Here is a 166,465-nt window from a genome sequence, read left to right on the forward strand (position 1 = left end):
GGCAGGCCCGGCGGCGTCTGGTGCGTGCGATCGCAAGGCGGAGGGTCGCCCCGATACTGGTTGTATCGGGGCGATCCCGACAACGCGGCGAGCGTACGTGCCAGGCGTCGCCGGGCAGACGGGACTTTCGAAACACGCCCTAGGCGGCCAGGGCCGCGCGGCCCGTGGCGAGGGTCTTCGCCGTCTCCGTGACCCGGCGGCCCAGGTGTTCCGCGGTGGCGACGTCCGCCTTGTGCACCGCGTCGGGGCCCTCGTCGACATTGGTCTGGGCGGCCGCGCCGAGGAAGACGCCGAGGCGGTTGAGGTCGTCCTCGGAGGCCGTGCTGCTGTTCCAGCCGGGGAGCAGGCCGAGGTTGACCCAGTGCATGCCGAGCTGTGCGGCCAGGATCTGGAAGAACTGCAGGGTGTGCAGTTTGTCTCCGCTCTTGGAACCGGAGTTGGTGAAGCCGGCGGCCAGCTTGTCCTTCCAGGCCTGGGTGGCCCAGCGGGCGGAGGTCGCCTCGGCGAAGGTGTGGAAGGCGGCGGACGCGGTGCCCATGTAGGTGGGCGAGCCGAACACGATCGCGTCCGAGCGGTCGAGCACCGCCCACTGCTCCTCGGTGATCGCGTCGACCTCGATCAGGTGCACCTCGGCGCCGGCCTGGACGGCACCGGAGCGGACGGCCTCCGCGATGACGGCGGTGTGGCCGTAGCCGGAGTGGTAGGCGATGGAGACAACAGGGGTGGTCACGTGCGTCCTCCTCAGGGCGGGTAAAGGGAGCCGGCGGAAGCGGGGGCAACAGCTCACCGCCGATGACGAAAGGAAAGCACTAACTTCCAGTTAGTGCAACCTGTCGGTTAGCGCTGCGTTCGAGTAGGCTTGGGTCATGACCGGCATTCAGGAGCGCACCCCGGAGCAGGACCTCCCGTACAACGTGTTCGCCAAGGCCTGCCCCTCGCGCGGCACGCTGGAGCATGTGACGGGCCGCTGGGGCGCTCTCACCCTGGGAGCCCTGCACGAGGGTTCGCTGCGCTTCAACGAACTGCGCCGACGCGTCGACGGCGTCAGCGAGAAGATGCTGTCCCAGACGCTGCACGCGCTGGAGCGCGACGGCCTGGTGCACCGCGAGGCGCAGCCGACCAACCCGCCCCGTGTGGACTACGAACTGACACCTCTGGGCCACGAGGTCGCGGAGCGACTGCTCGGCCTGATCCGCCTGGTGGAGGACCGGATGGACGAGGTCCTGGCGTCCCGCGGGCGCTACGACGAGACGCGCGGCGGCTTCTGACACCGCGGGCAGAAGTAGCTGGACCTGTTCATCCAGGGGCGCCGGCGCATCGGTGTGCCGCAGCGCCTGCACGGCAGTCCCTCGCGCCCGTAGGCGTCCAGCGACCGGTCGAAGTAACCCGACTCGCCGTTGACGTTGACGTACAGGCTGTCGAAGCTGGTGCCGCCGACGGTGAGGGCCGCCGTCATCACGTCCCGGACGTGACCGAGCAGTTCGAGGGTGCGGGGGCGGGTGAAGCCGGCCGTGGGGCGGTCGTAGTGCAGGCGGGAGCGCCACAGCGCCTCGTCGGCGTAGATGTTGCCGACACCGCTGATCAGTGACTGGTCGAGCAGGGCCCGCTTGATGGTGCTGCGCTTGCGCCGCAGAGCCTGGTGGAAGGCCTCGTCGTCGAACAGCGGGTCGAGGGGGTCGCGCGCGATGTGCGCGATGACGTCGGGCAGCCCGTCGGGGGTGGTGTCGTGCAGCGACAGACCGCCGAAGGTGCGCTGGTCGACGAAGCGCAGCTCGGTGCCCCCCGCGTCGGTGGCCGCTGATGTCAGCGTGTCGGCGAAGCGGACCCGGATGCGCAGGTGCTTCTCGTCGGGAGCCGTGTGGGGCTGGACCAGGAGCTGGCCGCTCATGCCGAGGTGGGCCAGGATCGCCTGCGACGTGTCCTCCAGCGGCAGCCACAGGTACTTGCCGCGACGGCTGGGGATGCCGATGCGATGGCCCTCGAGGCGGTGCGTGAAGTCGTCGGCGCCGGCCAGGTGACGGCGTACGGCACGCGGGTGCAGCACCTCGGCGTCGGCGACCGTGCGATGGGCGACCCACCGCTCCAGACCGCGCCGGACGACCTCGACCTCGGGCAACTCGGGCATGGGACTCCCCGTACGGAACGCCCGCCTCCGGGTGGGGGCGGGCGCTCGTCTCGTACTGCTGGTTGTGCTGTCGGCGGTGTTCGTCAGGCGGAGGCGGACTCGGGGTCCGGGCTGCTGCCGTCGACGGCCTCGACGGCCTGGGCCGTCTTCGCCGCCTCGGCACGCTCGTCCGCCGCGGCCCGGATGGACCGCCACGCGGACTCGGCGGCCTGCTGCTCCGCCTCCTTCTTGCTGCGGCCGGTGCCGGTGCCGTACGAGACGCCTCCGACGCGGGCGGCAGCAGTGAAGGTCTTCTCGTGATCGGGGCCGGTCTCCGTCACCAGGTACTCGGGCACACCGAGTCCTTCGGTCGCGGTGAGCTCCTGGAGACTGGTCTTCCAGTCCAGGCCGGCTCCGAGGTTCGAGGACTTCTCGATCAGCGGGTCGAACAGGCGGTGCACCAGTTCGGAGGCCGCGTCGAGGCCCTGATCGAGATAGACCGCGCCGATCACCGCTTCGAGGGTGTCGGCGAGGATGGACGCCTTGTCCCGGCCGCCCGTGCCCTCTTCACCCCGGCCGAGCCGGATGAAGGAGCCCAGGTCGAGGCCACGACCGACCTCCGCCAGCGCACGCGAGTTGACCACCGCGGCCCGCAACTTGGCCAGTTGGCCTTCGGGCAGGTCGGGGTGGGTGCGGTACAGCGTGTCCGTGACGACGAGGCCGAGCACGGAGTCCCCGAGGAACTCCAGCCGCTCGTTCGTCGGCAGGCCGCCGTTCTCGTACGCGTAGGAACGGTGGGTCAGCGCACGCACCAGAAGGGCGGACTCGAGCTGATAGCCGAGCCGCCCTTCCAGAAGCGTGTGGGACGAGGCCGTGTTGTCCGCCTTTTTCTTGGCGACGGAATCCGCCTTGGCGTCATCCGCCTGCTTGGGGCTAGACACGGTGCCTCTCACCAGCCGCTCAGACCTCGAGGACCTGGCGCTTGTTGTAGGTGCCGCAAGACGGGCACGCGATGTGCTGCAGCTTGGGCTCGTGGCAGCGCTCGCACGCAACCAGGGTGGGGACCGCAGCCTTCCACTGCGACCGGCGGTGGCGCGTGTTGCTGCGCGACATCTTCCGCTTCGGAACAGCCACGGCTACTTCTCCTGCTTCTCGTTGGCGGGCACCGATCGAGGCGCTTCGCCACTCATCTCGTCCTTCTCGCCGTCTTCGAGTGAACCGGCGAGTCCCTGCAGTGCCGCCCAACGGATGTCGACGGCGTCATGGTGGTGGTCCGGGTCGTCCGCAAGGCGTGCTCCGCACTGGGCGCACAGTCCTGGGCAGTCGTCCTGGCACACCGGCTGCATCGGCAGTGCGAGCACCACCGCATCACGCAGCACGGGCTCGAGGTCGAACAGGCCGTCCTCGAGAAAGAGCATGTCCTCGTCTTCCTCGGCGTCGTCGGCCGGTTCCGCCTTCACGCGGCCCCGGTCGTCGGCGTCAGGGTACGAGAACATCTCCTGGAAATCCGCTTCGAGCTCCAGCCCGACCGGCTCCAGACACCTTACGCACTCCCCCTCGGCCTGTGCACGGGCGGTGCCCGTGACGAGCACTCCGTCCATGACCGACTCGAGTCGGAGTTCCAGCTTCACCGGGGCGCCTTCCGGCACTCCGATGACCCCCTGGATCCCGAGGTCCCCGGGGGCTTCGATCTCACGGGACAGGCGCTGGAGCGCGCCAGGACGCCGCCCCAGCTCGTGTGTGTCGAACACGAGAGGGTTGCGGTGGTCGAGGCGGGCGTTCAGAGCCATTCCTGCTTTCGATCTTCGGTGCTGTGGGGGCCGCCGCCCTCAGGTGTTGCGGGCAGCAGCGATCGCGGACATACACGCGACCGAAGGGCCAGGATACTGGAGCATTCGCTCACAGCCCAATCCGGTGTCCGCGACCCCGCCCCGGACCTCGGCTCCTACAGGCCGCGGCCCTGTTCGTAGGCGCGCAGCTGCTCGGCGCTGATCATGCTGGTGTCGAACAGGCTGGCCTCGTCGAGGGCGTAACCCTGCTGCTCCTGCGGGGCCTGCTGCTGCGGTGCCTGCTGCTGCGGGGCGTACGGCGCCTGCCGGGGGTCGTAGCCCTGGGCGGGGGCCCCGCCCGCCTGCGCGTAGTCGAACGGGGCGGCGTAGGGGTCGGCCTGCTGGTAGCCGTAGGCGTCCTGCTGGCGGCCGTAGTCCTGTTGCTGGTAGCCGTACGGGTCCGGCTGCTGGTAGGCGTAGGCCTCCTGGGGCTGCTCGTACGGCCGCTGCGCGGGCTGCCCGGCCGCGGTGTCCTGCTCGGCGAGGGCGGCGAGGTCGGCGAGGTAGTCGGCGTCGGAGGAGTGCTGGAAGGTCGTGTCGTCGTCGGCGAGGGCGCCGAGGTCGTCGCTGGCGATCCGGCCGTGCAGCTTCTGCCGGCCGCGGCCGACGGCCTCCAGGGTCTTGGCGAGGACCGCCTCGAAGGCGCCCAGCTTGACGTCCACGTAGGCGTCGGCGTCGCGGCGCAGGGTCTCCGGGTCGTGGCTGCGCTCAGGGGCGTCCTCGTCCTCGTACCCCTGCTCGTCGACGCCGGGTCCGGTGCCCAGGAGCTTCTCGCGGCCGCGGCCGACGGAGCCGAGGGTCTTGGTGAGGACGACCTCGAAGTTGGCGAGCTTGGAGTCGACGTAGTCGTCGGCCTCCGCGCGGATGTCCTCGGCCTCCTTGCGGGCCTCGGCCAGGATGCGGTCGGCCTCGGCCTGCGAGCGGCGGGCGATCTCGGTGTCGGAGATCAGCGAGCCGCGCTCGGCGTGCGCGGTGGAGATGATCCGGTCCGCCTCCTGGCGGGCCTGCTCGACCATCTGCTCGCGACCGCCGATCAGCTCCCGGGCCTGGGCGAGGGAGTCGGGCAGGGCGGCGCGCACCTCTTCGAGGAGGGCGAGCAGTTCGGCGCGGTTGACCACGCACGAGGCCGACATCGGCATCGACCGGGCACTGGAGACCGCCGTGACGATCTCGTCGAGCTTCTTCTGCACGTCCACCGGTTGCTCGCCACTCTCTGCTGCTGTGTTGGAGACGGACGGAACGACTGTACGGCCACGAGGTGTCCGGCGGACACCGAGTGACGGGCCGTCAGGTCCTCAGTCCTTGCGGAGCCGTTCGGCGAGTGCCTCGAGGACGATCGGCGGGACCAGGTGGGAGACGTCGCCGCCCCAGGTCGCGACCTCCTTGACCAGGGAGGACGACAGGAAGCTGTAGGTGGGGTTGGTGGGGACGAACAGCGTCTCGACACCGGAGAGGCCGTTGTTCATCTGGGCCATCTGCAGCTCGTAGTCGAAGTCGCTGACGGCGCGCAGGCCCTTGACGATGGCCGGGATCTCGCGCTGCTTGCAGAAGTCGACGAGGAGACCGTGGAAGGCCTCGACGCGGACGTTTCCGTACTCGGCGGTTACCTGGCGGATCAGGTCGATCCGCTCGTCGATCTCGAACAGGCCCTTCTTGGACTTGTTGATCATCACCGCGACGTAGACCTCGTCGTACAGACGGGAGGCGCGGGAAATGATGTCGAGATGTCCGTTGGTGATCGGGTCGAACGACCCGGGACAGACGGCGCGGCGCACTTGAGATCCCTCGCTCTCCGGTCCGGTCATCGTGCGTCTTCGCACGTAGAGGCGGCGCGACCGTACCAAAACGTTCCCTCGCCGTAGCGACGGGACCGGATCGCTTCGAAGCCGTCCGGCCAGTCGAAGACGCCGCCTCTGGTGCTGCGCTCCACGGTGACGAGGGCTTCCGCCGCGAGCCACCCCTCCGAGCGGAGTGTGAGCAGAATCTCCCGAAGATCGTCATCCGTGACGGCGTACGGGGGGTCGAGGAAGACGAGGTCGTACGGCTCCGTCGGCGGCGTCTGGATGATCTGCCGGGCCTTGCCGGCCCGGACCTCGGCGCCCGGCAGGCCGAGGGTCCGCACGTTCTCCCGGATCGTGCGGGCCGCTCGCGCGTCGGCCTCGACGAGCAGGGTGTGGCCGGCCCCCCGGGAGAGGGCCTCCAGCCCCACGGCGCCGGAGCCGGCGTAGAGGTCCAGGACGCGTTCGCCGTCGAGGGGGGCGCCGCCGAGCAGGGACTGCCAGGTGGAGAAGAGAGCCTCGCGCGCGCGGTCGGAGGTGGGGCGGGTGCCGGTCCCTGACGGGACGGCCAGGCGACGTCCGCCGGCTTTTCCGGCGATCACGCGGGTCATCTCGGGGTCCTTGTTCGGGGGCGTCTTTACGTGGTCAGTCTGGCAGGCGGAGGTGCGGGGTGCTCGATCACGGTCGGCTACGCCCGGTGGGGCCCGGGGAACCCTCCGCCCCGCGTGCGGCGGGACGGGTGGTGCCCCGGGGGACCCGGCGGCCGCGCGCTCAGCCCTTCTCCAGGTACTGCTCCCTCTCCTCGTCCAAGAGGGCGTCCAGGGCGGTGCGCAGGCCGGGGTAGGCGGCCAGCTCCGGGTCGGACGCGACCACCTGTGCCGCCTCCTGCCTCGCCTCGGCGATGACTTCCTCGTCCTCGATGACGGCGAGGACGCGCAGGCTGGAGCGGGCGCCGGACTGGGCCTGGCCCAGGACGTCGCCCTCGCGGCGCTGTTCGAGGTCGATGCGGGACAGCTCGAAGCCGTCGAGGGTGGCGGCGACCGCGTCGAGGCGCTGGCGGGCGGGACTCGCCTCGGGCATCTCGGTGACGAGGAGGCAGAGTCCGGGGGCCGAGCCGCGGCCGACCCGGCCGCGCAGCTGGTGCAGCTGGGAGACGCCGAAGCGGTCGGCGTCCATGACCACCATCGCGGTGGCGTTCGGCACGTTGACCCCGACCTCGATGACGGTCGTGGCGACCAGGACGTCGGTGTCCCCGGCGGCGAACCGGCGCATGACGGCGTCCTTGTCGTCCGGGGGCATGCGGCCGTGCAGCACCTCGACCTCGAGCCCCTGGAGCGGGCCCCTGGCGAGCTGGTCGGCCACGTCCAGGACGGCGAGCGGCGGACGCTTCTCGGCCTCGTCCTCCGGAGACCTCTTCTTGGCCTTCCCGGGGCCGTCCTCCTCGTCGCCGATGCGCGGGCAGACCACGTACGCCTGGTGGCCGCCCTCGACCTCCTCGCGGACCCGCTGCCACGCGCGGGCGAGGAAGTGCGGCTTGTCCGCGGCGGGGACGACATGGCTGGCGATGGGCGACCGGCCGGCCGGGAGCTGGTCCAGGACGGAGGTCTCCAGGTCGCCGAAGACGGTCATGGCGACCGTGCGCGGGATGGGCGTGGCGGTCATGACGAGCAGGTGCGGAGGCTGCTTGCCCTTGCCGCGCAGGGCGTCCCGCTGCTCGACGCCGAACCGGTGCTGCTCGTCGACCACGACCAGCCCGAGATCGTGGAACTGCACCTTGTCCTCGATCAGCGCGTGCGTGCCGATGACGATGCCGGCCTCGCCGGTGACGAGATCGAGCAGCGCCTGCCGCCGCCCGGCGGCCCCCATCGATCCGGTGAGCAGCACGACCTTGGTGGCGTGCTCGACGCCGCCCAGCATCCCGCCCTCGGCCAGTTCCCCCATCATCTCCACGATGGAGCGGTGGTGCTGCTGGGCGAGGACCTCGGTGGGCGCGAGCATGGCGGCCTGCCCACCGGCGTCGACGACGGCGAGCATGGCGCGCAGGGCCACCATCGTCTTACCGGAACCGACCTCCCCCTGGAGCAGTCGGTGCATCGGGTGTTCGGTCGCCAGGTCGTCGAAGATCTCCTGCGAGACCTTCTGCTGGCCCTCGGTGAGGGTGAAGGGGAGGCGGTCGTCGAAGGCGGAGAGCAGGCCGTCCGGGGCGGGTCTGCGGGGGACGGCCGGGAGTTGGGCGTCGGCGTGGCGGCGGCGGGCGAGGGCGACCTGGAGGACGAAGGCCTCGTCCCACTTCAGGCGGGCGCGGGCGTCGTCGATGTCGGCCTTGGTGTGCGGACGGTGGATCTTGAGGAGGGCCTCGGGGAGGGAGAGCAGGCCGCGGCCCTCGCGCAGGGAGTCCGGGAGCGGGTCGACGGCCTCCTGGGCGCTGGGCAGGACCGTCTGGATCGCCTTGCCGATCTTCCAGGACTCGAGTTTGGCGGTGGCCGGGTAGATCGGGATGAGGGCGCCGGCCCAGGTCTCGACCGTTTCGTCGGTGTCGCCGCGCAGCAGTTCGTAGGCCGGATGGGCCAGCTGGAGGCGGCGGTTGAAGAGGGAGACCTTGCCGGAGAACATCGCGCGGGTGCCCGGCAGGAGGTCCTTGTGGGGCTTGTGCACGCCGTTGCCGAAGAAGACCAGCTGGAGGCGGCCGCTGCCGTCCGTGATGGTGACCTCCAGGCGCTGGCCCTTGCCGCGGGGGGCCCTGGCCGAGGCGAAGGTGTGCAGGCGGGCGTCGGCGACCTGGGCGACCACGGTGACGTGCTCGTCCATGGGGAGGTCGGCGAGGTGCGTGAGCTGACCGCGCTCCTCGTATCTGCGCGGGTAGTGGTGCAGGAGGTCGCCGACGGTGTGCAGGCCGAGGTGCTCGGCCATCACCTTCGCGGTCGGTGGGCCGAGCACCTTTTTGAGCGGTTCTTCGAGCGCGGGCACGAGATCCATTGCACACCACCCCACTGACATTGCCGTATACGTGTCCCGAAACCCCTGGTCAGGCGGCTCGTTCGGGCCCTAGGATGGCGCGCTCCGGCCATCCCCCGCGGTCACCGCCCCACCGGGACCGCCCGACCCCGCGCCGTCGACCCTCCCCAAGCCGCGGCGCAGCAGCGATGGACTCCCAGACCTCACCGTCATCCCAGGCATCACCGTCCCCTCATACCTTCCAGGTCGACCTGCGCGGCCTGGTGGACCTGCTGTCCCATCACCTCTACTCCAGTCCCCGGGTCTACCTGCGCGAGCTGCTCCAGAACGCCGTGGACGCCATCACCGCCCGGCGGGCGGAGGAGCCCGGCGCCCCGGCGCGGGTGCGGCTGTCCGCCGCGGGCGGGGAGCTGCGGGTGGAGGACTCCGGTGTCGGGCTCACCGAGTCCGACGTGCACAGCCTGCTGGCCACCATCGGACGCAGCTCCAAGCGCGCCGACGGCCTGCAGGAGGCCCGCTCCGACTTCCTCGGGCAGTTCGGGATCGGGCTGCTGGCCTGCTTCGTGGTCGCCGAGCGCATCCGGGTGGTCAGCCGCAGTTCCCGTACGCCCGGCGCGCCGCCGGTGGAGTGGACGGCCCGCGACGACGGTTCGTACACGGTGCGGACGCTGTCCGACGAGGAGCACCCCGAGCCGGGCACGACCGTGCATCTGGTGGCGCGGGCCGGTGCCGGTGAGTGGCTCACCGAGCAGCGGGTCCTCCAGCTGGCGCGCGACTTCGGCTCGCTGCTGCCGTACGACGTCCGGGTCGGCGAGGAGGCGGTCACCGATCTGCCGGCGCCCTGGGACCGGCCGTACGCCTCTCCCGCGAACCGGCGGGTGGCGCTGGCCCGGCACTGTCACGAGCTGTTCGGGTTCACGCCGTTGGACTCGATCGAGCTGAACGTGCCGCTGGCCGGGATCCGCGGGGTGGCGTACGTGCTGCCGGCCGCGGTCAGTCCGGCCCAGCGGGCGGGTCACCGTGTGCACCTCAAGGGCATGCTGTTGACCGACCGGGCCGAACAGCTCCTGCCGGACTGGGCGTTCTTCGTGCGCTGTGTCCTGGACACCGACAGCCTGCGGCCCACGGCCTCGCGCGAGGCGCTGTACGAGGACGAGACGCTGGCGGCCGTGCGGGAGGCGCTGGGCGAGCGGATCCGGGCGTGGCTGACGGGGCTGGCCGCCGGGGATCCGGAGCGGCTGGCGGCGTTCCTCGCCGTGCACCACCTGGGGGTGAAGTCCCTGGCGCGGCACGACGGGGAGATGCTGCGGACGATGCTGCCGTGGCTGCCGTTCGAGACGAGCGACGGCCGGCTGTCGCTGGAGGAGTTCGCGCAGCGGCATCCGGTGGTGCACTTCACGCGGACCGTGGAGGAGTACCGGCAGGTCGCGCCGATCGCGTCGGCGCAGGGCGTCGGGGTGGTCAACGGCGGTTACACGTACGACAGCGAACTGGTCGAGGCACTGCCGTCGGTGCGGCCGGGGACGGTGGTCGCCGAGCTGGACGCGGACACCGTGACCGCGCACCTGGACGCCGTGGACGCGGCGGAGGAGCTGGCGCTGTCGGGTTTCCTGGCGGCCGCGCGGGCGAAGCTCGACCCGCTGGGCTGTGACGTGGTCCTGCGCGCCTTCCACCCGCTGTCGGTGCCCGCGCTGCACCTGGACGACCGGGCGGCCCGGCACGAGCAGGCGCGGGCGGACGCCGAGTCGCGGGCGGACGACCTGTGGGCGGGCATCCTGGGCTCCCTGCGCGGCAGCGCCCCGCGCGCGCGTCTGGTGCTCAACCATCTCAACCCGCTGGTCCGGCGGATCAGTTCCCTGCGGGACGCCGAGCTGATCGGCACCGCCACGGAGTCGCTGTACGGGCAGGCGCTGCTGATGGCGCAGCGGCCCCTGCGGCCGGCGGACTCCGCCCTGTTGAACCGGGCGTTCATCGGCCTGCTGGAGTGGGCCACGCACGGGGAAGCCACATCTGAGGAGGACGGGCGGCGATGACCGCGATCACGGACTTCGACTCCCTGCGCCGGGCGATGGCGGAGAACGGCGAACAGCCGGAGGGCCCGGCCCGCAACGCGCGCGCGGAGCTGCTGCTCGTGGAGGCCGAGAGGCTGAACATCCCGCTCGCCGTGATCGAGGCGCTCGGACACCAGTTGAAGGTCTACAACTACAGCTCCGAGAAGGACAAGATGTTCGTCCCGTTCGCGCGCCTGCTGCGCATGTGGGACGAGCGGCCCGAGGACTTCGACGCGCACGAGACGCACTCGCTGCACTGGGTCTTCAAGTGGATGTCGGCCGGCATGCTCGACCAGCCGCACATTCCACTGGCGTCGGTGGAGAAGTGGCTCGGCGAGATGGAGCACCGCTACCGGCTCGCCGGGCACTCCGAGCGGGCCGTGCGCAGCGCCGAGTTCAGCGTGGCCGCGCATGTCGGGGACGTGGAGCGGGCCGAGCGGGCGTTCGCCGCCTGGCTGGCCGCGGATCGCGACGGCATGGCCGACTGCCACGCGTGCGAGCTGCGCGGTCAGGGCTGGTGGCGGGCGGAGCGGGGCCGGGACGCGGAGGCCCTGGAGCTGTGGGCGCCCGTCCTGGAGGGCGCGTACACGTGCGCGCACGAGCCGCACAACGTGCTCGCGTCGTCCCTGGTGCCGCTGTTGCGGCTGGGTCGGCCGGACGAGGCCCGGGCGAACCATCTGCGCGGCTTCCGGCTGGTGCGGGCGATGGAGAGCATGCGGGGTGCGTACGCCGACCATGTGGAGTTCTGCGCGCTGACCGGCAACGAGGCGCGGGGCCTGGAGCTGCTCGCGGAGCGCCCGGCGTACTTCACGGACGAGGGGCAGCCGCGCAGCAGGCTGGGCTTCCTGAGCGTGGTCGTGCTGCTCATGGAGCGGCTGTCCGCGCTGGGCCTGGGCGGGCAGCGGGTTCCCGGGCCGGCCGGGCGGGTGTGGACGGCGGCGGAACTCGCGCTCCACGCGCGCGAGGAGGCGCTCGCACTGGCCGCGCGGTTCGACGCGCGCAACGGCACGTCGCACGTCGGCGAGCGGGCACGCGCGCGGATGTCGCAGCAGCCGCTGGTGGAGCGGCTGCCGTTGGGGGTGCGCACGGTACGTCCGCCGGTTCCCGCGGCAGCTCCCCCGGCGGCCACGGCGGGGACCGGGGCGGGGGCCGGCGCGCCGGATCTGCCCGCGCTGCTCGCCGAGGCGCGGCGGCTGTCGGACACCTTGCGGCCGCACGCCGTGGAGGCGTGGGCGGCGGTGGCGGCGGCCGCCGAGGGGGCCGAGGGCGCCGGGCTGGACGCGCGCGACCGCGCCGAGATCGCCGACCACCGGGCGATGGGGCTGGGCGCGGAGGGTGCCGAGACGTTCGAGCTGGCGGCCGGGCTGTACGCGGAGGCGGGTGACCCCGGCGAGGCTCTGGCGGCACGCACGCGTGCGGCCTACGTCCGCGCGCTCACCGGGGAGATCGACGAGGCGCTCGCCGCGGTCGCCGAGCCGTACGACCGGGTCCTCGCGCTGTACGCCGAGGGCGGCACGGAGGTGCGGCAGGCGGCGGGGGTCCTCATGGGCCGGGCGCGGATCCTGATGCGGCGCGTGCACGAGGCCGACGGGCCGGTCGCCGAGCAGGTGCTGGCGGAGGCCGAGGGGGCCGTCCGGGAGGTGCTCGCGCTCGTGGAGGGGCGGGCCGGGGACGACGTGCGGCTCGTCGCGCGGGTCGCCGAGGGACACGCGATGCTCGCGGAGCTGACGGCGCGCTCGGGCGACGCCGAGGGGGGCGCCGAGCTGTTCGCCCGGGCCGCCGCGGAGTTCGTCGGGGCGGGACTGCCCTGGTTCGCCGTGGAGTACGAGGCCAGGCTGGCCGCTCTCGCGCACCACCTGGGCGACATGTCGGAGGCGGAACGGGCGCTGCGGGCCGCCCTGGAGCACGGCGGCGGCTTCCTGGAGCCGGTCGGCCGGGCGCAGCTGCACCTCCAGCTCGCCGAGGTCGTCGGGGGCCGGGGACAGGCGGCGGAGGCCGCCGAGCACGCCCTGGAGGCGGCGCACTGGGCCGACGAGGCGGGCGAGGGCCCGACGTTCGGCGCGTGGGCGCGGCACCAGCTGGGCGGGTTCCTGGTGCGGCAGGGCCGGTGGGCGGAGGCCGCGGAGGTGCTGGAGTCGGCGCTGGCGGACCTGACCGTCGAGACGCACGGCGACGGGGCGGTCGTGCAGACGCAGTGGTGGCTCGGCGACTGCCTGAGCGAGCTGGGCGAGCACCGGGCCGCCGCCGAGCGCCGCCTGCAGGCCGCCGAGACCGCCCGGCACTGGCCCGAGCAGCACGACCACGCGACGCTGGCGCACCTGGCCGCCGAGTCCCTCGGCCGGGCGGGGCTGCACGCGGACGCGGACCGGGCGTACGCGCGCGCGGGCGAGCTGTGGCGTTCCCTGGGCAATGTGCACGGGCTGGTGCGCTCCTTGCGCGCGCGTGCCTGGCTGGCGTTGCGGGCGGAGGACGGCACGGAGGCGGCGCGGGAGCTGATGTCGGACGCCGTCGGGGAGTGCGCCGACGCGCTGGAGGTCGCGGACGACGAGGAGACGCGTCTGCGGCTGGTCTTCGAACTCGGTCACACCCACCGCCAGTTCGGCGATCTCCTGGCCCGCTCGGCCGCCGAGGACGCCGACGACGACTCGATCCGTGCCGCCATGGACGAGGCGCTGTCCCAGATGTCGGAGGCGGTCGCGGTGTTCGTCTCCCTCGGGGCCGCCGCCCTGCCGCCGCGCACCGGCGCCGAGCTGGCCGCGGGCTGGCTGGAGACCGACCTGGGACGTCCCGCGGAGGCGGCCGCACGCGCGCGTGCGGTACTCGCGGCGTACGCGGACGCGGAGACGGACCCCGGCTTCGAGGGCGGGGACGAGGAGACCGTACGGGCGCGGCGGGCGGAGGCGGAGCAGCTGCTCCAGGCGGCGGCGGAAGCGGCGGAGCAGCAAGCGGCACCGGAGCGAGAGGCGCAGGAGTAAGGGCGCGGGAGTGACAGGAGCGAAAGGCGCAGGAGCAGGGCGGGCGGTGGAGCGGCGCTCACCGCCTCCCCGGCGGAGTCGACCGCTTGCCCGCGACCGTCATTCCACGCCGATCAGCAGCAGCGCGCCTTGCCGCCCCCCGCGGTACACCACCGTGTCGACGGCGAGGTACGCCACCCGCACCCGCGCCTCCAGCCGCTCGGCGACGCCTTCGGGAGCATCCTCGCCGAGGACGAGGGTGACGAGCTCCCCGCCCGCCGCCAGCATGCGGTCCAGGACCGTTTCGGCGACGGCGGTGACGTCGGCGCCGATGACGGCCACGTCGCCGTCGACGAGGCCGAGGACGTCGCCGGCCTGGCAGATGCCGGCCATGGTCCAGGACTGGCGTTCGGCGACGGCGACCTCGGCGTAGCGGGTGGCGCCTGCCGCCGAGGTCATCGCGACGACGTCCTCGTCGAAGCGGCGGTCGGGTTCGTGCACGGCGAGCGCGGCGATCCCCTGGACCGCGGAACGGGTCGGAATGAGGGCCACCCGGATACCCTCCGCGCGCGCCTGCTCGGCCGCCGCGGCCGCGGTGTGGCGCAGATCGGCGTCGTTGGGCAGCAGCACGACCTCGCGCGCGTGGGCCCGCCGTACGGCCTGGACCAGTTCACCGCTGGCGGGCGGCTCCCCGGGGCGCGCGAGGACGGTGGTCGCGCCGGCCTCGGTGTACAGACCGGCCAGGCCCTCGCCGGGCACGACGGCGACCACCGCCCGCTGGACGCGTTCGCGGGGCGGACTCCCGCCCCCGCGCGCGTGGACGTCGTCGGCGCCGAAGTGCGTGATGCGGATCCGATACGGCCGGCCGGCCTCGACGCCCGCCTCCACGGCCGCGCCGGCGTCGTCCACGTGCACGTGCACGTTCCACAGCCCGTCCCCGCCGACCACGACGAGCGAGTCCCCCAGCGCGTCGAGCCGCTCCCGCAGCCGGGCGACGGCGGCGTCCTCGGCCTCCAGCAGGTAGATCACCTCGAAGGCGGGCCCGCCGCTCCCGGCACCGTCGTCGGCGCAGGCCTCCACGCCCGTCGGGAGCCCGGGGGCCTGCGGGTCCGCCGGGCCTCCGGCGTGGTCACGCCCCTCGGCGGCCGCGGAGGGGACCGCCGTCGTCTCCCCCGTGAACGTCTCCACCAGCGCCGCGAGCACCGCCACCAGTCCCCGCCCGCCCGCGTCCACCACGCCGGCACGCTCCAGGACGGCCAGCTGGCCCGGCGTCGCGGCGAGCGCCGTGCACGCGCCCCGGTAGGCCGCCTTCGCGACCGCCCCGCAGTCGCCCTGGGCGTCCGCGGCCGCGTCGGCGGCGGCCGAGGCGACCGACAGGACCGTGCCCTCGACCGGGCGGCCCACGGCCTGGCGGGCGGAGTCGGCGGCGCGGCGCAGCGCCAGGCGCAGCCCCGCCGCGTCGGTGTGCGGGCTCTCCCCCTCGGCGGCGAGCACCTGGGCCATGCCGCGCAGCAGCTGCGCCAGGATGGTCCCGGAGTTCCCGCGCGCGCCTATGAGCGCTCCGTGCGCCATCGCGCGCGCGGTGTCGGCGAGGGAGGGGGTGCCGTGCGGGGCGGCGCCGGCCGCGTGACCGGTGAACACCGCCTCGACCGCGGTCGCGGCCGACTCCACGGTCAGGTACAGGTTGGTCCCGGTGTCCCCGTCGGCGACCGGGTACACGTTGATCGCGTCGATCTCCTCACGCGCGCGTCCCAGTGCCCGGAGCGCGAGACCACACCAGGTGCGCACCGCGAGAGCATCGAAGAATGTCTGCGGCACCTGCGGCACCTGGGCCTCCCTGAGCGGCTGGACTGGGACGCAGCGTAGACCGTGGGCGGGTGTGGGCCGGTAGCGGGCGAGGGCGGGGCCCCTGAGCAGCCATGGTAGTTTCGTTGTACTGGCGCAGCCGTTGTATGCTGCTCCGGTTGCCCGATCCCATCGGGCCATCCCCCTGGCACCGCCACTCAGATCTCTGATCCCACGATCTTGATCCCGGCATGCCGGGATCAACCGTAAGTGCATCTGAAGTCTTTGGAGTGACCCGTGGCTGCCAACTGCGACGTCTGCGGCAAGGGGCCGGGCTTCGGCAACAACATCTCGCACTCGCACCGCCGTACGCCCCGTCGCTGGAACCCGAACATCCAGCGCGTGCGTACCGTGGTCGGTGGGACGCCGAAGCGCGTGAACGCTTGCACCTCGTGCATCAAGGCCGGCAAGGTCTCGCGCTGACGCACATCCCCCACCTCTCGGCTCCGCCCGAGGCGGGGGGACCCCCGTCGCGCGCGGCCCTGCTGGTTGCTGAAAGAGCCGGTCCACCTCTGGTGGGCCGGCTCTTTGCCGTGCCCGGCGGCCCGTACGTCAGCGCCGGCGTCACCGCGCGGGACCGGCCCCCTCGTCGGCGGCGCGGACGCCGAGCCGCCAGCCGTGGTCCACGGGACCGATCCCGCCACCGAGGGGAAAGCCGGCGGTGATCGCCCCGGTGACGTACTCCTTGGCCGTCGCCACCGCCCGCGGCACGGTCTCCCCCTTGGCGAGTTGCGCCGCGATCGCCGAGGCGAGGGTGCAGCCCGTGCCGTGCGTGTGCCGGTTGTCGAGCCGGGGCGCGCGCAGCCAGTGCTCCTCGGAGCCGTCGGTGAGCAGGTCCACGGCGTCACCGGGCAGATGGCCGCCCTTGATCAGCACCCATCGCGGGCCGTACGCCAGGACGGCCGCCGCGGCCTGCCTGAGCCCGCGCTCCGACTCGACCCGTACGCCGGTCAGCCGGGCCGTCTCGTCGAGGTTGGGCGTGGCGACGGTGGCGACGGGAAGCAGCTTGGTGCGGACGGAGTCGAGGGCCGAGTCGGCCAGCAGCGGGTCGCCGTGCTTGGAGACGCCGACCGGGTCGACGACGACCGGGGCGTCGGTGCCGGCGATCAACTCGGCCACCGCTTCGACGAGTTCCGCGGAGGAGAGCATCCCGGTCTTCACGGCCTGGACGCCGATGTCGTCGACGACGCTGCGGTACTGGGCGCGCACCGCCGCGACGGGCAGGTCCCACGCGCCCTGGACGCCGAGGGAGTTCTGCGCCGTGACCGCGGTGATCACGCTCATGCCGTGCGTGCCGAGCGCGAGCATCGTCTTGAGGTCGGCCTGGATGCCCGCGCCGCCGCCGGAGTCGGAGCCGGCCACCGTCAGTACCCTCGGGGGGATCACGACTCCATGTCCCCGAAGTGGTCCCAGCCGCCCTTGCTGGTCCAGGGCGCCCCGTCGACCGTGACCTGCGGCAGGGCGGAGGGGTTGAGGACCTCGCCGATCACCTTCCAGCGGGCCGGGAGCTTCACGTCCGGCGGGAAGGTCGCCACGATGGCGTGGTCCTCTCCGCCGGTCAGCACCCACTGCATGGGGTCGACGCCGACGGCCTGCCCGATGTCGTTCATCTGGGTGGGCACGTCGATCGCGCCGGAGCGGATGTCGATGCGGACCTTGCTGGCCTCCGCGATGTGCCCCAGGTCGGCGATCAGCCCGTCGCTCACGTCGCACATCGCGGTCGCGCCGAGGGCGGCGGCCGCCGGACCGGCGTGGTACGGCGGCTCGGGGCGGCGGTGGGCCTCGACGAAGGCGCGGGGCGAGCGGAACCCGCGGGAGAGGACCGCGAATCCGGCGGCGGACCAACCCAGCCAGCCCGTCACCGCGACGAGGTCGCCGGGCTGGGCGCCGGAGCGGGTGATCGGCTCCTGGTTGCGCAGATCGCCGAGGGCGGTGATCGACACCATGATCGTGTCGCCGCGCACGACGTCGCCGCCGACCACGGAGGCGCCGGCGACCTGGCACTCGTCGCGCAGCCCGTCCATCAGCTCGGTGGGCCAGGTGACCGGCAGTTCGCCGGGTACGACGAGGCCGAGGAGCAGTGCGGTCGGCACGGCGCCCATCGCGGCGATGTCGGCGAGGTTCTGGGCGGCGGCCTTGCGGCCGACGTCGTAGGCGGTGGACCAGTCGCGGCGGAAGTGCCGGCCCTCCAGCAGGATGTCGGTGCTCGCCACGACCCGGCGGTCGGGCGCGGCCACCACCGCGGCGTCGTCACCGGGTCCGACCCGGACCGCCGGTGTGGTGGTGAGACGGGAGGTGAGCTCCCTGATGAGCCCGAACTCCCCGAGCTCACCAACAGTGCCCTTCATCGCCCCAGCTCCCCTTCTGTCCCAGTCCGTGCCCGCTCGCGCGTCACCGGTGTCCTCGATACGGTCGAGGGGACCGTCAACCTCTGTCGTGCCTGCACCCCGGCGCGCGAGCCGTGGTCCCCGCAGGTCTCCCCGCGGCGAGCGGCGACGCGATACCGTGGCGTTCCTTTTCCCCACATGATCCTCGTGGCCGCCCTGGAGGTTCCGTGGTACAGGCGTACATCCTGATCCAGACCGAGGTCGGCAAGGCCTCGACCGTCGCCGAGACGATCGGCAAGATCCCCGGCATCCTCCAGGCCGAGGACGTCACCGGTCCCTACGACGTGATCGTGCGGGCCCAGGCCGACACGGTCGACGACCTCGGCCGCATGGTGGTCGCCAAGGTGCAGCAGGTGGACGGGATCACCCGTACCCTGACCTGCCCGGTGGTGCATCTGTAGCCCCCGTCTACCCTTGGCCGGTGAACCTTTTCCGTCACCGGCTCAGTGGTGTGCCCGCCCTTGTTCTGCTCTGTGCCGCCGTGGGCTGCTCATCGGCAGACGACGGCGCGTCGGCCGCGGTTCCCAGTCCCACGACGAAGGTCGCGCGACTGTGCCGGAACCTGGACGAGGCACTGCCGTCGAAGGTGGACGGTATGGATCGCCGGGATCCCGAGCCCGCATCCGCGCTGACCGCGGGCTGGGGGAACCCGGCGATCATACTGCGCTGCGGTGTGGAGCGGCCGCCGAAGATGACGGATCCGAAGGTGGCCCAGGGCGCCGACCCGGACGCGGTCGCGGGCGGTGTGAACGGTGTCAGCTGGCTGATGGAGAAGCGGGACGGCGGGGGGCACCGGTTCACCACCGCCAGTCGCCTTGCCTATGTCGAGGTGACGGTGCCGGAGGGGACGGACAGTTCGTCGGCGCTGATCGACCTGGCGTCGGCCGTCAGGAAGGCGATCCCCGAGGGGATCGCCGACTGAGAACTACCGCAGTCCTGTGGACCTGCGGAGTGCTGCCTGGATCAGGCGGCCCACCAGTTCCTCGTAGGTGATCCCGCTCGCCTGCCACATCGCGGGGTACATCGAGATGGGCGTGAAGCCCGGCATCGTGTTGATCTCGTTGATGACGAACTCGCCGTCCTCGGTGAGGAAGAAGTCCGCCCGGACCAGCCCCTCGCAGGAGGCGGCCTCGAAGGCGTCCACCGCGAGCCGCTGCACCTCGGCGGTCTCCTGCGGTGTCAGTGGGGCCGGCACCAGCCCGGGGGTCGAGTCGATGTACTTGGCCTCGAAGTCGTAGTAGGCGTGCGCGTCCGGCGGCGGGATCTCGGCCGGTACGGAGGCACGCGGCCCGTCCTCGAACTCCAGGACGCCGCACTCGATCTCGCGGCCGCGCAGCGCCGCCTCGACGAGGATCTTCGGGTCGTGGCGCTGGGCCTCGGCGATCGCGTCGTCCAGTCCCGACAGGTCATCGACCTTGGTGATGCCGATCGACGAGCCCGCGCGCGCGGGCTTCACGAACAGCGGCCAGCCGTGCTCACCGGCGAAGTCGACGATCTTCTTCCGGGCGGCCGACTCGTCCCGCTCCCACTCGCGCGGCCGCACCACCACGTACGGGCCGACCTTGAGCCCGAAGGAGGTGAACACCCGCTTCATGTACTCCTTGTCCTGGCCGACGGCCGAGGCGAGCACGCCCGACCCCACGTACGGCACGCCGGACAGCTCCAGCAGTCCCTGCAGGGTGCCGTCCTCGCCGTAGGGGCCGTGCAGGACCGGGAAGACGACGTCGACGTCGCCGAGGGCCTTGGGCACCGATCCGGGCTCGCTGTAGACGACTTCGCGGTTCGCGGGGTCGACGGAGAGCACCACGGCGCCCTCCTGCGAGTCGGCCAGTTCCTCGACGCCGGGGGTACGGCGTTCGGTGATCGCCATCCGCTCCGGCTCGTCGGCGGTGAGCACCCAGCGGCCTTCCCGGGTGATGCCGATCGGCAGGACCTCGTACTTCGTCCGGTCGATGGCCTTGAGGACGGCGCCGGCGGTGACCGTGGAGATCCCGTGCTCGGAGCTGCGTCCGCCGAACACGACGGCCACACGCGGCTTACGAGACGGCTGCTCAGGGCTCTGGGGAAGGTTCTCGGTGCTCATATCGGCATGAGAGTACCCGGTGGTAGGGCGCGGATACAGCGTCGACTCAGGGGGGTCGCTCAGCGTCGTTCCGGCTTCGCGCTGCGCGACATCAGCTCCTTGAGGGCGACCACCGGCGGCTTGCCCTCGTGGACGATCCCGACGACGGTTTCCGTGATGGGCATGTCGACGCCGTGCCGGCGGGCCAGATCCAGCACGGACTCGCAGGACTTGACGCCCTCGGCGGTCTGCCTGGTGACCGCGATGGTCTCCTGGAGGGTCATGCCCCTGCCGAGGTTGGTGCCGAAGGTGTGGTTGCGGGAGAGCGGCGAGGAGCAGGTCGCCACCAGGTCGCCGAGGCCCGCGAGTCCGGAGAAGGTCAGCGGGTCGGCGCCCATCGCCAGGCCCAGCCTGGTGGTCTCGGCGAGTCCGCGGGTGATGAGCGAGCCCTTGGCGTTGTCGCCGAGCCCCATGCCGTCCGCGATGCCGACGGCCAGACCGATGACGTTCTTCACGGCGCCGCCGAGTTCACAGCCGACGACGTCGGTGTTGGTGTACGGGCGGAAGTACGGCGTGTGGCAGGCCGTCTGGAGTCGCCGGGCGACGCCCTCGTCGGTGCAGGCGACCACGGCGGCGGCCGGCCTGCGGGAGGCGATCTCCTTGGCGAGGTTGGGCCCGGTGACCACGGCGATCCGGTCCCGGCCCACCTCGGCGGCGTCCTCGATCACCTCGCTCATCCGCATGGTCGTACCGAGTTCGACGCCCTTCATCAGCGAGACGAGGACGGTGTCCGGGGCGAGCAGCGGGCGCCAGGCGGCGAGGTTGGCGCGCAGGGTCTGCGAGGGGATCGCGAGGACGGTGAAGTCGGCGTCGCGGGCGGCCTCGGCGGGGTCCGCGGTGGCGCGGAGGTTCGCCGGGAGCTCGATGCCGGGGAGGTAGTCCGGGTTGGTGCGCGTGGAGTTGACCGTGTCGGCGAGCGAGGCGCGGCGCGCCCACAGTGTCACCTCGCAGCCCGCGTCGGCGAGGACCGTACCGAAGGCCGTACCCCAGGAACCGGTGCCGAAGACGGCGGCCTTGACGGGCTTGCTCACGTGCTGCTCTCCCCCTTGTGGCCGGTCCGTGCCTGGGACCTGCCGTGACTGGTCTGGGCCTGGGTGCGGAGCCGCTGCTCGATCCGCTCCCGGCGCGGGTCGTAGGGCCGGTCGGGCGCCTTCTCGCCGCGGATCTCCTCCAGAAGGCGGGTGACGTCGGCCATGATGGCCTCCGTGGCCTCCTTCAGCAGCTCGGGAGTCATCTCCCGGTCGTAGAACCGGCCGAGGTCCACGGGCGGGCCCGCCAGGACGTGGTGGGTCTTGCGCGGCAGGAGGTCGGGCTTCCTGGCGTAGGGCGGCAGCAGTTCGTTGACGCCCCACTGCGCGACCGGGATCACCGGGCACCTGGTCTGCAGGGCGACGCGCGCGGCCCCGGTCTTGGCGGTCATCGGCCAGCCGTCGGGGTCGCGGGTGAGGGTGCCCTCCGGGTAGAAGGCGACGCACTCGCCGCGCTCCACGGCGTCGATCGCGGCCCGGAAGGCGCTGAGCGCGTCGGTGGACTCGCGGTAGACGGGGATCTGTCCGGTGCCGCGCATCGCGGCGCCGACGAACCCCTTGCCGAACAGCCCGCTCTTCGCCAGGAATCGCGGCACGCGGCCGGTGTTGTACTGGTAGTGCGCGTAGGCGAAGGGATCGACGTGCGAATTGTGGTTCACCGCGGTGATGAACCCGCCCTCGGCCGGCATGTGCTCCATTCCGCGCCAGTCCCGCTTGATCAGAATCACCAACGGCGGTTTGCAGAGCACCGCTGCGAAGCGGTACCAGAAGCCGATTCTGCGGCGGGGCACGCGGACACCTTCCTCTAGGACTTCCCTGACTTCCCTGACTTCTTCCGGGCCGGGGCCGGACAAGTGTCGCCCCGCGCCGCCGGTCTGTCGAGAACACCGTACGCCCCGATCGATGGGGCGCCGGAAGGACCGGGGGACAATGTCCGCGACGAGAGAGGGACGGTACGCCGGTGCAGTGGAGCTTGGTCATCCCCCTGAAGCCCTTGGCGCTGGCCAAGAGCAGGCTCGCGGACACCGCCGGCGACGCCCTGCGTCCGGGTCTGGCCCTGGCCTTCGCCGTGGACACCGTGGCGGCCGCGCTGGCCTGTGCCGCGGTGCGCGATGTGGCGGTGGTCACGGACGACGTGCTGGCCGGGCGCGAACTCGCGGCGCTCGGCGCGCGCATCGTCGCCGACGAACCCCGCGCGGGTCTGAACGCCGCGCTGGCGCATGCGGCGGCCGCCGTGCGCGCCGGGCGGCCCGACAGCGCGGTGGCCGCTCTCAACGCCGATCTTCCGGCGCTGCGTCCGGCGGAATTGACCCGCGTCCTGGACGCCGCCGCGGAATTCCCCCGCGCTTTTCTCCCGGATGCGGCAGCAATCGGTACGACTCTTCTCGCGGTGGCCGCCGGCCGTGAATTGCTTCCGGCTTTCGGTACCGATTCGCGCGCCCGTCACCGCGCGTCGGGCGCCGTGGAAATCCGGCCGACGGCGGTGGATTCCGTGCGCCAGGACGTGGACACCGGCGAGGATCTGCGGACGGCGCTGGCGCTGGGGGTGGGTCCCCGAACGGCCGCCGCGGTCGCGCGCCTGCTGATTCCGGGGCAGTAGGCTGCCGGTCATGCAGGCCACCGCATACACGTACGACCCCGGCACCCGCAGCGGCCAGGTGCTGTTGGACGACGGCACCCCGGTGCCCTTCGACGCGCCGGCGTTCGACGCGGGCGGGCTGAGGCTGCTGCGCCCCGGGCAGCGCGTGCGGATCGAGACCGAGGGCGACGGCGACTCCCGGCGCATCACCCTGGTCACCCTCCAGACCTTCTGACCTGGCAGGACTCCCGGAACCCGGCGGAAAACGCCGCGGGCCGGACTCCGGGGGGAGTCCGGCCCGGCGCGTGAGTGCCGTGAACGCTTGCGCCTCAGCGAGCGGTGGTCTTCTTGGCGGCGGTCTTGCGGGCGCTCGACTTCTTGGCGGGGGCCTTCTTGGCCGTCACCTTCTTCGCCGGGGCCTTCTTGGCGGCGGTCTTCTGGGCCGTGGCCGTCTTCGCCGTGGTCTTCTTCGCGGCCGCCGTCGCCGTCTTGGCGGTCGACTTCTTGGCGGTCGTCTTCTTCGCGGCGGCCGTCGTCTTCTTCGCCGGCGCGGCCTTCTTGGCGGCGGCCGTGGCCCTCTTCGCCGGGGCGGCCTTCTTCGCGGCGGCCTTCTTGACCGTGGCGGTGGCGCCGCCGGTCAGGCTGCCCTTGGGGGCCTTCTTGACGGCGACCTCGCCGCCGCGCGGGAGCTTCTTCGAACCGCTCACCAGGTCCTTGAAGCCCTGACCGGCGCGGAAGCGCGGCACGGACGTCTTCTTGACCCGAACCCGCTCGCCCGTCTGGGGGTTGCGGGCGTAGCGGGCCGGGCGGTCGACCTTCTCGAACGAGCCGAAGCCGGTGACCGAGACCCTGTCCCCCGCGACGGTCGCGCGGACGATGGCGTCCAGGACCGCGTCGACCGCGTCGGCGGCCTGCTGGCGACCGCCGAGCTTGTCGGCAATCGCTTCTACGAGCTGCGCCTTGTTCACGTCTTCCCCTTCGGAGACATTGCCAGAACGAAAGTGTTCAAGCGTTTTCGCACGTTAGGCAGATATATACCGCAAATCAAACACGAAACGGGCTAATCACCCTTGTGCCGCAACGAACTCGGCCGCTCCGGAGGCGATCAACGCTCCTCTTCCGGGACGCGTCCCGCGTCGAGGTCCGCCATGAACCGCTCCAGCCGCCTTGTCGCGTCGGCGAGATCGTGCTTGGCCGCGGCCGTAATGACCAGCAGCTTCCGGGTCAGCGCCATCCGTACGCCCTCCGGGACTTGCAGTGCGCGCACTCTTGCGTGCGCTTCCTTGAGCTGGTTCGCGACCGCCGTATAGAGCTCGAGTTGGCCGTCGTGTTCCATGCACAGATTGTGCCATCTGGGGCGAGTTGTCGCCCGCCCAGGGGGCAACTGGCGCCCGGCGCGGCGCGCCCGGCACCTCGGCAGATCACGTCCTCAGTGGCCGCCTACCCCGGCAACCACCGCCGTAACGTGGGAAGTTGCCGAAGGCGGCGCAGACCCGCGGGCCCGAACGGGCCCAGACACGGCCGTACCCCCGATCGGGCCGATCGGGGGTACGGAGGGGGTTCGCGGTGGCCGGAATTCGACCAGGGCCGGTCGTCCCGGCCGACGATCAGGCCTGGAGCGTCCTCGGCTTGTACGACGGCCGCTTGGCTTCGTAGGCGGCGATGTCGGACTCGTTCTGGAGCGTGATCGAGATGTCGTCCAGCCCGTTCAGCAGCCGCCAGCGGGCGTTCTCGTCGAGTTCGAAGGCGGCGGTGATGCCTTCGGCGCGCACCTCGCGCCGCTCGAGGTCGACCGTGATCTCGATCGTGGGGTCCTGCTCGGTGAGCTCCCACAGCGCGTCCACGATCTTCTGCTCCAGAAGGACCGTGAGCAGGCCGTTCTTCAGCGAGTTGCCGCGGAAGATGTCGGCGAAGCGGGAGGAGATCACGGTCTTGAAGCCGTAGTTCTGGAGCGCCCAGACGGCGTGCTCGCGGGAGGAGCCGGTGCCGAAGTCGGGGCCGGCGACCAGCACGGTCGCGCCCTGCCGCTCGGGGCGGTTGAGGACGAAGTCCCCGTCCTTGCGCCAGGCCTCGAACAGCCCGTCCTCGAAACCGTCCCGCGTGACCTTCTTGAGCCAGTGAGCAGGGATGATCTGGTCGGTGTCGACGTTGGAGCGGCGCAGCGGGACGGCCCGGCCGGTGTGCGTGGTGAATGCTTCCATGACTGATCAGACTCCAGCGGGCGTACGGGTCTCGGCGTCGGACAGGTCGGCCGGGGAGGCCAGGTGGCCCAGGACGGCCGTGGCGGCCGCGACCTGCGGCGACACCAGGTGCGTGCGTCCGCCCTTGCCCTGCCGGCCCTCGAAGTTGCGGTTGGAGGTGGACGCGGAGCGCTCACCCGGGGCCAGCTGGTCGGGGTTCATGCCCAGACACATCGAGCAGCCCGCGTGCCGCCATTCGGCGCCGGCCTCCTTGAAGACGACGTCCAGACCCTCGGAGACGGCCTGCAGACCGACCCTCGCGGAGCCGGGGACGACCAGCATCCGTACACCGTCGGCGACTTTGCGGCTCCGGACGATCTCGGCGGCGGCGCGCAGGTCCTCGATCCGCCCGTTGGTGCAGGATCCTACGAAGACGGTGTCCACCTTGATGGAGCGCAGCGGCTGCCCGGCCTCCAACCCCATGTACTCCAGCGCCTTTTCGGCGGCGAAGCGCTCCGAAGCGTCTTCGTACGAAGCCGGGTCGGGGACGGCGGCGGAAAGCGGCGCACCCTGGCCGGGGTTGGTGCCCCAGGTGACGAACGGCGACAGTTCGTCGGCCTTGATGACGACCTCGGCGTCGAACTCGGCGTCCTCGTCCGTCCTCAACGTCTTCCAGTACGCGACGGCGGCGTCCCAGTCCTCGCCCTCGGGAGCGTGCGGGCGGCCCTTGAGGTACGCGAAGGTGGTCTCGTCGGGGGCGATCATGCCCGCGCGGGCGCCGGCCTCGATCGACATGTTGCAGATGGTCATCCGGGCTTCCATCGAGAGCTTCTCGATGGCGGAGCCGCGGTACTCCAGGACGTAGCCCTGGCCGCCGCCGGTGCCGATCCTCGCGATGATCGCCAGGATCAGGTCCTTGGCGGTGACGCCGTCGGGCAGTTCGCCGTCGACGGTGATCGCCATGGTCTTCGGGCGGGCCATCGGCAGCGTCTGGGTGGCCAGCACGTGCTCGACCTGCGAGGTGCCGATGCCGAAGGCCAGGCCGCCGAAGGCGCCGTGGGTGGAGGTGTGCGAGTCGCCGCAGACGACGGTCATGCCGGGCTGGGTCAGTCCGAGCTGCGGGCCGACGACGTGCACGACGCCCTGCTCGACGTCGCCGAGCGGGTGCAGCCGGACGCCGAACTCGGCGCAGTTCTTGCGCAGCGTCTCCAGCTGGACGCGCGAGACCGGGTCCGCGATCGGCTTGTCGATGTCGAGGGTCGGGGTGTTGTGGTCCTCGGTGGCGATGGTGAGGTCGAGGCGGCGCACCTGCCGGCCGCTCTTGCGGAGGCCGTCGAAGGCCTGCGGGCTGGTCACCTCGTGCAGCAGGTGCAGATCGATGAAGAGGAGGTCGGGCTCGCCCTCGGCGCGCCGGACGACGTGGTCGTCCCAGACCTTCTCCGCGAGTGTCCTACCCATCGCTTTCCCTCCGACCGGCAGGCTGCGCCGGCCCAACTAGAGATCTTGTGGAGGCGACGACCCGTCCCTCCGGCTCACCGGCCGCCCCTGCTTCCCGGGCAGCCGCCGCCCGGCCCGTTGGTCCTCGGGCCGCTGTGTGTCCAAGGGTTGCGCGTCTCACGGAAAATTGAACTTGCGTTTCACAGAGTGAGACGGGAATATCGTTTCATGGACAACAGTAGCGGCGTCGGCGTTCTGGACAAGGCAGCCCTTGTCCTGAGCGCCCTGGAGTCCGGTCCGGCCACCCTCGCGGGCCTGGTCGCTGCCACCGGACTCGCACGACCCACGGCCCACCGTCTGGCCGTGGCTCTGGAACACCACCGTATGGTGGCGCGGGACATGCAGGGCCGTTTCATCCTCGGTCCGCGCCTGGCCGAACTGGCCGCGGCCGCGGGCGAGGACCGCCTCCTGGCGACCGCCGGCCCGGTGCTCACCCACCTCCGTGACATCACGGGCGAGAGCGCTCAGCTCTACCGCCGCCAGGGCGACATGCGCATCTGCGTCGCCGCGGCGGAGCGCCTGTCCGGCCTGCGGGACACGGTCCCGGTCGGCTCGACGCTCACGATGAAGGCCGGCTCCTCGGCACAGATCCTGATGGCCTGGGAGGAGCCCGAGCGCCTCCACCGCGGCCTCCAGGGCGCCCGTTTCACGGCGACGGCCCTGTCGGGCGTACGACGCCGGGGCTGGGCGCAGTCGATCGGCGAGCGGGAGCCGGGCGTCGCGTCCGTCTCGGCGCCGGTGCGCGGACCGTCCAACCGCGTGGTGGCCGCCGTCTCGGTGTCCGGCCCCATCGAACGCCTGACCCGCCACCCGGGCCGGATGCACGCCCAGGCGGTCATCGACGCGGCGGGCCGCCTGTCGGAGGCGCTGCGCCGCACCGGCTGACGCAGGAGACCGGAGCCCGGACACCGGAGAACGGACAAGCAGGGAACCGAGCGGGCCTCAACGCCGCGGCACGCCCGGTTCCCGGAACTCCTACGATGCCGGGGCGCGCCAGGCGAACCGGTCCTTCCCGGTCCGTCCCCGCTCCGCCAGCGGCACCTGACCGTGCGCCGCCGCGAGCCCGAACGGCGGCATGTCGCCGTAGACCGCCTCGTACCGCCCCTCCGGCACGACGTACGCCTCGTGCCAGATCCCCACGTGTCCCCGCACCTTCCCGCCCCGCTCCATGCGGTTGACCCGGGCCCACACCCGGTGGTGGAAGGCGTCGGGCGCGCTCGCGTAGGCGTACAGCTTCTCCGCAGACTCCCAGTACTGGACGACGTAGTACGTCCGCGGCGAGGCCGTCAGCAGCACACGGGAGAGCAGTCCGCGGCTCGGGTCCTTCTCCAGCTCGGCCAGCATGCGGAACATCGCCAGCACGACCGGGAGCCACTGGTGCACGGCCCGGAAGCGGTTGACGCGCATCCCGATGAGCAGGACGACGACGTCACCGCGGGCGTCGGCGGTGGTACGGCTGGCGGCGCGCTTCGCGGACATGTGCTCCCCCTTGTTGGCTAGCGGCGCTCTCCAAGAGTCCCTGATTGGATAGTGCCGCTAACCAAGGAGGGCCGCAAGGGATGCGACTGGCCGAGCTGAGCGAACGCAGCGGGGTGTCCACCGCGACGATCAAGTACTACCTGCGCGAGGGCCTCCTGCGGCCCGGCCGTCAGGTCAACGCGACGACCGCCGAGTACGACGAGGAGCACCTGCGCCGGCTGCGGCTGGTGCGGGCGATGATCCAGGTGGGCGGAGTGCCGGTGGCCACGGTCCGCGAGGTCCTCGGGCATGTCGACGACGACTCCCTGGGCCGCACGGTCCGCCTCGGCGCGGCCCTGTGGGCCCTCCCCCAGGTGCCCGAGCCGGACGCCGACGACGACTGCCTCCGGGCCGCCCACCGCGAGGCGGGCGAACTCCTGCGGACCCTGGGCTGGCGGAACGCCGAACTGCTCACCAGCATCTCGCCCGCCTACCGCTCACTGGTGGTGGCGGTGGCCGCGATGCGGCGGCTCGGCTACGACTGGGACGCCGAACTCCTGGTCCCCTACGCCCGGTTGATGCACCGCGCGGCCGTCCTCGACCTCGATTTCGTGGAGACCCGGGAATCGGAGGCGGAGCGGATCGAGGCGGCCGTACTGAGCGCGATCCTGGTCGAGCCGATGCTCCAGGCACTGCACCGGCTGGCCCAGGAGGAGGAGTCGGCCCGGCGGTACGGCTTCGAGTGAGCCCTGCCGAGCCGTGCCAGCGACAGCGACAGGAAACGGCGAAGGCCCTCCACCGAAGTGGAGGGCCTTCCCTGATGCGTACCCCCGACCGGATTCGAACCGGCGCTACCGCCTTGAGAGGGCGGCGTGCTAGGCCGCTACACAACGGGGGCGTGGACACTGCGTCTCCGCAGGTCCGAGCTGGTCTACCTGGACTCGAACCAAGACTAACTGAACCAGAATCAGTCGTGCTGCCAATTACACCATAGACCAAAGTGGTTTAGACCAGTCAGTACCCCCGACCGGATTCGAACCGGCGCTACCGCCTTGAGAGGGCGGCGTGCTAGGCCGCTACACAACGGGGGCCCTAGCGATCCTGCATCGACAACAACGGGTGCGACCCGGACTGCTACCGCGGGAAGGATCTGTACCCCCGACCGGATTCGAACCGGCGCTACTGCCTTGAGAGGGCAGCGTGCTAGGCCGCTACACAACGGGGGCTTTGCGGATGTGATCCGCGATGCAGATGCCGTGCTGGATTTCAAAGCATCTGCGAGCTGGCCTACCTGGACTCGAACCAAGACTAACTGAACCAGAATCAGTCGTGCTGCCAATTACACCATAGGCCACTGGAACTCAAGCCCCGGAGGGGATCTTGTTCTAGTTCGCTCCCCCGGGGCCCGGCCTTTCGGCCCGCTCCCCGGCGGCGCAGGAAGAACATTACCCGAAGGTGGACTGCGCTCCAAAACGGGTATCGGCGCCGAGGAGTGCGGGCAGTTCGGCGAGGGTGGCGATCCGGTGGTGCCCCGACGGGAGCTCGACGGTGGCCGTGCCGCCACTGCGGTCGATCCACACCGAGAGCAGGCCGGCGTCCGCCGCTCCCCGGCCGTCGATCTCCGGATGGTCGCCGACGTACGCCACCTCGTGCGGGGGCAGCGCCAGGGCCTCGCAGGCCGCGAGGAAGGCCGCGGCCTCGGGCTTGGAGACGCCCAGCTCGACCGCGCACAGGATGGACTCGAAGCGGTCGTGGACGCCGAGGGCCCGCAGCTTGCGGTCCTGGACGTGGATGGTGGAGTTGGAGAGCACCGCGTGCCGGTGACTGGCGGCGAGGGCGTCCAGGACGGGCAGGACGTCCGGGAAGAGGGCCCAGGCGGTCTCGTAGTGCACGAGGTAGCGCCGGAACCAGGCGTCGGCCTCGGCGTCGTCCATCTCCCGTTCCAGGAAGGCGCGGACCCGGTCGCGGCGCTGCTCCTCGAAGGTGAGACCGCCGGCGGAGAAGCGCGCCCACTGCTGGTGGGTGACCTCCCGCCAGCGCTTCAGGGCCCGCTCGGCGGTGCCGTACCGGTCGAGGAGGCCCTCCGCCGCGAGATGGCCGCGCATCCCCTCGCGGTCGGCGGTCGTGTAGTCGAAGAGAGTGTCGTCGACGTCCCAGACGACGGCTGTGATCGCCATGACACCGACGGTAACGCGCGGACGGGGTGCGCGTCCGGCGGAACGCGGAAGGTGCGGCACCCGGACGGGGTGCCGCACCTCACAGGGGCGGGGCGGTTCAGGCGGTGAGCCTGGCCAGCGCCGCGTCGATGCGGGCCAGCGCCTTCTCCTTGCCCAGGACCTCCAGGGACTCGAAGAGGGGCAGGCCGACCGTGCGGCCGGTGACGGCGACGCGGACCGGGGCCTGGGCCTTGCCGAGCTTGAGGCCGTGGGCCTCGCCGGCGGCCAGCACGGCCTCCTTGAGCGACTCCGGGCTGGTCCAGTCGGCCGCGTCCAGCTTCTCGCGGGCCGTGACGAGGAGGGCGTCCGAGCCCTCCTTCATCGCCTTCGTCCAGCTCGCCTCGTCGACGGCCGGCTCGGCGAGGAAGAGGAAGTCGACGTTGTCGGTGATCTCGGAGAGGACCTTGAGGCGGGTCTGGGCGTGCGGGGCGATCCGCTGCCACTTCGTCTCGTCGAAGTCCTCCGGCGCCCAGGGTGCGAACGGGGCCCGCAGCCACGGGCGGCAGCGCTCGGTGAAGTCCTTCGCCTCCAGCAGCCGGATGTGGTCGGCGTTGATCGCCTCGCACTTCTTCAGGTCGAAGCGCGCCGGGTTGGGGTTGACGTCCCCGATGTCGAAGGCCGCGACCATCTCGTCCATCGTGAAGATGTCCTGGTCGGCCGAGAGGGACCAGCCGAGCAGCGAGAGGTAGTTGAGCAGGCCCTCGGGGAGGAAGCCGCGCTCCCGGTAGAGGTTGAGCGACGACTCCGGGTCGCGCTTGGAGAGCTTCTTGTTGCCCTCGCCCATCACGTACGGCAGGTGGCCGAAGGCGGGGATCTCCCGGGCGATGCCCAGTTCGATCAGCGCCTTGTACAGGGCGATCTGGCGGGGGGTGGAGGAGAGCAGGTCCTCGCCGCGCAGGACGTGGGTGATCCCCATGAGGGCGTCGTCGACCGGGTTGACCAGCGTGTAGAGCGGGGCGCCGTTGGCGCGGACGATGCCGTAGTCCGGGACGTTCTCCGGGGTGAAGGTCAGCTCGCCGCGGACCAGGTCCGTGAAGGTGATCGTCTCGTCGGGCATCCGGAAGCGGACGATCGGGGTGCAGCCCTGGGCCCGGTACTCCTCGACCTGCGCGGCGGTCAGCTCGCGGCAGTGACCGTCGTAGCCGGAGGGCCTGCCGGCGGCGCGGGCGGCCTCGCGACGGGTGTCCAGCTCCTCCTGGGAGCAGTAGCAGCGGTAGGCGTGGCCGGCGGCGAGGAGCTTGTCGGCGACGTCCTTGTACAGGTCCATCCGCTGCGACTGGCGGTACGGCGCGTGCGGGCCGCCGATCTCAGGGCCCTCGTCCCAGTCGAAGCCCAGCCAGCGCAGCGAGTCCAGGAGCTGCTCGTAGGACTCCTCGGAGTCGCGGGCCGCGTCGGTGTCCTCGATGCGGAAGACCAGCGTGCCCTGGTGGTGCTTGGCGAACGCCCAGTTGAACAGGGCGGTGCGGACCAGGCCCACGTGGGGGTTGCCGGTGGGCGACGGACAGAAACGGACGCGTACGGGGGAGCCGGGTGCGCTAGCCACGCTTGACAACCTTGTTGGTGAGAGTGCCGATGCCTTCGATGCTGACGGAGACCTCGTCGCCGACAGCGAGCGGGCCGACCCCTGCCGGGGTGCCCGTGAGGATCACGTCGCCGGGGAGCAGCGTCATGGCCTCGGTGATGTTGACGATCAGATCCTCGATCGAGTGGATCATCTCGCTGGTGCGGCCGAGCTGCCGCTGCTGCCCGTTGACCGTCAGCTGGATGGTGAGGTCGCTCGGGTCCAGGTCGGTCTCCACCCAGGGGCCTAGCGGGCAGGCGGAGTCGAAGCCCTTGGCCCTGGCCCACTGCTTCTCGCGCTTCTGGACGTCGCGCGCCGTGATGTCGTTGGCGCAGGTGTAGCCGAAGATCACGTCCTTGACGCGCTCTCGCGGGACCTCGCGGCACATCCGGCCGATGACCACGGCCAGTTCGGCCTCGTGGTGGAGGTCCTCGGAGAAGGTCGGGTACTGGATGTCGTCCCCGGGTCCGACCACGGAGGTGGACGGCTTGAAGAAGGCGAACGGGGCGTCGGGGACCTCGTTGCCGAGTTCGCGTGCGTGCTCGGCGTAGTTGCGGCCGAAGGCCACGACCTTGCTGGGGAGCACGGGCGGCAGGAGCCGGACCTTGCTCAGCGGCACCTTCGTGCCGGAGAGCTCGTGCTCCGTGAACGGGATGCCCTTGATGATGTCGAGGACGAGCTCGTCCGGCTTGTCGCCCTCGACCGCGCCGAAGGCGACGTTCCCGTCGATGGAGAACCTGGCGATGCGCACGGGTTGGTTGGCCCCTTGATGAGCTGGCTGGAGTCTGACGCTCCAGGCTAACGCGGAAGGGCGCCCCCGGCCGGGGACGCCCTTGACATCCGGGGGCCGCCGCCTTGAGCATGCGGCGGCCGCTGCGCGTATCTACTCGGCGGAGGAGGTCACGGGGACCTCGACGAGGACGGTGCGCCTGGGGTTGGCGGTCTGGGCCGGAAGGTCGACGGAGTGCTCCTGCTGCTCCGGGAGCCGCAGGTCGTCGGCGTCCTTGAGGTGCGCCAGCGTCGTGCGCCGCGGGTTGGCGATCTTGTGGAACATCGTCGTCGTCTTCACTGTTGTGGTGAGCCCTGTCCTGTCGGGGCGCCGGGCGGCCGGGGGAGCCTCCGTGGGCGCGTCTTGTCGGATTTGCCATCTCTGTAAAGCGTCAGGCTAAACACGCGCTTCCCGGAGAAGGCGTGGAGGTCTCATGATCAGCGTGTGAGTTTGCTCACGAATCAGCGCTCAAACCGGTCAATCCAGGCCCTTGAGCGACTGCTACGAAGCGGACATTTTCCCCCTGAAGCTCTCATTCCGCTCCTGATCATGGCGACTGGGACACCCTCCCCGACCTGACCGTTCGCCCCTTTGCGCACGAATTGTCAAGGATCACTTTCTACGTCCGGTGATCCGTCACTCACCGGCTGTCACGGATGTCACAGCCCGGCCAACAAGCCTTGTTGGAGATCCTGCACTGTGCTGGAATTCCACGGACCGCCGCGGGAACGAGCCGGCGCGCAGGGCGCACAGCAGCGCCGAGCGGCGGCTGGAAGGGGGAGCCAGCGCCGGTACTCACGACCAATCGGGGGGCGTATTCAGGGCGCCCCTCAAGACGCCGACACCGTCCTTCCGTTCACGCGGAGGGGCGCCTGGTCCAGAGGTTGCGACGCTAGTGCAGGGACGTTTCAAGAGGGATGGCAGTGCTTCGGCCGAGCCGGAGCCGCACGGCGGGACTGGCCCGATGGCCGGCAGCTCCTCGCCCCAGCACGCCCAGAACCCGGGCCCGGCCCCGTCCGGTGACGGCGGTGAGCGTCCCGGGCGCCCCGGCGCGTCCGCGTCGCCGAGCACCCCGGCTCCCACGGTCAAGCCGCCGGCCGGCACCCCCGGCCCCGGACCGCGTGTGGCCCTGCGCAACTGGCGCATCTCCACGCGTCTGGTCGCGCTGCTGACGCTGCCCGTGGTCGCGGCCACCACGCTGGGCACGCTGCGCATCAACCAGTCCATGGACGACATCCAGCAGCTCGACAACATGAAGCTGCTGACGGACATGACCAAGCAGGCGACCGAGCTGGCCATCCGGCTCCAGGACGAGCGCGACAAGTCCGCCGGTCCGCTCGCCCACGGCAAGACCGCGGCCGACTTCACGGTCAAGGGCGCCCGCGAGAAGACCGACCAGTCGCTGGACGCCTTCAAGGACGCCTCCGAGGAGATCGACGCCTCCAGCACGGACGGCAACCTCCAGGGTGTCCGCGACAGCCTCGTGGGTCTCCTCAGCGACCTCGGCAACCTCGCGAAGGTCCGCAAGACGGCCTTCGCGGAGCAGAAGAACTCCACCCAGACGGTGGAGGCCTACCACCGCCTCATCACCCACCTGCTCGACCTCTCGCAGGACATGGCGCAGGCCACCAGCAACCCGGAGATGATCCAGCGCACCCGCGCGCTGTCCGCCTTCTCCGCCGCCAAGGAGTACGCCTCCGTCCAGCGCGCCGTCCTTGCGGCCGCGCTGCCGGTCAACGACGACGTCTACGGCGAGATATCGGAGAACGACCGGCAGTACGCCGAGGCCGCCCTGGAGAACCAGGACTCCGAACTCGCCAGCTTCCGCAGCATCTACGGCGACGAGGGCGCCGAGGAACTGCTCCAGCCCGTCGAGCAGGGCAGCCCGACCATCGAGGACGCCGACACGTACGCCACGCGTGCGCTCAGCTCCCCCACCGGTCTGCGGTCACTGGACAAGCGGTCGTACCAGGACTGGTTCGACGCCAGCACGACCAAGATCCGGCAGATGAACAACATCGAGACCACGCTGCTCGAGGACATGGAGCAGAAGGCCCGTGAACTGCGCGCCGAGTCCGAGCGCGAGGCGATCATCTCCGGTGCGCTGATCCTGCTGGTGCTCGGTGTGTCGCTGGTCGGCGCGTTCGTCGTCGCCCGGTCCATGATCCGCTCGCTGCGCCGGCTCCAGGAGACGGCCACCAAGGTCGCCCAGGACCGGCTGCCCGAGCTGGTCAAGCAGCTGTCCGAGTCCGACCCGCAGGACGTCGACACGTCCGTGGAGTCGGTCGGTGTGCACTCCCGGGACGAGATCGGCCAGGTGGCCGCGGCCTTCGACGACGTGCACCGCGAGGCCGTCCGCCTCGCCGCCGAGCAGGCCCTTCTGCGGGGCAACGTCAACGCGATGTTCACCAACCTCTCGCGCCGCTCCCAGGGCCTCATCCAGCGTCAGCTGTCGCTCATCTCCGAACTGGAGTCGCGCGAGGCCGACCCGGACCAGCTGTCCTCGCTCTTCAAGCTCGACCACCTCGCGACCCGTATGCGCCGTAACGGCGAGAACCTCCTCGTCCTCGCGGGTGAGGAGCCCGGCCGCCGCTGGACCCGCCCGGTCCCGCTGGTCGACGTGCTGCGTGCCGCCGCCTCCGAGGTGGAGCAGTACGAGCGCATCGAACTGTCCTCCGTGCCGACCACCGAAGTGGCCGGCCGGGTCGTCAACGACCTCGTGCACCTCCTCGCCGAGCTGCTCGAGAACGCGACGTCGTTCTCCTCCCCGCAGACCAAGGTCAAGGTCACCGGTCACGCGCTGCCCGACGGCCGCGTCCTGATCGAGATCCACGACACCGGCATCGGCCTCTCCCCCGAGGACCTCGCCGCGATCAACGAGCGGCTCGCGTCGCCGCCCACCGTGGACGTCTCCGTCTCCCGGCGCATGGGCCTCTTCGTGGTCGGCCGGCTGTCGCAGCGGCACGGCATCCGCATCCAGCTCCGTCCGTCCGACTCCGGTGGCACGACCGCGCTGGTCATGCTGCCCGTGGACGTCGCCCAGGGCGGCAAGAAGCCGCAGCCCAAGCCCGGTCAGGGCGGTGTGTCCGGCGGTCCCGCCGCCGCGCAGGCCGCCGCCGGTGCCGCCGCGGCCCGTCGTCAGAACGGCCAGGGCGGTGCCCTCGGCGCCGGCTCGGGCACGGGCGGCCGGCTCGCCGCCGGTCAGGGTCCCCGGGCCGCGCTGCCCGGCCGTGACGGCGGTGGCCGTCCCGGCGCGCCGCGCGGGCCGCAGGGTCCGGCCTCGCCCCCGCAGGGCCGCCCGGCTCCGGCCGGCGCCGGCTTCGGCGGCCAGGCCCCGGGTGCGCCGCAGGGTCTCCAGGCGGCCGGTGCCGGTACGCCGGGCCAGGGCCAGGACCTGTTCGGTGCCGGGCGTCCGTCCGCGCCGCGCCAGAACGACAACCGCGGTGAGCAGGGCGGTCGCGGCCGTGGCCGCCAGCCGCAGCTGCCGCCGCGCGGCGGTCCGCGCGCCGAGCTGCCGGGCGGCAACCAGCAGCCTCGCGGCACCAGCTGGGGCGACGAGAACGCCCAGCCGCCGGCCGCGCGCACTCCGCTGGACGCCCCGCGCGGCCACGACGAGCCCGACGTCGCGCAGACCTCGCGGATGCCGCGCATCGACGACCGCCAGGGTCCCGGCGCCACCGCCGAGATCCCGCGCATCGACGAGCACCAGGGTCCGGCCGGCCCCGCGGACTTCGCGCGCCCCGGCACGAGCGGCCCGCAGCACACCGGTCAGTACGAGGACATGGGCCAGTACACCGGCCTGAACGGCGCCCAGGACACGGGCCAGTTCCCGGTTCCGGGCGCGGACGGACGGCAGGACGGCTTCGTCCGCAACGACGTCTTCGGCACGCCCGGCGGACAGAACGCGCCGGCGGGTCCGGGCCGGTTCGCCGCTCCGCAGGCCTACGACAACGGCTCCACCGGTCAGTACCCGGCCCCGGGCCACGACGGTTCGGGCACCGGTCAGTTCCCGGTCCCCGGCCAGGACGGCTCCGGCACCGGTCAGCACGCGCTGCCCGGCCGCCAGGACCCCTCGTCCACGGGCCAGTTCGACCGCCCCCAGAACGCCGACGGCGGCAACGGCGGCGGCTACGGCTATCCGCAGCAGCAGCCCGTCGCACCGCGCCCCGCCGCCCGCCCCGAGCCGGAGGCTCTGCCGCCGGCCGGTCCGGGGGACGGGCGTACCCCGCTGTTCGACACACTGGAGACCAACTGGTTCCATGGACAGCAGGCAGGCGGAAACGGCAACGGCTCGGCCCCCACGCCGCAGCAACAGCAGCCGCAGGCTCCGGCTGCTCCCCAACGTCCCGCGGCGACCGGCGCCTCCTGGCGCACCTCGCCGAACGACGAACTCGTCCGTCAGGCCGAGCGCGTCCGGCAGCCCGCCGCGGGCGGCGTCACCACCTCCGGCCTGCCGCGCCGGGTGCCCAGGGCCAACCTCGTCCCGGGCACGGCTCAGCAGCAACAGCACCAAACCGGTCCGCAGGTCTCGCGTGCGCCTGACGACGTACGCGGACGGCTGACCAATCTCCGTCGGGGCATCGCACAGGGTCGGCAGGCCGGCAACGGCCAGCAGACCGGCAGTTTCCCCAGCCCCACTCACCAGCAGGAGCGTTAGTTGAGCCAGATGAGCCAGGCGGCACAGAATCTGAACTGGTTGATCACCAACTTCGTGGACAACACCCCCGGGGTGTCCCACACCGTTGTCGTGTCCGCCGACGGGCTCCTGCTCGCCATGTCCGAGGGCTTCCCGCGCGACCGTGCCGACCAGTTGGCGGCCGTCGCGTCGGGCCTCACCTCGCTGACGGCGGGCGCCTCCCGAATCTTCGAGGGCGGCAGCGTCGCGCAGACGGTCGTCGAGATGGAGCGGGGTTTCCTCTTCCTCATGTCCGTCTCGGACGGCTCGTCCCTCGCCGTGCTCGCGCACCCCGAGTGCGACATCGGCCTCGTCGGCTACGAGATGGCACTCCTGGTCGACCGCGCGGGCGCGGTACTGACGCCCGACCTGCGCGCCGAACTACAGGGCAGTCTGCTCCACTGACCCGCCCAGGTACCACCCGCCTCACGAAATCACCGTCCGGCCGACACAATCCCCCCCCACCGGCCTCGACGGACGGCACGACTGACCGAGACTTGCTGTCCCGCCCGGAGGATTCATGACCCCGCCCACCGCCTCTCATGATCCGTACGCGGAGCCGTACGGGGACGAGGGCGACCAGCCGCTGGTTCGTCCGTACGCGATGACCGGCGGCCGGACCCGGCCGCGCTACCAGCTCGCCATCGAGGCGCTGATCAGCACGACGGCCGACCCGGCAGCGCTCATGGGGCTGCTCCCCGAGCACCAGCGCATCTGCCACCTCTGCCGTGAGGTGAAGTCGGTCGCAGAGGTCTCGGCGCTCCTCGCCATGCCGCTGGGTGTGGCTCGGATCCTCGTGGCGGACCTCGCCGAAGCCGGACTGGTGGCCATCCACCAGCCGGGCGGCGACGAGAACAACGGTGGCGCACCTGACGTGACGCTGCTCGAAAGGGTGCTCAGTGGACTTCGCAAGCTCTGACGGAGGACGGGCCACCACCTCCGCGAAGATCGTGGTGGCGGGCGGCTTCGGCGTGGGCAAGACCACGTTCGTGGGCGCCGTCTCCGAGATCAACCCGCTGCGCACGGAGGCCGTGATGACGTCCGCGAGCGCGGGCATCGACGACCTCACCCACACCGGGGACAAGACCACCACCACGGTGGCCATGGACTTCGGACGTATCACGCTGGACCAGGACCTGATCCTGTACCTGTTCGGTACGCCGGGTCAGGACCGCTTCTGGTTCATGTGGGACGACCTGGTGCGCGGTGCCATCGGCGCGGTGGTGCTGGTGGACACCCGCCGACTGGCCGACTGCTTCCCTGCGGTCGACTACTTCGAGAACTCGGGTCTGCCGTTCGTCGTCGCCCTCAACGGCTTCGACGGTCAGCAGCCGTACCAGCCGGAGGAGGTCCGCGAGGCCCTGCAGATCGGGCCGGACACCCCGATCATCACGACCGACGCCCGGCATCGTTCGGACGCCAAGTCGGCGCTGATCACGCTGGTGGAGCACGCGCTCATGGCCCGCCTGCGGTAGGCAGGACCCCTGTATCCAGCGCCGTACGCCGGTTGTCGTAGGCGCTCCGGAGCCGGCTGTGGACTTGGACACGGCCGGCTCCGGTGTTCATAACGTTTCGGCAGAGGAATCGGGTGATGCCGCCACGCGTCGCGGTCGCCTGGTGCCACTGCGCACACGAAGGCCCCGCCATTTGGCGGGGCTCGCTCTTTTTGACCGTTTTATCTGGGGCTTACATCACTTCGAACCGACACTTCTCCATGTTTGGAACTGCACTGGTCGTCGTGCTGGAATGCCTGAACTGCCCAATAGTCAATGACGTACTCATGGTCGATGGCTGACCGGGCTCTGAGACACTGCGGCACGACGAAGGTGCCGACCGCCGAGAGGTTGTTGGTCGAGTGAGGCGAAGCAAGAAAAGTCCCGAGCCGGCGGCCCGGGGCAACTTCACCCCGCCGCCGCGCGGAGCGGCGCCCGCCCCTGTGCCCGGCTCGGAGCTGTCGGCCGCACCCGCCAAGAGCGGCGGCCGCCTCTCCCCGCGCAACTGGCGGGTGCCCACCAGGCTGAACGCGATCCTGCTCATACCCGTGCTGGTCGGCCTCGTCATGGGCGGCTTCCAGGTGAAGAGCTCGATCGACACCTGGCAGGAGGCGGAGGACGCGCAGAAGACCGCGCAGCTGGTGCGGGCCTCCCTGCTCTACGCCGACGCCCTCTACGACGAGCGCGACGTCAGCGCCGCGCCGCTGCTGCTGAACAAGGACAAGGACGTCGTCACCGACGCCCGCAAGAAGACGGACCAGGCCGCCGACGCCTTCGACCAGGCCGCGCAGAACATGCCGCAGAAGGCCGGTCTCCAGCGCCGTCTGCAGCTGTTCCGCGCCGAGGAGCCCGCGCTCCAGACGCTGCGGGCCGGCGCCTACGTCTCCCCCAAGCTCACCGGCGTCATGACCGAAGAGGGCTACACCACGATCGCGCACCCCTTGATGGAGTTCGCGAACGAGCTCGGTCTGGGCACCGGAAACATCACCAGCTACGGCCGTACGGTCTACGCGATCTCGCTCACCAAGGCGGCGCTGTCGCTGGAGCGCTCCATCGGCATGCACCTGCTGGTCAAGCCCGGTCCCAACAAGAGCAGTTTCGCCAGCCAGAAGGTCGCCCTCTCCTCGTACGCCTACCTCGAGCGCATCGCCCTCGAGGAGTACACCGGCGGTGGCACCGCGGCCGACGCGCAGAAGCTCGAAGAGGCGAAGGCGAAGATCAAGACGGACGGCGCGGCGATGGCCAAGGAGGCCGAGGCCGAGAACTCGGACTACGTGGCTCCGCCGTCCGACCCCACCGACATGATCTCGGCCGTCGCGACGCTGCCGTCCACGGACGCGAGCGACCGCCAGGCGCTCGCAGCGAACGGCGTCACCGCGGAGAACTGGTGGGCGGTCAACACCCTCAAGTACAACGCGTACCTGAAGATCGAGACGGACCTGACCGACAAGGCGGTGAGCGAGGCCGCCCAGATCGCCGACGACGCCAAGCAGTCGGCGATCATCACCGGCGCCGCCGTCGTGATCGCCCTGCTCGCCGCGTTCATCCTGGCCGGCATGGTGGCCCGCCAGATGAGCCGCTCCATGCGCCAGCTGCGCAACGCCGCCTTCGGCATCGCCGAGCAGCGGCTGCCGATGCTGGTCGACCAGCTCTCGCGGACCGACCCCGGCCGGGTCGACACCCGGGTCACGCCGATCCCGATCACCACCACGGACGAGATCGGCGAGGTCGCCCGCGCCTTCGACCAGGTCCACCGTGAGGCCGTCCGGCTCGCCGCCGAGCAGGCCCTGCTGCGGGGCAACATCAACGCGATCTTCACCAACCTGTCGCGCCGCAACCAGTCCCTGATCGAGGGCCAGCTCACCCTGATCACCGATCTGGAGAACAACGAGGCCGACCCGGACCAACTGGAGAACCTCTTCCGCCTGGACCACCTCGCGACACGCATGCGCCGCAACGGCGAGAACCTCCTGGTCCTCGCCGGCGAGGAGCCGGGCCGCCGCTGGGACCAGCCCGTCCCGCTGGTCGACGTGCTGCGCGCCGCCTCCTCCGAGGTGGAGCAGTACGAGCGCATCGAGCTGTCGGGCGTACCGGAGGCCGAGATCCACGGCCGTGCCGTGACCGACCTCGTGCACCTGCTGGCCGAGCTCCTCGAGAACGCCACCACGTTCTCCTCACCCCAGACCAAGGTCCGGGTCACCGCGACCCGTCTGCCCGACGGCCGGGTGATGATCGAGATCCACGACAAGGGCATCGGCCTCACCGCCGAGGACTTCGCGGACATCAACCACAAGCTGGCCAACCCGCCGACCGTGGACGCCGCGATCTCGCAGCGCATGGGCCTGTTCGTGGTCGGCCGGCTGTCCGACCGGCACGGCATCCGGGTCCAGCTGCGTCCCTCGGGCGAGCAGGCCGGCACCACCTCGCTGGTCATGCTGCCCGACGCGATCACCCACGGTGGCGGTGGCGAGCAGCCCGAGCGCACCGACTTCACCGTCTCGCAGATCATCCCGGAGCAGCGGTTCCAGGGTGAGGACTTCAACCACCAGCCGCTGCGCACGGCGGCCGAGCTGGGCTTCGACGACAGCCAGTACGCGGAGGTCCCCGACGACCCGCGCGACCTGGACCCGGTCGGCCGCTCCCTGATGCGCGAGGAGCGCCGGGCGGCCCTGGACTCCCCGGCGCCTGAAGGGCCCGACCAGCAGCGGTCCGCCGCGACGCCCGCGTACGGCGACGGTTTCGACCAGCCGCAGCAGCAGCCCGCGTTCGACGCCTCCCCCGACGGCTACGCCCCGGCGCAGAACGGCTACGACGACGGCACGACCGGCTATGCCGACCAGTCGCCGGCGTACGACCGGCAGACGGCGTACGAGGAGCGGCAGCAGACGGCGTACGAGGACCCGTACGGCACGTCCAACGGCGGTGTGCCGCAGGGCGAGGCCTTCCCTGCGGGCGGCACGGGGTCGCAGAACGGTGCCTTCGGGCAGCACGGCGGCTACCCCGACCCCGCGTATGCGGAGGCCGCCCAGGAGGAGCGGGCGCCGGAACGGCAGACCGCGCCGGAGGGCTTCCCGTCGTACGAGGAGCAGCCCTACCAGGACGACTGGCCGCAGCAGAACAGTTATCAGAACGGCTACCCGGACCAGTACGCTCCGCAAGCGGAATCCGCGCAGGCCGCTGACGCCGGTGAGCAGGACGGCGTAGGCTTCGACCGTCCGGGACCGGGTCCCGCCGCCCACGAGCTAACCGACGCCGGACTGCCCCGCCGCGGATCCCCCGCGGCGAGCGGTGCGAACGGTGCGCGGTCCGTGGCCCAGGAAGCGCCGGCCCCCGTCGCGGACGGCCCCGCCGACTGGCGTTCGGCGAACGACGAGCGCTGGCAGCAGGCCGCCCAGCTGAAGAAGCCGAAGGCGGGCGGAGTCACCTCCTCCGGTCTGCCGCGACGGGTGCCCAAGGCCAATCTGGTCGAGGGCACCGCCGAGAGCACCCCCCAGGGAGGCCCCCAGGTCTCCCGCGCCCCGGAGGACGTCCGAGGCAGGTTGAGCAACCTGCGTCGAGGCGTTCAGCGCGGACGCAACGCAGGAAGTGAACCGAACGGTCAGGCCAGAAACCAGCACAGTGGTCCTGACAGCACCTACAACCAGGAGCGTTAGTGTGAGCCCGATGAGCCAGGCGGCACAGAACCTGAACTGGTTGATCACCAACTTCGTGGACAACACCCCGGGGGTGTCCCACACGGTGGTGGTCTCCGCCGACGGACTCCTTCTGGCGATGTCCGAAGGCTTCCCCCGCGACCGTGCCGACCAGCTCGCGGCCGTCGCCTCCGGTCTGACGTCGCTGACGGCAGGCGCCTCCCGGATCTTCGAGGGAGGCAGCGTGAACCAGACGGTTGTGGAGATGGAGCGGGGATTCCTGTTCCTCATGTCCATCTCCGACGGTTCGTCGCTCGCGGTCCTCGCCCACCCCGAGGCGGACATCGGCCTCATCGGGTACGAGATGGCCCTCCTGGTGGACCGAGCCGGTACGGTCCTGACGCCCGACCTTCGTGCGGAGCTCCAAGGGAGCCTTCTCAACTAACAGACGGACGGTGCGTTTTGGCGTCCCGAGGCCGTAGGGTTTCGGGACGCGGCTTCCACGTGGTGGGTGCCAGGCACAGTCGGAGGAGGAGAGAAAGTGGCAACACCCCCAGACGGTTCCCATTCGGGTAACTGGTCGTACGGCCCTGTCCAGGGCCAGGGCGACGGTTCGCAGAACCCGAACCGTTACGCCTTCCCCTCCGCTCCGAACCAGCGTCAGCCGTACGCGCCCCAGGGTCCGCAGGGCCCCGGGCCGTCGCCGTACGACCAGCCGCACCAGCCGCACATCCAGCCCGTGCAGCCGCAGCGCCACGCCCCCGAACCGGCGCCGGCCGGGGGGGCGCACAACCCTTTGGTGCGTCCGTACGCCATGACCGGCGGCCGGACTCGCCCGCGGTACCAGCTCGCCATCGAGGCACTGGTGCACACCACCGCGGCTCCGCACCAGATGCAGGGGCAGCTGCCCGAGCATCAGCGGATCTGCAACCTCTGCCGGGAGATCAAGTCGGTGGCCGAGATCTCGGCCCTCCTGACGATCCCTCTCGGTGTGGCCAGGATCCTCGTCGCCGACTTGGCGGAGGCGGGACTGGTCGCCATCCATCAGCCCGGCGGCGACGAGAGCGCCGGCGGCCAGCCAGACGTGACACTGCTCGAAAGGGTGCTCAGTGGACTTCGCAAGCTCTAGCGGCGGTCCTTCCCGCTCCACCACCTCGGCGAAGATCGTGGTGGCGGGTGGCTTCGGCGTGGGCAAGACCACGTTCGTCGGGGCCGTCTCGGAGATCAACCCGCTGCGTACCGAGGCCGTCATGACGTCTGCTTCGGCAGGCATCGACGACCTCACCCACACCGGGGACAAGAAGACCACCACGGTCGCCATGGACTTCGGACGCATCACGCTGGACCAGGACCTGATCCTGTACCTGTTCGGTACGCCCGGCCAGGACCGCTTCTGGTTCATGTGGGACGACCTGGTGCGCGGCGCCATCGGCGCGATCGTCCTGGTGGACACCCGCCGTCTCGCCGACTGCTTCCCGGCGGTCGACTACTTCGAGAACTCGGGTCTCCCCTTCGTGATCGCCCTCAACGGCTTCGACGGCAACCAGCCGTACCAGCCGGACGAGGTGCGCGAGGCCCTCCAGATCGGCCCCGACACCCCGATCATCACGACCGACGCCCGCCACCGCGCGGACGCCAAGTCGGCGCTGATCACGCTGGTGGAGCACGCGCTCATGGCGCGCCTGCGGTAGGACTTCCGTGAAAAGGCCCCTGTGCCCCTCCTCGGGGAGGCACAGGGGCCTTTTCGCGTCACCGGTCACCCGTCGCCGGGGGCCGGCGGGAGTGGCCGGAAGCCCTCGGGGGTCCCGCCCGCCCCTGCGTCGTCGACGAGCCCCGGCCCCTCCCGCGACACGGGCGAAGGCCCCGGCCGCCCGTGGGGCGTCGGGGCCTTCGTCGTGCTTGCGGGCCGGTCAGCGCCAGCTGTGCGGGGCACGGAAGCCGCCCTCGCGCTCGAGGCGGCGCCAGCCGGCCTTGAGGCGGCCGTGGTTGGCCTGGGTGGGCTCGGAGGAACGGGAGGCGGCACGGGCCAGCAGGATCGCCGTGAGGGCGGCGACCTCCTCGGGCTCGGCGTGGCCCTTCTCGACGCGGATGTCAGGCATGGTCATGGATGTCAGTCTCCGTGAGAGAGGTTTCCGCAAGGGTGGCGCGGAAAGTCCGCTGGGTTACTGCGGGGGGTTGCCGTGCTTGCGCGAGGGCAGGTCGGCGTGCTTGGTGTGCAGCATCGCCAGGGACCTGACGAGGATCTCGCGGGTTTCGGCGGGGTCGATGACGTCGTCGACGAGGCCGCGCTCGGCGGCGTAGTACGGGTGCATCAGCTCGGACTTGTACTCCTTGACCATGCGGGCCCGCATGGCCTCGGAGTCCTCGGCCTCGGCGATCTGGCGGCGGAAGATGACGTTGGCGGCACCCTCGGCGCCCATGACGGCGATCTCGTTGGTCGGCCAGGCGAACGTGAGGTCGGCCCCGATGGACTGACTGTCCATGACGATGTAGGCACCTCCGTACGCCTTGCGCAGGATCAGGGAGATCCGGGGCACGGTCGCGTTGCAGTAGGCGTAGAGGAGCTTCGCGCCGTGGCGGATGATCCCACCGTGCTCCTGATCGACGCCGGGCAGGAAGCCGGGTACGTCCAGAAGAGTGATGATCGGGATGTTGAAGGCGTCGCACATCTGCACGAAGCGGGCGGCCTTCTCGCTGGCCTCGATGTCGAGGACGCCGGCGAGGCTCTGCGGCTGGTTGGCGACGATGCCGACGACCTGGCCGTCGAGCCGGGCCAGGGCGCAGATGATGTTGCGCGCCCAGCGCTCGTGGACCTCGAGGTACTCGCCGTCGTCGACGATCTCCTCGATGACCTTGGCCATGTCGTACGGCCGGTTGCCGTCCGCGGGGACCAGGTCGAGCAGGGCGTCGCTGCGGCGGTCGGCCGGGTCGGAGCACTCGACGCGCGGCGGGTTCTCGCGGTTGTTCTGCGGGAGGAGGGAGAGGAGGTAGCGCACCTCCGCGATGCAGGTCTCCTCGTCGTCGTAGGCGAAGTGGCAGACGCCGGAGGTCTCGGCGTGCACGTCGGCGCCGCCGAGGCCGTTCTGCGTGATCTCCTCGCCGGTCACGGCCTTGACCACGTCGGGACCGGTGATGAACATCTGCGAGGTCTCGCGGACCATGAAGACGAAGTCGGTGAGGGCGGGGCTGTAGGCCGCGCCGCCCGCGCACGGGCCGAGCATCACGCTGATCTGCGGGATGACGCCGGACGCCCGGGTGTTGCGCTGGAAGATGCCGCCGTAGCCGGCGAGCGCGGAGACGCCCTCCTGGATACGGGCGCCGGCGCCGTCGTTCAGCGACACCAGCGGGGCACCGGCCGCGATGGCCATGTCCATGATTTTGTGGATCTTGGTGGCGTGGGCCTCGCCCAGTGCGCCGCCGAAGATGCGGAAGTCGTGGGCGTAGACGAAGACCGTACGGCCCTCCACCGTGCCCCAGCCGGTGATGACACCGTCGGTGTACGGCTTCTTGGCCTCCAGGCCGAACCCGGTCGCCCGGTGCCGGCGCAGTTGTTCCACCTCCTGGAAGGACCCCGGGTCCAGCAGCAGCTCGATCCGCTCCCGGGCGGTCAGCTTGCCCTTGGCGTGCTGCGCCTGGGTCGCCTTCTCGCCCGGCCCGGCCAGCGCCTGCGCACGGATCTCGTGCAGCTCGGCGACACGCCCGCGCGCGTCCGTGGGCTCGGCGGTCGGCTCACCGGTCGTCTCTTCCAAAACGGTCATGTAGTGACCTTACGAAGACCTTCAAGGAAAGTGAGACGTCGACTCCGTACAGTCTCCGGCGCGTTTTCCTGGTACCCCTGAACAGAACCATGCCGACATGCAGGCGTTCCGACTGCTCAGGGCCCGTACCGCTTGTGGAGGTCGCACAAAGAGTGAAGGTGAGATCAACTTCACATCATCGCCCGACGGACGCCGCCCAGTGGAGTGACGGGGCGTGCGGGACCCCCGGGGAGGCGGTCCCGCGCGACGATGGAAGGGCGTCCGGCAAGCCATGCGCGAATGAAGTTGAAAGTTGAACGGAATGGGTCTACGGTCCGCCTTGTTGAAAGTCTCGTTGAACATTCAACATCATCGCCCGTTTCATCGATCCGTTGATCGATCCGTCCCCAAGGAGCACGACATGGGCATCTTCGGCCGCAAGAACACCGACGAGACCACCACGACGACGGCCGCCGCCGCCGTGAACCCGGACCTCGCCGCCCTGACCGGCGACTACACGATCGACCCGGCGCACTCGACCATCGGGTTCGTCGCCCGGCACGCGATGGTCACCAACGTCAAGGGCAAGTTCAACGAGTTCACCGGCTCGCTGCACCTCGACGGCGCCGCCCCGGCCAGGTCCACCGCCACCATCGACGTCGTGATGCAGAGCGTCGACACCGGGTCCGCCGACCGCGACAACCACCTCAGGACCGCGGACTTCTTCAAGACCGACGAGTTCCCGACGATGACCTTCCGCTCGACCGGCGCGGAGGCCCTGGGCGGCGACGACTACCGCGTCACCGGGGACCTGAGCATCCTCGGCATCACCAAGCCGCTCACCATCGACCTGGAGTTCAACGGCTCCGCCAAGGACCCGTTCGGCAACGAGCGCGTCGGCTTCGAGGGCAAGGCGGAGATCCTGCGCTCCGAGTGGGGTCTGACCTGGAACGCGGCGCTGGAGACCGGCGGCGTCCTGGTCTCCGACAAGATCAAGCTGAACTTCGACATCTCGGCCATCAAGAACGCGTGACGCGTCACCGACGCCACGCATCCCGAGCGCGCCCGTCCTCCACCCCCGTGGGAGGGCGGGCGCTCGGCATGTCCGGGCGGGGGTGCGGATGCGGGGCCAGGGGGCAGCGGGGTGCGGGTACGGGGACCGGGTGTGCGCGGGGCGCGGAGCGGGCCCGAACGCTCGGGGCGCGGGCACGGGGCGGGCACCGGCGCGCGAAGCGCGGGCGTGGGGCGGGTGGGCGCCGGCGCGGACGGGACGCGGGCACGGGCCGCGGCGCCGGAGCGGGCGGGGACCGGGACATGCCCGCAGGTCCGGACGCGGACGCGGGACCCGGCACGTGCCCGTGCTCGGCGTGGACGCGGGCGCGGACGCCGGTGCGGGGCGGGGTCCGGGCGCCCGGCGGGGCGGGGCGCGGGGGCAGGACGGACCCGGACACAGGTGCGGGGCCGCCGGGTGCGCGACGGTCGCGGGTGTCGGTCGTTCATCAGGGCGCCCCCGCCAACGCGGCCGGGGATCGTGACCGAGGAGGCGCCATGACCAGGACCGGACCGCAGCACTACCCCGGCGCACACCGTGACCACTGGTACCAGGACGACTTCGGCGGCGACCGGATGGAGGTCAACGTCGTCGTCCTGCACACCACCGAGGGCCGCTCGCTGCCCGGCTACCAGGGCGGGGCCTCCGCACCCAACCTCACGGCGGTGCCGGACCTCGCGGCGAAGAAGCTGACGTGGTACCAGCACTTCGACATCGACGTCTCCTCCCGCGCCCTGCGCAACAGGCCCGGCGGGGTGGAGACCAACACACTGAACGTCTGCCAGGTGGAGCTGGTCGGCACCTGCGACCCCGAGGTGCACACCAAGTGGCAGACGAGCGGGAAGGCCCACGTCTACTGGCCGAAGGCGCCGGAGTGGGCGCTCCGCGGACTCGCCCGCTTCCTGGCGTGGGCGCACGAGGAGCACGACGTACCGCTGCGTGGCCCGGCGCTGTGGCCGGCGTACCCGAAGTCCTACGGGAACGGGGCCGGGCAGCGGATGAGCGGGACGCGTTGGAACGCCTTCAAGGGCGTGTGCGGGCACATGCACGTGCCGGAGAACGACCACGGCGACCCGGGAGCCATCGACTTCGACGAGCTGATCCGGCTGGCGAAGGCGGCCGCGCAGGGCTGACCGCGCCCGCCGGGGGACCCGCGGCGCGTCACCCGCCGTCGGCCGCGGCCTCCAGCCGCGCGACGGCGGCCGCCGCCCGAGCGGTCCGCCCCTGCGGGGAGCGGGCGCGGAGCACGCCGAGCATGGCGAGGTACCGGTCGGTGCGGCCCAGCCGCTCGAAGACCGCGCGGGCCCGTGGGCTGCGTTCCAGGGCGGTCTCGAGTTCCGCGGGGACGGTGGCGTGCTGCTGGGAGGCGTACGCCGCCGCCCACCGTCCGTCGGCCCGTGCCGCCGCCACCTCGGCGAGCCCGGCCGGCCGCATCCGGCCGGCCGCGGTCAGCTCCCCGACCCGGCGCACGTCGACCGCCGACCAGAGGCTGCCCGGCCGGCACGGGGTGATCCGCTGGAGGAACCGCACCTCGTCGAGGCCCTTGCGCTGACCGGTGATCCAGCCGTGGCAGAGGGCCACGTCGTTGACCTCGGCGGCCGTGACGGAGTCCACCCCGGACCCCTTCCTGGCGACCTCGACCCGGAGTCCGGGGCAGGGCGCCGGGTGCGCGGTGAGCCAGGCGTCCAGGTCGGCGGCGGTGGGGAACGCGAGGGGCGTGAGGGGCCCGGTCATGGGCCCAGGCCAGGAGCCCCATAGGTCAATTGCTGCCCTCGCTCGGGCGATCGTCCTCCGCGGGTGGGTGGGCGGGCGGGTGCGGATCGCCCGTCGCTTGGACAGTCCTGACCGCCGTACCGCATGATCCATCCCATGATCCGAAACGCCACCGTGGACGACGTCGCCGAGATCCGGGCGATGATCCGTGAACTCGCCGCGTACGAACGGGCCGTCGAGCAGGCCCGGGCCACGGAGGAGCAGGTGCGGGAAGCGCTGTTCGGCGAGCATCCCGCGGCGCGGGTGCTGATCGCGCAGGACGACGGCAGCGGGGAGGTCGTCGGCTTCGCCCTGTGGTTCCCCCGGTTCTCGACCTGGACCGGGACGCGGGGCATGCACCTGGAGGATCTCTACGTCCGTCCGCACGCCCGTGGCGGCGGGTACGGCAAGGCGCTGCTGGCGGCCCTCGCCGCGATCTGCACGCGCAGCGGTTTCGAGCGGTTCGAGTGGTGGGTGCTGGCCTGGAACGAGCCGGCCATCGGCTTCTACAGGTCGCTCGGCGTGGAACTGCTGGAGGAGTGGAAGGTGTGCCGGCTCAGCGGCGGGCCGCTCACCGATCTCGCCGCCCTCGCGCCGGCCGTCGACGGCCGGACGCCCGCGTAGGCGAGGACCGGCCCGGCGGCGGACGCCCGCGTGGCCGAGGGGTCCGGCGGGGTGCTCGGGCGTGGCCGGATCGCACCCCTTGTGCGAAGGCTTGCGGCGTTCTCATAATCCAGCAACAGATTTGACCTGCCCATGCCAGCAAATGGGCGTCTCTTTGTTGCCGCTGTTGTCATGCGCGCGTCAATTCCGTGTTTCGGGCACCACCAGATCCCCCCGACTCCGGGTCACCCCCCACGGAAGGCATCACGTTGAAGAAACTCCTCACGGCGCTCAAGAGACTCGCGGCCGTCGGCGCCGCCGCCCTCGCGATCGCCAGCCTTCAGCCCGTCTCGTCCGCCCAGGCCGCGCCCTCGCCCGTCGTGGGCGGAACCCGCGCCGCACAGGGCGAGTTCCCGTTCATGGTCCGGCTCTCCATGGGGTGCGGCGGCGCGCTCTACACCCAGCAGATCGTGCTCACCGCCGCGCACTGCGTGGGCTCGACCGGCGCCAACACCAGCATCACCGCCACCGCCGGCGTCGTGGACCTCCAGTCCACCACCGGCCGGGTCCAGGTCCGCTCCACCTACGTCTACCGAGCTCCCGGCTACAACGGCAACGGCAAGGACTGGGCCCTCATCAAGCTGGCGCAGCCCATCAACCTGCCGACGCTGAAGATCGCGACCACCACGCAGTACAACACCGGCACCTTCACCGTCGCCGGCTGGGGCTCGGCCACCGAGGGCGGCGCCCAGCAGCGGTACCTGCTCAAGGCGACCGTGCCGTTCGTCAGCGATGCCACCTGTCGTTCCTACAGCGGTTACAGCGGCCTGATCGCGAGCGACGAGATCTGCGCCGGGTACGCGGCCGGCGGCGTCGACACCTGCCAGGGCGACTCCGGGGGCCCGATGTTCCGCCGCGACTCGGCCGACGCGTGGATCCAGGTCGGCATCGTCAGCTGGGGCATCGGCTGCGCCCGGCCCAACGCGCCCGGCGTCTACAGCGAGGTCTCCACGTTCGCCTCGGCCATCGCCTCGGCGGCGGCCTCGCTCTGACCCACCCGTACCCCACCGCGTCCGTACGACGTCCACGGGCCCGGCGCTTCCGGCGCCGGGCCCGTGCAGGACGGTGGGCGATCCGCGGCAGGCGGCCGACGGTGGACAGCCGGCCGGCCGGAAAGCGGCGGCGACGCCGGCGTCAGAAACCTCCGCCGAAGTCCCCGCCGCCCCCGAAGTCCCCTCCCCCGCCGCCGCCGCCGAAGTCACCGAAGCTGCCGGGGTCGAAGTCCGCTCCGGACACGTCGCCGCCCTCGTAGCCGCCGCCGAAGTCTCCGTAGCCGCTGCCGTAGTCGGAGGCGTAGGAGGGGGTGGCCATCAGGCCGCCGAGCATCGTGCCGACGAGCAGGCCGGGCAGCAGGCCGCCGCCGAAGTAACCGCCCGCCCAGGGGCCGTAGGCCGGTCCCGCCTCCCAGTAGGGGCGGCGGCCGTAGTCGGTGTCGACCTCGCGGACCACGGGGTCGCGGCCGTCCTCGAGGCGGGTGCGGTCCGCCGCGCAGACCGGGACCTGGCGGACGGCCCCGCCGGGCGGGGTCCAGGCGGCGTCGACGACGGAGGGGCCGTGGCGCGGGTCGAAGAAGCACGGCGGGCGGCGCTCGGGCAGCGGTTCGCCGGCCCGGCGGGCGGCGAGCCGGGCCAGGGCGAAGCGGCCGTCCTCCAGGACCTCGGTGACGGGGCGCACGTCCTCCGGTCTCGTCGCGTCCGCCATGAACGACTTGGCCTTCTCGTAGGCGTCGAGGGCGTGCTCGTAGTCGCCGCGCATCGCGTCGTCGGCGCCGGGCTCGGCCGGGTGGAAGTCGAGCCGGTCGAGTTCCTCGCCGAAGGCGGTGATGTCCTCGTCGACGACGACCCGGAGCCGTTCCAGGGCGACCCCCTGCTCCTGCGCGTGCCGCCGGCGGTTGCGCCGTACGAGGGTGTACGCGCCGGCGCCGCCGACCGCCACCAGCACGCCCGCGGTGACCAGGCCGGCCGTCGACACCCCGCCGCCGTCCGGGGAGTCCCAGCCCGTGGGGGCGGAGCCGCCGATGTTGGCGAGGGCCCGGTCGGTGAAGTCGTTCAGCTGGGCCGTGGCGTCGCTCTCGCCCTGGACACCGGTGACGAGGTTGCGCACGGCGGCCGCAGGCAGGACCGAGGAGTCGGCGCGGGCGTCGAAGCGGTCGCCGAGGCGGATCGCGTAGAGGCCGGTGACGCCGGTGGCGGTGCGCAGGTCGGTGAAGAGGTTCTCCGTGGGGTAGCCGGCGGGGAGGACGGCGACGAAGACGGGTTTGTCGGCGTCCTCGATCTTCTTCTGGAGGGCGTGGGCGTCCGCCTGGGAGAGCTGGGCGGACGCCGCCGGGTCGACGTAGACGGGGCTCTCGCGCAGGGCCGCGGCGATCGTCGACACACTGGTCTCGGCCGCGGCGCGCGGGGCGCCGGCCGACAGCAGGGTCAGGGCGGCGAGCGCCAGCGCGAGGAGCAGTCCGGCGAGACCTCGGGTCGAAAGTGCGACCTTCATACTTCGAAGTTACCTCCTACGACGACAAAGCAGGGCAACCGGAGCGGGAGCCGCCCCCTCCTCCCCCGCTGCCCGCATACCCGGGTGCCGCCGCTTTTGGCATGGACCTTTCACTGATGCTCTGGTTCACTCGGAACCCCCGCGGTTCGCTCACGCCTTAGATCACGGTGTGATTTAACCCGCGCCCGCACACCCGTCAGGACGTCCCGTCAGGGAAGGGCGAGGCATCATGAGGAGTTCCCCCCGCTGGGCCCGGCTGCTGCTGGCCGGGCTGCTCACCACGGTCGGCCTCGGCGCCGCCGTACCCCCCGCGCAGGCGGCCGGCGAACAGGTCACCGCCTGGCTGACCACCACCGACGACACCGGCGGTCGCCATGTCGTGCGCGGACTCCAGCAGCAGACCCCGTTCGCCTTCGCCTCCGGCACCGGTGGCGGGGGCGAGAACATCACCGTCGACGAGAACACCCGCTACCAGACCTTCACCGGCGGCGGCGCCTCCTTCACCGACACCGCGGCCTGGCTGATGAACGGCAGCGGGGCCCTCACCCAGGCCACGCGGGACGCGACCATGCGCAAGCTGTTCTCGCCGACCGAGGGCATCGGGCTGTCGTTCCTGCGCAACCCGATGGGCGGCTCGGACCTGGCCCGGTTCGGCTACACCTACGACGACCTGCCCGCCGGGCAGACCGACCCCGGGCTCACCCGGTTCTCGATCGCGCACGACCTGGCGGACGTGCTGCCGCTGACCAGGCAGGCGCGTCAGCTGAACCCGGACCTGACCGTGACGGCCTCGCCGTGGACCGCGCCCGCCTGGATGAAGGACAGCGGACGGCTCGACGGCGGCTGGCTGAAGGCGGAGCACTACGGGGCGTACGCGTCGTACTTCGTGAAGTACCTCCAGGCCTGGCGGGACCAGGGCGTGCCGGTCGCGTACGTCACCGCGCAGAACGAGCCGACGTGCTGCCCGGGTTATCCGTCGATGAGCTGGAACGCCTCCGGGCTCGCGTACTTCACCAGGAGCGAGCTGCTGCCGAAGCTCGCCGCGGCCGGCCTGCCGACGAAGGTGCTGGCGCACGACTGGAACTGGGACGCCTACGACGCCTACGCGGCACAGACGGTGGACGACGCGGCGGTGCGCTCGCACCCCAACTTCGGCGGGATCGCCTGGCACGGCTACGGCGGCGACGTCGCGCAGCAGACCGCCGTGCACGACCGGTACCCGCGGCTGGACGCCTTCGGCACCGAGCACTCGGGCGGCACCTGGATCGCCGACCAGCAGCGCGAGGACATGCTGAACATCGTCGACTACACCCGCAACTGGGCGAAGTCGGTGACGAAGTGGTCGCTGGCGGTGGACCAGAACCGGGGCCCGCACAACGGCGGCTGCGGCACCTGCGACGGCCTGATCACCGTGCACAACGGGGACTCCCGGCACGGACAGGTCGACTACACCGTCGAGTACTACACGATGGGCCACCTGACCAAGTTCGTCCGGCCGGGCGCGCAGCGGATCGCCTCGACGGCGTCGGCGGCCGTGCCGAACGTGGCCTGGCGCAACCCGGACGGCTCGAAGGCCCTGATCGCGTACAACGGCTCCGCCTCCGCCCGCACGATCACCGTCACCTGGGGCGCGCGGCACGCCACCTACTCGCTGCCGGGCCGGACGTCGGCGACGTTCACCTGGTCGGGCACCCAGTCGGGCGGTGGCGCCGCCACCGGCTCCCTCGTCGGCCTCGCGGGCAAGTGCCTCGACGTGGCCGGCGGTTCGACCGCCGACGGCACCGCGGTCCAGCTCTACGACTGCAACGGTACGGCGGCCCAGCGCTGGACGGTCCAGCCCGACGGCTCCGTCCAGGCCCTGGGCAAGTGCCTGGACGTGACCTCGGCGTCCACGGCCGACGGCGCCGAGGTGCAGCTCTACGGCTGCAACGGCTCGGGCGCGCAGCGGTGGTCGTACGACGCGTCGACCGGGGACGTGGTGAACACCGCCGCGGACAAGTGTCTCGACGTGAGCGACAACTCCTCCGCCAACGGCGCCCGGGCCCAGATATGGAGCTGCACGGGCGCCGCCAACCAGAAGTGGGCCCTGCGGTGATCCCGGTGGCCCCGCCCTACTCGGCCGGGGCCACCCCCGCCCGCAGCAGCCCGTAGGTGTAGGCGTCCTCCAGGGCCTGCCAGGACGCGGCGATCACGTTCTCCGCGACGCCCACCGTGGACCACTCGCCGCTGCCGTCGGTGGTGGAGATCAGGACGCGGGTCGTGGACTGGGTGCCGTGCACGCCCTCCAGGATGCGGACCTTGTAGTCCACCAGGTCCAGCTTGGCGAGCTGGGGGTAGATCTTCTCCAGGGCCACGCGCAGGGCACGGTCGAGGGCGTTCACCGGGCCGTTGCCCTCCGCGGTGGCGACGATGCGCTCGCCCTTGGCCCACAGCTTGACGGTGGCCTCGTTGGCGTGGGTGCCGTCGGGGCGGTCCTCGACGATGGCCCGCCAGGACTCGACGTCGAAGTACTTCAGCGGCCGGCCCTCGACCTCGGCGCGCAGCAGCAGCTCGAAGCTGGCGTCGGCCGCCTCGTACGTGTAGCCCTTCAGCTCGCGTTCCTTGACCCGGTCGACGACGCGGCCGACCAGCTCGCGGTCGCCGCCCAGATCGATCCCGAGCTCCTTGCCCTTCAGCTCGACCGAGGCGCGGCCGGCCATGTCGGAGACGAGCATCCGCATGGTGTTGCCGACCAGCTCGGGGTCGATGTGCTGGTACAGGTCCGGGTCGACCTTGATGGCGGAGGCGTGCAGGCCGGCCTTGTGGGCGAAGGCGGAGACCCCCACGTACGGCTGGTGGGTGGAGGGCGTGAGGTTGACGACCTCCGCGATGGCGTGCGAGATGCGGGTCATCTCGCGCAGCCGGCCCTCGGGGAGGACCTTCTTGCCGTACTTCAGCTCCAGTGCGGCGACGACCGGGAACAGGTTGGCGTTGCCGACGCGCTCGCCGTAGCCGTTGGCCGTGCACTGCACGTGGGTCGCGCCCGCGTCGACGGCGGCGAGGGTGTTGGCGACCGCGCAGCCGGTGTCGTCCTGGGCGTGGATGCCGAGGCGGGCGCCGGTGTCGGCGAGGACGGTGGAGACGACGGCCTGGATCTGGGCGGGGAGCATGCCGCCGTTGGTGTCGCAGAGGATGACGACGTCCGCGCCGGCCTCCGCCGCCGCCCGGACGACGGCCTTGGCGTACTCGGGGTTCGCGCGGTAGCCGTCGAAGAAGTGCTCGCAGTCGACGAAGACGCGGCGGCCCTGCTCCTTGAGGAAGGACACCGTGTCGCCGACCATCGCCAGATTCTCGTCGAGCGTGGTGCGCAGGGCCAGTTCCACGTGCCGGTCGTGCGACTTGGCCACCAGCGTGATCACGTCGGCGCCCGCGTCGAGGAGCGCCTTGACCTGGGGGTCCTCGGAGGCCTTGGCGCCGGCCCGGCGGGTGGCGCCGAAGGCGACGAGCTGGGCGTGCCGGAAGTCGATCTCCTGCCGCGCCCGGGCGAAGAACTCGGTGTCGCGCGGGTTGGCGCCGGGCCAGCCGCCCTCGATGAAGCCGACGCCGAACTCGTCCAGGTGCCGTGCGATCGCGAGCTTGTCGGCGACCGTGAGGTTGATGCCCTCGCGCTGGGCGCCGTCGCGCAGGGTGGTGTCGAAGACGTGGAACGAGTCGTCGAGCTCGCTGGTTTCCGTCATGGTCTCAAGGCTCCTGTTTTGGATCTCGGTCTACCGGAATGACCGGCTCCACCGTCCCCCCATGGTCCCGCGCGCCTGCCTCCCGGCTGAAGGTGGGCCAGGAAAACGAAAAACCCCTCGCGGGTGCGAGAGGTCTGCGCGCGGGTCGAGGACGACGATGGCCGCCCGTACCTGGTCGTACGTGGCGGTCACTGCGGACCGGCGCGCCTGCTGCCAATAATCGTGGCGAACGAGAGCACGAGGGGAGTCTGACACAGGGCAGCCCTCCGCTCACCGACCGTCTCAGGATGCGAGCAGAGTGTCCGTCACGAACTCCGTCACGTGCCCGATGACCTGCTCGCGGTCGGTGCCGCGCAGCCCGATCGCCACGTGGATGGAGAAGCCGTCGAGCAGCGCCCGCAGCCGGGCGGCGAACCGGTCGGGGTCGACGGGGCGGAACTCGCCGCGGGAGACGCCCTCCGCCAGCAGTGCCACCAGGTCGCGGTGCCAGGCGCCCTCGATGGCCGCCTGCCGGTCGCGGGCGTCCGCGTCGGCGGCGGCGTTCTGCGAGCGGTTCCAGACCTCCAGCCACAGCGTCCAGTGCGGGTCGCGGTGGCCGTCGGGGACGTACAGGTCGACGTAGGCGTCGAGCCGCTCGCGGGCCGTGGCCCGGCCGGTCAGCAGTCGGCCGCGCTCGGCGCCGAGGCGGCCCTCGCTCCACTCCAGGGCCTGCAGGAGCAGTTCGTCCTTGGAGCGGAAGTAGTAGAGGAGGTGCCCGCTGCTCATCCCCACCTCGCGTCCGAGCGCCGCCATGGTGAGCTTCTCCAGACCGCGCTCGGCGATCATCGCCATGGCGGCGGCGAGGACGTCCTCGCGGGGCGGGGCGTGCCTGCGCTCACGTGCCGCACCGGGCATCGGGACTCCTGTGGATCTTCGGCTGCTGTTGCGTGATGCAGTGGATGCCACCGCCACCGGAGAAGATCGTACGGGCGTCGACCAGCGTCACCGTCCGGTCCGGGAACAGCCGGCGGAAGACGCCGGCCGCGATCTCGTCGCGCGGGTCGTCGAAGCCGCACAGGACGACCCCGCCGTTGCAGAGGTAGTGGTTGATGTAGGAGTAGTCGGCCCAGTGGCCGTCGGCCTCCAGGACGGTGGGCGCCGGGACCTCGACGACCTCCAGCCGGCGCCCGCGGGCGTCGGTCTGCGCCCGCAGCAGCCCGACGACCTCCTTCGTCACCTCGTGGTCCGGGTGCGCGGGGTCCGGCTGGCTGTGGGCGACGACCACGCCGGGACGGGCGAACGCGGCGACGATGTCGACGTGGCCGAGGGTGCCGAAGCCGTGCGGGGGGTAGTCGCCGGTCAGGCCGCGCGGCAGCCAGATCGCCTTGCGGGTGCCGAGCTGGGCGTGGATCTCCGCCTCGACCTGTGCGCGGGTCCAGTGCGGGTTGCGCTCGGGGCCGAGCTGGACGGTCTCCGTCAGCAGCACCGTCCCCTCCCCGTCGACGTGGATCGCCCCGCCCTCGTTGACCAGGCTGGAGGCGTACGTCTTCGCCCCCGTGAGGTCCGAGACGTACGCGGCGATCTTCGCGTCGTGCTCCCAGCGGGCCCAGTCCTGGGCGCCCCACCCGTTGAACGTCCAGTCCACGGCCGCCAGTTCGCGCCCGTTCGTGAGGAACGTGGGGCCGATGTCGCGCATCCAGGCGTCGTCGAGTTCGCGCTCGACGGTGTCGATGCCCGGCCCGAGCACGGCTCGCGCGTGTGCCGACCGCCCCGGTCCGCACACCACCGTCACCGGTTCGAAGCGGCGGACCGCACGGGCGACCGACGCCCAGGCGGCACGGGAGGCGGCGAGGTCCTCGGGGTCGTCGAAGGTGGGGTTGGGGCCGGGCCAGGCCATCCAGGTGCGCTCGTGCGGGGCCCATTCGGCGGGCATCCGGAAGCCGTCGTCGGCGGCCTTGCTCATCGGGAGGTCCTCACAGGAAGTAGAGGCGGCTGAGGGAGACGGAGTCGGCCGGCTCGGAGCGGAGCGGTTCTCCGTCGAGGGTGACCAGGCCGGTGCGCTGGTCGACGTCCACCGCTCCGGTACGGGAGTTGAGCCGCAGGTCGGCGGGGCCGATGCCACGGGTGCCGCGGACGGCGACCCGGCGCCGGCGGGTCGGCATCCGGTCGTTGCCCCGGTCCAGCGCGGCCCGCGCGACGAAGGCCACCGAGAGGTCGGCGGGCGTGGCGCCGTACGCGCCGAACTGCGGTCCCAGGACGAGGGGTTCGCAGGTGTCGGTGGCCGCGCCCGGGTCGCCGACGACGCCGTACGCCGGGAAGCCGGCCTTGAGGACGAGCTGCGGTTTGGCCCCGAAGTACTCGGGGCGCCACAGCACGATGTCGGCGAGCTTGCCGGTCTCTAGGGAGCCGACCTCGTGCGACAGCCCGTGCGCGATGGCGGGGTTGATGGTCAGTTTGGCGATGTAGCGCAGGACGCGTTCGTTGTCGTGCTCGGCCGGGGCGCCGAACTCGGCCTTCATCTTCCCGGCCATCGCGAACGTACGGCGGACGGTCTCGCCCGCCCGGCCCATGCCCTGCGCGTCGGAGGAGGTGATGCCGATCGCCCCCAGGTCGTGCAGGACGTCCTCGGCGCCCATGGTTCCGGCGCGGATGCGGTCACGGGCCATGGCGGCGTCGCCGGGCAGGTCGGTCTTCAGGTCGTGGACCGAGACGATCATGCCGTAGTGCTCGGCGACCGCGTCCCGGCCGAACGGCAGGGTGGGGTTGGTGGAGGAGCCGATGACGTTCGGGACTCCCGCCATCTTCAGCACGTTCGGCACGTGTCCGCCGCCGCAGCCCTCGATGTGGAAGGCGTGGATCGTGCGGCCCTCCAGCACGCGCAGGGTGTCCTCGACGGACAGGCACTCGTTCAACCCGTCGCTGTGCAGGGCGACCTGTACGTCGTGCTCCTCGGCGACCCGCAACGCCGTGTCGAGCGCCCGGGTGTGGGCGCCCATGTCCTCGTGGACCTTGAAGCCGGACGCGCCGCCCTCGGCGAGCGCCTCGACGAGCGGGTCCGGTGAGGAGGAGGAACCCCGGCCCAGGAAGCCGATGTTGACCGGCCAGGCGTCGAAGGCGTTGAAGGCGTGCCGCAGCGCCCAGGGCGAGTTGACGCCGACGCCCCACACCGGCCCGAACTCCTGCCCGATGACCGTGGTCACGCCGGAGGCCAGCGAGGCCTCCATGATCCGCGGCGACAGCAGGTGGACGTGCGTGTCGACGGCACCGGCGGTGGCGATCAGCCCCTCGCCGGACACGATCGACGTGCCCGTGCCGACGACCACGTCGACCCCGTCGAGGGTGTCGGGGTTCCCGGCCCGCCCGATCGAGTGGATCCGGCCCTCCCGGATGCCGATGGACACCTTGCGGACGCCCTGCACGGCGTCGATCACGACGACGTTGCTGACGACGACGTCGCAGGTCTCGCGCACGGCGGCGGCCTTCAGGTGCAGTCCGTCGCGGGCGGTCTTGCCGAACCCGGCGAGGAACTCGTCGCCGGGGCGCTGGGAGTCGGACTCGACGCGGATCACCAGACCGGAGTCGCCGAGCCGGAGACGGTCGCCCGCACGCGGGCCGTGCGTGGCGGCGTACTCGTACGGGTTCACAGTCCGGCCCCCTCGGTCCCGGCGTCCGGGGTCACGGCGTCCGACGCCTCGGCACCCGGCGCCGTGGCGGGCGGCGTCCCGGCGCCCAGGTATCCGCAGGCGGCGGCCCTGCGCAGGGCTTCTTCCCGGGCCCCCGGCGCGTCCAGCGGCCCGTCGACCAGGCCGGCGAAGCCGATCGCGATCCGGTCGCCCCCGAGGGGGACCAGCCCGACCTCGTCGCGCTCGCCCGGTCCGAAGCGCACGGAGGAGCCGGCGGGAACGGCGAGCCGCATGCCGTAGGCGGCCGAGCGGTCGAAGCTCAGGCGCGGGTTGGCCTCGAAGAAGTGGAAGTGCGAGGTGACGGAGACGGGGACGCCCGCGGTGTTGGTGACCGTCAGCCGGACCGCCGCCTCGGGTTCGGCGTGCCCGGGCCCCGGCAGCAGCGCGCCGGGCGCCCCGGCTCCGAGACCGCCCCCGATCGGGTCGGAGACCACCGCGAGCCGGGAGCCGTCGTCGAAGACGGCCTCGACGTGCACCTCCGTGACGACGTCGGCGACGCCCGGCAGGACGTCGTCGGGGCCGAGGACCGCGCGGGCGCGCTCGATCGCCTCGGCGAGCCGGGCGCCGTCGCGGGCGGCCTCGCAGACGGCGTCCGCGATCAACGCGGTGGCCTCCGGCACGTTCAACCGCAGGCCGCGGGCGCGGCGGGCACGGGCCAGCTCGGCGGCGCCGAACAGCAGCAGCCGGTCCCGTTCCGTCGGGGTCAGCCTCACGCCGGGACACCTCCTCACATCCTCTGGTTTAGAGCGTCACTCTAACTTATGTGGCCACGCTTTACGGCTTTTCTTGACGTTGATGCGCACATCACATTGAGCAACACTCAAACAGGGTGCGAGGGCATACGAAAGAGCCGCCCCGGACTCGTGTCCGGGGCGGCCCTGGCGGGGACGGGGGCGGTCAGCCGATCGTGTGCATCCAGCCGTGCCGGTCCTCGGTCTTCCCGCGCTGGATGTCGAGAAGCGCCTCGCGCAGCTTCACGGTGACCGGGCCGGGCTCGCCGCCGGAGTGCTGCCACTCGGCGCCGGCGCGCTTGACGGTGCCCACGGGGGTGATGACCGCGGCCGTGCCGCAGGCGAAGACCTCCGTCAGGGTGCCGTTCACGGCGTCGCCCTGCCACTGCTCGAGGGAGACGCGGCGCTCCTCGGACTCGAACCCGAGGTCGCGGGCGACCTGGAGGAGGGAGTCGCGGGTGACGCCCTCCAGGATGGAGCCGGTGAGGGTCGGCGTGACGATCTTGTCGCCGTACACGAAGTACAGGTTCATGCCGCCGAGCTCCTCGACCCAGCGGTGCTCGACCGCGTCGAGGTAGCAGACCTGGTCGCAACCCTTGGCGGCGGCCTCGGCCTGGGCGAGCAGGGAGGCCGCGTAGTTGCCGCCGGTCTTGGCGTCGCCCATGCCGCCGGGGACGGCACGGACGCGGTCCTCGGAGACCCAGATGGAGACCGGCTTCACCCCGCCGGCGAAGTAGGCGCCGGCCGGCGAGGCGATGACGAGGAACAGGTACTCGTTCGCGGGCTTCACCCCCAGGCCGACCTCGGTCGCGATCATGAAGGGACGCAGGTAGAGGGACTCCTCGCCGCCGTGCGCGGGCACCCAGGCCTCGTCCTGGCCGATCAGCGCGTCACAGGCCTCGACGAACGTCTCGACCGGCAGCTCGGGCATGGCGAGACGGCGGGCGGAGCGCTGGAATCGCTTGGCGTTCTGGTCCGGGCGGAAGGTGGCCACGGAGCCGTCGGGGCGGCGGTAGGCCTTGAGGCCCTCGAAGATCTCCTGGGCGTAGTGCAGGACGTTCGTCGCCGGGTCGAGCGGGATCGGCGCGTACGGGACGAGCTGGCCGTCGTGCCAGCCGCGGCCCTCGGTCCACTTGATCGTCACCATGTGGTCGGTGAAGTGGCGGCCGAACCCGGGGTTCGCCAGGATCGCCGCGCGCTCGGCGTCGGAGAGCGGGCTGGCGGAGGGCTTGAGCTCGATCGTGGGCGTCGTCATGAGTGGTTGTCCTTCACCGGTGTTGTAGTGACGGGCCGCTTTCGTTCCTGTACGCCCAGTGCTGGGACGTCCGAGCATTCCCTCATTCCGCGGCTCCGCGTTCGATTATCGCGCGAGGTCGGCGAGGGAAGAAACGGGGTGAAACGCGGCCCGGGGTCGATGGTGGCACCCGGCGGGGGACATGCGAAAGCCGCCGGGTGCGGATGCGACCCGGCGGCTTCGAATGGTTTCGAGGTGGCGCGGGCGTCAGCCGGCTACTCGTACGGCGAGCGCGTCGCCGATCTCGGTGGTGCTGCGGGCCGGCCTGCCGGTGCGTTCCGCCAGGTCGGCGGAGACGGCGGCCTCGATGCGGGCGGCCTCGGACTCGTGGCCGAGGTGGCGCAGCAGGAGGGCGACGGACAGGACCGTGGCGGTGGGGTCGGCCTTGCCCTGACCCGCGATGTCCGGGGCCGAGCCGTGCACGGGCTCGAACATGGACGGGAAGTCGCCGGCGGGGTTGATGTTGCCGCTCGCGGCGACGCCGATGCCGCCGGAGACGGCCGCGGCGAGGTCGGTGATGATGTCGCCGAAGAGGTTGTCGGTGACGATCACGTCGAAGCGGGCGGGGTCCGTGACCAGGTAGATCGTCGCGGCGTCCACGTGGATGTAGTCCGTGGTGACCTCGGGGAACTCCGCGGCGACCTGGTGGAAGATGTTCGTCCACAGGTGGCCCGCGAAGGTCAGCACGTTGTTCTTGTGGACCAGCGTGAGCTTCTTGCGGGGGCGGGCCTGGGCGCGGGCGAAGGCGTCACGCACCACGCGCTCGACACCGAAGGCCGTGTTCACGGAGACCTCGGTGGCGACCTCGTGCTCGGTGCCCTTGCGGATGGTGCCGCCGTTGCCGGTGTAGGGGCCCTCGGTGCCTTCGCGGACGACCACGAAGTCGATCTCGGGCTCACCCTTGAGAGGGGTCTCCACACCGGGCAGCAGCTTGCTCGGCCGCAGGTTGACGTGGTGGTCGAAGGCGAAGCGGAGCTTGAGCAGGAAACCGCGCTCCAGGACGCCGGACGGCACCGACGGGTCGCCGATCGCGCCGAGCAGGATCGCGTCGTGCTTCTTCAGCGCGTCGAGGTCGGCGTCGGTGAGGGTCTCACCGGTGGCGTGGTAGCGCCGGGCGCCGAAGTCGAATTCCTTGGTCTCCAGCTTCACATCCTGCGGAAGGACGGCGGAGAGGACCTTGAGACCCTCGGCCACGACCTCCTGGCCGATGCCGTCACCGGGGATCACTGCGAGATTGATGCTGCGAGACATGTGAGCACCCTACTCGGCGTCCCATGGAATGACACGGAGCGTCCGCGATGCGGACAGGGACGGGTGACGGGTGCGGGCTGCGGCGCGGGGCCCGAAGTCCCGTTCGGGGTCCCGCGCCGCAGCCCGTGCGGGTGCGGCTCCCGGACTTCCGGGCGGCCCGACCTGCGGCCGGTCGACGACCGGCGCCTCGGCGGCCACCGGCGGGTGAGGGCCGGTCAGTGGCCGGTCTCGCCGCCGTTGTCACGGCGGTCGAGGGCGCGCTGGAGGGCCGCGGCGGCGTTCTTGCGGTCGGACTCGCTCGTGCGGGAGGTGTGGCGGACCCGGCGGCGGACGGTCGTCTCGGCCATGGGAAATCGACTCCTTCGAGAACCAGGGAGTGCGGAAAAGGGGTACGAGACGCCGGGTCGGGCGGGGAGCGGGGCCGCAGGGGTTGCCTGCGCGGGGCCCGGCCCTCGACCGCCATTCGCTTGATCGAGCGAGACGTTCGGCTCCTACAAAGCTAAGGGAGCTGCGCGCGACTGTCTCCACAATTACTCGGACTTCCTACTATCTGAGACGGCGCGGCGGGTCCCCCGGCGCTGAGCTGCGGTTCTCCGGGGGGTGTCGCCGGGGCGGCCCGGGGCGCGGCCCTGCGCACGGGGCCCGCGGACCGGTCGGCGGACGGGCCCGTTCACGGCGCGCCGAGCACTGCCTTGCGGAAGCCCTCCGCGTCCTCGGCCCACGGCGGGTGCCCGGCCGTCGGCAGCCGTCACCCGGCGCACCCTCGGCAGCGCCCGGTCCAAGGAGTCCACGGCCGAGCGCGGGCGGATGTCCCGCGCCCCGTCCACGATCAGCACGGGTACGCCGAGGGACTCGCAGGCGGTGTGCGGCGCGGGCGTGCCCCGGAGGCGCTTGCGCTCCTCGTCGAACATGTCCCACGGGCCGGGCCCGCCGTGGCGCAGGACCAGCGGCTCGCCCGCGCCCGCGCGGTGCGGTCCGGAGCCGTACCCCGTCGTCGGCGGTCACCCTCTCCTCGGTCCACGTCATACGGCCGGTCTGCCCGCCCGGACATGCCGACGGGCCAGGTCGGGGAAGACCTGGCCCGTGCGGGGTGCCGGGGGCGTCAGCCCATGTGCGGGTACGTGTAGTCGGTCGGCGGGACCAGCGTCTCCTTGATGGCGCGGGTCAGGGTCCAGCGCATCAGGTTCTGCGGAGCGCCGGCCTTGTCGTCGGTGCCGGAGGCGCGGCCGCCGCCGAAGGGCTGCTGGCCGACGACGGCGCCGGTCGACTTGTCGTTGATGTAGAAGTTGCCGGCCGCGTAGCGCAGCTTCTCCATCGTGTGGGCCGCCGCGGCACGGTCGTTCGCGATGACCGACCCGGTGAGGGCGTAGTCGGACACCGACTCCATCTGGGTGAGCATCTCGTCGTACCGGTCGTCCTCGTAGACGTGGACGGCGAGGAACGGGCCGAAGTACTCGGTCGTGAAGACCTCGTTCTCCGGGTCGGTGCACTCGACGACGGTCGGGCGCACGAAGTAGCCGACCGAGTCGTCGTAGCTGCCGCCCGCGACGATCGTGCAGGCCGGGTCGGCCTCGGCGCGGTCGATCGCGGCCTTGTTCTTGGCGAAGGCCCGCTCGTCGATGACCGCGCCCATGAAGTGCGACAGGTCGGTCACGTCACCCATGGTGAGGGAGTCGACCTCGGCGGCGAACTCCTCCTTGAAGCCCGAGTTCCACAGGGACGCCGGGATGTAGGCGCGCGAGGTCGCGGAGCACTTCTGGCCCTGGTACTCGAAGGCACCGCGGGTGAGGGCGGTCCTCAGCACGGCCGGGTCGGCGCTCGGGTGGGCGACGACGAAGTCCTTGCCGCCGGTCTCACCGACCAGGCGCGGGTAGGAGCGGTACTTCTCGATGTTGGCGCCGACCGTCTTCCACAGGTACTGGAAGGTCTTCGTCGAGCCGGTGAAGTGGATGCCGGCCAGGTCCCGGTGGTCCAGGGCGACCTCGGACACCGCGATGCCGTCGCCGGTGACGAGGTTGATGACGCCCTTGGGCAGCCCGGCCTCCTCCAGGAGCCGCATCAGCAGCACCGCGGCGTGGGTCTGCGTCGGGGACGGCTTCCAGATCACCACGTTGCCCATCAGCGCGGGCGCGGTGGGCAGGTTGCCCGCGATCGCCGTGAAGTTGAACGGCGTGATCGCGTAGACGAAGCCCTCGAGCGGACGGTGGTCCAGCCGGTTCCACACGCCCGGGGAGTTCGCCGGGGGCTGCTCGGCGAGGATCTGGCGGGCGTAGGCGACGTTGAAGCGCCAGAAGTCGACCAGTTCGCAGGGGGTGTCGATCTCGGCCTGCTGAGCGGTCTTCGACTGGCCGAGCATGGTGGAGGCCGCGAGGGTCTCGCGCCAGGGGCCGGCCAGCAGTTCGGCGGCGCGCAGGATGATCGCTGCGCGGTCGTCGAAGGACATCGCGCGCCAGGCGGGCGCGGCGGCGAGGGCCGCGTCGATGGCGTCCTGGGCGTCCTGCCGGGTGGCGTTGGCGTAGGTGCCCAGACGCGCCTTGTGGTTGTGCGGCTGCACGACGTCGAAGCGCTCGCCGCCGCCCATCCGCTTCTCGCCGCCGATGGTCATCGGCAGGTCGATCGGATTGTCGGCCAGCTCCTTGAGCCTGGCCTCGAGCCGGGCACGCTCGGGCGAGCCGGGGGCGTAGCCGTGCACCGGCTCGTTGACGGGGGTGGGGACCTGGGTCACAGCGTCCATGAGATCCGTAACTCCTTGTACGTGAGCGGGTGGTGCGGGGAGGCGGGCGGGAGGGGGCCGCCTCAGCCCTTGCTGACCATCGAGCGCAGGAAGAACCGCAGGTTCGCCGGCTTCTCCGCGAGACGACGCATGCCGTGTCTTCCCGGGGGACAACCCCCGGGCCCCCGGCCGAAGCCGCGGCACAGCCTCGTCGCGTCAGCCATGACTGATCATGCTCCGCAGGAAGAACCGCAGGTTCGCCGGCTTCTCCGCGAGACGACGCATGAAGTAGCCGTACCAGTCGGTGCCGTAGGCGGTGTAGACGCGCATGCGGTGGCCCTCCGCGGCCAGGCGCAGGTGCTCCTCGCCGCGGATGCCGTAGAGCATCTGGAACTCGTACTCGTCGAGCTTGCGCCCGGCCTTGCGCGCGAGTTCCTGGCCGATGGAGATCAGGCGGGGGTCGTGCGAGCCGATCATCGGGTAGCCCGCGCCGTCCATCAGGGTCTTCAGGATGCGGACGTACGCCTTGTCGATCTCGTGCTTGTTCTGGTACGCGACCTCGGCGGGCTCCTTGTAGGCGCCCTTCACGAGCCGGACGCGGCTGCCGCTCTCCGCGAGGCGGCGGGCGTCGGCCTCGGTGCGGAAGAGGTAGGCCTGGATGACGCAGCCGGTCTGCGGGAAGTCCTTCCGCAGCTCCTCGTGGATGGCGAACATCGAGTCGAGGGTGGTGTGGTCCTCGGCGTCCAGGGTGACGGTCGTGCCGATGGCGGCGGCGGCCTCGACGACCGGGCGGACGTTGGCGAGGGCCAGGTCGTGGCCGTCTTCCAGCGCCTGGCCGAACATGGACAGCTTGACGGACATCTCGACCTTCTCGCCGAGGCCGAGGTCCTTGAGGCGGTCCACCAGTTCCAGGTAGGCGTCGCGGGCGGCGGCGGCCTGTCCGGGGGTGGTGATGTCCTCGCCGACGACGTCCATCGTCAGTTCCAGGCCCTTGGCGGTCAGCTCCTCGACGATCGGGACGATGTCGTCCACCGTCTCACCGGGGATGAAGCGGTCCACGACCTGCTTCGTCACCGGGGCCGCCGAGATCAGGCGTCGCATCCGGTCGCTGCGCGACGCGGCGAGAATCACGGGACCCAGCACGGGGCACCTCCACATACCAACCCATACGAGGCCGCTTCCCGACGATTCGGGAACGGCACGGAGAACCACCGTGAAACCTAAGGATCCCTCCGATCGTCGGCCATCGACAGCTGTCACGCATCCGTGCCGCGGATCTCAGACAGATGTATGAAGCGATCGCGGGGATGCGGGAGAATGACCGGGTGACGGCGGATTTCAAGGGCGAGTACCAGGAGCTGGTCGACGAGATCTCGGAGCTGCTCGGCGCCCCGGCGACCCTGGAGAACCGCGACTTCGAACTGATCGCCTTCGGCGCCTACGACAGCGAGGACGAGCTGGACGCGGCCGCCCTGGACCCGGTGCGCACCCGTTCGATCCTCACCCGGCGGTCCACCCCGGCGGTCCGGTCCTGGTTCGAGGGTTTCGGCATCACCCGCGCCACGGCCCCGGTCCGCATCCCGCCGACCCCGGAGGCCGGCGTCCACCGGGGCCGCGTCTGCCTCCCGGTGCGCCACCGGGGGGTGGTCCTCGGCTACGTCTGGCTGCTGGACGGCGACCCGGGGCCCTCGGACGACCAGCTGGCGGGCGCGATGGAGGTGACGGGACGGATCGGCGCGCTGCTGGCCGACGAGGCCCAGCACGGCGCCGACCTCACCCGCGAGCTGCGGGCGGTCCTGGCCGCGGACCGGGGCTGGCAGCGGGACATGGCGGTGGCGGAGCTGCGCACCGCGCTCGGCGCCCGCGCGGACGGCCCGCACGCGGTGGTGTGCGTGGCGCCCTGGCCCTCGGCCGACCCCGACGACGCGCCGTCCCTGCGCACGCTGCCCGGCGCGGAGGCCCTGTGCACGGTGCCGTGGGGGGTGAGCGGCCAGTGCCTGGCGGTGCTGGTCCGGCTGCGCTCGGCGGAGGCCCCGGCCCCGGCGACCACGGTGGCGGGGCGGCTGCTGGAGCGGGCCGGCGGGGCGGCCGCCGCCGGGGTCGCGGCGGGGCGGGCGGGCCTCGCGGAGCTGGGGGCGGCCTGGCGGGAGGCGTCGGCGGCGGCCCGGGCGGCGCTGGCGGAGCCGCGTCTCGGGCCGACCGCCGCGTGGGCGTCGATCGGGCCCTACCGGCTGCTGACCTCGCTGCCGCCCGGCTCCGCCCACGACCCCGCCGTACGGGCCCTGTCGACCCCGGCCCATCGTGAACTGGCCCGCACCGCCGAGGTGTACCTGGACTGCGCGGGGCAGGCGGGGCGCACGGCGGCCGAGTTGGGGATCCACCGGCAGACGTTGTACTACCGGCTGTCGCGGGTGGAGCAGCTGACGGGACTGGACCTGGACGACGGCGAGGACCGGCTGCTGCTGCACATGGCCCTCAAGGCGCAGCGGCTCTGAGTCCACCGCCCGTCCGGGGTCGCGCGGCCACGCCGGGAGCATTATTGAAAACGATTGTCATCGTGCTACGGTCGGCGCACCCTTGAACATTTGACGACCTCTCCGGAGTGTTCCGTGCGCCTGCCCGCCCGCCGTCTGCTCCCCGTACCGGCCCTCGCGGTCGCCTCCACGCTGCTCGGCGGCTGTTTCGCCGGGGACGGGGCCACGACCGCGACCGGCGGTGCGGACGGCAGGCGGGTGCGGCTCGCGATGATGCAGCCGCCGCGCTCGGGCCTGTCCCCGCTGTCCGACGACGCGTTCAAGCTCTCGCGCTGGTCGACCGCCGAGACCCTGGTGAAGCTGGACTCGGCCGGTGACGCCCGCCCCGCGCTCGCCACCTCCTGGCGGCAGGACGGCCGGACCTGGAGCTTCGAGATACGCACCGGCGTCACCTTCCACGACGGCACGAAGCTGGACGCCGAGGCCGTCGTGCGCTCGCTCACCCGGGCCGCCGGCGCCTCCCCCAAGCCCCGCATCCTGGACGGCGTCGAACTGACCGCGCGGGCCGCCGACGCCGACACCGTCACCGTCACGACCGCCGCCGCCGACCCGCTGGTCCCGCAGCGGCTCAGCTCGCCGCAACTGGCGGTCCTCGCCGCGAAGGCGTACGCGGGCAGGACGGTGAACCCGGTCGGCGCCGGCACCGGCCCGTTCGAGCTGACCGCGGTGAACGGCACCTCGTCCGCCACCCTCGACCGCTACGACGCCTACTGGGGCGGCCGGGCCAAGGCGCCCGGCATCGACGTACGGTTCGTGCCCGACGGCACCGCACGCGCCGCCGCCCTGCGCAGCGGGGAGGCCGACATCGTCGAGGCGGTCCCCGTCTCCCAGGCCGCGCTGCTGGACGAGGACCTCGTCACCGAGGTGCCCATGCCGCGCACCAACACCCTGTACCTCAACACCCGCAAGGGCCCCTTCGCGGACTCCTCGCTGCGTGCCGCCGCCCGTGCGGCGATCGACGCCGAGTCGATCGTGAAGGGCGTCTACGAGGGCCGCGCCGACGTCGCCGAGGGGCTGCTCGGCCCGGCCCTGCCCTGGGCGGCAGAACTGCGCACGCCGGTCACCCGCGCGAAGCCCGGCGACCCGGCCGGCCGGACCGTCACCCTCGGCACCTTCACCGACCGCGCCGAACTCCCCGAGGTCGCCGCCGCCCTGCAACAGCAGCTCCAGAAGGCCGGGTTCACGGTGAGGCTGGACGTGCGCGAGTACGCCAACATCGAATCCGACGCGCTGGCGGGCGAGTTCGACGCCTTCGTCCTGTCTCGCGCGACCGTGCTGGACTCCGGCGATCCGGCCGCCTACCTCTACAGCGACTTCGCCTCCGACGGCTCCTTCAACATCGCCCAGCTCGACGACCCCTCGGTGGACGCCCGGTTGGGGAAGGCGGGCGAGACGCCCACCGGCGACGCCCGCCGCCGGGCCGTCGTCGCCGCCGAGGCCGCCGTCCTCGCGACCGACGCCGCCGTGCCGATGCTGCACGAGCGGGTGATCCAGGGCGACGCGGCCGACGTCGTCGGCGCCGCCCACGACCCGCGCGAGCGGGAGCTGGTCACGGCCGCCACCCACGTCAGGTGAAACCCCCCGCCGCCGGGCTGACCCGGTCCCTGTCCCTCCTCGCGGTCCTCGCCGCCGTCGGCCTGCTGCCCTGGCTCTCCGGCCGCGACCCCGCCCTGTCCGTGCTGCGGGCCCGCTCCGCCGAGCAGGAGCCCACCCGGGAGGCCCTGGACGCCGTACGCCGCGACCTCGGCCTGGACGGGGGGCCGCTGTCCCTGCTGGGCGGCTGGGCGGCCGGCCTGGTCCGCGGCGACCTCGGGACCTCCTGGGTGTCGGGCGCCGACGTGGGACCCTCCGTGCTGGCCGGGCTCCAGGTGTCGCTGGCCCTGATGGGCGCGGCGCTCGGGGTGGCCGTACTGCTCGGCGTCACGCTCGTCGCGCCGGTGCCGGTGCGCGGGCGGGCGTCGGCCGGCGCGGGCGCCGCCATGCTGGCCGCCGTCCCGGAGTTCCTGCTGGCCACGGTCGGGCTGCTGGTGTGCGGAGTGTGGCTGGGATGGCTGCCGACGTCCGGCTGGGAGGGTCCCTCGTCCATGGTGCTGCCCGCCGTCGCGCTCGGCGTCCCGGCGGGCGGCCTGCTGGGCCGCCTGGTCGCGGACGCGCTGCCGGCCGTCCTGGAGGAACGGTGGGTCGAGCTGTGGCGGGGCGCCGGAGTGAGCCGCGCGCGGATCTCGGCCGCCGCCGTGCGCCGGGTACTGCCGCCGCTCGTCCCGCAGTTCGGGATGGCCGCCGTCGGCCTGACCGGTGGCGCGGTGGCGGTGGAGACGGTGTTCGCGGTCCCCGGCATCGGCCGTACGGCGCTGGGGGCGGCCAAGTCGCAGGACCTGCCGCTGCTCCAGGGCACGGTCCTGGCCCTGCTGCTCCTCGGCCTGGTCGCCGGCGCGCTGTCGACGCTGGTACGGCGGCGGCTCCTCGGGCCCGCCCTGCGGGACGCCTCGCTGGCGCTGCCGCCGCCCCTGCCGGCCCGCGTCCGTCCGGCGGTCCCGCTGTCCCTGGCGGCGTTGCTCACCACGGTCGTCGGGTGGGGCCTGCTGCGCGACCCGTACGCGGTGGACACGGCGGTCCGGCTGGCCCCGCCGTCCTGGGCGCACCCGCTCGGCACCGACGGACTCGGCCGTGACGTCCTGGCCCGCCTCGGCCACGGCGCGGCGTCGACGGCCGGTACGGCGGTGGCGGTCTGCCTGCTCGGCCTGCTCCTCTCCCTCACGCTGGGCTTCCTGCCCGGCGTCGCGGCCGGGGCGGCGGACATCGCCAACGCGCTGCCCCCGGTGATCGTCGGCATCCTGGTCGCGGCCGTCTCGGGCCCCGGCGCCGGCGGGGCGGCCCTCGCGGTCGCCCTGATCTCCTGGCCGCCGCTGGCCGCACACGCGGCGGCACTGGTCCAGGAGGTTCGGGCGTCGGGGTTCCTCACCGCCCAGCGGGCCATCGGCGCGCCCCCGTCGTGGATCCTCACCCGGCACGTCCTGCCCGCCGTCGCCGCGCCCGTGGCCCGGCACGCCCTGCTCCGCCTGCCCGGGATCGCCCTGGCCCTGGCCTCCCTGGGCTTCCTCGGCCTCGGCGCCCAGCCCCCGGCCCCCGAGTGGGGCCTGCTCCTGGACGAGTCCCGCGCCTATGTGGAACGCGCTCCGTGGGCCGCCCTGTCCCCGGCGATCGCCCTGGCCCTGCTGGCGGGGCTGGCGGTCTCGGGGGCGGCGTACGCCCAGGGCGTCACCCGGACCACCGGAAGGAGAAGAGACCTTGAGGCCTGATCCGACGACCGGGCGGCCGGGGCCGCCCACCACCCTGCTCTCGGTCCGCGACCTGCGGATCTCCTTCGGCGGCACCGAGGCCGTGCGCGGGCTCTCCTTCGACGTCCGTCCCCGCGAGGTCCTGGCGCTGGTGGGCGAGTCGGGTGCGGGAAAGTCCCTCACCGCGCGGGCCCTGCTCGGGATGCTCCCGCGCGGCGCGGCGATGGCCGGTGAGATCCGGCTGGACGGTTCCACGGACCTCGCCGCCGCCCGGGGCCGCCGGATCGCGCTCGTGCCGCAGGACGCCCTGTCCGCGCTCTCCCCCGTGCACTCCGTGGGTGACCAACTCGCCTCCGCCATAAGGTCGTTGTACCGGGTCTCCCGCTCCGAGGCCCGTGCCCGCGCCGTCGCCGCGCTGGACCGGGTGGGCATCCCGGACGCCGTCCGCCGGGCACGGGCGTATCCGCACGAGTATTCGGGCGGGATGCGCCAGCGGGCGGTGATCGCGATGGCGACGGTGGGCGCACCCGATCTCCTGGTCGCCGACGAGCCGACCACCGCCCTGGACGCCGAGCGCCGCGCACAGGTGCTGCGGGTGCTCGCCGAACAGCGGGAGGCGGCCGGCGCCGCGCTGCTCCTGGTCACCCACGACCTGGACGTCGTGCGCGAGCACGCGGACCGGGTCCTGGTGATGTACGCGGGCCGGACGAGCGAACTCGGTCCGGCGAAGGCCGTGTGGGACCGCCCGCGCGCCCCCTACACCGCGGGACTCCTCGCCTCGCTCCCCCAGGACGGCCCCCGGCGCCGTCGGCTGCCCGCCCTCCCCGGCACGCCTCCGGCGCCGGGCGCCCTGCCGCCCGGCTGTGCGTTCGCACCGCGCTGCCCGCTGGTGGCGGACCGCTGCCGCACCGAGGAACCCGAGCCGCGCGACGTGGAGGGACGGCTCGTCGCCTGCCACCGGACGGACGAGGTCCCCGCCGACCCCGTCACGTTGTTCCAGGAGGGACGACCGGCATGACCCATATGCTCGACGTGCGCGGCCTCGTGGTCCGCTACGGCGCCGTCACGGCCGTGGACGGCGTCTCCTTCACCCTGGAGGCGGGCGAGACCCTCGCCCTCGACGGCCCGTCCGGCTGCGGCAAGTCGACCACGGCCCTCGCCGTCCTCCAGCTGCGCCGCCCGGACGAGGGCGAGGTGCGCTTCGAGGGAAAGGAGCTGACGGCGCTCACCGCACGCGAACTGCGTCCCCTGCGCCCCCGCATGCAGCCGGTCTTCCAGGACCCCTACGGCTCCCTCGATCCCCGCCACCGCATCCGCGACGCGGTGGCGGAACCCCTGAAGGTCCAGGGCCGCTGGACCGCCGACGACGGCCCCGCCCGCGTGGCCGCGCTCCTCGACCGCGTCGGCCTGGACCCGGCGTACGGCCGGCGCCGCCCCCACGAGCTCTCCGGCGGGCAGTGCCAACGCGCCGGCATCGCCCGCGCGCTGGCCTCCGAGCCCCGGCTGCTGGTCCTGGACGAGCCGGTGTCCGCCCTGGACCCGTCGGTCCGCGCCGGGGTCCTGAACCTCCTGGCCGACCTCCGGGACGACCTCGGCCTCGGCTACCTCTTCATCTGCCACGACCGGGCCGTGGTCCGGCACTTCGCGGACCGGGTGGTGCGGATGCGCGACGGCCGGGTCAGCCCTTCGCCGCCGTCATGATCCGGCGCAGCCCCTCGGCGAGCTGGTCCGCCTCGGGCGCGCTCTTCGGGTCGAAGGTCCACTGCGCGATGAGGCCGGTCATCAGGGTCACGTAGAACAGGCCGACGGTGTCCGCGGTCTCGTCGGACACGTCCTCCTCGCGGCCGCCCATGAGCAGCGGGACGAGGCCCCGTCCGGCCTCCCGCTGGGCCCGCGCCAGATGGTCGCGCACCTCGGGCAGCTGGTCACCCATGACGATGATCTCCACGCTGAGCCGCCACAGCGAACCGGGCTCGCGCATGGTGTCGATGATGTTCGCCCACACGGAGCGGAAGCGTTCCAGCGAGCCGGGCTCCCCGGCCGGTCCCGCCCCGTCGCCTCCCGCGAAGGCGTCGCCCATCCCCTCGACCAGCGCCACGTAGGCCTGCGCCAGGAGCGCGTCCTTCGAACCGTAGTGGTAGCCGATCGAGGCCAGGTTGGTCCCCGACTCCTTGACGATGTCCCGCGCGGTGGTGCGCGCGAACCCCTTCTCCAGCAGGCAGCGCTTGGCGCCCTCGAGCAGATCCTCACGGTGTCCCATGCGGGGCAGCCTACTCCGCCGTCCATACAAGCGTCCTAGACGATTGATTAATACAAGCGTTCTAGACACTTGTTTAATACGTCCGTACAGTCACCGGCATGACGAACTCGACGAGCACCTCCCCGGGCGTCCGCGCCGGGCGCCGCGAATGGACCGCCCTCGGTGTGCTGATGCTTCCGCTGCTCCTGGTCTCGATGGACGTCTCCGTCCTCTACTTCGCCGTCCCGGCGATCAGCGCCGAACTGGAGCCGACCGGCACCCAGCAGCTGTGGATCTTCGACATCTACGCGTTCGTCCTGGCGGGCCTGCTCATGACGATGGGCTCGCTCGGCGACCGCATCGGCCACCGTCGGCTGCTGCTGATCGGAGCCGCGGCCTTCGGGACCGCCTCACTGGTGGCGGCGTACGCGAACAGCGCCGGGACCCTGATCGCGGCCCGCGCGGTCCTCGGCCTCGGAGGCGCGACCCTGATGCCGTCGACGACGGCCATGCTCCGCACGATGTTCACCGACCCGGGCCAGCGCGCGAAGGCGATCGGTCTGTGGTCCGGCGTGATGACGGCCGGGATCGCGCTCGGTTCGGTGATGAGCGGGGTGCTCGTCGAGCACTTCTGGTGGGGCTCGGTCTTCCTGGTCAATCTGCCCGCCATGGCGCTGCTGCTGGTCCTCGGCCCGCTCCTGCTCCCCGAGTCCGGGAACCCCCGCTCCGGCCGCTTCGACCTGCCGAGCGTCCCGCTGTCCATGGCCGCCGTGCTGCCCGTGGTCTACGGCCTGAAGGAGATCCCCTCCGAGGGCTGGAACGTCCGCTACGTCGTCTCGATCACCGTCGGCCTGCTCTTCGCGGCCCTCTTCGTCCACCGCCAGCGCACCTGCGCGGCACCGATGATCTCCCCGGACCTGTTCCGCGGCCGGGGCTTCGCCCCCTCGGTCGCCCTGAACCTCGTCTCGGCGTTCGGCATCATGGGCTCGGCGTACTTCACCACGCAGTACCTGCAGTCCGTGCTCGACAAGAGCGCCCTGGAGGCGGCCCTGTGGGCACTGCTGCCCTCCCTGCCGATCGGCGCGGCGGCACCGGTCGCGACCCGACTGGTACACAGGGGCGTCGACCGCGCCCACGTCGTGACCGCGGGCTTCGTGATCGCCGCGGCCGGCTTCGGTCTGCTGGCCCTCGCCGGTACGGACGCGATGTGGCTGGTGCTGGCCTCCTGCGCGGTGCTCGCGGTCGGGAGCGTGGTGGTGATGTCCCAGATCATGGACCTCGCGATGGGCACCGCCCCGGTGGAACGGGCCGGCGCCGCGTCCTCCCTGATGGAGACCGGCTCGGAGTTCGGCGGCGCGCTCGGCATGGCGGTCCTCGGCTCCGTCGGTACCGCGATCTACCGCCACGAGATCCCGGCCGCGGCCCCCGGACCGGCGCGCGAGACCCTGGGCGGCGCGCTGGCGGTGGCCGACCGGATGCCGGGCCTCGCCACGGCCGCCCGGGAGGCGTTCACCAGCGGGATGCAGGGGGCGGCGGTCACGGGGGCCGTGCTGCTGGCGGGTGCCGCGGTGCTGGCGGCGGTCACGCTGCGACGGGCCGAGGTGCGCGGGCGGACATGCGAAACCCCGGACCGGTCGAGCGCGCTCGGCCGGTCCGGGGAAGCCTGAGGACGAGGGCCCGGTCCGGGGCCGGTGCAGGGGTCCGGGGGCAACCGCCCCGGACCCCTGCGCACACGTCAGACCAGATTCACCGCACGCGCGGACGTCGCGCCGATCTCCGCGGCGACCTCGCCCAGCACACCGGCGGGCACCGCGTCGTCCACGGTGAGAACGGCCAGCGCCTCGCCGCCGACGGCCGCGCGGGCGACCTGCATGCCGGCGATGTTGATGCCCGCCTCGCCGAGGATGCGCCCGACGGTGCCGACGACACCCGGACGGTCCTCGTAGCGCAGCACCGCCATGTGGTCGGCGAGCGCGAGGTCCACGTCGTACTCACCGACCGCGACGATCTTCTGCAGGTGCTTGGGGCCGGCCAGCGTGCCGGACACCGACACCTCCTCGCCGTTGCCGAGCGTGCCGCGCACGGTGACGACGTTGCGGTGGTCGGCCGACTCCGAGCTGGTCGTCAGCCGCACCTCGACGCCGCGCTCCTGGGCGAACAGCGGGGCGTTGACGTACGACACGGTCTCGTCGACGACGTCCTCGAAGACGCCCTTGAGGGCGGACAGCTCCAGCACCTTCACGTCGTGCTGGGTGATCTCGCCGTAGACCTCGACGTCCAGGCGGACGGCGACCTCACCGGCGAGGGCGGTGAAGATGCGGCCGAGGCGCTCGGCGAGGGGCAGGCCCGGCTTGACGTCCTCGGCGATGACGCCGCCCTGGACGTTCACCGCGTCCGGGACCAGCTCGCCGGCGAGGGCGAGACGCACCGAGCGGGCGACGGCGATGCCGGCCTTCTCCTGGGCCTCGTCGGTGGAGGCGCCGAGGTGCGGGGTGGCGACGACCTGGTCGAACTCGAACAGCGGGGAGTCCGTGCAGGGCTCCTTCGCGTACACGTCGAGGCCGGCGCCGGCGACCCGGCCCTCCTTCAGCGCCGAGTACAGCGCCTCCTCGTCGACGATGCCGCCACGGGCCGCGTTGACGATGCGCACGCTCGGCTTGACCTTGCGCAGCGCCTCGTCGCCGATCAGGCCGACCGTCTCGGGGGTCTTGGGCAGGTGGACGGTGATGAAGTCGGAGACCTCGAGCAGCTCGTCCAGCGACAGGACCTTGACGCCCATCTGCGCGGCGCGCGCGGGCTGCACGTAGGGGTCGTAGGCGACGACCTTCATGCCGAAGCCGGACATGCGCTGGGCGACGAGCGCGCCGATGCGGCCGAGGCCCACGACGCCGAGCGTCTTCTCGGCCAGCTCCACGCCGGTGTACTTGCTCCGCTTCCACTCGCCGTTCTTCAGCGCGGCGTTGGCCTGCGGAATGTGGCGGGCGGTGGCGAGCAGGAGGCCGCAGGCCAGCTCGGCGGCGGTCACGATGTTGGAGGTGGGGGCGTTGACGACCATCACGCCGGCCTTGGTGGCGGCGGAGACGTCCACGTTGTCCAGGCCGACGCCGGCTCGCGCGACGACCCTCAGCTTGCCGGCCGCGGCGATCGCCTCGGCGTCCACCTTGGTGGCGGAGCGGATCAGGATCGCGTCGACGTCGGCGATGGCCGGGAGCAGTTCGGCTCGGTCCGCTCCGTTGCAGTGCCGGATCTCGAAGTCCGGGCCGAGCGCGTCCACGGTCGCGGGCGACAGCTCTTCAGCGATGAGTACGACAGGTTTCGAGCTCACGTGAGTCCTCACAAGTCATGGAGGCACCTCCCATGCCCTCCAGGCTATGGGGGCGCGTGCGGACGGCCGTCCCGACGGCCGCAGGCGGAGGAGGGGCTAGCCGCGTGGAAGACGCACGACGCTGTGGGCCTGACGCGTATTAGTGCAGCAGTGTAGTGCCGCGACGAGGAGCGTCTTGCGCCTCTGCGGAAGGATCACCCGTCCGTGGCTGGACTGGTTGGACAACACCATGGCACACGGCATTACCCGGGGTCAGCCGAAGGGGCCGGAGCGGTCCGCTCCGGCCCCCGGCGTGAGGCTTACGCCTCCTCGTCGACCCAGCTCATCAGCTTGCGGAGCTGCTTGCCGGTGGTCTCCAGCAGGTGCTCGGAGTCGGCCGTCTTGTACTCGTCGTACTTCTTCAGACCGCCGTGGTACTCGTCCATCCACTGCTGGGCGAAGGTGCCGTCCTGGATCTCGGCGAGGACCTGCTTCATCTCGGCCTTGGTGGCGTCGGTGATGATGCGCGGACCGGTGACGTAGTCGCCCCACTCGGCGGTCTCGGAGACCGACCAGCGCATCTTCTCCAGGCCGCCCTCGTACATGAGGTCCACGATCAGCTTCAGCTCGTGCAGGCACTCGAAGTAGGCGATCTCCGGCTGGTAGCCCGCCTCGACCAGGGTCTCGAAGCCGGCCTTGACCAGCGCCGAGGTGCCGCCGCACAGCACGGCCTGCTCACCGAACAGGTCGGTCTCGGTCTCCTCGGTGAAGGTGGTCTTGATGACACCGGCGCGGGTGCCGCCGATCGCCTTGGCGTACGACAGGGCCAGCGCGAAGGCGCCGCCGGTCGCGTCCTGCTCGACGGCCGCGATCGCGGGGACGCCGCGGCCCTCCTCGTACTGGCGGCGCACCAGGTGACCCGGGCCCTTCGGCGCGACCAGGGCGACGTCCACGCCGGCCGGGGCCTTGATGAAGCCGAAGCGCACGTTGAAGCCGTGCGCGAAGAACAGCGCGTCGCCGTCCTTCAGGTTCGGGGCGATGGACTCCTCGTAGACCCGGGCCTGGATCGGGTCCGGGATCAGGATCATGATGAGGTCGGCCTCGGCGGCGGCCTCCGCCGGGCTCACCACCCGCAGGCCCTGCTCCTCGGCCTTGGCCTTGGACTTGGAGCCCTCGTGCAGACCGACCCGCACGTCCACACCGGAGTCGCGCAGCGACAGGGCGTGGGCGTGGCCCTGGCTGCCGTAACCGATGACCGCGACCTTGCGGCCCTGGATGATGGACAGGTCGGCGTCGGCGTCGTAGAACAGCTCGGCCACTTTGGGTTCTCTCCTTGGTGTGCGGGTGTTGCGTCCCACCGTATGACGGCGGGGGGAAGGGAAGTTTCGGGGTCTCGGTATACGGGCGGCCGGTGTCGGCCGCCCGTATACCGTCGTTACGCCGACCGGTCGAGTGCGCGCAGGGAGCGGTCGGTGATCGAACGGGAGCCGCGACCGATCGCGATCGTGCCGGACTGGACCAGCTCCTTGATGCCGTACGGTTCCAGCATCTTGAGCATGGCGGAGAGCTTGTCGCTGCCGCCGGTGGCCTCGATGGTCACGGCCTCCGGGGAGACGTCCACGGTCTTGGCGCGGAACAGCTGGACGATCTCGACGATCTGCGAGCGCGTCTCGTTGTCGGCGCGCACCTTCACCAGAACGAGTTCGCGCTGAACGGCGGATCCGGGTTCCAGCTCGACGATCTTCAGCACGTTGACGAGCTTGTTGAGCTGCTTGGTGACCTGTTCGAGCGGCAGTTCCTCGATCACGTTCACCACGATGGTGATGCGCGAGATCTCGGGGTGCTCGGTGACGCCGACCGCGAGCGAGTCGATGTTGAAGCCGCGGCGGGAGAACAGGGCGGCGATCCGGGCGAGGATGCCGGGCGTGTTCTCCACCAGGACGGAGAGCGTGTGCTTGGACATGTCTCTTGGGTCTTCCTCGCTCAGTCGTCTTCGTTGTCGCCGAAGTCGGGGCGGACGTCCCGTGCGGCCATGATCTCGTCGTTGGAGGTGCCGGCGGCGACCATCGGCCACACCATCGCGTCCTCGTGGACGATGAAGTCCACCACGACCGGGCGGTCGTTGACGGAGTTCGCCTCCTCGATGACCTTGTCCAGGTCGTCCAGGGACTCGCAGCGGATCGCGTAGCAGCCCATGGCCTCCGACAGCTTCACGAAGTCGGGGACGCGGGTGCCGGCGTTCGGCGCCGCGGCGCCGTCCGCGTCCGGGCCGCTGTGCAGCACGGTGTTGGAGTAGCGCTGGTTGTAGAAGAGGGTCTGCCACTGGCGGACCATCCCGAGGGCGCCGTTGTTGATGATGGCGACCTTGATCGGGATGTTGTTCAGGGCGCAGGTGGTCAGTTCCTGATTGGTCATCTGGAAGCAGCCGTCGCCGTCGATCGCCCAGACGGTCTTCGAGGGGACGCCCGCCTTGGCGCCCATCGCGGCCGGGACCGCGTAGCCCATCGTCCCGGCGCCGCCGGAGTTCAGCCAAGTGGCGGGCTTGTCGTACTTGATGAAGTGCGCGGCCCACATCTGGTGCTGGCCGACGCCCGCCGCGAACACCGTGCCCTCGGGCGCGAGCTGCCCGATGCGCTCGATGACCTGCTGGGGGGAGAGCGAGCCGTCCGCGGGCTGGTCGTAGCCCAGCGGGTAGGTCTCGCGCCAGCGGCTCAGGTCCTTCCACCAGGCGCTGTAGTCGCCCGGACCGGTCTCGGTGTGCTCCTTCTGCACGGCCTGGATCAGGTCGGCGAGGACCTCGCGGGCGTCGCCCACGATCGGCACGTCGGCGGCGCGGTTCTTGCCGATCTCGGCCGGGTCGATGTCCGCGTGCACGATCTTGGCGTACGGCGCGAAGCTGTCGAGCCTGCCGGTGACGCGGTCGTCGAAGCGGGCCCCGAGGGCGACGATCAGGTCGGCCTTCTGCAGTCCGGTGACGGCCGCCACCGAGCCGTGCATGCCGGGCATGCCCAGGTGCTGCGGGTGGGTGTCGGGGAACGCGCCCAGCGCCATCAGCGTGGTGGTGACGGGCGCGCCGGTCAGCTCGGCGAGGACCTTCAGCTCGGCGGTGGCGCCGGCCTTGAGGACACCGCCGCCGACGTAGAGGACCGGCCGCTTGGCGGCGGTGATCAGCTTGGCGGCCTCGCGGATCTGCTTGGCGTGCGGCTTGGTCACCGGGCGGTAGCCGGGCAGGTCCATGATGGGCGGCCAGGAGAAGGTGGTCTTCGCCTGGAGGGCGTCCTTGGCGATGTCGACCAGGACCGGGCCGGGGCGGCCGGTGGAGGCGATGTGGAAAGCCTGCGCGATGATCCGCGGGATGTCCTCGGCCTTGGTGACGAGGAAGTTGTGCTTGGTGATCGGCATGGTGATGCCGACGATGTCCGCCTCCTGGAAGGCGTCCGTGCCGATCGCCTTGGACGCGACCTGGCCGGTGATCGCGACCAGCGGCACCGAGTCCATGTGCGCGTCGGCGATCGGGGTGACCAGGTTGGTGGCGCCGGGGCCGGAGGTCGCCATGCAGACGCCGACCTTGCCGGTGGCCTGCGCGTAGCCGGTGGCGGCGTGGCCCGCGCCCTGCTCGTGACGGACCAGGACGTGACGGACCCTGGTCGAGTCCATCAACGGGTCGTAGGCGGGAAGGATCGCGCCGCCGGGAATGCCGAATACCGTGTCGGCGCCGACCTCCTCGAGAGAACGGATGAGGGACTGCGCACCCGTCACGTGCTCGACGGACGCGGAGTGCTGTCCTCCGGATCGGGGCCGCGGCTGCGGGTGATGGGCCCCGGTGGCCTGCTCGGTCATCGGCATTCTCTTCTCGATGCTGAGGGTTTTTGCGAGGTTCGTGCGGTGTCGGACTGCTGGACGGCAGGTGCTGGTGCAACAAAAAACCCCTCGTGCCGAAAGGCAAGCGAGGGGAGCGCGCCGGTGTGGTCGCTGGGGATTCCGGATCGTCCTCCGGTGGGTCCCAGCTCAGCCGACGCGCTGTCCAAGTACGAGAATTCGGGTGCGCATGGCATTGACCCTCCCCCCGGCACGCACCGACTGTCAAGTGGGTGGGACGGGGGTCTCATCATGTGAACGGAGGGCCGTGCCGCCACCGCGGCCTCCGCCTCCCAGGACCGCCGGCACGCCCCCGGTGTACACCCCCGCGCCGCCCCCGGCGAACGCGGGCTCGGCGGGTCCGTGCGGCAGCGGACAGCTGCCCCGGCCGAGCGCCCTGCGCAGCCGGTACTCGTCGAGCGGCCCGGCGAACGCCATGCCCTGCCCGTGCGTGCAGCCCATCGCGCGCAGGGCGACGACCTGCTCCGGCAGGTCCACACCCTCGGCCACGGACTGGAGCCCCAGGTCGCCGGCGATCCGCAGCAGCCCACTGGTGATCTTGTGCAGGCGCGCGGACTCCACGACCCCCTCGACCAGAGCGCGGTCGAGTTTCAGTACGTCCACGGGGAGCCGGCGCAGGGCCGTTATGGCCACGCCGCCGCCGAAGCCGTCCAGCGCGATCCGGACGCCGAGGCGCCTGAGCGCGGCGAGCCGGCGCTCCAGCTCCTCCAGCGCCACCCCGGCATCGATGTCGGACAGCTCTATCACCAGCGAGCCGGACGGCAGCCCGTGCCGGGTGAGCAGCGCCTCGACGGACCGCGGCGGCAGCGAGCGGTCCAGCAGGCGCCGGGCGCCCACCTGGACCACCACCGGTACGTTCAGCCCGCTCGCGGTGCGGTCGGCGGCCTGCTCGACGGCCTGCTCCAGCACCCAGCGGCCCAGCTCGGCGGTCCGGTCGCCCTCGTCCGCCACCCGGAGGAACTCGGCGGGGGTGAACAGCACGCCCTGGGAGGACCGCCATCGGGGCTGCGCCGCGACCGACGAGATCCGGCCGTCCTCCAGCCGCACCACGGGCTGGTGCAGCAGCGCGAACTCGCCGTCGTGCAACGCGGCCCGCAACCGCGTCGCCAGCGCCGCCTTCCGTACGACGTCCTGCTGCATCTGCGGCTTGTACAGCTCGACCCGGCCCTTGCCGGCCGCCTTGGCCCGGTACATCGCGAGGTCGGCGTTGCGCAGCAGTTCGCCGGCGCCGAACCCCGCCTCGGCGAAGGCCACCCCGATGGAGGCGGCGACCCGCACCTCGTTGCCGTCGATCAGATAGGGCTGGGAGAGCGTGATGCGCAGCCGGTCGGCGAGTTCCAGTATGTGGCCCTCGTGGGCGCCGCGGTCGCGGGTGCCGTCGCCGACGATCAGAGCGGCGAACTCGTCACCGCCGAGCCGGGAGGCGGTGTCCCCCTGCCGGACGGCGTCCTGGAGCCTGCGGGCGGCCTGGACGAGGAGTTCGTCACCGGCCTGGTGGCCGATGGTGTCGTTGACGGCCTTGAAGCCGTCGAGGTCGATGAAGAGGACCGCGGTGTTGCGCAGGGCGGTGCCCCGGTCGGAACTGCGGCGGCCGGAGAGCGCCTGCTGCACGCGCCGGGTGAACAGGGCGCGGTTGGGCAGGTCGGTGAGCGGATCGTGCTCGGCGTTGTGCTGGAGCTGGGCCTGGAGGCGCACCCGCTCGGTCACGTCCCGGCTGTTGAAGATCAGGCCGCCGTAATGCCGCTTGACGGTGGACTCGACGTTCAGCCAGCCTCCCCCGCTCCCGGCTGCGCTCGAGCGGGAGGTGCCCCCGTCGCCGGAGCGGAAGCGGCACTCGATGCGGGTGGTGGGTTCCTCCTGGGGGTCGGCGGCCAGGAAGCGGCGCACCTCGTGCACCACGCACCCCAGGTCCTCCGGGTGGATGAGGTCGGCCAGCTCGGTGCCCACCAGGTCCTCGGCGGGGCGTCCGTAGACGCCGGCGGCGGCCGGGGAGACGTAGCGCAGCACACCGCTGGGGGCGGCGATCATGATGACGTCGCTGGAGCCCTGCACCAGGGAGCGGAAGTGGTTCTCCTTCTGGGCCAGTTCCTGGGTGAGGGTGATGTTGTCGAGCAGCATGATGCCCTGGCGCACCACGAGGGCCAGCACCACGGCGCCGCCGGTGAGGAGGACGACCCGGTCGACGCTGCGGCCGTTGAGGACGTTGTAGAGGATCCCCAGGGTGCAGACGGCGGCGGCGAGATAGGGCGTGAGGGCGGCGAGGGAGCCGGTGATGGGGCGGGTGCCCGGGAAGCGGCTCGGGTCGGCTCCCCGCGCGGGGGTCCGCACGGGCGGCCGGGCCTGCCGGCCGCCCGTGCGCTGTCCGGGCAGGTGCTCGTGCACCACACGCGTGTACCCCGCGGCGCTCGCCCGGCGGTGCCGGCCGGCGGCCCAGGGGGCGTAGGCGAGGAGCAGGGAGCCGGCGAACCAGCCGGCGTCGAGGAGCTGGCCCGAACGGTAGTTGTTGTGCATCAGCGGCGAGGTGAACAGGGCGTCGCACATCACGGTCAGCGCGAGGGCGCTGACGGCGGTGTTGACCGGCGTGCGGTTCACGGGCGAGCGCCGGAAGTGCAGCACCAGCACCATGCTGACCAGGGCGATGTCGAGCAGCGGATACGCCAGGGTGAGCGCCGCGTGCGCCACGCTGGGCCCGTCGAGTTCCGCGGCCTGGGCGAGCGCGAGGCTCCAGGAGAGGGTGAGCAGCGAGCCGGCGATCAGCCAGGCGTCGAGCGCGAGGCAGACCCAGCCGGCCTTGGTCACGGGCCGGGCGGCGAGCACCAGCAGGCCCACGATCGCGGGCGGCGCGAAGCACAGGAAGAACACGTCGGCGTAGCTGGGGCTGGGCACGGGACGCTCCAGGACGACCTCGTACCACCCCCAGACCAGATTGCCCAGGGCCGCCATCGCCGAGGAGAACGAGAACAGCAGCCAGGCCGGGCGCAGGCGGACGCGGCGGGTGCGCCCGTAGAGGAAGCAGGACACGGAGGCGGCGGTCGCGGCCGCGGACAGTCCGAAGTCGCCCATGATGAGCGCGACGCGGTCGGACCCCCAGCCGAACGCGGAGCCGACGGCGTATCCCGCGCAGATCAGGGCCAGCAGGAGTTGGTGGACCGTGTTCGATCCGGGGCCGCCGGGGGACGGCGGCTTGGCGGGCGGCGTTCCCTTCGGGGCCTGCGTCCGCAGCGCTCCGTCGAGGAGGGTCGTGGAGGTCGGCGGCGAACTCACCGGGGCCTCCCGGTCCGTACCGCTCCCGCGTCCCGCACGCCCCGGTGCGCCGGGTGCGCGTGAGTACGGTGGCCGCCGTGCCCGCGGCGGTGACGCCCGCCGTGCCGACTTCGGCGACCGGTGGGGCCATCGCTCGCGCGCCTGGCCGTGCAACAGGGTCGTCGGCGGCGACTCCGCCGCGTCGGGTCGTTCGTCCATAGGCCGTGCATCGCCCGTCGCCCCCCTCACAGTCTGAGATGTCCAACCCCGGCGCCGAACGGTGCGCGGCGCAGCCCCTGTCGGGACGATACACCAGGATCGTCACTCAGGGACATAGCTTCTCTACGCTCAGTGACGAGCAGCGACTATGCCCGTACGGAACGCGTCCGGGGGACTGCGGAGGGTGCCCGGAACGCGTCGCGCGCGTGCCGTGGTCCTCACGCCTCGTCGGCGGCGCCCGTCGTGAGGATCACGTTGCGCAGGGGCTCCCGGTTCACGAACCGGCCCAACTGGTCGGCCAGCAGCCGCTTGGCGCGCGGCAGGAAGGCGGAGGTGGGCCCGCCGACGTGCGGGCTGATCAGAACGCCGGGTGCCCGCCACAACGGGTGCCCCGGGGGCAGGGGTTCGGGGTCGGTGACGTCAAGGGCGGCGGTGAGGCGGCCGCTCTCCAGCTCGGTGAGCAGGGCCTCCGTGTCGACGACCGCGCCGCGGGCGACGTTGACGAGCAGCGCGCCGTCCTTCATCCGGGCGAGGAAGTCGGCGTCCACCAGGCCGCGCGTGGTCTCGGTCAGGGGCGTGGAGAGGATGACGACGTCCGCCTCGGGCAGCAGTGCGGGCAGTTCGGTGAGTGGGCGCACGGGGCCGCGCTCCGTAGCGCGCGCGGAGCGCGCGACGCGCGCCACCCGCGCGACCTCGAACGGCACGAGCCGGTCCTCGATCGCCGAGCCGATCGCGCCGTACCCGACGATGAGGACGTTCCGGTCGGCGAGCGCGGGGTGGAACTCGCCCTGCCAGTGGCCCTGTTCCTGGGCGCGCACGAACTTCGGGATGCCGCGCAGGGAGGCCAGCGTGAGGGTGAGCGCCAGTTCGGCGGTGCTCGCCTCGTGCACCCCGCGCGCGTTGCACAGCCGCACGCCGGGCGGGAGGTCGGCCAGGCGCGCGGTGACGTCGTCGACGCCGGCGGTGAGCGTCTGGACGACGCGGACCCGGCGCAGCTCCGCCAGCGGGCGCACCTTCACGTGCTGCCGCTTCATGTAGGGCACCACGTAGAAGACGCAGTCGGCGGGGTCGCCGGGGAACTCCTGCTCTCCGTCGGGGCCCCCGTCCCAGAAGAGGGGGTTGAGCCCCTCGGGGAGTCCTTCGATCTCGTCCGGCGGAATGGGCAGCCACACGTCAGCAGTCATGGTCAGGAGGCTATGTCAGGCACGCGCGCGTGCAGAGGTTAGGTTTGTGGGCCGGGCGAGGGAGGGTCACGAGCAGGTGGAGCGCAGGACGATCGGCGCGGCGGCGCTCGCGGTGGGGGCCGTCGGACTCGGGTGCATGCCGATGAGTTGGGGGTACAGCGGGTCGCGGCAGCGGGGCGACGAGTCGCTGCGGGCGTTGCACCGGGCGCTGGACCTGGGCGTCTCCCTGCTGGACACCGCCGACATGTACGGGCCGTTCACCAACGAGCTGTTGCTGGGAAGGGTGTTGAAGGAGCGGCGCGGGGACGCGTTCGTGTCGACGAAGGTGGGGCTGCTGGTCGGCGACCAGCACGTCGTGGCCAACGGCCGCCCCGGGTACGTGAGACGGGCGTGCGACGCGTCCCTGCGGCGGCTCCAGACGGACGTCATCGACCTCTACCAGTTGCACCGCGCCGATCCCGAGGTCCCGGTCGAGGAGACCTGGGGCGCGATGGCCGACCTGGTACGGGCGGGCAAGGTGCGGGCGTTGGGGCTGTGCGCGGTGGGCGCGCGCGGCGGGCGCCGTGCGGGCGGTCGGCTGTACGACGCGACGATCCGGCAGCTGCTGCGGGTGCAGCAGGTCTTCCCGGTGAGCGCGGTGGAGGCGGAGCTGTCGGTGTGGTCGCCGGAGGCGCTGGACGCGCTGCTGCCGTGGTGCGAGGCGCGCGGCATCGGCTTCCTCGCGGCCATGCCCCTGGGGAATGGTTTCCTCACCGGCACGCTGACCCCCGGCGAGGGCTTCGAACGCGATGACATGCGGGCCCGGCACCCCCGGTTCACCGCCGAGATGATGGCCGCGAACCAGCCGATCGTCGTCGGTCTGCGCCGGGTGGCGGCCCGGCACGGCGAGGACGTGACGGCCGCGCAGGTGGCGTTGGCCTGGGTGCTGGCGCAGGGCCGGCACGTGGTGCCGGTACCGGGGGCCAAGCAGGAGCGGTGGGTGGCGCAGAACGCGGGCTCGGCCCGGCTGCGGCTGACCGGGCGGGACCTGGCCGAAGTGGCGGCGCTGCCGGCGGCCCAGGGCTCGTGGGACTGAGTCCGTGAGCCGGCCGCGGGGCGGGCGGAGGCTCGCGGAAGCCGGGCTCACAGGAGTCGGGGCCGTCGCCGGGTCGGGTTCCGGAGATCGGGAACCCGTGGGGCGCGAGCGGTGTATGACAAGGAGAACCTGCCGCTGGACCGCCGTGTCGAAGGGACCAAGATCGTGCAACGTCGCGCAGTGACGGCCGTACTGGCCGCGAGTGTGCTCCTGCTGACGGCGGGCTGCTCCTCGGACGACGGAGGGGCCCCGGGGGCCGCCCCGAGCCTGTCGGCCAGCCCCACGGCCGCGGGCTCCCCACCGGCGGCCGAGGAGACCCCGCCCGCGAAGGGCACGGTCGAGGTGGTGCGTACCGTCGCCGAGGGGCTCGACACCCCCTGGGGCCTCGCGCCGCTCCCCGAGGGCGGCCTGCTGGTGGCCTCCCGTGACCGGGCGACGATCACCCTGGTCGACACGGACAGCGGCAGGAAGACCGAGCTGGGCGAGGTGCCGGGCGTCTCGGCGGCCGGTGAGGGCGGCCTGCTCGGCATCGCCCTCTCCCCGGACTACGCCTCGGACCACATGGTCTACGCCTACTTCACCTCGGCGTCCGACAACCGCGTCGTGCGCATGCTGTACGACGCCGACCGGCCCGCCGGCGACCAGCTGGGCGCGCCGGACACAGTCTTCCGGGGCATCCCCAAGGGCATGATCCACAACGGCGGGCGCATCGCCTTCGGCCCGGACCGGATGCTGTACGTGGGCACCGGCGAGAGCGGACAGCAGGGTCTGTCCCAGGACAGGGACTCCCTGGGCGGCAAGATCCTGCGGCTGACCCCGGAGGGCGAGCCGGCCACGGGCAATCCCTTCCCCGACTCCCCCGTGTACTCGTACGGCCACCGCAATGTGCAGGGCCTCGCCTGGGACGCCAGGCAGCGCCTGTTCGCGGCCGAGTTCGGCCAGAACACCTGGGACGAGCTGAACGCGATCGTGCCGGGCGGCAACTACGGCTGGCCGGAGGCCGAGGGCAGGTCCGGCGACGCGAAGTACCGCGATCCGGTGGCCCAGTGGAGCACCGACGACGCCTCGCCCAGTGGTGTCGCCTACGCCGAGGGCTCGATGTGGCTGGCGGGTCTGCGGGGGCAGCGCCTGTGGCGCGTCCCGCTGAAGGGCACGACGGCGTCGGCCGACCCGCAGGCGTTCCTGGAGGGCGACTACGGCAGGCTGCGGACCGTGGTGGCGGCGGGCGGCGACAAGCTGTGGGTGACGACCAGCAACACCGACGGCCGGGGCACGCCGAAGAAGGGCGACGACCGGATCCTGGAGCTGGAGGTGAGCTGAGGCGTGCGGGCGCCCGGGGCCTCGCTCTCAGCCGCGGGGCTCCTGCGGCGGGGCCGCGTCCGCCCCGTCCGCGGGATCGGGCGGTCGCACGACGGCCTTTCCGGACGCGAGGTCCGTCGGCCCGTGTCCGGGGCCGGCGTCGCCGACGTCCTCCCTGGTCGGCTCCAGCCGGTTCTGCTCGTCGCCGGTGTGCCCCCGGTCGGGTGCGAACAGTTCGTCGAGCACGGTGGACACGGCGCCTCCCCTGCCGGTTCCCGCCGGCGTACGCCTCACCGCGCGGGCGGCGCCTGGAGGGCGTCGGCCGGGAAGAGTTCCAGCCGGTGGGCCACCGCCGCCGCCTCGCCCCGTCCGGAGACGCCGAGTTTGGCCAGGATGTTGGAGACGTGCACGCTCGCCGTCTTCGGGGAGATGAAGAGTGCCTCGGCGATCTGGCGGTTGGTGCGGCCGGCCGAGACCAGGCGCAGGACGTCGCGCTCCCGGCCGGTGAGGCCGAGGGCCTCGACGGGGTCGGTGGCGGCCGGGGCCCGGCGGGGACCGGGCGTGAGGGGCAGCCGGGCGCGCCGGCCGAGCCGGCCGACGGCGTCGCCGAGCGGACGGGCGCCGAGGTGGGCGGCGACGGCGTGGGCGAGGCGGAGCAGCTCGGCCGCGCGGTCGCGCTCGTCGTCACCGCCCTCGGTCAGCAGGGCCTCGGCCAGGCGGTACCGGGTACGGGCGAGGTCGTAGGGGCGCTCCATCGTCTCGAAGGCGGCGACCGCCGCCGCCCAGTCCTGCGGACCGCCGCGGCCCTCGGCGCGCAGCAGTTCGGCGCGCAGCCAGAGTTCGTGGGCCCGCCAGACGGGGACGACGGCGACGATCTTCTTCGCGGCCTCCCGGACACGTGCGAGGAGTTCGGCGCGGCCCCGTTCGGCGGCGGGCAGACCGCGGGCGTCGCCCTCGGCGGCGGTCGCGGTGAGGAGGAGGGGCCAGGCGTACCGCTGGGCGCCGGGCGGGAAGCCCAGGTCGAGGGCGCGGGTGAGGTGGGCGCGGGCGTCGGGGAGGCGGCCCTCGGCGGCGGCGAGGGCGATGGCGAGGCGGGTGAGGGGGAGGTCGTGCTGGGGCGCGCGGCCGTGGGAACCGAAGAACCCCTGCGCCAGCGCCAGTTGGTGTCCGGCCTCGGTGTGGTCGCCGCGGTGCAGGGCGAGTTCGGCCCGCAGGGAGGCGTGACCGCCCCGGATGCCCACGCCCTGGCCGATGCGTGCGACGGTGGCGCAGGCGCGGTCCGCCTCGTCCCAGCGGCCGAGCGACAGCAGGGACTCGGCGAGGTTGCCCCAGATCCAGGCCTCCGTCTCGGACAGTCCGTGCCGTCGCGCGTAGGCGACGCCCTCCTCCAGGATCGGCAGGGCCTCGCCGGAGCGGCCGACCGCTTCGAGTTCGGAGGGGAGGTTGACGTAGGCGTTCAGCGCGACGGACGGGATGTCCTCCGCGAGCGCCCGGCCCTTGACGTCGTACAGCTCCGTGAGGCCGGTCTCGACGTGGCCGGCGTCGACCATGAGGACGCCGAGGATCTGGCGGGCGTCGAGTTCGATCTCTCGGACGCCGACCATGCGGGCGTACTCCACGGCGTGCTCGGCGGCGGCGTAGGCGTCGGGTCCGGGGGCGTGCAGCATGGTCCAGTTGGCGACATGGGTGAGCACCTCGGCGTGCACCTCGCTGGGCGGCAGGCCGCGCACCAGGTCCTGTGCGGTGGTCAGCTCCTCCCGGCCGCTGCCACGGCCCAGTGAGCGCGTCAGCCGGGAGCGCTGCACCCAGAACCAGGCCGTGCGCAGCGGGTCGTCCTCGTCCGCCAGGAGGCGCAGCGCCCGCTTGGTGATCTTCAGGGCGCGTTCGCGTTCCCCGCACAGGCGGCCGGCGACGGCGGCCTCGGCCATGAGGTCGAGGTAGCGCAGCGGGGCGGTGTCCGGATCGCAGCCGCAGGCGGGATAGGCCTCGGCGTAGTCGAGGGGGCGCAGCCGGTGCCGTACGTCCTCGGGGGCGGCGTCCCAGAGTTCCATCGCGCGTTCCAGGAGCCGCAGTTGCTCGCTGTAGGCGTGGCGGGAGCGAGCGGTGACGGAGGCGTCGAGGACGGCGGGGAGGGCCTTGGCCGGGTCGTGGGCGTGGTACCAGTAGCTGGCCAGGCGGGTGACGCGTTCGTCGGCGGGCACCAGCGTCGGGTCGGCCTCCAGGGCTTCGGCGTAGCGGCGGTTGAGGCGGGAGCGTTCGCCGGGCAGCAGGTCGTCGCCGACGGCCTCGCGGACCAGGGAGTGGCGGAAGCGGTAGCCGTCGCCGCCGGGGGCGGCGAGCAGGAGGTTGGCGCCGACGGCGGCGCGCAGGGCCTCGATGAGGTCGTCCTCGGTGAGCCGGGCGACGGCGGCGAGCAGCCGGTACTCGACGGTGGAGCCGCCCTCGGCGACGATCCGGGCGACCTTCTGGGCGCTGTCCGGCAGCGCCTCGACGCGGACCAGGAGCAGGTCGCGCAGGGTGTCGGTGAGGCCGGTGCAGCAGCCCTCGTGGGCGGCGACGGCGAGTTCCTCGACGAAGAAGGCGTTGCCGTCGGAGCGTTCGAAGATGGCGTCGACCTGGGCGGGATCGGGTTCGGCGGCGAGGATGCCGGCGATCTGGCGGCCGACCTCCTCGCGGGTGAGGCGGGCGAGTTCGAGGCGGCGGACGGTGCGCAGCCGGTCGAGTTCGGCGAGCAGGGGGCGCAGCGGGTGGCGGCGGTGGATGTCGTCGGAGCGGTAGGTGGCGAGGACGACGAGGCGGCCGGTGCGCAGGGTGCGCAGCAGGTAGGAGAGGAGGTGGCGGGTGGAGGCGTCGGCCCAGTGCAGGTCCTCCAGGGCCACCACGACGGTGCGGTCGGCGGCGACGCGCTCCAGGAGACGGGCGGTGAGTTCGAAGAGGCGGGCCATGCTCTCCTCGTCGTGGCGGCCTCCGCCCGTCTCCCCCACCTCGGGCAGCAGCCGGGCGAGTTCCCCCTCCTGGCCGGCCGCGGCGGCGGCCAGGTCGTCCGGCAGGGCCCCGCGCAGGGCGCGCAGCGCGGTGGAGAAGGGGGCGAAGGGCAGCCCGTCGGCGCCGATCTCGACACAGCCGCCCAGCGCGACGACGGCTCCCCGGCGGTCGGCGGCGGTGGCGAACTCCTCGACGAGCCGGGTCTTGCCGACCCCGGCCTCGCCGCCGATCAGCAGGGCCTGCGGCTCCCCCGCGGCGGCGCGGTCGAGCGCGTCGTTCAGGGTGTCCAACTCGTCGGTGCGGCCGACGAAGACGGGGCTGACGGACCTGTTCTCCACGGGGGCGAGCATCGCACGGCGGTGCGAGGGGGGCCCAGTCGTTATCGGCGGCGCGGTCGCGGTCGGCGGCGCCGGCGAGGTGGTCGTCGCCGGCCCGACGACCGCCGTCACCGGTCCGGTCGTGGGCGTGGGAGGGCGGCCGACCCCCGTGCGGCCGCCCTGCCGTGCCCCGGTGTTCACGCGGTCCGGGCGGACCGCGGCCGACGGGGGCGGTGGGTATGCGGTTCGCTCTCGGGGGTCGCGGTGCGGGCGGCCCGCTCCGCGGCCTCCCGGCGGGCGGCGCGGCGGCTGCGGACGACCTCGCGGGCCAACCGCTCGTCCGCGGCGCGGCGGAGCAGTTCGGCGGAACGGGCCTGCTGGAGTTCGTACTCGTACATGGTGGACTTCCCCTGAAGGTCGGTGGATCCGGCGCCGCTCACCGCGACGCTCTCGATGCCTCGACCTTCGTCTCCCAGGGGGGTCCGCCGCATCGGGAGAGTTCCGCATCTTCGGGTCCGGGCGGGGCCTTAGACGCGCGGGAGGGGCCCCCGGTACGGCCGTAAGGTGCTTACCGGCCGTCCTGGGACCCCTCGTGAACCGCGCCGGCTCAACCGGCGGACGGCAGTCCGAGCAGGGCGTCGGTGTACTTGAGGACGGCCAGGAGCAGGCCGATCACGCCCAGGGTGACGCCCGCCCAGGCGACGGACTTGATCCAGGGGGCCTGCACCCTGCCGGGAGCACCGAAGGCGGGCCGGGCCAGCACCACGACGCCGGTGACGAGCGCGGCCAGCGCGAACAGGCCGGCCCACAGGGCGGTGGTCTGCCAGGCGTCGCCGTAGACGGCCTGGATCTGGTGGGCGACGCTCGCGGTCGACGACGTCTCCAGCTGGCCGACCAGGGTCTGGCGCGCGGAGGCGACGGTCCCGATCCAGCCGCCGCTGAGCGACACCAGGCCGAGCGCGGCGGAGACGACGGCGCCGGCGCCCAGGCCGACGGCCGGGCGGCTCTCCTCGACGGCGTCGCCGTCCTCCCCCTCCTGGCGGGCCCCGCCGTCCTCGCCGTCGCTGTCGTCGCCGCCCTCGCCGTCCCGCACGCCGTCGGCGGGCGCGGAGGCCGGCGTCGCCCCGTCCTTCGCGTCGGTCCCGGTGACGTCCACCGTCTCCTCGTCGCGCTTCGCCTCGGCGGCCTCGGCGCCCGTGCCGGCACCGGTCTCGTCCACTGTCCTGGTTCCCATGTCCCGCACCGTACGGACGCTCTCTGAGAGGTTCCTTAACGATCGCTGTGAGCGGCACGCGCGCGTGCCGCCCGCCACTCGTGGGCCAGCACGGACCACACTTCCAGGTCGTGGCGCACCCCGCGGTAGGGGTAGGCCTCGCGGCGGACGCCGTCGCGGGTGAATCCGAGCCGCCGGGCGACGTTGAGGCTGGGTACGTTGCCCGCGGAGGCGACCCACTCGACGCGGTGGATGCCGCGCTGTTCGACGGCGTGGTCGATGAGCACCCGCATCGCGCGCGTGACGAGGCCGCGCCCGGTTCCGGCGGGCTCGAGCCAGCAGCCGACCTCGCAGTTGGCCTGCCCGGCGTCGAAGTTGAGGAAGAGCACGCCGCCGACCAGCTCGCCCGCCAGCCAGATGCCGTGCAGCGAACCGGTGTCGGCGGCGCGCATGTCGGCGTACCGCTGGAGCACCTCGCGCGCCCCGGGCACGTCGGTGGCCTTGGCGGCGAACGGGATGTACTGGTTGATGAACTCCCGCCCGCGCTCCAGGTGCGTCAGGAACTCCTCGTCGTGCCAGGGCTCCAGGGGCCGCAGTTCGGCCCCGTCACCCAGCGGTATCGCGTACATCCGGCTGTCGCTCCCTCTCCAGTTCCGCCACGGCCCCGGTGAGCCTCTCATGGGCGGCCCGGCATTCGGGAGGCTCGATGCTGATCCGCGGCAGCCACCGGTCGAGCCGGCGGGGCAGCCACCAGTTGGCGCTGCCGAGCAGGTGCATCAGTGCGGGCACGAGGAGGGTGCGCAGGACGAACGCGTCGAGGGCGACGGCGGCGGCCAGCGCGATGCCGAACATGGCGATCACCCGGTCGCCGCTGAGGACGAAGGCGAGGAAGACGGAGATCATGATGACCGCGGCGGAGTTGATCACCCGGCTGGTCTCGGCGAGTCCGACGCGCACGGCCCGCCGGTTGTCGCCGGTCCCCAGCCACTCCTCGTACATCCGGCTGACCAGGAACACCTGGTAGTCCATGGAGAGTCCGAAGAGGACCGAGACCATGATCACGGGAAGGAAGGGCTCGATCGGCCCGGCCCGGCCCAGGCCCAGCGCCTCGCTCCCCCAGCCCCACTGGAAGACCATGACGACGACCCCGAAGGCGGCGGCGACGGCGGCCACGTTCATCACTGCGGCCTTGACCGGGATGCCGACGGAGCGGAAGGCGAGCAGGAGCAGCAGGCAGCCGAGGCCGACGACGACACCGACGAACAGCGGCAGCTTGCCGACGATGACCTCGGCGAAGTCGTCGTAGCCGGCGGTCACCCCGCCCACCTGCACGTCGAGGGAGGTGCCCGCCTCGGCCCTCGGCAGCACCTCGCCGCGCAGCAGGTCGACGAGGTCGCTGGTCCGTCCCGACTGCGGCGCGGACTCCGGTACGACGGTGAGGTACGCGGTGTCTCCGCCCGCCCCGTAGGTCACCGGGGCCACCGCGGCCACGCCCTCGGTGCCGCGCAGGGTGGCGTCGAGGTTGTCCAGGGCGAGCCGGTCCTCGGCGCCGGCGACGCGGGTGACCAGGGTCAGCGGGCCGTTGACGCCGGGGCCGAAGCCTTCGGAGAGGAGGTCGTAGGCCTGGCGGGTGGTGGTGGACTCGGGGCTGTTCCCCTGGTCGGAGGTGCCGAGGCGGAGGGAGAGCGTGGGCAGGGCGAGCCCGGCGATCACGGTGAGGGCCAGCGCGCCGAGCAGCTTGGGCCGGCGCTCCACGAACGCCGACCAGCGGGCGGCGAAGCCGGCCGGCAGCTCGGGTTCGGGCCCGTGTTCGGCGAGGCGGCGCCGTTCGCGGCGGCTGAGGGCGCGCGGGCCGATGAAGGACAGCAGGGCGGGCAGCAGGGTGACGGAGGCGGCGACCGTCAGGACGACGGTCAGGGAGGCGGCGATCGCCACGCCGTTGAGGAAGTCCAGGCGCAGGATCAGCATGCCGAGCAGCGCGATGCACACGGTCGCGCCCGCGAAGACGACGGCCCGGCCGGTGGTGGCGACGGCGTTCGCGGCGGCCTCGGCGACCGGCAGCCCGCGTTTGAGTCCGCGCCGGTGCCGGGTGACGATGAACAGCGCGTAGTCGATGCCGACCCCGAGGCCGACGAGCATGCCCAGCATGGGCGCGAAGTCGGCGACGGTCATGGCGTGCCCCAGCAGCACGATCCCCGCGTAGGCGGTGCCGACGCCGACCAGGGCGGTGGCGATGGGCAGCAGCGAGGCGGCGAGCGAGCCGAAGGCGAGGAACAGCACGACGGCGGCGACGGCCACGCCGACGACCTCGGCGAGGTGCCCGCCGGAGGACTCGGTGAGCGCGACGGCGCTGCCGCCCAGCTCCACCCGGAGCCCCTCCGTCCGCGCGGACGCGGCGGTGTCGACGACGGCCCGCGCCTCGCCCCGGTCGATGTTCTCGGCGCTGTCCTCGAACGTGATGGTGGCGTACGCCGTGCGGCCGTCGCCGCTGATCCGGTCGGCGCCCTGATCGTCGTAGGGGCCGGCGACGGAGGCGACGCCGGGGAGGTCCGCGATCCTCGCGAGGGTGCGGGTCATGGTCTGTTCGACGGCGGCGGCGCGGACGGTGCCCGAGTCGGTGCGCCAGACGACGGTGTCGCTGTCACCGCCGAGGCCGGGGAAACCCTCCGCGAGCAGCCGGGCGGCCCGGCCGGACTCGGTGCCGGGGACGTCGTAGTCGTTGGAGTACGACGATCCCGCGATCACGGCGGCGCCGGCCGTCCCGCCGAGGGCGAGGAGCCAGAGCAGGACCGCGAGGAGGCGATGCCGGACACACCATTGTGCAAGGGCTGCCACGAAACGTGCTCCCGGGGACTATGGGGATCTTTGACCGGGAACATCCGTACGCGAAAGGAACAGCCCGCAAAGAACGCATGAGCGAATCAAGGTCACTCTGGCAGGCATGGATGATCGTTTGAGCGGTTCGTGGGCTTATTCACAGCAAAGCGAGAAATATCGCGGGAAGGTGACGGCGCACTGCGGTGAACGCCCGCCGTCCGGCGAGGCCCGCCCGGCCGGGCCGGTCCCGTGCCCCCGTCAGTCCGACTGGTCGCCGACGGCCATCACCATCACCCCGACGATCAGCAGCCACAGCGCGCGCCGGGTGCGGCCGCGGGAGCCCAGCAGCGCGGCGAGCGCGCACACGGCGGCACCCAGGGCGTAGGCGGCGGGCACCAGGGCCGGGGCGGAGCCGGTGAGGCGCAGGAGGGCCGCGGCGAACCCGGCGAGGGTGAGCAGGGCGCCGGTGCCGGCCGCCGTCCAGCGGGCCCGCCGGGCGTCCTCACCGGCGTGCTCGTCGTCGTGCTCGTCGTCGTGCTCCCGGGCGTCGTGCTCCCGGGCGTCGGAGTCGTCCGCGCCGGTGTCTTCGGCGAGCGGGTCGGGATGGGGCATGTCGTGCGCCTCGGTCGCGTCGGTCCGTATGCCGTCCTGGGTGTCGGAGTCGGTACGTCCACTCATGGCGGGCGAGCGTAGCGCCTCGGTCCCGGAGACGGAGAAGGGGGATGCGCCCGGGTCGGCGCATCCCCCCCGGGGGCCGGGGTCCGGGCTCAGCCCTCGCTGACGCCCAGCTTCTCCAGGATCAGCTCCTTGACGCGGGCCGCGTCGGCCTGGCCGCGCGTGGCCTTCATGACCGCGCCGACCAGGGCACCGGCCGCGGCCACCTTGCCGCCGCGGATCTTGTCGGCGACGCCCGGGTTGCCGGCGATGGCCTCGTCGACCGCCGTGCCGAGCGCCGAGTCGTCGGAGACGACCTTCAGCCCGCGCTTGTCGACGACCTCGTCCGGGGTGCCCTCGCCCGCGAGGACGCCCTCGATGACCTGACGGGCCAGCTTGTCGTTCAGGTCGCCCTTGCTCACCAGTTCGGCGACGCGGGCGACCTGCTCGGGCGTGATGGCCAGTTCGTCCAGCGCCGTGCCGGACTCGTTGGCGCTGCGGGCCAGTTCGCCCATCCACCACTTGCGGGCGGAGGCGGCGTCGGCACCGGCGTCGATGGTGGCGACGATCAGGTCCAGCGCACCGGCGTTGAGGATGGCCTGCATGTCCGTGGCCGAGATGCCCCACTCCGCCACCAGGCGGTTGCGGCGGACCAGCGGCAGTTCGGGCAGACCGGCGCGGATCTCCTCGACCCACTCGCGGGAGGGGGCCACCGGCACCAGGTCCGGCTCCGGGAAGTACCGGTAGTCCTCGGCCTCCTCCTTCACGCGGCCCGAGGTCGTCGACCCGGTGTCCTCGTGGAAGTGCCGGGTCTCCTGCACGATCGCCCCGCCGCCGCCCAGTACGGCGGCGTGCCGCTGGATCTCGAAGCGGGCCGCGCGCTCCACGGACCGCAGCGAGTTGACGTTCTTCGTCTCCGAGCGGGTGCCGAACTTCTCGGTGCCGTGCGGGCGCAGCGACAGGTTCACGTCGCAGCGCATCTGGCCCATCTCCATGCGGGCCTCGGAGACGCCGAGCGCCTTGATGACCTCGCGCAGCTCACGGACGTAGGCCTTGGCCACCTCGGGGGCACGCTCCCCGGCGCCCTCGATCGGCTTGGTGACGATCTCGATGAGCGGGATGCCAGCGCGGTTGTAGTCCAGCAGGGAGTGGGACGCGCCGTGGATGCGGCCGGTCGCGCCGCCCACGTGGGTCGACTTGCCGGTGTCCTCCTCCATGTGGGCGCGCTCGATCTCCACCCGGAAGGTCTCGCCGTCCTCCAGCTGCACGTCGAGGTAGCCGTTGAAGGCGATCGGCTCGTCGTACTGGGAGGTCTGGAAGTTCTTCGGCATGTCCGGATAGAAGTAGTTCTTCCGGGCGAAACGGCACCACTCGGCGATCTCGCAGTTCAGCGCGAGACCGATCTTGATCGCGGACTCGACGCCGGTCGCGTTGACGACGGGGAGCGCGCCGGGCAGGCCGAGGCAGACCGGGCAGGTCTGCGAGTTGGGCTCGGCACCCAGCTCGGTCGAACAGCCGCAGAACATCTTGGTCTTGGTGCCGAGTTCGACGTGGACCTCGAGGCCCATGACGGGGTCGTACGACGCCAGTGCGTCCTCGTACGACACCAGGTCGGTCGTGGTGGTCACGGTGAAACTTCCCTCTCAGCCCAGCAGGACGTCGTCGTCGCCCAGCCGCTTCAGCTCGCGGTAGAGAATGGCCAGGTTGGTGACGACCGCCGCGCCGGTCACGACGGCGTCCAGCAACCGCAGCGTGTCGCTGTCGGTCCGGGCCTTCCTGATCTGCTTGACGACGCCGATCACGCCGAAGGCCGACGTGGCCATCGAGACGTAGAGACCGGACTTGGACTTCTTGAAGCCCTTGGCCTTGGACAGTGTCTTGCTCACAGCGACGGAGCCTCCTCGAGCAGCGGGTGCCCCCACCTTTCCACGAAGGCGGCCTCGACGGCGGCGCCGACCTTGTACAGCCTGTCGTCCTTCAGCGCCGGGGCGATGATCTGGAGGCCGACGGGGAGGTTGTCCTCGGGGGCGAGACCGCAGGGCAGCGACATGGCCGCGTTGCCCGCCAGGTTGGTGGGGATGGTGCACAGGTCGGCCAGGTACATCGCCATCGGGTCGTCGGCGCGCTCGCCGATCGGGAAGGCGGTGGTGGGCGTGGTCGGCGAGACGATCACGTCGACCTGCTCGAAGGCCTTCTCGAAGTCGCGCGTGATGAGCGTGCGGACCTTCTGGGCGGAGCCGTAGTAGGCGTCGTAGTAGCCGCTCGACAGGGCGTACGTGCCGAGCATGATGCGGCGCTTGACCTCGGGGCCGAAGCCCGCCTCACGGGTGAGGGAGGTCACGTCCTCGGCGGAGCGCGTGCCGTCGTCGCCGGTGCGGACGCCGTAGCGCAGGCCGTCGAAGCGGGCGAGGTTGGAGGAGCACTCGGAGGGCGCGATCAGGTAGTACGCCGACAGGGCCAGGTCGAAGGACGGGCAGTCCAGCTCGACGATCTCGGCGCCCAGTTCCCTCAGCAGCGCGACGGACTCGTCGAACCGCTGGATGACGCCGGCCTGGTAGCCCTCGCCGCGGAACTGCTTGACGACGCCGACGCGCATGCCCGCCACGCTGCCGTTGCGGGCGGCCTCGACGACCGGCGGGACGGGTGCGTCGATCGACGTCGAGTCCAGCGGGTCGTGCCCGGCGATCACCTCGTGCAGCAGGGCCGCGTCCAGGACCGTGCGGGCGCAGGGCCCGCCCTGGTCGAGGGAGGAGGAGAAGGCGACCATGCCGAAGCGGGACACCGCGCCGTACGTCGGCTTCACGCCGACCGTGCCGGTGACGGCGGCCGGCTGGCGGATGGAGCCGCCGGTGTCGGTGCCGATGGCGAGGGGGGCCTCGTAGGAGGCGAGGGCGGCGGAGGAACCGCCGCCGGAGCCGCCGGGAATGCGGGTGAGGTCCCAGGGGTTGCCGGTGGGGCCGAACGCGCTGTTCTCCGTCGAGGACCCCATGGCGAACTCGTCCATGTTGGTCTTGCCGAGGATCACCACGTCGGCGGCCTTCAGCCGCTTGGTGAGCGTCGCGTCGTACGGCGGGATCCAGCCCTCGAGGATCTTCGAGCCGACGGTCGTCGGGATGCCCTCGGTGGTGAAGATGTCCTTGAGCGCCAGGGGGACGCCGGCGAGCGGGCCGAGCTTCTCGCCGCGGGCCCGCTTCTCGTCGACGGCGCGGGCCTGGGCCAGCGCGCCCTCGCGGTCGACGTGCAGGAAGGCGTGCACCTTCTCGTCGACGGCCTCGATGCGGGCCAGGTGGGCCTCGGTGACCTCGACGGCCGTGAGGTCACCGGAGGCGATCCTCGCGGCGATCTCGGCCGCGGTGAGCTTGATGATGTCCGTCATTGCGGTTAGTCCTCCCCCAGGATCTGCGGCACCTTGAAACGCTGCTGCTCCTGGGCCGGGGCGCCGGAGAGCGCCTGCTCGGGGGTGAGCGACGGACGGACCTCGTCCGCGCGCATGACGTTGGTCAGCGGGAGCGGGTGCGAGGTCGGCGGTACGTCTTGGTCGGCGACCTCGCTGACGCGGGCGACCGCGCCGATGATGTCGTCCAGCTGTCCCGCGAAGTGGTCGAGCTCTTCGGGCTTCAGCTCCAGACGCGCCAGCCGGGCGAGGTGGGCGACCTCCTCGCGCGTGATGCCAGGCATGCAGCGTTCCTCTGGGGTGAGTGAGTGTGCTTTGGGCCCCAATCCTATGGGTCGGCGGCGCGTCCCCGTTAAACGGTTTGCCGGGCGGCCCTCGGCGCGGGCCTCGGCGAACGCCCCGGAGGCGGGTGCGCCCCGCCGTCGGACCCCTGCGGTCCCTTCGCGTTCGTCAGACGGCGAACAGCAGGCCGGCGCTGACCAGCACGACCACGGCCGTGGCGAAGTGGACGCCGAAGGCCACGGCCTTCGTCCCGCCGTGGCGCAGCACTATCAGCGTGTCGACGAGCGGGATGATCGCCGCGCACAGCATGAACCAGGCCTCGGCACGGGCTCCGACGAAGACCAGCAGGGCGAGGCCGAGGACGCCGAGGGTGCCGTCGCGCAGGCCCTTGACGGTGAGGTAGGCGCCGGCGTCGCCGCCGGGTTCGGCCGGGACGCCGTAGCCGGCGGCGGAGGGCCGGGGCTGGAGCAGGAAGCGGGCCCCGATGAACACGATGAACAGGTCGAGGACGACGGCCAGGGTGTAGGCGGTGACGGTCATGACGGATCTCCTCCCGTTTTGCTAGCGGCGCTAGCAACTGGAGCGAAGCTAGCAGAGCGCCGAAAGAATGGCTAGCGCTGCTAGAATCCAGAGCATGTCGATCCAGACGCGCCGGGAGCGCGAACGAGCGGAGCGCGAACGGCTGATCGTCACGGCCGCGCGCGAACTGGCGGAGGCCGAGGGCTGGGACGCGGTCACCACCCGCCGACTCGCGGCCGAGATCGAGTACAGCCAGCCGGTCCTCTACAGCCACTTCAAGGGCAAGGACGCGATCATGGCGGCGGTCGCGGTGGAGGGCTGCGCGGAACTGGCGCGGGAGATGCGGGCGGCACGGTCGGGCGCGACCGGCGCCCGGGAGTCCCTCACGGCCGTCGGAACGGCGTACACCGACTTCGCGCGCCGCCGTCCCGCGCTCTACGACGCGATGTTCACGCACGCGGTCGCACTTCCGTTCGCCACCCCCGAGGCCCCGGCGGCCCTTCAGGAGGCCTTCGGCGAACTGCTGGCGGCCGTGCGCCCGGTGGCGGCCCCCGGCGAGGACCCCGGCCTCCTGACGGAGACCTACTGGGCCGGCCTCCACGGCCTCACCACTCTGATGCGCAGCGGCCGCCTCCCGGAGGGAGCCCACGACCAGCGGCTCCGGCTGCTGATCGACCACTTCGCGGCGGGCGCGGCCTGAGGCTCCGGCCCGCGGCGGGCGGCGCCGTCACCGGAGGGGGGCCGCCCCTGGACCGGTCGGACGGGCGTGCGAGGTCAGTCCTCGGACGCCGCGGGCAACGCCGCCGCCGCGGGCCGCTGCCAGCCCCGCGACCCGCGGGCCCGCAGCCACGCCGTGGTCTCCTCCGGCGGCATCGCCGCCGCGACCAGCCATCCCTGCACGGCATCGCAGCCGAGGTCGCGCAGCCGCTCCCACGTCTCGTCGTCCTCGACGCCCTCGGCGACCACGAGGAGTCCGAGGGAGTGCGCGAGGTCGACCGTGCAGCGCACGATCTCCGCGTCCTCGGTGTCCACCGCCAGCCGGGCCACGAAGGACCGGTCGATCTTCAGCTCGCTCACCGGCAGGCGCCGTAGGTGGACCAGCGAGGAGTAGCCGGTGCCGAAGTCGTCGAGGGACATCTTCACGCCGTGTCCGGTGAGCGCGTTGAGGGTGTCGGCGGCGCGCTGCGGGTCCTCTAGGAGGACGTGTTCCGTGATCTCGAGCTGGAGCGCCGCCGCGGGCACCCCGTGCCGCGCGAGCCGCGCCGCGACCGAGCCGGCGAATCCGGGGGTGTGCACGTCGCGCGGGGAGACGTTGACCGCGACGGGCACGTGCAGGCCCTCGGCGCGCCACCGGGCGACCTGGGCGAGGGCCGTGTCCAGCACGTACTCGGTGAGGTGGGGCATCAGCCCGGAGGATTCGGCGATCGCTATGAACTCGTCCGGCGGCACCTTCCCCCGCTCGGGGTGGACCCACCGCACCAGCACCTCGAGCCCGGCGACCTGTCCGTCGAAGCGGACCTTGGGCTGGTAGTGGAGCTGGACCTCGTGCGCGTCGAGCGCGCGGCGCAGGTCGCCCAGCAGACCGAGCCGGTCGGGTGTGTTGGAGTCGCGCTTGGACTCGTAGACCTCGACGCCCGTACGGTCCCGTTTGGCCTGGTACATCGCCACGTCCGCCCGCCGCAGCAGCCCTTCCGCGTCGAGTGCGTGGTCGGGGAAGACGGCGACTCCGGCGCTGGCCTCCAGGACGAGGGTGAGCCCGTCGAGGTCGAGCGGTGAGCCGAGGTCGGCGACGAGTCCGCGGGCGACGCGGGTCGCGGAGGTCGTGGAGTCGGCGACGGGCAGTAAGACGGCGAACTCGTCGCCGCCGAGCCGCGCGACCTCGGCCCCGCGCGGGAGGGCCAGCCGGAGCCGGTCGGCTATCTGGAGCAGCAGCCGGTCCCCGGCGAGATGACCGAGCGTGTCGTTGACCGACCGGAACCGGTCGAGGTCGATCAGCATGAGCGCCGCGCGGGCGCCGATGCGTTCGGCGTCGTCGAGGGCGGTCCAGATCCGCTCCCCGAGCCACTGCCGGTTGGGCAGTCCGGTGAGCGGGTCGCGCAACTGCTCCTCGGCACGGGCGCGGGCCATCCACAGCGTGGAGTCGAGGGCGATCAGCGGGATGGCGAACAGCGGCAGCAGGATCGGCTCGGCCACGGCGACGACGCACACCAGCGGGGCTATGCCCAGCAGGGCGACGGCGACCAGGCCCTGTCTGAGCAGGGCCGTACGGGCGACGGTGGGCAGCCTGCCGGCGCGGGGCGTGTGCAGGTACCAGAGCAGGACGCGGGTGACGGCGAGGTAGGCGACGGCGACCAGCATCACTTGGGGCGCGGTGTAGAGCGTCCAGGTGTCGGGGGTCCAGGGCCGCTCGACGGACGGCACCGGCCCGCACGCGGCCAGCAGCAGCGCGCCCGCGCCGATGCCGAGGATGTCCACCGCGCCGTGCAGGATGCCCTGCCGCCAGCGGTGGCGGCGGGCTATGCCGACCAGGACGACGACGGTGAGGCTGACCAGACCGGCGGGCAGCCAGCCGTAGAGCAGCAGGACGGCGAGGGTGAGGGCGGCTCCGGAGCCGGTGCCGCCCCACCAGCGGGCCCGGCCGAGCAGGACGAGGTGGCCGACGACGATGCCGGTCAGCACGGCCAGCGACCAGCCGACGGTGCCGGGCGGGAACAGCGCGTGGCTGGTGGTGAAGGCCCGGTAGAAGGCGGCGCCGAGGGCGAACCCGGCGGCCGCGACGACGGCCGCCGGAAGCGCGGGCCAGGACGGGTGTCGTTCCGCGTCGGCGCCGTACGCACCGGAGGGATCGCTGCCGGGCGGGAACGGAGCGGGGGCGCGCGGGTCCGTCCGGGTGAGCGGGGCGCCGGCGCGGGCCGGTTCGCCCGGGGGCCGCTCTGACCACGCCACCCACCGGCTGCCCCACCAGGCGTCGGTGACCCGGCGCCGGGGCAGCCCAGTGTCCGGGGCGGCGCTCTCGGTCGGTTCCATTCCCGTCCCTCTCACAGCCGGCGGTGCCCACGCCACGCGGTCCGCTGCCCGACGGCCTTGCGCGGGCCCCGCGTTGGAAGACCCTTGCCCCCGCCCGTCAGGAGCGGGGGGATGCCCCGACCGCAGCGGGGCACGGCGGGCGCACTTCTCAACAGTAGGCCGCGGAAGGCTTCCACGGGCAGCGGTCGTCGACGGTTGCCCGAATGCACCCCCGGCACCCGTAAGCGTCCGGTATGCGCCGATCGGGTGGTCTTCGGCCGCCGGTCCTCACGACTCGGCGACCGGCAGGGCGACTTCGGCGGCCGCCTCCGGCCCCTGTTCGAGCAGGACCGTGAAGCCGTCCTCGTCCAGCACCGGAACCTTGAGCTGCATCGCCTTGTCGTACTTCGATCCGGGGCTGTCACCCACAACGACGAACGAGGTCTTCTTCGACACCGATCCGGTCACCTTCGCCCCACGGCTCTGGAGGGCGTCCTTGGCGCCGTCCCGGGTGAAGTGCTCCAGGGTGCCGGTGACCACGACGGTGAGGCCCTCCAGCGGACGCGGACCCTCGTCCTCGCCGGAGCCCTCCTCCTCCATGCGGACGCCGGCGGCCTTCCACTTGCGGAGGATCTCGCGGTGCCAGTCCTCGGCGAACCACTCCTTGAGGGAGGCCGCGATGATCGGGCCGACGCCGTCGGTGCCGGCCAGCTCCTCCTCGGTCGCCTGCTCGATGCGGTCGACGGAGCGGAACTCGCGGGCCAGCGCCTCGGCCGCGACCGGACCCACGTGCCGGATGGACAGGCCGGTGAGGACGCGGGCCAGCGGGCGGTCCTTGGCGGCCGCGATGGTGTCCAGCATGGCGAGCGCGTTCTTCTTCGGCTCGCCCTGCTGGTTGGCGAAGACGGTGGCGATCTTCTCCTCGCCGGTCTTCGGGTCCCGCTTGGGCAGACCGCTGTCCTGGTCGAGGACGTACGCCTTGATCGGCAGCAGCTGCTCGATGGTGAGGTCGAACAGATCGCCCTCGTCGGCGAGCGGCGGTTCCCCGGGCTCCAGCGGCTTGGTGAGGGCCGCGGCGGCGACGTACCCGAAGTGGTCGATGTCCAGGGCCTTGCGGCCCGCGAGGTAGAACAGCCGTTCGCGCAACTGGGCCGGGCACGCGCGGGCGTTGGGGCACCGCAGGTCGACGTCGGCCTCCTTCATCGGCCGCAGCGGCGTGCCGCACTCGGGGCACTCGGACGGCATCACGAACGCGCGCTCGCTGCCGTCCCGCAGGTCGACGACCGGTCCGAGGATCTCCGGGATGACGTCACCCGCCTTGCGCAGCACCACGGTGTCGCCGATGAGGACGCCCTTGGCCTTGACGACGTCCTGGTTGTGCAGGGTCGCGAACTCGACCTCGGAACCGGCCACGGTCACCGGCTCGACCTGCGCGTACGGCGTGACGCGGCCGGTGCGGCCCACCCCCACCCGGATGTTGAGGAGCTTGGTGTTGACCTCCTCCGGCGCGTACTTGTAGGCGATCGCCCAGCGCGGCGCGCGGGCCGTGGAGCCGAGCCGCCCCTGGAGCCGGATCTCGTCGAGCTTGACGACGACACCGTCGATCTCGTGCTCCACGGAGTGGCGGTTCTCGCCGTAGTACGCGATGAACTCCCTTACGCCGTCGAGGCCGTCGACCACCTTGTTGTGCCGGGAGGTGGGCAGTCCCCAGGACTTGAGGAGGTCGTACGCCTCGGAGAGGCGGGCGAGGCCCTCGTACCCCTCCAGGGCGCCGATGCCGTGGACCACCATGTGCAGGGGCCGGCCCGCGGTGACGCGCGGGTCCTTCTGGCGCAGGGAACCGGCCGCCGCGTTGCGCGGGTTGGCGAAGGGCTTGTCGCCGGCCTCGACCAGACGGGCGTTCAGCTCCTCGAACTTCTCCATCGGGAAGTAGACCTCGCCGCGGATCTCGACGAGGGACGGGACGCCGTCGCCGGTCAGCCGGTCGGGGATGTCCGCGATGGTGCGCACGTTGGGCGTGATGTCCTCGCCCGTGCGGCCGTCGCCGCGGGTGGCCGCGCGGGTGAGCCGGCCGTTCTCGTACGTCAGGTTGACGGCGAGGCCGTCGACCTTCAGCTCGCACAGGAAGTGGTGGGCTGAGGCGCCGACGTCCTTGTGGACGCGCTCGGCCCAGGCGGCCAGCTCCAGGTCGTCGAAGGCGTTGTCCAGCGAGAGCATGCGCTCGCGGTGCTGGACGGCGGTGAACTCCGTCTCGTACGCGCCGGCGACCTTCTGGGTGGGCGAGTCGGGGGTGCGCAGCTCGGGGTACTGCTCCTCCACCGCCTCCAGGGAGCGCAGCAGGCGGTCGAACTCCGCGTCGCTGATGACGGGGGCGTCCTTCACGTAGTACCGGAAGCGGTGCTCCTCGATCTGCTCAGCGAGCTGCGCGTGCTGCTCCCGTGCCTCCGTGGGCACCGTCGTCTCCGCTTGCCTGTCGCCGGCCACCGTGTCGTCCTCCCGTTACTCTGGGTTGTCCGCGAGGGATCTCGCCGCCCGGACGCAGTGGGCGAGGGCCTGCCGCGCGTACGCGGGGGAAGCCCCTGCGAGGCCGCACGCCGGGGTGACCGTCACGGCCTCCGCGAGGAGGTCCGGTCGCAGTCCCAGCCTGCGCCACAGCGTCCTGACACCCATGACGCTACCGGCAGGGTCCGACAACGCGGCGTCCGTGCCCGGCACGACACCGGCGAACAGCCGGGTGCCCGCCTCCACCGCCTCGCCGATCACCTCGTCGTCACGCTCGGTCAGGAGGGAGAAGTCGAACGAGACGGCCGTCGCACCGGCCCGGCGCAGCAGGGCGAACGGGACGTCCGGCGCGCACGAGTGCACCACGACGGGACCGCCGTCGTGCACCGCCACGGCCTCGCGGAGCGTGGCCTCGACGACCTGGCGGTCCACGGCGCGGTACGTGCGGTAGCCGCTGGCGGACCTGACACGGCCGCGCAGTACGGCGGTGAGGGAGGGTTCGTCGAGCTGGAGGACGACCTGGGCGCCCGGCACCCGGCGCTTCACCTCGGCGAGGTGCAGGCGCAGGCCCTCCGCGAGGGAGGCGGCGAGGTCGCGGCAGGCGCCGGGGTCGGAGAGGACGGCCTCGCCGCCCCGCAGCTCCAGGGCGGCGGCGAGGCTCCACGGGCCGACGGCCTGCACCTTCAGCTGCCCCTCGAAGCCCTGGGTGGCCTCCTCCAGGGCGTCGAGGTCCTCCCGGAGCCAGGACACGGCCCGCCGGGTGTCCCTGCCGGGACGGTCACCGAGGCGCCAGCCGCTGGGCTCCACGCGCGCGTACAGCTCGACGAGCATGCCGGCGGTGCGGCCGATCATGTCGGCACCGGGGCCCCTGCCGGGCAGTTCGGCGAGGAAGGGGAAGTCCTCGAAGGACCCGGCGACCGTCCTGGCGGCTTCCCTGGCGTCGCCGCCGGGCAGGGAACCGATCCCGGTGGCGGGCCCGAACCTGAAGTGTGCGTTCACGAGCGGAAGCCTACGTACTCCGGGGGCGCCCCCACACACCCCCGTGGTCCCCACGCACCCCGTGGTCCCCACGCACCCCCGTGGTGGGGGACCCGGCTACCGGCCCGGCCGCACCGTCAGGTCGTTGACCTCCGCGTCCCGCGGCAGATCGACCGCCATGAGGATCGTCGTCGCGACCGACTCGGGATCGATCCACTCCCCGGGGTCGTACGCCTTCCCCTCCTGCTGGTGGACCTTGGCCTGCATGGGACTGGCCGTACGGCCCGGGTAGACGGAGGTGACCCGTACCCCGTTGTCGTGCTCCTCCGCGCGCAGGGAGTCCGCCAGCGCCTTCAGTCCGTGCTTGGAGGCGGCGTAGGCCGACCAGTCGGCGCTCGCCCGCAGCCCCGCCCCGGAGTTGACGAACACCACGTGCCCGCGGGCCGCCCGCAGTTGCGGCAGGAAGTGCCGGGTCAGTTCGGCGGGGGCGACGAGATTCACGTTGAGCTGATGGCGCCACGACTTGGGGGTCAGCTCACCGACCGGCCCGAGGTCGACCACGCCGGCGACGTGCAGCAGCGAGTCCACCCGCTCCGGCAGCGACTGGTGGGAGAAGGCCCAGCTGAGCCTGTCGGGGTCCGCGAGGTCACCGACCAGGGTCCGCGCCCCCGGGAACTGCGCCGCCAGCTCCTTCGCCCGGCCCGCGTCCCGCGCGTGCAGCACGAGGTCGTCCCCGCGCGCGTGGAGCCGGCGGGCGACGGCCGCACCGATGCCGGAACCCGCCCCGGTGATCACATGAGTAGCCATGGTCTCCATGCTCGCATCACCGCCGGTTCAGGAGATGCCCCGGCTCTCCTCCAGGTACGCGAGCGCACCGACCGGCTCCTCCGCGAAGAACACCAGGTCGGCCAGGGGCCGGGGCAGGAATCCCTCGGCCTCCATGCGCCGGAACTGTTCCTTGAGGCCGTCGTAGAAGCCGGCGGTGTTCAGCAGGACGACGGGCTTGTCGGTGTGGCCGTGCTTCTTCAGTTCCAGGATCTCGGTGGCCTCGTCCAGGGTCCCGGTTCCGCCGACCATGATGACCACCGCGTCGGCCTTCTCCAGGAGCAGCCGCTTGCGCTCGGCCAGGTCGCCGGCGATCACCATCTCGTCGGCGCCGGGCCGGGCCTTGGCCGCGAGAAAGCCCACGGAGACCCCGCAGAGCCGGCCGCCGGCCTCCTGCACGCCGTCGGCCACCACCTTCATGAGCCCGACGTCGGAGCCGCCCCACACGAGGGTGTGCCCGCCCTTGCCGAGCAGTTCGGCGAACTCGCGGGCGGGCCGGGTGTAGCGGTCGTCGAGGTCGGCGGCGGAGAGGAAGACACAGATGCGCATGCGGTCACGGTACGCGGGAAGAACCGGCGGCCCGCGCGTGCTGTCCTCTTCATGGCCGACGGACACACGATCACGATCGAGCAGGGCACCCGGCACGTGCGGGTCGTCCACGGGGACCAGGTGCTGGCCGAGACGGACCGGCCCCTGATCCTCAGGGAGACCGGCTGCCCGGTGCGGTACTACCTCCCCGCCGAGGACGTACGCCTGGACCTTCTCACCCCCTCCGACACCCACACGTACTGCCCGTTCAAGGGCACGGCGTCCTACTGGTCGCTGCCGGACGCGCCCGACCTCGTGTGGGCGTATCCCGACCCGAAACCGGACGTCGAACAGATCAGGGACCACCTGTGCTTCTACGAACCGGAAGTGTCGTAGGCCGATAACTCCCGTGTCCTGGGGCAGTCTGCACAGGCATGGACAAGAAGACCCTTTCCCGTGACGGCACCTCCCTCGCGTACGCCCGCGCCGGGCAGGGCCCCGCGGTCATCCTGGTGAGCGGGGCGATGTCGACGGGCGGCACGGTGGCGCCCCTGGCCGGGCTCCTCGCCCGGCACCGCACCGCCTACTGGTACGACCGCCGGGGCCGCGGCGGGAGCGGCGACACGGCGCCGTACGCGGTCGAGCGCGAGGTCGAGGACCTGGCGGCGCTGATCGAGGCGGCGGGCGGGGAGGCGGCCCTGTACGGCGTCTCCTCGGGCGGCGCGCTGGCCCTGGAGGCGGCGGCCGCCGGGCTGCCGGTGAGCCGGGTGGCGGTGTACGAGGTGCCGTTCGCGGACTTCTCCGAGGGCGGCGCCGGGGAACGCGCCGCGTACACCCGGAATCTGACGGAGGCACTGGGGCAGGGCCGCCGCGGGGACGCCGTGGAACTGTTCCTGCGCCTGACGGGCCTGGCGGAGGAGATGATCCGGGGCGCCCGCCAGTCCCCGATGTGGCCCGCCATGGAGGCCATCGCCCCCACCCTGGCCTACGACGACGCCGTCATGGGCGACGGCCTGGTCCCCCGCGAACGGCTGTCCTCGATCGGCGTCCCGGTCCTGTCCCTGGCCGGCTCGGCCAGCCCGGACTGGATGCGCCGGGCCGCCGAGACGGTCGCGGACGCGGCGCCCGAGGGCACCTACCGGCCTCTGCCGGACCAGACCCACATGGTGGATCCGAACGTGCTGGCGCCTGTCCTGACGGAGTTCTTCACAGACGGCTCGTGAGCCGAGGGCCTCGGTTCCCCTGCATCGGCCCGTGCGGCGGGGTTCCGCGCGGGCCTCGGGCCGAGGGACCCGGGACACGGCGGAGCATCGGCGGGAGCGGAGAGAGCCGGACGACCAGGGCCGCACGTCCCACGGGAGCTCGCCCGATCTCCGCGGGACGATGACGCGCTGGTGGCGGATGGCCATGGCGAGCTGAAGGCCGGTGATGAGAAAATGGCCGCGGGTTACGGTGTCGCTACCGTCCAGGCGTGCCCGGCCGGACACAACCGTGCACGCGTCCAGCAGAGTTGACCGACGGCACGCCTGTCGGACCGGCCGCCCGATCCGGTCTCCTCTGCCCCGGCACGGGGGCGGCGGATTCGCCCACCCCACGCCGTTGCCACCCCAGCGACGAGAGAAGCATGGACGCTCTGACAAAACTGAACATCCTCGGCCTCGCTCTGTCAGCCGTCCTTCTCGCCATGGCCTGCATCAAGGCGGACCGGGTACGTGCCTGGCGCACGAGGTTCCACCCGTCGGGAGAGGAACTGCCCGATGGGGCCTTCGTCGTCGGCCGGGTCACGCTCGTCGCGGCGGCCTGTGCCGGAGTCTTCCTGGCCGTTCAGGGCTTCGCCGTCTCCGACGATGCCGAGTGGAGCGACGACGAACTCACGAGCGCCGTCGAGGGAGCCACAGCGGCTCTCGACGGCAGCATCGAGCTCGGCGACATCTACGACACCGGCTTCGACGACGACGGCTACGCGACGACGATCGAATCCGAGATCGTCGAACACGGTGGGGGTGACGCCCCGCAGTTCGGTGCGTACGCCTCCCCCTCCGGTACCAACAAGGGCGACGAGGCGACTTATCAGGTCACGGCGTCGGGCGCGTCGGCGACCTTCTGCATGCATGTGACACGCATGCGGTCGAAGGAGAACGACTGGAATGCTCCGGGAATCGCCGGCGGTGAGGGGACGGCGGTCGTACCGGGCTACCGGTACGCGGTGACCAGCAGGAAGGGCGAATGCTGACCACGCCGATGTGGACTCAGGCCACGCCCGCCGTCGCCCGAACCGTCGACGCGATCGTCGCCGAGCCCACCACGCGCGTGCCGTCGTAGAGGACGATCGCCTGGCCGGGGGCGACGCCTCGGACGGGCTCCGCGAACGTGACTTCGAGGGAGTCGTCGACCAGCTCGGCCGACACCTCGGTCTCGCCGCCGTGCGCGCGGAGTTGGGCCGTGTACGTGCCGGGGGCGGTGGGGGCGGTGCCGCACCAGCGGGGCTTGATCGCGGTGAGGGCGGTGACGTCGAGGGCGGCCGCGGGGCCGACCGTCACCGTGTTGTTCACCGGGGAGATGTCGAGGACGTAGCGCGGCTTGCCGTCGGGGGCCGGGGTGCCGATGCGCAGGCCCTTGCGCTGGCCGATGGTGAAGCCGTACGCGCCCTCGTGGGTGCCGATCCTGGCGCCGGACTCGTCGACGATGTCGCCCTCCGCCTTGCCGAGGCGCTTGGCGAGGAAGCCCTGGGTGTCGCCGTCGGCGATGAAGCAGATGTCGTGCGAGTCGGGCTTCTTGGCGACCGCGAGCCCGCGGCGCTCGGCCTCCGCGCGGATCTCGTCCTTCGTCGTGACCGTGTCGCCGAGGGGGAACAGGGCGTGGGCGAGCTGCTTCTCGTCCAGGACACCGAGGACGTACGACTGGTCCTTGGCCATGTCGGAGGCGCGGTGCAGTTCGCGGCTGCCGTCCTCGCGGACGATCACCTGGGCGTAGTGGCCGGTGCAGACGGCGTCGAAGCCGAGGGCCAGGGCCTTGTCCAGGAGCGCCGCGAACTTGATCTTCTCGTTGCAGCGCAGGCAGGGGTTGGGGGTGCGGCCGGCCTCGTACTCGGCGACGAAGTCCTCGACGACGTCCTCGCGGAAGCGGTCGGCGAGGTCCCAGACGTAGAACGGGATGCCGATGACGTCGGCGGCGCGGCGGGCGTCGCGGGAGTCCTCGATCGTGCAACAGCCCCGCGCGCCCGTGCGGAAGGACTGCGGGTTCGCGGAGAGTGCGAGGTGGACACCGGTGACGTCGTGGCCGGCTTCCGCGGCGCGGGCGGCGGCGACGGCGGAGTCCACTCCGCCGGACATGGCGGCGAGGACGCGGAGGGGGCGCGGCGAGGTCTCAGTCATAACCCCTCCAGGGTACGGGGCGCCGGGAACCGGGGCCCGCGAGTATCCGTTGTGGATCTCGAGGGGCGAGGAAGGCGGGGCGGAGATGGGTGCGGAGTCGGGTTCGGAGACAGGCCCGGGGACAGGCTCGGGCGCGGAGGCGGGTGCCGGGGTGGGGTCGGGGGCGCGGAAGAAGGACGCGGACCGGCGGATCGGGCGGCGTGCGCTGCTGGTCGGCGGGGCGGCCGCCGCGGTGGGCACGGCCGTGCTGGCGCGGGACGAGCTGGCCAGGCTGTGGTGGCGCATGCCGGGGGTGGAGAAGGCGCGGGTGCAGGGCGCGGTCGACTTCCGCGGCGCGCGGTGGCTGGCGGCCTCGACGGGCAACTTCCGCCGGGCGGACCGTCCTGACGACTACGAGGTGGACATGGTGGTCGTCCACGTCACCCAGGGCAGTCTGGCGAGCGCGGTGAAGGTCTTCCAGGATCCGGCCCACCGGGCGGCGGCCCACTACATCGTCGGGAAGGACGGCCGGATCACGCAGATGATCCGCGAGCTGGACGTGGCGTTCCACGCGGGCAACCGCGTGTACAACGAGCGCAGTGTCGGCATAGAGCACGAGGGCTTCGTGGACCGCCCGGAGGACTTCACCGACGCGATGTACGCCGCCTCCGCGCGGCTGGCGGCCGGGATCTGCCGGCGGTACGGCATACCCGTCGACCGCGAGCACATCATCGGGCACGTGGAGGTGCCGGGCACGGACCACACCGACCCCGGTGAGCACTGGGACTGGGACCGGTACCTGCGGCTGGTGCGGGAGGCCCACGCGGCCACGGCGTGACCGCCGCTGCGGTGCGGCCGCCGTTCGGGACCCTCTCCCGGTCGGGTGTGATCCCGGAGCGGGCGTGGCCCCGGGCCGGATGCGACCCGGGGCAGGGTGGGACCTTCGCTCAGGTGAGCCCGGCCGCGCGGGCCCGTTCCACGGCCGGTCCGATGGCCTTGGCGACCGCCTCGACGTCGGCCTCGGTGGAGGTGTGGCCGAGGGAGAAGCGCAGGGTGCCGCGGGCCAGGTCCGGGTCGGTGCCGGTGGCCAGCAGCACGTGGCTGGGCTGGGCGACGCCGGCGGTGCAGGCGGAGCCGGTGGAGCACTCGATGCCCTGGGCGTCCAGGAGCAGCAGCAGGGAGTCGCCCTCGCAGCCCGGGAAGGTGAAGTGGGCGTTGGCGGGGAGGCGGCCCTGCGGTGCCGGGTCGCCGCCGAGGATCGCGTCGGGGACGGCCGTACGGACGGCGGTGACCAGGGCGTCGCGCAGGGCGCCGATCTCCCCGGCGAACCACTCGCGCTGCTCGGCCGCAAGGCGGCCGGCGACCGCGAAGGAGGCGATCGCGGGGACGTCGAGGGTGCCGGAGCGGACCTGCCGTTCCTGGCCGCCGCCGTGCAGGACGGGCACGGGGGTGTGCTCGCGGCCCAGGAGGAGGGCGCCGATTCCGTAGGGGCCGCCGATCTTGTGGCCGGAGACGGTCATCGCGGCGAGGCCGGAGGCGGCGAAGTCGACGGGGACCTGACCGAAGGCCTGGACGGCGTCGGCGTGCAGGGGGACGTCGAACTCGGCGGCCACCTCGGCGAGTTCGCGGACCGGCATCACCGTGCCGATCTCGTTGTTCGCCCACATGACCGTGGCCAGGGCCACGTCGTCGGGGTTGCGGGCGAGGGCCTCGCGCAGTGCGTCGGGGTGGACCCTGCCGTGGGCGTCCACGGGGAGGTACTCGACCGTCGCCCCCTCGTGCTCGCCCAGCCAGTGCACGGCGTCCAGGACGGCGTGGTGCTCGACGGGGCTGGCGAGGACGCGGGTGCGGGCGGGGTCGGCGTCGCGGCGGGACCAGTACAGGCCCTTGACCGCGAGGTTGTCGGCCTCGGTGCCGCCGGAGGTGAGGACGACCTCGCTGGGGCGGGCGCCGAGGGCCTCGGCGAGGGTCTCGCGGGCTTCCTCGACCGTACGGCGGGCCCGGCGGCCGGCCGCGTGCAGGGAGGAGGCGTTGCCGGTGACGCCCAGGTGGGCGACGAGTGCCTCTGCCGCCTCCGGGAGCATGGGCGTGGTCGCGGCGTGGTCGAGGTATGCCATGGTGAGCCGATTCTACGGCGCGGGCTCCTCGGACCCGGGATCAGGTGCCCCGGGACGGATGCCGGCGCCGGCGACCGGCGCCGGCATCCGCCGTCCGCCGTTCAGAAGCTCCAGGACACCGTCGAGTCCGCCTGCATGAAGAACGCCAGGACCAGCAGGTCGGCCACGCCCAGCGTGAGACCCAGGGCGGCGCGGCCCCGGCGCCCCGTGCCCCGCCACAGGGCCACCGAGGCCAGGACGATGGCGATCGGGCCGAGGAAGACGTTGAGGACCAGGAGGCCGACGAGGCCCAGGATGAAGGACGCGACGGCCATGCCGTCGGTGTCCCGGACGCCCGTGCGGCGCGTGGCCGGTGCGGTGAGCTGCATGTCGATCGTTCCTTCCGTCAGCGGGTCGTGGTGTGGCGGCGGCCGTGGCGCTCGCGCAGCGCGAAGATGCCGAGCCAGGCGGCGATCACGGCGGCGGCGGCGAGACTGAAGCCGAGCGGCGCGTGGGCCACGGTGCCCATGACGACGCCGAGCAGCAGAAGTGCGGCGACGAGGAACAGCATGGGATGAATCCCCCTCCGGGACGGTTGTCGTGTCCGTCTCTCGTGACGTTCCGGTGAACAGATATAGTTACAGTTGTTCACTGACTACCCAGTCTAGCGGGTTCCCTGCTTGGCAATTACGGAGAACAGTTGTTAACTGGATGACATGAGTCACACCCTCGGCATCCGGCAGGCCCAGAAGCAGAAGACCCGGCAGGCACTCCTGGACGCCGCGCTGGGGCTGCTGGAGGACCAGAGCCTGAGCAGCCTCGGCCTGCGCGAGGTCACCCGCGCCGTCGGCGTCGCCCCGACCGCCTTCTACCGGCACTTCCGCTCCATCGCGGACCTGGGTGTGGCCCTGGTCGAGGAGGCGCTGGGCAGTCTGCACCCCATGATCGGGACCACGGTGACCGCAGCCGACTCCAGTGACGAACGCATCGCACGGGCCGTCGACCTGATCGCCCGTCACGTCCACGCGTACCCCGCGCACGTCCGGTTCATCGCCCGGGAGCGGCACGGCGGTGTCCAGCCGGTCCGGGAGGCGATCCGGGAGCAGCTCGGCCGCTTCGCCGAGGAGGTGTGCGCGGAGCTGGCCAAGGACCCCGCGGCCGAGGAGTGGAGCGGGGACGATCTGCTGATGCTCTCGCACCTCTACGTCGACCAGATGATCGTCACCGGCTCACTCTTCCTGGAGGCGCGGGAGGCCCAGGAGTCCGGCAGGGCCCCGGACGGCGACCTGGACCGGGTCGTCCGGCTCGCGACCCGTCAGATGCGGCTCATCAGCATCGGCCGCCGGCACTGGCTCGACTCCTGAGACGGCGGGACGCACGGTACCGGGGCGGGGACGCGGAAACGGGCGGGGCGGCCGCTCGTCCCCGAGCGGCCGCCCCGCCTCGCGCGAACCCGCCCGCGCCTTCAGCCCTGTTGCTGCGTCTGCTGCACCTGCTGTGTCGGCTGACCCTGACCACCACCGGCCCGACCGCCGCCCGGCCCGCCGCCGCAGCCGCCCTGTCCCCCGCCGGGCCCGCCGCTCGGCATGCCGGAGGGAACGCCGGTCGGCACGCCCGTCGGGGTGCCGGTGGGGGCACCCGACGGCGCCCCCGAGGCGGCCCCCGAAGCCGCGGCCCCCGTGGGCGCCCCTGACGGCGCTCCGCTCGGCATCCCGCTCGGCCGCTGACACGCCCCCTGCCCGGACGTGCCGTCGCCGGAGGAGGCCGAGTCGCCCGATCCGCAGGCCACCAGGGCGAGCGGCGTGAGTGCCAGCAGGGCGGCCGCGGGGAGGAGACGTACCGGCATCGTCGGCACACGCTTCATGGGAGACAGCTCCAGAAAGGATGAGGAAGGCCTGAGACCGCCACTCAACCAACGGCGTTTGGGCCTTCCTTGGGACCCCTCTGTCCGTCTCCTGTCAATCGGGCAAAGCCCGGCTCAAGACATCGCCCCGGGCCCGTGGCCGACCGGGAGCGTCGTCACGCGAGGCGTACGCGCGCCAGTTGCCGGGACTGCGCCACCAACCGGTCCTCGCTGTCCCAGACTTCGCCGTCCTCCTCCAGGAACCCGCCCGCGAGGTTGCGGGTGGCGAGGGAGACGCGCAGGGGGCCGGGGGCCGGACGGCAGCGGACGTGGACGGTCAGCTCGATCGTCGGGACCCAGCCGGCGATGCCGAGGTCGAAGGCGGTGGGCGGCAGGGCGTCCACCGCGAGCAGCAGGGAGAGCGGGTCGGCGTCCCGGCCGTCGGCGAGCCCGAACCAGGCCCGCATCTCACCCTTGCCGGAGGGCTGTCCGAGCGCCCAGCCGACGGTCGACGGGTCGAGCTTGAGCATCAGCCGCTCGGCGATGGGCTGCTGGTCGGCGTCGGGAGCGGGGGCGGGCCCGTCCTCGGGGCCGAAGCACTGGCCGATCGGGGGGAAGGCGGGCGGCCGGGCGGAGGTGCGGACGTCGTCGGGGAGGGCGCCGAGGTCGCCGTAGGAGGCGAGGACGCGGATCCGTTCGACTTCGCGGCCGTTGTCGTCGTACTGGAAGAGGGAGGCCTGGCCGGTGGAGACCGTGCGGCCGGCGCGGACCGTCTCGGTGCGGACGACCGCCGGGCCGGGACGGGAGGCGCTCAGGTAGTGGGCGGTGACCGTGAACGGGTCGCCGTGCGGCAGCGCGTCGGCGAGCGCGCGGCCGAGTACGGCGAGCAGGTAGCCGCCGTTGACGGCGCCGAAGATGGTCCAGCCGGCCGAGAGTTCCGTGTCGTACACGCCGGGCTCGCGGAGGGTGACGGCGGTGTCGCGGTCGAACTCGCTGTCGCCGAGGGCGGCGGGGGCGATGGCTGCTTCAGACATGCGTGAACGGTACAACAGCAAAATACTAAGCGGTAGCTTTTCTCTTCCTTCCTCTCATGACCCCGCCCCGCTCACCAGCCGGGCACGGCCCCACGCCGACGGGGCCGTCGGCCTCGGTCAGGTGGAAAGCGCGGCTTCGAGCATGCGCCGGACCATCGGGGTCAGCTCGGTCACACCGGGCGGCGGACGGGTCGCGGCCGGCGCGCCGGCGAGCAGGTCGTACAGCAGACCGTCGGTCCAGGCGACGAGCAGATCCGCCGCCGGCGCCGGACGGGGAGCCCCGAGCGCCGCCAGCAGGGCGGTGACCCTGGACCGTACCGCGAGGCCGGCGGCCTGCAGGTCGGCACGCAACTCAGGCCGACGGGCCGCCTCCAAAGCGAGTTCGAAGCGGGCGAGCTGGCGGTCGCGCGCCGCCGTCAGCCAGTGGTGCAGCAGTGCGGCCAGCGCGCCCGCGGCGGAGTCCAGGTCCGGGCGCCCGTGGTCCGCGTCCCAGCGGTCCGCGTCGGCGACCGAGAGTTCGGCCAGGCGGAGGTAGCAGGCGCCGATCAGGGCGCTGCGGGTGCGGAAGTAGTACGACGTGCTGCCGGCCGGCAGGCCCGCGGCGGCGTCGACCGCCCGGTGGGTCAGGCCGCGCAGCCCGGCGGCGGCCACGATGCCGATGGCGGCGTCGGCGATCAGGTCCCGACGATCAGGGATGGACATGCCCGCACTCTACAGATGTAGAGTGCGGACACGTTCGCCTCTACAGATGTAGAGGCGACATGGGCGGAGGGAGGCAGTCGAGATGGGTGTCCGTCATGCCGTGGTGGCCGGAGGCGGGATCGGGGGCCTGACCGCGGCGGTGGGCCTGAGCCGCCGCGGATGGCGCGTCACCGTGTGCGAACGGGCCCCCGTGCTCACGGGCATCGGCGCCGGCATCGTGCTCGCCCCGAACGCACTGCGCGCCCTGGGTTCGATCGGCCTGGGTCCCGACCTGTGGGCGGGTGACGCCCTGCCCGGTCAGGTCGGGCTGCGTACGCCCGACGGCACGTGGCTGAGCCGATCCGACGGCGGTGCGGTGTCCGCCCGTTACGGGTTGCCCGCGCGCGCCGTGCACCGCGGCTTCCTGATCGACACTCTCGCTGCCGCCCTGCCGGCCGGCGTCGTGCGCCTGGGCGTGTCGGTGACCGGCGTGGACGACGCGGGGGACGCCGTGGTCGCGCGTACGTCGGCGGGCGACCTGCGTGCCGACGTCGTACTGGCGGCGGACGGCATGCGCAGCGTGCTCCGCGGACAGCTCTTCCCCGCTCACCGCGGGCTGCGTCACGCCGGTGAAGCCGGATGGCGAGCGGTGCTTCCCGGTGCGGGCCTGCCTGCCCGGCAGGCTGCCGAAACCTGGGGGCGGGGCGAGCGGTTCGGCGTCGTTCCACTCGCCGATGGACGTGTCTACGTCTACGCCACCACCGTTTCCAGCCCTGGCACGAGGCCGGAAACCGACCATCACGCGGAGCTGACCCGGCGCTTCGGTGCGTGGCACGATCCGATACCCGCACTGCTGGACCGGCTGAACCAGCGGGGCCCGGACCCGGTCGGCATACTCCGCCATGATTTCCACGAGCTGGCCGCGCCTCTGCCCCGGATGCACGTCGGCCGGGTGGCCCTGCTCGGCGACGCCGCCCACGCGATGACTCCCAACCTGGGCCAAGGCGGCTGCCAGGCCATCGAGGACGCCGTGGTCGCGGCGCACCTCCTCGCGTCCGCCGACGACGTACCGGCCGCGCTCGCCGCCTACACGAGGGCCAGGCACCGGCGGACCACCCGGATCAGCCGCCGCTCCCGGCACGTCGGCGAACTCGCCCGGCTCTCCCACCCACTCGCCGTGTCCATCCGGAACCTGGCCGTACGAGCCACGCCGCAGGCGCTGTCGCTGAGAGCCCTGGACGCGGTCCTGAGCTGGCAGCCACCCTCCGCCCCCACCCCCGTCAACGTCACGGAGCAACGGTGAACACCACAGTCACGCCCCGCCCCCTCCGCCGGGCGGACTCCGTCCGGCCCTTCGCGGTCGGCGCCTACGGTTTCGTCTTCCTGGGCCTCGGCCACCTCGCCCTCTCCGCCGCTTCGGCGGCGGTCACCCGGCCCCCGCAACAACGTGAGGCCGACACCGCCATGCGGGAGTCCGCCTACACCCTGCTGGGCCTGGAACGCACGGTCCTGGATGTCTTCAACGGCATCAGCATCGCGATGGCCCTCTTCGCCATCGCCTGCGGCCTGCTGATCCTCGCCGCCGTCCGCCACGCCCCCGCCCTCGTCCAGCGCCGCACCGCCTTCGGACGGATCACCCTCGCGCTCTCCCTGGCCGCCTTGGCGACGTCCGCCCTGCTCCTGCCCCCGCCACCGATCGTCACCCTCACCGTCACCAGCTGCGCTTTCGCCCTGTCCCTGCGCAGGGCGGTCCCCGCCGCCCGCGCGGGCTCGTGATGCGACGGAGGCCGGGGGCGCCCAGGTCCGGCAGGGCTCTGTCACCGGGGTGGTCGCCGCTACGGGCAGTCCGGTGCCGTCGCCCGGCGGTCGGCCGCCGGGCCGTCCACGGGACCGCACGGTGCCTGACGCCGCCACCCGGGCCGATCCGCCGACCGTCGCGAGTTCACACCCGATACAAGGGGCGACAGGGAGATGGCGTCCGGGCGGTTTCCCGGTAAGTGTCCGCACTCGTCCGTAAACCTCAGCCCCCCGTTTCCCCTCTCCACAGACATGAGCCTGACCGGGACCCCGTTCCTCTACAGCCTGATCGCCCTGTGCGTCGTCGCTCTCGCCGTACCGCTGCTGCTGTGGTCGCGGTTGCCCGGACCCCGGGTCCTGCGGGTCGCGGCCCGGATGCTGATGCTGGTGTTCGCCCAGGGCACGGCCGTCGCGCTGGTCTTCACGCTGGTCAACAACGCCAACAACCTCTACGACGACTGGGCCGACCTGCTGGGCACGGGCAGCCACGTGCAGCGGGCAGCCGACCTCGGTCCCGACGGCACCGGCGACATCGCCGTGGAGCGGCTCCCCCGGGTCCGGCAGACGTTCACCCGGGCCGACGGGCCCGGCATGCACGCGGCGGGCGGGGTGCGCGTCACCGAGCTGAAAGGCCGCGTCTCCGGCGTGAACGCCGAGGTCTACGTGTGGCTGCCCCCGCAGTACGACGACCCCGCGTACCGGCACCGCACGTTCCCCGTCGTGGAGCTGCTGCCGGGGTACCCGGGGTCGCCGAAGTCGTGGTTCGGGGCACTGGGCGTGCACGAGCAGTTGCTGCCGCTGATGCGGGAGGGCGAGGTGGCGCCGTTCATCCTGGTCGCACCGCGCACCACCCTGCTGCCCGGCGTGGACACGGGCTGCGCCAACGTGCCCGGTACGGTCAACGCCGACTCCTGGCTGAGCCTGGACGTGCCGAAGATGGTGCGGGACAACTTCCGCGCCGAGCCCGCCCCGCGGGGCTGGGCGGTCGCCGGCTACTCGGCGGGGGCGCACTGCGCGGCCAAGCTGGCCGTGGCCCGTCCCGACCGCTACCGGGCGGCGGTCAGCCTGTCCGGCTACAACGACCCGATCGCCCAGCGCGACTCCCTCGCCGCGCAGAGCCCGGCCCTGCGCCGGGCGAACAACCCCTACCTGCTGCTGCGCGAGGCCGTCGCCCCGCCCCCGGTCGCCCTCTACGTCTCCGGCCAGCCGCACGACGGCTACGAGGCGGGCCTGGACCTCCAGCGGGCGGCCGAGGCCCCGACCACCGTCCACGTCGTCCACATCCCGAAGAGCGCGGGCGGTCACAACATGGCGCTGTGGCGGCCGCAGGTGGTCCCCGCCTTCCGCTGGCTGACGACGCGGTTCGGCCGACGGGGCCCGGCCGGCGGCGTCACTCCTCCCGCACCGTCGAGCGACGGTTCCACGCACGCGGCGCTCGCCAGTGGAACCGCATCGCGAGCAGCCGCAGGACGAAGGCCGTGAGCGCGGCCGTCCCGCTGGCGGCCGGGGTGAGGACGTCGTAGTGGAGGCAGACCGCCACCATGGTGGCGCCGACGATCGCCGGGACCGCGTAGAGGTCGCGGTCCCAGCGCAGCAGTGAGGGCACCTCGTTGGCGAGGACGTCGCGCAGCACACCGCCGCCGACGGCGGTGGCCAGCCCGAGAGCCGCGGACGCGGTGAGGCCCAGGCCGTGGTCGTACGCCTTCACGGTGCCCGAGACGCAGAACAGGCCGAGGCCGGCCGCGTCGAAGACGTTCACGCCGGACTGGATGCGCTCCACGTGCGGGTGCAGGAAGAAGACGAGGAGGGCCGCGAGCAGCGGGGTGAGGAAGTAGCCCAGGTCCGTGAAGGCGGCGGGCGGCACCGCCCCGATGATCACGTCCCGGAAGATGCCGCCACCGAGCGCGGTCACCTCGGCGAGCACGGCGATGCCGAAGACGTCGAAGTTCTTGCGCACGGCCAGCAGCGCGCCCGAGATCGCGAAGACGAAGATGCCGATCAGGTCGAGCGTGTGCTGGACGGATGGGCTGAAGAGTTGGTGGAGCACCCTACTATTCTCACCCAGCACAGAGCCCCTGCCTTACATTGCAAGGCAGGGGCTCGCGCTCTACTTACTTCTCCTTGGCAGGAGGCTCCTCTTCGGAGGCAGCGGCCTCGGGGGCGGCAGCCTCGGGAGCGTCCGGCTCGGAAGCCCCGGCGGGCTCAGGGGCCGTGGTGGCAGCAGCCTCGGCCTCCGCCGTGGCCTTCGCCTCCGCCGCGACCTCCGCCACGGCCTCGGCTTCCACCGCGGCCTCCGCCACGGCCTCTGCCTCCACCACGGCTTCGGCCTCGACCTCCGCCGCCACGGCCGCCGACGTCAGGGCCGACTCCGCGAGCACCTCGTCGGCCACCAGCTCCGCCGCTTCCTTCGCGGCCGTCAGCAGGACGGTGTCCTGCGGAGCCTGGTCCTCGAAGTTCTCGGGGTGGTGGCAGGCCACCTGCTGGCCCGGCCGCAGCTCGACGAGCTTCGGCTCGGTCGTCCTGCAGATCTCCGTCGCCTTCCAGCACCGGGTGTGGAACCGGCAGCCGGTGGGCGGGGAGATCGGCGAGGGCACGTCGCCCTTGAGCAGGATGCGCTCGCTCTTGGTGTTCTTGCGGCTCGGGTCCGGGATCGGCACCGCCGACATGAGCGCCTTGGTGTACGGGTGCATCGGCGTCTTGTACAGCAGGTCGCGGTCCGCCAGCTCGACGATCTTGCCGAGGTACATCACCGCGATCCGGTCCGAGACGTGCCGGACGACCGAGAGGTCGTGCGCGATGATCACGTACGTCAGGCCCAGCTCCTGCTGGAGGTCGTCGAGCAGGTTCACCACCTGGGCCTGGATCGACACGTCGAGCGCCGAGACCGGCTCGTCCGCCACCACCAGCTTCGGGTTCAGCGCGAGCGCGCGGGCGATGCCGATGCGCTGGCGCTGACCGCCGGAGAACTCGTGCGGGTAGCGGTTGTAGTGCTCGGGGTTGAGACCCACGACCGACAGCAGCCGCTGCACTTCCTTCTTGATGCCGCCCTCGGGCGTGACGCCCTGGAGCTTGAAGGGAGCGCCGATGATCGTGCCGATGGTGTGCCGCGGGTTCAGCGACGAGTACGGGTCCTGGAAGATCATCTGCACGTCGCGGCGCAGCGGACGCATGCCGCCGACACCGAGGTGCGTGATGTCCTTGCCCTCGAACTCGATCGTGCCGCCGGTCGGTTCGAGCAGCCGGGTGATCAGCCGGCCCATCGTCGACTTGCCGCAGCCGGACTCGCCCACCACGCCGAGGGTCTCGCCGGAGCGGACCTCGAAGTCCAGGCCGTCCACCGCGTGCACGGCGCCGACCTGCCGCTGGAGCAGGCCCTTCTTGATCGGGAAGTGCTTCTGCAGCCCGGTCACCTTCAGCAGGACCTCGCCGCGGGCGGCGTCCTCGGTGAGGGTGGCGGCGCCGCCGCTCGGCTCACCGTCGGTCTGCGCGGGGATGCTCACCGCTTTCTCGTCACTCACAGCTTCGGCGCAATCTCTTCGGTCCAGATACGCTCCCGCTGCTCCTTGCCCAGGTGGCAGGCGGCCCAGTGCCGGCTGCCGACCTCGGCCAGCTCCGGGCGGACGGTGCGGGTGACGTTGTCCTTCGGGAGGTCCGCGTACGGGCAGCGCGGGTTGAAGGCGCAGCCGGACGGGACGTTGATCAGGGAGGGCGGGGAGCCCTTGACCGGGATCAGGCGCTCCTGCTGGTCGCGGTCGAGTCGCGGCATCGAGCCGAGCAGGCCCCAGGTGTAGGGGTGGCGGGGCTCGTAGAACACCTTCTCGGCCGGGCCGCGCTCGACGCACCGGCCGCCGTACATCACCAGGAGGTCGTCGGCCAGCTCGGCGACGACGCCCAGGTCGTGGGTGATGACGATGACCGCGGAGCCGAACTCCTTCTGGAGGTCGCGGATCAGGTCGAGGATCTGCGCCTGGACGGTCACGTCCAGGGCGGTCGTCGGCTCGTCCGCGATGAGCAGCTCGGGGTTGTTCACCAGCGACATCGCGATCATCGCGCGCTGGCGCATACCGCCGGAGAACTCGTGCGGGTAGTTGTCCACCCGCTTGTCCGGCTGCGGGATGCCGACCCGGTCGAGCATCTCGACCGCACGGCGCTTGGCGGTCTTCTTGTCCACGTTGTGGTGGATGCGGTACGCCTCCACGATCTGCTGACCGATCGTGTAGTACGGGTGCAGCGCCGACAGCGGGTCCTGGAAGATCATCGCCATGTGACGGCCGCGCAGCTTGCGCACGTGGTCGGGGTCGGCGGAGAGCAGCTCGGTGCCGTCCAGCCAGATCTCGCCGGAGATCTGGGCCTTGCGCTTGCCGTACTGGCCGGCGGTGTGCAGACCCATGATGCCCAGCGAGGTCACCGACTTGCCGGAGCCCGACTCACCCACGATGCCGAGGGTCTTGCCCTTCTCCAGCTGGAAGCTGAGCCCGTCGACGGACTTCACCAGACCGTCGTCGGTGGGGAAGTGCACCTTCAGGTCGCGCACTTCGAGGAAGGCGCTCGGCGCGGGCGAGGCGGCGGTGGGTTCGCCCACGGCCGCTCCGCTCTTGCTGAGGTCGGTCATGTGAGCCTCACTCGGGGGTCGATCACGGCGTACAGGATGTCCACCACGAGGTTGGCGACGAGCACCGCGAGGGAAGTGATCAGGGTGACACCCAGGATGACGGGCAGGTCCTGGTTCTTGATGGCGTTGAGGACCGCCTGGCCGAGGCCGGGCAGGTTGAACGCCGTCTCGGTCAGGATCGCACCGCCGATGAGGGCGCCGAGGTCCATGCCCAGCATGGTCAGCAGCGGCGTCATCGTGGAGCGCATGGCGTGCTTGCCGATGACGACCCGCTCCTTGAGGCCCTTGGCGCGGGCGGTGCGGATGTAGTCCTCGCCGAGGATCTCCAGCATGGTGGCCCTGGTGATGCGCGCGTACATCGCCGCGTACAGGAACGCCAGGGTGACCCAGGGCAGGATCATTCCGCCGAACCAGCCGGAGAAGCTTTCCTCCAGCGGGACGAACTGGCCGTCGAACAGGTCCAGTCCGTACACGAAGATCGACAGCGCGACCATGCCGGTGAAGTAGATCGGGAGGGAGACGCCCGACAGCGCGATCACCATCGCGCCGCGGTCCCACAGGCTGCCCCGCTTGAGCGCGGAGAGCACACCCGCCGAGACGCCGAGGAGCAGCCACAGCACGGCGGCGCCGAGCGCGAGGGCCAGCGTCACCGGGAAGCGGTCGGTCAGGACCGGCCAGACGGCCTGCTCACTGCGGAAGGAGTAGCCGAAGCACGGCGCGGCGCAGTTGATGGAGTCGCCGCCGCCGGTGTACGTGCGTCCGGCGAAGATCCCCTTGAAGAACTCCCAGACCTGGGCGTAGATCGGGTCGCCCAGACCCAGCTTCTCGCGCACACCCTCGACCGCGGCCGGGTCGGCCTGCTTGCCCACGAAGCTCAAGGCGATGTCGACGCCGGCCCACTTGGGGATGAGGAAGAAGATGCCGAAGACCACCATGACGATGACCACAAGCATCACTGCGGCGGCGAACAACCGCCTGATGAGGTAAGCGAGCACAGCTCTCGGCCCGCCGCGGACCGCGGGCCACCGGAGGTCTTCCGGTGGCCCGCGCTCACGCTGCGCCGGCCTTCACCTGCCTTTCGTGCCGTTCGGCGGGTGTGCCGGGACTACTTCTTCGGGTTCTTCAGACCGAGGTTCACGAAGTCGTACTGACCGCTGTAACCGTCGGTGGTGTAGACGTTCGCCAGGTTGTCCGAGCGCCAGTTGATGAACTTCTCGAAGACGAAGGGCAGGTAGTACGCGCCCTCCATCACCTTGTGGTTGATCTCCGTGGCGATCTTGGTCTTGCCGGCGTCGTCCAGGGTGGTGACGTACTGGGCGAACAGACCGTCGATGGTCTTGTCCTTGATGAGCGCGTAGTTGTTGTTACCGCTCTCCGCGATGTACTTGCTGTTCCACAGCGGCAGACCGAAGCCCTGGACGGACGGGAAGTCCGGACCCCAGCCCATGATGATGATGCCGTAGCCCTTCTTCTTCACGTTCGAGGGGCTGCCGATGATGCCGGCGGTCTGCGAGCCGTCGTACTGGTCGATCTCGGCGGTGATGCCGATCTTCTTCAGCGAGGCCTGGAGGGACTGGGCCGTGGCCACCTCGACCGGCTTGTTGTTGCGGACCGCGATGGTGGTCTTGAAGCCGTTCGGCTGACCGCAGGCCTTCAGGGCCGCCTTGGCCTCGGCGACGTTGCCGCTCTTGTTGTCACCGGCGAGCTTGTACGGGTCGTACTTCTGACCCTCGGCGCCCGGGACGGACGGCGGCAGCATGTTGGTGCCGATGTCGCCACCGGCGATCGGGCCACCGCGCGCGGTCTGGAGCGACACGTGGTCGGCGCCGAGGATGACGGCCTTGCGGCACTCGAGCTTGTCGAACGGCGCGACGCTCTGCGGGAAGACCGCGTAACGGACGTAGCCGGAGACCGGGTTGTCCAGGTTGGCCTTGTGCTGCTTCAGGGCGGTGGTGCGGCCCTGCGGCGACATGCCGGTCTGGTTCAGGTCGAGGTCCAGGTCACCGCTCAGCAGACGCTGGTCGAGCTGGTTGGCGTCCGAGAAGAACTTGATGGTGATCTCGTCCGGGTAGGCCTTGCGGACCGGGTCCGAGGCCTGCTTCCAGTTGGTGTTGCGGACCAGCTTGAGGTCCTTGCCCGGGCTGTAGGACGCGAACTTGTACGGGCCCGAGGAGAACGGCTTCAGGCCGTACTTGGCCTTGGTGTCCATGTCCTGGCGGACCGGCGAGGCCGAGACCAGGGCCAGCATCTCCTCGAAGTCCGAGTTGGCCACGGGGAGCTTGAAGACGATGGTCTTGTCGTCCGGCGTCTCGATGGCCTTCAGACCGAGCTTGTCGGCGGAGGTGTCCTTGTAGGGACCCTTGTACTCGCCCTTGGGGTCGAGCACGTCCTTCAGGTACGTCGGACCGCCGGACAGGACGTCCTGCGCCCACACGCGCTCGATGCCGTACTTCACGTCCTTGGACGTGATCGGCTTGCCGTCCTCCCACGTGACGCCGTCACGCAGGGTGTACGTGTAGGTCTTGCCGTCGTCCGTGATCTTCGCGGTCGCGGTGGCGAGGTCCGGAGTGATCTCGGCGCCCGCGGCACCCGGCTCCGTCTTGTTCGTGACGAGCTGGCGGCTGTAGTAGCGCGCGAAGTTCCACATCATGCCGTAGTAGCCACGCGTGGTGTCCCACGAGTCGGCGTCCTGCGCGGCACCGAACTTCAGCGTGCCGCCCTTCTTGGCGGCGGACGCCTGGGCGACCTTGTTGTTCGCGGCGTCGAAGCCGGCGGCACCGGTCTTCGAACCGTTGTCGCCGTCGTCCGAACCGCCGCCGCACGCCGCCGTGGTCAGCAGCGCGGCGACCGCGGCAGCAGCGGCAAGTGCCTGCTTCCGCCGCCCTGAGGTGCGTTGGGTAGTCACGATCTCGGATCCTCCGGATAGATGAGAGACCCCGTGTAGATGCCACGGGACAGTTGAGGTACGGCGGCTCAGCGAGAGGCCTTCGGGTCCAGCGCGTCCCGCACGCCGTCGCCGAAGAGGTTGAAGGCGAGAACGGTGATGAAGATCGCCAGGCCCGGGACCACCATGTACATGGGGTCGGACTCGTAGTAGTCGATCGCGCTCGAGAGCATCTGTCCCCATGAGGCCGTGGGCGGCTTGACGCCCACGCCCAGGAAGCTGAGTGCCGCCTCGGTGAGGATGTTGGTGGGGATCATCATCGTGGTGTAGACGACGATCGGGGCCACGAGGTTGGGCAGCAGTTCCTTGAACAGGATGTACAGCCGTCCGGCGCCCAGCGATCGGGCGGCCTCCACGTACTCGCGCTCTCGCAGGGAGAGGGTCTGACCGCGCACCACACGTCCGATGTAGGGCCAGCCGAAGAAGCCGATGACCAGGATCATGACGAAGACGCGCACGTTGGAGCCGGTGAGGCCCAGCAGGTTGCTCGGCATGACGGAGACCAGCGCGATGATGAACAGCAGCTGAGGGAAGGCGAGCAGACCGTCCATGACCCGGCTGACGACCGAGTCGACCCAGCCGCCGAAGAAGCCGGCGAGGATGCCCAGGACGGTGCCGAGGATCACGGCGACGACGGCCGACAGGAAGCCGACCAGCAGGGAGATCCGGGCGCCGTAGAGGATGCGGGCGAAGATGTCGCGGCCGTTGACCGGCTCGACGCCCAGCAGGTGGTCGCCGCTGATGCCGCCGAGGGAGCCCGTGGGGGTGCCGAACAGCGGGTCGATGAGGTTCTCGTGGTACTCGTTCGGGTCCTGGCCCAGGATCGAGGTGATCACCGGGGCCAGCAGTGCGACCACGACGAGGAGGAGCACCACGATGCCGCCGGTCAGGGCGAGCTTGTCCCGCTTCAGGCGCTCCCAGGCGATCCGACCCAGGGAACGGCCCTGTACGGCCTTCGCGTCGGCGGTGGCCACCGCCGCTTCCTCGGCCGGGCTCGGGGCCGCTTCCGCGGTCGGCTCGTGCAATGGTGCCGTCATCTGGCAGGGACCCCTCTCAACCGGCGGTAGCCGGCCCACACTTGCCGCTGTAGCGGCGTGATCAGTCCGTCGTACACAGGGGCGAAAGCACCCCTGATGCGGGAGTCTTCAACGCTTTGGCGATCTGTAGCCAGACTTGAAGGGGAAAGGATGCGTAAACGTGATGCTCTCAGGAGGATTCCGTTATCCGGACGGTGGGTAACGAGGGGCGGACGCCTACGAGTTATGACAGAACCGTCCATAAACGGACTTACCGCACCTATCTACGCGCGAAGATTCACTGAGTCGACTCGCGGGGGCGGACAGCGGGGCGCATCAGTGGCGACCGGCCGGCGGGAAGCCGTAACCGCCCGCGGGGGCCTGTGCGGCCGGCGCCGCGGGCGCGTGCGCCTCGCGGTCGTAGAAGGGGCGGGCGTGGGCGCGCATCCAGAGGACCACCGGGTCGTAGTCGTCGCTCATGGTGACCGTGGACACCGGCAGGCCGTCCGGCACCGCGCCGACGGACTGCTGCATCATCGCCCGCACCGCGTCCACGGCCTGCGGGGAGGTGTCGTACACGTCGAGCCCGAGGGCGAGGTAGGGCGCGCCGAGGGCCGGCTGGACCCAGGCGCGGCGCAGGGAGCGCAGGGCCGGGGTGCGGTGGGCGTTCTGCGCGAGCAGGGCGTAGAACTGCGGGATCTCGATGGCCGGCTCGGACAGCCGCAGCGGCCCGGCCGGCTGGCGGTCCAGACCGGTGGCGATCCGCCGCAGGTCGAGCCAGGGGATGCCGACGCCGCCGCCGGGGGCGTGCGGGTTCAGCCAGAGGCCGTAGTGGTCGGGGTAGAGGGTGCGGGCGGCGTCCAGCCCGTCGACCACCTCGTACGACCGGTTCCAGCCGCTCGCGGACAGTTCCTGGGCGGAGGTGACACAGGGGGCGTAGCCGTGCCCCTCGACGTCCATCGTGCCGTACTGGGCGTCGGCGGAACCGGCCTGCCCCTGCCACAGCAGCATCCACACCTGGCCGGTGCCCGGGGTCGCGAGGGCGCGCAGGAGTGCCTCGTAGGCGTCGTAGCGCCCGGGGGTCACCTGGCGCAGCATGTGCTCGACCTGCCCGGCCGCGATGCCGCTGGCGCTCACCTGTACCGCCCCTTCGATAAGTTGCCCCGCTTTCGGGAGACCAGCTTAGGTGTCTTCGCCGACAACGGGTCCCCCCGAGGGGCCCGCTCGTCCGCCGCCGGCGGGACCGGGCCGGGGCGCCCGCCGGGCCCTCGCGGCGCCGGCGCCCACCGGGGCGGAACGCGTTCAGTGGATCCGGGAGTAGAACGGCCGCACGCGCTCCTTCAGCCACCGGGCCACCGGGTCCTCCGTCACATCGAGCAGGACGAGGTTGACCGGCCAGGGCGCCCGGGCCCGGCCGAGCGCCTTGCCGAGGGCCTCCAGGGGCAGCGCCCGCAGATCGCCCTCCCACGGGGAGAGTTCGACGCCGACGAACATCACGGGGTCGGCCGTCTCGATCGCGGCGAGGCAGCGGCGGGCGGTCAGGACGACGCCGGTCGCCTCGAACTCGGCGGTGGCGGCGGACAGGAAGTCCACCGGGTCGTCCTGCCAGTCGGGCTCGTAGAGACGGACCCGGCCGCCGCCGGCGGGACCGTCCAGCGGGGTGCGGCCGGCCCGGCACAGCTCGGCGACGGCCATCGGGGGCAGCGGGATGCCGACCGTGCCGTCCGGGTTCACCAGGATGCCGACCTGCGGGGGCAGTCCGCGGGCGAACTCGACGGCCGGGGCGACGGTGTACGACATGTGCGCGCCGACGACCTGCCGGAACTGTTCCTCGGAGCTGAACACGGGCACGTACGCCTGGCCCTCCAGCTCCAGGGTGGGCAGGTCCAGGGGGCCGCTGTGCGGGCCGCCCCCGGCGGGCAGCGGCACCCACACGAAGCTGCGGCCGAGCACCTCCACGATCCGTCCGCCGGCCCCGGGCACGCCGAGGGAGGCGGAGAGCACCTCCTCCAGCTCGTTGCCGGGCCATCCGCCGTGGGGATGGGGATGCGCCTGTGCCGGGAAGTCCGCGGGGAAGTCCGCCGGGGGGAAGTCCATCTGCCTACCGCCTGCTGGGAACCACTGGATGTGGCTCGAAAGGCTATCGGGTGCCGGGCCCGTCCCCGCGTCCACCGGACGCCCCGGCGACCGCGACCCCCCACCCGCGCCGCGGTCAGCCCGTGAAGGTGATGCGGCGGAGGGTGTCGGCCGCGGCGCGGTCCAGGAGGACCGTCGAGCCGCAGCCCTCGGGGAGGCGGCCCCGCTCCGCCGCGCGCAGCAGGCGGGAGGCGGCCCTGCGGTGCCGGCGGAAGGCGTACCGGGAGACGCCCCGGCCGCGCTCGCGCTGGCCCTCCAGCGCGGTGTCCACGGTGACGTCGAGCAGCACCAGGTGCAGGCTGCCGCCGCGGCGGCGGGCCTCGCGGGCCAGCCAGGCCCGCACCCAGGCCTGCGTGCCGCAGTCGTGGACGACGACGCCCTCGCCGGTGCGCAGGGCGCGGCGCAGACCGGTGTAGTGGGCGAGGCGGACGAGAGGGCGGTAGAGGGCGTAGGGCAGGGCGCGCGGCATGCGGGCGTCCCAGCGGTCGCGGGTGTCCTGGGAGTCGACGCGGACGCCCGTGACCGCGCGCTTCATCAGCGTGGACTTGCCGCTGCCGGGCAGTCCCGTGACCACGACGAGGTCGCGGGACGCGAACAGCAGGCCGTGCGGGCTGCGGCCGGCGCGGTCGCGCAGGTCGCGGACGACCGGGGCGGGCGGCGCGTCGGCCGCCTCCCGGACGGAGGTCTGCGGCTGCGCGGGCAGTGCGAGCGCCTGGCCGGTCGCGAGCGCCGGTCCCGTCGCGAGTGCCGTGGTCCTGTTCACCGTGTTCGTCCTCCCCTGGGGTCAGACAAGTCTTCTCCCCGTCGAGCGTAAAGAGAAGGTAATACGGTCTCTCTCGCGTTTTCATGCGCTTAACGCCACAGGCCGGTTACAGATGCGGCCTGCCGCGATCGGGCGGGGCGTGCGATGATGGCCGCGCCAACTGCATACCGGCCGTTTGAATCCGCGCGGGAGAGTCCCCACCGACAGCATCGCTGGGGCGCCGAAGGAGCAAGTCCCTCCCTTGAATCTCTCAGGCCCCGTTACCGCGCGGGCGAGGCACATCTGAAAAGCGGGTCGCCCTCCGGCGGCCCCACCCAAGGTGCAAGCCGTGACCGACCCGTGTGCGGGCGGTCATGGCGAACCTCTCAGGTTCCGATGACAGATGGGGAGGAACGCCCTCGCTTCCCCCACGCCCGGCTCCGCCCGGGTGGGAGGGACCCCCGTCGCCCTGGGAGACGAACGTCCGATGAGCAGTACCCCGCTCCGCCACACCGCCCTCGACGCCCTGCACCGTTCGCTGGGCGCGACCATGACCGACTTCGCCGGCTGGGACATGCCCCTGCGCTACGGCTCCGAGCGCGACGAGCACAACGCCGTACGGACCCGGGCCGGCCTCTTCGACCTCTCGCACATGGGCGAGATCACCGTCACCGGCCCGCAGGCGGGCGCCCTGCTGAACTTCGCGCTGGTCGGCGACATCGCGGCCGTGGGCGTGGGCCGGGCCCGCTACACCATGATCTGCGACGCCGACGGCGGCATCCTCGACGACCTCATCGTGTACCGGCTCGCCGACACCGAGTTCATGGTCGTCGCCAACGCCTCCAACGCCCAGGTCGTCCTGGACGCGCTGACCGCGCGCGCCGGCGGCTTCGACGCCGAGGTGCGCGACGACCGCGACGCCTACGCGCTGCTCGCCGTCCAGGGCCCGGAGTCCCCCGGCGTCCTGAAGTCGCTGACCGACGCCGACCTCGACGGCCTGAAGTACTACGCCGGTCTGCCCGGCACCGTCGCCGGCGTCCCCGCGCTCATCGCCCGCACCGGCTACACCGGCGAGGACGGCTTCGAGCTGTTCGTGAAGCCGGAGCACGCCGTCGAGCTGTGGCAGGCCCTGACGAAGGCCGGCGAGGGCGTCGGCCTGATCCCCTGCGGCCTGTCCTGCCGGGACACGCTCCGCCTGGAGGCGGGCATGCCGCTGTACGGCCATGAGCTGTCGACCGCGCTGACCCCCTTCGACGCCGGGCTCGGCCGGGTCGTGAAGTTCGGCAAGGACGGCGACTTCGTGGGCCGCGAGGCGCTCGCCGCGGCCGCCGAGCGCGCCGCGACGAACCCGCCGCGGGTCCTCGTCGGCCTGGTCGCCGAGGGCCGCCGCGTCCCGCGCGCCGGGTACGCCGTGGTCGCGGGCGGCGAGGTGATCGGCGAGGTCACCTCCGGCGCCCCCTCCCCCACGCTGGGCAAGCCGATCGCGATGGCCTACGTCGACGCCGCGCACGCGGCACCGGGCACGCCGGGTGTCGGCGTGGACATCCGGGGCAGCCACGAGCCGTACGAGGTCGTGGCGCTGCCGTTCTACAAGCGCCGGAAGTAGAGACTGGCGCACGGCCGACAAACCGGGCCCCGGCCGGCCCCGCGCGTGACCCTGCGCACATCCGCGCCGCTCACGTGCGTTTCCAGCAGTCCCCCCTTCATCAGCACTCCCCCGCGTACAGGAGAATTCAGGCCATGAGCAACCCCCAGCAGCTGCGCTACAGCAAGGAGCACGAGTGGCTGTCGGGCGCCGAGGACGGCGTCTCGACGGTCGGCATCACGGAGCACGCGGCCAACGCGCTCGGCGACGTGGTCTTCGTCCAGCTCCCCGAGGTCGGTGCCACGGTGACTGCGGGCGAGTCCTGCGGCGAGCTGGAGTCGACCAAGTCGGTCAGCGAGCTGTACGCGCCGGTCACCGGCGAGATCGCCGAGGTCAACCAGGACGTCGTGGACGACCCGTCGCTGGTGAACTCCGCCCCCTTCGAGGGCGGCTGGCTGTTCAAGGTACGCGTCACGGACGAGCCGGCCGACCTGCTCTCCGCCGACGAGTACACCGCCTTCATCGCCGGCTGAGAGGTCGAAAGACGCATGTCTGTCCTGAACACGCCCCTGCACGAGCTCGACCCGGAGATCGCCGCGGCGGTCGACGGCGAGCTGCGCCGCCAGCAGTCCACGCTCGAGATGATCGCCTCGGAGAACTTCGCTCCGCTCGCCGTCATGGAGGCGCAGGGCTCGGTCCTGACCAACAAGTACGCCGAGGGCTACCCCGGCCGCCGCTACTACGGCGGCTGCGAGCACGTCGACGTCGCCGAGCAGATCGCGATCGACCGGGTCAAGGAGCTGTTCGGCGCCGAGTACGCCAACGTCCAGCCGCACTCGGGCGCCTCCGCCAACCAGGCCGCCCTGTTCGCGCTGGCCCGGCCCGGCGACACCATCCTGGGCCTGGACCTGGCGCACGGCGGTCACCTGACCCACGGGATGCGGCTGAACTTCTCCGGCAAGCAGTTCGACGTGGTCGCCTACCACGTGGACGAGGCCGGCCTGGTCGACATGGCCGAGGTCGAGCGGCTCGCCAAGGAGCACCGCCCGAAGGTGATCATCGCGGGCTGGTCGGCGTACCCGCGGCAGCTGGACTTCGCCGAGTTCCGCCGGATCGCCGACGAGGTCGAGGCGTACCTGTGGGTGGACATGGCGCACTTCGCCGGTCTGGTCGCGGCGGGCCTGCACCCGAACCCGGTGCCGTACGCGGACGTGGTCACCTCCACGACCCACAAGACGCTGGGCGGCCCGCGCGGCGGCATCATCCTCGCCAAGCAGGCCTTCGCGAAGAAGCTGAACTCGTCCGTGTTCCCGGGCTTCCAGGGCGGCCCCCTGGAGCACGTCATCGCGGCGAAGGCGGTGTCCTTCAAGGTCGCGGCCTCGGACGACTTCAAGGAGCGCCAGCGCCGTACGGTCGACGGCGCGCGGATCCTCGCCGAGCGGCTGACCGCGCCGGACGCCCGGGAGGCCGGGATCAACGTCCTGTCCGGCGGCACCGACGTGCACCTGATCCTGGTCGACCTGCGCGAGTCCGAGCTGGACGGGCAGCAGGCCGAGGACCGTCTCCACGAGGTCGGCATCACGGTCAACCGCAACGCGGTCCCGAACGACCCGCGACCCCCGATGGTCACCTCGGGCCTGCGCATCGGCACGCCCGCCCTCGCCACCCGCGGCTTCACCGCCGAGGACTTCGCCGAGATCGCGGACGTGATCGCGGAGGCGCTCAAGCCGGCCCACGACGCAAAGGCCCTGAAGGCCCGGGTCGTGGCCCTGGCCGAGAAGCACCCGCTCTACCCCGGTCTGAACAAGTAGTTCCCGTTTTCCGACGGGTTTCCGCAAGGGTGTCCCGCACACTGGTCAGTGGGCGGGACACCCCACCGGAAACCTTCTGCACCACCCCGTATTGAGGAGTCCCCGTGGCCATCTCGGTCTTCGACCTGTTCTCGATCGGCATCGGCCCGTCCAGCTCCCACACGGTCGGCCCGATGCGGGCCGCGCGCATGTTCGCGCGGCGTCTGCGCAACGAGGGCCTGCTGGGCTCCGCCGCGTCCGTGCGCGCGGAGCTGTACGGCTCCCTGGGCGCGACCGGCCACGGCCACGGCACCCCCAAGGCCGTCCTGCTCGGCCTGGAGGGCGACTCGCCGCGCACGGTGGACGTGGAGACGGCGGACGCGCGGGTGGAGCGGATCAAGGACTCGGGCCGCATCCGGCTGCTCGGTGAGCACGAGATCCCGTTCTCCTTCGACGACGACCTCGTCCTGCACCGCCGCAAGACCCTCCCGTACCACGCGAACGGCATGACGCTGTGGGCGTACGACGCCGAGGGCGCGGAGCTGCTGTCGAAGACGTACTACTCGGTGGGCGGCGGGTTCGTCGTCGACGAGGACGCGGTCGGCGCGGACCGGATCAAGCTGGACGACACGGTCCTGAAGTACCCCTTCCGCACGGGCGACGAGCTGCTGCGCCTGACGAAGGAGACGGGTCTGTCGATCTCCTCGCTGATGCTGGAGAACGAACGGGCCTGGCGCACCGAGGAGGAGATCCACGAGGGCCTGCTGGAGATCTGGCGGGTGATGCAGGCCTGTGTGGCCCGCGGCATGTCCCGCGAGGGCATCCTGCCGGGCGGTCTGCGGGTGCGCCGCCGCGCCGCCATGACGGCCCGTCAGCTCCGGGCGGACGGCGACCCGTTGGCCCACTCCATGGAGTGGATCACGCTGTACGCGATGGCGGTGAACGAGGAGAACGCGGCGGGCGGCAGGGTGGTCACCGCCCCCACGAACGGCGCGGCCGGCATCATCCCCGCCGTCCTGCACTACTACGTCAACTTCGTCCCCGGTGCCGACGAGGAGGGCGTCGTCCGCTTCCTCCTGGCCGCCGGTGCGATCGGCATGCTCTTCAAGGAGAACGCCTCCATCTCCGGTGCCGAGGTCGGCTGCCAGGGCGAGGTCGGCTCCGCCTGTTCCATGGCGGCGGGCGCGCTGGCGGAGGTCCTCGGCGGCTCTCCCGAACAGGTCGAGAACGCCGCGGAGATCGGCATGGAACACAACCTCGGCCTCACCTGCGACCCCGTGGGCGGCCTGGTCCAGATCCCCTGCATCGAGCGCAACGGCATGGCCGCGGTGAAGGCGGTCACGGCGGCCCGCATGGCCATGCGCGGCGACGGCACGCACAAGGTGTCCCTGGACAAGGTCATCAAGACGATGAAGGACACCGGCGCCGACATGTCGGTCAAGTACAAGGAGACCGCCCGGGGCGGGCTCGCGGTGAACATCATCGAGTGCTGACACCGTAGGCCCTGAGCAGCGGGTTTCCATCTTTCAGCGCTGTCAGGGCCTTCCCTGCCTGCACGGCGGAAAGTCCCTGGAATCTCCCCTGGGACAGACGGGAAAGTCCCTGAGGAGTCCCAGGCCCCCCCGCTGATGGGCGTGTGACCTGGGAGTTCGCGGCATCGGCGCAGCGGTGATGTCCCTCGGGCACAGCGGATCGAACAATCACCCCACCCAATAACAAAAGTCTTGTTAAACTGGGCCCCATGGCTACCTCTCCGGCGCCCGGCGAAGGACCCGTCCGACCCGTATCGGTCTCGCTCCACGAAGGCACCATCGCTGCCCTCAAAGCACGTACAGGCAAGCGAGGCATGTCCGCCTACGTCGAGTCCCTCATCCAGCGCCAACTGGAGCGGGACCGGCTGCGCGAACTCATCGAGGATGCGGAAGCCGACCATGGCCCGGTCGACCAATCGGCCGTCGACGCCAAACGTGCGATCCTCCGCGGCGAGACGGCCGGCTCGGCGGACGCCGCGTGAGCGGCACGCTCGTCCTGGACTGCGAAGGCCTGTCCGAACTGGTACGACGCACACCTGAGATCACCGAGTGGCTGACGGCAGCCGAAGCCGAAGACATCCGCGTCGTCACCAGCTCCGTCACCCTCGTCGAAGCACGCGACCCCAAGGTCAACCAGGCCCGCTTCGACTATGCCGTCTCCCGAGTGAACATCATCCCGCCCAACGAAGCCATCGCCCGCCATGCGAGCAAGCTCCTGGCCACGGCCGGACTGCACGGCCACAAGTACGCCCTCGACGCCATCGTGGCCGCCACCGCGCTCACCTCGCCGGCCCCAGTGACCGTCCTGACATCGGACCCCGAAGACCTCCTGATGCTCTGCGGCCCCAGCGTCCGCATCATCAAGGTCTGACCGTGAGGCCGCGCCTCGACCCACCCCTTGCGCGGATCAGAGCGCTGCACGGAGCCTGGCGAAACCCTCCACGGCAAATGCGTAGACACCCCGTCGGCGTTACGCACACAGCGACCCGATGAAGTAGTCGAACGTCTGCATGGGCGCAAACGTCTGCCTTCACTCAGGAATGTCACACACCGTCGGACACCTTGCAGATATCCGGCGACACGAAGTCCCTGAAAAATCCCTGCCATGACGCACAGGCGCGCTTGTCGTGCCGAATCAGCAGGTCAGAACCACCACCACATTCGGCCGACATACGCGTCAAGTACAAGGAGACGGCCCGCGGCGGGCTGGCGGTGAACATCATCGAGTGCTGAGGTCGCGCCGTCGCGCCGCGGGACGGAAGCGGAGGTTCCGGCCTCGGCGTGTCGGGGCATAACACAACTCCCCTCCGTTCTCCTGCACTTCCGGGAGTTGCCCATGCTCCGTGGTGTCGACGTCAGCGCCTACCAGTCCTCCACCTACCCGACGGAAGGTCTCTCCTTCGTCTTCGTCAAGGCGACGGAGGGCCGTACCTACGTCAACTCGAAGCTCGCCGCCCAGACGAAGCGGGCGCGGGACGCCGGTCTGGTCGTCGGCTTCTACCACTTCCTGTGGCCCGGCGACCTCAGCGCCCAGGCGGAACACTTCCTGGCGAAGGCACCGGAGCGCCCCGGCGACATCCTCGCCGTCGACTGGGAGACGACGGGCGCGGGCACCCACGCGAGCAACGCCGAGAAGGACCGTTTCATCAGGAAGCTCAAGAAGCTACGGCCGCGCAACCGGATCGTCCTGTACTGCAACAGGACCTACTGGCTGGACGTCGACGACACCTCGTACGCCGGCGACGGCCTCTGGATAGCCGACTACGTCACCGCGGGCAAGCCCCGCGTCAAGGCGAAGTGGCGCTTCCACCAGTACACGGACGAGCCCCTCGACACGAACGTGGCGAGGTTCGCCAGCCGGGCGGCGCTGCGGGCGTGGGCGACGGTGGACTGAGCGGCTCAGCCCCGGAAGGCCGCCGGGCGCTCCGGGGACGCCGCCGCCAGGGCCCGGGTGACCTCGTCGACCCCGCCGCGCAGGCCGTACACCGGGGTGTCGGGCTGCTGGCGCCAGGAGTCGTCGATGCCGCCCGCGTCGACGGTGTCGAAGCCGAGTTCGTCGATCAGGGACCGGACCTTGGCCTTGGCGGCCTCGTCGTCGCCCGCGACGGGCAGGGCGATGCGGCCGGGGGCGCCGGCCGGAAGGGGGCGGTCCAGGATGTCCTGGGCGTAGGTGCCGTTGAACGCCTTGACCACCGGGTGGCCGATCCGGCGCTCGGTCCAGCGGCTCTCGGTGATGCCCTCGTCCTCGATGGCGTCGATCCGTCCGTCGCGCTGCTGCGGGTAGTAGTTGCCCGTGTCGATGACGGCGACGCCCTCGGCCGCACCGTCGAGGATGCCGGAGGGCAGGTCAGGGACCGCCTTGAGCGGGATCGTGACGACGACGACCTCGGCGCCGCGCGCCGCCTCGGTGACCTCGACGGGCGTCGCGCCCGTCTCCTTCGCCAGCTCCGTGAGCGTCTGCGGGCCGCGGGAGTTGGCCACGGAGACGTCGTGGCCGAGGGCGGTGAGCCGCCGGGTGAGATTGCCGCCGATGTTGCCCGCGCCGATGATGCCGATCTTCATGTCAGGCCCTTCCCGAAGGATCCATGCACACGCATGCTTTCGAGGGCCTCAACCGCGGGCGGTCGCCGGCTATTCCGTTCCGCCGCCGCACGGATGACGGAGGGACGCCCCGCGGCTCGCCCGGGGCACCCCTCCGCTCGCGCGTCACTTGTCCAGGTAGGCCCAGAACTCGTCGAACGACAGGACCTTGTCGCCGTCCAGGTCGCGGGTCTTGATGACGGCCTCGGCGACCGTGTCGGTGACGTGCCAGTCGCCCCCCTGGGCCAGGGCGGTCTTGAACTCGACCGCGGTGATGAATCCGTCACCGTCCGCGTCGATCCGCTGGAACTGCTTGCGTGCTTCTTCGATGTCCGCCACCGGTCCGCCCCTCTTCGTCATACCTTGCGGTGCTGTGTTGCCGTCGTTCTGACGCAGGTCAGATTAACGGTCCGGGTGAGCGCGCAGTGCGGCCACCACCCGGCCGAACTCCTGCTCGTAGGCCGAGGCGGGTTCCAGACCGTTCACGACGGCCGACAACCGGCGGTAGCGGGCGATCCGGACGTCGGCCGCGGCGGTGAGCCGGTCCAGGCCGGTGGTCCTGGCCGGCTCGCCGATGGTGAGGAGCGCGGTGCCGTCGTCAGTCACGTGTGTGAGTCTGGGCCTTCCAGCGGGTGGAGACTCAAGGAGCACGGTGGAGACGTTGCGGGACATTCTCGACGCGGCGGCGCGGGGCGTGTTCCCGCCCGCGGACGGCCGGACGACGGTCGTTCCCCAGTCCTGCCGGCGGGACGCGGGCGTGCTGTCCTTCACCGCGCACTCGGTGGTGTTCACCGACGAGGACCCGGAGTGGGTGCACGCGACCCTGCGCGCGACCGACTGCGACGCGCTGGCCGCGACGCTGAACGCCCGCTTCCTGACGGCGTTCATGGACCGCACGGGCCGCCGGACCGACACGGTCGACGCGATGGTGGTGGGCCGCCCCCTCGCGGGCGGGCCGGCCGTGCGGCTGACGGAGCTCCGCGATCCGGACCATCCCCGGGTGGTCCGCTCGCGCGAGCGGCGCGACGACGTGCGGGTGTGGGCCGCGGACGGCGGGGTGCTGGTCCTGGGCCGCGGGATCGGCGGGCGGCTGGAGGTCGCGGTCGAGGTCGACGAGGACGTACGGCACCGGGGGCTGGGGCGGGCCCTGGTGACGGCGGCCCGGCACCTCACCGGGGGCGAGCCGGTGTGGGCGCAGATCTCCCCGGGGAACGCCCGCAGCATGCGGGCGTTCCAGGCGGCGGGTTACGTGCCGGTGGGGGCGGAGGCGCTGCTCACCGCCCGGTGGCGCGGGTGCGGGAGCCGCCCTCAGGAGGACACCCGCAGCAGCAGTACCGACCGGGCCGGAAGCGTCACCCCCGTCCCCGCCCTGTGGGTGACGGCCGGGGCGGTGTCCTGGTCCTCGCCGGAGGTGTCGACCACGACCTCGTAGCGTTCCGCCCAGGGCGGGCCGGGCAGGACGAAGTGGGCGGGGCGGTCGCCGGCGTGCAGGAGGGCGAGGAAGCTGTCGTCCGTGATCGGGGCGCCCCGCTCGTCGCGGCCGGGGATGTCCCGGCCGGAGAGGTACATGCCGAGCGTCGCCGCGGGCGCGTACCAGTCCCCTTCCGTCATCTCCGTGCCGCGGGCGGTGAACCAGGCCAGGTCGCGCAGCCCGTCCGCGGAGTGGGCCCGGCCGGAGAAGAACGCCCGGCGGCGCAGCACGGGATGGCGGTGGCGCAGGGCGATCAGGCGGGCGGTCAGGTCGTACAGGGCCTTCCAGCCGGGGTCCTCCAGCAGGCTCCAGTCCAGCCAGCTGGTCTCGTCGTCCTGGCAGTACGCGTTGTTGTTGCCGTGCTGGGTGCGGCCCAGTTCGTCGCCCGCGACCAGCATCGGCACGCCGGTCGACAGCAGCAGCGTGGTGATGAGGTTGCGCAGCTGCCGCCGCCGCAGCGCACGTATGCGCTCGTCGTCCGTCTCCCCCTCGGTCCCGCAGTTCCAGGAGCGGTTGTCGTCCGTGCCGTCCCGGTTGCCCTCGCCGTTGGCCTCGTTGTGCTTGCGCTCGTAGGACACGAGGTCGCGCAGGGTGAATCCGTCGTGGGCGGTGATGAAGTTGACGGAGGCGTAGGGGCGCCGGCCGCCCCAGGCGTACAGGTCGCTGGAACCGGACAGGCGGTAGCCCATCTCGCGGACGTCCGGCAGGGCGTGCCGCCAGAAGTCGCGTACGGCGTTGCGGTAGCGGTCGTTCCACTCCGTCCACAGCGGAGGGAAGGCGCCCACCTGGTAGCCGCCCGATCCCACGTCCCAGGGTTCCGCGATCAGCTTGACCCGCCGCAGCACCGGGTCCTGCGCGATCACCGCGAGGAACGGCGACAGCATGTCCACGTCGTGCATGGAGCGGGCGAGGGCGGCGGCCAGGTCGAAACGGAAGCCGTCGACGCCCATCTCCGTGACCCAGTAGCGCAGCGAGTCCGTGATCAGGCGCAGCACGTGCGGCTGGACCACGTGCAGGGTGTTGCCGCAGCCCGTGTAGTCGGCGTACCGGCGGGCGTCCGGCTGCAACCGGTAGTAGCCGCGGTTGTCGACGCCCTTCAGGGACAGCGTCGGGCCCAGCTCGCCCGCTTCCGCGGTGTGGTTGTAGACCACGTCGAGGATGACCTCGATGCCCGCCGCGTGCAGCGCGCGCACCATCCGTTTGAACTCGCCGACCTGTCCGCCCGTCGTCCCGGCGGAGGCGTATCCGGCGTGCGGGGCGAAGTAGCCGATGGAGTTGTAGCCCCAGTAGTTGCGCAGTCCCCTGCGCAGCAGGTGGTCCTCGTGGGCGAACTGGTGGACCGGGAGCAGTTCGACGGCCGTGACGCCCAGGCCGGCCAGGTGCTCGATCGCGGCCGGGTGCGCCAGGCCGGCGTAGGTGCCGCGCAGTTCCTCGGGGACGCCGGGGTGCCGCATGGTGAAGCCGCGGACGTGCAGCTCGTAGATGACCGAGTCCGCCCAGGGGGTCTTGGGGCGGCGGTCGTCGGCCCAGTCGTCGTCGTCGTGGACGACGACGCCCTTGGGGACGTGCGGCGCGGAGTCCCGTTCGTCGCGGACGGTGTCGGCGAACTGCTGCTGGGGCCAGTCGCGGACGTGTCCGTACACCTCGGGCGGCAGGCCGAACTCGCCGTCCACGGCACGGGCGTACGGGTCGAGGAGCAGTTTCGCCGGGTTCCAGCGGGCGCCGGTCCACGGGTCCCAGCGGCCGTGCACCCGGTAGCCGTAGCGCTGGCCGGGCATCACACCGGGCACGAAGCCGTGCCAGATCTCGTGCGTGAGTTCCGTCAGCCGGGCGCGGGTCTCACGGCCCCGGTCGTCGAAGAGGCACAGCTCGACGGCCTCCGCGCCGCCCGCCCACAGGGCGAAGTTGGTACCGGCGACCCCGTCGGGGCCGACCCGGAAGCGGGCGCCGAGCGGCGTGGACGCGCCGGGCCGCACGGGCACGCCGGGCGTCCTGCGCGGTGCCCTGTTCACGATGGCGGACGCGGCGGGGCGCTCCTCCGCCACCTCCTCCTGCTCGGCTGCGCTGGACACCGTTCAGCCTCCCGCGGCTCGTGGCACGACGCGGGCCCGGCGCGTACGGCGTCCCGGCCGCTGCTCCCTCGGCGTCGTCCTCCCCCCTGTTCTGCCCAGCGCGTGCCTCGCACTCACGTTTCCCCGGAGCGTGCCCCGTCGTTGTCCAGCGCGTGAGGCACGTAACTGGGCGCGCACGGCGCGCGGGGGTCGCACTGACCGCCGTACTGACATGGGCAGGACTGCTGGCGGGAGCCGCCGGATGCAGCGGGGACGGCAGGAGCGGGCTCGACGGCGTACTGGGCAAACCCCCGGCGCCCGAGGACACCATCCGGGTCACCCCGCAGGACGGCACCCGGGAGGTGCGTCCCGGCCAGGCGCTGCGGGTCCGGGTGCCCGACGGGCGGCTGGAGTCGGTGCGGGTCGTCAAGTCGCAGGACGCGCAGGAGACCGAGGTGCCGGGCCGGATCTCCGCGGACGGCCGCAGCTGGCGCCCGGCGGACGACCGGCTCGCGCTCGCCGCCCGCTACACGGTCGACGCGGTCGCCGTGGACGGCGGCGGACACCGCTCGGCCCGGCACACCACGTTCACGACGCACGTCCCCGAGGAGCGGTTCATCGGGTACGTCACGCCGGAGAACCGCTCGACGGTCGGCACCGGGATGATCGTGTCCCTGGAGTTCAGCCGCGAGATCGAGAACCGTGCCGCCGTCGAGCGCGCCGTCCACGTGAGCGCCGAGCCGGCCGTCGAGGTCCGGCCGCACTGGTTCGGCACCTCCCGGCTCGACTTCCGCCCCGAGCACTACTGGAAGCCCGGCACCCGCGTCACCGTCTCCCTGCGCCTGCGTGACGTCGAGGGGGCGCCCGGCGTCTACGGGCTCCAGCACCGGACGTTCTCCTTCAGCGTCGGCCGCCACCAGGTCTCCCTCGTCGACGCCGCCGACCACACCATGCAGGTGCGGCGCGAGGGCGAGCTGCTCGCCACCGTGCCCATCACCGCCGGAGCCCCGAAGACGACGACGTACAACGGCAAGATGGTGGTCACGGAGATGCTGGAGCTGACCCGGATGAACGGCGCCACCGTCGGCTTCAAGAAGAAGAACGGCAAGGGCGAGTACGACATCCCGGACGTGCCGCACGCGATGCGGCTCACCGAGTCGGGCACCTTCCTGCACGGCAACTACTGGGCGTCGCCGCAGTCCTTCGGGCGGGTCAACCTCAGTCACGGGTGCGTGGGCCTCAGGGACGTGAAGGGCGGCGGCGCGGACACCCCCGCGGGCTGGTTCTTCGACCGCAGTCTCGTCGGGGACGTCGTCGAGGTGGTCCGCAGCAAGGACAGGACGGTCGCCCCGGACAACGGGCTCGGCGGCTGGAACATGAACTGGAGGGAGTGGAGCGCCGGCAGCGCGGTGAACTGACGTCCGGGCGTCGCTTCCCTCCCCCCTCTCCTCCCATGGTCCAAGTTGGGACGGAACGGTGACATTCCGGGGTCACCGGGGCCGCTGACCATGTGGTTAATATGCGCGCAGCGCAGGGGACGTGCCTGCGTGCGGGCCCGACCGGCCCGGGGGAGGGGAGAACGGACTTGAACGTGCGACCGATATCGGGGGCATCGGTTGGTGGGCGCCGGCACGGCCTCGACAGGCGGCTGGCGCTGCTCGTCGGAGGACTGCTGCTGACCGTCACGGCCTGCGGGGGCGGGGCTTCCGGGGCGGAGAAGACGCAGGACGGCAAGGGTTCGGGCGCCGCGACCGCGGCGAGCGGGCAGTCGGAGGCGGTCGTCTCGATCGCCCCGAAGGACGGCGCGAAGTCCGTCGACACCAGCGGCGCCCTGAAGGTGACGGCCGCCAAGGGCAAGCTGACCGAGGTCGTCGTCAAGGACGCCGGGGGTGCGAAGGTCGACGGCGAGATCTCCGCGGACGGCGCCGGCTGGACGCCGAGCACCCATCTGGCCGCCGCCACCAAGTACCAGGTGCACGCGGTCGCCAAGGACGCCGAGGGCCGTACGGCCGCCGAGGACGCGTCCTTCACCACGCTGACGCCCGAGAACACCTTCGTCGGCACCTTCACTCCCGAGGACGGCTCCACCGTCGGCGTCGGCATGCCGTTCTCGGTCCGCTTCACGCGGGGCATCACCGCGCCGGACGACGTCGAGAAGGCCATCAGGATCAAGACGGTCCCGGCCGTCGACGTGCAGGGTCACTGGTTCGGCAACGACCGCCTCGACTTCCGGCCCGAGAAGTACTGGAAGGCCGGCACCAAGGTGACGGTCGAGCTGAACCTCGACGGCGTCGAGGGCCGCAAGGGCGTCTACGGCAAGCAGTCCAAGACGGTCTCCTTCACCATTGGCCGCGACCAGGTGTCCGTCGTGGACGCCAGGAAGCACACGATGCAGGTCATGCAGGAGGGCAAGGTCGTCAAGACCCTCCCGGTCACCACCGGCAAGGCCGGCTACGCCACCTGGAACGGCCAGATGGTCATCAGTGAGAAGTTCACGGTGACCCGCATGAACGGCGACACGGTCGGCTACGACGGCGAGTACGACATCAAGGACGTCCCGCACGCCATGCGGTTGACCGACTCCGGCACCTTCGTGCACGGCAACTACTGGGGCGGCGACGCCTTCGGCAACTACAACGCCAGCCACGGCTGCATCGGCCTGCGGGACGTGCGCGGCGGCTACGACAGCGGCGTGCCGGCCGCCTGGTTCTTCAACCACTCGATGACCGGCGACGTGGTGGTCGTGAAGAACTCCACCGACCCGACGGTCTCCCCGTCCAACGGCCTCAACGGCTGGAACATCCCGTGGGCGGAGTGGACGAAGTAGCTCCCCGCGGTTCTCGCGCGACGGCGGGCCCGGTGCTGTGACCCACGGCACCGGGCCCGGTCCCGTTAGTGGCCGTTAACCTGCTGGCATGACCGTGAATCTCGAAGTCTCCGAGGGCGTCGGCACGCTGCGCCTGGACCGCCCGCCCATGAACGCGCTGAACGTCGCCACCCAGGACCGGCTGAAGGAACTCGCCGAGGAGGCGGGCCGCCGTGACGACGTGCGGGCCGTCGTCGTGTACGGCGGCGAGAAGGTGTTCGCGGCGGGCGCGGACATCAAGGAGATGCAGCTCATGGACCACACGGCCATGGTCCTGCGCGCCCGCGCCCTCCAGGACGCCTTCACGGCGGTGGCCCGCATCCCCAAGCCGGTGGTCGCCGCCGTGACCGGATACGCGCTGGGCGGCGGCTGCGAGCTGGCGCTGTGCGCGGACTTCCGGATCGCCGCGGACAACGCGAAGCTGGGCCAGCCGGAGATCCTGCTCGGTCTGATCCCGGGCGCGGGGGGCACCCAGCGGCTGTCCCGGCTGATCGGCCCGTCCAGGGCGAAGGACCTGATCTTCACCGGCCGCACGGTGAAGGCGGACGAGGCGCTGACGCTGGGGCTGGTGGACCGGGTGGTCCCGGCCGGCGAGGTGTACGCGCAGGCGCACGCGTGGGCGGCGAAGCTGGCGCAGGGTCCGGCGCTCGCGCTGCGGGCGGCCAAGGAGTCGGTCGACACCGGTCTGGAGACGGACATCGAGACGGGTCTCGCGGTGGAGCGGAACTGGTTCGCGGGCCTGTTCGCCACCCCGGACCGGGAGACCGGCATGCGCAGCTTCGTGGAGGAGGGGCCGGGCAAGGCGAAGTTCCGGTGAGGCCGTTCCGCCGGCCCCCGGGACGGGGCTGATGTGAGCCTCGTCTCGCCGAAGGTCCCCTGGAACCCTTGCAATTGACGGAGCACCTCATCCAGGCCACGGCCGGGGTCCCGCCCGGGGTCCCGCCCAAACCCTGTGCGGGTCCCCCGATGGGGCGCTTCACCGGAACCGTGCGGTGACCTCGGGGCCGCCTCGCCGAGGAAGCCCGCCGATCGCCCCTCGACGAGGTGTCGTCGCAGGTCAGAAGGGATGCGTCCTCCGCCCGAGCACCTCCGGCGCCTGCCGACCGATTCGGGCGGAATGGGGTCTTCCGGGGGGCGTATTCCCCCGGAACGGCCCCGCGCGAGGCCCCGGGCCGCCATGATGGGGGCATGGCGGGGCTGGAGGGTATCGAACAGCCGCGGGGGCACGGGCGTGTGGCCGCGGCACGCTGGTCGCCTGCGGTCGAGGACGAACAGGGACTCAAGGCACTGGAGTTGTTCGGTGACCCCACGGACGCGGAGGTCCAGCTGCCGTCCCGCCCCGAATCCGCCGCCACGGCCCGGCGCCTCACCCAGGTCGTCGTCCTCCGCCGCTGGCAGCTCACCCCCAGGATGACCGAGGACGCCGTCCTGCTCGTCTCGGAACTCGTCGGCAACGCCGTACGCCACACCGGTGCCCGCGTCTTCGGGCTGCGCCTGCGCAGGCGGCGGGGCTGGATCCGCGTCGAGGTCCGGGACCCCTCACGGGGGCTGCCCTGTCTGATGCCGGTCCAGGAGCTGGACGTCAGCGGCCGGGGGCTGTTCCTCGTCGACAAGCTGTCCGACCGCTGGGGCGTCGACCTGCTGCCGCGCGGCAAGACGACCTGGTTCGAGATGCGCGTCGCCGACCGCTGACCGGTGACACGGCCGAGGACCGGCTCGGAACCGCATCGGCCGATCGGATGACGCCCGCCCGCCGCCGGGACCCGCGTCCGACCCGTTCGAGGGCCCGAACACGCAGGTCGTAGGTCCGAGGACCGAGCCCGGACCGGCCGAAACTCGGTGGGCGTCGTCAGTGGTGATTTGTAGGCTCGCTCCTGATGCTCACGACACCTGCGCCCGCCAAGGACCGTTCCGCCGTACGGACGTTGCTGCGCCTGTGGCCGTACGTGCGGCCCGTCCGGGCGCGGCTGTCCACCGCCGCGGCCATCGCGGTCATCGCCTCCTGCACGGGGCTGGTGATCCCGCTCGTCCTCAAGTGGATGGTGGACGGGCCGGTCGCGGACCGGGACCCGGCGGGCGTCTGGCTGGGGGCGCTGTACCTGCTGCTGCTCGGGGTCGCGGAGGCGCTCCTGTTCGGGCTGCGGCGCTGGCTGGTGGCGCGGCCGCTGTCGCACGTCGAGGCGGAGATGCGGGCCGACCTGTACCGGCACCTGCAGCGGCTGCCGGTGGCCTTCCACGACCGGTGGGCGTCGGGGCAGCTGCTGTCCCGGGGCACCACCGATCTGATGCTGCTGCGCATGTTCCTCGCCTTCCCGCTGACGTTCCTCCTGGTCAACGGGGTGACGATCCTCGTCGGCGTGACCATCATGCTGCTTCAGGACTGGACGCTCGGGCTGGTCATCCTCGGGCCCGCGATCCCCGTGATCGTCATGTGCGTGGTCTTCGAGAACCGGTACGCGCGCGTGGCGCGACGCGCCCAGGACCAGGTCGGCGACCTGACGACGGTCGTCGAGGAGAGCGTCCTCGGCATCCGGATCGTCAAGGGCTTCGGCCGGCACCGCAGCCAGGCGCGGGCCTTCCGCGAGCTGTCGTCGACACTGCGCGGGACGGAACTGCACAAGGCGCGGCTGCTGGCGACGATCTGGGCGGTCATCGTGACCCTGCCCGAGCTGGCGATCGGCGCGGCGCTGGTGTTGGGGACGGTGCAGGTCGCGGACGGCGAACTGTCCGCGGGCACGCTGGTCGCCTTCCTCTCCACGGCCCTCGCCCTGCGCTGGCCGGTGGACTCCATCGGCTTCCTGCTGGCGATGAGCCAGGAGGCCGCGACGGCCACGGAACGGTACTTCGAGGTGATGGACGCGGAGCCGGAGGACGACCGGGTGCCCGTCGGGCGGGCGCCGGCCCCGCCCCCGGCCCCCGTCACGGAGAGCTCGGCTCCGGCGGTCCCCGTCACGGAGGACCCGGCTCCGGCCTCGGCAGCCTCCGGCGGCTACGCGTCGTCCCCCGAAGGGGGCCTGCGGTTCCACGGGGTCACCTTCCGCTACCCCGACGCCGAGCCCGGTTCCCCGCCCGTCCTCGACCGTGTCGACCTGCACATCCGGCCCGGCGAGTCCATGGCGCTGGTGGGCGCCACCGGCAGCGGGAAGACCACGCTCACCGCGCTCGTGCCGCGGCTGCACGAGGTGACCTCCGGGTGGATCACGCTCGACGGCGAGGACATCACCGCGATGCCCCGCGAGGAGCTGCGCGCGAAGGTGGCCGTCGCCTTCGAGGAGCCGACGCTGTTCTCCGCGAGCGTCGGGGAGAACGTGCTGATGGGCGCCGGCGGCGACGCGGACGACGGCGACCTGGAGCGGGCGCTGGCCGTCGCCCGGGCCGAGTTCGTGCACGCGCTGCCGCAGGGCACCCGCACCCAGGTCGGTGAGCAGGGGCTGAGCCTGTCCGGCGGGCAGCGGCAGCGACTCGCGCTGGCGCGGGCGGTGGTGGGCCGGCCCCGGTTCCTCGTGCTCGACGACCCGCTGTCCGCGCTGGACGTCCACACGGAGGCCGCCGTGGAGGCCGCCCTGCGCCGCGTCCTCGCCGACACGACCGCGCTGATCGTCGCGCACCGGCCGTCCACCGTGCTGCTCGCCGACCGGGTCGCCCTGCTGTCGGGCGGCCGGATCACCGCCGTGGGCACCCACCACGAACTGCTCCGCACCCACGCCGAGTACGCCCGTCTGATGTCCGGGGACCAGGAGGCCGACCGCCGATGACCGCGCCCACGACCGCCTCCTCCACCGCCGACGACGAGCGGGACCTGACGGCCGCCCGGGAGGACGCCGACGCCTTCGACCGGGACGTCCTGCCCACCCCGCCGGGCGCCACCGGCACCCTGCTGCGCTCGCTGCTCGCTCCGATGAGGACGCGCGTCGCCCTCACCACGTTCCTGCTGCTGCTCCAGCAGGCGGCCGTGCAGGCGGGTCCGCTGCTGGTGGCGTACGCCATCGACCGTGCCGTGCCGGCGTTCCGGGAGGACGACCTGGGACCGCTGGTCGCGGTGGGCGTCGGCTACCTGGGGTGCGCGCTGGCCGGCGGCGGGCTCCAGTACGCGTTCCTGATCGCCTCCGCCCGCGTCAACCAGGACGTGCTGCTGGATCTGCGCGGCCGGATCTTCCGGCACGCGCAGGCGCTGAGCGTCGACTTCCACGAGCGCTACACCTCGGGCCGGCTCATCTCCCGCTCCACCACCGACGTGGAGTCGTTGCGCGAACTGCTCAGCGAGGGCCTCCAGGAGCTGGTGACGGTCGTCCTGTCCTTCCTCTACATCTCGGCGATGCTGCTCTGGCTGGACCTGGGCCTCGGTGCGGTGGCGGTGGCGTCGTTCGGGCCGCTGTACCTCCTCGTCCGGGTCTACCAGCGGCGCGCGGGCCGGGTGTTCACCGCCCGGTCCACGGCCATCGCCGCCGTGATCGTGAAGTTCGTGGAGACGGTCAACGGCATCCGGCCGGTGCGCGCCTTCCGCCGCGAGGCCGTCAACGAGGCCGACTTCCGGGTCCTGAACCAGCGGCACGAGCGGACCAACGGCGACGCCCTGCTGGAGATGGCCCGCTACGTCGTCGGTTCCCGGCTGGTCGCCAACACCGCCGTCGCGCTGATCGTGCTGTGGGGCGCCCAACGGGTGGCGGACGGTTCGCTGGCGCTGGGCGTGCTGGCCGCGGCGGTGCTGTACCTGCGGCGGCTGTACGACCCGATCGACCGGCTCGGCATGTTCCTCAACTCCTACCAGTCGGCGGCGGCCTCCCTGGAGAAGATCGCGGGACTGCTGGCCCAGGAGCCGTCCGTGCCCGAGCCGGCCGCGCCCCGGGAGCTGCCGGCCCGCCGGTCGGGCATGCCCGGCCGCGAGGTCGTCTTCGACGGCGTCGGCTTCGGCTACCGCACCGGTGGCGAGGTCCTCCCCCGCTTCGACCTCACCCTGCCCGCCGGACAGACGGTCGCGGTGGTCGGCTCGACCGGCGCCGGGAAGTCCACCCTGGCCAAGCTCCTCGCCCGCTTCTACGACCCGACGGCGGGCCGGGTGCTGCTCGACGGCGTCGATCTGCGCGAGCTGGCGACGGCCGAGCTGCGGCGCGGGGTGGTCATGGTGACGCAGGAGGCCTTCCTGTTCTCCGGGACGGTCGCCGACAACATCGCGCTCGGACGGCCGGACGCGAGCCGGGAGGACATCGAGCGGGCGGCGAAGGCCATCGGCGCGCACGAGTTCATCAGCGCGCTGCCCGACGGCTACGACACGGACGTCCGCAGGCGCGGCGGCCGCATCTCCGCCGGTCAGCGCCAACTCGTTTCTTTCGCACGGGCGTTGCTCGCGGACCCGGCGGTGCTGATCCTCGACGAGGCGACCAGTTCGCTCGACGTGCCCGGCGAGCGGGCCGTGCAGGCGGCGATGGCGACGGTCCTGAGGGGCCGTACGGCGGTGGTGATCGCGCACCGGCTGTCGACCGTGGAGATCGCCGACCGGGTGCTCGTCATGGAGCACGGACGGATCGTCGAGGACGGCACCCCGGACGAACTCGTCGCGGGCACCGGCCGGTTCGCGGACCTGCACCGCGCCTGGCGGGACAGCCTCGCGTGAGGGTCCGGCGCACGGGACGGCGGCCGATCGACGCCTACGCCGACCCCGGCACGCCCGACTGCCGCGGCGGCTGGTCGTACCTGTGGTGGCTGACCTGCCGCCAGCCGGGGCGGGCGGTGGCGGGAGCGGTGCTGTCCAGCGTCTGGATGGTGCTGTTGGCGGTCGCGCCGTACCTGATGTCGAGGGCGGTCGACGACGGTCTCGAGGGTGGTGACACGGCCGCGCTGGTGGGCTGGACGGCCGCGTTGTTGCTGGTGGGGGCGTTCAACGCCTGGGTGAGCATCATGCGGCACCGCACCATGACCCAGGTGCGCATGGACGCCAACTTCCGCACGGTGAAGGTGGTCGTCGGGCACACGGTCCGGCTGGGCGCCGCGCTGCCGCGCCGGGTCGGAGCCGGGGAGGTGGTCACGATCGGCGTCGGCGACGTGCAGCCCATCGCCACGGCCCTGACGGTGATCGGACCGGGCATCGGCTCGGTCGTCGTCTACGTCGTCGTCGCCGGGGTGCTGCTGTCGGTCTCGCCGCTGCTCGCGGCGGTCGTACTGCTGGGGATGCCGGTGATCGCCGTGCTGGTCGGCCCGCTGATGGGGCGGCTCCAGGGCGCCGAGGGCGAGTACCGGGAGCGGCAGGGGGTGCTCACCGCGCGGATCGGCGACCTCGCGGGCGGCCTGCGGGTGCTCAACGGCCTCGGGGGCAAGGACCTGTTCGCGGACGCCTTCCACCGCGACTCGCAGCGGTTGCGCGCCCAGGGCTACCGGGTCGGCTCGGTCACCAGCTGGATGCAGGCCCTCGGCGTGGGCCTGCCGACGGTGTTCCTCGCCGTGGTGACCTGGCTGGCGGCCCGGCTCGCGGCCCGGGGCGAGCTGACCGTCGGCGAGCTGGTGGCGGTGTACGGCTACGTGGCCGTACTGGTCGGCCCGGTCGCGTTCATCGTGGACATGGGCTACCAGCTCAGCCGGGGTGTGGTCGCCGCCCGCCGGGTCGTACGGCTGCTGCGGCTGGAGCCGGACGACCCGGCGGGCGGCACCGCCGACGCGCCGGCCGGTCCGGCGGTGCTGTACGACCCCGCCTCCGGTGTGCGGGTCGTGCCCGGTCTGCTGACGGCGCTGGCCGGTGGGCGGCCCGCCGACACGGCCGCCGTGATCGACCGGCTGGGCCGGTACGGGCCGACCGACGTCACCTGGGGCGGCGTACGTCTCGACGAGGTGGGAACGGCGCGGGTGAGGGAGCGGATCCTGGTCGCGGACAACGAGGCGGACCTGTTCGCCGGCAGCCTGCGCGAGCTGGTGGGCGGGCGGCGCGACGCGTCCGCCGCGGAGATCGACCGGGCGCTGCGGGCGGCCGCCGCCGAGGACATCCTGCAGGGCCTGCCCGACGGGCTCGACTCCCCCGTGGCGGCGCGGGGCCGCAGCCTGTCCGGTGGCCAGCGGCAGCGCGTACGGCTGGTGCGGGCGCTGCTCGCCGACCCCGAGGTGCTGCTCGCCGTCGAGCCGACGTCGGCGCTCGACGCGCACACCGAGGCGGCGATCGCTCGGCGGTTGCGCGAGGCGCGCGCCGACCGGACGACCGTCGTGACGAGCACCTCCCCGCTGCTGCTCGACCACGCGGACCGGGTGCTGTACCTGGTCGACGGGAAGGTCGCGGCGAGCGGCCGGCACCGGGAGCTGCTGGAGACGGAGCCGGGGTACCGGGCGCTGGTGGCGCGGGACGCGGAGGAGGCGGAGGTCACGCGGGACACCCCGGTCCCGCCGAGCGCGCAGGCCTCGCGGGACACGCAGGACACACGGAGCCCGTGCAGCAGCGGCGGGGCAGGGGACGGGCCCGTCGAGGGGGCTGTGCGATGACGGCGAGTGGCTCGGGCGGGTCCGGCGGGTCCGGCGGGGCTGGTGGGACTGGTGGGAAGGTTCCGGCCGGGGGCGGCGAGGGGGCGTCGGGGCGGCTTCCGGCGGCCTCGCCGGCCGAGGTGCGGCGGGCCACCGGCCGTCTGGTGCGGGCCGACGGGCGGGCCTTCGCCGCCGTCCTGGCGCTCAACGTGCTGGCCGCCGCGGCCGGTCTGGCCGGGCCCTGGCTGCTCGGCCGGATCATCGACGAGGTGCGCTCCGGCGGCGGCGTCGCGGCGGTGGACCGGCTGGCTCCGGCCATCCTGGGGTGCGCGCTGGCGCAGTTGCTGCTGGCCCGCTGGGCCCGGTACGCGGGGCACCGGTTCGGGGAGCGGACGCTCGCACGGGTGCGGGAGGGCTTCGTCGAGCGGACGCTGGCGCTGCCCGCGTCGGTCGTGGAACGGGCCGGCACCGGCGACCTCACCACCCGCGGCACCGCCGACGTGGCGGCGGTGGGCACGACGCTGCGGGACGCCGGGCCCGAACTGCTGGTCTGCACCGTGCAGGCGCTGTTGCTGCTGGGCGCGGTGTTCGTGATCGACCCGCTGCTGGGCGCGGTCGGGGTGCTCGGGCTGACGCCGATCTGGTGGGTGCTGCGCTGGTACCTGCGGCGGGCGCGCGCCGGGTACCTCGCCGAGGGCGCGGCCACCTCGGAGGTCGCCGACGTCCTCGCGGAGACCGCGGGCGGGGCCCGCACGGTGGAGGCGTTCCGGCTCCAGGAGCGGCGGACGGCGGCGAGCCGGGACGCGCTGGAGGCCTCGCGCCGCACACGGTTCCACACGCTGTTCCTGCGGAGCGTGTTCTTCCCGGTGGTGGAGGTGTCGTACTCGCTGCCCGTCGCGGGGGTCCTGCTGGTGGGCGGGATGCTGCACGCGCGGGGGGCGCTGAGCCTCGGGGCGGTGGTGGCGGCGGCCCTGTACCTGCGGCAGTTCACCGGGCCGCTCGACGAGATCCTGATGCGCGTCGAGCAACTCCAGGGCAGTGGCGCCTCGTTCGCGCGGGTGGAGGGGCTGGCACGGGTCCCGCGGTCCGGACCGGAGGAGGGCGCGCCGGCCCCGGCGGACGACCGGATCGACGTGACGGGCGTGCGGTACGCCTACGACCGCGGCGGCGAGGTGCTGCGCGGGGTGGACCTGACGGTGCGGCCCGGGGAGCGGCTCGCGGTGGTGGGCCCGTCGGGTGCGGGCAAGACGACGCTGAGCCGGCTGCTGGCGGGCGTGGACGCGCCGACGGCGGGTTCGGTCACGGTGGGCGGGGTGCCGGTCGCGGATCTGGCTCCGGAGGCGCTGCGCCGGCAGGTCGTCCTGGTGACCCAGGAGCACCACGTCTTCCTCGGCACGGTCCGCGAGAACCTCCTGATCGCCGAACCGGCCGCGACGGAAGAGGACTTGTGGGCGGCGCTGGCCGCGGTCGGTGCCGCCGACTGGGTGCGGGAGCTGCCGGGCGGTCTCGACGCGGAGGTGGGCGCGGACCGGCGCCGCATCGACGGTTCGCAGGCGCAGCAGCTCGCCCTGGCGCGGGTGGTGCTGGCGGACCCGCACACGCTGATCCTGGACGAGGCGACGGCCCTGCTGGATCCGGCGACCGCCCGGCACACCGAGCGCGCCCTGGCCGCCGTGCTGCGCGGGCGTACGGTCATCGCCATCGCCCACCGGCTGCACACCGCGCACGACGCGGACCGGGTCGCCGTGATGGAGAACGGCCGGCTGACCGAACTCGGCACGCACGACGAGCTGGTGCGGGCGGGCGGGGCGTACGCGGCGCTGTGGGGGACGTGGCACGGGGAGCGGCGGCACACGTAGGACGTGGCACGGGGAGCGGCGGCACACGTAGGGCGCGGCACGGGGGGGGGCGACGGCACACGTAGGACGTCGTGCGGCGGCGGGGGCCACGGGCGATCCGTGGTGATCTCTCCGTATATCGAACATGAACTCCCGGACAACGAACCGTTTCCAGCCAACTTCCTGACGCGCTCCTGACAGATAGCGCTGTCGGCTGCCACTCTTCCCACTGCTACTGCACAGCAACCCCACAGCTTCACCGTTCTGCGTACGGCCCCAGTTGTGCCCGCGCGGCCCACCCGCCGTGCGGTCTCCCCCGGCCGCGTGACCCGCGGCCGCGCAGAAGGAGTCAGTGTTGAGCAGCAGTCCCTCTCGCAGACGCACCTCCCACACCCCCTCCCGCAGAGCCGCGGCCCTCGCCCTCGTCGGCGTCTCCGCGCTCATCGCCGCCGCCGTGCAGTCCGGTGCCGCGACGGCCGCCCCCGGGCAGTCGCCGCGGGCGGCCGGCCAGGCGACACCGGGCTCCGAGTCGGTCCGCCTCACCCCCGCCCAGCGCGCCGAGCTGATCCGCGACGCGAACGCCGGCAAGGCGCAGCAGGCCAAGGAACTGGGCCTCGGCGCCCAGGAGGCGCTCGTCGTCCGGGACGTCGTCAAGGACGCCGACGGCACGGTCCACACCCGCTACGAGCGCACCTACGCGGGCCTGCCGGTCCTCGGCGGCGACCTCGTCGTCGAGTCCACCCCGGCCGGCGCGACGGAGTCCGTCGTCAAGGCGACCCGCGCCGCCATCAAGCCGGCCACCACCACGGCCAAGGTGCCCGCGGCCAAGGCCGAGGCGCAGGCGCTGTCGGCGGCGAAGGCGGAGGACGCCAAGAGCCCCGCCGTCAACCGCGAGGCCCGCAAGGTGATCTGGGCCGCGAACGGCACCCCGACCGTGGCCTACGAGACGGTCGTGGGCGGGTTCCAGCACGACGGCACCCCGCAGGAACTGCACGTGATCACGGACGCCACCACGGGCGCCGAGCTGTACAAGTGGGAGGCCATCGAGACCGGCACCGGCAACACGGTGTACAGCGGTCAGGTCACCATCGGCAGCACGCAGTCCGGGTCGACGTACAACCTGACCGACGGCGCCCGCGGCGGCCACAAGACGTACAACCTCAACCGCGGCACCTCCGGCACCGGCACGCTCTTCTCCGGCCCCGACGACGTCTGGGGCAACGGCAGCGCGTCGAACCTGGAGTCGGCCGGCGCCGACGCCGCCTACGGCGCCCAGCTGACCTGGGACTACTACAAGAACGTGCACGGGCGTTCCGGCATCCGCGGCGACGGGGTCGGGGCGTACTCCCGCGTCCACTACGGCAACAACTACGTGAACGCGTTCTGGTCGGACAGCTGCTTCTGCATGACGTACGGCGACGGCTCCGGCAACGCCAACCCGCTGACGTCGATCGACGTGGCCGCGCACGAGATGACCCACGGGCTCACCTCCAACACGGCCGGCCTCAACTACAGCGGCGAGTCCGGCGGCCTGAACGAGGCGACCTCTGACATCTTCGGCTCGACGGTCGAGTTCTACGCGGCGAACTCCTCCGACGTCGGTGACTACCTCATCGGCGAGGAGATCAACATCAACGGCGACGGCACGCCGCTGCGCTACATGGACAAGCCGAGCAAGGACGGCTCGTCCAAGGACAGCTGGTACTCCGGCATCGGCTCGATCGACGTGCACTACTCCTCGGGCCCGGCGAACCACTTCTTCTACCTGCTGAGCGAGGGCAGCGGCACCAAGACCATCAACGGTGTCACCTACAACTCGCCCACCTCGGACGGGCTGCCGGTCACCGGCATCGGCCGGGCCAAGGCGGAGAAGATCTGGTTCCGTGCGCTGACCACGAAGTTCACCTCGACCACCAACTACGCGGCGGCCCGCACCGGCACCCTCGCGGCGGCCGGTGAGCTGTACGGCACGACGAGCGCCGAGTACACGGCGGTGCAGAACGCGTGGGCGGCCATCGCGGTCGGCGCGCGGCCCGGCGACGGCGGCGGTGGCGGCACCTCCTTCGAGTCCACCACCGACGTATCGATTCCGGACAACGGCGCGGCGGTCACCTCGCCGATCACCGTCTCCGGCCGGACGGGCAACGCGCCGTCCAACCTCGCGGTGGCGGTCGACATCGTCCACACCTACATCGGCGACCTCCAGGTGCAGCTGCTCGCCCCCGACGGCACGGCGTACACGCTGAAGGCGTACGGCACCGGCGGCAGCGCGGACAACATCAACACCACCTACACGGTGAACGCGTCCTCCGAAGTCGCCAACGGTGTCTGGACGTTGCGGGTCCAGGACAACGCGGCCGCGGACACGGGCTACATCAACGGCTGGAAGCTGACCTTCCCGTAGGTCGCCGCTGCACCGTGACAGGGGGCCGCGCACCGGCCCACCCCCCACCCACAGGACGCCGCTCCGGGGCTTCGACGCCCGGGGCGGCGTCCTCTTTTTGCCATCCGATTGCCCGCCTCCTGTTGGCCTTTGACCGAGGTCACGCCCGTTCACACAACGGCAACGTTCACCGGTTGGTCGATTTTCGGTCAACATCACTTCAGGGTCATGACATGTACGCGACCCAGATGCCAATCTTCCTGTCACCCGCCGCACAACTTCACAGCCGTCACGGCCGGCCACCCCACGCCGTCCGGGCACCCCCACACCCAAGGAGCTTGTGTGTCCTCCCTCTACGCGCGTCGCAAGCGCACCACCCTGGCCATCGCCACCGCCGTCGCCGCCGGGGCCCTCCTCACCACCGGACTCACCACCGGCAGCGCCGCCGCCCAGACCTCCGCGGACGTGACGGCCGCCAAGCCCCTCGCCGTCCCGACCCCGCTGGCGCCGGCCGCCCGCACCGCCCTGATCCAGGACAAGCAGGCCGACGCCGCCTCCACCGCGCAGGAGATAGGCCTCGGCGCCCAGGAGAAGCTGGTCGTCAGAGACGTCGTCAAGGACGCCGACGGCACGGTCCACACCCGCTACGAGCGCACCTACGCGGGCCTGCCGGTCCTCGGCGGCGACCTCGTCGTCCACGAGACGGCGGCCGGCGCGAACAAGGGCGTCACCAAGGCGACGACGGCCACCATCAAGGTCGCCTCGACCACCCCGGCCGTGGGCGCCGCCAAGGCCGAGAGCCAGGCGCTGTCGCTGGCGAAGGCGGCGGGCTCCGAGGACACCGAGGCCTCGCAGGCGCCCCGCAAGGTGATCTGGGCGGGCAACGGCAGCAAGCCGGTCCTGGCCTACGAGACCGTCGTCGGCGGCTTCCAGGACGACGGCACCCCCAACGAGCTGCACGTCATCACCGACGCGGCGACCGGGGCGAAGCTGTACGAGTACCAGGGCGTCGAGACCGGCACCGGCAAGAGCCTCTACTCCGGCACGGTCACCCTCGGCACGACGCTGTCCGGTTCGACGTACCAGCTGTACGACACCTCGCGCGGCGGCCACAAGACGTACAACAAAGCCCGTAGCACCACCAGTTCGGCGGGCACGCTGTTCACCGACGCGGACGACGTCTGGGGCACCGGCGCGGCCTCCAGCTCCTCCACGGACCAGACGGCCGCCGTCGACGCGGCCTACGGCGCCCAGACCACCTGGGACTTCTACAAGAACACCTTCGGCCGCAACGGCATCAAGAACAACGGCGTCGCCGCCTACTCCCGCGTCCACTACGGCAACGCGTACGTCAACGCGTTCTGGGACGACAGCTGCTTCTGCATGACGTACGGCGACGGCTCCGGCAACACCAAGCCGCTGACCTCGCTGGACGTGGCCGGCCACGAGATGAGCCACGGCGTCACCTCGAACACCGCGGGCCTGAACTACTCGGGCGAGTCCGGCGGCCTGAACGAGGCGACCTCCGACATCTTCGGCACGGCCGTCGAGTTCTACGCGGCCAACTCCTCCGACGTCGGCGACTACCTCATCGGCGAGAAGATCAACATCAACGGCAACGGCACCCCGCTGCGCTACATGGACCAGCCGAGCAAGGACGGCGCCTCGGCCAACTACTGGTCGTCGACGCTGAAGAACCTGGACGTGCACTACTCGTCCGGCCCGGCCAACCACTTCTTCTACCTCCTGTCCGAGGGCAGCGGGTCGAAGACCATCAACGGGGTCAGCTACAACTCCCCCACCTACAACGGCTCCACGGTCACCGGCATCGGCCGCGCCAAGGCCGCCCAGATCTGGTACAAGGCCCTCACCACGTACATGACGTCGACCACGAACTACGCGGGCGCCCGCACGGCGACCCTGAGCGCGGCGTCGGCCCTGTACGGCTCCACCAGCACCGAGTACAAGGCAGTCGCGGCCGCCTGGACGGCGGTCAACGTCGCCTGACGCGAGTCACCGATGTGAGTGAATGAGACGGGGCGGCACCCGGGAGGAGGACTCCCCGGGTGCCGCCCTACTCTTGGGTCCCATGTCAGTTGGGGACTTCACGTACGAGGACGTCGGCGCCACCCGCGAGCCCGGCTTCTGCCCGCCCGGCTTCCACGCCCTGCACGTGCGCACGCGCCTCGGGGAGGGCGAGGAGGTCTTCCGCCGCGCCGCCGAGGCCGTCCTCACCTGGGAGATGCACCGCGCCCTCGGCGTCGGCGTCGAGACGAGCGCCGACCGCGCGGCCCCCGGCGTGGACGTCACGGTCACCCTGGCCGGCGTCGTCAAGGCCCCCTGCCGCGTCGTCTGGACGGTCGAGGAACGCCGCCGCGCCGGCTGGGCCTACGGCACCCTGCCCGGCCACCCGGAGTCCGGCGAGGAGTCCTTCGTCGTCGACCGCACGGGCGACGGCACGGTCTGGCTGACGGTCGCGGCCTTCAGCCGCCCGGCCAAGTGGTACGCCCGAGCGGGCGGCCCGGCGACCCGCCAACTGCAGCAGGCGTACGCCCGCAGGTGCGGAGCGGTACTGCGCCGCCTGTCGGGCGGCGAGGACGCGTGACGCCGGTCCTCCGCCCGGCCGCCGCCCTTTCCCCACCGGCCCCGGACCACGGCGGCCGGCCGCCGCCCGGCCGGTCGGGCGGCGGAGTTCCTCACATCCCGGGACCCCGCTGCGCGTGCGCTCCCTGCCGGGCCCCTTGCTTGGAGGAGACCTGGCCGATGAGTTCCCAGAAGCACACCAGGGCGGTGACGGGCGGCACCCCGAACATCACGAACGCCATGAGCGAGCGGGAGGAGTGGCCGACGCACAGGGCCGCGGCCATCGCCGAGGCCGCGAGCAGGACGCTCCAGGAGCGGCGCGCGCGCCGGTGCTGCACCGTGGCCCGCAGGATCGATAGAGCCGCCACGAACCACGGCCCGTACACCGCGAGCGGCCACCACCGCGCCACCGGGTCGGGCAGCATACCCTCGGCGATCAGGCGGAGCTGCCCGTAGGTGTACGAGACCGACCAGCCCAGCAGGCACGCCGCACACACGAAGATCGCGGCGATCAGGACCGTGGCGTGGGTGACGCGTCGGCCGGCGGGGAAGTCCGGCTCCTGACGCGTCCGCCGCCGCTCGCCCCGGTGGTGGGGCCGGTCCAGGGGCAGGGGCTCGGGAGGGGGCTGCTGGGTCTGCGCCGGGGCCAGCATCGCGGCCAGCTCCTCGTCCGGGTCCCAGCCGTCCAGTACGGCGGTGTGCGGCACGCCCTCCCAGACGGTGGCGTGCGGGGCACTGTCCCAGGCGGTGGCCTGCGGCACGCCGTCCCACACGGTGGTGTGCGACGAGCTGTCCCAGGCGGTGGCCTGCGGTGCGCCGTCCCGGGCGGCGGTGTGCGGTGCGCTGTCCCAGGACTGCTGGGCAGGGAAGGGAATGCTGTCGTACGGACCCCTCGGCTCGTCTCCCATCCTCGGAACGTAGGGCTGATTGTAAAAGTGGCTGTTATTGCCGAACCTGTCCATCTGAAGTTTCTCCGCGCCCTCTTTCAGAATGTCATGTCGAGCGCACGAGATCCTGATGGGGTGAAAATCGTGGAAGTTTCGCCGCCGAGAATCCTCCGAGCCTCCCTCAGGTATTCCCTTTCGAGACCGTCGATGGTTTTCCGGAAGTCTTCCAGCAGTTCCGAGGAGGTGCGGGGCCGCACTCCGACGCTGGTGAACATACGACCATCGACCGCCGACGGCAGGACGGGTTCTCCGCGTTCTTCTTGTTCTGTCACGCCCACCTAACGAGCGCCACGCGAGAGATGGTGTGCTGCATTCGGGGGCGATGTGCACCCGAACGAGATACCCGGAGTCGGAACAGATACTTGCCCGACAAAAGCATGAAGCGGCGGATTCGGACTCCGCGAGCACGACACCCACCCGGCGACCGAAGGCCCGGAACACCTCTCGGGACACGCCGCCGCGCCGACGGCGCCCCGTGGACTGCGACGGACGCGACCCGCCCATGTACATCCGGTCAGGTACGTTGATGTACGCCCGTGTATACACGGAGGACAGTCATGAGCCGTACGGTGATCGACCTCGACGACGAAGCGCTGGAAGCGGCCGCCAAGGAACTGGGGACCACGACCAAGCGCGACACGATCAACACGGCCCTGCGCGAAACAGTGGCGCGCGACCGTCGCCTGCGCGCCCTCCACGACCTGCAGGATCCGGCGGCGGACGGTGGCCTCGACGCCGAAGCCCTTCTCGACAAGCGCACGTACCGTGGTGGTGCCGCCCGTTGAGCGTGGCCGTGCTGACGACCGCCCCGCACGCCGCTCCCTGCCCGTCCGTGGCGGGCCGCCACGGCTTCAGGAGTTCTTCAGGTACGCCGCCAGCTTGCCGATGAGCCGGGCGGCGTCGTCCAGGCCGCGGGCCGTGTCGCCGAGATCGCCGGCGAGCAGCTGCTGGAGGGCCCGCCCCGCTTCCTTCCCCTCCTCCTGGCCGGGGGCGTCGGACCAGGGGCCGGGAACGGCCGTGCCCCGGTATCCGACGGGGTCGCCCCCGCGCGGCGCCCGGTAGCCGGTGAAGTCGGCGGCACCGTGCGTCGGCCCGGCGGCCGGGATTTCGCCCGCGAGGAACTGGACCCTGGAGAGCTGGGTCTGGTCGGAGCCGTGGTTGCAGGTGATGTTCAGGCGGTAGTGGGCGTAGGAGGCGGGTGAGGCGACGGAGTACTCCTTCGTCTCGTGGCGCTGGCGGAACCGCTCTCCGGTGCGGGAGTCCAGGGTCGTCCAGTGGTCGCCGTCGTGCGATCCCTGGAGCTCCCAGTCCTGCGGGTCCCGCTCGGGGGCGTCGTTCGCCGAGGTCAGCCGGTACACGGCGACGGCGGCGGAACGTTCGAGGGTGAAGTCCAGCTCGGCGGTCTCGTCGTTGGCCAGCCACTTGCTCCAGGACTTGGTGAGCAGGTTGTCCGCGACCTCGCCCACCAGGTCGAACTCGTCGCTCGCCTCGACGTCGACGACCGTACGGGTGATGTCCCGCAGCTCGCCGACGGGTTCCGCCGCGACGGGCTTGCGGGCGGAGCCGAGAACGACCGAGGCGGTGGTGCCCCGCCGGTCGGTCCAGGATACGCGCTGCACGGGCGCCCCGCCGTCGTCGAGCAGCAGCCGCAGCTCGCCGGAGGGGGACCAGGCGCCGTCGTGCCCCTCCTCGGTGGAGAACCGGTGCAGCGGGGCTCCGGCCGTGCCCTCGGGATAGGCCCGGCGGTCGGCGAGGGTGCCGCGGTACTCGGTGACCGCGCCGTCGGCGGTCGTGCGGTGGCCCAGGAAACCGGACAGGTCCGCGCGCAGCCCGATCGCCGCCTCCGAGCCGTCCGCCCCGCGCCAGGCGAGGTGCGCGGGCAGGGTCCGCTCGCCGCTGTCGCCGCCGTCGACGCTGCGGATGCTGTCGATGTGGAAGAGCAGCCGGGGGCCGGTCTGCCAGGCGGTGGCGCCGGGGGCGCGGACCTCGGTGGTGAAGGCGACGACGGACCGGCCGGCCCCCCGCGCCTCCCTGGCACGCTCCGACCGCTCCCGGTCGTGCGCGGGGTCCACGGTCACGGCCCGCAGCCGCAGCAGCCCTTCCGCGCCCTCGGGGTTGCGTATCTCGAGGAGGTTGTCGCCCACGGTCAGGAGCTCCCCCGGCACACTGAGGACGGCGACCCGCGGGTCGCCGTGCCCCCCGTCCCCCGGTACGGCCAACTCCTCGGCGACGACCTTGCCGTTGAGCAGCACGTCCATCGGAGCGCCCGCACCGAGCACGGTCACCTCGACGACGGCCTCGGCGATCTCCTCCCGCTCCCCCACCGTGAAGTCCAGCCTGACGTACCCGCCGGCGCCCAGCGCGAGGTGCGAGGGGGCGATCCCGCAACGGTGGTGGGCGACCAGGGCGTTCGACAACTGGGCCGGGTCGGTGGAGAAGTCGGCGAATACGGGTTCCATGGGTGTCCCTACGTCGTCCGGGGCATGCCGGTCGTACCGGTCACGAGGTGCGCGGCGTGGCTCTGCGAGCCGCGGCGCATGCGGAACCTATCGGGGGCCACTGACAGCGGACCGCTCAAGTCACCTTCAGATCGGGCCAGTTGTCCTCCAGTCACCGAGAGGATCCACCTTCCGGGGCCACTCCCGCCCCGCCGACCTCGAACCACAGCAACTTCCCGCCACCGCGCCCGAGTCGGCCACCCTCCAGCGGCCACCCGCCCCACCAGTCCGCGTACTCCTGCACGAGGTACAGCCCGCGCCCGCCTTCCCGGTCCACCCCGGCGGGCGGCACCCGGTCCCCGGGCGGCTTGGCGAAGGGCGCCGGGACGTACGGGTGGCTGTCCCACACGCCGACCCTGATCCGCCCGTCGCTCAGGGCGGTCATCCGCAGGGAGGCGGGCCCCCTGGTGTGCAGGTAGGCGTTGGTGACCAGCTCGGAGGCCAACAGCTCGACGGCTTCGAGCACTTCCTCCCTCCCGTGCCCGCGGAGCACCGCCCGCACGGTCATACGTGCGACCCGTGCGGCGCGGGGGTCGTGCGGCAGCCGAAGGGCGTACACCCAGGTGTCGGGCGGGGCTACGGTGACGGACATGGGAACTCCTCCGGAGAGAAAAAGAGACGTGGGGCGACTCGCCGACGGCCGCACCCAGCGGTGGCATTGCCTGGATCGGTGCGCTTCCGGCTTAGGGGAAAGACCTGTTGGCGGTACGGCACTACGCTAGCCACCGCCGGGAGATACATCTCCCAATTTAGACAGATATATCCGCGATTACCTCGTGTGGGGGACATGGACTCCCCGCCGCAGGCCGGAAGGAGGCGTCTTGCCGCCCACCAACAACCCCACCCTGCGCCAGCGGCGGCTGGGCGCTGAACTGCGCAGACTGCGCGAACAGGCCGGCTTCAGCGTGACGGGCGCCGCAGCCCTGCTCGGCGTCAACCAGGGACGCGTCAGCATGATCGAGACCGGGCGCAGCCCTGTCAGCGCCGACCGGATCCGCGCCATGGCGTCCGCCTACGACTGCTCCGACGAAGCACTCGTCGACGCCCTGGCCGGCCTTACCGGTCGGCGGCCTCCCGGCTGGTGGGAGTCGTACCGAGAGCACCTGCCCGCCACCCTCGTCGACCTCGCGGAACTGGAACACCACGCAACCGGGCTGCGCGTGGCCCTCGTGATCCACATCCCCGCGCTCCTGCAGACCACGGACCATGCCCGCGCCCTGTTTCGCGGCGTGGTGCCGCCCATGCGGCAGTACGAGATCGAGAACCGCCTCACGCACCGCATCAAGCGGCAGGGCGTTCTGCACCGGGAGAACCCTCCCCTGTACTCGGCATTTATCCACGAGGCGGCCCTGCGCATGGGCTACGGAGGTCCGGCAGTCGCCCTCGGGCAGCTCAAGCACCTGATCGACATGAGCGAGCTGCCCCACGTCACGCTCAGGGTGGTGCCGTTCGGCACGGAGCACTTCCCGAGCACCGGCCAGTCCTTCGACTACGTCGAGGGGCCCGTGCCGCAACTCGACACAGTCCAGCTGGACACACACCACGGCGGCTGCGGTTTCCTGGACGCGGAGGCACAGCTGACCAAGTACCGTGCCGTCCTGGACCACATGGAGTCCATCGCGCTGGACCACTCCCAGTCGCGTGACTTCATCCACCACCTCATCCAGGACGTCTGAGAGGCAGCGACCGTGCAGACCACCCTCCACTGGCAGAAGTCCTCGTACAGCGGCGACAGCTCGAACTGCCTCTACGTCGCCGCCACCCCCACCGGAACCGTCCACCTCCGCGAGAGCGACGCCCCGGACACCGTCCTCACCACGACGGGCCCCGGCCTGCGCGCCCTGATATCCGGTCTCAAGGAACGGGAACGGGATGACGCGTAACACCGAGGACGCCGTGCCAGAGGCCCTCGGGCCGGAAAGGCCTACATCGTTGCCGAACGCGGACTAGGGCGCATTGGAGCGCGAGCTGGGCGTGTCCCTTCCCCGCGACTACAAGAGGATCGTGACCGGGTACGCGCCGGTCCAGGTGAACGTGCATCTCTTTCTGCGTCGGCCCTCCGCGGAGCGGTGGAACCTCGGGCAATGGATGAAGGAGACGGTCACCGCTTTCACGCGCAGCAACCTGACGGACGCCCAGTGCCCCGGCTTCCCCGAGGGCCCACTGTTCGGCGGACCTGACGGCCTGGTCCCCCTGGCGTCAACGGATCGCGGAGAGTGTCTGTTCGGAGTCGCGGATGCCCCTTCCGGAGACCGGCGCCTCTTGGCCTGCAACGGCGACGAGCAGGACTTCCACGAGTACCGGATGCCCTTCTCCGAGTGGCTGTACCGCTACTTCTCCGGCGAATCCATGTTCGGCCCGGGAAGCGCCGTCTTCTACCCCGGCCCCATCCTCTTCGAGTCACTCCCCATGGCCACATCCACACCCCTCACTACCTGGTACGGGCCGGAAAGGTAGCCATAATGAAAATCCTCCGCTGAGAAGGACTCAAGCTCGGCACAGGCACCGCCTCTATCCACCGCATCAGCGCAGGATGGCTCACCACGCCACCCACCAAGACCTGGGCCTCTGAACGCCGCATCGCTCTCCCCACCTGCCGCGTCCAGTCGCTGAAGCGCCACCACGGCCAGCAGCAGCGCGAGCGCGAGGCAGTAGGCACCGCGTGGCAGCCCAACGGGCACGTGTTCACCACCGCGCAGGGCAAATCGATCGACCCGATCAACCTCACCCGCGCCTTCACCACGCTCCTCCGCAAGGCCGGCCTCCGCCTCATCCGCTTCCACGACCTCAGGCACTCGACCGCCACCCTGCTCCTGGAACAGGAAGCCGAACTCGTCGTGATCAAGGAACTCCTCGGCCACGCCCACATCGGCGTCACCGCTACCGCCTCCGTCCGCTGACGTTGCCGTCAACTACTGCCGTCATGGCCCACGGGGCCCCGCCTCCGGGGCTCCCGTTTCACTACAGCACTTTGCAGATCAACCCTCGTCGCCTGGAGCGGCCCCCTCGGCGGTGAACTGGGGCCCGTGCAACGAGCGGAGCAGCCCTTGAGGGCCGCCTTCCCCCCTCAAGAGAGATCATTGCCGGTGCCGCCCAATCGGCCCTCTGCAGCCGCACGGACTTCACTCCAGGGGTCATTTCGAAGAGATTCCAATGTCTCCCTGGACGTATTCTTGTGCTGTACAACTCTCATCCTGACCGATTCGTCCACATCGCGAGCGAGCTGTTCGAGAAGGTTCGGTGACAGTTTCCGCTTCATAGCCACCATGAAGCGAACGCGAGCATCAGGGTCACCGATCAGCATTTCCAGAACAGCCAAGGGAACCGTCTTATTCTGGACGACCCCCACCCGCTCTTCCGGGTACCGATCGACGACCTCCGCCCATACCTGCACGGACGCCTCCTCCACTGTCGCCCTGCGGCATTCCTGCGGATCCGAACTGTTGCGCAGTCGTACGAACTCGTCGGCGGTCTCGATCATCCCTTGACACCCCTCAATTTGTTCATCGGGATAAATTTTCCCGTGTCACCCTTCCACTTGTCCGGCATATAGTTGCCGTATTTATCGGCGTCTGAGATCCATTCGAGCCCCTTACTGGTCTCCCGATAGACCTTGAAAGCCGATTGGCCATGGCCGGTCACGTCCGGAGTCCACCAGGTGCCGTCCGAGGCGCTCTTGTAGAAGGTGGTCTTGAACGGCCCTCCCTTCAGGAGCTTCGTCGAGCCTTCCTTGGTTAGCTGCCAAAGCCCTCGGCCAGCAACGTCACAATTGTTGTTATGAACGAGGACTGGCGTCTCGCCCGCCAGCACATAGTACGTGTGGATGTCAGCGACAGTGAGGTCGTAGGTGATCTGGTGCTCAGTGAAGTGACGGGTTCCGGCGATCGTGACGGTTGCGCCCTTGTCGGTGCGCAATGTCATGCCGGGCTCGAGGTCGCCGGCGTCGATCCAAGCTCTCCGTGAGGGCGACCAGAACGGGTGCGTGGTCGTCGCTGTGACCGACGCGCCGTCAGCGAGGTCGAGCAGATCAGCGGTGACAGTCAGGCCGACGAAGTGTTTATCGTCCTCCGTGACGATGGTGTCGACGACCTCACGGGTCGTGGTTTCACCGCTGACCGGATCAGTGACGACGACTTCGTCACCGACCTCGACGTCCTCGATGGGCTTGGCGGTGCCGTCGGCAAGCAGGACCTCGGTTCCCTGGACGAAGCTGTGTGGAACGAGGCAACTCCCGAGTTCGACACCGACGTCTGCTGACTTTCTGCCCTTACCCAGGAGCTTGGCGGCTACGGCTATCTTCCCGAAGGGGAGATAGCCGGCGGCTGTCCACAGGCAGCCGCTGACACTGCCGTGGGCGCAGGCGGCTATGTCATCGACACCGAGAAGCGTCAAAAGGAGGTCCGACGACGGGCGGATCCAGCCGAGATTGTGTGCGGCTGCACAGAAGTCCGAAGCCGGATCCATCATGCATTGGCCCTCGGCCCACCTGACGACCAGCATGGAGTAGCTCTCGTCCCCGGAGTACGGGCGGGCTCGCAGTTCCTCCTCCGTCGGAACCATGATTCCTGCGACTACTACGCGTTCATTGCTGGAGGATTTCGAGGATTTACCCGAAGTGCTCTTGGACGTGCCGCTGCTGCCACTTCCGCCGTTGGAGAACCCGCAGTTGGGGTCGGAAGTTCCGTAGCACTTGGATTCCGGATCCTTGCTCGGCTTGTAGTCGTCGTAGGTTCCGTTGCTTCCGGAGCAGAAGTTCGGGTAGCAGGATTCGAGGCCCGTCGGATCGCTTTCCGTGACGGGGTTGTTGTTGGCGTAGCTGTAGCCGTTGAGCGAATTCTGCTGCGTCAGAGTGAGAAGGGGGTCGAGGCTGATGAACTGACCAATACCGGGATCGTATTCACGGGCGCCGACGTGTGTCAGGCCGGTGGTGACGTCCCGTGTCTTGCCGAGGAATCCCTTGTCGTCGGGCCAGGGGCCGTACAGCGGCGCGCCGCGGTCTGCGCCGAAGGGAGTGGTGTAGCGCTTGGTAAAGTTCTGTGCCGCGTCGGCGTTGATTGCCAGTGAGGACGTTCCGTGGTGGTCGCCGGCGAGATAGGTGAGCTTGTCGGCCCCTGAGTCTTTTCCATCATCGGTCTGAGCTGGTCAGATGCAGGGTGAGGACGGCTTGGACGATGCTGGTGATCCGGGTGGTCGAGCACCGGAGCTT

General features: G+C 71.9%; 149 protein-coding genes, 5 tRNA genes, 5 pseudogenes and 1 riboswitch. Of the genes and pseudogenes, 64 read left to right on the plus strand and 95 right to left on the minus strand.

The features are described from left to right. Positions 1 to 139 precede the first annotated feature (139 nt). Complete coding sequence (locus AB0N31_RS11075) at positions 140 to 730, minus strand: flavodoxin family protein (protein WP_366058071.1); 591 nt, start codon at positions 728 to 730, stop codon at positions 140 to 142. Positions 731 to 866: 136 nt separating this feature from the next. On the opposite strand from AB0N31_RS11075, the gene AB0N31_RS11080 reads away from it, so the two are divergent. Beyond that, complete coding sequence (locus AB0N31_RS11080; protein WP_366058072.1) at positions 867 to 1,268, plus strand: helix-turn-helix domain-containing protein; 402 nt, start codon at positions 867 to 869, stop codon at positions 1,266 to 1,268. Here AB0N31_RS11080 and mutM read toward each other — a convergent pair. From mutM to recG, 8 genes are all read right to left on the minus strand, one after another. Continuing rightward, positions 1,241 to 2,125 carry a bifunctional DNA-formamidopyrimidine glycosylase/DNA-(apurinic or apyrimidinic site) lyase gene (gene mutM / locus AB0N31_RS11085; protein ID WP_366058073.1) on the minus strand — a complete coding sequence of 295 codons (885 nt, stop codon included), beginning with the start codon at positions 2,123 to 2,125 and terminating at the stop codon, positions 1,241 to 1,243. The genes AB0N31_RS11080 and mutM overlap by 28 nt on opposite strands. Before the next feature lie 83 nt (positions 2,126 to 2,208). Beyond that, a complete protein-coding gene (gene rnc / locus AB0N31_RS11090; RefSeq protein ID WP_366058075.1) occupies positions 2,209 to 3,057 on the minus strand; it encodes a ribonuclease III in 849 nt (282 codons plus the stop codon). Between the two features lie 7 nt (positions 3,058 to 3,064). Continuing rightward, a complete protein-coding gene (gene rpmF / locus AB0N31_RS11095) occupies positions 3,065 to 3,238 on the minus strand; it encodes a 50S ribosomal protein L32 (RefSeq protein ID WP_007493396.1) in 174 nt (57 codons plus the stop codon). A gap of 2 nt (positions 3,239 to 3,240) precedes the next feature. Further along, the gene (locus tag AB0N31_RS11100) at positions 3,241 to 3,894 is read right to left on the minus strand and encodes a YceD family protein (protein ID WP_366058076.1); all 654 of its coding nucleotides are present in this window, start codon (positions 3,892 to 3,894) and stop codon (positions 3,241 to 3,243) included. Between the two features lie 155 nt (positions 3,895 to 4,049). Continuing rightward, entirely contained in the window at positions 4,050 to 5,129 is a 1,080-nt protein-coding gene (locus tag AB0N31_RS11105; RefSeq protein ID WP_366058077.1) for an ATP synthase F0 subunit B, read from the minus strand. A 99-nt stretch (positions 5,130 to 5,228) separates the two neighbouring features. Beyond that, positions 5,229 to 5,708, minus strand: coding sequence for a pantetheine-phosphate adenylyltransferase (coaD, locus tag AB0N31_RS11110; RefSeq protein ID WP_363092149.1), 480 nt, complete (start codon positions 5,706 to 5,708; stop codon positions 5,229 to 5,231). Positions 5,709 to 5,734: 26 nt separating this feature from the next. Further along, positions 5,735 to 6,322: a 16S rRNA (guanine(966)-N(2))-methyltransferase RsmD gene (rsmD, locus tag AB0N31_RS11115; RefSeq protein WP_366058078.1), complete on the minus strand. Its 588-nt coding sequence runs from the start codon at positions 6,320 to 6,322 to the stop codon at positions 5,735 to 5,737. A gap of 160 nt (positions 6,323 to 6,482) precedes the next feature. After that, complete coding sequence (gene recG / locus AB0N31_RS11120; RefSeq protein WP_366058079.1) at positions 6,483 to 8,687, minus strand: ATP-dependent DNA helicase RecG; 2,205 nt, start codon at positions 8,685 to 8,687, stop codon at positions 6,483 to 6,485. A gap of 167 nt (positions 8,688 to 8,854) precedes the next feature. Here recG and AB0N31_RS11125 point away from each other — a divergent pair, with 167 nt between their 5' ends. Then, a complete protein-coding gene (locus AB0N31_RS11125; RefSeq protein ID WP_366058080.1) occupies positions 8,855 to 10,699 on the plus strand; it encodes an HSP90 family protein in 1,845 nt (614 codons plus the stop codon). After that, on the plus strand, positions 10,696 to 13,692 hold the full coding sequence (locus AB0N31_RS11130; protein ID WP_366058081.1) for a tetratricopeptide repeat protein: 2,997 nt from the start codon (positions 10,696 to 10,698) through the stop codon (positions 13,690 to 13,692). The genes AB0N31_RS11125 and AB0N31_RS11130 overlap by 4 nt, the downstream gene beginning before the upstream one ends. A gap of 99 nt (positions 13,693 to 13,791) precedes the next feature. On the opposite strand, the gene AB0N31_RS11135 is transcribed toward AB0N31_RS11130, so the two are convergent. Continuing rightward, complete coding sequence (locus tag AB0N31_RS11135; RefSeq protein ID WP_366058082.1) at positions 13,792 to 15,498, minus strand: DAK2 domain-containing protein; 1,707 nt, start codon at positions 15,496 to 15,498, stop codon at positions 13,792 to 13,794. Between the two features lie 255 nt (positions 15,499 to 15,753). On the opposite strand from AB0N31_RS11135, the gene rpmB reads away from it, so the two are divergent. Continuing rightward, positions 15,754 to 15,939, plus strand: coding sequence for a 50S ribosomal protein L28 (gene rpmB, locus AB0N31_RS11140; protein WP_004924906.1), 186 nt, complete (start codon positions 15,754 to 15,756; stop codon positions 15,937 to 15,939). 141 nt (positions 15,940 to 16,080) lie between these two features. Here the strand turns inward: rpmB and thiD are convergent, their stop codons facing one another. Next, a complete protein-coding gene (gene thiD, locus AB0N31_RS11145) occupies positions 16,081 to 16,899 on the minus strand; it encodes a bifunctional hydroxymethylpyrimidine kinase/phosphomethylpyrimidine kinase (protein WP_366058213.1) in 819 nt (272 codons plus the stop codon). Beyond that, complete coding sequence (locus AB0N31_RS11150) at positions 16,899 to 17,864, minus strand: thiamine-phosphate kinase (protein WP_363092093.1); 966 nt, start codon at positions 17,862 to 17,864, stop codon at positions 16,899 to 16,901. Before AB0N31_RS11150 ends, thiD begins: the two co-directional genes overlap by 1 nt. 206 nt (positions 17,865 to 18,070) lie before the next feature. On the opposite strand from AB0N31_RS11150, the gene AB0N31_RS11155 reads away from it, so the two are divergent. Both AB0N31_RS11155 and AB0N31_RS11160 read left to right on the plus strand, forming a co-directional pair. Next, positions 18,071 to 18,304: an Lrp/AsnC ligand binding domain-containing protein gene (locus AB0N31_RS11155; protein WP_366058083.1), complete on the plus strand. Its 234-nt coding sequence runs from the start codon at positions 18,071 to 18,073 to the stop codon at positions 18,302 to 18,304. A 20-nt stretch (positions 18,305 to 18,324) separates the two neighbouring features. Next, entirely contained in the window at positions 18,325 to 18,825 is a 501-nt protein-coding gene (locus tag AB0N31_RS11160; RefSeq protein WP_366058085.1) for a DUF3515 domain-containing protein, read from the plus strand. Between the two features lie 3 nt (positions 18,826 to 18,828). On the opposite strand, the gene AB0N31_RS11165 is transcribed toward AB0N31_RS11160, so the two are convergent. Genes AB0N31_RS11165 through AB0N31_RS11175 form a run of 3 tightly spaced genes read right to left on the minus strand, consistent with a single transcriptional unit; the run spans position 18,829 to position 21,844 of the window. Then, positions 18,829 to 19,986, minus strand: a complete 1,158-nt coding sequence (locus AB0N31_RS11165; RefSeq protein ID WP_366058086.1) for a D-alanine--D-alanine ligase family protein — start codon at positions 19,984 to 19,986, stop codon at positions 18,829 to 18,831. A gap of 59 nt (positions 19,987 to 20,045) precedes the next feature. Then, positions 20,046 to 21,056 carry an NAD(P)H-dependent glycerol-3-phosphate dehydrogenase gene (locus AB0N31_RS11170; RefSeq protein WP_366058087.1) on the minus strand — a complete coding sequence of 337 codons (1,011 nt, stop codon included), beginning with the start codon at positions 21,054 to 21,056 and terminating at the stop codon, positions 20,046 to 20,048. Beyond that, the gene (locus AB0N31_RS11175) at positions 21,053 to 21,844 is read right to left on the minus strand and encodes a lysophospholipid acyltransferase family protein (RefSeq protein ID WP_366058089.1); all 792 of its coding nucleotides are present in this window, start codon (positions 21,842 to 21,844) and stop codon (positions 21,053 to 21,055) included. Before AB0N31_RS11175 ends, AB0N31_RS11170 begins: the two co-directional genes overlap by 4 nt. Positions 21,845 to 22,014: 170 nt before the next feature. Between AB0N31_RS11175 and cofC the strand changes: the two genes are divergently transcribed. Then, a complete protein-coding gene (gene cofC, locus AB0N31_RS11180; protein ID WP_366058090.1) occupies positions 22,015 to 22,653 on the plus strand; it encodes a 2-phospho-L-lactate guanylyltransferase in 639 nt (212 codons plus the stop codon). A gap of 10 nt (positions 22,654 to 22,663) precedes the next feature. After that, entirely contained in the window at positions 22,664 to 22,867 is a 204-nt protein-coding gene (locus AB0N31_RS11185) for a hypothetical protein (RefSeq protein ID WP_363092086.1), read from the plus strand. Positions 22,868 to 22,961: 94 nt separating this feature from the next. Here AB0N31_RS11185 and AB0N31_RS11190 read toward each other — a convergent pair whose 3' ends face one another. The 4 genes from AB0N31_RS11190 to leuC all read right to left on the minus strand — a co-directional run bounded on the left by AB0N31_RS11190 (position 22,962) and on the right by leuC (position 26,270). Continuing rightward, complete coding sequence (locus AB0N31_RS11190; RefSeq protein WP_366058091.1) at positions 22,962 to 23,600, minus strand: HU family DNA-binding protein; 639 nt, start codon at positions 23,598 to 23,600, stop codon at positions 22,962 to 22,964. A gap of 137 nt (positions 23,601 to 23,737) precedes the next feature. After that, the gene (locus AB0N31_RS11195; protein ID WP_086767364.1) at positions 23,738 to 23,968 is read right to left on the minus strand and encodes a hypothetical protein; all 231 of its coding nucleotides are present in this window, start codon (positions 23,966 to 23,968) and stop codon (positions 23,738 to 23,740) included. Between the two features lie 271 nt (positions 23,969 to 24,239). Then, a complete protein-coding gene (gene leuD, locus AB0N31_RS11200; RefSeq protein WP_366058092.1) occupies positions 24,240 to 24,833 on the minus strand; it encodes a 3-isopropylmalate dehydratase small subunit in 594 nt (197 codons plus the stop codon). A 6-nt stretch (positions 24,834 to 24,839) separates the two neighbouring features. Next, the gene (gene leuC, locus AB0N31_RS11205; RefSeq protein ID WP_366058093.1) at positions 24,840 to 26,270 is read right to left on the minus strand and encodes a 3-isopropylmalate dehydratase large subunit; all 1,431 of its coding nucleotides are present in this window, start codon (positions 26,268 to 26,270) and stop codon (positions 24,840 to 24,842) included. A gap of 207 nt (positions 26,271 to 26,477) precedes the next feature. On the opposite strand from leuC, the gene ndgR reads away from it, so the two are divergent. Further along, the gene (ndgR, locus tag AB0N31_RS11210) at positions 26,478 to 27,194 is read left to right on the plus strand and encodes an IclR family transcriptional regulator NdgR (RefSeq protein WP_028806673.1); all 717 of its coding nucleotides are present in this window, start codon (positions 26,478 to 26,480) and stop codon (positions 27,192 to 27,194) included. 90 nt (positions 27,195 to 27,284) lie between these two features. Here the strand turns inward: ndgR and AB0N31_RS11215 are convergent, their stop codons facing one another. Then, positions 27,285 to 27,788 (minus strand): DUF4188 domain-containing protein, encoded by a 504-nt coding sequence (locus AB0N31_RS11215; RefSeq protein WP_366058094.1) that lies wholly within the window; start codon positions 27,786 to 27,788, stop codon positions 27,285 to 27,287. Positions 27,789 to 27,868: 80 nt separating this feature from the next. On the opposite strand from AB0N31_RS11215, the gene AB0N31_RS11220 reads away from it, so the two are divergent. Continuing rightward, entirely contained in the window at positions 27,869 to 28,513 is a 645-nt protein-coding gene (locus tag AB0N31_RS11220) for a MerR family transcriptional regulator (protein WP_366058096.1), read from the plus strand. A gap of 79 nt (positions 28,514 to 28,592) precedes the next feature. Here the strand turns inward: AB0N31_RS11220 and AB0N31_RS11225 are convergent. The 9 genes from AB0N31_RS11225 to AB0N31_RS11265 form a co-directional block, all read right to left on the minus strand. After that, positions 28,593 to 28,665 (minus strand) — tRNA-Glu (locus tag AB0N31_RS11225). 28 nt (positions 28,666 to 28,693) lie between these two features. Further along, a tRNA-Gln gene (locus tag AB0N31_RS11230) sits at positions 28,694 to 28,765 on the minus strand. A 20-nt stretch (positions 28,766 to 28,785) separates the two neighbouring features. Further along, a tRNA-Glu gene (locus tag AB0N31_RS11235) sits at positions 28,786 to 28,858 on the minus strand. 62 nt (positions 28,859 to 28,920) lie between these two features. After that, a tRNA-Glu gene (locus AB0N31_RS11240) sits at positions 28,921 to 28,993 on the minus strand. 56 nt (positions 28,994 to 29,049) lie between these two features. Then, positions 29,050 to 29,121: transfer RNA gene (locus tag AB0N31_RS11245), tRNA-Gln, on the minus strand. A 91-nt stretch (positions 29,122 to 29,212) separates the two neighbouring features. Continuing rightward, positions 29,213 to 29,944 carry an HAD family hydrolase gene (locus tag AB0N31_RS11250; protein ID WP_366058097.1) on the minus strand — a complete coding sequence of 244 codons (732 nt, stop codon included), beginning with the start codon at positions 29,942 to 29,944 and terminating at the stop codon, positions 29,213 to 29,215. A 97-nt stretch (positions 29,945 to 30,041) separates the two neighbouring features. Beyond that, positions 30,042 to 31,526 carry a glutamate--tRNA ligase gene (gene gltX, locus AB0N31_RS11255; protein ID WP_366058098.1) on the minus strand — a complete coding sequence of 495 codons (1,485 nt, stop codon included), beginning with the start codon at positions 31,524 to 31,526 and terminating at the stop codon, positions 30,042 to 30,044. Continuing rightward, entirely contained in the window at positions 31,519 to 32,295 is a 777-nt protein-coding gene (locus tag AB0N31_RS11260; RefSeq protein ID WP_366058099.1) for a fumarylacetoacetate hydrolase family protein, read from the minus strand. Before AB0N31_RS11260 ends, gltX begins: the two co-directional genes overlap by 8 nt. Positions 32,296 to 32,427: 132 nt before the next feature. Beyond that, on the minus strand, positions 32,428 to 32,613 hold the full coding sequence (locus tag AB0N31_RS11265) for a hypothetical protein (RefSeq protein WP_366058100.1): 186 nt from the start codon (positions 32,611 to 32,613) through the stop codon (positions 32,428 to 32,430). Positions 32,614 to 33,208: 595 nt separating this feature from the next. Between AB0N31_RS11265 and AB0N31_RS11270 the strand changes: the two genes are divergently transcribed. The 8 genes from AB0N31_RS11270 (at position 33,209) to AB0N31_RS11305 (ending at position 43,804) form a co-directional block, all read left to right on the plus strand. Then, a complete protein-coding gene (locus AB0N31_RS11270; protein WP_366058101.1) occupies positions 33,209 to 36,970 on the plus strand; it encodes a nitrate- and nitrite sensing domain-containing protein in 3,762 nt (1,253 codons plus the stop codon). A 9-nt stretch (positions 36,971 to 36,979) separates the two neighbouring features. Continuing rightward, positions 36,980 to 37,393, plus strand: coding sequence for a roadblock/LC7 domain-containing protein (locus AB0N31_RS11275; protein ID WP_003993189.1), 414 nt, complete (start codon positions 36,980 to 36,982; stop codon positions 37,391 to 37,393). 115 nt (positions 37,394 to 37,508) lie between these two features. Then, entirely contained in the window at positions 37,509 to 37,907 is a 399-nt protein-coding gene (locus AB0N31_RS11280; protein ID WP_019058642.1) for a DUF742 domain-containing protein, read from the plus strand. After that, positions 37,888 to 38,463, plus strand: a complete 576-nt coding sequence (locus tag AB0N31_RS11285; RefSeq protein WP_030793795.1) for an ATP/GTP-binding protein — start codon at positions 37,888 to 37,890, stop codon at positions 38,461 to 38,463. The genes AB0N31_RS11280 and AB0N31_RS11285 overlap by 20 nt, the downstream gene beginning before the upstream one ends. Positions 38,464 to 38,843: 380 nt before the next feature. Beyond that, the gene (locus AB0N31_RS11290; RefSeq protein ID WP_366058102.1) at positions 38,844 to 42,134 is read left to right on the plus strand and encodes a nitrate- and nitrite sensing domain-containing protein; all 3,291 of its coding nucleotides are present in this window, start codon (positions 38,844 to 38,846) and stop codon (positions 42,132 to 42,134) included. A gap of 10 nt (positions 42,135 to 42,144) precedes the next feature. Continuing rightward, entirely contained in the window at positions 42,145 to 42,558 is a 414-nt protein-coding gene (locus AB0N31_RS11295) for a roadblock/LC7 domain-containing protein (protein WP_030948713.1), read from the plus strand. Positions 42,559 to 42,654: 96 nt separating this feature from the next. After that, positions 42,655 to 43,242, plus strand: coding sequence for a DUF742 domain-containing protein (locus AB0N31_RS11300; RefSeq protein ID WP_366058103.1), 588 nt, complete (start codon positions 42,655 to 42,657; stop codon positions 43,240 to 43,242). Further along, a complete protein-coding gene (locus AB0N31_RS11305) occupies positions 43,223 to 43,804 on the plus strand; it encodes an ATP/GTP-binding protein (protein WP_363092071.1) in 582 nt (193 codons plus the stop codon). The genes AB0N31_RS11300 and AB0N31_RS11305 overlap by 20 nt, the downstream gene beginning before the upstream one ends. Before the next feature lie 219 nt (positions 43,805 to 44,023). Here the strand turns inward: AB0N31_RS11305 and AB0N31_RS11310 are convergent, their stop codons facing one another. Both AB0N31_RS11310 and AB0N31_RS11315 read right to left on the minus strand, forming a co-directional pair. Beyond that, positions 44,024 to 44,218, minus strand: a complete 195-nt coding sequence (locus tag AB0N31_RS11310) for an acyl-CoA carboxylase subunit epsilon (protein WP_366058104.1) — start codon at positions 44,216 to 44,218, stop codon at positions 44,024 to 44,026. A gap of 57 nt (positions 44,219 to 44,275) precedes the next feature. Continuing rightward, positions 44,276 to 45,871 carry an acyl-CoA carboxylase subunit beta gene (locus AB0N31_RS11315; RefSeq protein WP_366058105.1) on the minus strand — a complete coding sequence of 532 codons (1,596 nt, stop codon included), beginning with the start codon at positions 45,869 to 45,871 and terminating at the stop codon, positions 44,276 to 44,278. 400 nt (positions 45,872 to 46,271) lie between these two features. Between AB0N31_RS11315 and AB0N31_RS11320 the strand changes: the two genes are divergently transcribed. Next, a complete protein-coding gene (locus AB0N31_RS11320) occupies positions 46,272 to 46,883 on the plus strand; it encodes a YceI family protein (RefSeq protein ID WP_366058106.1) in 612 nt (203 codons plus the stop codon). A gap of 515 nt (positions 46,884 to 47,398) precedes the next feature. Then, the gene (locus AB0N31_RS11325; protein ID WP_366058107.1) at positions 47,399 to 48,034 is read left to right on the plus strand and encodes a hypothetical protein; all 636 of its coding nucleotides are present in this window, start codon (positions 47,399 to 47,401) and stop codon (positions 48,032 to 48,034) included. Positions 48,035 to 48,062: 28 nt separating this feature from the next. Here AB0N31_RS11325 and AB0N31_RS11330 read toward each other — a convergent pair whose 3' ends face one another. Beyond that, entirely contained in the window at positions 48,063 to 48,635 is a 573-nt protein-coding gene (locus tag AB0N31_RS11330; RefSeq protein ID WP_366058108.1) for a YdeI/OmpD-associated family protein, read from the minus strand. A gap of 135 nt (positions 48,636 to 48,770) precedes the next feature. Here AB0N31_RS11330 and AB0N31_RS11335 point away from each other — a divergent pair, with 135 nt between their 5' ends. Together AB0N31_RS11335 and AB0N31_RS11340 are read left to right on the plus strand one after the other, a co-directional pair. Continuing rightward, positions 48,771 to 49,277, plus strand: a complete 507-nt coding sequence (locus tag AB0N31_RS11335; RefSeq protein ID WP_366058109.1) for a GNAT family N-acetyltransferase — start codon at positions 48,771 to 48,773, stop codon at positions 49,275 to 49,277. Positions 49,278 to 49,525: 248 nt separating this feature from the next. Continuing rightward, on the plus strand, positions 49,526 to 50,308 hold the full coding sequence (locus AB0N31_RS11340) for a serine protease (protein ID WP_366058111.1): 783 nt from the start codon (positions 49,526 to 49,528) through the stop codon (positions 50,306 to 50,308). A gap of 142 nt (positions 50,309 to 50,450) precedes the next feature. On the opposite strand, the gene AB0N31_RS11345 is transcribed toward AB0N31_RS11340, so the two are convergent. After that, positions 50,451 to 51,803: a hypothetical protein gene (locus tag AB0N31_RS11345; protein WP_366058112.1), complete on the minus strand. Its 1,353-nt coding sequence runs from the start codon at positions 51,801 to 51,803 to the stop codon at positions 50,451 to 50,453. 229 nt (positions 51,804 to 52,032) lie between these two features. On the opposite strand from AB0N31_RS11345, the gene AB0N31_RS11350 reads away from it, so the two are divergent. Then, entirely contained in the window at positions 52,033 to 53,898 is a 1,866-nt protein-coding gene (locus AB0N31_RS11350; protein WP_366058113.1) for a ricin-type beta-trefoil lectin domain protein, read from the plus strand. A 16-nt stretch (positions 53,899 to 53,914) separates the two neighbouring features. Here AB0N31_RS11350 and cimA read toward each other — a convergent pair whose 3' ends face one another. The 10 genes from cimA to AB0N31_RS11400 all read right to left on the minus strand — a co-directional run bounded on the left by cimA (position 53,915) and on the right by AB0N31_RS11400 (position 66,313). Next, positions 53,915 to 55,519, minus strand: a complete 1,605-nt coding sequence (gene cimA / locus AB0N31_RS11355) for a citramalate synthase (RefSeq protein WP_366058115.1) — start codon at positions 55,517 to 55,519, stop codon at positions 53,915 to 53,917. A 282-nt stretch (positions 55,520 to 55,801) separates the two neighbouring features. Further along, on the minus strand, positions 55,802 to 56,413 hold the full coding sequence (locus AB0N31_RS11360) for a TetR/AcrR family transcriptional regulator (protein ID WP_366058116.1): 612 nt from the start codon (positions 56,411 to 56,413) through the stop codon (positions 55,802 to 55,804). Beyond that, entirely contained in the window at positions 56,394 to 57,461 is a 1,068-nt protein-coding gene (locus AB0N31_RS11365) for an agmatine deiminase family protein (RefSeq protein ID WP_366058117.1), read from the minus strand. Before AB0N31_RS11365 ends, AB0N31_RS11360 begins: the two co-directional genes overlap by 20 nt. Before the next feature lie 10 nt (positions 57,462 to 57,471). Further along, positions 57,472 to 59,142, minus strand: a complete 1,671-nt coding sequence (locus AB0N31_RS11370; protein WP_366058118.1) for an urease subunit alpha — start codon at positions 59,140 to 59,142, stop codon at positions 57,472 to 57,474. After that, positions 59,139 to 59,894, minus strand: coding sequence for an urease subunit gamma (gene ureA / locus AB0N31_RS11375; protein WP_366058119.1), 756 nt, complete (start codon positions 59,892 to 59,894; stop codon positions 59,139 to 59,141). Before ureA ends, AB0N31_RS11370 begins: the two co-directional genes overlap by 4 nt. A 184-nt stretch (positions 59,895 to 60,078) precedes the next feature. Continuing rightward, positions 60,079 to 61,167 carry a branched-chain amino acid aminotransferase gene (locus AB0N31_RS11380; RefSeq protein WP_366058120.1) on the minus strand — a complete coding sequence of 363 codons (1,089 nt, stop codon included), beginning with the start codon at positions 61,165 to 61,167 and terminating at the stop codon, positions 60,079 to 60,081. 246 nt (positions 61,168 to 61,413) lie between these two features. After that, positions 61,414 to 62,457, minus strand: a complete 1,044-nt coding sequence (locus tag AB0N31_RS11385; RefSeq protein ID WP_366058121.1) for a 3-isopropylmalate dehydrogenase — start codon at positions 62,455 to 62,457, stop codon at positions 61,414 to 61,416. A gap of 215 nt (positions 62,458 to 62,672) precedes the next feature. Continuing rightward, positions 62,673 to 62,804 carry a hypothetical protein gene (locus AB0N31_RS11390; protein WP_107085114.1) on the minus strand — a complete coding sequence of 44 codons (132 nt, stop codon included), beginning with the start codon at positions 62,802 to 62,804 and terminating at the stop codon, positions 62,673 to 62,675. A 755-nt stretch (positions 62,805 to 63,559) separates the two neighbouring features. After that, complete coding sequence (gene pruA / locus AB0N31_RS11395; protein WP_366058122.1) at positions 63,560 to 65,191, minus strand: L-glutamate gamma-semialdehyde dehydrogenase; 1,632 nt, start codon at positions 65,189 to 65,191, stop codon at positions 63,560 to 63,562. Between the two features lie 195 nt (positions 65,192 to 65,386). Beyond that, on the minus strand, positions 65,387 to 66,313 hold the full coding sequence (locus AB0N31_RS11400) for a proline dehydrogenase family protein (RefSeq protein WP_366058123.1): 927 nt from the start codon (positions 66,311 to 66,313) through the stop codon (positions 65,387 to 65,389). Positions 66,314 to 66,477: 164 nt separating this feature from the next. Between AB0N31_RS11400 and AB0N31_RS11405 the strand changes: the two genes are divergently transcribed. The 5 genes from AB0N31_RS11405 (at position 66,478) to AB0N31_RS11425 (ending at position 72,683) form a co-directional block, all read left to right on the plus strand. Then, the gene (locus AB0N31_RS11405) at positions 66,478 to 67,665 is read left to right on the plus strand and encodes a helix-turn-helix domain-containing protein (RefSeq protein ID WP_366058124.1); all 1,188 of its coding nucleotides are present in this window, start codon (positions 66,478 to 66,480) and stop codon (positions 67,663 to 67,665) included. A gap of 114 nt (positions 67,666 to 67,779) precedes the next feature. After that, positions 67,780 to 69,279, plus strand: coding sequence for an ABC transporter substrate-binding protein (locus AB0N31_RS11410; protein ID WP_366058125.1), 1,500 nt, complete (start codon positions 67,780 to 67,782; stop codon positions 69,277 to 69,279). Further along, positions 69,276 to 71,003 (plus strand): ABC transporter permease subunit, encoded by a 1,728-nt coding sequence (locus AB0N31_RS11415; RefSeq protein ID WP_366058126.1) that lies wholly within the window; start codon positions 69,276 to 69,278, stop codon positions 71,001 to 71,003. The genes AB0N31_RS11410 and AB0N31_RS11415 overlap by 4 nt, the downstream gene beginning before the upstream one ends. Then, on the plus strand, positions 70,993 to 72,000 hold the full coding sequence (locus AB0N31_RS11420; RefSeq protein WP_366058127.1) for an ABC transporter ATP-binding protein: 1,008 nt from the start codon (positions 70,993 to 70,995) through the stop codon (positions 71,998 to 72,000). The genes AB0N31_RS11415 and AB0N31_RS11420 overlap by 11 nt, the downstream gene beginning before the upstream one ends. Then, the gene (locus AB0N31_RS11425; protein WP_366058129.1) at positions 71,997 to 72,683 is read left to right on the plus strand and encodes a dipeptide/oligopeptide/nickel ABC transporter ATP-binding protein; all 687 of its coding nucleotides are present in this window, start codon (positions 71,997 to 71,999) and stop codon (positions 72,681 to 72,683) included. The genes AB0N31_RS11420 and AB0N31_RS11425 overlap by 4 nt, the downstream gene beginning before the upstream one ends. Here AB0N31_RS11425 and AB0N31_RS11430 read toward each other — a convergent pair. Further along, positions 72,661 to 73,242 carry a TetR/AcrR family transcriptional regulator gene (locus tag AB0N31_RS11430; RefSeq protein WP_366058130.1) on the minus strand — a complete coding sequence of 194 codons (582 nt, stop codon included), beginning with the start codon at positions 73,240 to 73,242 and terminating at the stop codon, positions 72,661 to 72,663. The genes AB0N31_RS11425 and AB0N31_RS11430 overlap by 23 nt on opposite strands. Before the next feature lie 98 nt (positions 73,243 to 73,340). On the opposite strand from AB0N31_RS11430, the gene AB0N31_RS11435 reads away from it, so the two are divergent. After that, a complete protein-coding gene (locus AB0N31_RS11435) occupies positions 73,341 to 74,888 on the plus strand; it encodes an MFS transporter (RefSeq protein ID WP_366058131.1) in 1,548 nt (515 codons plus the stop codon). A gap of 68 nt (positions 74,889 to 74,956) precedes the next feature. Here the strand turns inward: AB0N31_RS11435 and serA are convergent, their stop codons facing one another. The 6 genes from serA to AB0N31_RS11465 all read right to left on the minus strand — a co-directional run bounded on the left by serA (position 74,957) and on the right by AB0N31_RS11465 (position 85,050). Then, entirely contained in the window at positions 74,957 to 76,546 is a 1,590-nt protein-coding gene (gene serA / locus AB0N31_RS11440) for a phosphoglycerate dehydrogenase (protein WP_363091867.1), read from the minus strand. 299 nt (positions 76,547 to 76,845) lie between these two features. Then, positions 76,846 to 77,844 carry a ketol-acid reductoisomerase gene (ilvC, locus tag AB0N31_RS11445; protein WP_366058132.1) on the minus strand — a complete coding sequence of 333 codons (999 nt, stop codon included), beginning with the start codon at positions 77,842 to 77,844 and terminating at the stop codon, positions 76,846 to 76,848. Positions 77,845 to 77,960: 116 nt separating this feature from the next. After that, a complete protein-coding gene (gene ilvN / locus AB0N31_RS11450; protein ID WP_356562102.1) occupies positions 77,961 to 78,488 on the minus strand; it encodes an acetolactate synthase small subunit in 528 nt (175 codons plus the stop codon). 20 nt (positions 78,489 to 78,508) lie between these two features. After that, on the minus strand, positions 78,509 to 80,365 hold the full coding sequence (locus tag AB0N31_RS11455; RefSeq protein WP_366058133.1) for an acetolactate synthase large subunit: 1,857 nt from the start codon (positions 80,363 to 80,365) through the stop codon (positions 78,509 to 78,511). A gap of 243 nt (positions 80,366 to 80,608) precedes the next feature. After that, entirely contained in the window at positions 80,609 to 83,668 is a 3,060-nt protein-coding gene (locus tag AB0N31_RS11460; RefSeq protein WP_366058134.1) for an EAL domain-containing protein, read from the minus strand. A 416-nt stretch (positions 83,669 to 84,084) separates the two neighbouring features. Continuing rightward, the gene (locus tag AB0N31_RS11465; RefSeq protein ID WP_366058135.1) at positions 84,085 to 85,050 is read right to left on the minus strand and encodes a 2-hydroxyacid dehydrogenase; all 966 of its coding nucleotides are present in this window, start codon (positions 85,048 to 85,050) and stop codon (positions 84,085 to 84,087) included. Between the two features lie 76 nt (positions 85,051 to 85,126). Here AB0N31_RS11465 and AB0N31_RS11470 point away from each other — a divergent pair, with 76 nt between their 5' ends. Beyond that, a complete protein-coding gene (locus AB0N31_RS11470; protein ID WP_366058136.1) occupies positions 85,127 to 86,125 on the plus strand; it encodes an aldo/keto reductase in 999 nt (332 codons plus the stop codon). A gap of 165 nt (positions 86,126 to 86,290) precedes the next feature. Continuing rightward, a complete protein-coding gene (locus AB0N31_RS11475) occupies positions 86,291 to 87,445 on the plus strand; it encodes a PQQ-dependent sugar dehydrogenase (protein ID WP_366058137.1) in 1,155 nt (384 codons plus the stop codon). A 27-nt stretch (positions 87,446 to 87,472) separates the two neighbouring features. Here the strand turns inward: AB0N31_RS11475 and AB0N31_RS11480 are convergent, their stop codons facing one another. From AB0N31_RS11480 to AB0N31_RS11535, 12 genes are all read right to left on the minus strand, one after another. Then, positions 87,473 to 87,679, minus strand: a complete 207-nt coding sequence (locus tag AB0N31_RS11480) for a DUF6191 domain-containing protein (protein ID WP_366058138.1) — start codon at positions 87,677 to 87,679, stop codon at positions 87,473 to 87,475. A 35-nt stretch (positions 87,680 to 87,714) separates the two neighbouring features. Further along, positions 87,715 to 90,759: an AAA family ATPase gene (locus AB0N31_RS11485; RefSeq protein ID WP_366058140.1), complete on the minus strand. Its 3,045-nt coding sequence runs from the start codon at positions 90,757 to 90,759 to the stop codon at positions 87,715 to 87,717. A 164-nt stretch (positions 90,760 to 90,923) separates the two neighbouring features. After that, the gene (locus tag AB0N31_RS11490) at positions 90,924 to 91,124 is read right to left on the minus strand and encodes a hypothetical protein (RefSeq protein WP_366058214.1); all 201 of its coding nucleotides are present in this window, start codon (positions 91,122 to 91,124) and stop codon (positions 90,924 to 90,926) included. Positions 91,125 to 91,333: 209 nt separating this feature from the next. Then, complete coding sequence (locus AB0N31_RS11495; RefSeq protein WP_366058141.1) at positions 91,334 to 91,960, minus strand: hypothetical protein; 627 nt, start codon at positions 91,958 to 91,960, stop codon at positions 91,334 to 91,336. A 35-nt stretch (positions 91,961 to 91,995) separates the two neighbouring features. Then, entirely contained in the window at positions 91,996 to 92,568 is a 573-nt protein-coding gene (locus tag AB0N31_RS11500) for a GNAT family protein (RefSeq protein WP_366058143.1), read from the minus strand. After that, positions 92,546 to 94,774, minus strand: a complete 2,229-nt coding sequence (locus AB0N31_RS11505) for an MMPL family transporter (protein WP_366058145.1) — start codon at positions 94,772 to 94,774, stop codon at positions 92,546 to 92,548. Before AB0N31_RS11505 ends, AB0N31_RS11500 begins: the two co-directional genes overlap by 23 nt. A gap of 240 nt (positions 94,775 to 95,014) precedes the next feature. Beyond that, entirely contained in the window at positions 95,015 to 95,434 is a 420-nt protein-coding gene (locus AB0N31_RS11510; protein ID WP_366058146.1) for a hypothetical protein, read from the minus strand. Positions 95,435 to 95,523: 89 nt separating this feature from the next. After that, positions 95,524 to 97,038: an Asp-tRNA(Asn)/Glu-tRNA(Gln) amidotransferase subunit GatB gene (gatB, locus tag AB0N31_RS11515; RefSeq protein WP_366058147.1), complete on the minus strand. Its 1,515-nt coding sequence runs from the start codon at positions 97,036 to 97,038 to the stop codon at positions 95,524 to 95,526. A gap of 15 nt (positions 97,039 to 97,053) precedes the next feature. Next, entirely contained in the window at positions 97,054 to 97,296 is a 243-nt protein-coding gene (locus AB0N31_RS11520) for a hypothetical protein (RefSeq protein WP_366058148.1), read from the minus strand. Beyond that, positions 97,293 to 98,786 carry an Asp-tRNA(Asn)/Glu-tRNA(Gln) amidotransferase subunit GatA gene (gatA, locus tag AB0N31_RS11525; protein ID WP_366058150.1) on the minus strand — a complete coding sequence of 498 codons (1,494 nt, stop codon included), beginning with the start codon at positions 98,784 to 98,786 and terminating at the stop codon, positions 97,293 to 97,295. Before gatA ends, AB0N31_RS11520 begins: the two co-directional genes overlap by 4 nt. A 5-nt stretch (positions 98,787 to 98,791) precedes the next feature. Then, positions 98,792 to 99,088, minus strand: coding sequence for an Asp-tRNA(Asn)/Glu-tRNA(Gln) amidotransferase subunit GatC (gatC, locus tag AB0N31_RS11530; protein ID WP_018531282.1), 297 nt, complete (start codon positions 99,086 to 99,088; stop codon positions 98,792 to 98,794). Positions 99,089 to 99,254: 166 nt separating this feature from the next. Beyond that, complete coding sequence (locus AB0N31_RS11535) at positions 99,255 to 99,626, minus strand: DUF4267 domain-containing protein (protein WP_366058151.1); 372 nt, start codon at positions 99,624 to 99,626, stop codon at positions 99,255 to 99,257. A 94-nt stretch (positions 99,627 to 99,720) separates the two neighbouring features. On the opposite strand from AB0N31_RS11535, the gene AB0N31_RS11540 reads away from it, so the two are divergent. Then, positions 99,721 to 100,305 (plus strand): TetR/AcrR family transcriptional regulator, encoded by a 585-nt coding sequence (locus AB0N31_RS11540; protein WP_366058154.1) that lies wholly within the window; start codon positions 99,721 to 99,723, stop codon positions 100,303 to 100,305. A 74-nt stretch (positions 100,306 to 100,379) separates the two neighbouring features. Here the strand turns inward: AB0N31_RS11540 and AB0N31_RS11545 are convergent, their stop codons facing one another. The 5 genes from AB0N31_RS11545 to AB0N31_RS11565 form a co-directional block, all read right to left on the minus strand. Beyond that, on the minus strand, positions 100,380 to 102,632 hold the full coding sequence (locus AB0N31_RS11545; protein WP_366058155.1) for a bifunctional diguanylate cyclase/phosphodiesterase: 2,253 nt from the start codon (positions 102,630 to 102,632) through the stop codon (positions 100,380 to 100,382). A gap of 267 nt (positions 102,633 to 102,899) precedes the next feature. Beyond that, positions 102,900 to 105,095: an NAD-dependent DNA ligase LigA gene (gene ligA / locus AB0N31_RS11550; RefSeq protein ID WP_366058156.1), complete on the minus strand. Its 2,196-nt coding sequence runs from the start codon at positions 105,093 to 105,095 to the stop codon at positions 102,900 to 102,902. A 15-nt stretch (positions 105,096 to 105,110) separates the two neighbouring features. Further along, entirely contained in the window at positions 105,111 to 106,112 is a 1,002-nt protein-coding gene (locus AB0N31_RS11555) for a methionine synthase (RefSeq protein WP_366058157.1), read from the minus strand. Positions 106,113 to 106,208: 96 nt separating this feature from the next. After that, positions 106,209 to 106,907, minus strand: coding sequence for an SDR family oxidoreductase (locus AB0N31_RS11560; RefSeq protein WP_366058159.1), 699 nt, complete (start codon positions 106,905 to 106,907; stop codon positions 106,209 to 106,211). Between the two features lie 18 nt (positions 106,908 to 106,925). Beyond that, a complete protein-coding gene (locus AB0N31_RS11565; protein ID WP_366058160.1) occupies positions 106,926 to 107,465 on the minus strand; it encodes a TIGR00730 family Rossman fold protein in 540 nt (179 codons plus the stop codon). A gap of 51 nt (positions 107,466 to 107,516) precedes the next feature. Between AB0N31_RS11565 and AB0N31_RS11570 the strand changes: the two genes are divergently transcribed. From AB0N31_RS11570 to AB0N31_RS11580, 3 genes are all read left to right on the plus strand, one after another. Continuing rightward, positions 107,517 to 107,840: a DUF427 domain-containing protein gene (locus AB0N31_RS11570; protein ID WP_366058161.1), complete on the plus strand. Its 324-nt coding sequence runs from the start codon at positions 107,517 to 107,519 to the stop codon at positions 107,838 to 107,840. 38 nt (positions 107,841 to 107,878) lie between these two features. After that, entirely contained in the window at positions 107,879 to 108,667 is a 789-nt protein-coding gene (locus AB0N31_RS11575) for an alpha/beta hydrolase (protein ID WP_366058162.1), read from the plus strand. A 401-nt stretch (positions 108,668 to 109,068) separates the two neighbouring features. Next, a complete protein-coding gene (locus AB0N31_RS11580) occupies positions 109,069 to 109,677 on the plus strand; it encodes a hypothetical protein (protein ID WP_366058163.1) in 609 nt (202 codons plus the stop codon). 16 nt (positions 109,678 to 109,693) lie between these two features. On the opposite strand, the gene mnmA is transcribed toward AB0N31_RS11580, so the two are convergent. Beyond that, positions 109,694 to 110,818: a tRNA 2-thiouridine(34) synthase MnmA gene (mnmA, locus tag AB0N31_RS11585; protein WP_366058164.1), complete on the minus strand. Its 1,125-nt coding sequence runs from the start codon at positions 110,816 to 110,818 to the stop codon at positions 109,694 to 109,696. An 85-nt stretch (positions 110,819 to 110,903) separates the two neighbouring features. On the opposite strand from mnmA, the gene AB0N31_RS11590 reads away from it, so the two are divergent. Beyond that, on the plus strand, positions 110,904 to 111,635 hold the full coding sequence (locus AB0N31_RS11590; RefSeq protein ID WP_366058165.1) for an N-acetylmuramoyl-L-alanine amidase: 732 nt from the start codon (positions 110,904 to 110,906) through the stop codon (positions 111,633 to 111,635). A gap of 109 nt (positions 111,636 to 111,744) precedes the next feature. Here the strand turns inward: AB0N31_RS11590 and AB0N31_RS11595 are convergent, their stop codons facing one another. From AB0N31_RS11595 to AB0N31_RS11605, 3 genes are all read right to left on the minus strand, one after another. Next, positions 111,745 to 112,914, minus strand: coding sequence for a cysteine desulfurase family protein (locus tag AB0N31_RS11595; RefSeq protein WP_366058166.1), 1,170 nt, complete (start codon positions 112,912 to 112,914; stop codon positions 111,745 to 111,747). A 101-nt stretch (positions 112,915 to 113,015) separates the two neighbouring features. After that, positions 113,016 to 113,282: a DUF4190 domain-containing protein gene (locus AB0N31_RS11600; protein WP_366058167.1), complete on the minus strand. Its 267-nt coding sequence runs from the start codon at positions 113,280 to 113,282 to the stop codon at positions 113,016 to 113,018. Between the two features lie 17 nt (positions 113,283 to 113,299). Next, positions 113,300 to 113,464: a hypothetical protein gene (locus AB0N31_RS11605; protein WP_366058168.1), complete on the minus strand. Its 165-nt coding sequence runs from the start codon at positions 113,462 to 113,464 to the stop codon at positions 113,300 to 113,302. Between the two features lie 145 nt (positions 113,465 to 113,609). Between AB0N31_RS11605 and AB0N31_RS11610 the strand changes: the two genes are divergently transcribed. After that, positions 113,610 to 114,257, plus strand: coding sequence for a TetR family transcriptional regulator (locus tag AB0N31_RS11610; RefSeq protein WP_366058169.1), 648 nt, complete (start codon positions 113,610 to 113,612; stop codon positions 114,255 to 114,257). Positions 114,258 to 114,358: 101 nt separating this feature from the next. Here AB0N31_RS11610 and AB0N31_RS11615 read toward each other — a convergent pair whose 3' ends face one another. The 3 genes from AB0N31_RS11615 to AB0N31_RS11625 all read right to left on the minus strand — a co-directional run bounded on the left by AB0N31_RS11615 (position 114,359) and on the right by AB0N31_RS11625 (position 116,472). After that, positions 114,359 to 114,757 (minus strand): hypothetical protein, encoded by a 399-nt coding sequence (locus AB0N31_RS11615; RefSeq protein WP_366058170.1) that lies wholly within the window; start codon positions 114,755 to 114,757, stop codon positions 114,359 to 114,361. A 155-nt stretch (positions 114,758 to 114,912) separates the two neighbouring features. Continuing rightward, positions 114,913 to 115,770: a thioesterase family protein gene (locus AB0N31_RS11620; RefSeq protein WP_366058171.1), complete on the minus strand. Its 858-nt coding sequence runs from the start codon at positions 115,768 to 115,770 to the stop codon at positions 114,913 to 114,915. Between the two features lie 117 nt (positions 115,771 to 115,887). After that, positions 115,888 to 116,472, minus strand: a complete 585-nt coding sequence (locus tag AB0N31_RS11625; RefSeq protein WP_366058172.1) for a TetR family transcriptional regulator — start codon at positions 116,470 to 116,472, stop codon at positions 115,888 to 115,890. An 82-nt stretch (positions 116,473 to 116,554) separates the two neighbouring features. Between AB0N31_RS11625 and AB0N31_RS11630 the strand changes: the two genes are divergently transcribed. From AB0N31_RS11630 to AB0N31_RS11640, 3 genes are all read left to right on the plus strand, one after another. Beyond that, positions 116,555 to 117,754, plus strand: coding sequence for an FAD-dependent monooxygenase (locus AB0N31_RS11630; RefSeq protein WP_366058173.1), 1,200 nt, complete (start codon positions 116,555 to 116,557; stop codon positions 117,752 to 117,754). Then, positions 117,751 to 118,227 carry a hypothetical protein gene (locus tag AB0N31_RS11635; RefSeq protein WP_366058174.1) on the plus strand — a complete coding sequence of 159 codons (477 nt, stop codon included), beginning with the start codon at positions 117,751 to 117,753 and terminating at the stop codon, positions 118,225 to 118,227. Before AB0N31_RS11630 ends, AB0N31_RS11635 begins: the two co-directional genes overlap by 4 nt. A 273-nt stretch (positions 118,228 to 118,500) precedes the next feature. Further along, positions 118,501 to 119,730, plus strand: coding sequence for an alpha/beta hydrolase-fold protein (locus tag AB0N31_RS11640; RefSeq protein ID WP_366058175.1), 1,230 nt, complete (start codon positions 118,501 to 118,503; stop codon positions 119,728 to 119,730). Here the strand turns inward: AB0N31_RS11640 and AB0N31_RS11645 are convergent. The 9 genes from AB0N31_RS11645 to AB0N31_RS11685 form a co-directional block, all read right to left on the minus strand. Further along, positions 119,639 to 120,295, minus strand: a complete 657-nt coding sequence (locus tag AB0N31_RS11645; RefSeq protein WP_366058176.1) for a trimeric intracellular cation channel family protein — start codon at positions 120,293 to 120,295, stop codon at positions 119,639 to 119,641. The two genes, AB0N31_RS11640 and AB0N31_RS11645, sit on opposite strands and share 92 nt — an antisense overlap. 64 nt (positions 120,296 to 120,359) lie before the next feature. Next, entirely contained in the window at positions 120,360 to 121,748 is a 1,389-nt protein-coding gene (locus AB0N31_RS11650) for a dipeptide ABC transporter ATP-binding protein (protein WP_366058215.1), read from the minus strand. Positions 121,749 to 121,762: 14 nt separating this feature from the next. After that, positions 121,763 to 122,860: an ABC transporter ATP-binding protein gene (locus tag AB0N31_RS11655; RefSeq protein WP_366058177.1), complete on the minus strand. Its 1,098-nt coding sequence runs from the start codon at positions 122,858 to 122,860 to the stop codon at positions 121,763 to 121,765. Then, positions 122,857 to 123,855, minus strand: coding sequence for an ABC transporter permease (locus AB0N31_RS11660; protein WP_366058178.1), 999 nt, complete (start codon positions 123,853 to 123,855; stop codon positions 122,857 to 122,859). The genes AB0N31_RS11655 and AB0N31_RS11660 overlap by 4 nt, the downstream gene beginning before the upstream one ends. Positions 123,856 to 123,965: 110 nt before the next feature. Further along, positions 123,966 to 125,765, minus strand: coding sequence for an ABC transporter substrate-binding protein (locus AB0N31_RS11665; protein WP_366058179.1), 1,800 nt, complete (start codon positions 125,763 to 125,765; stop codon positions 123,966 to 123,968). Between the two features lie 68 nt (positions 125,766 to 125,833). Next, positions 125,834 to 126,841: an ABC transporter permease gene (locus AB0N31_RS11670; RefSeq protein WP_366058180.1), complete on the minus strand. Its 1,008-nt coding sequence runs from the start codon at positions 126,839 to 126,841 to the stop codon at positions 125,834 to 125,836. Positions 126,842 to 127,156: 315 nt separating this feature from the next. Next, the gene (locus AB0N31_RS11675) at positions 127,157 to 127,957 is read right to left on the minus strand and encodes an enhanced serine sensitivity protein SseB C-terminal domain-containing protein (RefSeq protein WP_366058181.1); all 801 of its coding nucleotides are present in this window, start codon (positions 127,955 to 127,957) and stop codon (positions 127,157 to 127,159) included. Between the two features lie 165 nt (positions 127,958 to 128,122). Beyond that, positions 128,123 to 128,917 (minus strand): enhanced serine sensitivity protein SseB, encoded by a 795-nt coding sequence (locus tag AB0N31_RS11680; RefSeq protein WP_366058182.1) that lies wholly within the window; start codon positions 128,915 to 128,917, stop codon positions 128,123 to 128,125. 115 nt (positions 128,918 to 129,032) lie between these two features. Continuing rightward, positions 129,033 to 129,659: an AAA family ATPase gene (locus AB0N31_RS11685; protein WP_366058217.1), complete on the minus strand. Its 627-nt coding sequence runs from the start codon at positions 129,657 to 129,659 to the stop codon at positions 129,033 to 129,035. A gap of 236 nt (positions 129,660 to 129,895) precedes the next feature. Continuing rightward, positions 129,896 to 129,995, plus strand: a riboswitch (glycine riboswitch). 190 nt (positions 129,996 to 130,185) lie between these two features. On the opposite strand from AB0N31_RS11685, the gene gcvT reads away from it, so the two are divergent. The 7 genes from gcvT (at position 130,186) to AB0N31_RS11720 (ending at position 136,499) form a co-directional block, all read left to right on the plus strand. Further along, positions 130,186 to 131,304, plus strand: a complete 1,119-nt coding sequence (gcvT, locus tag AB0N31_RS11690; protein WP_366058183.1) for a glycine cleavage system aminomethyltransferase GcvT — start codon at positions 130,186 to 130,188, stop codon at positions 131,302 to 131,304. 134 nt (positions 131,305 to 131,438) lie between these two features. Next, positions 131,439 to 131,816 (plus strand): glycine cleavage system protein GcvH, encoded by a 378-nt coding sequence (gene gcvH / locus AB0N31_RS11695; RefSeq protein WP_366058184.1) that lies wholly within the window; start codon positions 131,439 to 131,441, stop codon positions 131,814 to 131,816. Between the two features lie 15 nt (positions 131,817 to 131,831). Further along, positions 131,832 to 133,094 (plus strand): serine hydroxymethyltransferase, encoded by a 1,263-nt coding sequence (gene glyA / locus AB0N31_RS11700; RefSeq protein WP_366058185.1) that lies wholly within the window; start codon positions 131,832 to 131,834, stop codon positions 133,092 to 133,094. Positions 133,095 to 133,198: 104 nt separating this feature from the next. Further along, complete coding sequence (locus tag AB0N31_RS11705; protein ID WP_366058186.1) at positions 133,199 to 134,566, plus strand: L-serine ammonia-lyase; 1,368 nt, start codon at positions 133,199 to 133,201, stop codon at positions 134,564 to 134,566. 248 nt (positions 134,567 to 134,814) lie between these two features. Further along, complete coding sequence (locus tag AB0N31_RS11710) at positions 134,815 to 135,087, plus strand: hypothetical protein (RefSeq protein ID WP_366058187.1); 273 nt, start codon at positions 134,815 to 134,817, stop codon at positions 135,085 to 135,087. Continuing rightward, positions 135,084 to 135,476 (plus strand): PIN domain-containing protein, encoded by a 393-nt coding sequence (locus AB0N31_RS11715; protein WP_366058188.1) that lies wholly within the window; start codon positions 135,084 to 135,086, stop codon positions 135,474 to 135,476. The genes AB0N31_RS11710 and AB0N31_RS11715 overlap by 4 nt, the downstream gene beginning before the upstream one ends. A 465-nt stretch (positions 135,477 to 135,941) precedes the next feature. Next, complete coding sequence (locus AB0N31_RS11720) at positions 135,942 to 136,499, plus strand: glycoside hydrolase family 25 protein (protein ID WP_366058189.1); 558 nt, start codon at positions 135,942 to 135,944, stop codon at positions 136,497 to 136,499. Positions 136,500 to 136,504: 5 nt separating this feature from the next. Here the strand turns inward: AB0N31_RS11720 and AB0N31_RS11725 are convergent, their stop codons facing one another. The 3 genes and pseudogenes from AB0N31_RS11725 to AB0N31_RS11735 all read right to left on the minus strand — a co-directional run. Continuing rightward, complete coding sequence (locus AB0N31_RS11725) at positions 136,505 to 137,167, minus strand: NAD(P)-binding domain-containing protein (protein ID WP_366058190.1); 663 nt, start codon at positions 137,165 to 137,167, stop codon at positions 136,505 to 136,507. 144 nt (positions 137,168 to 137,311) lie between these two features. Then, positions 137,312 to 137,524 carry an EF-hand domain-containing protein gene (locus AB0N31_RS11730; RefSeq protein WP_366058191.1) on the minus strand — a complete coding sequence of 71 codons (213 nt, stop codon included), beginning with the start codon at positions 137,522 to 137,524 and terminating at the stop codon, positions 137,312 to 137,314. A gap of 63 nt (positions 137,525 to 137,587) precedes the next feature. After that, a pseudogene (locus AB0N31_RS11735) lies at positions 137,588 to 137,734 on the minus strand (MerR family transcriptional regulator); the annotation flags it as partial. Positions 137,735 to 137,837: 103 nt separating this feature from the next. On the opposite strand from AB0N31_RS11735, the pseudogene AB0N31_RS11740 reads away from it, so the two are divergent. Next, positions 137,838 to 138,461: pseudogene (locus AB0N31_RS11740) on the plus strand (GNAT family N-acetyltransferase); the annotation flags it as partial. A 32-nt stretch (positions 138,462 to 138,493) separates the two neighbouring features. Here AB0N31_RS11740 and glgX read toward each other — a convergent pair. Beyond that, a complete protein-coding gene (gene glgX, locus AB0N31_RS11745) occupies positions 138,494 to 140,728 on the minus strand; it encodes a glycogen debranching protein GlgX (protein WP_366058192.1) in 2,235 nt (744 codons plus the stop codon). Positions 140,729 to 140,880: 152 nt separating this feature from the next. Between glgX and AB0N31_RS11750 the strand changes: the two genes are divergently transcribed. The 11 genes from AB0N31_RS11750 to AB0N31_RS11800 all read left to right on the plus strand — a co-directional run bounded on the left by AB0N31_RS11750 (position 140,881) and on the right by AB0N31_RS11800 (position 157,836). Beyond that, positions 140,881 to 142,125: an Ig-like domain-containing protein gene (locus tag AB0N31_RS11750; RefSeq protein ID WP_366058193.1), complete on the plus strand. Its 1,245-nt coding sequence runs from the start codon at positions 140,881 to 140,883 to the stop codon at positions 142,123 to 142,125. 167 nt (positions 142,126 to 142,292) lie between these two features. Then, on the plus strand, positions 142,293 to 143,534 hold the full coding sequence (locus AB0N31_RS11755; RefSeq protein ID WP_366058194.1) for an Ig-like domain-containing protein: 1,242 nt from the start codon (positions 142,293 to 142,295) through the stop codon (positions 143,532 to 143,534). 88 nt (positions 143,535 to 143,622) lie between these two features. Then, positions 143,623 to 144,390 (plus strand): enoyl-CoA hydratase-related protein, encoded by a 768-nt coding sequence (locus AB0N31_RS11760; protein ID WP_366058195.1) that lies wholly within the window; start codon positions 143,623 to 143,625, stop codon positions 144,388 to 144,390. Between the two features lie 371 nt (positions 144,391 to 144,761). After that, a complete protein-coding gene (locus AB0N31_RS11765; protein ID WP_366058196.1) occupies positions 144,762 to 145,265 on the plus strand; it encodes an ATP-binding protein in 504 nt (167 codons plus the stop codon). Positions 145,266 to 145,450: 185 nt separating this feature from the next. Further along, the gene (locus AB0N31_RS11770; protein WP_366058197.1) at positions 145,451 to 147,328 is read left to right on the plus strand and encodes an ABC transporter ATP-binding protein; all 1,878 of its coding nucleotides are present in this window, start codon (positions 145,451 to 145,453) and stop codon (positions 147,326 to 147,328) included. After that, complete coding sequence (locus AB0N31_RS11775; protein WP_366058198.1) at positions 147,325 to 149,184, plus strand: ABC transporter ATP-binding protein; 1,860 nt, start codon at positions 147,325 to 147,327, stop codon at positions 149,182 to 149,184. The genes AB0N31_RS11770 and AB0N31_RS11775 overlap by 4 nt, the downstream gene beginning before the upstream one ends. A 146-nt stretch (positions 149,185 to 149,330) precedes the next feature. Beyond that, a complete protein-coding gene (locus AB0N31_RS11780) occupies positions 149,331 to 151,031 on the plus strand; it encodes an ABC transporter ATP-binding protein (RefSeq protein ID WP_366058219.1) in 1,701 nt (566 codons plus the stop codon). A gap of 119 nt (positions 151,032 to 151,150) precedes the next feature. Continuing rightward, on the plus strand, positions 151,151 to 152,869 hold the full coding sequence (locus AB0N31_RS11785; RefSeq protein ID WP_366058199.1) for an ABC transporter ATP-binding protein: 1,719 nt from the start codon (positions 151,151 to 151,153) through the stop codon (positions 152,867 to 152,869). A 334-nt stretch (positions 152,870 to 153,203) separates the two neighbouring features. Beyond that, entirely contained in the window at positions 153,204 to 155,252 is a 2,049-nt protein-coding gene (locus AB0N31_RS11790; RefSeq protein ID WP_366058200.1) for a M4 family metallopeptidase, read from the plus strand. 321 nt (positions 155,253 to 155,573) lie between these two features. Beyond that, the gene (locus AB0N31_RS11795; protein WP_366058201.1) at positions 155,574 to 157,238 is read left to right on the plus strand and encodes a M4 family metallopeptidase; all 1,665 of its coding nucleotides are present in this window, start codon (positions 155,574 to 155,576) and stop codon (positions 157,236 to 157,238) included. An 82-nt stretch (positions 157,239 to 157,320) separates the two neighbouring features. Then, positions 157,321 to 157,836 carry a DUF1990 domain-containing protein gene (locus tag AB0N31_RS11800; protein WP_366058202.1) on the plus strand — a complete coding sequence of 172 codons (516 nt, stop codon included), beginning with the start codon at positions 157,321 to 157,323 and terminating at the stop codon, positions 157,834 to 157,836. A gap of 91 nt (positions 157,837 to 157,927) precedes the next feature. Here AB0N31_RS11800 and AB0N31_RS11805 read toward each other — a convergent pair whose 3' ends face one another. Continuing rightward, positions 157,928 to 158,722, minus strand: a complete 795-nt coding sequence (locus tag AB0N31_RS11805) for a DUF2637 domain-containing protein (RefSeq protein WP_366058203.1) — start codon at positions 158,720 to 158,722, stop codon at positions 157,928 to 157,930. A 77-nt stretch (positions 158,723 to 158,799) separates the two neighbouring features. Beyond that, complete coding sequence (locus tag AB0N31_RS11810; protein ID WP_366058204.1) at positions 158,800 to 159,033, minus strand: hypothetical protein; 234 nt, start codon at positions 159,031 to 159,033, stop codon at positions 158,800 to 158,802. 285 nt (positions 159,034 to 159,318) lie between these two features. Here AB0N31_RS11810 and AB0N31_RS11815 point away from each other — a divergent pair, with 285 nt between their 5' ends. Further along, complete coding sequence (locus tag AB0N31_RS11815) at positions 159,319 to 159,546, plus strand: type II toxin-antitoxin system VapB family antitoxin (RefSeq protein WP_366058205.1); 228 nt, start codon at positions 159,319 to 159,321, stop codon at positions 159,544 to 159,546. 66 nt (positions 159,547 to 159,612) lie between these two features. Here AB0N31_RS11815 and AB0N31_RS11820 read toward each other — a convergent pair whose 3' ends face one another. Together AB0N31_RS11820 and AB0N31_RS11825 are read right to left on the minus strand one after the other, a co-directional pair. After that, a complete protein-coding gene (locus AB0N31_RS11820; protein ID WP_366058206.1) occupies positions 159,613 to 161,220 on the minus strand; it encodes an alpha-1,2-mannosidase in 1,608 nt (535 codons plus the stop codon). A 151-nt stretch (positions 161,221 to 161,371) separates the two neighbouring features. Next, complete coding sequence (locus tag AB0N31_RS11825; protein ID WP_366058207.1) at positions 161,372 to 161,851, minus strand: ATP-binding protein; 480 nt, start codon at positions 161,849 to 161,851, stop codon at positions 161,372 to 161,374. Positions 161,852 to 162,080: 229 nt separating this feature from the next. Here AB0N31_RS11825 and AB0N31_RS11830 point away from each other — a divergent pair, with 229 nt between their 5' ends. The 4 genes and pseudogenes from AB0N31_RS11830 to AB0N31_RS11845 all read left to right on the plus strand — a co-directional run. Further along, on the plus strand, positions 162,081 to 162,935 hold the full coding sequence (locus AB0N31_RS11830; protein WP_366058208.1) for a helix-turn-helix transcriptional regulator: 855 nt from the start codon (positions 162,081 to 162,083) through the stop codon (positions 162,933 to 162,935). A 12-nt stretch (positions 162,936 to 162,947) separates the two neighbouring features. Beyond that, a complete protein-coding gene (locus tag AB0N31_RS11835; RefSeq protein WP_366058209.1) occupies positions 162,948 to 163,142 on the plus strand; it encodes a DUF397 domain-containing protein in 195 nt (64 codons plus the stop codon). 73 nt (positions 163,143 to 163,215) lie between these two features. Next, positions 163,216 to 163,716, plus strand: a complete 501-nt coding sequence (locus AB0N31_RS11840) for an SMI1/KNR4 family protein (RefSeq protein ID WP_366058210.1) — start codon at positions 163,216 to 163,218, stop codon at positions 163,714 to 163,716. A 14-nt stretch (positions 163,717 to 163,730) separates the two neighbouring features. Further along, positions 163,731 to 164,159, plus strand: a pseudogene (locus AB0N31_RS11845) (tyrosine-type recombinase/integrase); the annotation flags it as partial. A gap of 167 nt (positions 164,160 to 164,326) precedes the next feature. Here the strand turns inward: AB0N31_RS11845 and AB0N31_RS11850 are convergent. The 4 genes and pseudogenes from AB0N31_RS11850 to AB0N31_RS11865 all read right to left on the minus strand — a co-directional run. Then, the gene (locus tag AB0N31_RS11850; RefSeq protein WP_366058211.1) at positions 164,327 to 164,740 is read right to left on the minus strand and encodes a hypothetical protein; all 414 of its coding nucleotides are present in this window, start codon (positions 164,738 to 164,740) and stop codon (positions 164,327 to 164,329) included. Next, positions 164,737 to 165,819, minus strand: a complete 1,083-nt coding sequence (locus AB0N31_RS11855; protein WP_366058212.1) for a polymorphic toxin-type HINT domain-containing protein — start codon at positions 165,817 to 165,819, stop codon at positions 164,737 to 164,739. Before AB0N31_RS11855 ends, AB0N31_RS11850 begins: the two co-directional genes overlap by 4 nt. Before the next feature lie 222 nt (positions 165,820 to 166,041). Next, positions 166,042 to 166,320 (minus strand): annotated as a pseudogene (locus tag AB0N31_RS11860) (RHS repeat-associated core domain-containing protein); the annotation flags it as partial. Positions 166,321 to 166,384: 64 nt separating this feature from the next. Next, positions 166,385 to 166,465, minus strand: a pseudogene (locus AB0N31_RS11865) (IS5/IS1182 family transposase); the annotation flags it as partial.

The organism is Streptomyces sp. NPDC051051, assembly GCF_040682975.1.
Classification (GTDB): Bacteria; Actinomycetota; Actinomycetes; order Streptomycetales; family Streptomycetaceae; genus Streptomyces.

What these genes read in the sequence shown, in the direction of transcription:
- AB0N31_RS11080 (WP_366058072.1), top strand. Translation starts at nt 867, where the DNA reads ATGACCGGCATTCAGGAGCGCACCCCGGAGCAGGACCTCCCGTACAAC.
- mutM (WP_366058073.1), bottom strand. Translation starts at nt 2,125, where the DNA reads ATGCCCGAGTTGCCCGAGGTCGAGGTCGTCCGGCGCGGTCTGGAGCGG.
- AB0N31_RS11100 (WP_366058076.1), bottom strand. Translation starts at nt 3,894, where the DNA reads ATGGCTCTGAACGCCCGCCTCGACCACCGCAACCCTCTCGTGTTCGAC.
- rsmD (WP_366058078.1), bottom strand. Translation starts at nt 6,322, where the DNA reads ATGACCCGCGTGATCGCCGGAAAAGCCGGCGGACGTCGCCTGGCCGTC.
- recG (WP_366058079.1), bottom strand. Translation starts at nt 8,687, where the DNA reads ATGGATCTCGTGCCCGCGCTCGAAGAACCGCTCAAAAAGGTGCTCGGC.
- AB0N31_RS11125 (WP_366058080.1), top strand. Translation starts at nt 8,855, where the DNA reads ATGGACTCCCAGACCTCACCGTCATCCCAGGCATCACCGTCCCCTCAT.
- AB0N31_RS11130 (WP_366058081.1), top strand. Translation starts at nt 10,696, where the DNA reads ATGACCGCGATCACGGACTTCGACTCCCTGCGCCGGGCGATGGCGGAG.
- AB0N31_RS11150 (WP_363092093.1), bottom strand. Translation starts at nt 17,864, where the DNA reads ATGAAGGGCACTGTTGGTGAGCTCGGGGAGTTCGGGCTCATCAGGGAG.
- AB0N31_RS11165 (WP_366058086.1), bottom strand. Translation starts at nt 19,986, where the DNA reads ATGAGCACCGAGAACCTTCCCCAGAGCCCTGAGCAGCCGTCTCGTAAG.
- AB0N31_RS11185 (WP_363092086.1), top strand. Translation starts at nt 22,664, where the DNA reads ATGCAGGCCACCGCATACACGTACGACCCCGGCACCCGCAGCGGCCAG.
- AB0N31_RS11195 (WP_086767364.1), bottom strand. Translation starts at nt 23,968, where the DNA reads ATGGAACACGACGGCCAACTCGAGCTCTATACGGCGGTCGCGAACCAG.
- leuD (WP_366058092.1), bottom strand. Translation starts at nt 24,833, where the DNA reads ATGGAAGCATTCACCACGCACACCGGCCGGGCCGTCCCGCTGCGCCGC.
- leuC (WP_366058093.1), bottom strand. Translation starts at nt 26,270, where the DNA reads ATGGGTAGGACACTCGCGGAGAAGGTCTGGGACGACCACGTCGTCCGG.
- ndgR (WP_028806673.1), top strand. Translation starts at nt 26,478, where the DNA reads ATGGACAACAGTAGCGGCGTCGGCGTTCTGGACAAGGCAGCCCTTGTC.
- AB0N31_RS11215 (WP_366058094.1), bottom strand. Translation starts at nt 27,788, where the DNA reads ATGTCCGCGAAGCGCGCCGCCAGCCGTACCACCGCCGACGCCCGCGGT.
- AB0N31_RS11220 (WP_366058096.1), top strand. Translation starts at nt 27,869, where the DNA reads ATGCGACTGGCCGAGCTGAGCGAACGCAGCGGGGTGTCCACCGCGACG.
- AB0N31_RS11250 (WP_366058097.1), bottom strand. Translation starts at nt 29,944, where the DNA reads ATGGCGATCACAGCCGTCGTCTGGGACGTCGACGACACTCTCTTCGAC.
- AB0N31_RS11275 (WP_003993189.1), top strand. Translation starts at nt 36,980, where the DNA reads ATGAGCCAGGCGGCACAGAATCTGAACTGGTTGATCACCAACTTCGTG.
- AB0N31_RS11280 (WP_019058642.1), top strand. Translation starts at nt 37,509, where the DNA reads ATGACCCCGCCCACCGCCTCTCATGATCCGTACGCGGAGCCGTACGGG.
- AB0N31_RS11295 (WP_030948713.1), top strand. Translation starts at nt 42,145, where the DNA reads ATGAGCCAGGCGGCACAGAACCTGAACTGGTTGATCACCAACTTCGTG.
- AB0N31_RS11310 (WP_366058104.1), bottom strand. Translation starts at nt 44,218, where the DNA reads ATGACCATGCCTGACATCCGCGTCGAGAAGGGCCACGCCGAGCCCGAG.
- AB0N31_RS11315 (WP_366058105.1), bottom strand. Translation starts at nt 45,871, where the DNA reads ATGACCGTTTTGGAAGAGACGACCGGTGAGCCGACCGCCGAGCCCACG.
- AB0N31_RS11320 (WP_366058106.1), top strand. Translation starts at nt 46,272, where the DNA reads ATGGGCATCTTCGGCCGCAAGAACACCGACGAGACCACCACGACGACG.
- AB0N31_RS11325 (WP_366058107.1), top strand. Translation starts at nt 47,399, where the DNA reads ATGACCAGGACCGGACCGCAGCACTACCCCGGCGCACACCGTGACCAC.
- AB0N31_RS11330 (WP_366058108.1), bottom strand. Translation starts at nt 48,635, where the DNA reads ATGACCGGGCCCCTCACGCCCCTCGCGTTCCCCACCGCCGCCGACCTG.
- AB0N31_RS11335 (WP_366058109.1), top strand. Translation starts at nt 48,771, where the DNA reads ATGATCCGAAACGCCACCGTGGACGACGTCGCCGAGATCCGGGCGATG.
- AB0N31_RS11345 (WP_366058112.1), bottom strand. Translation starts at nt 51,803, where the DNA reads ATGAAGGTCGCACTTTCGACCCGAGGTCTCGCCGGACTGCTCCTCGCG.
- AB0N31_RS11350 (WP_366058113.1), top strand. Translation starts at nt 52,033, where the DNA reads ATGAGGAGTTCCCCCCGCTGGGCCCGGCTGCTGCTGGCCGGGCTGCTC.
- cimA (WP_366058115.1), bottom strand. Translation starts at nt 55,519, where the DNA reads ATGACGGAAACCAGCGAGCTCGACGACTCGTTCCACGTCTTCGACACC.
- AB0N31_RS11360 (WP_366058116.1), bottom strand. Translation starts at nt 56,413, where the DNA reads ATGCCCGGTGCGGCACGTGAGCGCAGGCACGCCCCGCCCCGCGAGGAC.
- AB0N31_RS11365 (WP_366058117.1), bottom strand. Translation starts at nt 57,461, where the DNA reads ATGAGCAAGGCCGCCGACGACGGCTTCCGGATGCCCGCCGAATGGGCC.
- AB0N31_RS11380 (WP_366058120.1), bottom strand. Translation starts at nt 61,167, where the DNA reads ATGACGACGCCCACGATCGAGCTCAAGCCCTCCGCCAGCCCGCTCTCC.
- AB0N31_RS11385 (WP_366058121.1), bottom strand. Translation starts at nt 62,457, where the DNA reads ATGTCTCGCAGCATCAATCTCGCAGTGATCCCCGGTGACGGCATCGGC.
- AB0N31_RS11390 (WP_107085114.1), bottom strand. Translation starts at nt 62,804, where the DNA reads ATGGCCGAGACGACCGTCCGCCGCCGGGTCCGCCACACCTCCCGCACG.
- pruA (WP_366058122.1), bottom strand. Translation starts at nt 65,191, where the DNA reads ATGGACGCTGTGACCCAGGTCCCCACCCCCGTCAACGAGCCGGTGCAC.
- AB0N31_RS11405 (WP_366058124.1), top strand. Translation starts at nt 66,478, where the DNA reads ATGCGGGAGAATGACCGGGTGACGGCGGATTTCAAGGGCGAGTACCAG.
- AB0N31_RS11425 (WP_366058129.1), top strand. Translation starts at nt 71,997, where the DNA reads ATGACCCATATGCTCGACGTGCGCGGCCTCGTGGTCCGCTACGGCGCC.
- AB0N31_RS11430 (WP_366058130.1), bottom strand. Translation starts at nt 73,242, where the DNA reads ATGGGACACCGTGAGGATCTGCTCGAGGGCGCCAAGCGCTGCCTGCTG.
- AB0N31_RS11435 (WP_366058131.1), top strand. Translation starts at nt 73,341, where the DNA reads ATGACGAACTCGACGAGCACCTCCCCGGGCGTCCGCGCCGGGCGCCGC.
- ilvN (WP_356562102.1), bottom strand. Translation starts at nt 78,488, where the DNA reads ATGTCCAAGCACACGCTCTCCGTCCTGGTGGAGAACACGCCCGGCATC.
- AB0N31_RS11455 (WP_366058133.1), bottom strand. Translation starts at nt 80,365, where the DNA reads ATGACCGAGCAGGCCACCGGGGCCCATCACCCGCAGCCGCGGCCCCGA.
- AB0N31_RS11465 (WP_366058135.1), bottom strand. Translation starts at nt 85,050, where the DNA reads ATGACTGCTGACGTGTGGCTGCCCATTCCGCCGGACGAGATCGAAGGA.
- AB0N31_RS11485 (WP_366058140.1), bottom strand. Translation starts at nt 90,759, where the DNA reads ATGCTCGCCCCCGTGGAGAACAGGTCCGTCAGCCCCGTCTTCGTCGGC.
- AB0N31_RS11490 (WP_366058214.1), bottom strand. Translation starts at nt 91,124, where the DNA reads ATGTACGAGTACGAACTCCAGCAGGCCCGTTCCGCCGAACTGCTCCGC.
- AB0N31_RS11495 (WP_366058141.1), bottom strand. Translation starts at nt 91,960, where the DNA reads ATGGGAACCAGGACAGTGGACGAGACCGGTGCCGGCACGGGCGCCGAG.
- AB0N31_RS11500 (WP_366058143.1), bottom strand. Translation starts at nt 92,568, where the DNA reads ATGTACGCGATACCGCTGGGTGACGGGGCCGAACTGCGGCCCCTGGAG.
- AB0N31_RS11510 (WP_366058146.1), bottom strand. Translation starts at nt 95,434, where the DNA reads ATGAGTGGACGTACCGACTCCGACACCCAGGACGGCATACGGACCGAC.
- gatA (WP_366058150.1), bottom strand. Translation starts at nt 98,786, where the DNA reads ATGACGGACATCATCAAGCTCACCGCGGCCGAGATCGCCGCGAGGATC.
- gatC (WP_018531282.1), bottom strand. Translation starts at nt 99,088, where the DNA reads ATGCCTGGCATCACGCGCGAGGAGGTCGCCCACCTCGCCCGGCTGGCG.
- AB0N31_RS11535 (WP_366058151.1), bottom strand. Translation starts at nt 99,626, where the DNA reads ATGACCGTCACCGCCTACACCCTGGCCGTCGTCCTCGACCTGTTCATC.
- AB0N31_RS11540 (WP_366058154.1), top strand. Translation starts at nt 99,721, where the DNA reads ATGTCGATCCAGACGCGCCGGGAGCGCGAACGAGCGGAGCGCGAACGG.
- AB0N31_RS11545 (WP_366058155.1), bottom strand. Translation starts at nt 102,632, where the DNA reads ATGGAACCGACCGAGAGCGCCGCCCCGGACACTGGGCTGCCCCGGCGC.
- AB0N31_RS11560 (WP_366058159.1), bottom strand. Translation starts at nt 106,907, where the DNA reads ATGGAGACCATGGCTACTCATGTGATCACCGGGGCGGGTTCCGGCATC.
- AB0N31_RS11565 (WP_366058160.1), bottom strand. Translation starts at nt 107,465, where the DNA reads ATGCGCATCTGTGTCTTCCTCTCCGCCGCCGACCTCGACGACCGCTAC.
- AB0N31_RS11570 (WP_366058161.1), top strand. Translation starts at nt 107,517, where the DNA reads ATGGCCGACGGACACACGATCACGATCGAGCAGGGCACCCGGCACGTG.
- AB0N31_RS11575 (WP_366058162.1), top strand. Translation starts at nt 107,879, where the DNA reads ATGGACAAGAAGACCCTTTCCCGTGACGGCACCTCCCTCGCGTACGCC.
- AB0N31_RS11580 (WP_366058163.1), top strand. Translation starts at nt 109,069, where the DNA reads ATGGACGCTCTGACAAAACTGAACATCCTCGGCCTCGCTCTGTCAGCC.
- mnmA (WP_366058164.1), bottom strand. Translation starts at nt 110,818, where the DNA reads ATGACTGAGACCTCGCCGCGCCCCCTCCGCGTCCTCGCCGCCATGTCC.
- AB0N31_RS11590 (WP_366058165.1), top strand. Translation starts at nt 110,904, where the DNA reads ATGGGTGCGGAGTCGGGTTCGGAGACAGGCCCGGGGACAGGCTCGGGC.
- AB0N31_RS11595 (WP_366058166.1), bottom strand. Translation starts at nt 112,914, where the DNA reads ATGGCATACCTCGACCACGCCGCGACCACGCCCATGCTCCCGGAGGCG.
- AB0N31_RS11600 (WP_366058167.1), bottom strand. Translation starts at nt 113,282, where the DNA reads ATGCAGCTCACCGCACCGGCCACGCGCCGCACGGGCGTCCGGGACACC.
- AB0N31_RS11605 (WP_366058168.1), bottom strand. Translation starts at nt 113,464, where the DNA reads ATGCTGTTCCTCGTCGCCGCACTTCTGCTGCTCGGCGTCGTCATGGGC.
- AB0N31_RS11610 (WP_366058169.1), top strand. Translation starts at nt 113,610, where the DNA reads ATGAGTCACACCCTCGGCATCCGGCAGGCCCAGAAGCAGAAGACCCGG.
- AB0N31_RS11615 (WP_366058170.1), bottom strand. Translation starts at nt 114,757, where the DNA reads ATGAAGCGTGTGCCGACGATGCCGGTACGTCTCCTCCCCGCGGCCGCC.
- AB0N31_RS11620 (WP_366058171.1), bottom strand. Translation starts at nt 115,770, where the DNA reads ATGTCTGAAGCAGCCATCGCCCCCGCCGCCCTCGGCGACAGCGAGTTC.
- AB0N31_RS11625 (WP_366058172.1), bottom strand. Translation starts at nt 116,472, where the DNA reads ATGTCCATCCCTGATCGTCGGGACCTGATCGCCGACGCCGCCATCGGC.
- AB0N31_RS11630 (WP_366058173.1), top strand. Translation starts at nt 116,555, where the DNA reads ATGGGTGTCCGTCATGCCGTGGTGGCCGGAGGCGGGATCGGGGGCCTG.
- AB0N31_RS11640 (WP_366058175.1), top strand. Translation starts at nt 118,501, where the DNA reads ATGAGCCTGACCGGGACCCCGTTCCTCTACAGCCTGATCGCCCTGTGC.
- AB0N31_RS11655 (WP_366058177.1), bottom strand. Translation starts at nt 122,860, where the DNA reads ATGACCGACCTCAGCAAGAGCGGAGCGGCCGTGGGCGAACCCACCGCC.
- AB0N31_RS11670 (WP_366058180.1), bottom strand. Translation starts at nt 126,841, where the DNA reads ATGACGGCACCATTGCACGAGCCGACCGCGGAAGCGGCCCCGAGCCCG.
- AB0N31_RS11680 (WP_366058182.1), bottom strand. Translation starts at nt 128,917, where the DNA reads ATGGACTTCCCCCCGGCGGACTTCCCCGCGGACTTCCCGGCACAGGCG.
- gcvT (WP_366058183.1), top strand. Translation starts at nt 130,186, where the DNA reads ATGAGCAGTACCCCGCTCCGCCACACCGCCCTCGACGCCCTGCACCGT.
- gcvH (WP_366058184.1), top strand. Translation starts at nt 131,439, where the DNA reads ATGAGCAACCCCCAGCAGCTGCGCTACAGCAAGGAGCACGAGTGGCTG.
- glyA (WP_366058185.1), top strand. Translation starts at nt 131,832, where the DNA reads ATGTCTGTCCTGAACACGCCCCTGCACGAGCTCGACCCGGAGATCGCC.
- AB0N31_RS11710 (WP_366058187.1), top strand. Translation starts at nt 134,815, where the DNA reads ATGGCTACCTCTCCGGCGCCCGGCGAAGGACCCGTCCGACCCGTATCG.
- AB0N31_RS11720 (WP_366058189.1), top strand. Translation starts at nt 135,942, where the DNA reads ATGCTCCGTGGTGTCGACGTCAGCGCCTACCAGTCCTCCACCTACCCG.
- AB0N31_RS11725 (WP_366058190.1), bottom strand. Translation starts at nt 137,167, where the DNA reads ATGAAGATCGGCATCATCGGCGCGGGCAACATCGGCGGCAATCTCACC.
- AB0N31_RS11760 (WP_366058195.1), top strand. Translation starts at nt 143,623, where the DNA reads ATGACCGTGAATCTCGAAGTCTCCGAGGGCGTCGGCACGCTGCGCCTG.
- AB0N31_RS11765 (WP_366058196.1), top strand. Translation starts at nt 144,762, where the DNA reads ATGGCGGGGCTGGAGGGTATCGAACAGCCGCGGGGGCACGGGCGTGTG.
- AB0N31_RS11770 (WP_366058197.1), top strand. Translation starts at nt 145,451, where the DNA reads ATGCTCACGACACCTGCGCCCGCCAAGGACCGTTCCGCCGTACGGACG.
- AB0N31_RS11775 (WP_366058198.1), top strand. Translation starts at nt 147,325, where the DNA reads ATGACCGCGCCCACGACCGCCTCCTCCACCGCCGACGACGAGCGGGAC.
- AB0N31_RS11780 (WP_366058219.1), top strand. Translation starts at nt 149,331, where the DNA reads ATGGTGCTGTTGGCGGTCGCGCCGTACCTGATGTCGAGGGCGGTCGAC.
- AB0N31_RS11800 (WP_366058202.1), top strand. Translation starts at nt 157,321, where the DNA reads ATGTCAGTTGGGGACTTCACGTACGAGGACGTCGGCGCCACCCGCGAG.
- AB0N31_RS11805 (WP_366058203.1), bottom strand. Translation starts at nt 158,722, where the DNA reads ATGGGAGACGAGCCGAGGGGTCCGTACGACAGCATTCCCTTCCCTGCC.
- AB0N31_RS11815 (WP_366058205.1), top strand. Translation starts at nt 159,319, where the DNA reads ATGAGCCGTACGGTGATCGACCTCGACGACGAAGCGCTGGAAGCGGCC.
- AB0N31_RS11820 (WP_366058206.1), bottom strand. Translation starts at nt 161,220, where the DNA reads ATGGAACCCGTATTCGCCGACTTCTCCACCGACCCGGCCCAGTTGTCG.
- AB0N31_RS11825 (WP_366058207.1), bottom strand. Translation starts at nt 161,851, where the DNA reads ATGTCCGTCACCGTAGCCCCGCCCGACACCTGGGTGTACGCCCTTCGG.
- AB0N31_RS11850 (WP_366058211.1), bottom strand. Translation starts at nt 164,740, where the DNA reads ATGATCGAGACCGCCGACGAGTTCGTACGACTGCGCAACAGTTCGGAT.
- AB0N31_RS11855 (WP_366058212.1), bottom strand. Translation starts at nt 165,819, where the DNA reads ATGGTTCCGACGGAGGAGGAACTGCGAGCCCGCCCGTACTCCGGGGAC.